The organism is Kocuria sp. KKT182 (assembly GCF_055635395.1).
The window spans coordinates 2,528,278-2,755,374 of the sequence record NZ_CM145757.1; the positions used below are offsets into that span (position 1 = coordinate 2,528,278).

At 72.1% G+C, this 227,097-nt stretch carries 204 protein-coding genes, 2 tRNA genes and 2 riboswitches (2 of these 208 cut by a window edge); of the genes, 119 read left to right on the top strand and 87 right to left on the bottom strand.

From position 1 onward, the window contains the following. Positions 1-1,485: the 3' portion of an AMP-binding protein gene (locus ACZ2G1_RS11890; protein ID WP_470376849.1), read on the top strand. 1,074 nt of this gene lie to the left of the window's left edge; the window shows 1,485 of its 2,559 coding nt (coding positions 1,075-2,559); its start codon lies off the left edge, out of view; its stop codon occupies positions 1,483-1,485. On the opposite strand, the gene ACZ2G1_RS11895 is transcribed toward ACZ2G1_RS11890, so the two are convergent. From ACZ2G1_RS11895 to ACZ2G1_RS11915, 5 genes are all read right to left on the bottom strand, one after another. Continuing rightward, positions 1,466-2,587 (bottom strand): hypothetical protein, encoded by a 1,122-nt coding sequence (locus tag ACZ2G1_RS11895; protein WP_035924381.1) that lies wholly within the window; start codon positions 2,585-2,587, stop codon positions 1,466-1,468. The genes ACZ2G1_RS11890 and ACZ2G1_RS11895 overlap by 20 nt on opposite strands. 115 nt (positions 2,588-2,702) lie before the next feature. Next, positions 2,703-3,719 (bottom strand): ABC transporter permease subunit, encoded by a 1,017-nt coding sequence (locus ACZ2G1_RS11900; RefSeq protein WP_470376850.1) that lies wholly within the window; start codon positions 3,717-3,719, stop codon positions 2,703-2,705. Then, complete coding sequence (locus ACZ2G1_RS11905; protein ID WP_017835057.1) at positions 3,716-4,681, bottom strand: ABC transporter ATP-binding protein; 966 nt, start codon at positions 4,679-4,681, stop codon at positions 3,716-3,718. The genes ACZ2G1_RS11900 and ACZ2G1_RS11905 overlap by 4 nt, the downstream gene beginning before the upstream one ends. A gap of 140 nt (positions 4,682-4,821) precedes the next feature. Beyond that, complete coding sequence (locus tag ACZ2G1_RS11910) at positions 4,822-6,057, bottom strand: glycosyltransferase 87 family protein (protein ID WP_470376851.1); 1,236 nt, start codon at positions 6,055-6,057, stop codon at positions 4,822-4,824. 151 nt (positions 6,058-6,208) lie between these two features. Next, entirely contained in the window at positions 6,209-7,621 is a 1,413-nt protein-coding gene (locus ACZ2G1_RS11915; protein WP_043739739.1) for a CCA tRNA nucleotidyltransferase, read from the bottom strand. Positions 7,622-7,745: 124 nt separating this feature from the next. Between ACZ2G1_RS11915 and ACZ2G1_RS11920 the strand changes: the two genes are divergently transcribed. The 6 genes from ACZ2G1_RS11920 (at position 7,746) to ACZ2G1_RS11945 (ending at position 14,540) form a co-directional block, all read left to right on the top strand. After that, a complete protein-coding gene (locus tag ACZ2G1_RS11920; protein WP_017835060.1) occupies positions 7,746-8,246 on the top strand; it encodes an NUDIX domain-containing protein in 501 nt (166 codons plus the stop codon). A 73-nt stretch (positions 8,247-8,319) separates the two neighbouring features. After that, the gene (murJ, locus tag ACZ2G1_RS11925) at positions 8,320-9,942 is read left to right on the top strand and encodes a murein biosynthesis integral membrane protein MurJ (protein ID WP_470377727.1); all 1,623 of its coding nucleotides are present in this window, start codon (positions 8,320-8,322) and stop codon (positions 9,940-9,942) included. Positions 9,943-10,141: 199 nt separating this feature from the next. After that, a complete protein-coding gene (locus ACZ2G1_RS11930; RefSeq protein WP_109221580.1) occupies positions 10,142-11,584 on the top strand; it encodes a hypothetical protein in 1,443 nt (480 codons plus the stop codon). A gap of 133 nt (positions 11,585-11,717) precedes the next feature. Further along, a complete protein-coding gene (gene trxB / locus ACZ2G1_RS11935; protein ID WP_017835062.1) occupies positions 11,718-12,749 on the top strand; it encodes a thioredoxin-disulfide reductase in 1,032 nt (343 codons plus the stop codon). 132 nt (positions 12,750-12,881) lie between these two features. After that, positions 12,882-13,217 carry a thioredoxin gene (trxA, locus tag ACZ2G1_RS11940; RefSeq protein WP_017835063.1) on the top strand — a complete coding sequence of 112 codons (336 nt, stop codon included), beginning with the start codon at positions 12,882-12,884 and terminating at the stop codon, positions 13,215-13,217. 114 nt (positions 13,218-13,331) lie between these two features. Continuing rightward, entirely contained in the window at positions 13,332-14,540 is a 1,209-nt protein-coding gene (locus tag ACZ2G1_RS11945) for a peptidoglycan-binding protein (protein WP_470376852.1), read from the top strand. An 84-nt stretch (positions 14,541-14,624) separates the two neighbouring features. Here the strand turns inward: ACZ2G1_RS11945 and ACZ2G1_RS11950 are convergent, their stop codons facing one another. From ACZ2G1_RS11950 to rpmH, 8 genes are all read right to left on the bottom strand, one after another. Beyond that, positions 14,625-15,833 carry a ParB/RepB/Spo0J family partition protein gene (locus ACZ2G1_RS11950; RefSeq protein ID WP_470377728.1) on the bottom strand — a complete coding sequence of 403 codons (1,209 nt, stop codon included), beginning with the start codon at positions 15,831-15,833 and terminating at the stop codon, positions 14,625-14,627. A gap of 700 nt (positions 15,834-16,533) precedes the next feature. Next, positions 16,534-17,430 carry a ParA family protein gene (locus tag ACZ2G1_RS11955; RefSeq protein WP_109268899.1) on the bottom strand — a complete coding sequence of 299 codons (897 nt, stop codon included), beginning with the start codon at positions 17,428-17,430 and terminating at the stop codon, positions 16,534-16,536. 323 nt (positions 17,431-17,753) lie between these two features. After that, complete coding sequence (gene rsmG, locus ACZ2G1_RS11960) at positions 17,754-18,425, bottom strand: 16S rRNA (guanine(527)-N(7))-methyltransferase RsmG (protein ID WP_470376853.1); 672 nt, start codon at positions 18,423-18,425, stop codon at positions 17,754-17,756. Then, complete coding sequence (locus tag ACZ2G1_RS11965; RefSeq protein WP_284563001.1) at positions 18,425-19,060, bottom strand: Jag family protein; 636 nt, start codon at positions 19,058-19,060, stop codon at positions 18,425-18,427. The genes rsmG and ACZ2G1_RS11965 overlap by 1 nt, the downstream gene beginning before the upstream one ends. Positions 19,061-19,145: 85 nt before the next feature. Then, the gene (yidC, locus tag ACZ2G1_RS11970) at positions 19,146-20,132 is read right to left on the bottom strand and encodes a membrane protein insertase YidC (RefSeq protein WP_017835069.1); all 987 of its coding nucleotides are present in this window, start codon (positions 20,130-20,132) and stop codon (positions 19,146-19,148) included. Then, complete coding sequence (gene yidD, locus ACZ2G1_RS11975) at positions 20,129-20,569, bottom strand: membrane protein insertion efficiency factor YidD (RefSeq protein ID WP_017835070.1); 441 nt, start codon at positions 20,567-20,569, stop codon at positions 20,129-20,131. The genes yidC and yidD overlap by 4 nt, the downstream gene beginning before the upstream one ends. Beyond that, entirely contained in the window at positions 20,566-20,979 is a 414-nt protein-coding gene (gene rnpA, locus ACZ2G1_RS11980; protein ID WP_017835071.1) for a ribonuclease P protein component, read from the bottom strand. The genes yidD and rnpA overlap by 4 nt, the downstream gene beginning before the upstream one ends. Before the next feature lie 102 nt (positions 20,980-21,081). After that, positions 21,082-21,219 carry a 50S ribosomal protein L34 gene (gene rpmH / locus ACZ2G1_RS11985; protein ID WP_019181680.1) on the bottom strand — a complete coding sequence of 46 codons (138 nt, stop codon included), beginning with the start codon at positions 21,217-21,219 and terminating at the stop codon, positions 21,082-21,084. Positions 21,220-21,888: 669 nt separating this feature from the next. On the opposite strand from rpmH, the gene dnaA reads away from it, so the two are divergent. The 10 genes from dnaA (at position 21,889) to ACZ2G1_RS12035 (ending at position 33,408) form a co-directional block, all read left to right on the top strand. Further along, positions 21,889-23,472 (top strand): chromosomal replication initiator protein DnaA, encoded by a 1,584-nt coding sequence (dnaA, locus tag ACZ2G1_RS11990; protein WP_051063853.1) that lies wholly within the window; start codon positions 21,889-21,891, stop codon positions 23,470-23,472. 630 nt (positions 23,473-24,102) lie between these two features. Beyond that, a complete protein-coding gene (gene dnaN / locus ACZ2G1_RS11995) occupies positions 24,103-25,227 on the top strand; it encodes a DNA polymerase III subunit beta (protein WP_035924354.1) in 1,125 nt (374 codons plus the stop codon). 36 nt (positions 25,228-25,263) lie between these two features. Continuing rightward, on the top strand, positions 25,264-26,484 hold the full coding sequence (recF, locus tag ACZ2G1_RS12000; RefSeq protein ID WP_017835074.1) for a DNA replication/repair protein RecF: 1,221 nt from the start codon (positions 25,264-25,266) through the stop codon (positions 26,482-26,484). Then, positions 26,481-27,146 (top strand): DciA family protein, encoded by a 666-nt coding sequence (locus ACZ2G1_RS12005; RefSeq protein WP_017835075.1) that lies wholly within the window; start codon positions 26,481-26,483, stop codon positions 27,144-27,146. The genes recF and ACZ2G1_RS12005 overlap by 4 nt, the downstream gene beginning before the upstream one ends. Positions 27,147-27,497: 351 nt before the next feature. Beyond that, complete coding sequence (gene gyrB, locus ACZ2G1_RS12010) at positions 27,498-29,585, top strand: DNA topoisomerase (ATP-hydrolyzing) subunit B (RefSeq protein ID WP_470376854.1); 2,088 nt, start codon at positions 27,498-27,500, stop codon at positions 29,583-29,585. A 90-nt stretch (positions 29,586-29,675) separates the two neighbouring features. After that, positions 29,676-32,381, top strand: coding sequence for a DNA gyrase subunit A (gyrA, locus tag ACZ2G1_RS12015; RefSeq protein WP_109243531.1), 2,706 nt, complete (start codon positions 29,676-29,678; stop codon positions 32,379-32,381). Continuing rightward, the gene (locus ACZ2G1_RS12020; RefSeq protein ID WP_115156050.1) at positions 32,378-32,992 is read left to right on the top strand and encodes a DUF3566 domain-containing protein; all 615 of its coding nucleotides are present in this window, start codon (positions 32,378-32,380) and stop codon (positions 32,990-32,992) included. Before gyrA ends, ACZ2G1_RS12020 begins: the two co-directional genes overlap by 4 nt. 97 nt (positions 32,993-33,089) lie before the next feature. Then, positions 33,090-33,163 (top strand) — tRNA-Ile (locus ACZ2G1_RS12025). Positions 33,164-33,196: 33 nt separating this feature from the next. Further along, positions 33,197-33,319 (top strand): hypothetical protein, encoded by a 123-nt coding sequence (locus ACZ2G1_RS12030; RefSeq protein ID WP_255219369.1) that lies wholly within the window; start codon positions 33,197-33,199, stop codon positions 33,317-33,319. 13 nt (positions 33,320-33,332) lie between these two features. Further along, positions 33,333-33,408, top strand: a tRNA-Ala gene (locus tag ACZ2G1_RS12035). Positions 33,409-33,551: 143 nt separating this feature from the next. Here ACZ2G1_RS12035 and ACZ2G1_RS12040 read toward each other — a convergent pair. Beyond that, complete coding sequence (locus tag ACZ2G1_RS12040) at positions 33,552-34,424, bottom strand: hypothetical protein (RefSeq protein ID WP_126349597.1); 873 nt, start codon at positions 34,422-34,424, stop codon at positions 33,552-33,554. 159 nt (positions 34,425-34,583) lie between these two features. Here ACZ2G1_RS12040 and ACZ2G1_RS12045 point away from each other — a divergent pair, with 159 nt between their 5' ends. From ACZ2G1_RS12045 to ACZ2G1_RS12060, 4 genes are all read left to right on the top strand, one after another. Then, on the top strand, positions 34,584-35,129 hold the full coding sequence (locus ACZ2G1_RS12045) for a peptidylprolyl isomerase (protein WP_017835081.1): 546 nt from the start codon (positions 34,584-34,586) through the stop codon (positions 35,127-35,129). A 162-nt stretch (positions 35,130-35,291) separates the two neighbouring features. Then, positions 35,292-36,092 carry a rhomboid family intramembrane serine protease gene (locus ACZ2G1_RS12050; protein WP_136341119.1) on the top strand — a complete coding sequence of 267 codons (801 nt, stop codon included), beginning with the start codon at positions 35,292-35,294 and terminating at the stop codon, positions 36,090-36,092. Between the two features lie 341 nt (positions 36,093-36,433). After that, positions 36,434-37,126 (top strand): response regulator transcription factor, encoded by a 693-nt coding sequence (locus ACZ2G1_RS12055; RefSeq protein WP_017835083.1) that lies wholly within the window; start codon positions 36,434-36,436, stop codon positions 37,124-37,126. After that, positions 37,123-38,571: a sensor histidine kinase gene (locus ACZ2G1_RS12060; RefSeq protein ID WP_470376855.1), complete on the top strand. Its 1,449-nt coding sequence runs from the start codon at positions 37,123-37,125 to the stop codon at positions 38,569-38,571. Before ACZ2G1_RS12055 ends, ACZ2G1_RS12060 begins: the two co-directional genes overlap by 4 nt. A 229-nt stretch (positions 38,572-38,800) precedes the next feature. On the opposite strand, the gene ACZ2G1_RS12065 is transcribed toward ACZ2G1_RS12060, so the two are convergent. The 3 genes from ACZ2G1_RS12065 to ACZ2G1_RS12075 form a co-directional block, all read right to left on the bottom strand. Next, on the bottom strand, positions 38,801-39,601 hold the full coding sequence (locus ACZ2G1_RS12065; protein WP_017835085.1) for a GntR family transcriptional regulator: 801 nt from the start codon (positions 39,599-39,601) through the stop codon (positions 38,801-38,803). Next, positions 39,598-40,599, bottom strand: coding sequence for a zinc-binding dehydrogenase (locus ACZ2G1_RS12070; protein ID WP_017835086.1), 1,002 nt, complete (start codon positions 40,597-40,599; stop codon positions 39,598-39,600). The genes ACZ2G1_RS12065 and ACZ2G1_RS12070 overlap by 4 nt, the downstream gene beginning before the upstream one ends. An 86-nt stretch (positions 40,600-40,685) precedes the next feature. Then, positions 40,686-41,531, bottom strand: coding sequence for an MSMEG_6728 family protein (locus ACZ2G1_RS12075; RefSeq protein ID WP_470376856.1), 846 nt, complete (start codon positions 41,529-41,531; stop codon positions 40,686-40,688). An 82-nt stretch (positions 41,532-41,613) separates the two neighbouring features. Between ACZ2G1_RS12075 and ACZ2G1_RS12080 the strand changes: the two genes are divergently transcribed. Then, entirely contained in the window at positions 41,614-42,927 is a 1,314-nt protein-coding gene (locus tag ACZ2G1_RS12080; protein ID WP_144835632.1) for an MFS transporter, read from the top strand. A 120-nt stretch (positions 42,928-43,047) separates the two neighbouring features. Here ACZ2G1_RS12080 and ACZ2G1_RS12085 read toward each other — a convergent pair whose 3' ends face one another. The 4 genes from ACZ2G1_RS12085 to ACZ2G1_RS12100 form a co-directional block, all read right to left on the bottom strand. After that, positions 43,048-44,736: a thiamine pyrophosphate-dependent enzyme gene (locus ACZ2G1_RS12085; protein ID WP_470376857.1), complete on the bottom strand. Its 1,689-nt coding sequence runs from the start codon at positions 44,734-44,736 to the stop codon at positions 43,048-43,050. A gap of 263 nt (positions 44,737-44,999) precedes the next feature. Continuing rightward, positions 45,000-46,415 carry a sugar porter family MFS transporter gene (locus tag ACZ2G1_RS12090; protein WP_017835090.1) on the bottom strand — a complete coding sequence of 472 codons (1,416 nt, stop codon included), beginning with the start codon at positions 46,413-46,415 and terminating at the stop codon, positions 45,000-45,002. Between the two features lie 186 nt (positions 46,416-46,601). After that, positions 46,602-47,798, bottom strand: coding sequence for an ROK family transcriptional regulator (locus tag ACZ2G1_RS12095; protein ID WP_470376858.1), 1,197 nt, complete (start codon positions 47,796-47,798; stop codon positions 46,602-46,604). Between the two features lie 101 nt (positions 47,799-47,899). Next, entirely contained in the window at positions 47,900-48,232 is a 333-nt protein-coding gene (locus ACZ2G1_RS12100) for a glutaredoxin domain-containing protein (protein WP_017835092.1), read from the bottom strand. Between the two features lie 437 nt (positions 48,233-48,669). Between ACZ2G1_RS12100 and ACZ2G1_RS12105 the strand changes: the two genes are divergently transcribed. Then, positions 48,670-49,503 carry a phosphatase PAP2 family protein gene (locus ACZ2G1_RS12105; RefSeq protein WP_255250862.1) on the top strand — a complete coding sequence of 278 codons (834 nt, stop codon included), beginning with the start codon at positions 48,670-48,672 and terminating at the stop codon, positions 49,501-49,503. A 41-nt stretch (positions 49,504-49,544) separates the two neighbouring features. Here ACZ2G1_RS12105 and ACZ2G1_RS12110 read toward each other — a convergent pair whose 3' ends face one another. The 3 genes from ACZ2G1_RS12110 to ACZ2G1_RS12120 form a co-directional block, all read right to left on the bottom strand. Further along, positions 49,545-51,785 carry an MMPL family transporter gene (locus ACZ2G1_RS12110; RefSeq protein WP_095650031.1) on the bottom strand — a complete coding sequence of 747 codons (2,241 nt, stop codon included), beginning with the start codon at positions 51,783-51,785 and terminating at the stop codon, positions 49,545-49,547. A gap of 127 nt (positions 51,786-51,912) precedes the next feature. Continuing rightward, positions 51,913-52,302, bottom strand: coding sequence for a universal stress protein (locus ACZ2G1_RS12115; RefSeq protein ID WP_017835095.1), 390 nt, complete (start codon positions 52,300-52,302; stop codon positions 51,913-51,915). Between the two features lie 39 nt (positions 52,303-52,341). Beyond that, positions 52,342-53,805 carry an APC family permease gene (locus tag ACZ2G1_RS12120; protein ID WP_051063846.1) on the bottom strand — a complete coding sequence of 488 codons (1,464 nt, stop codon included), beginning with the start codon at positions 53,803-53,805 and terminating at the stop codon, positions 52,342-52,344. Positions 53,806-53,934: 129 nt separating this feature from the next. Here ACZ2G1_RS12120 and ACZ2G1_RS12125 point away from each other — a divergent pair, with 129 nt between their 5' ends. Continuing rightward, positions 53,935-55,014, top strand: coding sequence for a nitronate monooxygenase (locus ACZ2G1_RS12125; protein WP_095650030.1), 1,080 nt, complete (start codon positions 53,935-53,937; stop codon positions 55,012-55,014). A gap of 22 nt (positions 55,015-55,036) precedes the next feature. Here ACZ2G1_RS12125 and ACZ2G1_RS12130 read toward each other — a convergent pair whose 3' ends face one another. The 3 genes from ACZ2G1_RS12130 to ACZ2G1_RS12140 form a co-directional block, all read right to left on the bottom strand. Next, a complete protein-coding gene (locus ACZ2G1_RS12130; RefSeq protein ID WP_470376859.1) occupies positions 55,037-56,563 on the bottom strand; it encodes a peptide MFS transporter in 1,527 nt (508 codons plus the stop codon). Between the two features lie 172 nt (positions 56,564-56,735). Next, a complete protein-coding gene (locus ACZ2G1_RS12135) occupies positions 56,736-57,575 on the bottom strand; it encodes an aldo/keto reductase (RefSeq protein WP_470376860.1) in 840 nt (279 codons plus the stop codon). 241 nt (positions 57,576-57,816) lie between these two features. Further along, complete coding sequence (locus ACZ2G1_RS12140) at positions 57,817-58,656, bottom strand: SIR2 family NAD-dependent protein deacylase (RefSeq protein ID WP_144835630.1); 840 nt, start codon at positions 58,654-58,656, stop codon at positions 57,817-57,819. A gap of 111 nt (positions 58,657-58,767) precedes the next feature. On the opposite strand from ACZ2G1_RS12140, the gene ACZ2G1_RS12145 reads away from it, so the two are divergent. The 9 genes from ACZ2G1_RS12145 (at position 58,768) to ACZ2G1_RS12185 (ending at position 66,132) form a co-directional block, all read left to right on the top strand. Beyond that, complete coding sequence (locus ACZ2G1_RS12145; protein WP_470376861.1) at positions 58,768-59,145, top strand: hypothetical protein; 378 nt, start codon at positions 58,768-58,770, stop codon at positions 59,143-59,145. A 104-nt stretch (positions 59,146-59,249) separates the two neighbouring features. After that, on the top strand, positions 59,250-59,402 hold the full coding sequence (locus ACZ2G1_RS12150; RefSeq protein ID WP_160291625.1) for a hypothetical protein: 153 nt from the start codon (positions 59,250-59,252) through the stop codon (positions 59,400-59,402). A gap of 91 nt (positions 59,403-59,493) precedes the next feature. Continuing rightward, positions 59,494-62,421, top strand: a complete 2,928-nt coding sequence (locus ACZ2G1_RS12155) for a DUF4040 family protein (protein WP_470376862.1) — start codon at positions 59,494-59,496, stop codon at positions 62,419-62,421. Next, positions 62,421-62,867 carry a sodium:proton antiporter gene (locus tag ACZ2G1_RS12160; protein WP_052132767.1) on the top strand — a complete coding sequence of 149 codons (447 nt, stop codon included), beginning with the start codon at positions 62,421-62,423 and terminating at the stop codon, positions 62,865-62,867. The genes ACZ2G1_RS12155 and ACZ2G1_RS12160 overlap by 1 nt, the downstream gene beginning before the upstream one ends. After that, positions 62,864-64,369 carry a monovalent cation/H+ antiporter subunit D family protein gene (locus ACZ2G1_RS12165; RefSeq protein ID WP_035924319.1) on the top strand — a complete coding sequence of 502 codons (1,506 nt, stop codon included), beginning with the start codon at positions 62,864-62,866 and terminating at the stop codon, positions 64,367-64,369. Before ACZ2G1_RS12160 ends, ACZ2G1_RS12165 begins: the two co-directional genes overlap by 4 nt. Next, complete coding sequence (locus ACZ2G1_RS12170) at positions 64,366-64,785, top strand: Na+/H+ antiporter subunit E (protein WP_470376863.1); 420 nt, start codon at positions 64,366-64,368, stop codon at positions 64,783-64,785. Before ACZ2G1_RS12165 ends, ACZ2G1_RS12170 begins: the two co-directional genes overlap by 4 nt. Next, a complete protein-coding gene (locus ACZ2G1_RS12175) occupies positions 64,782-65,039 on the top strand; it encodes a monovalent cation/H+ antiporter complex subunit F (protein WP_017831717.1) in 258 nt (85 codons plus the stop codon). Before ACZ2G1_RS12170 ends, ACZ2G1_RS12175 begins: the two co-directional genes overlap by 4 nt. Positions 65,040-65,041: 2 nt before the next feature. After that, a complete protein-coding gene (gene mnhG, locus ACZ2G1_RS12180; protein ID WP_237740394.1) occupies positions 65,042-65,437 on the top strand; it encodes a monovalent cation/H(+) antiporter subunit G in 396 nt (131 codons plus the stop codon). Continuing rightward, entirely contained in the window at positions 65,434-66,132 is a 699-nt protein-coding gene (locus ACZ2G1_RS12185; protein WP_470376864.1) for an MOSC domain-containing protein, read from the top strand. The genes mnhG and ACZ2G1_RS12185 overlap by 4 nt, the downstream gene beginning before the upstream one ends. Here ACZ2G1_RS12185 and ACZ2G1_RS12190 read toward each other — a convergent pair. Beyond that, positions 66,125-66,805 (bottom strand): hypothetical protein, encoded by a 681-nt coding sequence (locus ACZ2G1_RS12190; RefSeq protein ID WP_148669345.1) that lies wholly within the window; start codon positions 66,803-66,805, stop codon positions 66,125-66,127. The genes ACZ2G1_RS12185 and ACZ2G1_RS12190 overlap by 8 nt on opposite strands. Positions 66,806-66,878: 73 nt before the next feature. Between ACZ2G1_RS12190 and ACZ2G1_RS12195 the strand changes: the two genes are divergently transcribed. The 4 genes from ACZ2G1_RS12195 to ACZ2G1_RS12210 all read left to right on the top strand — a co-directional run bounded on the left by ACZ2G1_RS12195 (position 66,879) and on the right by ACZ2G1_RS12210 (position 70,600). Next, positions 66,879-67,367: a MarR family winged helix-turn-helix transcriptional regulator gene (locus ACZ2G1_RS12195; RefSeq protein ID WP_017831721.1), complete on the top strand. Its 489-nt coding sequence runs from the start codon at positions 66,879-66,881 to the stop codon at positions 67,365-67,367. A 61-nt stretch (positions 67,368-67,428) separates the two neighbouring features. Continuing rightward, positions 67,429-67,920, top strand: a complete 492-nt coding sequence (locus ACZ2G1_RS12200) for a DoxX family protein (RefSeq protein ID WP_470376865.1) — start codon at positions 67,429-67,431, stop codon at positions 67,918-67,920. A gap of 259 nt (positions 67,921-68,179) precedes the next feature. Then, entirely contained in the window at positions 68,180-70,027 is a 1,848-nt protein-coding gene (locus ACZ2G1_RS12205; RefSeq protein ID WP_470377729.1) for an ABC transporter ATP-binding protein, read from the top strand. A gap of 3 nt (positions 70,028-70,030) precedes the next feature. Then, positions 70,031-70,600 (top strand): DUF421 domain-containing protein, encoded by a 570-nt coding sequence (locus ACZ2G1_RS12210; protein ID WP_017831724.1) that lies wholly within the window; start codon positions 70,031-70,033, stop codon positions 70,598-70,600. A 15-nt stretch (positions 70,601-70,615) separates the two neighbouring features. Here the strand turns inward: ACZ2G1_RS12210 and ACZ2G1_RS12215 are convergent, their stop codons facing one another. Next, positions 70,616-71,623: an AsnC family transcriptional regulator gene (locus ACZ2G1_RS12215; RefSeq protein ID WP_470376866.1), complete on the bottom strand. Its 1,008-nt coding sequence runs from the start codon at positions 71,621-71,623 to the stop codon at positions 70,616-70,618. Between the two features lie 162 nt (positions 71,624-71,785). On the opposite strand from ACZ2G1_RS12215, the gene ACZ2G1_RS12220 reads away from it, so the two are divergent. Genes ACZ2G1_RS12220 through ACZ2G1_RS12230 form a run of 3 tightly spaced genes read left to right on the top strand, consistent with a single transcriptional unit; the run spans position 71,786 to position 74,607 of the window. Continuing rightward, entirely contained in the window at positions 71,786-72,541 is a 756-nt protein-coding gene (locus ACZ2G1_RS12220; protein ID WP_017831726.1) for a DUF5058 family protein, read from the top strand. Between the two features lie 58 nt (positions 72,542-72,599). Next, positions 72,600-73,352, top strand: coding sequence for a hypothetical protein (locus ACZ2G1_RS12225; protein ID WP_035924306.1), 753 nt, complete (start codon positions 72,600-72,602; stop codon positions 73,350-73,352). Between the two features lie 28 nt (positions 73,353-73,380). Continuing rightward, entirely contained in the window at positions 73,381-74,607 is a 1,227-nt protein-coding gene (locus tag ACZ2G1_RS12230) for an amidohydrolase (RefSeq protein WP_470376867.1), read from the top strand. A gap of 25 nt (positions 74,608-74,632) precedes the next feature. Here the strand turns inward: ACZ2G1_RS12230 and ACZ2G1_RS12235 are convergent, their stop codons facing one another. From ACZ2G1_RS12235 to ACZ2G1_RS12265, 7 genes are all read right to left on the bottom strand, one after another. Beyond that, positions 74,633-75,727, bottom strand: a complete 1,095-nt coding sequence (locus ACZ2G1_RS12235) for an SDR family oxidoreductase (RefSeq protein ID WP_095650017.1) — start codon at positions 75,725-75,727, stop codon at positions 74,633-74,635. A 91-nt stretch (positions 75,728-75,818) separates the two neighbouring features. Further along, positions 75,819-77,249 (bottom strand): L-serine ammonia-lyase, encoded by a 1,431-nt coding sequence (locus ACZ2G1_RS12240; RefSeq protein ID WP_470376868.1) that lies wholly within the window; start codon positions 77,247-77,249, stop codon positions 75,819-75,821. 173 nt (positions 77,250-77,422) lie between these two features. Continuing rightward, positions 77,423-77,800 (bottom strand): glycine cleavage system protein GcvH, encoded by a 378-nt coding sequence (gene gcvH / locus ACZ2G1_RS12245; protein ID WP_035924297.1) that lies wholly within the window; start codon positions 77,798-77,800, stop codon positions 77,423-77,425. A gap of 67 nt (positions 77,801-77,867) precedes the next feature. Continuing rightward, positions 77,868-78,989, bottom strand: a complete 1,122-nt coding sequence (gene gcvT / locus ACZ2G1_RS12250; RefSeq protein WP_109221596.1) for a glycine cleavage system aminomethyltransferase GcvT — start codon at positions 78,987-78,989, stop codon at positions 77,868-77,870. A gap of 31 nt (positions 78,990-79,020) precedes the next feature. Beyond that, positions 79,021-81,891, bottom strand: coding sequence for an aminomethyl-transferring glycine dehydrogenase (gene gcvP / locus ACZ2G1_RS12255; RefSeq protein WP_017831733.1), 2,871 nt, complete (start codon positions 81,889-81,891; stop codon positions 79,021-79,023). Between the two features lie 50 nt (positions 81,892-81,941). Then, a riboswitch (glycine riboswitch) is annotated at positions 81,942-82,042 on the bottom strand. Then, a riboswitch (glycine riboswitch) is annotated at positions 82,043-82,145 on the bottom strand. A 108-nt stretch (positions 82,146-82,253) separates the two neighbouring features. Beyond that, positions 82,254-82,490 carry a DUF6953 family protein gene (locus ACZ2G1_RS12260; protein ID WP_017831734.1) on the bottom strand — a complete coding sequence of 79 codons (237 nt, stop codon included), beginning with the start codon at positions 82,488-82,490 and terminating at the stop codon, positions 82,254-82,256. Positions 82,491-82,539: 49 nt separating this feature from the next. Further along, positions 82,540-83,067: a 2'-5' RNA ligase family protein gene (locus ACZ2G1_RS12265; RefSeq protein ID WP_017831735.1), complete on the bottom strand. Its 528-nt coding sequence runs from the start codon at positions 83,065-83,067 to the stop codon at positions 82,540-82,542. A 119-nt stretch (positions 83,068-83,186) separates the two neighbouring features. Between ACZ2G1_RS12265 and ACZ2G1_RS12270 the strand changes: the two genes are divergently transcribed. The 11 genes from ACZ2G1_RS12270 (at position 83,187) to ACZ2G1_RS12320 (ending at position 94,038) form a co-directional block, all read left to right on the top strand. Next, positions 83,187-84,296 (top strand): ABC transporter ATP-binding protein, encoded by a 1,110-nt coding sequence (locus ACZ2G1_RS12270; protein ID WP_470376869.1) that lies wholly within the window; start codon positions 83,187-83,189, stop codon positions 84,294-84,296. Further along, positions 84,293-84,967 carry an ABC transporter permease gene (locus ACZ2G1_RS12275; RefSeq protein ID WP_368795624.1) on the top strand — a complete coding sequence of 225 codons (675 nt, stop codon included), beginning with the start codon at positions 84,293-84,295 and terminating at the stop codon, positions 84,965-84,967. The genes ACZ2G1_RS12270 and ACZ2G1_RS12275 overlap by 4 nt, the downstream gene beginning before the upstream one ends. Continuing rightward, positions 84,964-85,635 carry an ABC transporter permease gene (locus ACZ2G1_RS12280; RefSeq protein WP_470376870.1) on the top strand — a complete coding sequence of 224 codons (672 nt, stop codon included), beginning with the start codon at positions 84,964-84,966 and terminating at the stop codon, positions 85,633-85,635. Before ACZ2G1_RS12275 ends, ACZ2G1_RS12280 begins: the two co-directional genes overlap by 4 nt. A gap of 94 nt (positions 85,636-85,729) precedes the next feature. Further along, the gene (locus tag ACZ2G1_RS12285) at positions 85,730-86,659 is read left to right on the top strand and encodes an ABC transporter substrate-binding protein (RefSeq protein WP_470376871.1); all 930 of its coding nucleotides are present in this window, start codon (positions 85,730-85,732) and stop codon (positions 86,657-86,659) included. A gap of 374 nt (positions 86,660-87,033) precedes the next feature. Beyond that, entirely contained in the window at positions 87,034-88,989 is a 1,956-nt protein-coding gene (locus ACZ2G1_RS12290) for an amylosucrase (protein ID WP_470376872.1), read from the top strand. Positions 88,990-88,992: 3 nt separating this feature from the next. Continuing rightward, positions 88,993-89,310, top strand: a complete 318-nt coding sequence (locus ACZ2G1_RS12295; protein ID WP_095650008.1) for a DMT family transporter — start codon at positions 88,993-88,995, stop codon at positions 89,308-89,310. Then, the gene (locus ACZ2G1_RS12300) at positions 89,300-89,686 is read left to right on the top strand and encodes a DMT family transporter (RefSeq protein ID WP_126349584.1); all 387 of its coding nucleotides are present in this window, start codon (positions 89,300-89,302) and stop codon (positions 89,684-89,686) included. The genes ACZ2G1_RS12295 and ACZ2G1_RS12300 overlap by 11 nt, the downstream gene beginning before the upstream one ends. Beyond that, positions 89,683-90,924, top strand: a complete 1,242-nt coding sequence (locus ACZ2G1_RS12305; protein WP_470376873.1) for an MFS transporter — start codon at positions 89,683-89,685, stop codon at positions 90,922-90,924. The genes ACZ2G1_RS12300 and ACZ2G1_RS12305 overlap by 4 nt, the downstream gene beginning before the upstream one ends. Positions 90,925-91,381: 457 nt before the next feature. Next, positions 91,382-91,912 carry an SRPBCC family protein gene (locus tag ACZ2G1_RS12310; RefSeq protein ID WP_126349582.1) on the top strand — a complete coding sequence of 177 codons (531 nt, stop codon included), beginning with the start codon at positions 91,382-91,384 and terminating at the stop codon, positions 91,910-91,912. A gap of 117 nt (positions 91,913-92,029) precedes the next feature. Further along, complete coding sequence (locus ACZ2G1_RS12315) at positions 92,030-92,650, top strand: superoxide dismutase (RefSeq protein ID WP_017831745.1); 621 nt, start codon at positions 92,030-92,032, stop codon at positions 92,648-92,650. Positions 92,651-92,856: 206 nt separating this feature from the next. Next, positions 92,857-94,038: an NAD(P)-dependent malic enzyme gene (locus ACZ2G1_RS12320; protein WP_470376874.1), complete on the top strand. Its 1,182-nt coding sequence runs from the start codon at positions 92,857-92,859 to the stop codon at positions 94,036-94,038. An 89-nt stretch (positions 94,039-94,127) separates the two neighbouring features. Here the strand turns inward: ACZ2G1_RS12320 and ACZ2G1_RS12325 are convergent, their stop codons facing one another. The 4 genes from ACZ2G1_RS12325 to ACZ2G1_RS12340 are packed head-to-tail and all read right to left on the bottom strand — an operon-like array spanning position 94,128 to position 97,724. Next, a complete protein-coding gene (locus tag ACZ2G1_RS12325) occupies positions 94,128-94,604 on the bottom strand; it encodes a MaoC family dehydratase (RefSeq protein ID WP_095650003.1) in 477 nt (158 codons plus the stop codon). Between the two features lie 56 nt (positions 94,605-94,660). Next, complete coding sequence (locus ACZ2G1_RS12330; protein WP_470376875.1) at positions 94,661-95,851, bottom strand: acyl-CoA dehydrogenase family protein; 1,191 nt, start codon at positions 95,849-95,851, stop codon at positions 94,661-94,663. After that, a complete protein-coding gene (locus tag ACZ2G1_RS12335; RefSeq protein ID WP_470376876.1) occupies positions 95,848-96,741 on the bottom strand; it encodes an amidohydrolase family protein in 894 nt (297 codons plus the stop codon). Before ACZ2G1_RS12335 ends, ACZ2G1_RS12330 begins: the two co-directional genes overlap by 4 nt. Positions 96,742-96,752: 11 nt before the next feature. Then, a complete protein-coding gene (locus ACZ2G1_RS12340) occupies positions 96,753-97,724 on the bottom strand; it encodes an SDR family NAD(P)-dependent oxidoreductase (protein WP_144835621.1) in 972 nt (323 codons plus the stop codon). A 197-nt stretch (positions 97,725-97,921) separates the two neighbouring features. On the opposite strand from ACZ2G1_RS12340, the gene ACZ2G1_RS12345 reads away from it, so the two are divergent. Continuing rightward, positions 97,922-98,380, top strand: coding sequence for a MarR family winged helix-turn-helix transcriptional regulator (locus ACZ2G1_RS12345; protein ID WP_017831751.1), 459 nt, complete (start codon positions 97,922-97,924; stop codon positions 98,378-98,380). A gap of 122 nt (positions 98,381-98,502) precedes the next feature. Here ACZ2G1_RS12345 and ACZ2G1_RS12350 read toward each other — a convergent pair whose 3' ends face one another. Next, positions 98,503-99,840 (bottom strand): MFS transporter, encoded by a 1,338-nt coding sequence (locus ACZ2G1_RS12350; protein WP_017831752.1) that lies wholly within the window; start codon positions 99,838-99,840, stop codon positions 98,503-98,505. Positions 99,841-100,147: 307 nt separating this feature from the next. On the opposite strand from ACZ2G1_RS12350, the gene ACZ2G1_RS12355 reads away from it, so the two are divergent. Then, complete coding sequence (locus ACZ2G1_RS12355) at positions 100,148-101,680, top strand: acyl-CoA synthetase (RefSeq protein ID WP_470376877.1); 1,533 nt, start codon at positions 100,148-100,150, stop codon at positions 101,678-101,680. Positions 101,681-101,954: 274 nt separating this feature from the next. Further along, the gene (locus ACZ2G1_RS12360) at positions 101,955-102,500 is read left to right on the top strand and encodes a hypothetical protein (protein WP_017831755.1); all 546 of its coding nucleotides are present in this window, start codon (positions 101,955-101,957) and stop codon (positions 102,498-102,500) included. Between the two features lie 6 nt (positions 102,501-102,506). Here the strand turns inward: ACZ2G1_RS12360 and ACZ2G1_RS12365 are convergent, their stop codons facing one another. The 5 genes from ACZ2G1_RS12365 to ACZ2G1_RS12385 are packed head-to-tail and all read right to left on the bottom strand — an operon-like array spanning position 102,507 to position 108,409. Continuing rightward, positions 102,507-103,676: a cysteine desulfurase family protein gene (locus ACZ2G1_RS12365; RefSeq protein ID WP_109268909.1), complete on the bottom strand. Its 1,170-nt coding sequence runs from the start codon at positions 103,674-103,676 to the stop codon at positions 102,507-102,509. A 2-nt stretch (positions 103,677-103,678) separates the two neighbouring features. Next, entirely contained in the window at positions 103,679-104,620 is a 942-nt protein-coding gene (gene nadC / locus ACZ2G1_RS12370) for a carboxylating nicotinate-nucleotide diphosphorylase (protein ID WP_109243552.1), read from the bottom strand. Beyond that, on the bottom strand, positions 104,614-106,416 hold the full coding sequence (nadB, locus tag ACZ2G1_RS12375) for an L-aspartate oxidase (protein ID WP_470376878.1): 1,803 nt from the start codon (positions 106,414-106,416) through the stop codon (positions 104,614-104,616). The genes nadC and nadB overlap by 7 nt, the downstream gene beginning before the upstream one ends. Continuing rightward, positions 106,413-107,708, bottom strand: a complete 1,296-nt coding sequence (gene nadA, locus ACZ2G1_RS12380) for a quinolinate synthase NadA (protein WP_470376879.1) — start codon at positions 107,706-107,708, stop codon at positions 106,413-106,415. The genes nadB and nadA overlap by 4 nt, the downstream gene beginning before the upstream one ends. Beyond that, complete coding sequence (locus tag ACZ2G1_RS12385; protein ID WP_368811810.1) at positions 107,705-108,409, bottom strand: NUDIX hydrolase; 705 nt, start codon at positions 108,407-108,409, stop codon at positions 107,705-107,707. The genes nadA and ACZ2G1_RS12385 overlap by 4 nt, the downstream gene beginning before the upstream one ends. A gap of 224 nt (positions 108,410-108,633) precedes the next feature. Here ACZ2G1_RS12385 and ACZ2G1_RS12390 point away from each other — a divergent pair, with 224 nt between their 5' ends. The 7 genes from ACZ2G1_RS12390 (at position 108,634) to ACZ2G1_RS12420 (ending at position 115,459) form a co-directional block, all read left to right on the top strand. Beyond that, the gene (locus ACZ2G1_RS12390; protein ID WP_470376880.1) at positions 108,634-109,293 is read left to right on the top strand and encodes a DUF6318 family protein; all 660 of its coding nucleotides are present in this window, start codon (positions 108,634-108,636) and stop codon (positions 109,291-109,293) included. A gap of 251 nt (positions 109,294-109,544) precedes the next feature. Beyond that, a complete protein-coding gene (locus ACZ2G1_RS12395; RefSeq protein ID WP_470376881.1) occupies positions 109,545-110,372 on the top strand; it encodes a PKD domain-containing protein in 828 nt (275 codons plus the stop codon). A gap of 129 nt (positions 110,373-110,501) precedes the next feature. Then, on the top strand, positions 110,502-110,921 hold the full coding sequence (locus ACZ2G1_RS12400) for a hypothetical protein (RefSeq protein ID WP_017831762.1): 420 nt from the start codon (positions 110,502-110,504) through the stop codon (positions 110,919-110,921). Between the two features lie 20 nt (positions 110,922-110,941). Then, positions 110,942-112,318 carry a M4 family metallopeptidase gene (locus ACZ2G1_RS12405; RefSeq protein WP_115163262.1) on the top strand — a complete coding sequence of 459 codons (1,377 nt, stop codon included), beginning with the start codon at positions 110,942-110,944 and terminating at the stop codon, positions 112,316-112,318. Positions 112,319-112,394: 76 nt separating this feature from the next. Continuing rightward, entirely contained in the window at positions 112,395-112,727 is a 333-nt protein-coding gene (locus ACZ2G1_RS12410) for a protealysin inhibitor emfourin (protein ID WP_126346755.1), read from the top strand. Between the two features lie 202 nt (positions 112,728-112,929). Then, positions 112,930-114,654: an aryl-sulfate sulfotransferase gene (locus ACZ2G1_RS12415; RefSeq protein WP_470376882.1), complete on the top strand. Its 1,725-nt coding sequence runs from the start codon at positions 112,930-112,932 to the stop codon at positions 114,652-114,654. A 364-nt stretch (positions 114,655-115,018) separates the two neighbouring features. After that, positions 115,019-115,459 carry a VOC family protein gene (locus ACZ2G1_RS12420; protein WP_470376883.1) on the top strand — a complete coding sequence of 147 codons (441 nt, stop codon included), beginning with the start codon at positions 115,019-115,021 and terminating at the stop codon, positions 115,457-115,459. Positions 115,460-115,471: 12 nt separating this feature from the next. Here the strand turns inward: ACZ2G1_RS12420 and ACZ2G1_RS12425 are convergent, their stop codons facing one another. Beyond that, the gene (locus ACZ2G1_RS12425) at positions 115,472-115,996 is read right to left on the bottom strand and encodes a VOC family protein (protein WP_470376884.1); all 525 of its coding nucleotides are present in this window, start codon (positions 115,994-115,996) and stop codon (positions 115,472-115,474) included. A gap of 73 nt (positions 115,997-116,069) precedes the next feature. Here ACZ2G1_RS12425 and ACZ2G1_RS12430 point away from each other — a divergent pair, with 73 nt between their 5' ends. After that, entirely contained in the window at positions 116,070-116,990 is a 921-nt protein-coding gene (locus ACZ2G1_RS12430) for a helix-turn-helix domain-containing protein (protein WP_470376885.1), read from the top strand. Positions 116,991-117,015: 25 nt separating this feature from the next. On the opposite strand, the gene ACZ2G1_RS12435 is transcribed toward ACZ2G1_RS12430, so the two are convergent. Further along, positions 117,016-117,378 carry a rhodanese-like domain-containing protein gene (locus ACZ2G1_RS12435; protein WP_470376886.1) on the bottom strand — a complete coding sequence of 121 codons (363 nt, stop codon included), beginning with the start codon at positions 117,376-117,378 and terminating at the stop codon, positions 117,016-117,018. Positions 117,379-117,548: 170 nt separating this feature from the next. Between ACZ2G1_RS12435 and ACZ2G1_RS12440 the strand changes: the two genes are divergently transcribed. The 6 genes from ACZ2G1_RS12440 to ACZ2G1_RS12465 all read left to right on the top strand — a co-directional run bounded on the left by ACZ2G1_RS12440 (position 117,549) and on the right by ACZ2G1_RS12465 (position 122,372). Continuing rightward, complete coding sequence (locus ACZ2G1_RS12440) at positions 117,549-118,649, top strand: alkene reductase (protein WP_470376887.1); 1,101 nt, start codon at positions 117,549-117,551, stop codon at positions 118,647-118,649. Between the two features lie 106 nt (positions 118,650-118,755). Beyond that, positions 118,756-120,390, top strand: a complete 1,635-nt coding sequence (locus ACZ2G1_RS12445; protein ID WP_470376888.1) for an HNH endonuclease signature motif containing protein — start codon at positions 118,756-118,758, stop codon at positions 120,388-120,390. 61 nt (positions 120,391-120,451) lie between these two features. Then, positions 120,452-120,703 (top strand): DUF3253 domain-containing protein, encoded by a 252-nt coding sequence (locus ACZ2G1_RS12450; protein ID WP_017831771.1) that lies wholly within the window; start codon positions 120,452-120,454, stop codon positions 120,701-120,703. A 31-nt stretch (positions 120,704-120,734) separates the two neighbouring features. Further along, positions 120,735-121,463 (top strand): hypothetical protein, encoded by a 729-nt coding sequence (locus ACZ2G1_RS12455; RefSeq protein WP_470376889.1) that lies wholly within the window; start codon positions 120,735-120,737, stop codon positions 121,461-121,463. Positions 121,464-121,472: 9 nt separating this feature from the next. Further along, positions 121,473-121,988, top strand: a complete 516-nt coding sequence (locus tag ACZ2G1_RS12460) for a methylated-DNA--[protein]-cysteine S-methyltransferase (protein ID WP_470376890.1) — start codon at positions 121,473-121,475, stop codon at positions 121,986-121,988. Between the two features lie 33 nt (positions 121,989-122,021). Beyond that, on the top strand, positions 122,022-122,372 hold the full coding sequence (locus tag ACZ2G1_RS12465; RefSeq protein WP_035924242.1) for a cupin domain-containing protein: 351 nt from the start codon (positions 122,022-122,024) through the stop codon (positions 122,370-122,372). 15 nt (positions 122,373-122,387) lie between these two features. Here ACZ2G1_RS12465 and ACZ2G1_RS12470 read toward each other — a convergent pair whose 3' ends face one another. After that, positions 122,388-123,455, bottom strand: a complete 1,068-nt coding sequence (locus tag ACZ2G1_RS12470; protein WP_031282142.1) for a spore photoproduct lyase family protein — start codon at positions 123,453-123,455, stop codon at positions 122,388-122,390. 152 nt (positions 123,456-123,607) lie between these two features. Here ACZ2G1_RS12470 and ACZ2G1_RS12475 point away from each other — a divergent pair, with 152 nt between their 5' ends. Continuing rightward, entirely contained in the window at positions 123,608-125,107 is a 1,500-nt protein-coding gene (locus tag ACZ2G1_RS12475; protein WP_035924238.1) for an FAD-dependent oxidoreductase, read from the top strand. Between the two features lie 84 nt (positions 125,108-125,191). Here ACZ2G1_RS12475 and ACZ2G1_RS12480 read toward each other — a convergent pair whose 3' ends face one another. Next, positions 125,192-125,413 carry a hypothetical protein gene (locus tag ACZ2G1_RS12480; protein ID WP_017831777.1) on the bottom strand — a complete coding sequence of 74 codons (222 nt, stop codon included), beginning with the start codon at positions 125,411-125,413 and terminating at the stop codon, positions 125,192-125,194. Between the two features lie 342 nt (positions 125,414-125,755). On the opposite strand from ACZ2G1_RS12480, the gene ACZ2G1_RS12485 reads away from it, so the two are divergent. Continuing rightward, entirely contained in the window at positions 125,756-126,649 is an 894-nt protein-coding gene (locus tag ACZ2G1_RS12485) for a PIG-L deacetylase family protein (RefSeq protein WP_237740395.1), read from the top strand. 84 nt (positions 126,650-126,733) lie between these two features. Here the strand turns inward: ACZ2G1_RS12485 and ACZ2G1_RS12490 are convergent, their stop codons facing one another. Further along, positions 126,734-128,089 carry a glucose-6-phosphate dehydrogenase gene (locus tag ACZ2G1_RS12490; RefSeq protein ID WP_017831779.1) on the bottom strand — a complete coding sequence of 452 codons (1,356 nt, stop codon included), beginning with the start codon at positions 128,087-128,089 and terminating at the stop codon, positions 126,734-126,736. A 93-nt stretch (positions 128,090-128,182) separates the two neighbouring features. Here ACZ2G1_RS12490 and ACZ2G1_RS12495 point away from each other — a divergent pair, with 93 nt between their 5' ends. Together ACZ2G1_RS12495 and ACZ2G1_RS12500 are read left to right on the top strand one after the other, a co-directional pair. Beyond that, positions 128,183-130,138, top strand: a complete 1,956-nt coding sequence (locus ACZ2G1_RS12495; protein ID WP_017831780.1) for a glycoside hydrolase family 15 protein — start codon at positions 128,183-128,185, stop codon at positions 130,136-130,138. Positions 130,139-130,240: 102 nt separating this feature from the next. Further along, the gene (locus ACZ2G1_RS12500) at positions 130,241-131,134 is read left to right on the top strand and encodes a fructosamine kinase family protein (RefSeq protein WP_035924234.1); all 894 of its coding nucleotides are present in this window, start codon (positions 130,241-130,243) and stop codon (positions 131,132-131,134) included. Between the two features lie 37 nt (positions 131,135-131,171). Here the strand turns inward: ACZ2G1_RS12500 and ACZ2G1_RS12505 are convergent, their stop codons facing one another. Next, a complete protein-coding gene (locus ACZ2G1_RS12505; RefSeq protein ID WP_426120237.1) occupies positions 131,172-132,095 on the bottom strand; it encodes a tryptophan-rich sensory protein in 924 nt (307 codons plus the stop codon). Positions 132,096-132,300: 205 nt separating this feature from the next. On the opposite strand from ACZ2G1_RS12505, the gene ACZ2G1_RS12510 reads away from it, so the two are divergent. Then, positions 132,301-133,584 (top strand): saccharopine dehydrogenase NADP-binding domain-containing protein, encoded by a 1,284-nt coding sequence (locus tag ACZ2G1_RS12510; protein ID WP_272026380.1) that lies wholly within the window; start codon positions 132,301-132,303, stop codon positions 133,582-133,584. A gap of 90 nt (positions 133,585-133,674) precedes the next feature. Here the strand turns inward: ACZ2G1_RS12510 and ACZ2G1_RS12515 are convergent, their stop codons facing one another. The 3 genes from ACZ2G1_RS12515 to ACZ2G1_RS12525 form a co-directional block, all read right to left on the bottom strand. Further along, on the bottom strand, positions 133,675-134,850 hold the full coding sequence (locus ACZ2G1_RS12515; protein ID WP_272026379.1) for a zinc-dependent alcohol dehydrogenase: 1,176 nt from the start codon (positions 134,848-134,850) through the stop codon (positions 133,675-133,677). Between the two features lie 71 nt (positions 134,851-134,921). Continuing rightward, the gene (locus tag ACZ2G1_RS12520; RefSeq protein ID WP_336650122.1) at positions 134,922-135,665 is read right to left on the bottom strand and encodes a hypothetical protein; all 744 of its coding nucleotides are present in this window, start codon (positions 135,663-135,665) and stop codon (positions 134,922-134,924) included. A 113-nt stretch (positions 135,666-135,778) separates the two neighbouring features. Then, positions 135,779-136,192: a hypothetical protein gene (locus ACZ2G1_RS12525; protein WP_336650123.1), complete on the bottom strand. Its 414-nt coding sequence runs from the start codon at positions 136,190-136,192 to the stop codon at positions 135,779-135,781. A gap of 255 nt (positions 136,193-136,447) precedes the next feature. Here ACZ2G1_RS12525 and ACZ2G1_RS12530 point away from each other — a divergent pair, with 255 nt between their 5' ends. Together ACZ2G1_RS12530 and ACZ2G1_RS12535 are read left to right on the top strand one after the other, a co-directional pair. Further along, positions 136,448-137,110 carry a TetR/AcrR family transcriptional regulator gene (locus ACZ2G1_RS12530; protein WP_470376891.1) on the top strand — a complete coding sequence of 221 codons (663 nt, stop codon included), beginning with the start codon at positions 136,448-136,450 and terminating at the stop codon, positions 137,108-137,110. Positions 137,111-137,172: 62 nt separating this feature from the next. Further along, complete coding sequence (locus ACZ2G1_RS12535; protein ID WP_470376892.1) at positions 137,173-139,731, top strand: MMPL family transporter; 2,559 nt, start codon at positions 137,173-137,175, stop codon at positions 139,729-139,731. Positions 139,732-139,824: 93 nt separating this feature from the next. Here ACZ2G1_RS12535 and ACZ2G1_RS12540 read toward each other — a convergent pair whose 3' ends face one another. Beyond that, positions 139,825-141,609: an N-acetylglutaminylglutamine amidotransferase gene (locus tag ACZ2G1_RS12540; RefSeq protein WP_470376893.1), complete on the bottom strand. Its 1,785-nt coding sequence runs from the start codon at positions 141,607-141,609 to the stop codon at positions 139,825-139,827. Positions 141,610-141,743: 134 nt separating this feature from the next. On the opposite strand from ACZ2G1_RS12540, the gene ACZ2G1_RS12545 reads away from it, so the two are divergent. Then, on the top strand, positions 141,744-143,195 hold the full coding sequence (locus ACZ2G1_RS12545; protein WP_470376894.1) for an amidase: 1,452 nt from the start codon (positions 141,744-141,746) through the stop codon (positions 143,193-143,195). A 144-nt stretch (positions 143,196-143,339) separates the two neighbouring features. On the opposite strand, the gene ACZ2G1_RS12550 is transcribed toward ACZ2G1_RS12545, so the two are convergent. The 3 genes from ACZ2G1_RS12550 to ACZ2G1_RS12560 all read right to left on the bottom strand — a co-directional run bounded on the left by ACZ2G1_RS12550 (position 143,340) and on the right by ACZ2G1_RS12560 (position 145,676). Then, positions 143,340-143,969: a methylated-DNA--[protein]-cysteine S-methyltransferase gene (locus ACZ2G1_RS12550; protein WP_470376895.1), complete on the bottom strand. Its 630-nt coding sequence runs from the start codon at positions 143,967-143,969 to the stop codon at positions 143,340-143,342. Continuing rightward, a complete protein-coding gene (locus ACZ2G1_RS12555) occupies positions 143,966-144,562 on the bottom strand; it encodes an RNA polymerase sigma factor (RefSeq protein ID WP_017831792.1) in 597 nt (198 codons plus the stop codon). Before ACZ2G1_RS12555 ends, ACZ2G1_RS12550 begins: the two co-directional genes overlap by 4 nt. An 88-nt stretch (positions 144,563-144,650) precedes the next feature. Then, positions 144,651-145,676: a LacI family DNA-binding transcriptional regulator gene (locus tag ACZ2G1_RS12560; RefSeq protein WP_470376896.1), complete on the bottom strand. Its 1,026-nt coding sequence runs from the start codon at positions 145,674-145,676 to the stop codon at positions 144,651-144,653. 214 nt (positions 145,677-145,890) lie between these two features. Between ACZ2G1_RS12560 and ACZ2G1_RS12565 the strand changes: the two genes are divergently transcribed. From ACZ2G1_RS12565 to ACZ2G1_RS12575, 3 genes are read left to right on the top strand one after another with little or no spacing between them, the layout of a single operon-like run. Next, positions 145,891-147,084 (top strand): phytanoyl-CoA dioxygenase family protein, encoded by a 1,194-nt coding sequence (locus ACZ2G1_RS12565; RefSeq protein WP_017831794.1) that lies wholly within the window; start codon positions 145,891-145,893, stop codon positions 147,082-147,084. Continuing rightward, positions 147,081-148,163 (top strand): Gfo/Idh/MocA family protein, encoded by a 1,083-nt coding sequence (locus ACZ2G1_RS12570; RefSeq protein ID WP_043738247.1) that lies wholly within the window; start codon positions 147,081-147,083, stop codon positions 148,161-148,163. The genes ACZ2G1_RS12565 and ACZ2G1_RS12570 overlap by 4 nt, the downstream gene beginning before the upstream one ends. Further along, complete coding sequence (locus ACZ2G1_RS12575) at positions 148,160-148,939, top strand: SDR family oxidoreductase (protein ID WP_470376897.1); 780 nt, start codon at positions 148,160-148,162, stop codon at positions 148,937-148,939. The genes ACZ2G1_RS12570 and ACZ2G1_RS12575 overlap by 4 nt, the downstream gene beginning before the upstream one ends. Positions 148,940-149,114: 175 nt before the next feature. Here the strand turns inward: ACZ2G1_RS12575 and ACZ2G1_RS12580 are convergent, their stop codons facing one another. The 3 genes from ACZ2G1_RS12580 to ACZ2G1_RS12590 are packed head-to-tail and all read right to left on the bottom strand — an operon-like array spanning position 149,115 to position 152,153. Then, the gene (locus ACZ2G1_RS12580) at positions 149,115-150,620 is read right to left on the bottom strand and encodes a tripartite tricarboxylate transporter permease (RefSeq protein WP_031282151.1); all 1,506 of its coding nucleotides are present in this window, start codon (positions 150,618-150,620) and stop codon (positions 149,115-149,117) included. 1 nt (position 150,621) lies between these two features. Continuing rightward, positions 150,622-151,197, bottom strand: a complete 576-nt coding sequence (locus tag ACZ2G1_RS12585) for a tripartite tricarboxylate transporter TctB family protein (RefSeq protein WP_017831798.1) — start codon at positions 151,195-151,197, stop codon at positions 150,622-150,624. Further along, entirely contained in the window at positions 151,197-152,153 is a 957-nt protein-coding gene (locus ACZ2G1_RS12590) for a tripartite tricarboxylate transporter substrate binding protein (protein ID WP_290467939.1), read from the bottom strand. Before ACZ2G1_RS12590 ends, ACZ2G1_RS12585 begins: the two co-directional genes overlap by 1 nt. A 308-nt stretch (positions 152,154-152,461) precedes the next feature. On the opposite strand from ACZ2G1_RS12590, the gene ACZ2G1_RS12595 reads away from it, so the two are divergent. The 3 genes from ACZ2G1_RS12595 to ACZ2G1_RS12605 all read left to right on the top strand — a co-directional run bounded on the left by ACZ2G1_RS12595 (position 152,462) and on the right by ACZ2G1_RS12605 (position 155,488). Beyond that, on the top strand, positions 152,462-152,821 hold the full coding sequence (locus ACZ2G1_RS12595) for a universal stress protein (protein WP_017831800.1): 360 nt from the start codon (positions 152,462-152,464) through the stop codon (positions 152,819-152,821). Between the two features lie 3 nt (positions 152,822-152,824). Beyond that, entirely contained in the window at positions 152,825-154,090 is a 1,266-nt protein-coding gene (locus ACZ2G1_RS12600; protein WP_229587417.1) for an MFS transporter, read from the top strand. Between the two features lie 153 nt (positions 154,091-154,243). Continuing rightward, on the top strand, positions 154,244-155,488 hold the full coding sequence (locus tag ACZ2G1_RS12605) for a heparan-alpha-glucosaminide N-acetyltransferase domain-containing protein (protein WP_470376898.1): 1,245 nt from the start codon (positions 154,244-154,246) through the stop codon (positions 155,486-155,488). A 34-nt stretch (positions 155,489-155,522) separates the two neighbouring features. Here ACZ2G1_RS12605 and ACZ2G1_RS12610 read toward each other — a convergent pair whose 3' ends face one another. Next, complete coding sequence (locus ACZ2G1_RS12610; protein ID WP_470376899.1) at positions 155,523-156,746, bottom strand: glycosyltransferase 87 family protein; 1,224 nt, start codon at positions 156,744-156,746, stop codon at positions 155,523-155,525. 64 nt (positions 156,747-156,810) lie between these two features. Continuing rightward, positions 156,811-158,163: a glycosyltransferase 87 family protein gene (locus ACZ2G1_RS12615; protein ID WP_470376900.1), complete on the bottom strand. Its 1,353-nt coding sequence runs from the start codon at positions 158,161-158,163 to the stop codon at positions 156,811-156,813. A gap of 251 nt (positions 158,164-158,414) precedes the next feature. On the opposite strand from ACZ2G1_RS12615, the gene mptB reads away from it, so the two are divergent. Then, the gene (gene mptB / locus ACZ2G1_RS12620) at positions 158,415-160,001 is read left to right on the top strand and encodes a polyprenol phosphomannose-dependent alpha 1,6 mannosyltransferase MptB (protein ID WP_470376901.1); all 1,587 of its coding nucleotides are present in this window, start codon (positions 158,415-158,417) and stop codon (positions 159,999-160,001) included. Positions 160,002-160,019: 18 nt separating this feature from the next. Here mptB and ACZ2G1_RS12625 read toward each other — a convergent pair whose 3' ends face one another. Further along, positions 160,020-161,561 carry a sensor histidine kinase gene (locus ACZ2G1_RS12625; RefSeq protein ID WP_017831806.1) on the bottom strand — a complete coding sequence of 514 codons (1,542 nt, stop codon included), beginning with the start codon at positions 161,559-161,561 and terminating at the stop codon, positions 160,020-160,022. Then, on the bottom strand, positions 161,561-162,310 hold the full coding sequence (locus ACZ2G1_RS12630) for a response regulator transcription factor (RefSeq protein ID WP_095649964.1): 750 nt from the start codon (positions 162,308-162,310) through the stop codon (positions 161,561-161,563). The genes ACZ2G1_RS12625 and ACZ2G1_RS12630 overlap by 1 nt, the downstream gene beginning before the upstream one ends. Positions 162,311-162,514: 204 nt before the next feature. Here ACZ2G1_RS12630 and ACZ2G1_RS12635 point away from each other — a divergent pair, with 204 nt between their 5' ends. Both ACZ2G1_RS12635 and ACZ2G1_RS12640 read left to right on the top strand, forming a co-directional pair. After that, positions 162,515-162,937 carry a hypothetical protein gene (locus ACZ2G1_RS12635; protein ID WP_095649963.1) on the top strand — a complete coding sequence of 141 codons (423 nt, stop codon included), beginning with the start codon at positions 162,515-162,517 and terminating at the stop codon, positions 162,935-162,937. Between the two features lie 184 nt (positions 162,938-163,121). Further along, on the top strand, positions 163,122-164,462 hold the full coding sequence (locus ACZ2G1_RS12640; protein ID WP_470376902.1) for a heparan-alpha-glucosaminide N-acetyltransferase domain-containing protein: 1,341 nt from the start codon (positions 163,122-163,124) through the stop codon (positions 164,460-164,462). Positions 164,463-164,605: 143 nt separating this feature from the next. Here the strand turns inward: ACZ2G1_RS12640 and ACZ2G1_RS12645 are convergent, their stop codons facing one another. Together ACZ2G1_RS12645 and ACZ2G1_RS12650 are read right to left on the bottom strand one after the other, a co-directional pair. Beyond that, the gene (locus tag ACZ2G1_RS12645; RefSeq protein WP_109269031.1) at positions 164,606-165,823 is read right to left on the bottom strand and encodes an MFS transporter; all 1,218 of its coding nucleotides are present in this window, start codon (positions 165,821-165,823) and stop codon (positions 164,606-164,608) included. Positions 165,824-165,978: 155 nt separating this feature from the next. Then, positions 165,979-167,157 carry an acyl-CoA dehydrogenase family protein gene (locus tag ACZ2G1_RS12650; protein WP_470376903.1) on the bottom strand — a complete coding sequence of 393 codons (1,179 nt, stop codon included), beginning with the start codon at positions 167,155-167,157 and terminating at the stop codon, positions 165,979-165,981. Between the two features lie 189 nt (positions 167,158-167,346). On the opposite strand from ACZ2G1_RS12650, the gene ACZ2G1_RS12655 reads away from it, so the two are divergent. The 9 genes from ACZ2G1_RS12655 to ACZ2G1_RS12695 all read left to right on the top strand — a co-directional run bounded on the left by ACZ2G1_RS12655 (position 167,347) and on the right by ACZ2G1_RS12695 (position 177,573). Then, on the top strand, positions 167,347-168,150 hold the full coding sequence (locus tag ACZ2G1_RS12655; RefSeq protein WP_470376904.1) for an enoyl-CoA hydratase/isomerase family protein: 804 nt from the start codon (positions 167,347-167,349) through the stop codon (positions 168,148-168,150). Positions 168,151-168,179: 29 nt separating this feature from the next. After that, positions 168,180-169,337, top strand: coding sequence for a TAXI family TRAP transporter solute-binding subunit (locus tag ACZ2G1_RS12660; RefSeq protein ID WP_031282157.1), 1,158 nt, complete (start codon positions 168,180-168,182; stop codon positions 169,335-169,337). After that, on the top strand, positions 169,327-171,339 hold the full coding sequence (locus ACZ2G1_RS12665; RefSeq protein WP_249033762.1) for a TRAP transporter permease: 2,013 nt from the start codon (positions 169,327-169,329) through the stop codon (positions 171,337-171,339). Before ACZ2G1_RS12660 ends, ACZ2G1_RS12665 begins: the two co-directional genes overlap by 11 nt. Before the next feature lie 15 nt (positions 171,340-171,354). Then, complete coding sequence (locus tag ACZ2G1_RS12670; protein ID WP_284563061.1) at positions 171,355-172,251, top strand: enoyl-CoA hydratase/isomerase family protein; 897 nt, start codon at positions 171,355-171,357, stop codon at positions 172,249-172,251. A gap of 68 nt (positions 172,252-172,319) precedes the next feature. Continuing rightward, a complete protein-coding gene (locus tag ACZ2G1_RS12675; RefSeq protein ID WP_272026360.1) occupies positions 172,320-173,201 on the top strand; it encodes a 3-hydroxyacyl-CoA dehydrogenase family protein in 882 nt (293 codons plus the stop codon). 34 nt (positions 173,202-173,235) lie between these two features. Next, positions 173,236-174,450: a CaiB/BaiF CoA transferase family protein gene (locus ACZ2G1_RS12680; RefSeq protein WP_470376905.1), complete on the top strand. Its 1,215-nt coding sequence runs from the start codon at positions 173,236-173,238 to the stop codon at positions 174,448-174,450. Beyond that, positions 174,447-174,887: an acyl-CoA thioesterase gene (locus ACZ2G1_RS12685; RefSeq protein ID WP_035924194.1), complete on the top strand. Its 441-nt coding sequence runs from the start codon at positions 174,447-174,449 to the stop codon at positions 174,885-174,887. The genes ACZ2G1_RS12680 and ACZ2G1_RS12685 overlap by 4 nt, the downstream gene beginning before the upstream one ends. Then, positions 174,884-176,341: an MFS transporter gene (locus tag ACZ2G1_RS12690; RefSeq protein ID WP_035924193.1), complete on the top strand. Its 1,458-nt coding sequence runs from the start codon at positions 174,884-174,886 to the stop codon at positions 176,339-176,341. Before ACZ2G1_RS12685 ends, ACZ2G1_RS12690 begins: the two co-directional genes overlap by 4 nt. Then, a complete protein-coding gene (locus ACZ2G1_RS12695) occupies positions 176,338-177,573 on the top strand; it encodes an acyl-CoA dehydrogenase family protein (protein ID WP_035924192.1) in 1,236 nt (411 codons plus the stop codon). The genes ACZ2G1_RS12690 and ACZ2G1_RS12695 overlap by 4 nt, the downstream gene beginning before the upstream one ends. Before the next feature lie 27 nt (positions 177,574-177,600). Here the strand turns inward: ACZ2G1_RS12695 and ACZ2G1_RS12700 are convergent, their stop codons facing one another. Continuing rightward, the gene (locus ACZ2G1_RS12700; protein WP_035924191.1) at positions 177,601-178,530 is read right to left on the bottom strand and encodes a LysR family transcriptional regulator; all 930 of its coding nucleotides are present in this window, start codon (positions 178,528-178,530) and stop codon (positions 177,601-177,603) included. A gap of 205 nt (positions 178,531-178,735) precedes the next feature. Between ACZ2G1_RS12700 and ACZ2G1_RS12705 the strand changes: the two genes are divergently transcribed. From ACZ2G1_RS12705 to ACZ2G1_RS12715, 3 genes are all read left to right on the top strand, one after another. Then, positions 178,736-179,599 carry a hypothetical protein gene (locus tag ACZ2G1_RS12705; RefSeq protein WP_470376906.1) on the top strand — a complete coding sequence of 288 codons (864 nt, stop codon included), beginning with the start codon at positions 178,736-178,738 and terminating at the stop codon, positions 179,597-179,599. Between the two features lie 331 nt (positions 179,600-179,930). Beyond that, positions 179,931-181,301 carry an acetamidase/formamidase family protein gene (locus ACZ2G1_RS12710; protein WP_035924190.1) on the top strand — a complete coding sequence of 457 codons (1,371 nt, stop codon included), beginning with the start codon at positions 179,931-179,933 and terminating at the stop codon, positions 181,299-181,301. Positions 181,302-181,344: 43 nt separating this feature from the next. Then, positions 181,345-181,785 carry a hypothetical protein gene (locus ACZ2G1_RS12715; RefSeq protein ID WP_368826269.1) on the top strand — a complete coding sequence of 147 codons (441 nt, stop codon included), beginning with the start codon at positions 181,345-181,347 and terminating at the stop codon, positions 181,783-181,785. Here the strand turns inward: ACZ2G1_RS12715 and ACZ2G1_RS12720 are convergent. Further along, positions 181,782-181,964, bottom strand: a complete 183-nt coding sequence (locus ACZ2G1_RS12720) for a hypothetical protein (protein WP_368826271.1) — start codon at positions 181,962-181,964, stop codon at positions 181,782-181,784. The two genes, ACZ2G1_RS12715 and ACZ2G1_RS12720, sit on opposite strands and share 4 nt — an antisense overlap. 74 nt (positions 181,965-182,038) lie before the next feature. Continuing rightward, complete coding sequence (locus tag ACZ2G1_RS12725; protein WP_368826273.1) at positions 182,039-182,728, bottom strand: hypothetical protein; 690 nt, start codon at positions 182,726-182,728, stop codon at positions 182,039-182,041. A 148-nt stretch (positions 182,729-182,876) separates the two neighbouring features. Between ACZ2G1_RS12725 and ACZ2G1_RS12730 the strand changes: the two genes are divergently transcribed. Beyond that, complete coding sequence (locus ACZ2G1_RS12730; RefSeq protein WP_017831827.1) at positions 182,877-183,428, top strand: MarR family winged helix-turn-helix transcriptional regulator; 552 nt, start codon at positions 182,877-182,879, stop codon at positions 183,426-183,428. Between the two features lie 120 nt (positions 183,429-183,548). Here the strand turns inward: ACZ2G1_RS12730 and ACZ2G1_RS12735 are convergent, their stop codons facing one another. The 3 genes from ACZ2G1_RS12735 to ACZ2G1_RS12745 all read right to left on the bottom strand — a co-directional run bounded on the left by ACZ2G1_RS12735 (position 183,549) and on the right by ACZ2G1_RS12745 (position 187,583). Further along, positions 183,549-185,108, bottom strand: coding sequence for a CoA-acylating methylmalonate-semialdehyde dehydrogenase (locus tag ACZ2G1_RS12735; protein ID WP_470376907.1), 1,560 nt, complete (start codon positions 185,106-185,108; stop codon positions 183,549-183,551). Positions 185,109-185,143: 35 nt separating this feature from the next. After that, positions 185,144-186,064, bottom strand: a complete 921-nt coding sequence (gene mmsB / locus ACZ2G1_RS12740) for a 3-hydroxyisobutyrate dehydrogenase (protein WP_272026352.1) — start codon at positions 186,062-186,064, stop codon at positions 185,144-185,146. Positions 186,065-186,185: 121 nt separating this feature from the next. Continuing rightward, positions 186,186-187,583, bottom strand: a complete 1,398-nt coding sequence (locus tag ACZ2G1_RS12745; protein ID WP_017831831.1) for an MFS transporter — start codon at positions 187,581-187,583, stop codon at positions 186,186-186,188. A gap of 177 nt (positions 187,584-187,760) precedes the next feature. Between ACZ2G1_RS12745 and ACZ2G1_RS12750 the strand changes: the two genes are divergently transcribed. Then, entirely contained in the window at positions 187,761-188,675 is a 915-nt protein-coding gene (locus ACZ2G1_RS12750; protein ID WP_109222151.1) for a LysR family transcriptional regulator, read from the top strand. A 33-nt stretch (positions 188,676-188,708) separates the two neighbouring features. On the opposite strand, the gene ACZ2G1_RS12755 is transcribed toward ACZ2G1_RS12750, so the two are convergent. Then, on the bottom strand, positions 188,709-189,590 hold the full coding sequence (locus ACZ2G1_RS12755) for an NAD(P)-dependent oxidoreductase (protein ID WP_470376908.1): 882 nt from the start codon (positions 189,588-189,590) through the stop codon (positions 188,709-188,711). Next, entirely contained in the window at positions 189,587-190,975 is a 1,389-nt protein-coding gene (locus ACZ2G1_RS12760) for a four-carbon acid sugar kinase family protein (protein WP_470376909.1), read from the bottom strand. The genes ACZ2G1_RS12755 and ACZ2G1_RS12760 overlap by 4 nt, the downstream gene beginning before the upstream one ends. Positions 190,976-191,233: 258 nt before the next feature. Here ACZ2G1_RS12760 and ACZ2G1_RS12765 point away from each other — a divergent pair, with 258 nt between their 5' ends. The 7 genes from ACZ2G1_RS12765 (at position 191,234) to ACZ2G1_RS12795 (ending at position 198,744) form a co-directional block, all read left to right on the top strand. Then, the gene (locus tag ACZ2G1_RS12765) at positions 191,234-191,953 is read left to right on the top strand and encodes a FadR/GntR family transcriptional regulator (RefSeq protein WP_470376910.1); all 720 of its coding nucleotides are present in this window, start codon (positions 191,234-191,236) and stop codon (positions 191,951-191,953) included. Positions 191,954-191,979: 26 nt separating this feature from the next. Continuing rightward, a complete protein-coding gene (locus ACZ2G1_RS12770) occupies positions 191,980-192,840 on the top strand; it encodes a class II fructose-bisphosphate aldolase (RefSeq protein WP_470376911.1) in 861 nt (286 codons plus the stop codon). Positions 192,841-192,955: 115 nt separating this feature from the next. Beyond that, positions 192,956-194,032, top strand: a complete 1,077-nt coding sequence (locus tag ACZ2G1_RS12775; protein ID WP_470376912.1) for an aldo/keto reductase — start codon at positions 192,956-192,958, stop codon at positions 194,030-194,032. Positions 194,033-194,125: 93 nt separating this feature from the next. After that, a complete protein-coding gene (locus tag ACZ2G1_RS12780) occupies positions 194,126-195,127 on the top strand; it encodes a lysostaphin resistance A-like protein (RefSeq protein WP_470376913.1) in 1,002 nt (333 codons plus the stop codon). A 106-nt stretch (positions 195,128-195,233) separates the two neighbouring features. After that, a complete protein-coding gene (locus ACZ2G1_RS12785; protein ID WP_109244497.1) occupies positions 195,234-195,761 on the top strand; it encodes a PadR family transcriptional regulator in 528 nt (175 codons plus the stop codon). Beyond that, the gene (locus ACZ2G1_RS12790) at positions 195,758-196,522 is read left to right on the top strand and encodes an ABC transporter ATP-binding protein (protein ID WP_284563073.1); all 765 of its coding nucleotides are present in this window, start codon (positions 195,758-195,760) and stop codon (positions 196,520-196,522) included. The genes ACZ2G1_RS12785 and ACZ2G1_RS12790 overlap by 4 nt, the downstream gene beginning before the upstream one ends. Then, positions 196,519-198,744, top strand: coding sequence for an ABC transporter permease (locus ACZ2G1_RS12795; RefSeq protein ID WP_470376914.1), 2,226 nt, complete (start codon positions 196,519-196,521; stop codon positions 198,742-198,744). Before ACZ2G1_RS12790 ends, ACZ2G1_RS12795 begins: the two co-directional genes overlap by 4 nt. Before the next feature lie 109 nt (positions 198,745-198,853). On the opposite strand, the gene ACZ2G1_RS12800 is transcribed toward ACZ2G1_RS12795, so the two are convergent. The 5 genes from ACZ2G1_RS12800 to ACZ2G1_RS12820 form a co-directional block, all read right to left on the bottom strand. Next, positions 198,854-199,153, bottom strand: a complete 300-nt coding sequence (locus ACZ2G1_RS12800; RefSeq protein WP_470376915.1) for a hypothetical protein — start codon at positions 199,151-199,153, stop codon at positions 198,854-198,856. Positions 199,154-199,276: 123 nt separating this feature from the next. Beyond that, positions 199,277-200,833, bottom strand: coding sequence for an LTA synthase family protein (locus ACZ2G1_RS12805; protein WP_470376916.1), 1,557 nt, complete (start codon positions 200,831-200,833; stop codon positions 199,277-199,279). Between the two features lie 329 nt (positions 200,834-201,162). Continuing rightward, a complete protein-coding gene (locus ACZ2G1_RS12810) occupies positions 201,163-201,423 on the bottom strand; it encodes a TM2 domain-containing protein (RefSeq protein ID WP_470376917.1) in 261 nt (86 codons plus the stop codon). Further along, positions 201,420-202,301, bottom strand: a complete 882-nt coding sequence (locus tag ACZ2G1_RS12815) for an HNH endonuclease family protein (protein ID WP_470376918.1) — start codon at positions 202,299-202,301, stop codon at positions 201,420-201,422. The genes ACZ2G1_RS12810 and ACZ2G1_RS12815 overlap by 4 nt, the downstream gene beginning before the upstream one ends. Continuing rightward, entirely contained in the window at positions 202,298-203,071 is a 774-nt protein-coding gene (locus ACZ2G1_RS12820; protein ID WP_470376919.1) for a hypothetical protein, read from the bottom strand. Before ACZ2G1_RS12820 ends, ACZ2G1_RS12815 begins: the two co-directional genes overlap by 4 nt. 417 nt (positions 203,072-203,488) lie before the next feature. On the opposite strand from ACZ2G1_RS12820, the gene ACZ2G1_RS12825 reads away from it, so the two are divergent. From ACZ2G1_RS12825 to ACZ2G1_RS12845, 5 genes are all read left to right on the top strand, one after another. After that, a complete protein-coding gene (locus ACZ2G1_RS12825; RefSeq protein ID WP_470376920.1) occupies positions 203,489-204,595 on the top strand; it encodes a zinc-binding dehydrogenase in 1,107 nt (368 codons plus the stop codon). A gap of 264 nt (positions 204,596-204,859) precedes the next feature. Continuing rightward, entirely contained in the window at positions 204,860-206,299 is a 1,440-nt protein-coding gene (locus ACZ2G1_RS12830; protein WP_470376921.1) for an ATP-binding protein, read from the top strand. Continuing rightward, positions 206,296-209,265 carry a Z1 domain-containing protein gene (locus ACZ2G1_RS12835; protein WP_470376922.1) on the top strand — a complete coding sequence of 990 codons (2,970 nt, stop codon included), beginning with the start codon at positions 206,296-206,298 and terminating at the stop codon, positions 209,263-209,265. Before ACZ2G1_RS12830 ends, ACZ2G1_RS12835 begins: the two co-directional genes overlap by 4 nt. A 91-nt stretch (positions 209,266-209,356) precedes the next feature. Then, a complete protein-coding gene (locus tag ACZ2G1_RS12840; protein WP_470376923.1) occupies positions 209,357-210,247 on the top strand; it encodes a PD-(D/E)XK motif protein in 891 nt (296 codons plus the stop codon). A 3-nt stretch (positions 210,248-210,250) separates the two neighbouring features. Beyond that, entirely contained in the window at positions 210,251-212,338 is a 2,088-nt protein-coding gene (locus tag ACZ2G1_RS12845; RefSeq protein ID WP_470376924.1) for an AIPR family protein, read from the top strand. Here ACZ2G1_RS12845 and ACZ2G1_RS12850 read toward each other — a convergent pair. Next, positions 212,267-213,436: a DNA cytosine methyltransferase gene (locus ACZ2G1_RS12850; protein WP_470376925.1), complete on the bottom strand. Its 1,170-nt coding sequence runs from the start codon at positions 213,434-213,436 to the stop codon at positions 212,267-212,269. The two genes, ACZ2G1_RS12845 and ACZ2G1_RS12850, sit on opposite strands and share 72 nt — an antisense overlap. A 290-nt stretch (positions 213,437-213,726) precedes the next feature. On the opposite strand from ACZ2G1_RS12850, the gene ACZ2G1_RS12855 reads away from it, so the two are divergent. The 4 genes from ACZ2G1_RS12855 to ACZ2G1_RS12870 all read left to right on the top strand — a co-directional run bounded on the left by ACZ2G1_RS12855 (position 213,727) and on the right by ACZ2G1_RS12870 (position 218,115). Then, the gene (locus ACZ2G1_RS12855) at positions 213,727-214,122 is read left to right on the top strand and encodes a very short patch repair endonuclease (protein WP_470376926.1); all 396 of its coding nucleotides are present in this window, start codon (positions 213,727-213,729) and stop codon (positions 214,120-214,122) included. A 677-nt stretch (positions 214,123-214,799) separates the two neighbouring features. Next, entirely contained in the window at positions 214,800-216,080 is a 1,281-nt protein-coding gene (locus ACZ2G1_RS12860; protein ID WP_470376927.1) for an MFS transporter, read from the top strand. 14 nt (positions 216,081-216,094) lie between these two features. Continuing rightward, entirely contained in the window at positions 216,095-217,210 is a 1,116-nt protein-coding gene (locus tag ACZ2G1_RS12865; RefSeq protein WP_470376928.1) for an NAD(P)-dependent alcohol dehydrogenase, read from the top strand. Positions 217,211-217,212: 2 nt separating this feature from the next. Continuing rightward, complete coding sequence (locus ACZ2G1_RS12870) at positions 217,213-218,115, top strand: helix-turn-helix domain-containing protein (RefSeq protein WP_470376929.1); 903 nt, start codon at positions 217,213-217,215, stop codon at positions 218,113-218,115. A 31-nt stretch (positions 218,116-218,146) separates the two neighbouring features. Here the strand turns inward: ACZ2G1_RS12870 and ACZ2G1_RS12875 are convergent, their stop codons facing one another. After that, on the bottom strand, positions 218,147-218,860 hold the full coding sequence (locus ACZ2G1_RS12875; RefSeq protein WP_470376930.1) for a sulfite exporter TauE/SafE family protein: 714 nt from the start codon (positions 218,858-218,860) through the stop codon (positions 218,147-218,149). A 257-nt stretch (positions 218,861-219,117) separates the two neighbouring features. Here ACZ2G1_RS12875 and ACZ2G1_RS12880 point away from each other — a divergent pair, with 257 nt between their 5' ends. The 4 genes from ACZ2G1_RS12880 to ACZ2G1_RS12895 all read left to right on the top strand — a co-directional run bounded on the left by ACZ2G1_RS12880 (position 219,118) and on the right by ACZ2G1_RS12895 (position 222,363). Then, entirely contained in the window at positions 219,118-219,516 is a 399-nt protein-coding gene (locus tag ACZ2G1_RS12880; protein ID WP_470376931.1) for a BatC protein, read from the top strand. A 2-nt stretch (positions 219,517-219,518) separates the two neighbouring features. Continuing rightward, positions 219,519-220,724: a cupin domain-containing protein gene (locus tag ACZ2G1_RS12885; protein ID WP_470376932.1), complete on the top strand. Its 1,206-nt coding sequence runs from the start codon at positions 219,519-219,521 to the stop codon at positions 220,722-220,724. Positions 220,725-220,791: 67 nt separating this feature from the next. Next, positions 220,792-221,634, top strand: coding sequence for a sucrase ferredoxin (locus ACZ2G1_RS12890; protein ID WP_426120304.1), 843 nt, complete (start codon positions 220,792-220,794; stop codon positions 221,632-221,634). A gap of 192 nt (positions 221,635-221,826) precedes the next feature. Next, on the top strand, positions 221,827-222,363 hold the full coding sequence (locus ACZ2G1_RS12895) for a ferritin (RefSeq protein ID WP_035924162.1): 537 nt from the start codon (positions 221,827-221,829) through the stop codon (positions 222,361-222,363). Positions 222,364-222,426: 63 nt separating this feature from the next. Here the strand turns inward: ACZ2G1_RS12895 and ACZ2G1_RS12900 are convergent, their stop codons facing one another. From ACZ2G1_RS12900 to ACZ2G1_RS12915, 4 genes are all read right to left on the bottom strand, one after another. Next, entirely contained in the window at positions 222,427-223,929 is a 1,503-nt protein-coding gene (locus ACZ2G1_RS12900; protein WP_426120262.1) for an amino acid permease, read from the bottom strand. A 75-nt stretch (positions 223,930-224,004) separates the two neighbouring features. Further along, complete coding sequence (locus ACZ2G1_RS12905) at positions 224,005-225,342, bottom strand: NAD-dependent succinate-semialdehyde dehydrogenase (protein WP_470377730.1); 1,338 nt, start codon at positions 225,340-225,342, stop codon at positions 224,005-224,007. A gap of 283 nt (positions 225,343-225,625) precedes the next feature. Next, positions 225,626-226,699, bottom strand: a complete 1,074-nt coding sequence (locus ACZ2G1_RS12910) for a threonine aldolase family protein (RefSeq protein ID WP_426120263.1) — start codon at positions 226,697-226,699, stop codon at positions 225,626-225,628. 8 nt (positions 226,700-226,707) lie between these two features. Then, positions 226,708-227,097: the 3' portion of an SDR family NAD(P)-dependent oxidoreductase gene (locus tag ACZ2G1_RS12915; RefSeq protein WP_470376933.1), read on the bottom strand. 282 nt of this gene lie beyond the right edge of the window; 390 of the gene's 672 nt are visible here — the last part of the coding sequence; its start codon lies beyond the right edge, outside the window — the gene reads right to left on this strand; its stop codon occupies positions 226,708-226,710.

Below are 227,097 nucleotides of genomic sequence, written 5' to 3' on the forward strand. Positions count from 1 at the left end.
GACGGGCTCTACGAGGTGGTGGGGCGGCGCAGCCGGTTCGTCAAGATCGTGGGCCTGCGCGTGGACCTCGGGCAGGTCGAACGGATCCTCGCCGAGTTCGGCGTGAGCGCGGCCGCCGCGGGCTCCGACGAGCGTGTGGTCGTGGCCGCCGAGGGCGAGCAGGACACGGCCCTGCTCGCCAAGGTCGTGGCCGAGAGCATCGGCCTGCCCCGCCCTGCCGTCGAGGTGCACCCCGTGGAGGAGCTGCCCCGGCTGGGCACGGGCAAGGTGGACTACCCGGCGGTCCTGGCGCTCGGCACACCGCCCCCCGTCGCCGAGGCGGTGCCGCGCCGGGCGGAGGGACCCGAGGACGTCCGGCGGATCTTCGCCGACGTGCTCGACCGCCCCGACGTCGGCGACGACGACACGTTCGTCTCCCTCGACGGGGACTCGCTGTCCTACGTGGCGGCCTCCGTCCGTCTCGAGCAGGCCCTGGGGCACCTCCCCACGGACTGGCACCTCACCTCCGTCCGCGACCTGGCGGCCCGGGCCGCCCCCCGGCGGCGGCGGCTCGTGTCGTTCCTGGAGACCGGCATCGTGCTGCGGGCCGTGGCCATCGTGCTGATCGTGATGACGCACGTGGAGCTGTTCACGCTCCAGACCGCCCATGTGCTCTTCGCCGTGGCCGGCTACAACTTCGCCCGGTTCCAGCTCCACGGCGAACGGCTCCCGCGCCTGCGGCGCCAGCTGCGCAGCCTCGGACGGATCGTGCTGCCCTCCGCGGCGTTCATCGCCCTGGCGCACCTGCTCACCGACGACTACACCTGGGCGAACGTCCTCCTGCTCAACGGCATCGTGGGGCCGCAGCACTTGACGACGCAGTGGCACTTCTGGTTCGTGGAGATGCTCGTCTACGTGCTCGTGGCCGTCACGGCGCTCATGGCGCTGCCGTGGGCGGACCGCGCCGAACGGCGCTTCCCGCTGGCGTTCCCGCTCGCGCTGCTCGCGATCGGGCTGCTCAGCCGGTACGACATCGTGGACCCGGGGCTGCCGAAGCCCGCCCCGGTCTTCTGGCTCTTCGCGCTCGGCTGGGCCGCCGCCCGGACACGGACGGTCCTGGAACGGTCTCTCGTCACTCTCCTCACGCTCCTGACGGTGCCGGGGTACTTCGACAGCACCGTGCGGGAGGTCACGGTGATCACCGGTGTCCTCCTGCTGCTGTGGGTGACCGCGCTGCCCGTTCCGGCCGGCCTGCGGCGCGTCACGGGATGGCTGGCCGCGGCCTCCCTGTACGTCTACCTCACCCACTGGCTGGTCTATCCCGCCCTGCTGCCGGTCTCGCCCGTCCTGGCCGTGGTCGCCTCCCTCGTGGCAGGGGTGGCCTACTGGGTGCTGGCCGACCGGGTGCTGGGAGGTCTCCGGCGCGCGCCCGCGCGCACGGCGGCACCCGTCGAGGCGACGCCCGCCGAGGCGGCGCCGCCCGCGACTACTCCAGGCCCACGCTGATCTCGGCGCTCTGGCCCGTGGAGCGCACGGCGGCGCGGACGGGGAACTCGATCCGCTCCGTGACGGTCTCCCCGTCCTCCTCGTAGCTCAGCCGCGCCTCCGCGGGCCGGTGCGCGTCCGCCGTCCAGCGCAGCGGGTCCGCCGGGTCCGGGACCAGGACCAGGGCGGGCCGGGAGACCAGCCGCCACCGGACGCCGGTGATCTCCGGGTCCGGCGTCCCGGTCGCCGCCGCGGACGGCTCGAGCGGCTCCTGCGGGGCCGCCCAGCGCCGGGACGAGGGGCAGTCCTCGGGGGACAGCTCGTCGGAGTCGGTGCAGCTCTCCAGCCATTCCTCGATCCGGTCGTCGACCTCCTGCCACATCCTCGGGGAGGGCTCGATCCGCAGCGCCACCGAGGCCGGTGCCGGATCCCGGAACGCCACGGTGTGCGGCTCCAGGGGCGGGTCCGCCGTGTAGTAGGAGTTCCCGGGCAGCCCGATCGCGTAGTTCCCGGGCAGGGCCTCGAAGCGCCAGGTGCCGCCGGGGCCCTCGGGGTCGGGCACCCGGTCGTCCGGGTCCGGGCGGACGGTCTCCCCGTTGACGGAGAGCTCGTCGAGGGGGGCGGGCAGGTGGATCGAGAAGGGGGCCGCGTCCGGGGAGTCGAGCTGCCACTGGTCGTTGAAGGGACCGCTGCGCCGCACCTGGTGCACCCCGTAGACGTGGACCTCCTCCCGGTCCCGGGCGCCGTCGGGTCCGTCCCACCACACGCGCGCCCGGATCTCGGCGCGGCTCCCGCGGCGGTCCACGCCCAGGATCTCGTAGCCGCCGATCCGCCCCGCGGCGTTGCGGTACACGCGGTTCGAGAAGATGTTCAGGGTGGGGTCCGCCACGACGGCCTCGGTGCGGGACAGCAGCTGCCGCGAGCGCCCGTTCTCGAGCCCGCCGAGCCACGTGGCCACCGGGTCCTGCGGCTCCCGGTCCACGAAGACCCAGTTGACCACGGAGCTGAACACGGTCACGAGGACCACCACGACCGTCAGCCAGTGCAGCAGGGTCCGCCGCAGGCCCCGGGCGTCGACCGCGGAGAGGGCCTCGCCGGCCTCCCGCTCCCGTGACACCGACACCGCAGCTCCCGTTCCCCAGGGGTCCGTCCGGCACTCGGCCCGGACGGTGCGGGCCGCGTCCCGGCCCACCAGCTCACATCGTAGGGCCGGCGTCGCCGCCGGGACGGAAGAACCGCTAGAGCGCGCGCCTCCGGGTGGCCAGGATCCCGGCCGCGACGAGCACCAGGCCCCAGGCGCCGTAGACGAGGCCGGACTCCACGTGGGTGAGCACCGGGTCGGCGGACTGGTACATCGTGGTCAGCTGGGTGCCGGCCGCCCCCGGGGAGTACGGCTTGACGTCCTCGAGCCACTCGAAGGACAGCGCGAACAGCACGATCTCCAGGACCATCACCAGCACCACGAGCACCACGATCCCCCACGTCGTGGACTTCAGCAGGGCCCCGAGCCCGAAGCCCAGCCACGCGGTGACCATGTAGAAGACGCCCACCGCCAGGACGTTGAGCAGGACGGGCTCCTGCCACACGTCGTAGCCGAGGTCCCCGCCCGCCAGGACCGGCTGGACGACGAGGTGGCACAGGAGCCCGCTGAGCACCCCGAAGAGGAACGCGACCACGGAGAGCACCACGGTCTTGGCGAGCATCACCGGGGTGCGCCGCGGCACCGCCGTCATGGTGGTGCGGATGGCGCCGGTGGCGTACTCGGAGCCGATGAACAGCACGGCCAGCGCTCCCAGGAGCAGCATGACGAGCTGCAGGCCGCTGTTGGCGCTGGTCATGGCCAGGTACTCGCTGAAGCCCATTCCGTCCGGCAGGGCAATGTCGGACTGCGCGGCGATCTGCCGGTCCGACTCGGCGGCGAACGAGTCCTGTTGCTGCTGGACCTCCTCCTCGGTGAGCCCGAGCTCCTCCGGGGACCGTCCGTCCAGCGACTCGTCGACCTGCTCCTGCGCGGCCTGCTCGTTGAAGCTCTGCAGCGACGTGGTGCTCCAGGCGCCCAGCGCTGCGAATCCGAGGGAGAGCAGCAGGGCGACGCCGAGCAGGATCCAGTGCGAGCGCAGGGAGCGGAACTTGATCCACTCCGAGTGCAGGACCCGGCCGAAGCCCAGCCGCACCCGGGACGCGGGGTCGGACGGCCCGGTGCGCTCCGGTGCGCCGGTCTGCGGGCGGGGGGCGGTCGAGGTGCTGGTGCTCATGCTCGGTCTCCGGTTCGTGCGTCGGCGCCCGCCCAGGGCGCCGGGTCGGTCGGTGCGGGAGCGCCGCCGGAGCGGTACTCGACCTCGTTCTGGGTCATGGCCATGTACACGTCCTCGAGGGTCTCCGTGAGGGGGGTGAGCTCGTGGACCAGCACCCCGTGGGAGAGGGCGGCCTCGGCGATGCGCCGCGGCTCCGGCCCCGTGACCAGGAGCCCGTCGTCGTCGAACTCCGTGATGCCGGCGTCCGTGCCCTGCAGGGCGCGGCGCATCGCCTCCCGGTCGGTGGCGCGCAGCCGGGTGCGCGTGCGGCCCCCGGCGAGGATCTGCTGGATCGGCGCGTCCGCGAGGATCCGGCCCCGGCCGATCACCACGAGGTGGTCGGCGGTCTGCGCCATCTCGGACATGAGGTGGGAGGACAGGAAGACCGTGCGGCCCTCCGAGGCGAGGAACTTGGCGAGGTGGCGCACCCACACCACGCCCTCGGGGTCCAGTCCGTTGACGGGCTCGTCGAGGATCACGGTGTGCGGGTCGCCGATCAGCGCCGCGGCGATCCCGAGGCGCTGGCCCATGCCGAGGGAGAAGCCTCCCACCCGCTTGTCGGCCGCGGCCCCGAGCCCGGTGAGGTCCACGACCTCCTGGACGCGGGACTTCGCGATGCCGTGGGTCGCGGCGAGCGCCGAGAGGTGTGCGCGCGCGGTGCGCCGGGGGTGGACCGCCTTCGCGTCCAGCAGCACCCCGACCTCCGCGAGCGGCGCCCGGTGCTGGGCGTACGGCCTGCCGTTGACGCGGGTGTGGCCCCGGGTCGCGGACTCCAGCCCGACGACGAGGCGCATCGTGGTCGACTTGCCGGCCCCGTTGGGCCCCAGGAACCCGGTCACCTTGCCGGGGCGGACGGTGAAGCTGACGTCGTCCACCGCCGTCTTGCCGCCGTAGGTCTTCGTCAGGTTCTCGATCTCGATCACCGGCGCTCCTCCCGAGCACTCGTCTGTTCTTCTCCGCCACCAACCTACGGGAGAGCCGGCGCGGGACGGCACCGCCGTCAGGATGAACCCGTGCGGGCGTGGCGGCCGCCGGTCTCCCCCTCCCGGCGGAGCCGGGACGCTCAACCGGCCTCGGAGAGCCCGATCCGCCGCGCCTGACCGCCCCGCAGGACGTCGACCGCGACCGCGACCACCAGGAGGACGAGGAGCAGCACGCGCACCGCCGCGAGCAGGTCCTGCGCGTCCCAGCCGATCAGGCCGAGCCCGGGCAGCACCGGCCAGGTCGGCTCGGGCAGGACCAGGGTGGTCCACCACAGGACCTCGACGAGCTGCCAGGCGGCGAACTCGAGCCAGTTGCGCCGGCTGAGCACCACGAGGGGCGCCAGCCAGAGCACGTGGACGAGGGAGTAGGCGGGGCCGGAGAGCACGAGCACGGCCAGCAGGAGGAACGCGATCTGGACGACGCTGGGCTCCTGCCGGGTGAGCAGGGTCAGCACGAGCACCGCCACGAGACCCAGCACGAGGGCCAGGAGCACCCACTGCCCCGCCCCCGCCGGGTCCGGGGCCGCACCCGTGCGCGCCTGCTCCACCCGGGCCCAGACGCCCCAGGAGGAGGAGCCCTCCACGGGCCCGTCCCAGGGCAGGCGGAGCTGCCGGACCCACCGGTCCGGGGCGGAGAGCAGGAACGGCCCGTTGACCAGCGCCCAGGTGAGCAGCGTCCCGGCCAGGACCACCGCGAAGTCCCGGAACTGCCGGTACCGCACGGCCAGGAGCAGCACGGCCAGGAGGACCACCAGGGGGAACAGCGCCACGGACGCCGCGAGACCCAGCAGGATCCCCGCCGGCACGGGGCTGCCCCGGACGTGGAAGAGCAGCGCCAGCATCATCAGCAGCACGGCCCACAGGTCCCACGTGCCGAAGCCCACCAGGACCGCCACCGGTGCGAGCGCCAGCACGAACGCGTCCGCGCCGCGCCTGCCGGAGAGCGCGGAGACCGCGGCCACCGTGCCGATCCACACCAGGGCCAGCAGCAGCACGGAGAGGTCGGCGAACACGCCCCGGTCCACGTCCGTCCCGAACAGCGCGGAGAGGCGGGCCGCGAACCAGCCGACCACCGTGGTGATCATCCCGACCAGGGCGGGCTGGTCCCCCGCGGGCCCGCCCGTGAAGAACCCGCCCGCCCCGGACGCCTCGCCGGGCGCGATCTCGGAGGCGCACAGCGCGGGCAGGCTCTCCGCGGCGCCCCAGCCGGGCACCCGGCAGGGCAGCCGCAGCAGCCAGGCCGTCATGACCGCGTAGAGGCTCAGGCCGACGAGCAGCGCCCGGTGGCCGCCCCGGGACCCGCCCAGGGGGCTCACGGCCCCTCCCGCCGTCCGCGCAGCACGCCCGCCCCGACCCCGACCCCGGCCCGAAGGACCGCAGTGAGGTCGGAAGATATGTCTTCACCGATATATGCACTCCGGGGGCAGCAGAGGACGTTCCCGGCGGCGCCGGCGCCGGACCGGGGGCTCACAGGGTGTCCGCGGCCCAGGCCCGCAGCCGCCGCTCGGCCTCCTCCGGCCCCAGCTCCCCCTCGTCCAGGCGCAGGTCCAGCAGGAACTTGTAGGCCCGGCCCACCGCCGGCCCCGGCGGGATGCCGAGCACCGCCATGATCCGCTCGCCGTCCAGCTCCGGCCGCACGGCGTCGAGCTCCTCGCGCGCGGAGAGCTCCTCGATCCGCGCCTCGAGGTCGTCGTAGGCGGCGGCGAGCCGTGCCACCTTCCGCCGGTTCCGGGAGGTCACGTCCGCCCGCGTGAGCCGGTGCAGCCGCTCCAGGCACTCCCCGGCGTCCCGGACGTAGCGGCGCACGGCGGAGTCGGTCCACTCGGCGTCCCCGTAGCCGTAGAAGCGCATGTGCAGCTCGACCAGCCGGCCCACCGTCCTGATCGTGTCGTTGTCGAAGCGCAGGGCCCGCATCCGCTTGGCCGTGAGCTTCGCGCCCACCACCTCGTGGTGGCGGAAGCTCACGGCACCGGACTCCTCGAAGCGCCGGGTCGCGGGCTTGCCGACGTCGTGCATGAGCGCGGCGAAGCGCAGCGCGAAGTCGGGCCCGGGCACGGGGCCGTCCGGACCGGACTCCAGGGCCGCGGCCTGCTCCATGACGGTCAGGGAGTGCTGGTAGACGTCCTTGTGCCGGTGGTGCTCGTCCGTCTCGAGCTGGAGCGCGGGCACCTCGGGCAGCACGACCTCGGCGAGCCCCGTGCTCACCAGGAGGTCGATGCCGCGGCGGGGCCGGCGCCCGCAGACCAGCTTGACGAGCTCCTCCCGCACGCGCTCGGCCGAGACGATCGCGATGCGCTCCGCCATGCCGGTCATGGCCGCGCGCACCTCGGGCGCCACCTCGACGTCGAGCTGGGACGCGAAGCGGGCGGCGCGCATCATGCGCAGGGGGTCGTCCGAGAAGGAGTCCTCCGGGGCGCCCGGGGTGCGCAGCGCCCGGGCGTGCAGGTCCTTGATCCCGCCGTGCGGGTCCACGAGCTCCAGGCCGGGCAGCCGCAGCGCCATGGCGTTGATGGTGAAGTCGCGGCGGAACAGGTCGTCCTCGAGGGAGTCGCCGAAGGCCACCTGCGGCTTGCGGGAGTCCGCGTCGTAGGCCTCGGCCCGGTAGGTGGTCACCTCCAGCTGGACGTCGCCGCGGCGCATCCCGATGGTCCCGAAGGCGCGGCCGATCTCCCACACCGCATCCGCCCACCCCGTGACCACGGCGAGCGTCTCCTCGGGAGTCGCGTCGGTGGTGAAGTCCAGGTCCAGGGAGGGCCGGCCGAGGAAGAGGTCCCGCACGGGCCCGCCCACGAGGGAGAGCTCGTGGCCGGCGGCGGAGAACCGCCGCCCCAGGTCGAGGGCGGCGGGGTGGATCGCGTGGGCGTCGGGGAGCTGCGTCATGGTGCCGCCCATTGTTCCAGACCCCGGGGCGCGGACCCGGCCGCCGCGGCCCCGCCGGAACCGACCGCCGGAGCCCCTCCCCCGCTCCGGCGGGAGCCCGGGCGATTGTGGCAAGGTAGGAGACATGGCTTTCCCCGTACCCAGCGCACCGAAGAAGCGGCCGACCGCGCCGGCCGCTGCGCTGCCCACGGTCGAGGAAGTCTCCGCCGGCGGGATCGTCGTCGACCTCGGCGCGCCCTCCCACCCGGTGGCCATCATCGCCCGGATCAACCGCGGCGGGCGCCTCGAGTGGTGCCTGCCCAAGGGCCACCCCGAGGGCGAGGAGTCCAACGAGGAAGCCGCGATCCGCGAGATCGAGGAGGAGACCGGCATCGCCGGTGAGGTGCTGAGCCCGCTGGGCAGCATCGACTACTGGTTCACGGTCTCCGGGCACCGCGTGCACAAGACGGTGCACCACTTCCTGCTGCGCGCCACGGGCGGTCACCTCACCACGGACAACGACCCCGACCACGAGGCCGTGGACGTCGCCTGGGTGAACATCGACGACCTCGGCCGGAAGCTCTCCTTCCCCAACGAACGGCGCATCGCCGACATCGCCCGTGAATACATCATCCACCAGCTCTGAGACCGCGGAGCCCTCCGGGAAGGGCCCCCCGGCGGCCCCGGCCCGCCGCTCGGGCGCGGCCTCCAGCGCCATCATGGCCTCGGGCACGCTCGTCTCCCGCGCGCTGGGGTTCGTCAAGACGGTCCTCATCACGGTGGCGATCGGCTCCATCACGACCGTCTCCGACGTCTTCGAGCTCGCGAACACGCTGCCGAACCTGATCTACGTCCTCGTGGCGGGCGGCATCTTCAACGCCGTCCTGGTGCCGCAGATCATCAAGGCCTCCAGGACCGCCGACGACGGCGGAGCCGACTACATCGCCCGCCTGCTCACCCTCGCCGTGCTCGCCCTGCTGGGCGTCACGGTGGTCGTGGTGCTGCTGGCGGGACCCATCATCCGGACCATGGGCACCGACTGGACCGAGGAGCAGCTCTCGCTCGGGCTGACGTTCGCGCTGTTCACGTTCCCGCAGATCTTCTTCTACGGCCTCTACACCGTGGTGGGACAGGTCCTGAACGCCCGCGGCGCCTTCGGCTGGTACATGTGGGCGCCGGTGGTCAACAACGTGGTGGCCATCGCCGCGCTGCTCGTGTTCGTCCAGCAGTTCGGAGCGTACGCCGAGACGGTGCACACCCTCGAGAACTGGTCCCCGACCAAGACCTTCTGGCTGGCGGCCATGGCCACGGTGGGCGTCGCGGCCCAGGCCCTCGTGCTGTTCTGGCCGCTGCGCCGGCTCGGGCTGGGACTGCGCCCGAAGTTCGGCTGGCGCGGCATCGGCCTCTCCACCGCGGCGCGGCTCGCGGGCTGGACCCTCGCCACCGGGGTCCTCGCCAACCTCGCGTTCCTGACCCTGACCAAGGTCGCGGCGATCCCCACCGGCTACCGCCCGGAGTACCTCGCGATGGACCCGCCGCAGCAGATCGCGGGCGTGGCGGCCCTCAACCAGGCCTCGATGCTGTACTCCCTCCCGCACGGGGTGATCGGGCTGTCCATCGCCACGGTGCTGTTCAACCGGATGGCCGCCGCCTCGACGGACGGGGACCGGGCCGGGATGGTCGCGTCCCTGTCCTCGAGCCTGCGCATCACCGGGGTGGCGACGGTCTTCGCCACCGTCGCCCTGGTGGTCTTCGCCGGCCCCCTCGGCATGCTCTTCAGCGGCGGCGTCCCCTCCGCGGGGGCCGTGGTCGGCCAGGTGATCACGGTGATCGCGATCGGCGCGCCCTTCATGTCGGTGTCCTTCATGCTCGGCCGGGCGTTCTACGCGCAGGAGGACGCCCTCACCCCGTTCCTCGTGCAGGTCGGCGTCGCCCTCTTCACCGTGGTCTCGGCGCTGCTGATCTGGTCGTTCGTCCCGCCGGACCTCATCGTCTTCGCGGTCGCCGCGTGCTACGCGGCCCAGAACGTCCTGAGCGCGCTGATCTACCACGTGGTCCTGGTCCGCCGGATCGGGGACTACGACGTGGCCCGGATCGTGGACTCCCACGCCCGGATCCTCGTGGCGTCCCTGCTCGCCGGCGCGGTGGGCGCCGTGGCGCTGTTCCTGCTCGGCGGATACGACCCCGCCGGCTTCCCCTGGACCAACCAACTGACGGCGATCGCGACCGTCGCCGCGGGCGGGACCGTCATGGGGATCGCCTACCTGGGCGCCCTCAAGCTCTGCCGCGTCCGGGAGCTCGACAGCCTCGTGCGCCCGCTCCTCGCGCGCCTCGGCCGCTGACCGCCCCGACCGGGCGGACCGGACGGAGCGAGCGCCCGAACCGGCCGTGTGACGAGGCTCTCGGCCGCGGAAGGCCGGGACCGGTAAAGTGCTGAGTGGTCGGTGACGTGGGTCAGGAACACCCCTTCCGCCCCGCCGGCCACCCCCGCCCGCGAATTCCGGCCCCCCGCCGCGGATTCCCGACCCCCAGGGAGCCAACGTGCCCGCACCGATGAAGCTCGGTTCCGTCCTCGGCGGCCGCTACAAGGTCGTCACCGACGTGCTGGCCACCGCCGAGGGCGACCGCGTGCTCGAGGGACAGGACCAGATCCTCGGCCGCCGCGTGTCGATCCTGCTGCCCGCGGAGCGGCACACCTCCCTGCTCGTGGAGAACGCCCGCTCCATGGCCAACGGCAGCATCGGCGCCCCCTTCCAAATCCTGGACCTGGGCCAGGCGGAGGCGCACACCTACCTCGTGACCTCGCACACCCCGGCCGCGGACATGCTGGACTCCCTGCTCGTGGAGCCGGACGACGTCGAGGACGAGTCCCTCAGCGACGACATCTTCGGCGCCCCGCGCGGCAGCGGCCCCGGGTCCTACGTGTACGACGAGCCGGACCCCACCAGCCCGACCCCCGTGGTCGCGACCGAGGCCTCCGACGACCTCGGCGGCGCGGCCCCCCAGCCCAAGGTCACCCGGTGGCGGGACGACGACTCGTACGACGACGCCGCGCCCGCCCCCTCGGTGCGCACCCGTCTCGGCCGGCCGGTGCGGGTCAGCGCCACCTCGACCCGCTCGACCCTCTTCGACCGCGCGGCGGCGAGCGGCACGGCGGCCTCGGCCGTCCGCACGGCCGGGACGGACATCGACCCGGGCTACGACGGCGACAACCGCTACGACAGCTACGACGACTACGACGACGGGCACCCGGACACGCCCCACGGGCCGGAGGAGGCGGCCGCGGCCGCGCCGCCGCGCCGGGAGGCGACCGCGGACCGGCCGCAGAAGGGCGGCCGGGGCCTGCTGCTGCTCCTGCTCCTGCTCCTGGCCCTGCTGATCGGTGCCGTGGTGTTCAGCTTCGACCGGCTGGGCGGACTCTTCGCCGGGTCGGAGAGCCCTGAGCCCGCCGTGAGCGCGCCGGCCGAGGAGCAGGCCGGGGCGGAGCAGGTGCAGCCCAGCCCCGAGCCGGAGGCCCCGGCCGCCGAGCCGGAGCCCCGCGCCGTCACCCGGGTGGTGCCCACCGACCCGGGCTTCATGGCCGACCAGGACGCGCAGCTGGGCCAGATCGTCGACGGCAACCCGTCCACCTACTGGATCAGCTACGGGTTCTCCGACCCGAACTTCGGCAACCGGACGCCGAGCGTCGGCCTCGCCGTGCAGCTCGAGGAGCCCGCGCCCGTGGAGACGCTCAGGCTCAGCCAGTCGGCCGGCTCGGGCGGGATGTTCGACGTGTACGTCAACGACACCCCGAGCCTGGACGGCGCCGACCAGGTGGCCTCCGGCTCCTTCACGGGCCCGGAGATCACGGTTCCGCTCGCCGCGGCCGCCCAGGACGAGGACCAGCAGTACGTGATCGTGAACTGGACGCAGCTGCCGCAGCTGACGAACCCCATCGCCGGGTTCAACCACGGCCTGCGGATCGGCGAGATCCAGCTCGACTGAGGGCCCCGCTCCCCCCGCCGGACCCGCCGGGGCGGGTCCGGCACCGGAATATCCGCCGCGCGCGCCCCGTTGTGCCAGTGGTCCCTGCGGTCGGCGTGCCCGGCCGCTCCCTGTACGGAAGGTCTGCAGAACAGTGAGCCCCGACTTCGGTCCCGTGATCAACGCCCTCAACCTCGTCCCCTCGACCGGCGAGCCGAAGGCCGGCGCGGACGACGAGACCGTCCACGAGGTGATCATCGTGGGATCCGGCCCCGCCGGGTACACCGCGGCCGTCTACGCGGCGCGCGCCAACCTCCACCCCATCGTCTTCGCCGGGTCCGTGACCGCGGGCGGTGAGCTGATGAACACGACCGAGGTGGAGAACTACCCCGGGTTCATCGACGGGATCCAGGGCCCGGAGCTGATGTCCAACATGCAGCAGCAGGCGGAGCGCTTCGGCGCCGACATCCGCTACGAGGACGTCGTCGCCCTCGAGCTCGAGGGCGAGGTGAAGACCGTGACCCTCGAGGACGGCTCCGTGCACCGCGCCCACGCCGTGATCCTCGCGACCGGCTCCGCGTACCGGGAGCTCGGCCTGCCGGACGAGAAGCGGCTCTCCGGCCACGGGGTGAGCTGGTGCGCCACCTGCGACGGCTTCTTCTTCAAGGAGCAGCACATCGCGGTGGTCGGCGGCGGCGACTCCGCCCTCGAGGAGGCCACGTTCCTCTCCCGCTTCGCCTCCAAGGTCACGATCATCCACCGGCGGGACAGCTTCCGCGCCTCCGAGATCATGCAGCAGCGCGCCTTCGACGACCCCAAGATCGAGGTCCTGTGGAACGCCGAGGTCGTGGGCATCAACGGCGAGGACAAGGTCCGCTCCGTCACCGTCCGTGACACGGAGTCCCACCAGACCTCGGAGCTGCCCGTGACGGGGCTGTTCGTCGCCATCGGCTCCGATCCCCGCACCGCCCTGGTCAAGGACCAGCTCGAGCTCACCGTGGACGGCACCATCGCCGTGGACGGCCGCAGCTCCACCACGAGCCTCGCCGGGGTCTTCGCGGCGGGCGACGTCGTGGACGCCACCTACCGCCAGGCCATCACGGCGGCGGGCTCCGGATGCGTCGCCGCCGTCGACACCGAGCACTACCTCGCCGCCCTGCACGACCGCTCGGTCCTGCACAGCTGAGCCGTCCCGGTCCGGGCGCCGCCGGCGCCCGGACCGGCATGGGCCATAATCGAACCAGATCCGCCTTCACCACGTCACCCAGAGCGGTCCGGGCACGCCGACCGCGTGCCCGGCACCCCGACAAGGAGAAACATGAGCGCCGCCAAGAACGTCACCGACGCCGACTTCCGCACCGAGGTCCTCGAATCGGACAAGCCCGTCATCGTGGACTTCTGGGCCGAGTGGTGCGGCCCCTGCCGCATGGTCGGCCCGGTCCTCGACGCGATCGCCGCCGAGCACGCCGACGCCGTCGAGGTCGTGAAGCTGAACGTGGACGAGAACCCCGCCGTGGCGTCCCAGTACGGCATCACGTCCATCCCGGCCATCTACCTCTTCTCCGGCGGCGAGGTGGTCAAGAAGGCCATCGGCGCGAAGCCGAAGAGCGCCCTCGAGAAGGAGTTCGCCGACTACCTCGTCCCCGGGAACTGAGCGGACCCCCGACATCCGCGACACCCCGGGCTCGTCCGCCCCTCCCCCGCCGGGGAGGGGCGGACGAGCCGCTGTCCTGGCACCACGCCGACCCCTCCGACCCGTGGGACACCCGTGAACAACGACGACACCGAACCGATGCTGCGCCGGACCATGACGAGCCGGCGGGTGGTCAGCCTGCGGGAGCGGCTGCTCCGGGCCGGCGTCACCGTGGCCTACCTCGCCCCGCAGGACGTCAACAACCCCTCCTACTTCGACGACCACGTCGACGCCGCCGTGCGCGCCTTCCAGCAGGAGCGCGGGCTCATCGTGGACGGCCTGGTGGGCCCGGAGACGGACCGGTGCCTCAACGAGGCGCAGTACGCCCTCGGTGACCGCCCGCTCTACGCCGACGACGACCACCCGCTCCGGGGCGACGACGTCAGCATGCTGCAGCACAACCTCTCGCGGTTGGGTTTCTACTACGGACACCTGAACGGGGTGTTCGGCAGCAGCACGCACCACGCGGTCATGGAGCTCCAGCAGAGTCTGGGTCTCGGGGCCACCGGAGTGGTGGACCGCGAGACCATCGCCGCGCTCGCCCGGATCAACAAGAACATCACGTCCTCCAAGGCCTTCTCGCTGCGCGAGTACCACCGCCTGGAGCGGGCCACCTCGGCCCTGCGCGGCCGCTCCGTGGTGCTGGTCCCGTCCGGGGCAGCGGGTCAGCAGCCGCCGGCCTCGGCGGCGCCGGACTTCCGCGACCGCGCCGACGAGGTGACCCGGGACGTCGCCGTCCGCGCCTCCGAGCTGCTGCACGAGATCGGTGCCGACCCCTCGGTGGTCTCGCCCGGGCGGGAGCTCCACGACCGCCGCGGCGTGCCCGTGCGGACCGCAGACTCCACCCGGGAGGCCGTCGCCGGGAGCCGGACGGACTCCGTGGTGGTCACCCTGCACTGCGACTGGAACGCCTCCCCCGCCGCCGGCGGTGTCGCCTCCTACTACTGGGGCGAGCAGGACCGCTCCGAGATCTACTCCCCCATCGGCGAACGGGCCGCGGTGCTCGTGCTCAAGGAGATGGTCGCCCGGACCGGGGCGCTCGACCTCGGCACCCACGCCCGGCAGTGGGACCTGCTGCGCTCCCAGGACGCGCCGACCATCTGGCTCGACCTCGGCTACCTGTCCAGCCCTGCCGACCGGGCCGCCCTCGCCGATCCCGAGCACCGGAACCACCTGGCCGAAGCCGTCGTCTTCGGTCTGCAGCGCATGTTCCTGCTCGCGGAGGACGACGTGCCCACGGGCACCATGAGCGTCGACGACGTCGCCGAGTACAACGGACGCTGAACCGCCCCGCCGGGCGGACCCGGCGCACGGAAGAGCCCCGGTGTTCCACGTGAAACACCGGGGCTCTTCCGTGCGATCGGTGGTCTAGGTGCGGTCCATCCCGGGGTCCAGCACCTCGATGATGCGGTTCAGGTCCTCCACCGAGGCGAACTCGATGGTCATCTTGCCCTTGCGGGCGCCCAGGGCGATCCGCACGCTCGTGTCCAGGCGGTCGGAGAACGCCTCCGCGATGTAGTCGAGCCGCTCCTTGTTGCGCCCGGCCGGGGCGGCCGCCCGCTGCGGCTTGCGCTCCCCCGTCTCCGTCAGCTGCACGGCCTCCTCCGTGGCCCGGACCGAGAGCCCCTCCGCCACGATCCGCTGCGCGAGTCGTTCCATCTGCGCGGGGTCGGCCAGGGACAGCAGGGCGCGGGCGTGCCCCGAGGACAGGACGCCGGCGGCCACACGGCGCTGGACGAGCGGCGGCAGGCGGAGCAGACGGATCGTGTTGCTGATCTGGGGGCGGGATCGGCCGATGCGCCGGGACAGCTCCTCCTGCGTGGCGCCGAACTCTTCCAGCAGCTGCTGGTAGGCCGCGGCCTCCTCGAGCGGGTTCAGCTGGCTGCGGTGCAGGTTCTCGAGCAGGGCGTCCCGGAGCAGGTCGTCGTCCGCCGTCTCGCGGACGATCGCCGGGATGGTCGGCAGCCCGGCGCGCTGGGTGGCGCGCCACCGTCGCTCGCCCATGACCAGTTCGTACGACTGCTCCCCACCCTCGCGGGTGGGCCGCACCACGATGGGCTGCAGCACACCGAGCTCGCCGATCGAGTACGCGAGCTCTGCGAGCTCCTCCTCGTCGAACACCTGACGGGGCTGCTTGCGGTTGGGGTGGATGGCCGCGACCGGGATCTCGGCGAACGTAGCACCGGGCACCGCCGCCAGCTCCTCGACCGCCGCGTCCGTTTCACGTGAAACATCGCCCGCGGACGTATCGGAAGCGGGACGGTCCGTCACGGAGGTCGCCTCGGTCGCCTCTCCCGCGCCGGAATCATCTGTCGCCTCCGGCGCATCGCCCGCGGCGGCGGGGCCGGCCGGGGAGACATCGAGTCGCTGATGCTCCGGCTCCGCCGCGGTCCAGCTGCGCCCCCCGGACGGAGCCACGACGTCCTCCGCGGACGGGCGAGTCTCCTTCGGACTCGATGTTTCACGTGAAACGCCGGCCCGGTTCCCCGGACCGGGTTCTGTCGTCGACGACGACGTCTCCCCGGAGTCATCCGCCGGCGCGGCGTCAGGGGCACCGGCCGATGGCAGGAAGAACATGTCCGAGGGTCGGCTGACAAGTGTGGTGTTGCGCAGGGCCTCGCCCATGTCCATCCGCGCTTTCATGGCCTTCTGCCGAGCGGCAGGGCTGGCAGTCCTGCTCCGTCCCCCGGCAGCCGACCGCTTCGCCGGCTCGGCGGACCCGGGCTGCTCGGGGACGTCATCTGCGTCTGCGGTCCCGCCAGCGGGACGCGCGGCGGCCTTCGACGTGCTCGGGGTCCTAGTGGCTGGCTCTCCGCCGGCTGAGGGCCGGTGCGTCGGGGTCCCGGTTGCTGCGTCCGGCTGGTCGGTCGAATTCTCAGCACGTGCGGGTGCGGCTTCGGCGGACGTCGTTTCACGTGAAACATCCGTGCGGGCAGCGTCCTTCCGGGACGTGTCCTCCGCGCTCGTCGACGGCACCGGAGCCGGGCCGACGTCCGCGCCCTGTTCCTCCTTCACCGGGGCCTCGGCAGCGGGTGCACTCGGAATGAGTGCCCCCAGTCCTCGGCCCAGTCCACGTCGTCGTTCGCTCACGATGTTCCTCTCCCTCGCCCGGCAATCCGGACAATTCTAGCCGAGCCGCGCGTTCCGACGTGCCGTTTCACGTGGAACGGTGGGTCACTTGCGCGCGGCGCGGAACGGGAACAGCAGGACGCCCGCCTCCAGAAGGAGACGGGCGTCGGGCGGGGGAGTGGCCGGGAAATGGCCAGGGGCCGCTCCGTCAGCGCTGGGCGCGCTGGGCGATCTCGGCCGCCGCCTCCAGGTAGGACAGCGCCCCCGTGGAACTGGGGTCGTAGCTGATGACGCTCTGCTGGTAGCTCGGCGCCTCCGAGATGCGCACCGAGCGGGGGATCATGGTCTCCAGGACCTCGGCGGGGAAGTGGTTGCGCACCTCTTCGGCCACCTGCGACGCGAGGTTGGTGCGACCGTCGTACATGGTGAGCAGGATCGTCGACACCGACAGCTCGGGGTTCAGGTGCTTCTGGATCATCTCGATGTTCTTGAGCAGCTGGCTGAGCCCCTCGAGCGCGTAGTACTCGCACTGGATGGGGATCAGCACCTCGGTGGCCGCGACGAACGCGTTGAGGGTCAGCAGCCCGAGACTCGGCGGGCAGTCGATGAAGACGTAGTCGAGCCGCTCCAGACCGTCGGCCTCGCGCTGCTTCGCGTACGCCTCGAGCGCCCGGCGGAGCCGGTGCTCCCGCGCCACCATGGACACGAGCTCGATCTCCGCGCCGGCCAGATCGATGGTGGCCGGGACGACCCACAGGTTGTCCGCCTCGGCGGACGGCTTCACCGCGTCGGCGATGGGCATCTCGTCGATGAGCACGTCGTAGGTGCTGTCGACCTCCGAGTGGTGCTCCACGCCGAGGGCCGTCGACGCGTTGCCCTGGGGATCGTTGTCGATGACGAGGACGTTCTGCCCCTGTCGGGCGAGGGCCACCGCGATGTTCACCGACGTGCTCGTCTTGCCCACGCCGCCCTTCTGGTTGCTGATCGTGAAGATCCGCGTTGCGGCGGGCTTCTCCAGCTGGACCTTCTTCAGCCTGGCGCGTCGCCTGGTCTCCTCCACGAGCTTCCTCCCCAGCGGCGTGTCCTCCGCCATCGTTGTGGTCATCTTGGGCAGCTGTCCGTCCGTTTCACGTGAAACACGAGTACCCCGATCAGGAACAACCTTGATCGATTGATCAAGCGGATCGGGGGGAAACTCGGCGTCGAAGCCTCGCGGACTTCCCGCGCCGTCGTCGATCGGCATCTGACTGCGCACCTTCCCGGTTCGTCTCGAACTCGTTCCGTCGGAGCACGCCTCCCGCGGGGGAGGGGTGCCTGGGACCGCGCCGCAGGTCAGGTTGCCGTCGACCCGTGGCCGAGCTCGGCGCACCGCCCGTGGCACACTCCTCCCAGCCTACCGCCGACACCGCGCGGAGCAGGCGGCGGTGCTCAGAGCCGGACCCGCACCACCGTGGTGGGCTCCTCGAGCAGGTCCGCCCCGGCCGGGACGATCTCGGTGGACCGGGCGCCGAGCCGGTCCAGCTTCTTCTGCGCCTTGCGCACCTCGTCCGCCGCGGAACGGCCCTTGAGGGCGAGCAGCTCTCCGGTGCCGCGCAGCAGCGGCAGGGTGATGTCCACGAGACCCACCAGGGCCGAGACCGCGCGGGCGGTGACCACGTCCACCTCTCCGACCTCGTCCCGGGCCTGCTCCGCCCGGGCCCGCAGCACACGCACGTTCGTGAGCCCGAGGTCGGCCACGACCTCGTCCAGCCACTGCACGCGCCGCTCCAGCGGCTCGATGAGCGTGATCCGCAGGTCGGGCCGGGCGAGGGCGAGGCACAGCCCGGGCAGACCCGCGCCCGATCCGACGTCGGCCACGCGGGCGCCGGTCGCGATGAGCTCCTCGACCACGGCGCAGTTGAGCACGTGCCGGCTCCACAGCCGGGGCACCTCCCGCGGGCCGATGAGCCCCCGGACGATGCCGGACGACGCCAGGTGCGCCACGTAGCGCTCCGCCAGCGGCAGCCGCTCGCCGAACAGCCGCTCGGCGGCGCGCCGCTCCTGCTCGTCCGGGACCGGCGGGACCTGCGGAGCGGGGGAGGGGCGCGGCTCCTCGGCCATCAGCCCTGCGGAACGGACACGACGATGTGCCGTGCCGCCCCTTCGCCCTCGGACTCGCTGACGAGACCCTGCTCGGCGACCACGTCGTGCACGATCTTGCGCTCGTAGGCGGACAGGGGGTCGAGGTGCACGCGCTCCCCGGTCTCCTGTGCCTCTCGCACGGCCGCCAGGGCCAGGTCCTGGAGCTGACCGGCCCGGCGGAGCCGGTAGCCGCCGATGTCGAGCACCAGGCGGGAGCGCCGGTCGGTGGCGGCCAGCACGGAGAGGCGCAGGAGCTCCTGGAGGGCCTCCAGGACCTCGCCGTCCTCGCCGACCAGCGCCGACAGGCCTTCGACGTCGTCCCCGTCGGCGACGACCGACAGGTAGGTGCGACCGTCGCGGACCTCGATGTCGATGTCGCCGTCGAGGTCCGCCGTGTCCAGCAGCTCCTCGAGGTAGTCGGCCGCGATCTCGCCCTCCTCCTCGAGCGGATCGACGGCGTCGGTCTCTGCGGCGGCGGTCTCCGCGGCCGGGGTCTTCGCGGCCGGGGTCTCCGCGGCGGGGGCTCCCGCCCCGGCGCCGCGGTCGGCGTCGGCGCGCGGCGCGGGGGGCTGCACGTCGTCGGCGTCCTGGGTGGTCTGCCGGATGTCGGTCATGTCGTCTCCTGGGGCCGTGGAAGCACGGGGCCGGGCGCGCCGGCCCCGTGCGGGGAGGGGGTCGAGCCGGGTCGGCCGGCCGCGGTCATCGCGCCTGTTTCCGCTTCGCCTGCTGCCTCTGGCGCTTCTTGCCGACCGGCTGCTGACGCTGCCCGGCGGCGGCGCGGGCACGCTGCTCCTCGATGTCGGCCTCGTGCTCCTCCACGGTCTTGCCGAGCGGGGGGAGCCCCTTGGCGGCGCGGCGCTCGTTGAGCTCCTGCTCGGCCTGCGAGCCCGGGGTCGGGTTGTTGCGGATGACCCACCACTGCTGGCCCATGGACCAGACGTTGGAGACGGTCCAGTAGATGAGGACGCCGATGGGGAAGTTGATGCCGCCGATCGCGAAGACCAGGGGGAACAGGTACAGCATCATCTGCTGCTGGCGGTACATCGGGGAGGCCTTCGCGGCCTCGCTCATGTTCTTGGCCGTCAGCTGCTTCTGGGTGAAGAACTGCGAGGCGGACATCGCGACGATCATCACGATCGCCAGGAGGATCGTGGCCACGTGGTTGCCGTCGCCGGGGTTGAGCAGCGTGGAGAACAGCGGGGCGCCGAAGAACGTGGCCTCGTTGAAGGACTGCACGGTGGCCGCGTTCAGGACGTGCACGCCCTCGCCGGCGGCCGCGGACCCGGGCACGCCGTTGAGGACCTGGAACAGCCCGAAGAAGATGGGCATCTGCACCAGGATGGGCAGGCAGGCGGAGAACGGGTTGGAGCCGTGGCTCTTGTACAGCTCCATCTGCTCCTGGGCCATGGCCTGCCGAGACAGCTGGTCCTTCTTGCCCTTGTACTTGGCCTGGAGCTTGGCCATCTCCGGCTGCAGCTCCTGCATGCCGCGCATGGACTTGATCTGCTTGAGGAACAGCGGGATGGTCAGCGTGCGCATGACCAGGGTCAGGCCCACGATGCACAGCACCCAGGTGATGCCCGCGGCGGGGTCCATCCCGAGGGCCGTGAGCATCTCGTGGAACACCCACAGCACGGCGGAGACGACCCACCTGAAGGGGAAGAGGATCATTTCGAACAGGTTCATGGGGAAGGCTCTCCTTGGGCCGCGGGACCGGTGGCCCCGGCGGGGTGGTGCTGGTGGCGCTCAGCAAGGGTGGGATGGTTCAGCAGGACGATCCGGGGAAGGGACGCGAAGTCGGGGAAGACCCGGCCCCCGTCCGGGACCCTGTCGATCCCACCCGCCGCCCAGGGGTGGCAGCGGAGGAGCCTGCGGACGCTGAGGCCCAGGCCGCGCACGACGCCGTGCACCGTGACGGACTCGAGGGCGTAGGCCGAGCAGGAGGGGAAGTACCGGCAGACGTCCCCGTACAGGGGGGAGACGATGGTCCGGTAGAGCTTGAGACCCGCGATGAGCGCGTTCTGGGGCAGGAACCACAGGACCTGCCACGCGGACGCCGGGCGGACGAACTCGTGGGGAGCCGCCGCGAGGAGGTCCTCGGGCGCGTGAGCGTGCTCGCTCATGACTCCGGCTCCTCCCGTGCGGGTCGTCGGTCTGCTGCGGTGGTCGTCGTCCCGGCGGTCCCGGGAGCCCCGGCCCGCGCGGACGCCGTCCGCCACGCCTTCGCGTAGTCGGCGGCCAGCTCCGCCCAGTCCGCGCGGGAGGCGGGCGGCAGCGCGCGCACCACGACGTCGTAACCGTACGGGGCCTGCCTGACCGTGGTCTGGGCGAGCTCCCGGAGGCGTCGCTTCACCTTGTTGCGGCGCACGGCGTTGCCCACGGCCTTCGAGACGACGAAGCCGAACCGGGCCGGGTGCTCCTCGCCGGTGGGACGCACATAGACGACGACGTTCCGGCGCCCGTTTCGGGCGCCGGAACGCGTGGTGGCCGAGAACTGGGCCGAGGTCCGGATCCGGTGCTGTTCAGGCAGCACGGTCCCGCTCCTGCACGGTCGGCGGCTCGGGCGGCTCCGGCACGACGACGAGCGCCCGTCGCGGGGCGGTCGTCGGAAGCGCCGGCGCCGACACGGACCGGCTCAGGCGGAGAGCTCGGTGCGGCCCTTGCTGCGGCGGGCGGCGAGGATGGCGCGGCCGGCGCGGGTGCGCATCCGGGCACGGAAGCCGTGCTTCTTGGCGCGACGGCGGTTATTCGGCTGAAAAGTCCGCTTGCTCACTGGTTACTCCAAAGGCGTCAGGGTGTGCGCCCGTCCTCGGTCTCACCGCACCGGGTTCGGCGCGGAGGAGAGGGACGGTCACAGCGGTGCTGGTGGATGCGTCCGAGCATGCGGATGGGCATGACAGTGGACACAAAAGACTACTTCACCCTAGACAACGGGCAGGGGGCGGTCAAATCAGCGACGGGTGGCCGCGGGCCCCGGTGCCGCCGGCGCAGGAGCGGGGCGGCCGGGGCGGAACCGGGTCGAACGGTGGTCGAGTGCTGGACCGGGCACCGGGAGACCCGGCGCCGCTGTGCAGTTCACATCCTACCCACAGCTGTGCACGGATCTTCATCACATCCTGTGGAAAACCGGCCCGACCGGAGCCGCGGAACCACGCGGATCGGGCGTCGAACTACACGTCTGTAGTTCCTGGAGCCCCCGGAAAACGGCTATGAACAGGTTCGGCGCATGTTCTAGGCTGGCACTCGCGGCTGGCCCCCGACAGCTTTTCCACCGTTGTGAACAACGATGTGGACAAGATCCCCGGCGAGGGGCCGGGACGACCCGTCCACCGCCTCGTCATCCCGACGACAGCTCGATGACATCTCGACGACAGCAGGAGTACGCGTGGGCACGCAGGACAATCAGGCGCTCAGCGCGCAATGGGCCGAATGCGTGCAGTACATGTACGAGGACCCCATGACCACGGGGCGCTACCGGGGGTTCATCTCCCTGGCCCAGCCCCAGGGCCTCATCGGCACCACGCTGCTCGTCGCGGTCCCGAACGAGCTCACCCGCGAGTTCTTCCAGAACCAGATGGCGTCCGTGCTCCGGTCCTCCGTGGGCCGGGCCTTCAGCCCCGAGACGCTCGTGGCGTTCGTGGTGGACGCCGACCTCGAGACCGCTCCCGCACCGGAGGCGGGCGCCTCGACGCCCACCGCGGCCCTGCCCCCGATCAGCGAGCTCGAGGCGGAGCGCAACCGCACCGACCTGCCCGCACGGGTCGACCACGCCGACACCGCCGACGCGGTGGAGGTCGACCGGCGGACGGCCGGCCTCGACCGGCAGCCCGCCGGGCTCATGGCGCCGCCCCCGGAGCCGGCACACCGCTCCGAGATGGGCGGGGCCGACCGGACCCTGCCGCCGCCGCGGGACCCGCAGGCCGCCCCGCCCCGCCGCCCCGTCCAGGACACCGGCACCGCTCCCGCCGTGGTGGGGGAGTGGGACAGCTCCGCGCGGCTGAACCCCAAGTACGTCTTCGACTCCTTCGTGATCGGCCAGTCCAACCGGTTCGCCCACGCCGCGGCCTTCGCGGTGGCCGAGACCCCGGCCAAGGCCTACAACCCCCTGTTCATCTACGGGGAGTCCGGGCTGGGCAAGACGCACCTGCTGCACGCGATCGGCCACTACGCCAAGCGTCTCTACCCCCAGGTGCGGGTGCGCTACGTGAACTCGGAGGAGTTCACCAACGACTTCATCAACTCGATCCGCGACGACGAGGGCTCCTCCTTCAAGGAGATCTACCGCAACGTGGACATGCTGCTGATCGACGACATCCAGTTCCTGGCGGGCAAGGAGCACACGCAGGAGGAGTTCTTCCACACCTTCAACGCGCTGCACAACCACGAGAAGCAGATCGTGATCACCTCCGACATGCCGCCCAAGCAGCTCACCGGCTTCGCCGAGCGGATGCGGTCCCGCTTCGAGTGGGGCCTGATCACCGACGTGCAGCCGCCGGAGCTGGAGACGCGCATCGCGATCCTGCGCAAGAAGGCCACGAGCGAGGGCATGGACGCCCCCGACGACGTCCTGGAGTACATCGCCTCCCACATCTCCACCAACATCCGCGAGCTCGAGGGCGCCCTGATCCGGGTCACCGCGTTCGCCTCCCTGAACAAGCAGTCGGTGGACCTGCCCCTGGCCGAGCTGGTGCTCAAGGACCTCATCACCGACGACGGCGCGCAGGAGATCACCGCGGCTTCGATCCTGGCCCAGACCGCGGTGTACTTCGACATCAGCCTCGAGGAGCTCAAGAGCAAGTCCCGCACGCGCACCCTGGTCACCGCCCGGCAGATCGCGATGTACCTGCTGCGCGAGCTCACCGACATGTCCCTGCCGAAGATCGGCCAGGAGCTCGGCGGCCGCGACCACACCACGGTGATGCACGCCGACCGCAAGATCCGCACGCTGATGGCCGAGCGCCGGCAGATCTTCAACCAGGTCACGGAGCTCACCAACCGGATCAAGCAGCAGCAGCGCGAGGGCTGAACCCGGCCCCACCCCTCCTCGAAGGCCCCGGCGGAGCACCGCCGGGGCCTTTTCGTGTAGTTCGTCCACAGGCTCCGCCCGCGGGATCCCGGGCCCGGGGGCACCCTCCTGCACAGGATGTCGGCGCTTGTGGAGCGCCTGTGCACAGGACAGAACCCACACCTGTGGATAAAATTGTGGAATTCTCCGTCCGACCGGTGGAGAACCTCGGTACAACTCGGTGGAGGGCTGTGGAACCCGCGGAACCACGCGGATCTCGTCCACCGGCAGCACGCGTTCCGGTGGACCCCGAACCACAGGAACTCAACAGGCCGCCACCGCCCGGGTGCTGGCCGAGGGGCAGTTATCCACAGATTCCACAGCGGTTATTAACACTCCCATCCTTAAAGAGACATCTGGCCAAACAACAAGAATCCTGGAGTGCCGACCCCGTCCGGGACCTCCCGGGCCCCGGATCACCCGGACGCCGCCACGGAGCGGCCGAATGGCCGTCCTGTGAAACGGACCGATACGATGCAGAGGGCGAAGACCCTGTTCGCACCGCTGCACCCCGCGGCGCGGCCCGCACCGGTCCCTGTCCGGGACCGTGGCTCCGCCGTCCTTGCTCAGACTGAAAGGCAGCAACCTCTCGTGAAGTTCTCCGTCGAACGCGATGTTCTCGCCGAGGCCGTCACCTGGACCGCTCGGTCCCTCTCTCCTCGGCCCCCGGTCCCCGTGCTGTCCGGTCTGCTCATCCGTGCGGAGGGCGGTCAGCTGTCCATCGCGAGCTTCGACTACGAGATCTCCGCGCGGCTGTCGATCAGCGCCGACGTCCAGGAGGAGGGCACCACCCTCGTCTCCGGCCGTCTGCTCGCGGACATCTGCCGCTCCCTGCCCTCCGCCCCGGTCGAGGTGCACGCCGACGAGGGGAAGGTCACCCTGACCTGCCGCTCCTCGCGCTTCAACCTCGCGGCCATGCCGGTCGGCGACTACCCGGAGCTGCCCGCGCTGCCGGACGTCTCCGGCGTGGTGGCCGGCGACGAGTTCGCCCACGCCGTGGCGCAGGTGAACATCGCCGCGAGCAAGGACGACACCCTGCCCATCCTCACCGGCGTCCGCGTGGAGATCGAGGGCGAGAAGATGACGCTGCTCGCCACGGACCGCTACCGGCTCGCGATGCGCGAGCTCACCTGGCGGCCCAGCACCCAGGACATCTCCACGGCCGCGCTGATCAAGGCGCGCACCCTCAACGACATCGCCAAGACCCTCGGCCCGGCCGGTGACATCAACATCGCCCTGTCCGACTCCGCGGAGCTCGTCGGCTTCGAGTCCGGCGGCCGCCGCACCACGAGCCTGCTCATCGACGGCGAGTACCCCAAGATCCGGTCGCTGTTCCCGGAGCACACGCCGATCACCGCGGCGGTGCGGACCACCGAGCTCGTCGAGGCCGTCCGGCGCGTCTCGCTCGTGGCCGAGCGCAACACCCCCGTGCGCCTGGCCTTCACCCAGGGGCAGGTGGCCCTGGACGCCGGGACCGGCGAGGACGCCCAGGCCTCCGAGGTCCTCGACGCGCACCTCACCGGCGACGACATCACGGTGGCCTTCAACCCGACGTACCTCTCCGAGGGCCTGCACGCCTTCGCCTCCGACTACGTCCGGTTCTCCTTCACCGCCCCGCCCAAGCCGGCCGTGCTCTCCGCCCAGGCCGAGCCCGAGGGCGAGGACAAGGACGACTACAAGTACCTGCTGATGCCGGTGCGGCTCCCCAGCCAGTGACCGGCCGGCCCGGAACCGGAAGCTGCTGATCCCGGCGTGTTCGTCGACCACCTCTCCCTGCTCGACTACCGGACGTATGCCCATCTGGACATACGTCTCGCTCCCGGGACCACCGTGTTCCTCGGGCCGAACGGCGTGGGCAAGACGAACATCGTCGAGGCCCTCGACTACACGGCGGGTCTGTCCTCGCACCGGGTGTCCTCCGACGGCCCGCTGATCCGCTTCGGCGCCGACCGCGCGATCGTCCGCGTCCGGGTGCGGCGGGGCGGGCAGCAGACCGTCCTGGAGCTCGAGCTCAACGACGGCCGCGCCAACCGGGTGCGCATCAACCGGGCCTCCCCGGTGCGGGCCCGGGACGCGCTCGGCATCGTGCGGACCGTCCTGTTCTCGCCGGAGGACCTGGCGCTGGTGAAGGGGGACCCCTCCCACCGCCGGCGCTTCCTCGACGACCTCGCGAAGTCCATGCGCCCGGTCCTCGCGGGCACCCTGGCCGACTACGAGAAGGTGCTCCGGCAGCGCAACGCGCTGCTGAAGTCGGCCCGCCGGAGCGGCCGGTTCACGGACACCCACCGGTCGACCCTGGCGGCGTGGAACGACCAGTTCGCCCGCGCCGGGGCCGGCATCCTGCACGCGCGCCTGCAGCTCATCGACGCCCTGGCGCCCCAGGTGGCGACCGCCTACGGCCAGCTCACGGACGGGACCAAGGAGACGACCCTGCGCTACGTGTCCTCGGTGCTGCCCGAGAGCGCGGCCGGGGACGCCGAGCGGCTGCGCGGGTTCACGCCCGCGGACCTGCACCAGCTGATCCTCGACGCGTGCGAGGCCTCGGAGCAGCGGGAGCTCGAGCGGGGACTGACCCTCGTGGGCCCGCACCGCGACGAGCTCGAGCTGCTGCTCGGGACGGCGCCGGCCCGGGGCTACGCCTCCCACGGCGAGACCTGGTCCTACGCCCTCGCGCTCCGCCTCGGCTCCTGGTACGTCCACCTGGCGGACGACCCCACGGAGGGCGCCGCGCCGATCCTCGTCCTGGACGACGTGTTCGCGGAGCTCGACGCCCGCCGCCGCAGCCGTCTCGCCGCGATCGTGGCCTCCGCCGAGCAGGTGCTCGTGACCGCCGCGGTCGAGGAGGACCTCCCGGCCGAGCTCGTGGCCGGTCCGCACGATGTGGTGCGGGTGGGTCCCGGCACCGCCGTCCGGGACGACGAGCAGGCGCCCGCCGGGACCGGTCCGGAGCCGGAGGAGGCGTCGTCGTCGTGACCGGGCCGCGGCGCGAGGACGACCCGCTCCCCGCCGGGGAGCCCCAGGAGCCCCCTGTCCCCGAGGCGAACGTCGTGCGGATCGAGGACGAGATCGACGCACCGGCGGCGCTGCTCACCCGGATGCGCCACGCGGCGGAGGCGCGCGGGGACGGGCGGCTCTACGGCGCGGCCGCCCGGCGCAACCTCAAGGGCTTCGGCGCCGCCATGGAGGCGGCCACCGCGTCGGCCGCCGAGCGCCTGGGCCGCCGCGGCAACGACGTCGACCCGCGGGCGCTCGGCGGGTACTCCGGGGCGGGCCGCTCCGCCCGCGACCCCCGGGGGGTCGGCACGGTGCTGGACGGGCTCGTGTCCGGGCGCGGCTGGAAGGCGCCGGTCGCCGTGGGCTCGGTGCTGGCCCGCTGGGACGACCTCGTGGGCCCGGGCATCGCCGGGCACTGCCGGCCGGAGAGCTTCGACGAGACCGTGGTGCGGGTCCGGTGCGACTCCACCGCCTACGCCGCGAACCTGCGCCTCATGGTCCCGCAGCTGCTGCGCATGTTCGACGAGCACCTGGGGGAGGGCATCGTCACCCGGATCGAGATCCTCGGTCCCACGGCCCCGAGCTGGAAGCGCGGCCGCCGCTCCGTGCAGGGCCGGGGGCCCCGCGACACCTACGGCTGAGGCCGGTGGTCCGGACCGCTGAGCGGCCTCGTGGCGCGCTGCGGCCCCCCGGTGGCGTCCTGGGGGTGGCGGAGCGGAGGAAAAGTGGTCCTGAGGCCCTTTCCCGGCCGCTCAGAGGGACCTGTGAGCACCCCGAGCCCACGGTTTTCCGATAGAATCGGTTCCAGACAGCAATCGACGGACCGGGCCCCCACGGCCGATCGCGACCACATCGCCCGCGGCGCGGGCACCCGGAGTCGTCGACCCGTTCCGACCCCGCACGAGCCGATGAGCCGCCCGAACGTCTCATCGGCGTTCTCTTGTGCCGTCCGGAGCGGGACCGGTGTGCCCAACAGGAGGAGCCAGGAACCCGTGGCAACAGAGGATCCGCAGAAGCGCGAGTACGGTGCCGGTGACATCACCGTCCTGGAAGGTCTCGAGGCCGTCCGGAAGCGACCCGGCATGTACATCGGCTCGACCGGCCCGCGGGGGCTGCACCACCTCGTGTACGAGGTGGTCGACAACTCGGTCGACGAGGCCCTGGCGGGCTACTGCGACCACATCGAGATCACCCTGCAGGCCGACGGCGGCGTCAAGGTCGTGGACAACGGCCGCGGCATCCCCGTGGACATCCACCCGACCGAGGGCCGGCCCACGGTCGAGGTCGTCATGACGATCCTGCACGCGGGCGGCAAGTTCGGCGGCGGCGGCTACGCCGTCTCGGGCGGGCTGCACGGCGTTGGCATCTCCGTGGTCAACGCGCTGTCCCGGCGCGTCGAGACCGAGGTGCGGCGCCAGGGCCACGTCTGGCGGATGGTCTTCGCCGACGGCGGCATGCCCCAGGGCGAGCTGGTCCGGGGGGAGGAGACCTCGGAGACCGGCACCACCCAGGTCTTCTACCCGGACCCCGACATCTTCGAGACCGTCGACTTCGACTTCGAGACGCTGCGGGCCCGCTTCCAGCAGATGGCGTTCCTCAACAAGAGCCTGCGGATCACCCTCACGGACGAGCGGGCGCCGGAGGAGTCCGGCGAGGAGATCGCCGGCTCCGCCTCGGACCGCACCGCCGTCCACGCGGACGCCGAGCCGGTCGAGGGCCGCGACGGCGGCACCGACGTCGCCCGGCTCAACCACGAGGACGAGGACGGCGCCGGCCACCGCCGGGTCGTCTACAAGTACGACCACGGCCTGCTGGACTACGTGACGTTCCTGAACACGTCCAAGAAGGCCGACCTCGTCCACGACGACGTCATCGCGCTCGAGTCCGAGGACACGGAGCGCAAGATGTCCCTCGAGCTCGCCATGCAGTGGACCACGGCCTACACCGAGTCCGTGCACACGTACGCGAACACGATCAACACCCACGAGGGCGGCACCCACGAGGAGGGCTTCCGCTCGGCGATGACGTCCCTCGTGAACCGCTACGCCCGGGAGAACAAGCTGCTCCGGGACAAGGACGAGAACCTCACCGGCGACGACGTCCGCGAGGGCCTCACGGCCGTCATCTCGATCAAGCTCGCCGAGCCCCAGTTCGAGGGCCAGACCAAGACGAAGCTCGGCAACTCCGAGGCGAAGACCTTCGTCCAGCGCGAGGTGAACAACCGGTTCGGCGACTGGCTCGAGCGCAACCCGGCCGCGGCACGGGAGATCATCCGCAAGGCGATCAACGCCTCGCAGGCGCGGCTCGCGGCCCGCAAGGCGCGCGAGACCACCCGGCGCAAGGGCCTGCTCGAGTCGGGCGGGATGCCCGGCAAGCTCAAGGACTGCTCCTCCAAGGACCCCTCCCTGTCCGAGATCTACATCGTGGAGGGTGACTCCGCGGGCGGCTCGGCGGTGCAGGGCCGGGACCCCGCGCACCAGGCGATCCTGCCGCTGCGCGGCAAGATCCTCAACGTGGAGCGCGCGCGGCTGGACCGGGCGCTGTCCAACACCGAGGTGCAGTCGATGATCACCGCGTTCGGCGCGGGCATCGGCGACGACTTCGACATCGAGAAGGCGCGGTACCACAAGATCGTGCTGATGGCCGACGCCGACGTGGACGGCCAGCACATCACCACGCTGCTGCTGACGCTGCTGTTCCGGTTCATGCGCCCGCTGATCGAGCACGGCTTCGTCTACCTGGCCCAGCCGCCGCTGTACCGGATCAAGTGGTCCAACGCCCCGCACGACTACGTCTACACGGACGCCGAGCGGGACGAGGCGCTGGCGCGCGGGCTCGCCAACAACCAGCGCATCCCCAAGGACAACGGCATCCAGCGCTACAAGGGCCTCGGCGAGATGGACTACACCGAGCTGTGGGACACCACGATGGACCCCGACCACCGCACCCTGCTGCAGGTGACCATGGAGGACGCGGCCGCCGCCGACCAGATCTTCTCCGTGCTCATGGGCGAGGACGTCGAGTCCCGCCGCGAGTTCATCCAGCAGAACGCCAAGGACATCCGGTTCCTCGACATCTGACCCGCGACATATGTCCCACTCGGCATGCAATGACCGGGGGCGGGACCTGCGCAGGACCACGAGGACGAGCAGACAGAACGGAAAGACCGCATGAGTGACGAGACCCAGGACGGACCGACCCCGGAGGACGCCGGCCTCGCCGGCGACCTCGAGCACACCCCCGTGCTGACCGACCGCGTGGAGCAGGTGGACCTGCAGACCGAGATGCAGCGGTCCTACCTCGACTACGCGATGGCTGTCATCGTGGGCCGCGCCCTGCCGGACGTCCGGGACGGGCTCAAGCCGGTGCACCGGCGCGTGCTGTACGCGATGTACGACGGCGGCTACCGCCCCGACCGCTCCTTCAACAAGTGCGCCCGCGTGGTGGGCGAGGTCATGGGCCAGTACCACCCGCACGGCGACTCCGCGATCTACGACGCCCTCGTGCGGCTGATCCAGGGCTGGGTGATGCGCTATCCGCTCGCCCTGGGGCAGGGCAACTTCGGCTCCCCGGGCAACGACGGCGCGGCCGCCCCGCGGTACACCGAGACCAAGATGGCGCCCATCGCCATGGAGATGGTCCGGGACATCCACGAGGAGACCGTCGACTTCCAGGACAACTACGACGGCAAGAACCAGGAGCCGTCGGTGCTGCCGTCCCGGTTCCCCAACCTGCTGGTCAACGGCTCGTCCGGCATCGCCGTGGGCATGGCCACCAACATCCCGCCGCACAACCTGCGCGAGGTCGCGGACGGCGTGCAGTGGTACCTCCAGCACCCGGACGTCTCCAACGAGACGCTGCTCGAGGAGCTGCTGCAGCGGATCAAGGGCCCGGACTTCCCGACCGGCGCGCAGATCCTCGGGCACAAGGGCATCGAGGACGCCTACCGCACCGGCCGCGGCTCGATCTCCATGCGCGCCGTGGTCAGCGTCGAGGAGATCCACAACCGCACCTGCCTGGTGGTCACCGAGCTGCCCTACCAGGCGAACCCGGACAACCTCGCGATGAAGATCGCGGACCTCGTCAAGGACGGCCGCATCACCGGCATCGCCGACATCCGGGACGAGACCTCCGGGCGCACCGGGCAGCGGCTGGTGATCGTGCTCAAGCGCGACGCCGTGGCCAAGGTGGTGCTCAACAACCTCTACAAGCACACGCAGCTGCAGGACAACTTCTCCGCCAACATGCTCGCGCTCGTGGACGGGGTGCCCCGCACGCTGAGCCTCGACGCGTTCATCCGGCACTGGGTCACCCACCAGATGGACGTCATCGTCCGCCGCACCGAGTACCGCCTGCGGCAGGCCGAGGCGGAGGCCCACATCCTGCGGGGTCTGCTCAAGGCGCTCGACGCCCTCGACGAGGTCATCGCGCTCATCCGCCGCTCCCCGACGGCCGACGACGCCCGCAGCGGGCTCATGGAGCTGCTGCAGATCGACGAGGACCAGGCGCAGGCCATCCTCAACATGCAGCTGCGCCGGCTCGCGGCCCTCGAGCGGCAGAAGATCCAGGACCGGCACGCGGAGCTCGAGCGGCTCATCGCCGAGTACACCGAGATCATCGCCTCGGAGGAGCGCCAGCGCGGCATCATCTCCTCGGAGCTCGACGAGATCGTGGGCCGCTACGGCGACGACCGCCGCTCCGAGATCATGTACGGCTACGACGGCGACATGTCGATGGAGGACCTGATCCCCGAGGAGGAGATGGTCGTGACCATCACCCGCGGCGGATACGTCAAGCGCACGCGCTCCGACCAGTACCGCTCCCAGCGGCGCGGCGGCAAGGGCGTGAAGGGCGCGCAGCTGCGCGGGGACGACGTCGTGGAGCACTTCTTCGTCACCACCACCCACAACTGGATCCTGTTCTTCACGAACCTGGGCCGGGTCTACCGCACCAAGGCGTACGAGCTGCTGGAGGCGGGCCGGGACTCCAAGGGCCAGCACGTGGCGAACCTGATGGCCTTCCAGCCGGGGGAGCGGATCGCCCAGGTCATGGAGCTGCGCTCGTACAGCGACGCCCCGTACCTGGTGCTCGCCACCCGCAGGGGCCTGATCAAGAAGTCCCGGCTGATGGACTACGACACCAACCGCACGGCCGGGGTGATCGCGATCAACCTGCGCGACGACGACGAGCTCGTCTCGGCCCAGCTGGCGTCCGCGCAGGACGACCTGCTCCTGGTCTCCCGCAACGGGATGTCCCTGCGCTTCACCGCGAGCGACGAGGTGCTGCGTCCCATGGGGCGGGCGACCTCCGGGGTCACCGGCATGAAGTTCCGGGACGGCGACGAGCTGCTCTCCGCCAACGTGGTCACCGACGACGCCTACGTCTTCGTGGTCACCGAGGGCGGCTACGCCAAGCGCACCAAGGTGGAGGAGTACCGGGTGCAGGGCCGCGGCGGCATCGGCATCAAGGTGGCCAAGCTCGCGGAGCAGCGCGGCCGGCTGGTCGGCGGGATCATCGTGGGCGAGGAGGACGAGGTCCTCGTGGTCATGGAGTCCGGCAAGGTCGTGCGCACCGGCGCCTCCGAGGTCCCGGCCAAGGGCCGCGACACGATGGGCGTGATCTTCGCGAAGCCCGCCCAGGGCGACACGATCACCGGGGTGGCCCGCAACGCCGACCGGGAGATCGCCGAGGAGGTCGACGCCGAGGCCGTGGCCGAGGTCGACGTCCAGCTCGACGAGACGATGGAGACGGCCGACGTCCTGGACACGGGCGAGGTCGACGGAGAGGCCGACGAGCTCGGTCCGGTCCCCGGTTCCGGGGACACGACGGAGGATGAAGTAGCGTTGGACCCGAACAACAACGGAGGTAACGCATGAGCTCGAGTTCCGGCTCCAACACCGCCGGCCGGTCCGGACGCTCCCCGCTGGCGTCCGCACCCCGCCCCGGGAACGGGTCGCCGTCCGGGACGGCGAGGCCCTCGACGAGCGCCCGGACCGCGCCGAAGCCGGCGAAGTCGGGCTCGGGTCCCGCGAAGCCGAGCGCTGCCCGGTCCGGCTCCGGCCCGGCGAAGAGCGCCCGGCCCGCGAGCTCGACGAAGGGCCTGGTCCGCCCGGCCCCGCGGCCGCGGGTGCGCCGGGCGCGGCTCGTGGTCTCGAAGGTGGACACCTGGTCGGTGCTCAAGCTCGCGTTCCTGCTGTCGGTCGCGCTGGGGATCATCACCGTGGTCGCCGCGGTCGTGCTGTGGATCGTCCTGGACCTCACGGGCCTGTTCGACGGGATCAACGAGCTGCTCGGGATGCTGGGCGGCGCGGGCGGGGCCCTGAACATCAAGGACTTCCTGTCCCTGGGGCAGATCGCGATCTTCGCGACCATCGTGTCCGTGGTCAACGTCATCCTGCTGACCGCCCTGTCGGTGCTCGCCGCCCTGCTGTACAACATCGCGGCGGCCCTCGTGGGCGGGATCGGGCTCACCCTCACGGACGACTGATCCGGCGCGGTTCCGGGGAGTCCGGCCGGGCCGGGGCGATTTGGCACGGGTCGGCAACTCCGGTATCGTTTCTTCTCGGTCCGCAAGGGCCGTGAGAGGGCGTATAGCTCAGACGGTTAGAGCGCTTCGCTGATAACGAAGAGGTCCCAGGTTCAATTCCTGGTACGCCCACGGTTTCCCTTTTCCGCAGGTCAGGAGGCAGGCGTGAACAGGAAGATGGCTGCGGCTCTCGCCCTGGTCGGCGCGTCGGTCGCGGTGCTCACCAAGCTGCGGGAGGCCGACGCCGACAGGAATGCCTGGGCGGACGCCACCGACGAGGTGGAGTAGCCCGGTACACCGCGGGGACGTGGCGCAATTGGTAGCGCATCTGCTTTGCAAGCAGAGGGTTAGGGGTTCGAGTCCCCTCGTCTCCACCACATCGGATCCCGATCGAGCAGACGCTCGGTCGGGATCTTCTCGTTCCCGGCCGCATCCCCGGGCGCATCACCGCGCGCCGCCGCAACGGCAGAGGCCCCCGCTCCCTGCCGGGAGCGGGGGCCTCTGCCCGAACGGGCGGGGGTCAGGCCTCGTTCTCGTCCTTCTTGCCCTGGATCTGCTCCTTGACCTCGTGGATCGTGGTCTTGGCGTCCTCGCCGACGGTCTTGGCGCTGTCCTTGACCTCGGCGGCGGCCTCCGAGACACCACCGGACTGACCGGCCGGGGTGGTCGCGTCCTTGACGTCGTCGACCTGCACACCGGTGCCGGCGGCCACGGTGGACTGCTGGGCCACCGGGGAGGCGGTCACGCGCGGGGACGTGGCCGCCGGGGTCTTCCAGGGGTCCTCGACCGGGCGCGAGGCCTTCCAGGCGGCCACGCCGGCCGCACCGCCGGCCACGAGCAGGCCCAGCAGCAGGAGACCCTTGTGGGACTTCTCGGCCTTCTTCTGCTGCCTGGCGTAGTCCTTGGCGACCTTCGAGGCGGCCTTCTTCGCGTTGGCCACGGCCTTCTTGTCACCGGTCAGCTTCGCGACGATCGCCTCGAGCTGCTCGGGGGTGTCCGCGTCGGCGAACTTGCCCGCAAGCAGGGCGGCGGCACCGGCGTACTTCGCCTGCATCGCGGCGCGGCTCTCGGAGGCCCGGTCCGCGGCCTTCGCGGCCACGGGGCCGGCGGTCTTCGCGGCCTTGGCCGCGACCGGGGCGGTCACCGCGGCGGCCTTCAGCTTGGCGGAGCCGGAGAGGTCGTGGGCGCGGCCCAGACCCTCCTGGACCTTGGGGCCGGCGGTCGCGACGCCACCGGCGAGGGCCGCGGCGCCCGCCTCGACGCTGTGCTGGAGCCGGGGCGCGAGGTCGCCGATCTCCTTGGACGCCCACTTGCCGGCGTCCAGGACCTTGCTCTCCGCGGCCTTCTGCGCCGCGACGGCCTTCTTCTCGCTCTTGGTCTTCTTGAAGCTCATGAATCCATCCCTCCTCGGGTCGTGACAATCCACTGTCAGCATACGGGCAGAGCCGTCGGGGCAGGAGGGTGCGCCGCGCAATCCCGGGCCTTTTCACTGTGCGCTGAACCCCGCTGCCCCACCGGGAAGGGCCTCCGGGGACCGTGCAAGAATGGGCGCATGACTTCTGCCATCCCCACCGCCAAGGCGACCATCCACACGAACCACGGCGACATCGTCGTGAACCTGTTCGGCAACCACGCCCCGAAGACCGTCAAGAACTTCATCGGCCTCTCGGACGGCACCCAGGAGTGGAGCGACCCGCGCACCGGTGAGAAGCAGACCGGTCCCCTCTACAAGGACGTGGTCTTCCACCGCATCATCAAGGACTTCATGATCCAGGGCGGGGACCCCCTGGGCCAGGGCATCGGCGGACCGGGCTACGAGTTCGACGACGAGATCCACCCCGAGCTCGACTTCAACGAGCCCTACATCCTGGCGATGGCCAACGCCGGCAAGCGCAACGGCAAGGGCACCAACGGGTCCCAGTTCTTCATCACCACCGCCCCGACCACCTGGCTGCAGGGCAAGCACACCATCTTCGGCGAGGTGGCCGACGACGCGTCGCGGAAGGTCGTGGACGAGCTGAACAGCGTCCGCACCGGCGGCATGGACCGTCCGGTCGAGGACTGCGTGGTCACCTCGATCGACATCGAGCAGCTCTAGATCCGAGCAGTCTCCCCGTCCCGGCACCGCCGGGACGGGGACCAGCGGCGCAGGCCCGTCCGGAGCGATCCGGACGGGCCTGCGCCGTTGCCGTCCCGTCCGCCCCAGTCCATCCCGTCCAGCGAACCGGGCCCGCGGAGAAGCGGCCCAGGAGGAGTCCCAGTGAGCGGCGAGCGACCGCAGTACGGCGCGTCCACCGGGGGAGACGTCCCGGTGTGCCCGCGCCACCCCGACCGTCCGGCGTACGTGCGGTGCCAGCGGTGCGGCCGGCCGACGTGCCCGGAGTGCCAGCGCACGGCCGCGGTGGGCGTCCACTGCGTCGACTGCGTGCAGGAGGCGACGCGCTCGCGCCCCGCCGTCCGCACGAGCCTCGGCGGCCGCGCGGCCCAGGGCTCCCCGATGCTCGTCACCTGGTGGCTCGTCGGCGTCAACGCGGTGGTCTACGCGCTGCAGTGGCTCGGGCAGGCGGCGGGCGTGAGCCTGCTGCAGATGTTCGCCTACGCCCCCGTGACCACGACCTCCGAGCCGTGGCGGATGCTCACGAGCGGTTTCCTGCACTCGATGTCCAGTCCGCTGCACCTGATCCTGAACATGTACATGCTCTACCTGTTCGGGCGGATGCTCGAGCCGGCGCTGGGTCGCGGCCGGTTCCTGCTGCTGTTCCTGCTCTCCGTCCTGGGCGGATCCGTGGGCGTCCTGCTCCTGTCGCACCCGCTCAGCCTCGTGGTCGGCGCGTCCGGGGGCGTCTTCGGCCTGTTCGGCGCCCTGTTCGTGCTGCAGCGCCACCTGGGGCAGTCCATCACGCCCATCGCGGTGCTGATCGGCGTGAACGTCGTCTTCGGCTTCCTCTTCCCCGGCATCGCCTGGCAGGCGCACCTCGGCGGACTCGTCACGGGAGCCATCGTCGCCTTCGGCTACACGGCCGCCAGCCGCCGGCGCCGGGGTGCCGGCGGCCGCCGGTGACGCCGGCCGCAGCCCGTCCCCGAGCACTCGCGCGCCGGCGGACGACCGTGTTCTCCACAGGGGTTGTCCCCATCTGTCGACAAGTTACACCGGTGGAATTCCACACCTGTGAGCAACGGTGTGGACAGGGCCGGGGCGGCTTCCACAGCTGTTAATAACGCTGTGGAGAGCGAGCTGTGCACACAGTTCTCCACACCTGTGGACAACGTTGTGCACCGGTTGGGGAGAAGGGGCACGACCGTGCCGGTCGGGATGCCGTCCTCATCGGATCCTCAGGCGGCGTGCGGAAGACTGGAGGGGTGCGGATCCCGCCGCGCCCACGGAGGAGAACGGGAGGACACGTGCGCGTGCTGCTGGTGGAGGACGAGGTGGACCTCGCGGAGTCGCTGCGCCGCGGGCTCACGAACGAGGGCTTCGTCGTCGACGTCGCCCACGACGGCATCACCGGGGGGTGGCTGGCCGGCGAGAACCCCTACGACGTCGTGGTCCTGGACCTGATGCTGCCCGGCAGGAACGGCTACGCGGTGCTCGAGGGGCTGCGCGCCGCCGAGAACTGGGTCCCCGTCCTGATGCTCACCGCCAAGGACGGCGAGTACGACCAGACCGACGCCTTCGACCTCGGCGCCGACGACTACCTCACCAAGCCCTTCAGCTTCCTCGTGCTCGTGGCGCGGCTGCGCGCCCTCATCCGCCGGGGGGCGCCCGAGCGGCCCGTGGTGCTCACGGTCGGGTCCCTGCAGCTCGACCCCGTCCGCCGGACCGTGACCCGCCGGGGGACGGCGCTCGAGCTCACCGCGAAGGAGTACGTCATCCTCCAGTACCTGATGCAGAACGCGGAGAAGGTCGTCTCGAAGCTGGAGATCATGGACAACGCGTGGGACGCCGGCTTCGAGGGCTCCGAGAACATCGTCGAGGTCTACGTGGGCTATCTCCGGAAGAAGATCGACGCGCCCTTCGGCCTCTCCACCCTGCAGACGGTCCGCGGCATGGGCTACCGGCTGGTCCCGGACGAGCCCGGGGCGCCGGCGTCGTGACCTCCGCCAGGAGGGGGCTCCTCGACCGGTGGGGGGTGCGGGAGCGCAGCACCGCCGCCGCGGCGCTGCTCATCCTCCTGGTGATGGCCGTGGCCGGAGCCGTGCTGCTCGAGGTCCTCAGCCGCGCGGCCGTGGGGGCCGCCCACGACCAGGCCGTGGCCCGGCAGACGGAGATCCTCCAGGACCTGGGGCTCCCGTGGGGCCCGCGCAGCGCCGGGGGCGCGGCGGGGGAGACGGCCGTGTTCACGCAGGCCGGGCTCGGCGAGCTGATGCTGCGGCTCGGCCGCCCGGGGGTCATCGTGCAAATCCAGGACGCCGACGGACAGGTGGTGGCCGCGTCCCCCGCCAGCGCGCTGGGCACGGACCTGTCCGTGCCGGTCCTGGAGCCGGGGCGGTCCTTCGACTCCGCGGCGACCGGGGACGGGCTCGCGCTCAGGACCGACGACCACGTGTATGTCGCTCACGGCATGTACATCAACGGGGTGCCCCTGACCCTCACCGTGGCCGTGCCCATGGCGCTGCAGCAGGGCACCCTCCAGACCGTGTCCCTGTTCCTGCTGGTCGGCGGGCCGGTGCTGGCGCTGCTCGGCGCCGCGCTCATGTGGTTCCTGGTCGGCCGCTCCCTGGCCCCGGTGCGCCGCATCACCGGACAGGTCCGGCGCATCGGCACGGCCCGCCTGGGGGAACGGGTCGACGTGCCCCCCACCCGGGACGAGATCGCGGCGCTCGCCGAGACCATGAACGGGATGCTGGACCGGCTGCAGACCTCCGACCGGGCGCAGCGGCGGTTCGTGGCGGACGCTTCCCACGAGCTCCGCAGCCCGCTCGCCACTCTCACCACCACGATCGAGGTGGCCGCCTCCGACCCGTCCGGGGCGACGTGGTCCGAGGTCGCCCCCGTCCTGAGGTCCCAGTCCCGCCGGATGGGCCAGCTCGTGGAGGACCTCCTGACCCTCGCCAAGGTCGACGACGCCGGGCTGCGGCTGCGCACCGCGGACACCGACCTGGACGAGGTGGTCCGGGAGGAGATCGCCCGGATGCGGCCGGCCTCGCGGCACGAGGTGCGCGTGCACGTGGACCCCGTGCGGGTCCGCGGGGACGCCAGCCGGCTCCAGCAGGTGGTCCGCAACCTGCTCTCCAACGCGGAGCGGCACGCGGACACCTGGATCGCCGTCTCCCTGGTGGCCGAGGGGGACGAGGCGGTCGTGACCGTGGTCAACGACGGCGACCGCATCGCGCCGGAGGACCGGGAACGGGTCTTCGAGCGGTTCGTGCGGCTCGACGACTCCCGGACCCGGGACACGGGCGGATCCGGGCTGGGCCTGGCCATCAGTCGGGAGATCGTCGCGGCCCACGGGGGGACGATCGGCGCGGGCGAGGACCCGGAGGGCCGGTGCCGCTTCCAGGTGCGTCTCCCGCGGGAGGGCGGGGACGGCGAGGGCTGAGCACCTCGCGTTCACCTCCCGTTGGCGGCACCGTCACGCGGGCCGCCTAGCGTCTCCCTGGTCGGCGGGAGCCCCCCGACCTCGCTCCGACGAGCACGGATGCACCCCCGGGCAGCCGTGCGGAATGCCCCGGTCCGTCGGCGGACCGGGGCATTCGACTGCTCCGCGACCGGGGGCCCCGGGCCGCCGGCCGGGATCCCCGGCCTCCGGCGGCTCACCCGCCGGGCTCTCAGTACCCGGCGGCGGCGGCGCCCCAGACCTGCGCGGTGAGTTCCTCGAGGCGCTCCTCGGGTGTGCGCTGGGCGCGCAGGGCCTGGGCGACGAGCCGCTGCGCGGTGGAGGCGAGGTGCTCGCGCATGGCGCGTGCCGCCTCCGCCTCGTCCCGGGCGAGCACGGCCCGGACCAGCGCGTCGTGCTCGCGCGCGAGCTCCCCGACGGGCCGCCGCGACGTGGCGGCGACGACGCCCAGGAAGGACGTGGTGGTGCGCAGCCGCTCCACGAGCTGGACGGCCTGGGCGTTGCCGGCGACGAGCAGCAGCGCACGGTGCAGTCCCTCGTCCGCCTCGGCGGTGGCCTCGAGGTCCCCGGTCCCGGCCGCCTCGTGCAGCGCCTCCCACCGGGCCCGGATCCGGTCCAGCTCCTCGGGCGCCGCGAGACGTGCGGCCCGGCGGGCGGCCGGGACCTCCAGGGCGGTGCGCACCGCGAAGATCTCGGCGACGTCGTCGGGACTGACCTCGACGATCTCGAAGCCGCGGTTGCGGTGGAACCGGATCAGCCCGGCCTCGCCCAGCCGCAGCAGGCCCTCCCGCACCGGGCTGCGGGAGACGTCCATGGCGGAGGCCAGCTGCTGCACCGAGTAGAGGCGCCCGGGCTCCATCTCGCCCGCCGTGATCGCCCGGCGCACCGCGGCCATCACCTGCACGGCGAGCGAGCTCCCGGTCGTGGCGGTGACGGACGGCAGCGCGGGGGCCGCCGGCCCGGGACGGTCGCCGGCCGGGGACCCGGTGACGGAGCGGGGTGGGGTGGTCACGGGGTGATCGTCAGCTTGATGTCCCCGGGCCGGTGCTCCTCGGCCCGCTGCATGGCCTCCGCGATCCGCTCGAGGGGGAACTCGGGCCCGAGACAGTGCTCCACGTCGATCTCGCCCTCGGAGATCCGCCGCAGGGCCTCGCGGAAGGACGTCAGCCCCGGCTCGGCCTGCGCCGCCACGGAGCACTGCAGCCGCAGGTTCTTGCGGAACGCCGTCCACAGCGGGACCTCGGTGTGCCCGTGCCGCTCCGGCAGGCCGAAGAAGCCGACGATGCCCCGGTCGGCCGCGAGCTCGACGGCCTGGTCGCGCAGCACGTCGTGCCCCACGGCCTCGATGACGAGGTCGGCGCCGCGGCCCCCGGTGACCTCGGCCACGACCGCGGCGAGGTCCTCCTCCGGCACCCGCACGGGGACGGCGCCCAGCCGGCGGGCGACCTCGAGCCTGCCCGTGTCCAGGTCGGAGGCGACGACGTGCGCGAAGCCCAGTCGGCGGGCCTCCTCCACGAAGAACAGCCCGGCGGAGCCCGCGCCCATCACCACGCACGTGTGCGCCCGGCGGGCAGGCGTCTCCACGGGCCAGAACTGGCGCATGGCGTAGAGGCACGTGCCGTACTGCTGGGCCATCATGAGCCGCCGCAGCTGCAGGGAGTCGCCCGGGTCCGTGCCGGCGGGCAGCTCCACGACGTGCAGGTCGTCCAGCAGCTGGAGCTCCGCGAAGCACCCGCCCATCTCGCCCTGGGGGACCGTCAGCACCAGGGTGCCCTCCGGGACGCGCTCCGAGCGGGACTCGACCACCACGCCGACCCCTTCGTGGCCGGGGTAGCCGGGGCGGCGCGGGCCCTCCGCGTGGAGCAGCCCGTGGAAGGCCGCGTGCAGGTCGGATCCGCAGATCGAGGCGTGCAGCATGCGCACCACCAGCTGACCGGGTTCCCGGGCGTGCGGATCGGGCCAGTCGGTGACCGTGACGGTGCCCGTGGTGGGGACGTGGGATGCTCGCATGCGCGCCTCCTGGGGTCGGGCGCGCCGGGCGCCGGTGGGTGACATGCTACCCACGGTTTGGTGCCGCGGACGGGCGTGACGCCGGATTAAACCCGCGGCGCGCCCGGATCGGCGCCGACGGCCTCGACGGGGACCGCGAAGACGGGGCGGGGGGACTGCAGCCGGGCGGGTGCGGGCAGGTCGCGGCGCAGCACCCGGTCCCCGCGCTCGAGCTCGAGGGAGAACCCGCCGACGGCGTGGTGCACGTTCTCGCCCAGCACCGTCCGCTCCACGACCTGCTCCGGGCCGGGCGGCCCGTGCAGCAGCAGCACCGGCTCACCCTCCCGCAGCTCCTCCTCGACGCGGGCCACCGCCTGCACCCAGTGGCTCTCCCGCACGCCGTCCGGGACGCGGAAGGGCACGACGACGGCGCCGCCCGCCGCCTCGTGCGCGCCCGGCGCCAGGACCCACGCCCGCCGGCCGTGCGGCGGCTCGGCGGGTGGCGTGCGGCCCTCCGCGGGCACGGGCCACACGTAGTCCAGGCCGGCGGGGTCGCCGGGGAAGACCGCGCGGTAGAGCTCCTCGTCCTTGCGCAGCAGGTTCGACCGGTGCGAGCGGTGGAACGCCTCGTCGCCCAGCCAGGGCGGCGGCGGCGCCACGTCGTCGTCGGGGGCGCGGTCCCAGGCCTCGGGGGCGAACTCGCGGATCTGCCACCCCGTGCTGTCGGCCCCGCCGCGGGCCGTCCACTCGTCGACCATCGCGCGGCCGTAGGCGACCAGGGCGGGCACGTGCCCGGCCCACATCGCCGTGGCCGGGTGGCGGTACCACCCGTAGCCCGGCACGGTGGCCGCGCGCAGCACCTGCAGGGTCTCCACCCGCTGCTTGCCGAGCCGCTTGCGGTCGAGGACGCGGGCCGAGCGGGCGAAGTCCGGGTACGGGAGGAAGGTCTGCACCGCCCCAGTGTCCTACGGATCCGCGGCCTCCACCACCGCACCGGCCCGTGCGCCGGGGCCCGCGCGGGGGGACACTGGGGGCATGCCCCTGCCCCGCGCGCTGGAGCCGTTCCGGCTCGGCCGGTACCGTGTGCTCGCCTTCGCGATGTTCAGCAGCGTCTTCGGCGCCGGGATGTGGGCGGTGGCCCTCGTGCACCAGGTCCTGCAGCTGGACGGCACGGCCGTGGACCTCTCGGCCGTGACTGCGGTGGGCGCGCTCGGCATGCTCGTCTTCGTGCTCGTGGGCGGGATCGCGGCCGACCGCTTCCTCCTGGCCCGGGTGCTGCGCCTCGTCGAGACCGCCAACCTCCTGACGGCGGGGACGCTCGCCGTCCTGGCCCTGGCGGACGGGCTGCGCATGGGGCACCTTGCCGCGGCGGCGTTCGTGTTCGGCGCGGGTCTCGGCTTCTTCTATCCGGCCTACTCGGCCTCGCTGCCCCGGATCCTGCCCGCCCGGCAGCTGCTCGCGGCCAACGGGGTGGAGGGCACGGCGCGCCCGCTGCTGCAGCAGGCGGCGGGACCGGCCGTGGCGGGTCTGCTCATCGGGCTGGTCGCCCCGGGCGGCGCGCTCGCCCTGATCGCGCTCTGCCACGCCGCCGCGCTCGTGCTGCTGCTGCGCCTGCACGTGCCCGGCCACGACGCCGATTCGGACGCCGGCGCGGACGCCGGCGCGGACACGGATCCAGGCGCGGGGGAGCCGTCCCCGCCGCGGGAGGCGGTGGGCGCCCTCCGGTCCGTGCGGCAGGACCTCATGGAGGGCGTGAGCTACACGGTGCGGACCCCGTGGCTGCTGTGGACCCTGCTGTGGGCGGTGCTCGCGGTCTTCCTGCTGCTGGGTCCCCTGGAGGTCCTCGTCCCGTTCCTGGTCCGGGACCGGCTGGGCGGGGACGCCTCCACGTTCGGCTACCTGCTGGCGTGCTACGGCGGGGCCAGCGCGGTGGCCTCCCTGGTGGTCGCGTCGCTGCCCCTGCCGCGGCGCTACCTCAGCTGGATGATCGTGCTGTGGGGGTTCGGGACGCTGCCCTTCGGTCTCGTCGCGACCACCGACTCGTTCTGGGTCATGGCGCTGTGCCTGGCCTTCGTGGGCGCCGGGGACGGCGCGGGCATGGTGCTGTGGGGCACTCTCCTGCAGCGCCGGGTCCCGCGCCACATGCTGGGGCGGGTCTCGAGCCTCGACTTCTTCGTCTCGATCGCCCTCATGCCGGTGTCGATGGCGGTCGCGGGACCCGTGGCCCAGGTGGTGCCCCTGCCGGTGATCTTCTGGATCGTGGCCCTGCTGACCCCGGCGCTGGGGCTGGTGGCCCTGTGGGCCGGGCGGATGCGCGAGGACGAGCTGGCGCACCCGCTGGCCGGCTGAGCGCCGCCGTTGCACCCCACAGGGCGCAGGGACGGGGACGTGCGGACCGGGGGCGGTGCCGCGTCCCGACCGGACGCGGCACCGCTCCGCTCACCGCACGAGCGGTGGACGGCCCGCGGGTCAGTAGGCCTTGACGCGCTGCTCCACGATCAGGTGGATCAGGGCGAACTGCCCTTCCTCGTCGATCGCCCTCAGGGCGGCCTCGAGCGCGCCGGGGATCTCGGCGTCGGTCTCCACGCGCACCCCGAACCCGCCGAAGGCCTGGGCCATGAGAGCGAAGTCGGGGTTCTTGAGCTGGGTGCCCGAGACGCGGTCCGGGTAGTCCCGCTCCTGGTGGGTGCGGATCGTGCCGTACTCCTGGTTGTCCATCACGACCACCAGCGGCGTGGCCCCGTACTGGGCGGCGGTGGCCAGCTCCTGGCCGTTCATCAGGAACTCGCCGTCACCGGCGATGGTCACCACCCGCCGGCCGGGGTAGCGCAAAGAGGCCGCGACGGCGGAGGGCACCGAGTAGCCCATGGAGCCGTTGCGGGCGGAGATCATCGCCGCGTACCCCTTGGCGGGGAAGTAGCGGTGCGCCCAGTTGGTGTGCTCCCCGGCGCCGAAGGTGCACATGGCGTCGTCGGGCAGACCCGCCACGAGGTGGGCCATCATGGTGTCCATCCGGGCCCGGCCTCCGGACGGCTCCGTGGCCGGCTCCGTGGACACGGGGGTGGAGAACTCGACCTGCTGCGCCCGCAGCCGGGCGGTCCACTCCTTCCACGCCGGCTTGGCCGGCAGGTCGATGCGCACGAGGTCGCGCACGAACACGTCGGGCTTGGCCACGATCTGGTAGGACACCGGCCCGGAGCGCCCGCGCAGGGACGGGTCGATGGTGACCAGGAAGTTCTTCTTCTCCCAGTCCTGGCGGACCAGGAACCCGTTGGTGATGACGTCGCCGGGGACGGTGCCCACGAAGACCAGCAGGTCGGTCTCCTCGAGCATCTCGAAGGTCGCCTTCGGGCGGCCGTAGCCGATCGGGCCCACGTAGGAGTCCGAGTCGAACGGGACGGTGCCCTCGGTGCGCCACTCGGCCGCGGCCGGGAGGTGGTGCTCCTCGAGCCAGTCCGTGAGGCCGGCCGCACCCTCGACGGTCCAGTCGTTGCCGCCGGTCACGAACAGGGGCTTCTCCGCGGTCGAGAGCGCGTCGCGCAGCGCCTTCCAGTCGTTGACCGTCATCCCGCCGTGGGCCACGGGGATCGGCGGGTGCAGGGTCGCGTCGATCTCGGCCCGGATGATGTCCTCGGGCAGACCCACGACCACGGGGCCGGGGCGGCCGGAGTTGGCGGCGAACATCGCCTCGGCCACGATCTCGGAGGCCCGCTCGGCGTGGTCGAGGACCATCACGCGCTTGGCCCCGGAGTCGAACCACGCGTGCGGGTCGAACTCCTGGAACGCCTCCTTGTCGCGGTGCTCGAACGGGATCAGGCCCACGAACAGCACCATCGGGGTGGAGTCCTGCCACGAGGTGTGCAGGCCCACGTGGGCGTTGGCCGCGCCGGGGCCGCGGGTCACCATGGCCACGCCCGGGACGGGGCCCATCTTGCCGTCGGCCTCGGCCATGTAGGCCGCACCGCCCTCGTGGCGGCAGACGACCGTCTCGATCGACGAGTGGTGCAGACCGTCGAGCACGTCCAGGTAGGACTCGCCGGGCACCACGTAGGTGCGCTGCACGCCGTGCGCCACGAGCGTGTCCACGATGACGTGGCCCGCCGACTTGCGGGCAGTGGTCTGTGCGGGGGATGCGGGGTCCGCAGTGGTCTGGGTCAACGTGGGTCCTTTTCGCCGTTGAAAATGGAGCGGTGGGGCTGGGCAGGCCGGAACCGGCTCGGGGGTCCGGGCCTGGCGCAGTTCATCCGAAAATACCCGATACGGGCGGCGATCCGTGTCCTGGCGGTCACGGAGGAGTAAAGAAGGACGCACAGCGCCCGCGGTGCCCTGTGCGCTCCCGGGCCCGGGCACGACGACGACGGCGGCGGTGGTCTCCCCCGGAGGGGACGATCACCGCCGCCGTCGTGGATCCTGCGCGGTGCTCAGTCCTGCATGTCCTCGAGCTCGATGCCGGTGGTCTCGCGGACCATCTTGATCGTGAAGATCAGGGAGACGAGCCCGAAGAACGCGTAGAGCCCGTACGCGACGCCCAGGGAGAAGGCCGCCAGGGCCGGGAAGGTCACGGTGACCAGCCAGTTGGCGATCCACTGCACGAATCCGGCCACGGCCAGGGCGGCGCCGCGGATCCGGTTCGGGAACATCTCGCCCAGCAGGACCCACATCATGGGACCCCACGAGACGCCGAAGAAGACCACGAACAGGTTGGCGGCCACGAGGGCGAGGGGACCGGCGGTGGGGCCGAGCACCGGTGCGCCGTCGACCACGTCGGCCGTGGCGAACAGGACGGCGAGGGTGGCGAGGGACAGGGTCATGCCCGCCGAGCCGATGAGCAGGAGCCGGCGCCGGCCGACCTTCTCGACGAGCGCGATCGCCACGATGGTCACGGCGACGTTGACCACGGACGTGATCACCGTGATGGTGAACGAGTCGGCCTCGGTGAACCCCACGGACTGCCAGAGCACGTTCGAGTAGTAGAAGATCACGTTGATGCCCACGAACTGCTGCAGCGCGGCCAAGCCGATGCCCACCCACACGATCGGCTTGAGACCGGCCGTCCGTCCCTTCAGATCGGACAGCCGGGGCTTGTGCTCGATCCGGAGGGTCTCCTTGATGAGGCGCACCCGCTCGGCCGCCGACGCGGAGCCCTGCAGATTGGCCAGCACGGCCTCGGCCTCGTCGGAGCGACCGTCCTCCACCAGGTAGCGGGGGGACTCGGGGATCGTGAACGCGCCGATCAGATAGGCGATGGCCGGGATGGCCTCGGCCATGAACATCCACCGCCAGGCCTCCAGGCCGAGCCACAGCTCCTGGGTGGAGCCGCCGGCCATGGCGGCGAGCCAGGCGTCCACCGCCAGCGAGATGAAGATGCCGAGCACGATGCCCATCTGCTGCAGCGAGCCGAGCCGGCCGCGGATGGAAGCCGGGGCGACCTCGGCGATGTAGGCGGGAGCGATGACGGAGGCGACACCCACGCCGATGCCTCCGACGACGCGCCAGAAGATCAGCCAGCCGAAGCTGTCCACCACACCGCAGCCGATCGCGCTGACGAGGAAGAGGACCGCGGCGATCTTCATCACCGGGACGCGGCCCAGGGCGTCGGCGACCCGGCCGCCGAAGAACGCACCTGCGGCGGCGCCGAGCAGGGCCGAGGCCACGGCGAAGCCGAGCGGTCCGGGAGCGACCCCGAACTCCTCCTGGATGGCCGAGACCGCGCCGTTGATGACCGCGGAGTCGTAGCCGAAGAGGAAGCCGCCGAAGGCGGCGACGATGGTGATCCGGAGGACCGCCGAGGTGTTCGGGTGCTCCGCGACCCTGGGGGTCGTGGCGTCTTGGCTCATCGGACAGCTCCCTTGCTGGTGGAGATCGGCTGCTGGTGGAGGAAGCGGCGTGGGCTCGGGACGTGCCGTCCGCCGCACCCCGGGGCGGACGCACCCGCCGACGCCGTGGGGTTCGTGTGACGCGGTCCACACTAAAACTCAGTGCGCTGAATGTCCATTAGTCGAAGACAGGTGTCGTCCGGCGCGTCATCCTGCCGGAAGGGCCCCGACGGGCAGCTCCGCGTGCTGCAGGGCGAGGATCACCGCGCCCGCCACGTGCGCCTCGATCCCCAGCAGGGCGGTCTCGATCCGCAGGCCCCGGACGCTGCCGCGGACGCCCTGGCGGGAGACGACCTCGCGCAGCGGGCCGAGCAGCAGCTCGCCGGCCCGGGCGATCTCGCCGCCGACGACCACGAGCTCCGGGTTGATGGTGTTGCACAGGTTGGCCACCGCCGTGCCGAGCAGGCGGCCGGTGTCGCCGATGACCCGCCCGCAGCCGACGTCGCCGGCGAGCGCCGCCGCCACGAGTTCGGGGACGGTCAAGTCGGTCCCGTGCGTGGCGCTCAGCAGGCCGGTGACGTCCGCGGAGGACACGTAGGTCTCGAGGCACCCGCGGTTTCCGCACCGGCACACCCGGCCGTGCTCGTCCACGGTCGTGTGGCCGAGCTCCCCGGCGGACCCGGTGGCGCCGCGGAAGAGGGACCCGTTGAGGATCAGACCGGCGCCCACGCCGTGGCCGATCTTGAGGTAGGCCATGTGCTGCGCTCCGCGCCCGGCGCCCCAGGCGTGCTCGCCCAGGGCACCCGCGTTGGCGTCGTTCTCGACGACGACGGGCAGTCCGAGTCGGCGGCCGGCCTCCTCGCGCACGTCGATCCCGCTCCACGCCGGGAGGATCGCGCTCGCACTGACCAGCCGGCCCTCGAGGTCCACAGGGGCCGGGAGGGTGAGGCCCGCGGCGAGCAGCCCGGACCGTGCCGTGCCGTGCTCCCGGAGGAGGGCGTCGAGGGTCCGGTCGACCAGCTCGAGGTCCTCGGCGAAGCGGTGCTCGGCGGGCAGCTCGTGACGCCGCTGGGCGAGGATCCTCTGGTTCAGGTCCGCGACGGCCACCGTGACGTGGCGGTGTCCCACGTCGATGCCGACCACGTGGCCGGCGGAGCCCCGGAAGCCGATGCGCTGACCCCGGCGGCCGGCGCCGTCCGTCTCCATGACGAGCAGGCCGGCACCGATCAGCTGGTGGACGATGCTGGACACCGTCGAGGGCGCCAGTGCGGTGCGACGGGAGATCTGCGCCTGGGTCAGGTGCCCGTCACGGCGCACCGCGTCGAGCACCCGGCGCTGGTTGGCGTTGCGCAGGGACGTCTGCGAACCGGGTGGAACGGGGGACCCCGCGGGCTCGGACATCATCGTCCTCTTTCACCGGTGAACGTGAACAGGACTGTCATCCTAATCAGCGTTCACAGGTCGAAGACAGGGGTGGGCGGGCCGGCGGCTCCGCCCGCCTGTTCTCAGAGGACCTTGCCGGCCTCGGCGATCAGCCCTCTGGCGGCGGCGACCTGGGCGGGGGAGGCCGCGACGAAGTGCTCGTCGCGGGTCACCACCGTGGGCACCGTGGCGTTGCCGTCGTTGAGGGACTCCACGAAGGCCAGGGCGTCCCGGTCCTCCCAGATGTTGGTCCACATGGCGCGCTCGGCGTCCGGTCCGAGTCCGCGCTCGAGCATGCCGCAGAACGGGCACCCGGGCCGCCAGTAGATGGCGACCCCGCCCTCCGCCACGTGCTGGACGGCCTCGGCGTGGGAGGCGGCCGGGCGGCGGCTGCGGGACTTGTCCTTCTTGAACACGGGGGCTCCTCGCGGGTCGGGCGGCGGGGTGGGAGTGGCGGCCCAGTCTAGCCGGACCGTTCCACGTCAAGAGCTGTCCCCCGATGAGGGGACAGGGGCTGAAAGTGGCAAGAGCCTGCCGAGAGGGTGGCGGAGGACCGCCGTGGCGGTGTCCGTCATGGAGAACATCCGATAACAATTGATTTTTCCGCAAATGTCCGCTGTTCCACGTGAAACTCCGTGTCTTTGCTCGAACATCAACCTTTTCCGACCGATGGCGCTGCTGACGTCACACCGAGGACGCGGAGCGTCACACAGCAGCCCTGCCGGCGCCGTTCCTGCGGTCAAGCTTCATGATTTGTCATTCTCTGTACCGATTCGGGGAATTGTTCCCGAACTCTCTTGCGGGCCGGGCGTTCGGGGACTCCCGGAACGTGGCGTGTGTCATGGTGGTGGGCATGGCAATTCCGGCGCAGCACTCTTCCCCCCGGCCGGCCCGCTCCACCTGGTCCCTCCCCCAGCTGCACCAGTGGGTGGTCGTCCCCTTCATCGTCGTGCTCGTCACGGCGACCGTGGGGCGGCTGCTGGTGTACTCCCCGGGAGTCGCGGCACAGGAGATCGAGGTCCTGCACCGGCTCGACGCGGCGCGCCTCGGCGTCCTGGACGCGCTGGCGCTCGTCCTGCACCACGCGTTCTCCACCCCGGGGGCGTTCGCGATCATCGCCGCCCTCACCGCCTGGCTCGCCCTGGCGCGCCGGCGGCCCTGGGACGCCGCCGGCTTCGCCGTCACGGCGCTCTCCGGCTGGGCCGCGGTCGGGATGGTGAAGGTCGCCGTCGGCCGCCCCCGGCCGGACAGCACGGCGTTCCCGGAACCCCTCGTCCTCGTGGACGGCATCACGTCCTTCCCCTCCGGGCACGCGGGTGCCGCGCTGGCCATCGCGGCGGCGTTCTGCCTCGCGATGCGCCGGTCGAGGTCCGCCTCCGCCGTCCTCGTCGCGGGCCTGGGCACGGCCGTGCTCGTCGGGCTGTCCCGGCTCTACCTGGGCGTGCACTACCCCCTCGACGTCCTCGCCTCGTTCCCCGTCGCCTGGGCGGGCCTGGCCGTGGGGTGCGGTCTCGCCAACCACCTGGTGCCCGCGCTCGCCTACGGCTTCGGCTGGCAGCAGGAGGACGCGGCGTGGCACGACGTCGAGCAGGGGCCCGCCGCCGAGGAGAGCCCCGCCGAGGACGCTCGTCCGGACACGGCACGGGTGCCGGTCGTGGCCCGGCGGACGGACCACCACGCCGCCTGACACGCCGCCCGCGGCCGTGGCACCGGGCGCCCCGCCGGGTCTCAGGGCTCGATCCGCCGGTGGAAGGGCCACCAGATGGCCCGGCCGATGTCGTAGGTCAGGGCCGGCACCAGCAGCGACCGGACGATCAGCGCGTCCAGGAGCACGCCGAACGCCACGATGAACGCCAGCTGCACCAGGAACATGATCGGGATGACGGCCAGCGCCGCGAACGTGGCCGCGAGCACGATGCCGGCCGAGGTGATCACCCCGCCGGTGAGGGTGAGACCCCGGAGGATGCCAGCCCGGGTGCCGTGCACCAGCGACTCCTCCCGCACCCGGGACATCAGGAAGATGTTGTAGTCGATGCCCAGCGCCACGAGGAAGACGAAGCCGAAGAGCGGGACCGAGGGGTCCGCACCGGGCAGGTCCAGGACGTTGTTGAACACGAGGGCGGAGACGCCCAGGGCCGTGAAGAACGAGACCACGGTGGTGAGGATCAGCAGCACCGGGGCCAGGACGGAGCGCAGCAGCAGCATGAGGATCAGGGTGATGACCACGAGGATCACCGGGATGATCAGCGTGCGGTCGGCGATCGAGGTCTCGTTGGTGTCGATGTTCGTCGCTGTGGTGCCGCCCACGAGGATCTCCGCGTCCGCCGCGCGCAGGTTCTCGCGCAGCTCCCGGACGGTCTGCTCCGCCTCGGGGGAGTCGGCGGCGTCGGACAGCGTGGCCTGGAGCTGATAGAGGCCCTCGGCCTCCGTCGGCTCGGCCCCGGCGAAGGGCCCGGCCGGGGGCGGGGCGTCCTCCCCGAGGGGCAGGGTGCCGGACGGGGAGTCGTTGGCGACGGCGACGACGCCGGCCACGCCCTCCGTGCCCTCGACCGCCTCGACCGCGGCGTCCAGGGAACGGGTCGGGACCAGCAGGACCGCTGGGCTGCCGGAGCCGCCGGGGAAGTGCTGGGCCAGGGCCTCCTGGCCGTCCCGCGCCTGGGACTCGCCGAGCACGAGCTCGCTCTGCTCCACGCCCGAGGCCTCGAACTGGGTGCTGAACCCGGCGAGGGCGAGGAGCACCACAGTGGTCACCACCCAGATCGCCCGCGGGGCGCGGGCCACGAACCGGGCCACCGAGGCCCACACGCCTCGCCCCTCGACGGTCGGGCGGGTGCCGGCCCCGTGCTCGACCACGCGCACGCGCTCCGCGCCCGAGGCGTCGTATCGGGGCCGGAACGGCCAGAAGGCCCCCCGTCCCGTGGCGTAGAGGACCGCGGGCAGGAAGGTCAGGGCCGCCAGGACGGACATCACGATGCCGACGGAGGCCACCGGGCCCAGCGCCTTGTTCGAGGCGAGGTCCGAGAGCAACAGGCACAGCAGGCCCGCGATGACGGTGGCGCCGGAGGCGACGATCGGCTCGACCGAGCCCTTGAGGGCCGCCCGGGTCGCGTCCGCCCGTCCCCGGTGGTGCAGGAGGGCGTCCCGGTACCGGGCCGTGTAGAGCAGCGAGTAGTCGGTGGCGGCGCCGACCACGAGGATGAACAGGATGCCCTGCACCTGGCCGCTGATGGTCACGAGCTCGTTGGCCGCCAGCCAGTACACGACCAGGATGGCGGCGCTGAGGGCGAAGACCGAGGTCAGCAGCACCAGGACGGGCAGCACGGGGGAGCGGTAGACCACGAGGAGGATCACGAACACCACGGCCAGCGCCACGCCCAGCAGGATCCCGTCGATGCCCTCGAAACCGGCCACGAGATCGGCCGTGAACCCGGCGGGGCCCGTCACGTAGCTCTGCAGGCCCTCCGGCCGGTCCGTCTCGAACCGTTCCGCGAGCGCCTCGACGTCGTCGACGACCTCGCCGTCGGGCAGGGGGACGACGAGCTGGAAGGCCTCCCCGTCCTCGGACGGGATCAGCGGCGAGGTCTGCCCCTCGGCAAGGCCGCTCTCCTGCACCGCCGCGGCGGCGTCCTCCGCCCACGCCCGGTCGGCGGCGGTCAGCCCGCCCTCCCGGGCGAGGAGGACGATCGCGGGGATCGCCTCCGAGTCCCGGAACTCGCCCAGCAGCCGGGTGACCTGCGTGGACTCGGTGGACTCGGGCAGGAAGCTGGACTGGTCGTTGGTCGAGACCTCGGAGATCTTCCCGAAGTACGGCCCGCCCACGCCGGCCACCGCGAGCCACCCGACGATCAGCAGCGCCGGCAGCAGGATCCGCAGCAGCGTGGTCCAGCGGGAGCGCCGCGGGGGTGCGGGGGACCCGGGGGCCTCGGCCCACGGGGCGGGACGGGACGCGGTGGGGGCCGGGGTGGTCATGGCGTGCCTTTCACGAGCGGCAGGAGCAGGTCGGAGCCGCGGCGACCGACGGACCCCACCGCGGAACCGGAGGCGCCGGGGTCTGGGACCAGACTAATATTTCGAAAACAGAAATAAAATCCCGGGCTCAGTCGTAGACGGCCTTGACGCACAGCACCGGGCAGGGGCTCTCGAGCAGGACGCGCTGGGCGGTGCTCGCCATGATGATCTTGCCCACGGGGGAGCGGCGCCGGATGCCCAGCACGATGAGCTCGGCCCCGTGCTCGCGGGCGGTGTCGAGGATGACGTCGGCGGGGTCGCTGTCGTGGTCGGGCTCCCGCAGCTCGTAGCGCACTCCGGCACGGGCGAGCCTCTCCCGCTCCACGTCGATGTCTGCCTCGATCTCCGGCGGCTGGTGGCGCCTCGGCCGCGGCTGCACCACCACCAGGTCGGTGCCGCGGCGCTCTGCCTCGAGGATGGCGGCGTCCAGCGCCGCGTGTCCGGGGGCGGTGGGCATGTATCCGACGACGACGGTCACGGGTTCTCCTGGGGTAGCGGCACGGTGGGGCGGAACGGGTCAGGGACCGCGGTGGGGGTCCTGGTCCGCGGGCTCGTCCTCCATGCGGGCGAGGGCCTCCGGGTGCTCGAACCGCACCTTGCGGCCGAGGAACAGGCGGTCGTAGACGAAGTTGACGATCCACAGGCCCAGCCCGATCAGCAGCAGGACCACGGCGATCTGGTACTCGACGAGGTCCTGTGCCCAGGGCCCCACGAGGTAGGCGCAGGTGATCGCGCCCAGGTAGGGCAGGACCCGGGGGGCGTGGAAGTAGTCGTGGGTGGGGCTGTGGTCCTTGCGCAGGATGATCGCCGCGACGTTGACGATGGTGAACACGCCCAGGAGGAGAAGGGCCGTGGTGCCGCCGAGGGCGCTCGCCGTGCCGCTGCCGAGGATGTTGTTGATGACGACGATCAGCGCCATGGCGAGAAGGCTCGTGAACACGATGGCCGACCAGGGGGTGCGCCGGCCCTGCAGGACGTGGCCCAGGAAGTCCGGCAGCACGCCCTGGCGGGCCATGCCGTAGAGCAGCCGGGAGGCCATGAGCATGTTGATCAGGGCGGTGTTGGCCACGGCGAAGATCGTCAGGAACGGGTAGATCGTGTCGATGGGGATGTTGGGGGCGCCGATCCGGACCATGTCCAGCAGCGGCGTGGTCGACTCCCCGAGCACGCCGATGGGGACGACCGCCACGGTGAAGATCGAGACCAGGATGTAGACCACGCCCGTCAGGCCGAGGCCGAAGAGCATCACGCGCGGGAAGTCGCGGCTGGGGTTCTTGGTCTCCTCGACCATGTTGACGGAGTCCTCGAAGCCCACGAAGGAGAAGAACGCGAGCGAGGTCACCGCGGTGAGGGCCAGGAAGATGCCCTTGTCCTCCGAGGTCTCGAACACCATAGTCTGGCTGAAGTCGGCCTGGCCCTGGAACGCCGCCCAGAACCCCACGAGGATGACGATGAGCAGGCCGGTGAGCTCGATCGACGTCAGCACCACGTTGAACGCGAGGCCCTCGGTGACGCCGCGGATGTTGATGGCGGCGAGGATCGCGATGAAGATCACGGCGATCACGGTGATGGTCGTGGTGTCCACCTCCAGCCCGAAGCCGCGGGCGAAGTTCGAGGCCACGGCCGAGGCCGCCGTCGAGGCGGAGGTCAGGCCCGAGCTGAGCACCGCGAACGTCACGAGGAAGGTGATGAAGTGGATGCCGAAGGCCTTGTGCGTGTACAGCGCTGCGCCCGAGGCGCCGGGGTACTTGGTCACGAGCTCGAGGTAGGAGAAGGCCGTGATGGTCGCCACGAGGAACGCCACGAGGATCGGGGCCCACGCGGCGCCGCCGATCTCTCCGGCGATGTTCCCGGTGAGGGCGTACACCCCGGTGCCGAGGATGTCGCCCACGATGAACAGCAGGAGCAGGCCGGGGCCCATGACGCGCTTGAGCTCCGGCTGGGGGCGGGACCGGGTCCCGGATTCGGCTGACTGGGCCATCGGATGCCTCGAATCGGTGGTGACGGGCTGGCGGGCCCCGGCGTGCGGTGACCGTGGCCACAGCCTATGCCACGCCCCGCGCCCGGCCCAGGTGGTGACGACGAGCCGCCGTGTTCCTAGCCTGGGACCATGACGAGCACAGCGCCCCGCTTCCGGCTGACCGAACTCCGCCTCCCCTTCCTGGGCGCCCCGATGGCCGGCGGGCCCTCGACCCCGGCGCTGGCCGCGGCGGTCACGGCCGCCGGCGGCCTGGGCTTCCTGGCCGCCGGCAACCGTCCCGCGGCGGGCGTCCGCGCGGACGTCGAGGAGGTCCGGGCGCGCACGGACGGCCCGTTCGGGGTGAACCTGTTCGTCCCGCAGGCGGCGAACACCGCGGCCCCCGGGACGGCGGTCGACCCCGCCGTGCACCGGTCGGTCGCGGCCTACCGGGAGGCGCTGGAAGACACGGCCCGCCGGTACGGGGTGGAGCTGCCGGACACGGACCCCGCCGACGACGACGGGTGGGCCGCCAAGCTCGAGCTCGTCGAGGTGCTGCGGGTCCCGGTCGTCTCGTTCACCTTCGGGCTCCCCGCGGTCTCCGTGCTGGCGCGGCTCGCGGCGGTGGGCACCACGACGTCCGTCACGGTGACCTCCGTCCCGGAGGCCCAGGCCGCCGTGCGGGCCGGTGCCCACCTGCTGACGGTCCAGGGCCCGGCGGCCGGCGGGCACCGGGGCACCCACCGCGCGGAGGACGTCCCGGGCGAGGAGCCCCTGGTGGAGCTCGTCGCCGCGGTCCGCGCCGCCGTGGACGTCCCGCTCGTGGCCGCGGGCGGCATCGCCTCCGCGGCGGACGCGGACGCGGCCCTGACCGCCGGGGCGGACGCCGTGCAGGTCGGCACGCTGCTGCTGCGCACACACGAGGCGGGGACGTCCGCCGCGTACCGGGAGGCCCTCGGCTCGGGCCGCTACACGGAGACCGCCGTGACCCGCGCGTTCTCGGGACGGCTGGCGCGCGGGGTGCGCAACGGTTTCCTCGACCGCTTCACGAATATGGCCCCAGCGGCATATCCACAGGTCAACCAGATGACCAAGCCCATCCGGGCTGCCGCGGCGCAGGCCGGGGACCCCGAGGCCATCGCCCTGTGGGCCGGTCCGCAGTTCGCGGCCGCACAGGAGGTCCCCGCCGCCGAGGTGGTGCGCGGCATCCTCCGCGCACCGACCGGTCCCTGACGGCGGGTGCCCGGCACGGCCGTCAGCGCACCCCGCGCATCATCCGCCGGATCCAGGGGGACAGCACGAGCAGGGCGGCGCCGACGACGATGGTCACGGCGCCCAGGGTCCCGAAGTAGGCGGCCTCGGTCTGCTCGCTGTAGTAGCCGGCCAGCGCGCCGGACAGGGCCGTGCCCAGGGCCACCGACAGGTAGAAGAGGGCGACCATCAGCACGGGATAGGCCCGCGGGGCCAGCCGGGTGGACAGGGACAGGCCCACCGGGGAGACCATCAGCTCGCCCAGGGTGGCGACCAGCAGGATCAGCGCGGCCCACAGGACCGGCACCGAGGACACCCCGACCATGGGCAGGAAGATCAGGAACGCCGATCCCATCAGCACGATGCCGAGGCCGAACTTGGTGGGCGTGCCGGGCTGGCGGTCGCCCAGCTTCGTCCACAGCACCGCGAACACCGGCGCGAGCAGGATGATGAAGAAGGGGTTGAAGGACTGGACCCAGGAGATCGGCATGGTCCAGTCGCCGAGCGCGCGGTCCAGCCGGGTGTCCGAGTAGATCGTGATGACCGTGAACTGCTGCTGGAACAGCGCCCAGAACGCGGCCGAGCCGATGAACAGCGGGATGAATGCCCGCACGCGGGAGCGCTCGTCGTCGTCGACCTTCTTGCTGGTGAGCAGGAGGACGAACAGCGCCACGGCCGCCACCACGATCACCCCCACCACGACGTCGGCGAGGTTGGCCGCGTTGAGCACCCCCGTGAGGGCGGCGACCACGACGACGGCGATCGCCGCCGCGGCGATCCCCGCCCACTTCCCGTACTGCTCGCGCGGCAGGGGGTTGGGCACGTGGTGGACCTCTGCGGGAAGCCTCCTGCGCCCGAGGGCGTACTGGGCCAGGCCGAAGGCCATGCCCACCGCGGCCAGGCCGAAGCCGAGGTGGAAGCCCCAGGTCTTCTGCGCGAAGCCGGTCAGGAGCGGCCCGAGGAGTCCGCCGATGTTCACGCCCATGTAGAAGATCGAGAAGCCGGCGTCGCGGCGCGGGTCCTGGCGGTCGTAGAGGGCACCCACGAGATTGGTGATCGTGGCCTTGAGCCCCCCGGACCCGATCGCGATGAGGACGAGGCCGATCGTGAGACCCGCGACGGCGGGGATCAGCGCCAGCGAGACGTGGCCGGCCATGATGAGGACGCCGCTGAGGAACATCGTCCGCTCGGAGCCGAGGAGCCGGTCGGCGACCCACCCGCCCAGGATGGCGAACAGGTAGACGGCGCCGCCGTAGGCGCCCACGATGCCCGCGGCCGTGGCGCGGTCGATGCCGAGCCCGCCCTCGGTGGTGGCGAAGTACATGTACAGCAGGACGATGCCCTGCATGCCGTAGAAGGAGAAGCGCTCCCACAGCTCGACGCTGAACAGGTTCGCCAGCATGCGCGGCTGGCCGAAGAAGGACCGGGCACCGGGGCGGGGGAGCTCCGCGCCGGGGCGGTTGTCGTGGTGGTCGCGCGGGTCGGGGGCGCCGGTGGCGCCGTCCGCCGCGCGGGGGGTGTGGGAAGTCATGCGCACCATGATCGGCCTGCCGGGCGGTCGAGCACCAATCGGTGCGCGCCCGCGGCCGGCGGCCCCGTCGCGCTCACCCCCCGGTGGGCGGTGCCGGCGGCGGGACGGGCGACGCCCGGGACCGCGGTGCACCCACCGCGGTCCCGGGCCTCGCCGGGGAAGGAGCCAGGACTCAGTTGAAGTCCTTCGGGTCGGAGCCGATCCGCCCGCCGTTGTCGAGGCCGCTGATCGCCCGGACGTCCTCGTCGTCGAGCCGGACGTCGAGGGCCGCGTAGTTCTCGCGGATCCGCTCCGGCGTGACGGTCTTGGGAAAGACCACGTTGCCGATCGCCAGGTGCCACGCGATGATGACCTGTCCCGGGGTGGCGCCGTGCTTGCGGGCGATCGAGTCGATCACCGGGTCCTTCAGCAGGTCGCCGCCCTGGCCCAGGGGGGACCAGGCCTCGGTCAGGATGCCGTGCGAGGCGGTGAAGTCCCGCAGCGCGGACTGGTTGAGGTAGGGGTGCAGCTCCACCTGGTTCACCACGGGGACCACGCCCGTCGCGTCGATGATCTCCTGGAGCTCCTCCTGCGGGAAGTTCGAGACGCCGATGGACCGGGCCTTGCCGCTCTCCCGGATCTCCTGGAACGCCTTCCAGGTCTCCAGGTACTTCCCGCGCTTCGGGGTGGGCCAGTGGATGAGGTACAGGTCGACGTACTCCAGGCCGAGACGCTCCAGGGAGGCGTCGATGGCCTTCAGCGCGGAGTCGTGGCCGTGGTCGTCGTTCCACAGCTTGGTGGTCACGAAGATCTCGTCGCGCGGGATGCCGCTGTTCGCGATCGCCCGGCCGACGCCCTCCTCGTTGCCGTAGATCATGGCGGTGTCGATGTGGCGGTAGCCGGCCTCGAGGGCCTGGCCCACCACGTCCTCGGCGATGTCGGCGTCGACCTGCCACACGCCGTAGCCGAGCTGGGGGATGGTCCTGCCGTCGTGCAGGGTGAGGGTCGGGGACTGCGTCGTGGACTGCGTCATGGACCGTGCCTTTCGTGGGGAGACAGCCAGGGGCTGACAGGGAGGGCCGGGAGGAGCTCGTCCGGGCCCGGTGTCCGTCGAACAGTCTCCTGCTGTCGCCGCGCGCTGACAAGAAGGACAGCGTGCTTTCTGCTCTCAGCAATCGGCCTCCGCTGCCCAGCCGCAGCGGGAGGCCCCGGGAAGGCGGGGAACGGTGGTCGCAGCCGCAGCCGCAGCCGCAGCCGCAGCCGGCGGCGGGCGCTCAGCCGTCGGCGCGTGGCCGCCGGGCGGCCGGGCGCCGGTCGCCCCACGGGGGCAGGAGGCGGGGCAGGGCCTCGGCGGCGCCGGCCCGGACGGTCCGGTCGGCGTGCGGGGTGAGCGCGGTGTCCTCGGGGTTGATCTCGACCACGGGCGTCCCGCGGCCGGCCGCGATCAGCGGCAGGGAGGCGGCGGGCTGCACGAGCCCGGACGTGCCCACCACGAGCACGAGCTCCGCCTCGGCCACGGCCGCGGCGGCGCGCTCCACGGCGCCCTCGGGCAGCTGCTCCCCGAACCACACGACCGCGGGCCGCACCGCTCCGCCGCAGGAGGGGCACACCGGGGGGCGCTCGCGGCCCGGCTCCTCGTGGTCGGGCTCCTGGGGAGCGGGTGGTGCCTCCGGACGGGCCTCCGCTGCCAGGCCCGGGAGGAGACGCTCCGGGAACGGGGCGCCGCAGTCCGAGCAGCGGAACGCGAACAGACTGCCGTGCAGGTGGGCGAGGACCGCGGAGCCCGCCCGCTCGTGGAGGTCGTCGACGTTCTGGGTGACCACGTGGACGCGGGCGCGGTCCGCCCACCGGGCGATCGCCCGGTGTCCGGCGTTGGGGCGGAGCCGGCGCACCTGGCGGGCCCGCCAGAGGTACCAGGACCAGACGAGCCCGGGGTCGGCGTCCCACGCCTCGGGGGTGGCCAGCTCCTCGGGGGACCAGCGGGCCCACAGTCCGGTGCCGGCGTCCCGGAAGGTGGGCACCCCGCTCTCGGCCGACATCCCGGCGCCGGAGAGCACGGTCACGGTGCGCGCGGAGCGCGCCAGCTCGAGCAGCTCGGGGTCGAGGTCGTCCATGCCGCCGACGGTATACGCACGGAGGCTCCCGGACCAGGGTGCCCGGGCCGGTGCGGGGAAACGCCCGGGCCCGTTGGTCGATCAGCACGCGCGCGTGGTGGAATGGAAACCATGAAGTTCAACGTCCAGCGCGTGCTGACCCCCGCCTACCTGACCTCCGTCGCCCTCGTCGTGGTCGGAGTGGTCCTCGGTCTGGCGTGGTACCCCGTCGCGGCGTGGCTGTTCGTGCTCGCCGGTCTCGCGCTCAACGCGATGGCCGTGTCCGTCACCGAGATCAACGACGCCCCGCGCCGTCGTCCGGCCCTCGACCCCCGCGACGGCGACCGCGGTGGCGACGGCGAGCTCGTCGAGGACCGGGACGAGGACCTCGGGGACGCGCTCCCGCCGGAGGAGCCGGCACGCCGCGCGCCCGTCGAGCCGGACGCCGAGACCGCCGCCACCCCGACCGTCCCGCACTCCGGTTCGAGTCCCCTGCGGGAGCGGCGCTGACCCCGTCACCGGCCGGAAGGGCGGCCGGACCGCGCGCGGAGGAGTCACGGGCACCGCAGCACCTCGCCGGGGGCTGTGGTGGCCGTCATGGTAAATTCGGGGCGATGACCAGCCCCAGGAACCACGTCCACGGCCGCGGCCCCGCTGTGCCGCCGGGCCGCGTGCTGTCCTCGGCGGTCCGGTGCGTGTCCAACGGGACGAACGGCTACCTGAACTCCTGGGGGCCGCTGCTCTCCGGATGCCCCCGGGACGCCTGAGCACTCCGGCCGGGACACCGGCCGGTGCGGCCGGTCAGTCGACGGCCGAGTCCACCTCGTTCCCATCCCACCGACCGGACGGTTGCCAGGCGTGTCCCTCCTGATCATTCTTGCTCTCACCACCCTGCTGTGCCCTGCGGCGGCCGTCCTGGGCCGCCGGGCGGGCCGTGACGCCGGCTGGCCGCTCGCCGCGGGCCTCCTCGTGCTCGCCGGTGCGCTGGTCGCGGTGTGGAACGGCCGGGGGGACGCCGACGCGGTCTCCCAGCAGATCCCGTGGATGCCGACCCTGGGCGTGACCTTCCACCTGCGGCTCGACGGGCTCGGGCTGTTCTTCGGCCTCATCGTGCTGGTCATCGGCGCGGTGGTCATCGGCTACTCGGCCCGCTACCTCGCCAAGGGCTCGCACAGCGCCTTCTACACCCTGATGACGTTCTTCGCCGCGGCGATGCTCGGGCTGGTCCTGGCCGACGACGTGGTCCTGCTGTTCGTGATGTGGGAGTTCACCACGCTGTGCTCCTTCCTGCTCATCGCCCGCTCCGGCCCGCACGCCAAGGACCCGGCGATCCGGACCTTCCTGGTGACCATGGCCGGCGGGCTGTGCCTGCTCGCCGCGGTGGTCGCGATGTGGGTGGCCACCGGCACCACGCGCCTCAGCGACATCCTCGTCGACGACGTGTGGTCCACGTCCCCCGGGCTCGCCGCGTTCGTCGCGGTGCTGATCGCCCTCGCCGCCTTCACCAAGTCCGCGCAGTTCCCCTTCCACGCCTGGCTGCCCGACGCCATGGTCGCGATCACCCCCGTGAGCGCCTACCTGCACGCGGCGGCCATGGTGAAGGCCGGCATCTACCTCATGCTGCGCTTCTCCACAGCCCTCAGCGAGGTGCCGGTGTGGAACGTCCTGCTGATCTCCGTGGGCCTGTTCACCGCCCTGATGGGGGCGGTGTTCGCGCTGCAGCGCAACGACCTCAAGGAGCTGCTCGCCTACTCCACCGTGAGCCAGCTGGGCTTCCTGACGGCGACCATCGGCATCGGCACCTCCTACGCGGTGGTGGGGGCCGTGGTGCACGTGGCGGCCCACGCGCTGTTCAAGTCGGCGCTGTTCATGTCCCTGGGGGTCGTCGACCACCAGGCCGGCAGCCGGGACATCCGCAAGCTCTCCGGGCTGGCGCGGACGATGCCCGTCACGGCCGTCGTGATGACGCTGGCGGCGGTCTCCATGGCCGGGGTCGTCCCGCTGTTCGGGTTCGTCTCCAAGGAGGCCATGTTCAAGGCCATGGCGGAGAGCCCGGCGCCCACCGCGGCGGTGTGGCTCGTGGGCGCCGTGGCGGTCCTGGCCGCGTCCTTCACCTTCGCCTACTCGGCACGGATGATCATCACGATCTTCCCCGGCCGCCCCGCCCAGGACCCGCCGAAGGAGGCCTCCGCGGCCTTCCTGGCGCCCGTGGCCCTGGTCTCCGTGGCCGGTCTGGTGCTGGGACTGGGGGGCGTGCTGGCCGAGCCGCTGCTCGGTGCCGCCTCCGCCGCCGTGGCCGGGCCCGACGCCGAGCCCCACCTGGGGCTGTGGCACGGCCTCGCCCCCGAGCTGTACATGTCCGTGGCGGTCTTCACCCTGGGCACGATCCTGGTGCTCGCCCGGAGGAGCGTGGACCGGCTCCTGGACCGGGAGCTGTCGCCCATCACCGGGGTGGGCACGGTCGAGGCGCTGCGCGGCGGCTCCGTCGCCCTGGGCGCGTGGATCGGCGGCCTCACCCGCGCCGACGCCCCCTACCGGCACCTGGTCCCGCCCGTGGTCGTGCTGGTGGCGCTGACGGTCGTCGGCGTGTTCACGGTCGACGTCCCGCCGCTGCACGGGGACGTGACGCGCCCCCTGGACTGGGTCCTGCTCGGCGTGGTCCTGGTCGGGGTGCTCCTGGCCCTGGGCGTGCGCAGCCGGATCGCCCTCGTGACGATCATCGGCGTGGTGGGCTTCGCGGTCGCGCTGTGGTTCTACGAGCTCGGCGCCGCGGACGTGGCGCTGACCCAGCTGCTGGTCGAGATCCTCACCGTGGTGGTGATCGTCCTGCTGCTCAACCGCCTGCCCTCCACCTTCCACCGGACCGGGAAGCGGCGGTCGACCACGGCGGCCGTCGTCGCGGTCCTCGCGGGCACCTCCGCCGCCGTGGCCACGTGGGCGCTCACCGGCCGGCGCGGGCTCTCGGACGCGGGCCAGTACTTCCTCGCGGAGGCCAAGACGGAGACCGGCGGGTCGAACGTGGTGAACACGATCCTCGTGGACTTCCGCGCCCTGGACACCCTCGGTGAGCTCACCGTCCTGGGCGTGGCCGGCATCGCGATCGTCGTGGCCCTGGAGTCGCGGGGGCTGCTGCCCAAGCTGCACAGCCCCATCACGGAGCCGCCCGGGTCGCCGATCAGCGACGCCGGGGACAACACCATGGTCCTGCGGGTCACCGAGCGCCTGCTCGGGCCGGTCATCGTGGTCCTGTCCCTCTTCTTCCTGCTCCGTGGGCACTACCAGCCCGGCGGCGGGTTCATCGCGGCCCTCATCGGTGCCGCGGGCATCTCCCTGGTCTATCTCTCGGCGCAGGACGACCGGGTCAGCCGGCTCGGCGTGCCCTACGTGAAGCTCATCGGCGCCGGGGTCGCCGTGGCGGTGGTCGTGGGCCTCCTGGGCCTGGCCGAGGGCTCGTTCCTGCGCGCCCTGCACTTCGACGTGTTCGGGGTCGCGATCACCACGGCGTTGTTCTTCGACGTCGGCGTGTACCTGGCGGTGGTCGGCGTGATCCTGGCCGCGGTCAGCCGTCTCGGCGTGGAGGAGAAGGAACCACCGCCCCTGCGGCGGGTGGGCTCCACCGCGGTGGACGGTCCCGCCCCCCGCCCGACCCCCACCACGGACGAGCCGCACCACCCCAGCACGGCGCCCATGGACCTCAGCAGCATCCGGGTCCTCGACCGGAGTTCCGGACGGCCTTCCGGGGCGTCCGCCGAGCACCCCGACCGACCCCGAGGAGACGATTCCTGATGGCACTCGCACTGACCGTGGGCGTGCTCATCGGAGGCGGCGTGTTCATGATGCTGCGACGTGGCATGGTCCGCCTGATCATCGGCTTCGCCCTCCTCAGCCACGGGGTGAACCTGCTGATCATGTCCACCGGCGGCATCGACCGCCGCGGTGAGCCCCTCGGTTACTCCCCGGATCCGGCGACCACGGCGGACGCCCTGCCGCAGGCCTTCGTGCTGACGGCGATCGTCATCGCGTTCGCCATCACCATGTACATGCTCGTGCTCGCCGTGACCGGCGACGAGGACGACGACACCGATCTCGAGCTCACCGGCCGGGAGATGGAGACCCCTGACCTGATGGACGACCCCGCAGACAGCGCCGCGACGCACGGTGACGCCCCCACGGACCCGGATCCGGTGGGCACCCGCCCCGAGCGGCGCCCGGGGCGGGGTGGTCGCGCATGAGCGCGGACCTGATCCCGTTCTTCGTCATCGTCCCGCTGCTGGCCGCCGGTCTGCTGGTGCTCGCCGGCGGCTCCGGGCGGATCGGCAAGGCGGGGCTGCTCGCCGTCCTCGGGGCGGACGTGGTGTGGGCCGTGTGGCTCGTGGCCACCCTCCTGGACGGCGGCACCGTGCTGGCCCACCGGATCAGCGGCTGGCCCGCCGGCATCGCCATCCCCTTCGCGGCCGATCTGTTCACCGCCCTCATGCTCACCGCGACCGGCTTCGTGACCCTGGTCAGCTCCTGGTTCGGGGTGGTCTCGGGGCAGGCGGAGAAGCGCTACTTCGGCCCCCTGGTGCTCGTGCTCACGGCCGGCTTCAACGGAGCCCTGCTCACGGCGGACCTGTTCAACCTGTTCGTGTTCATCGAGGTCATGCTCGTGCCGTCCTACGCGCTGATCATCCTGGCCCACCGCGGCCGGGGACGGCTGATGCAGGTCACGTCCTCGCGGATCTACGTGAGCGTCAACCTGCTGGCCTCCACGATCTTCCTCGCGGGGGTGGGGCTCGTCTACGGCACGGCCGGCACCGTGAACCTCGCCGAGCTGGCGGGCCGGGCCGCGGAGTCCACCGCCGTGGCCGTGTCGGTCGCCGTTGCTCTCACCGCCCTGGCCGTGAAGGCGGCGGTGGTCCCCGTGCACGGGTGGCTGGCGCGCACCTACCCCTTCATGTCGCCCACCGTCACCGCCCTGTTCTCGGGGCTGCACACGAAGATCGCGGTCTACGCGATCTACCGGATCTACGCCGTGATCTTCGACGGCGCGGAGCAGTACCTGTGGATCGGGCTGGTGGTCTTCACCGTCTCGATGGTGGTCGGTGTGCTCGGCGCCGTGGGGGAGCGGGACGCGCGGGCGATCCTCGCCTACTCCACCGTGAGCCAGATCGGCTACATCCTGCTGGGCGTCGCCCTGTTCGGGGCCGCCGGACTCACCGCGGGCATCTTCTTCCTGCTGCACCACACGGTGGTGAAGGTGTCCCTGTTCCTGTCCACCGGTGCGGTGGAGATCGCCTACGGGCGGCAGCCGCTGGGCGAGGTCACGGGACTGCTGCGGCGGGAGCCGCTCACCGCCGTGGTGTTCTTCGCCGCCGCCATGTCCCTGACCGGCATCCCGCCGTTCTCGGGGTTCGTGGCCAAGCTGGCGCTGATCCTGGCCGCGTTCGAGGAGCAGCAGGTCGTGGTGGCCCTCGTGGCGGTCGGCGTCAGCCTGTTCACGCTCCTGTACCTGCTCAAGATCTGGGGGAAGATGTTCCTGGGGAATCCGGAGGACTCGTCGAGCGAGGTCGTCGCCGCGGTCGGCACGAAGGAGCGCCGCATCCCGGTGGGCCTCATCGCACCGGCCCTCGTCCTGGCGGTCGTCACCCTCGTCCTCGGTGTGGGCGGTGAGCTGCTGCTGGGCGTCGCCGCCACGGCGGCGGACGGGCTCGTGGACACCAGCGCGTTCGTGGAGGCGGTGGTGAACTCGTGAAGTGGTTGACCTGGCCGCTGCGCCTGATCGGCTTCCTGCTCTGGTACGCCTGGGAGCTGGTCCTCTCCAACGCCGCGGTGACCCGCGACGTGCTCACCCCGGGCCAGGGGTCCTCGCCCATCGTGGTCCGCTACCGGACCCGGTGCCGCAGCGAGTTCGAGACGGTCCTGCTCAGCGTGCTCATCACCCTGACCCCGGGGACGCTGACCCTGGCCACCGTGGCCCGGCCCCGGGAGGATGCGGACCAGCTCGCGTCCGACGGGGGCGCGGGGGACGACGGGGCCGCCGGCACGGAGGAGTACGACATCTTCGTGCACGCCATGTACTCGGACGGACCGCAGGACGCCCGGTCGGGCCTGCGAGAGATGGAGACCCACATGCTGAACGGCATCCGACCGGGAGGGGGACCCCGATGATCGGCATCCTCTTCGGCGTGCTGGTGCTCGCCGCCTCCGTCCTCGTCGCGGGGGTGCGGATGTTCCGCGGCCCCAACGACGCCAACCGGGCCATCGCCGCGGACCTGCTGTTCTCCTCCGTGGTGGGGCTCATCGCCCTGTTCGGCGTGCTGGCGATGAGCCCTCCGGTCTTCGACCTGGTCCTCATCGCGACTCTCGTGGGCTTCCTGGCGACCCTGTCCCTGGCACGCGCACTGACCAAGGGAAGGCGGTGACCGTGGACTTCGACCCGATCATGCACGACACCCTGTGGATGAGCGTGGTGGGACAGGCGTTCATCGTCCTGGGCTCGCTGATCTTCCTCAGCGCCACGGTGGGGATCACCCGGTTCCCCGACCTCTACACCCGGTCCTCGGCGGTCGCCACGGCCACGGGCCTCGGCGTCTCGTTCGTCCTCACCGGGGCGTTCTTCTTCCTGCCCGGCGTGGAGAACGCGGTGAAGCTGATCGTCGCGGTGGTCCTGCAACTGGTGACCTCGGCCGTGGGCAGCATGGCGCTGGCCCGCTCCGGGTACCTCATCGGCTCCGCGGTCTACTCCCCGACCCACCACAACGAGCTGGAGGAGCGCACCGAGGACGAGGCCGGCCGCCCCGGCGAGGACGTCCGGCCGTGACCGGACGCGTGCACAGCGTCAACGTGGGACGCTCCGGGGTCAATCCCGCCCGGCCGAACCGCGCCACCGGCATCCGCAAGCGCCCCGTGGACGGACCGGTGGAGGTCCGCGACCCGGGCCCCCGCAGGGGTGGTGTCGGCTCTGGCCTGGCCGGGGACTTCATCGGGGACGGCAAGTACCACGGCGGCACGGACCAGGCGGTGTACGCGTTCGCGCGCGAGGAGCTGGACTTCTGGGCGCAGGAGCTGGGGCGGGAGATCCCCGACGGCTCCTTCGGGGAGAACCTCACGCTCTCGGGCGTCGACGTCGACGACGCGCGGCTGGGCGACGTCTGGCGCATCGGCGGGGTGCTGCTGCAGGTCACGGACGCCCGCATCCCCTGCGGCACGTTCCGCGCGAGCATGGAGGTGCGCGGCTGGCTGCGCCGCTTCACGGAGCGGGGCCGCTCCGGGGCCTATCTCAAGGTCCTGGAGCCGGGCACGCTGCGGGCCGGTCTGCCGGTCGAGCTCGTCCGCCGCGCCGGGCACGGGGTGGGCGTGGCGGACGCCTTCCGGGCCCAGACCACGGAGCGGCACCGGATGCCGGAGCTGCTCCGGGCGGGGGAGGACCTGTGCGAGCAGCTCCGGCTGCGGGTCGAGAAGGAGCAGCGGGCGGCCGGCCGGCGCGACGGCCGAGCCGCCACCGCCCTCAGTTGAGGGCTGCGCCCCGGTAGACCTGCGCGACCTGCTCCTCGGAGAGCCGGGTGTCGATCACGGTGGTGCCCTCCGGGTCGTCGCGCAGGAAACGGACGGGCCCGTGCGAGCCGGTCTCCAGGAGGAGCGCGGCGTCGGCGTCGTAGAGGGCCTCCACGGAGGTGCTGAAGCGCTCCCCCCGCACCGGGGTCACGGACAGCTCGAGCCGGGCGCGGACGCGGCCGCCGCCGGTCGCCGCGTCCGCCGCCGTGCTCCCGTCCGTGCGCCCGGCGGCGGACGCGTCCTGGGCGACCGGCTCGAGGGCGATCTCCCGGACGACGCCCACGCCGTGCTCCACGACGTTCGCCAGGCGGGCGCCCAGCCGGCCCTGCGCGGTGCTGAAGGCGCGCTTGAGCCGGGCCGTCCACCACAGGGCCGTGGCCACCAGCACCACGGCGACGAGGGCGAGGTAGAGCACCGAGCCGGACCGGGACCACTGCTGCCACAGCAGGACCACGGCGAGCGCGGTCAGCACCGGGACCACCAGCAGCAGCGACGTGCCCAGGCGCTCGCCCAGGGAGGGGCGGTCGGGCGCCCCGTCCTCGCCGGGGGCGGTGCGCAGCCGCCGCATGACCTGGACGTCGAAGTCGCGGTCGTCCGCGGGTACGGGCCGGGGCCAGGTGCCGAGGGAGTCCATGGGTTCCATTATGGGGCGCGCTCGGCGGACGCGTTCCCATGAGGCGTCAAGGACCGGCTCGTAGAATCGGGCCATGACCGAGACCCGATGGCTGTCCCCCGAGGAGCGCGAGGCCTGGCTGGCGCTCGTCTCCATCATGTTCACGCTGCCCGGCAGCATCGAGTCCCAGCTGCAGGCGGAGGCGGACCTCAGCCTGGCCGAGTACCTGGTGCTCGCGATGCTCTCGGAGGCCCCCGACCGGCGCCGGCGCATGTCGGACCTCGCGGCGGCCACCAACACCTCCCAGTCCCGGTTGTCCCGGATCGTCGCGCGTCTCGAGCGGGACGGCCTGGTGGTGCGCGCCGGCGGGGAGCAGGACAAGCGGGTGGTGCTCGCGGAGATCACCGACCGCGGCCTGGAGCGGGTCCAGCAGGTGGCCCCGGGGCACGTGGAGCACGTCCGGCGGACGGTGATCGACCGGCTGACGCCGGTGCAGGTCCAGCAGCTCGCGCTGATCGGCCGCATGGTCGACGACGCCGCGGCCGGCCCCACGGCCCGGGGACTGGCCTCGGACCAGCCGTGACACCGGGCCCCCTCTGCCCAAAAGCTTGACACGGAAAGTATCTGCCCCCTATTGTGGTGACATGTCCACAACACAGGTGCCGCAGCGCACGTCCTCCGTCCGTTCCTCCGCCCCCACCGTCCCCACCGCCGACTCCTCGGCCGCGACCCTCGGACTCACCGTCCTGCGCGTCGTCCTCGGCACCACGTTCCTCCTGCACGGCTGGCAGAAGGTCACCGAGTGGACCGTCGCCGGCACCCAGGCCTCCTTCGCCCAGATGGGCGTCCCGGCGGCCGAGCTCGCCGCGCCCCTCGCGGCCGTCCTCGAGCTCGTGGGCGGGCTGATGCTCCTCCTGGGTCTCGGCACCCGCGTGGTCGCCGCCCTGCTCGCCCTGACCATGCTGGGCGCCCTCGTGCTGGTGCACCTTCCCGCGGGCTTCTTCGCCGCCGACGGCGGGGTCGAGCTCGTCCTGCTCCTCGCCGCCGCGTCCGTCCTCTTCGTCCTGGCCGGTGCCGGCCGCTGGTCGCTGGACCACCTGGTCGCGGCGCGGCGCCGCGGGTCCGCCCGGGCCTGACCCCTTCCCTCCGACGTCCCGGCTGCTCCGCCGCGCCGGAGCGACCCGCCCCCGACCGCAGCACCCTGCGGCGCGGGGGCCCGTCGTCGTCCGGCGTTCCGTCGGCGGGCCGCGGCGGGCGGGCGCGGACGTGTCGGCGCGGCCGCGTAAAATCAGTGGCGGCGCGGCGCGCATGACCACCACGGTGCCGCGTCTGGTGCAGCGCGGGCGATCCCCGCAGATCGGGGTTGGCCGCATGAGCATGCAGAACTCGCCGTACATGGTGCTGTGGCGCACCGTCCAGGGTCAGGACGTCAAGGACCGGAAGATCGACCGGGGCACGCTCCGGCGCATCGTCGTCTTCGCGCGCCCGCACAAGACCAGGCTCACGGTGTTCCTGGTGATCTCGGTGCTCACGGCGCTGCTGGGCGTGGTCACCCCGATCCTGGCCGGCGACGTGGTCCGTGCGATCAACGCCGGGGACGCGGTCTCCGTGGTCGTCTGGCTCGCGGTGGCCATCGCCGCCGTGGCGGTCGTGGACGCGGGGCTGAGCATCCTCAACCGGTGGCTCTCCTCCCTGATCGGCGAGGGGCTCATCCTGGACCTGCGCACCGCCGTCTACGACCACGTGCAGCGGATGCCGATCGCCTTCTTCACCCGCACGCGCACCGGGGCCCTGGTCTCCCGGCTCAACAACGACGTCATCGGCGCCCAGCGGGCGTTCTCCAACACGCTCTCCGGCGTGGTGAGCAACATCGTCTCCCTGATCCTGACCGTCGTCGTCATGGTCTCGATCTCGTGGCAGGTCACCGCGCTGTCCGTGCTTCTGCTGCCGATCTTCCTGGTCCCGGCCCGGGCCATGGGCGGGCGCCTGGCGAACCTCCAGCGGGAGGCGGCCCAGCACAACGCGTCCATGTCCACGCAGATGACCGAACGGTTCTCCGCCGGCGGCGCCACCCTGGTCAAGCTCTTCGGCCGGCCCGACGCCGAGGCCGCCGAGTTCGCCCGCCGTGCCGGCCGCGTCCGGGACATCGGCGTGCGGGTGGCGATGCTGCAGACCGTGTTCGTCACGGCCCTGACGCTGGTCTCGGCGCTCGCCCTGGCGCTCGTCTACGGGCTCGGCGGCGCGCAGGCGATCCTCGGCAACCTGGACGCCGGCGCGGTCGTGACCCTCGCCCTGCTCCTCACCCGGCTGTACACCCCGCTGACCATGCTCGCGAACGCCCGGATGGACGTCATGAGCGCCGTGGTGAGCTTCGAGCGGGTCTTCGAGATCCTCGACCTCGTCCCCCTGATCCAGGAGCGGCCCGGGGCCCGGTCGCTGCCCGCCGGGCCCGCGTCGGTGGAGTTCGACGACGTCCGGTTCGCCTACCCCTCCGCCGAGGAGGTCTCGCTCGCCTCGCTCGAGGACGTCGCGGTGCTCGACACCCGGGGCGGCGAGGAGGTGCTGCACGGCGTGGGCTTCACCGTCCTGCCGGGGCAGACGGTGGCCCTCGTGGGGTCCTCCGGCGCGGGCAAGTCGACGATCGCCCAGCTCGTGGCCCGGCTCTACGACGTCACCTCGGGGGCCGTCCGGATCGGGGGCACGGACGTGCGGGACGCCACCTTCGCCTCGCTGCGGGAGACCATCGGGATGGTGACCCAGGACGGGCACCTGTTCCACGAGTCGATCCGGGACAACCTCGCCCTGGTGAAGCCGGAGGCCACGGACGAGCAGCTGTGGGACGCCCTGGCCCGGGCCCGCATGGAACACGTGATCCGTGCCCTCCCGGACGGGCTGGACACCGTGGTGGGCGAGCGCGGCTACCGGCTCTCCGGCGGCGAGCGGCAGCGGCTGACCATCGCCCGCCTGCTGCTCGCGGCCCCGCGCGTGGTGATCCTCGACGAGGCCACCTCGGCGCTGGACTCCACCAACGAGGCCTACGTCCAGGCGGCACTGGGCGAGGCGATGGATGGGCGCACCGCCCTGGTCATCGCCCACCGGCTCTCGACCATCCGCTCCGCCGACCAGATCCTGGTGGTCGAGGACGGCCGGATCGTGGAGCGGGGCCGGCACGCCGAGCTCCTCGCCGTGAGCGGGCGCTACGCGGAGCTCTACGAGACGCAGTTCGCGGACCAGGAGGTCTGACCGGTGCTCGACGACGCCGTGGCGCGCCTCGGCGTGGACGCCCCGGGGGCGCTGGCGGTGGTGGCCTCGGCCGTGGGGATCTACCTGGCGTTCCTGCTCATGGTGCGGGTCCTCGGGCAGCGCGTGCTGTCCCGGCTGTCGACCTTCGACGCGGTCGTGGTGGTCATGCTCGGTGCCGTGGCCGGGCGCGCGGTCCTGGGGGACACGCCCACGCTCGCCGCGGGCGTGCTGGGGCTCGGCACGCTGTTCGCGCTCGAGGCGGGCTTCGGCCGGCTCCGCGCGGGGATCCGCGTGTCGGCGCTGATGAACAACCGGGCCGTGCTGCTGATGGCCGGCGAACGGGTGCTGGAGGCCAACCTCCGCCGGGTCCACGTGGTGGAGTCCGAGCTCTTCGGCGCGCTGCGGGGCGCCGGGGTGCGCAGCCCCGACGAGGTCGCGTGCGTGGTCTTCGAGGCCGCCGGCACGATCAGCGTCCTCCGGCGCGGCACGCCGGTCGACCCCCGGCTGCTCGAGGGCGTCCGGGACGCCCACCTGGTCCCGGCGGACCTCCTGCGGGAGCCGGGCCGGGGCTGAGGACCGCGCACGGCGTCACGGGGTGGCCCGACCGAGCTCGGTCACCACCTCGCCGGTCGCGGTCGAGTCGTCGCGCAGCATCCAGCCCATGCGCTTGTGGGTCCGCACCCCCACGTCGGACTCGACCACCTGGACCCCCGGCGCGGCGGCCTGCAGCTCCGCCTCCACGTCGAAGATGTCCCCGGGGGTGCGCAGCCAGAGCAGGAAGGTGAGGTTGGTGTCGCCCGTGGTCGAGGCGCACAGGCGCAGCGTCCGGTGGGAGCGCAGGCAGCGCACGGCCGCCTCGAGCTGCGCCGGCGGCACCCGGACGTACCACTGGCAGGACACCGGGTAGCCGGAGTGCTGCTGGGCCAGTTCGCAGCGGAGAGCCACGAGGCCGGTCTCGAGCGCCTGGCGCAGGTGCCGGGCCGCCGTCGTCGGGTGGGTCCCGGTCGCGGCGGCGATCTGCGCGGCGGTGGCCCGCCCGTCGGCCTGGAGCACGGCCGTCATCTCCTCGAGGTGGGCGGGGGCGGCGCCGTGCGGGCGGTGCGCCTCCGAGCGCAGGGCGCTCACGCGGCGCTGCTGCTCCGGGGACAGCACGTCCAGGCGCCAGTTGCTGCCGATGGCGTGGAGTCGGGTGGCCACCGTGAGCTGGGCCCGCAGGATCGCCGGATCGGCGCGCACCAGCGGCAGCACGTCCCGGGTCATCTGCTCCCAGCTGCGGGTGAGGACGGTGAGCCGGACGTCCCAGGCGCGCGCGGACTCCTCCACGGTGCCGACCTCCGGGACGGCGCACAGCCGCTCCAGCACCTCCGCCCGGCGGCCCGGGCGGCACTCGAGGCCGATGAAGGTGGCGCAGCCCTGCGTGCCGGAGGTGCCCAGGTGGGCGGTGACCCAGCTGCGGCCGTCGGCCCGGAGCCGGTCCCAGCGGGCGGCCAGCGTGGTGGGGTGGCGGCCGAGCGCGGCCCCCAGCTGGGTCCAGGACGCCCGCGGCGCGATCTGCAGGGCGTGCACGAGCTCGAGGTCCTCCGGGGGCAGCTCCATGCTCATTCCTTCGGTCGACAGTGCGTTTGGTGCAGTTTATCGAAGATGTCCGGTGACAGTGATTGGCGTCACGTCACGCTCGGAGCAGAGATCCGCCGGCGACGGACTCCTCGTGGCCCCGCCTCTCGTTCCCCGCCGATCCGACCACCTCCGGGAGTTCCCATGAACCTGCGCACCGCTGTTGACGGCGCCTCCACCGACATCCTGTCCGTGGCCAACCTGCCCGTGCTGTGGATCTGCGCCCTCGGCGTCTTCGCCGTCATCGTCGTGCAGACCGTCATCTACGTCCGGGCTGCCCGTGTGGCGGCCCCCGCCGCCGGGGTGAGCCCGGCGGAGCTGAGGACCTCCTTCCGCGCCGGGGCGGTCTCGGCGATCGGGCCGTCCCTGGCCGTGGCCCTGGTGGCCGTCGCGCTGCTGACCGTCTTCGGCGCTCCCGCCGTGCTGGTGCGGATCGGGCTGATCGGGTCGGTGTCCTTCGAGACCGGTGCGGCCAGCATCGCCGCGGGAACCATGGGGGCCGACCTGGGCGGCCCGACGTACACGCAGGGCGTCTTCGCCGTGGCGTTCATGGCGATGAGCCTGGGCGGGGCGATGTGGATGCTCGCCACGCTGGTCCTCACCCCGCTGCTCAAGCGCGGCGACGTCAGCCTGCGCAAGGTCAACCCCGCCGTGATGACCGTGGTCCCCGGGGCGGCCCTGCTCGGGGCGTTCTTCGCCCTCGGGCTCGGGGAGCTGCCGAAGTCGGGCAACCACGTGGTGGCCTTCCTCGCCTCCGCGGCCGTGATGGCGGTGTGCCTGGGCATCGCCAAGGCCCTCCGGGCGCAGTGGATCCGCGAGTGGGCGCTGGGCATCGCCATCCTGACCGCGCTGGTCGTCACCTACGCCACCGTCGGCGCCGGTGTCTTCCCGACCGCCTGAGACCGTCCCCGAGCCCGTGCCCGAGACCGTGCGTCAGACCCACCGAAGGACTTCTGCCATGACCACCGTGAACCCCGCCGCCGTCCCCGCCCTGGAGCAGTTCGACGCGACCACCGCCCGCTGGGGCCGGCTGACGATGATTGCCGGGCTGCTCTTCGCCCTGGCCGGCCCCGCCTACCTCGTGCTCTTCTCCGGCCTGGACGTGGACCAGGCCCGGATCTGGACCGCCCTGCTGGCCATCGCCGGCACCTTCGGGGTGCTCTGGATCGTGGAGCCGCTGACCTACTACCCGATCCTGGGCCAGGCCTCGATGTACCAGGCCTTCATGATCGGCAACATCTCCAACAAGCTGCTGCCCTCGGCGCTGATCGCCCAGTCCGCCATCGGCGCGAAGCCCGGCACCCGCCGCGGGGAGCTGGCGGCGGTGATGGCCATCAGCGGAGCGGCCATGGTGCACCTGGTCTCGCTGCTCGTCCTGGTCGGTCTCCTGGGCTCCTGGCTGGTGAGCGTCGTGCCCGCCGACGTCGTCGCCGTGGTCCAGACCTACATCCTGCCCTCGGTGCTGGGCGCGGTGCTCGTGCAGGCCGTCGTCTCGACCCGCAACCTGCGGATGACGGTGACCGCCGGCGTCGTCGCCGCGGCCGTCGTGTTCCTGCTGGTGCCGACCGTGCCCACCCTGGCGTTCTTCGGCACCGCCATCGCGGTGATCGCCACCGCTGTGCTGGCATGGTTCCTGCGCGACAGGTCGGCCGAGGCCGATCCCGTCGCGCCCCAGCCGGAGGCCTCCTCCGACGACCTCCGCATCGGCTAGCACCGTTCTCCCGAAAGGACCCCGCACCATGAGCACCACCACGGACCTCCAGCTGACCGACGACCTGCGCCGGCGGATGCACCTGCTGTACCGCGAGCTGCACGCCCACCCGGAGCTGTCCATGCAGGAGCACGCCACCGCAGCCCTGCTCGAGCAGCGGCTCACCGCCCTGGGCATCGAGAACTTCCGCTGCGGCGGCACCGGGGTGGTCGGGGTGCTGCGCAACGGGGACGGGCCCACGGTGGCCTTCCGCGCCGACACCGACGGCCTGCCCCTGGCCGAGGACACCGGTCTAGACTACGCCAGCACCGCCACCGGGCGGTTGGAGGACGGCACCGAGGTCCCCGTGATGCACGGGTGCGGCCACGACACGCACATGACCGCCCTGCTGACGGCCGCCGAGCTGCTGGCCGGCGCGCGGGAGGCCTGGGCCGGGACCGTGGTGCTGATCTTCCAGCCCGGGGAGGAGACCGCCGCCGGCGCCCGGGCGATGCTCGAGGACGGGCTGTGGGCGCGGGCGCCGCTGCCGGAGGTCGTCCTCGGCCAGCACGTGATGCCCTCCCGGGCCGGCACGGTCAGCTGGGCTGCGGGGGACGTCATGGCGATGGCCGACTCCTGGCGGGTCACCGTCCACGGCAAGGGGGCCCACGCGTCCCAGCCGCAGGACGCCACCGACCCGATCGTGCTCGGGGCGCACATGATCACCCGGATCCAGACCATCGTCTCCCGAGAGATCGACGCGCGCCGGGCCGCGGTGGTCACCGTGGCGACCTTCCACGGCGGGCTCAAGGAGAACATCATCCCGGCCTCGGCCGAGTTCACGCTCAACGTGCGCACCTTCGACCCCGCCGTCCGGGACCACGTCCTGGGCGCGCTGCGGCGCATCATCGCCGCGGAGGCGGCGGCCTCGGGGGCCCCGGAGCCCACCATCGAGGAGCTCTCGACCTTCCCCCGCAACTACAACGACCCGGCGGCCACCGCTGCTCTCGTCGAGCGCTTCCGCGAGGTGCTGGGGGAGGACAACGTGGTGGAGGTCGAACCGATGATGGGCTCGGAGGACTTCGGGGCCCTCGGCGCGGCGATCGGGGTGCCCTCGGTGTTCTGGATGTTCGGCGGCCACGACGGAGCCGTCCTCGAGGGGGAGGGACCCGTGCCGGTGAACCACTCGCCGTTCTTCGCCCCGGCGATCGAGCCGACGCTCTCCACCGGGGTGCGGACCGCCCTCACCGCGATCCTCTCCCGCGTGGGCGGCTGACCCCTCCCGGGTCCCTGTCTGGGGGTCAGGGGATGATGTGCTCGGCCCGGTAGCGGTCGAAGAGGCCGGTGAAGCAGTCCCGGGTGCGGCGGTAGCCGGTGAACCCGGCCAGCCGGCTCTTGCTCATGTCGGCGACCACCTCGATGGGCCGGCCGAGGTCGGCGTCGGTGTGCCACCAGGAGGCCACGCGGGCGAGGTCGGGCTCCGCGAGCCCGTGCTCGGCGACGATCCGGGCCCAGACGTCCTCGGCGCCGCGCATCTGCTGCTCCAGCGGCCGCGGTGCGTCCTGGTAGCCCTCCCACTCGAGTCCGAACCAGTCGGCCAGCGCCGGCCACATCCGGCGCCAGCGGAAGACGTCGCCGTTGACCACGTTGTAGGCCTCGTTGCCGGCGGCCTCCTCGGTGGCGGCCCAGACCATGTGCTCGGCCAGCAGGGACCCGTCGGTCATGTCGGTCAGGCTGTTCCACTGGACCTCGGAGCCGGGGAACACGAACGGGCGGCCCGTCTCCCGGCAGATCGCCGCCTGCGCGGCCAGGGTCAGCCCCATGTTCATGGCGTTGCCCACCGCGTGGCCGATGACCGTGTGCGCCCGGTGCACGGACCAGCGGAAGCCCTGGCGGCCGGCGGCCGCCCAGAGCTCGTCCTCCTGGGCGTAGTAGAAGTTCTCCACCGGCAGGCGCGGCTCCTCCTCGAGAAAGGGGGTGTCGGGCATGTCCCCCTTGCCGTAGGCCTCGAAGGGGCCCAGGTAGTGCTTGAGCCCGGTCATCAGCGCCACGTGCTCCACCGGGGCGTGGGCCAGGGCGGCCAGGAGGTTGCGGACCATCCCGGCGTTGACCTCGATGTTCTCCTTCTCGGTGTTCTGGCGGGACCAGGCGGTGAAGAACACGTGCGTGGGCCGCTCCCCGGCCAGGGCCGCGGCCAGGCTCTCCGGGGAGCGGAGGTCGGCGCCGAGGTGCCGGGCCGAGCTGCCGGGGACGGGGTTGCGGGAGAGGGCGAGCACGTCCCAGTCCTCGGTGCGGGTCAGCTGCTCGACGATCGCCGAACCGGCGATGCCGCTGGCCCCCACCACCAGGGCGGTGGGACGCTGCGGGGAACGGGTGTCCTGGGCGGGGGCTGTCACGGTGCGGTCTCGTCTCCTCGGTGGGTGCCAACGCTGCTCGCCGGTCCGCACGGACAGGACCGTCCGGGCCGACGGGTTCAGCGTCTCACGGTCAGCACTCCACGACGTTCACGGCGAGTCCGCCCAGGGCGGTCTCCTTGTACTTGTGGCTCATGTCCCTGCCGGTCTCGCGCATGGTCACGATGACCTCGTCGAGGCTGACCCGGTGGGTGCCGTCGCCCCACATCGCCATCTTGGCGGCGTTGATCGCCTTGGCCGCGGCGATCGCGTTGCGCTCGATGCAGGGGATCTGCACCAGTCCGCCGATGGGGTCGCAGGTCAGCCCGAGGTTGTGCTCCATGGCGATCTCCGCGGCGTTCTCCACCTGGGCCGGGGTCCCGTCCAGGACCTCGGCGAGGCCGGCGGCGGCCATCGAGGAGGCGGAGCCGACCTCGCCCTGGCACCCCACCTCGGCCCCGGAGATCGAGGCCTGCTCCTTGTAGAGCACCCCGACCGCCCCGGCCGTGAGCAGGAAGCGGACCACGATGTCCCGCCGGGCGGCCGCGAGCGCCTCGGGGCCCTCCGCGGCGGCGGCGCGGGCGGCGGGGGAGTAGTGGGTGGCGTAGAACAGCACCGCCGGGATGATGCCGGCCGCCCCGTTGGTGGGGGCGGTGACCACGCGTCCGCCGGAGGCGTTCTCCTCGTTGACCGCCAGGGCCACGAGGTTCACCCACTCCGGCCAGAAGCCCGGGTCCCGGTCCGGGTCCTCGGTGCGCAGGCGCCGGTGCCACTCGGGGGCGCGGCGGGCCACGTTCAGCCCGCCCGGCAGCGGGCCGGTGCGCCGGAGGCTGGAGTCCTTGCACTCCTCCATCACGGTCCAGATGTGCAGCAGCTGCTGCCGGATCTCGTCCTCGTCGCGCCAGGTCCGCTCGTTGGCCAGCATCACCCCGCTGATCGGCAGGCCGGTGCGCTCGCAGTGGGCCAGCAGCTGTGCGGCGGTGCGGAAGTGGTGGGGCACCTGGGCGCTGGCGGCGTCCAGCTCGGCCGCGGCGGCGCCCTCCTGGCCCTCGCGGACGATGAAGCCGCCGCCCACGGAGAACCAGGTCTCGTCGGCCAGCACGGCGCCGGAGGCGTCCAGGGCCTGGAAGCGCATGCCGTTGGTGTGCCGCTCCAGGACGGTCAGCGGGTGCTGCACCATGTCCTCGACCCGGTAGGGGAGGTCCTTGCGCTGCCCGAGGGCCGCGCACAGCCGCAGCGTCCCGGTCTCGGCGAGGTCGGCGAGCCGCTCGTCCACCTCGGCGGGCAGCACGGTCTCGGGGTCGTAGCCCTCCAGGCCGAGCAGGATCGCGGTGAAGGTGCCGTGGCCCCGGCCGGTCGCGGCCAGCGACCCGTAGACGTCCACGCGCAGGTCCGCGGTGAGCTCCAGCAGCCCGTCCCCGGTCAGGGTCTCGGCGAAGCGCCGTGCGGCGCGCATGGGGCCGACGGTGTGGGAGCTCGAGGGGCCGATGCCCACGGTGAACAGTTCGAAGACGCTGATGGCCATGACGGTGATGCTCCAAAGGAGGTGGTGCCCCGGTGCGGGGCGGTGGTGGGTGGAACGGTCGTGGTGCGGGCCGGGACCCGGCCCGCACCACGGTCCTCGACGGTACCCGGGCGCGGCCGGTGCTCAGCCCTCGCCCAGGGTCCCGACGTCCTGCTGCGCTCGTGGGGGCGTGCTCAGGCCTGGTCCTCCTGGGCCTGCTCGTACTGCTCCGCGGTGAGCAGCTCGCCCTCGTCGGTGACCTCCACGGTGAACAGCCAGCCGTCCCCGTACGGGTCGGAGTTCACCAGCCCGGGCTCGTCGACGACGGCCGCGTTGACGTCCACCACCGTGCCGGAGACCGGGGCGAAGAGCTCGGAGACGGACTTGGTGGACTCCACCTCGCCGCAGACCTCGCCGGCGGTCACGGTGGAACCGGCCTCGGGCAGGTCGAGGTAGACGACGTCGCCGAGGGCGTCGACGGCGACCGCGGACAGGCCGACCTTCACGGGGGAGGACTCGTCCACCCACTCGTGCTCGGCGGAGTAGCGCAGGTGGGACGGGATGTTGCTCATGATCGAGAACCTTTCAGCAGGAGGGGAGGACGACTGGTGGTGGAAGGGGCTGCCGGAGCCGGCCGGGTCACTGCCCGCGCTGGTAGAACGGCAGGGACACGACCTCGAACGGGACCGGCTTGCCGCGCAGGTCGACCTGCACCTCGGTGCCGGGCTCGGCGTGCGCGTTGTCGACGTAGGCCATGGCGATGGGGTAGCCCAGGGTCGGGCTGAGCGCCCCCGAGGTGACCTCGCCGACGACCTCGCCGTCCACGCTGATCGGGTAGTGGCCGCGGGCCGCGCGCCGGCCCTCGCCCCGCAGACCGACCAGCTTGCGGTCCGTCCCGGCGCCCCTGCGGGCCTCCAGGGCCGTGCGGCCCACGAAGTCCTCCTCCTTCTTGAAGGAGACGACCGGGCCGAGACCGGCCTCGTAGGGGGTGAGGTCCAGGGTGAGCTCCTGGCCGTAGAGCGGCATCCCGGCCTCCAGGCGCAGGGAGTCGCGGCAGGCGAGGCCGCAGGGGACGAGCCCGTGGCCCTGCCCGGCCTCCAGGAGCTTCCGCCACAGGGACACCGCCTGGGCGTCGGGCACGTAGAGCTCGAACCCGTCCTCCCCGGTGTAGCCGGTGCGGGCGAGCAGCACGTCGGTCCCGGCGACGGTGACCGGCGCGGCCGAGTAGTACTTCAGCTCGGCGACCAGCTCCTGCTGCTCGGCGGGGACGAGCTCCTGCAGGATCGCCTGCGCGGCGGGGCCCTGGACGGCGACCAGCGAGGTGTCGGCGGACTCGTCGGCCACGGTGACGTCGAAGCCGGCGGCCCGCTCCTGGAGGGCGGCGAGCACGGTCGGCGCGTTGCCGGCGTTGGGCACCACCAGGTACTCCTGCTCGGCCAGCCGATAGCTGATCAGGTCGTCGATGATCCCGCCCTCGGGGGTGCAGATGAGGGAGTACTTGGCCCGGCCCACGGCGATGGCGGCGAGGTTGCCCACCAGGGCCGTGTTCAGGAAGGCCGCCGCGTCCGGGCCGGTCACCCGGATCTCCCCCATGTGGGAGAGGTCGAACAGACCGGCGGCGGTGCGCACGGCGCGGTGCTCGGCCAGCTCTGAGCCGTACTTCAGGGGCATGTCCCAGCCGCCGAAGTCGGTGAAGGACGCCCCCAGCGCGGCGTGCTCGTCGTGCAGGGCGGTGTGGCGGGAGGTGGTGCTGACGCTCATGTCGTGCCTTTCGTGGCGGTGCGGTGCCGGATCAGTTCTCGAAGGCCTCGGGGGCCGGGCAGGAGCAGATCAGGTTGCGGTCCCCGGCGGCGCCGTCGATGCGGCCCACCGGCGGGAAGTACTTGTCCTGGCGCAGCTCCGGGACGGGGAAGGCGCCCTGCTCGCGGGGATAGCGGCGGTCCCAGTCGCTCGCGGCCACGACCTCGGCGGTGTGCGGGGCGTGGCGCAGGGGGCTGTCCTCGGCGCTGAGCTCACCGCGGGCGACCTGCTCGATCTCCTCGCGGATGGTGGTCATCGCGGTGATGAACCGGTCGATCTCGGCGAGGTCCTCGGACTCGGTCGGCTCGACCATCAGCGTCCCGGCCACCGGGAAGGAGAGGGTCGGGGCGTGGAACCCGAAGTCGATCAGCCGCTTGGCCACGTCCTCGGCGGTCACCTTGGTGCGGGCCGTGAGCGGTCGCAGGTCCAGGATGCACTCGTGGGCGACCAGCCCGTTGTTGCCGGTGTAGAGCACCGGGTAGTGCTCGTCGAGCGCGGCGGCGACGTAGTTCGCCGTCAGGAGCGCGGTCTGCGTGGCCCGGGTGAGGCCGTCGCCGCCCATCATCGCGATGTAGGCCCAGGAGATCGGCAGCACGCCGGCCGAGCCGAACATCGTGGCGGAGATCGGCGCGCCGGACTCCCCGTCCGCCTCGGCGCGGGTGGCGTCGCCGGGCAGGAAGGGGGCCAGGTGCGCGGCCACCGCCACGGGGCCCACGCCGGGCCCGCCGCCGCCGTGCGGGATGCAGAAGGTCTTGTGCAGGTTCAGGTGGGAGACGTCCCCGCCGAACTTCCCCGGCTGGGCCAGCCCGACCAGGGCGTTGAGGTTGGCCCCGTCGAGGTACACCTGCCCGCCGGCGGCGTGGACGGCGTCGCAGACCTGGCGCACGTCGGCGTCGTAGACCCCGTGGGTGGAGGGGTACGTGATCATGATGGCGGCCAGCTGGTCGCGGTGGGCCTCGATCTTCGCCTCGAGGTCGGCGTGGTCGATCGTGCCGTCGGTGGCCGTCTTCACCACGACGACCTTCATGCCGGCCAGGACCGCGGAGGCGGCGTTGGTGCCGTGGGCCGAGGCGGGGATGAGGCACACGGTGCGCTGCTCCTCGCCGCGGGACCGGTGGTAGCCGCGGATGGCCAGCAGGCCCGCCAGCTCGCCCTGGGAACCGGCGTTGGGCTGGAGGGACACGGCCGCGTAGCCGGTGATCTCCTCCAGGCGGCCCTCCAGGTCGGCGATCAGCTCGCGCCAGCCGGTGGTCTGGTGGGCCGGGGCCAGCGGGTGGATCGAGGCGAACTCGGGCCAGCTCATGGCCGCCATCTCGGCGGTGGCGTTGAGCTTCATGGTGCAGGAGCCCAGCGGGATCATCGTCCGGTCCAGGGCCAGGTCCCGGTTCTCCAGGCGCCGCAGGTAGCGCAGCATCTGCGTCTCGGAGCGGTGGGTGGAGAACACCGGGTGGGTGAGGAACTCCGTGGTGCGCCGCAGCCCGGCGTCCAGCTCCGGGCCGCGCGGCCCGGCGGCGACCGCCGCGGCGGCGTCCGCCACGCCGAAGGCCTCGGCGACGAGCACGAGGTGCTGCTCCGTGGTCGCCTCGTCGCAGGAGATCCCCACGTGGTCGGCGTCGACGAGCCGCAGGTTCACGCCGCGGCCCTCGGCCGCGCGGACCACCTGCTCCGCCCGGCCGGGGACCCGCACGGTGAGGGTGTCGAAGAACTGCTCCGCGACGAGCTCGTGGCCGGCGCCCTGCAGCACGGTGGCCAGGGTGCGGGCGAGGCCGTGCACGCGCCGGGCGATGGCCTTCAGCCCCTCCGGGCCGTGGTAGACGGCGTACATGCCGGCCACGACGGCCAGCAGCGCCTGAGCGGTGCAGATGTTGGAGGTGGCCTTCTCCCGGCGGATGTGCTGCTCGCGCGTCTGCAGCGCCAGGCGGTAGGCGGCCCGTCCCGTGGCGTCCTTGGAGACGCCCACCAGGCGGCCGGGCAGGTTGCGCTCCAGGCCGGAGCGCACCGCCATGTAGGCGGCGTGCGGGCCGCCGAAGAACAGCGGGACCCCGAAGCGCTGGGAGGAGCCCACCGCGATGTCCGCGCCCTGCTCGCCGGGCGGGGTGATCAGGGTCAGGGCCAGCAGGTCGGCCGCGACCGTGACCATCGCCCCGCGCTCCTTGGCCTCGGCGATCACCGCGGCGTGGTCGACGACCCGCCCGGAGACCCCGGGCTGCTGCAGGACCACGCCGGTGATCTCGCCCTCGGGCAGGCCCGCCGTCAGATCGGCGACCTGCACGGCGAAGCCCAGCGCCTCGGCGCGGGCCAGCACCACGGCCAGGGTCTGCGGCAGGATGTCGGCGTCGACCACGATCGCGCCGTTGCCGCGGGCCTTGTTGGCCCGGCGCATCAGGAGCACGGCCTCGACCACCGCCGTGGCCTCGTCCAGCAGCGAGGCGTTGGCCACCGGCAGCCCCGTGAGGTCGGAGACCATGGTCTGGAAGTTCAGCAGCGCCTCGAGGCGGCCCTGGGAGATCTCGGGCTGGTAGGGGGTGTAGGCGGTGTACCAGCCCGGGGACTCCAGCACGTTGCGCAGGATCACCGGGGGCGTGTGGGTGTCGTAGTAGCCCTGCCCGATCATCTGCACGGCCGTGGTGTTGCGGTCCGCGAAGGCGCGCAGCTGCTCGAGCACCTCCTGCTCGCTGAGCGCCGCGGGCAGGTCCAGAGGGGTGTTCTGCCGGATGTCGGCGGGCACGGCGGCGTCCGCCAGGTCGTCGAGGCTGGTGCGGCCCACGCGGGCGAGCATGGTCCGGACGGCGTCGGAGCCGGCACCGATGTGCCGGTCGGCGAAGACGGTGGTCGGGGACGTGGTGGCGAGCTGGATCGTCATGAGGAACTCCCGGGTGCTGCACGCCAGGGCGGCGTGGATCGGTTCGAGTTCCTCCCCGCTCTGTCTGGGACCTGAGAGATTCCGCGGCCGTGGAGCCGCTTGCACCGTCGGTGAGTCCGGCGACGCGCGCCGGGCTGCTTTCCAGAGTTGCCGATCCGTGGTGGTACGGGGGCCTGAGAGTTTCCTGGGGAGGAATTGCTCCTACGGCGCCCGCCGGTCCGAGTGCACCGGCGGGACTCTCCCACCACAGCTCATGGGCGTCTTCTGCTCCTAGGATAGCCGGAGCCGGAAAGAGGTGTCCACCGTCACGCGGGGAACCCCGGCCGTGCCGGGGGAGCCGCCCGGCGGATCAGCCCGGCGGCTCAGCTCTTGAGGGACCAGAAGCGGCGGTCGCGGTCCCACTGCACCGTGCCGCCGTGGGCCTTGCGGAACTCCGCGAGGACCTCCTTGCTGATCCCGGTGTGCCCGTTCTCCAGGGTCCGGACCCACTCGGGGCCGAAGGTCCCGGGGATGTCCTGGACGGCCTGGTCCTGGGACAGTCGTCCCTCGGTCCGGATGCGGTCGATCATCCAGGTGGCGATGTCCTGTGCGCTCGTCATGATCCGAGCCTACGCGGCTCCGCACCCGTCGCCGGCACGGGGCCGGACCTCAGGCCAGCTGCACCACGGTGCGGGCGTCCGCGTCCCAGCGCCGCAGCGCCACGGCGCGCAGCGGCTCGGGGTGCGGGGCCAGGACGTCGAGCGCGGCGGCCACCTGCTCCGGGCGCATCCGGCGCGCCAGGGTGATGTGCGGCGTCCAGGCCCCGGGGAAGGAGGTGCGCGCCTGCCCGGGGACCGAGCCCACGGCGTCGCAGACCCGCCGGTGCAGCTCGAGCAGCTCGGGGGTGGTCACGACCTGGCGGACCACCACGTAGCCGCCCCGGCCCGGACCGAACAGCAGCACGCCCGCGCTGGTCAGCGGCAGGTCCACGAACCCGGCGGCCGCGGCGACCCGCTCGTCGACCCCCGGCACGGTCTCCGGGGCCAGGGACGGGGCGGCCACCAGGGTGATGTGGGGGCGGTTGGACTCGGAGCGGTGCCGGCCGGAGCTGGGCAGTCCCGCCTCGGCCAGCCGGTCCCAGTCCGCGCGCACGGCCGCCTCGGCGTCCTCGCCGAGCAGCAGCTCCAGGCTGTGCACCGTCCACCTCCTCGCGCGTCGGCCGGCGGTCCCGCGGGATCCGCCTCCGGTGGACGCGAGTCTAGCGGGGCGTCCGCCGTGCTTGCCTATACTGGCCGGACGGCAACGGGAGGATCTCCATGACCGACATCGCGATCCGTTTCGAGGGCGCCGGCAAGACGTACCCGGACGGGACCACGGCCGTCGAGGCCCTCGACCTCGAGATCCCCCGCGGGTCCCTCACCGTGTTCGTGGGACCCTCCGGCTGCGGCAAGACCACCTCCCTGCGGATGATCAACCGCATGGTGGAGCCCACCTCCGGCTCCGTCACGGTCGAGGGCCGTGACGTCACGTCCGTGCCCGCCCACGAGCTGCGCCGCTCCATGGGCTACGTCATGCAGCAGTCGGGCCTCCTGCCGCACCGGACCGTGGTGGACAACATCGCGACCGTCCCGCGGCTCAACGGCGTGCCGAGGAAGCAGGCGCGGGAGCGGGCCCGCGAGCTGCTGAGCACCGTGGGGCTCGCCGAGGCCCTGGGCTCCCGCTACCCCTCCCAGCTCTCGGGCGGTCAGCAGCAGCGCGTGGGCGTGGCCCGGGCGCTCGCCGCCGACCCGCCGGTCCTGCTCATGGACGAGCCGTTCTCCGCCGTGGACCCCGTGGTGCGCCAGGACCTGCAGCGCGAGCTGCTGGACCTCCAGCGCCGGCTGCACCGCACCATCGTGTTCGTCACCCACGACATCGACGAGGCGATCCTGCTCGGCAACCGGGTGGCCGTCTTCGCCACGGGCGGGCGGCTGGCGCAGTACGCCACCCCGGAGGAGCTGCTGCGCGCGCCCGCCGACGACTTCGTGGCGGACTTCGTGGGCCGGGACCGCGGCTTCCGCTCCCTGACCTTCGACTCGGCCCACGACATCCCCGTGCACCCGGTGGCCACCGTGCGCCCGGACGGCACCCAGGGCGTGGCCGGGACCGGGGACGGGCCCGTCCCCGACGGGTGGATGCTGCGGGTCGACGACGACGGCGCCCCCCGCGGCTGGGTGCGGCCCGGCGCGGAGGACGACCCCGTGGTCGGCGGCACCCTGCACCGGCCCGGCAGCTCCCTGCGCAGCGCCCTGGACGCGGCCCTGTCCTCGCCGTCGGGCCTCGCCGTGGTCGTCGACGACGACGGCCGGGCGGTCGGGATCATGCAGCCGGGGGAGATCATCGCGGCCATCGAGGACGCGCGGCTCGGCGGGCGGACGCCCCGATGAGCTGGACGAGCCGGAACTGGCCCTACGTCCTGGAGCTCACGGGCACGCACCTCGTCCAGTCGGTGCTGCCCCTGCTGCTCGGCGCCCTCGTCGCCGTCCCGGTGGCCCGGCTCGCCGCCCGCAACCGCACGCTGCGCCCGGTGCTCGTCACGGGCTCCTCCCTGCTCTACACCATCCCGTCCCTGACCCTGTTCGTGGTGCTGCCCCTGCTCCTCGGCACGCAGATCACCTCGGTGGTGAACGTGGTCGTGGCGCTGACCGTCTACGTCGTGGCCATCCTGGTGCGTTCCTCCGTGGACGCCTTCGAGTCCGTGGACCGCGACATCCTGCAGGCCTCCACCGCGATGGGCTACCGCCCGCTGCGGCGCTTCTTCGCGGTCGAGCTGCCGCTCGCGGTGCCCGTGCTGGTCGCCGGGCTGCGGGTGGCCTCCGTCAGCAACATCTCCATGGTCAGCGTGGGCGCCGTGATCGGCGTGCAGTCCCTCGGCACCCTGTTCACCGACGGGCTGCGCCGGTCCATCCTCGAGGAGATCGCGGTGGGCATCGTCCTGACCGTGGTCCTGGCGGTGCTCATGGACCTCGTGCTGCGGGGGGCCGGCCGCGCCCTGACGCGCTGGCAGCGGGCGGGCACGGCCCCGGTCCCGCGCGTGCGCAGAGGAGCGGTCGCGTGAGCCTCGCCGGCGGCGCCCTGGAGTGGCTGACCGATCCCGAGAACTGGTCCGGGCCCGGCGGCATCCCCGCCCGGCTGCTGGAGCACCTGACGTACAGCGGCGTGACGATGGCCGTGGCCCTGGCCGTGGCAGTCCCCCTGGGCCTGTGGGTGGGGCACACGGGGCGCGGCTCCGGCGTCGTCGTCGGCCTGGCCGGGGCGCTGCGCGCCCTGCCCACGCTGGGCCTGCTCACCCTCTTCACCCTGCTGCTCGGGCTCGGACTGGTGCCGCCGATCATCGCGCTCGTCCTGCTCGCGATCCCCCCGATCCTGTCGGGGGCCTACGCCGGGGTCGCGAACGTGTCCCCGGCCCTCAAGGACGCCGGGGCGGCGATGGGGATGACCGGGAGCCAGGTGCTGACCCGCGTGGAGGTGCCCAACGCCCTGCCCGTGATCCTGGGCGGGATCCGCAACGCCGCCCTGCAGGTCGTGGCGACCGTGACCGTGGTCGCCTACATCAACCTCGGCGGCCTCGGCCGCTACCTCATCGACGGCCTCGCGGTGCGCGACTACGACCGGATGCTCGGCTCCGTGGTGCTCGTGGCGGTCCTCGCGCTCGTCGTGGACGCCGTCCTGGCCGTGGCCCAGCGGCTGTCCACGTCGCCGGGACTGCGCCTCGCCGCTCCCTGACCCACCGCCGCCCCCTGACCCACAGCCCTCCCGAGACCCGCCGTCCTCCCGAGCCCACCGTCTTCCCGTGCCACCGACCGACAGGAGAACCACCATGACCACCGCTCCCGCGCTCCGCCGCTCCGCCGCACCCGCCCTGGGCGCCGCCCTGCTGCTGGGCCTGACCGCCTGCGGCGGCGACCCCCTCGCCGAGGAGGACGGGTCCGCGACCACGTCCTCGGAGACCGTGACCGTGGGCTCCGCCGACTTCCCGGAGAGCCAGATCGTGGCCGAGCTCTACGCCGGGGCGCTCGAGTCCGCCGGCGTCGAGACGGAGACGTCCCTGGGCATCGGAGCCCGCGAGGCCTACGTGGGGGCCGTGCAGGACGGGTCCGTGGACGTGGTCCCCGACTACTCCGGCAACCTGCTGCTCTTCGCGGACCCCGAGGCCACGGCGAGCTCGGCCGAGGAGATCATGGCCGCCCTGCCGGACGCGCTGCCCGAGGGCCTGACCGTGCTCGAGGCCTCCGAGGCGGAGAACAAGGACGCCATGGTGGTCACCTCCGGGACCGCGGAGCAGTACGGGCTCACGAGCATCACGGACCTGGCGGAGGTGTGCGGGGAGCTGGTGATCGCGGGGCCGCCCGAGTTCGCCGAGCGCGCCTACGGCCTCGACGGCCTGGAGCAGAAGTACGGCTGCGTGCCGGAGTCCTTCGAGCCGATCAACGACGGCGGCGGCCCGCTCACCGTCCAGGCCCTCCTCGACGGGGACGTGGACGTCGCCGACATCTTCACGACCACCCCGGCGATCGCCGACAACGACCTCGTGGTGCTGGAGGACCCGGAGAACAACTTCATCGCGCAACAGGTCCTGCCGCTCGCCGCCGCGGACCGGCTGCCCCAGGAGGCGGTGGACGCCCTGAACGAGCTGTCCGGCAAGCTCACCACGGAGGCCCTCATCGACCTGAACCGCCAGGTCAGCGGCGAGGACCAGGTCAGCCCGGCCGATGCCGCGCAGGAGTGGCTGTCCGCCAACGGGTACTGAGCCCGCTCCCGCCGCCGCGTCCCGGGGTCTGCGATCCCGGGACGCGGCACCCGCCCTGCACAGGGTTCTCCACACGCGCGGCGGCGTCTCCCCGGCCCCTCGGGGCCCGCCGGGACGCTCCTGGAGGGCGCCGGCGGGCCTTTCCCCACGGTGTCCCCAGGACTCGTCCACACCTGTGGACAACTCTGTGCACAGGCATGTGGAGGAAGCCCCGGGTCATCCGCTGAAAAGCCGGGGGCGCATCAGTATGCTGAGGGGCGGACCGCTCCCGCCGACCGGTGGCAGCAGGTCCGTGACCATCCGAGGGCTCGTCGTCAAGGAGGATCTCGAGTTCGGAGACCGCCCGCCTCGGGGCGGACGACCGAAGGAGCAGTGTGCCGAACACCAGTACGCCCGGTATCCCGGGCCTGTCGCCGGAGAACCAGGCACGCGTGATCACCGCGTGCGTCCGCCAGAGGGTGCAGGAGGGCCGCCCGGCGGACCTGCCGGGCACGGGGTGGACGGACTTCGACCGCCGGTTCGACGAGCACTTCCCCCGGCTGACGCTGCTCTTCGCCGAGATCTACGGCCACCGCGAGGACTTCCTCGAACAGCTCAGCGAGCTCGGGCTGCAGCTGGCGCGCTCCTGGGCCGAGCGCCCCGAAGACCTCAAGGACCTGGACGCCCGGCGCGAGCAGGACCCCGCGTGGTTCGGCGCGCGGCAGATGCTCGGCGGGGTCTGCTACGTGGACCGGTACGCGGGGAACCTGCAGGGCATCCGGGAGCAGATCCCCTACTTCCGGGAGCTGGGCCTGACCTACCTCCACCTCATGCCCCTGTTCGAGGCGCCGGAGGGGAACTCGGACGGCGGCTACGCGGTGTCCTCGTACCGCCGCGTGGAGCCGAGGCTGGGGACCATGGAGGAGCTCGCCGAGCTGAGCCGCGAGCTGCGCCGGAACGGGATCAGCCTGGTCCTCGACTTCGTCTTCAACCACACCTCCAACGAGCACGAGTGGGCGCGCCGGGCCGCCGCGGGGGAGCAGGAGTACGAGGACTACTACTGGATCTTCCCGGACCGCACGGTCCCGGAGCAGTTCGAGCGCACCACGCGGGAGATCTTCCCGGACGACCACCCCGGCTCCTTCACGCGGGTCCGCGCCACCGAGGAGGACCCCCGGTGGGTGTGGAGCACCTTCTACTCCTTCCAGTGGGACCTCAACTACACCAATCCCGCCGTCTTCCGGGCGATGGCCGCGGAGATGCTGTTCCTCGCCGCCCAGGGCGTCGAGGTGCTGCGCATGGACGCCGTCGCGTTCATCTGGAAGCAGCTGGGCACCGCGTGCGAGTCGCTGCCCCAGGCCCACGTGCTGCTGCGCGCGTACAACGCGCTGTGCCGGATCGCCGCGCCGGCCGTGCTGTTCAAGTCCGAGGCGATCGTCCACCCGGACGAGGTCGCCCGGTACATCGAGCCCGGACAGTGCCAGCTGTCCTACAACCCGCTCCAGATGGCCCTGACGTGGGAGGCGATGGCCACCCGCGAGCCGAAGCTGCTCGCGCAGGCCCTCGAGGAGCGCCACGCCCTCCCGCCCGGCACGGCGTGGGTGGACTACGTGCGCGGCCACGACGACATCGGCTGGACGTTCTCGGACGAGGACGCCGCCCGGCTGGGCGTGCACGGCCACGACCACCGCCGCTTCCTCAACGCCTTCTACACCGGGCGCCACCCCGGCAGCTTCGCGGACGGCGTCCCGTTCCAGGAGAACCCCCGCACGGGGGACTGCCGCGTGTGCGGGACCACGGCGTCCCTGCTGGGCCTCGCCGAGGACCCGGCGTCCGCGGTGGACCGGGTCCTGCTCGCGCACTCCGTGGCGATGAGCACCGGCGGCATCCCCCTGCTGTACCTGGGTGACGAGGTCGGCCAGCTCAACGACCCCGCCTGGAACGAGGACCCCGCGCACGCCGGCGACGCCCGGTGGGTGCACCGGCCGCCGCGGCCCGTCCAGGACTACGAGCGCCGTCACGAGTTGTTCTCCGTGCAGGGCCGGATCTTCGGGGGCATCCGGAGGATGGTCGAGCTGCGCCGGAACTCCCCGGAGTTCGACGGCAACACGCTCCTCCCGTTCGACGCGCGCAACCCCCACGTGCTGGGCTACCAGCGCCCGGGCGGCAACACGGTGGTGCTGTGCCTGGCGAACTTCTCCGACTGGTCCCAGTTCGTCACGGGGGAGACCCTCTCGGGGTTCCTGCCCCAGGCCGTCGAGCTGCACGGCAACACCGAGCTCGACCTGCGCCACGGTCTGCTGCTCGACGCCCACGGGTTCCTCTGGATCCGCGTGCTCCCGAAGCGCTGACCCGTGGGTGCGTGGACGGTGCTGGTGCTCTCGGGCGTCCTCGAGGCGGTGTGGGCGTCCGCGCTCGCGGCCTCGGACGGTCTCCGCCGTCCCGTGCCGGCCGTGGTGTTCGCGGTGACGGCCGCCGTGAGCCTGGCCGGACTGTCCTACGCCATGGCCACCCTCCCCACGGGCACGGCGTACGCCGTCTGGGTGGGCATCGGCGCGGCCCTGACCGTGGCCTGGTCCATGCTGACGGGCCGCGAGTCCGCCACGCCCCTCAGGATCCTGCTGGTGCTCGGACTCGTCGGCTGTGTGATCGGGCTCAAGGTTGTCGGCTGAGGCCGGCGCGGCGCGGGCCGAGCGGGACCGGCGCGCCCGTGCCTGGGCGCTGCTGGTGCTCAGCGGGATCCTGGAGGCGGTCTGGGCCACCGCCCTGGGCGCGTCCGAGGGCTTCTCGCGGCCGGGCCCCGGTCTGCTCTTCGCCGTGACCCTGGTGCTGAGCATGCTCACCCTGGCACGCGCCGCCCGGGTGGTGCCGATGGGCACCGCCTACGCCGTGTGGACGGGCATCGGCGCCGTGCTCACGGTCGCGTGGGCGGCCGGCACGGGGCAGGAGCAGATCTCGTGGGCGAAGGCCCTCTTCCTGGCGGGGATCGTGGCGTGCGTCGTGGGCCTGCACGCCGCCGACCGGCCGACCCCGGGGAAGGACCGGTGACCCGGGACCGCAGGCCGGGCGCGCACCTCATGCTGGTGCTCACCGCCACGATGGCCGTGGGCCCGCTGCTGACCCACAGCCTCTCGGCGATGAGCCCCCTGGTGATCGCGGACCTGGAGCTCACGGAGGCGCAGTTCGGGCTGCTCGCCACCACCACGTTCTTCGTCGCGGCCGTCACCGCGGTGCGCACCGGCCGCTGGGCGGACCGGCTGGCCGCCCGCACCCTGCTGGTCGTGATGTTCGGCGGGGCCGCGCTCGCGATGCTCCTGACCGCCGCGGCGCCGGGGTACACGGTCCTGCTCGTGGCCATGGTGCTCTCGGGGCTCGGACAGGTCATGGCCAACCCCGCGACCAACCGGCTCATCCGCCTGCACGTGCCCGCCGGGCGGCGCGCGAGCTGGCTCGGGATCAAGCAGGCCGGCGTGCAGGCCTCGCAGCTCGTGGCGGGCCTGACGTTCCCCGCGCTCGGCCTGCTGCTCGGCTGGCGCACCGCGGTCCTGGTGGCCGTGGGCGCGGTGCTGCTCCTGCTCGTGCACGGCTGGTGGACGGTCCCGGACAACCACCCCGGCACCCCGGCGGCACGCCCGTCCCGGACGACGTCCCCGTCCGGGACGACGACGCCGTTCCGGTCCCGGGCGGCGGGCGCCGCCGCGCGGCCGCCGATGCCCGGTGCCGTCCGGGCGTACGCCGCGGCCGCGGCACTGACCGGGCTGGGGGCGCAGGCCGCCAACGTCTACCTGCCGCTCTACGCCCACCGGGAGCTGGGCCTCGACGTCGTCGCCGCCGGGGCCACCGTGTCCGTCTCCGCGCTCGTGGGCATCGCCTCCCGGGTGCTGTGGGCGCGCGTGATGGACCGGCCGGGCGCGGACGGCTTCGTGCTGCTGGCCGGCATGGCCCTGGGGGCGGCCGCGAGCGCCGTGCTGCTGATCCTGGCGCCGCTGCACCCCGGCCTCGCGTGGGCGGTGTGGCCGGCGGCCGTCCTGCACGGGGGCGCGGCACTCGCGGTGAGCGTGGTGGTGATGTCCGCGGCGATGCGCGCCGTGCCCGCCGACCGGGTGGGGGCGTCCACCGGCGTGGTGACCATGGGCCTGTACGCGGGGTTCTGCGCCGGTCCGCTCGCCCTCGGCGGACTGCTCCAGCTCACGGGGTCCTTCGCGGTGGGCTGGGGCGTGGTGCTCGTCTGCTACCTGGCCTGCGCGGCGCTCGCCGTCCTCGTGCGCTCCCGTGCACACCGCTAGGACGCCGCCGTCCGGAGTGCTCCCGGCCGCTGCCGCCTCCCGTTCGGCGGGGTCCCCGCCCGCCCGCCGACCGGTGCTGTCCCCCGTTCAGGGGGACCGGCCGGCCTCTGTGCGACGCTCCGTGACGTCCTGGCACGGTCTTCTCAACAGCTTCTCCACAGGTGTTGTCCACAGCGTGGATAACTTCCACCGGTGGAATTACGGGACTCCCTGTCCCGCCCACCCCGCGCTGACCTGCAACGGCGCCGCCGGCCGGGGATTGGGTGCACCGGTGCTCGCTCTGTGCACGCGTTCCTCCACACCTGTGGACAACTTTCTCCACCCCCTGTGCACCCGGACGGGCGGGCCCCGCGAGGGCCGATCACTAGAGTAGTTGTGTGCACATGCGAATTGCTCCCGTCCGTGCGCTGCGCGTGCCTGCCCGGGGCGCGGATCCGACCGGGGACCGGAGGACACGATGCTGAAGGGCGCCACGACGTTCCGGCTGGTGGACACGGCCGTGGTCGGGGCCGACCCGGCCCTGGTGGAGCGCTTCCTGCTCGACCCCGGCTGCCTGCGCCGCTGGAACCCCATCCCGGAGCGGAACTACCAGGTCAGCACGGCCGTGCTGCAGCTCGGCACGTCGATCGAGTCCACGGTCCGCGTGGGCCCCCTCCGCTTCTCCTTCGTGAACATCGTCTCCGACCACGTCCCGGGCCGGCGCCTGGGGATGCGCACCACCAAGGGCGTGGTGGATCTGCTGGTGACCATCACCTGGGAACCGGTGGAGGGGGGCACCCGGATCGAGAAGGCCGTGGACGGGCGGTTCACGGAGTCCAAGGCCTGGCTGTGGCGCCTGCTCGAACCGGCCGCCCGCCGGAGCGCCCGGAACGCCCTCGAGACGCTCGGGCGGATGATCGAGACGGGGGACTACGAGTTCACGGTCCCGTCCCAGCTGACCCCCCACCCGCCCCGCTGCCCGCTCGAGAGCCCGCCCGACTTCTTCTGAGCCCCCGGCGGAGGCTGCCCGGGGGCGCGCCGTACGCTGGTGGCGGAACCTCCTTGACCCCTGCTCGCGCGCGGGACGAGGGTGGAACCACACGACAGCACTCGAAAGGACTCTCCTATGGCCGAGAAGTACACCCTTCCCGATCTCCCCTACGACTACGCGGCGCTCGAGCCCCACATCTCCGCGAAGATCATGGAGCTGCACCACGACAAGCACCACGCCACCTACGTGGCCGGTGCCAACACCGCCCTGGAGAAGATGGCGGAGGCCCGCGCGAACGGTGACGGCGCCGCCGCGGCCAAGCTGTCCAAGGACCTGCAGTTCAACCTCGGTGGCCACGTGAACCACTCGGTGTTCTGGCAGAACCTCTCCCCCGAGGGCGGCGACAAGCCGACCGGTGAGCTCGCCGCGGCGATCGAGGACCACTTCGGGTCCTTCGACGCCTTCCGCGACCACTTCACCGCCGCGGCCACCACGATCCAGGGCTCCGGCTGGGCGATCCTCGCCCTTGAGCCCGTCGGCGGCAACCTGGTCATCGAGCAGATGTACGACCAGCAGAACGGCGTGCCCGTCGCCACGATCCCGCTGCTCCAGCTGGACATGTGGGAGCACGCGTTCTACCTCGACTACCAGAACGTCAAGGCGGACTACGTCAAGGCCTTCTGGAACATCGTGAACTGGGCGGACGTCCAGGAGCGCTTCGAGAAGGCGCGCACCGGGGGCCGGTCCATCATCTGATCCCCGGTCCGCACCGTCGGGCGCCGCGCGCGCCCGACCCCGCGAGCAGAGCCCCCGGACCACGCGGTCCGGGGGCTCTGTGCCGCCCGGGGCGGAAGCACCGCGGAGGTCCCGGAGCGTCACACGGGCGGGGGAGGGGTCCCGGCGGTGGGGCACAATGGCGGGGACCCTGTTCGCACTCAACGACGAGAGCACGAGGACCCCGCATGAGCGACGAGAACCAGCAGCCCGGCCCCATCACGCACGAGGAGATCTTCCGCTCCCACGAGGGCGGCAAGCTCTCCGTGGTCTCGAAGTCCCCCCTGGCCACCCGCCGGGACCTGTCCATCGCCTACACCCCCGGGGTCGCCGAGGTGAGCCGGGCGGTGGCCGCGGATCCCGACATGGCGGCCACGCACACCTGGGCGGGCCGGCTCGTGGCGGTGATCTCCGACGGCTCCGCCGTGCTGGGCCTGGGTGACATCGGCCCGGCCGCGTCCCTGCCGGTGATGGAGGGCAAGGCCGCCCTGTTCAAGACCTTCGCGGACCTGGACTCGATCCCGATCGTGCTCGACACCCAGGACGTCGACGAGATCGTGGCCACCGTCAAGCTGCTGCGCCCGTCCTTCGGCGCGGTGAACCTCGAGGACATCTCCGCCCCGCGCTGCTTCGAGATCGAGAAGCGTCTGATCGAGGAGCTGGACATCCCGGTGATGCACGACGACCAGCACGGCACCGCCGTCGTCGTCCTGGCCGCCCTGCTCAACGCCGCGACCCTGGTGGGCAAGGACCTGGCCGGGCTCAAGGTCGTGATCGCCGGAGCCGGCGCGGCCGGCATCGCGATCACCGAAATCCTGCTGGCCCAGGGCATCGACGATGTGGTGCTGATGGACTCCCGGGGCATCGTCTCGAGGGAGCGCGACGACCTCAACGCGATCAAGGCCGGCTGTGCGGCGCGCACCAATCCGCGCGGGCTGATCGGCGGACCCAAGGACGCCCTCGAAGGCGCCGACGTGTTCGTGGGCGTCTCGGGCGGGACGGTCCCCGAGGAGTACCTCACCGAACTCGCCGAGGACGCGATCGTGTTCGCCCTGGCCAACCCGGACCCGGAGATCATGCCCGAGGTCGCCGCGAAGTACGCCTCCGTGGTGGCCACGGGCCGGTCGGACTTCCCGAACCAGATCAACAACGTGCTGGCCTTCCCCGGCATCTTCCGCGGGGCCCTGGACGCCGGTGCGCGGCGGATCACCCCGGTCATGAAGCTCGAGGCCGCCCGGGCGATCGCGGCGATCGCCGCCGCGGACGGCCTGGCCGCGGAGCACATCGTGCCCTCCGCCCTGGATCCCCGGGTCGCCCCGGCCGTGGCCGAGGCCGTGGCGGCCTGCGCGCGGGCCGAGGCGGCCGTCTGACCCGCTCCGCACCCGCTGACCCGCGGCGGCCCGGGTGACCACGGAATGTCGTGGTCACCCGGGCCGTCGCGGGTCAGGGGGCAGCGCGTTCAGGCGTAGAAGCGGTTGAGGAAGGTGGCGACCACGGCGGGCCGCTCCTCGCCCTCGATCTCGATCGTGCCGTCGGCCACCAGGTGCAGGCCGTTGCCCTTGACCTCCTGGACGTCGGTGATGGTCACGGTCATGCGGATCCGCGAGCCCACCTTGACGGGAGAGGTGAAGCGGACCTTGTCCAGGCCGTAGTTGACCTTGGTCTTCACGCCGGTGACGTCGAAGAGCTCGGACCACATCGGGATGAGCAGGGACAGGGTCAGGAAGCCGTGGGCGATCGGGGCGCCGAAGGGCCCTTCGGCGGCGCGCTCGGGATCGGTGTGGATCCACTGGTGGTCGTCGGTGGCGTCGGCGAACGTGTTCACCTGGTCCTGGGTGATCTCCCGCCAGGCGGAGTGCCCGAGGCTCTTGCCGACGAGGTTCTTCACCTCGTCGAAGGCGACGACGGTCTGGGGCTGGGTCTGTGCTTCGGTCATGGCGTGTCCTTACGTGGTGGCGTCGGTGGTGGATCGGGTGGTGTCGGGCGGGCGGCTCAGACGAACGCGCTCCGGCCGGTGATCGACCGGCCGACCACGAGCGCGTTGATCTCGTGGGTGCCCTCGTAGGAGTAGACGGCCTCGGCGTCGGCGTGGAAGCGGGCGACGTCGTGGGCCAGGGTGATGCCGTTGCCGCCGACCAGTTCGCGGGCCAGCGCCACGGTCTCGCGCATGTGCAGGCTGATCCACATCTTCGCCAGGGCGGAGTCCTCGTCCCGGTAGACGCCGCCCTCCTGCCGCTCGGCGAGGCCGGCGACCATGGTCAAGGACGCGGTGACGTTGCCGAGCATCCGCGCCAGCTTCTCCTGGACGAGCTGGAAGCCGCCGATCGGGCGGCCGAACTGCTCGCGCTCCCGCACGTAGCGCAGCGCGGCCTCGTAGGCGCCGGCCTGGATGCCGGTGGCGATCCAGGCGACGTCGGAGCGCATGGCGCGCAGCATCGCGGCGACGTCCTTGAACGAGTTCACGTTCCCCAGCCGTTGTGCCTCCGGCGCCCGTGCCCCGTCGAGGTGGATGTCGGCGTTCTGCATCATCCGCAGGGACGTCTTGCCGTGGATCTTCTCCAGCCGCACGCCCGGGGCCTGCCGGTCCACGAGGAAGCCCTTGACCTGCCCGTCGGCCTCGTCGCGGGCGAAGACGGCGAGGAGGTCGGCGGTGAAGGCGCCGCCGATCCAGCGCTTGGTGCCGGTCAGCACCCACTCGTCGCCCTCGCGCCGGGCCGTGGTGGCCAGACCGCCGGCGATGTCGGAGCCGTGCTCGGGCTCGGTCAGGCAGAACACTCCCGTCATCTCGAAGGACGTGATCTTCGGGTCCCACGCGGCGAACTGCTCCGGCGTGCCGCCCACGCGGCAGGCCGTGCGGAACAGCCCGGCCTGGGCGGTGTAGAACGTGGCGACCGAGGCGTCGGTGCGGGCCAGCTCGAAGATCCGGAACCCGTGGTACAGGGACCGGGGCTGCCCGCCGTCGGCCGTGAGCTCGGGCGGGGTCATGAGGTCGAGGGCGTGCAGGGAGGGGGCGACCTGGTAGGGGAACTCCCCGGCCTCCCAGTACTCGGCCAGCAGCGGCCGCACCTCGTCCTCGAGCACCCGGCGCAGCCTGCGCAGGGGGGCCTTCTCGGCCTCGGTCAGTCTCTCCGCGATCCCGTACGGGTCGCAGTCGGGGTAGAGGCGCCCGGCGTCCGTGCTCATGCCCGTGCCCCGTCGAGGCCGAGCAGGCGCACGGCGTTGTCCTTGAGGATCTTGGGGCGGACCTCGTCCGTGAAGGACTGCTGCTCGAAGGCCCCGAGCCACTTCTGCGGGGTGATCAGCGGGTAGTCGGTGCCGAAGAGGACCTTGTCCTGGAGCATCCGGTTGGAGGCCTTCACCAGCGACTCGGGGAAGTACTTGGGCGACCAGCCGGAGAGGTCGATCCACACGTTGGCCTTGTGGGTGGCGATGGAGTTGGCCTCCTCCTGCCAGGGCACCGAGGGGTGGGCCATGATGACCTGGAGCTCGGGGAAGTCCGCGGCCACCGCGTCCAGCAGCAGCGGGTTGGAGTAGCCCAGCTTGATCCCGCCCCCGCCGGGCAGCCCGGCGCCCATGCCGTTCTGCCCGGTGTGGAACAGGGCGGGGACGCGCAGGTCCTGGATCGCCGCGTAGAGCGGGTAGAACCGCTCGTCCGAGGGGTCGAAGCCCTGCAGGGAGGGGTGGAACTTGAAGCCCTTGACGCCGTGCTCCTCGACGAGCATCTTCGCCCGCTCCACCGCGGTGGAGCCCTGGAGCGGGTCCACGGAGCCGAAGGGGATCAGCACGTCGTTGTTGCGGGCCGCGCCCTCGGCGATCTCCTCGATGGAGTTCGGCTCGTGGCCCAGGGCGGTGGTCGCGTCGACGGTGAAGACGACGGCGGCCATCCGCCACTCGCGGTAGCGCTCGGCGATGGTGTCCAGGGACGGGGACCGGTCCTCGGCCTTGAAGTACTTGGCCGAGGCCTCGGTCAGGGCCGCGGGCAGGGACGGGTGTCCGTGGTCGGAGCACTCGATGTGCACGTGCATGTCGATCGCGTTCAGCGACGCGAGGTCGAGACCGTACTCGTAGCGCATGCCGGCTCCTCCTAGGACTGCTGGGTCGCGGACTCGGGCTTCAGTTCCTCCGGCAGCGGGGGCAGGGTCTCGCCGACCGGCTGCAGGCTGCCCTCGAGGATGGCGGGGAGCTGCTCGCGCAGCGCCTCGAAGGTCCAGCCGCCGTTGCGGTACTCGGTGGCCACGGGGCGGGGGTGGCTGAAGACCTGGAGCCGGTCGCCGCCGGCGCCGATGGCCTGGCCGGTGACGCCCGCGGCGTCGTCGGAGGCGAGCCAGGCGATCAGCCCGGCGACGTCGGCGGCGTTGCCGAAGCCGAGGTCCTTGCGGAAGAAGTCCGGCATCGGCTCGCCGCGGCGGTCGGCCTCGACGGCGGAGCGGAAGAAGGGGATGGTCTCGGTCATGGCGGTGGCGGCCACGGGGATGACGGCGTTGGCGGTGACGCCGGCCTTCTTCATCTCCAGGGCCCAGGTGCGGACCATGCCCACGATCCCGGCCTTCGCCGCCGCGTAGTTGGTCTGGCCGAAGTTGCCGTACTGGCCGGTGGGGGAGCCGATGGTGATGATCCGCCCGGGGACCCCGTTCTCCTTGAAGTACCGGTAGGCCTCGCGGGCGCAGGTGAAGGTGCCGCGCAGGTGCACCTGGATGACGAGGTCGAAGTCCTCGTCGGTCATCTTCAGCAGGGACTTGTCGCGCAGCACCCCGGCGTTGGTGACGAGGACGTCGAGGCGGCCGAAGGCCTCCACCGCACCCTGCACCAGGGCGGTGGCGGTCTCGGTGGAGCCCACGGGGGCGACGACGGCGACGGCCCGCCCGCCGGTCTCGGTGATGGAGGCGACGGCGTTCTCGGCGGTGGCCTGGTCGACGTCGTTGATGACCACGGCCGCGCCCTGGCGGGCGAGCTCCTGGGCGTAGGCCAGGCCCAGACCCTGGCCGGAGCCGGTGACGACGGCGACCTTGCCGGCGAGAGGGGTGGTGCTCGGGGATGCGGTGCTGTCCTGTGCCATGGGGTGGCTCCTTCGCTGACGGATCGGCGCTGACGGATCGGCGCTCGTGGATCGGCGGACGGGGTGACGCCCGTCACTGCTGCGGGTTCGTCCCTATTCCACCGCTATTCGTTGAGAATGTCAATGGTTAAGAACCTCCATCTATGCTGGGGGCACGGATTCCGTAGACTGGGGTCCCCGGCCCCAGGAGAGACGCTATGACCACGCCCACCGACCCGTCCGCCGGTCTCGAGCGCCTCCTCGAGGCGGAGCTGACGGCGGAGCCGGTCTTCCTGATGGCCCGCGCCGCCTCGACGGGCTCCTCGGCGGCCAATCGGAGGCTGGCGGAGCTGGAGCTGAAGGTGCGCCACTACTCGGTCCTGGCGCTGGCCTGCGGCGAGGAGCAGCTGACGCAGCGCGAGCTCAGCCAGTTCCTGGTGCTGGACCCCAGTCAGATCGTGGCCATCCTCGACGACCTCGAGCGGCGCGGCGCGGTGGAGCGCCGGACCGACCCGCGGGACCGCCGCTCGAAGATCATCGCCCCCACCGCCGCCGGCCGGGAGCTGTACGCCCGGGCCAGGGTCCTGGTGGAGAACTCCACCGCGGAGTCGCTCTCCCCGCTCTCCCCGGCGGAGCGGGAGGAGCTGTCCCGGCTGCTGAAGAAGGTGGCCTTCTGACGGACGGGTCCCCCGGCCCTCGACGACGCCGAGCCCCCGCCCCGCCCCCTCTCCCCGGTCGATCGGGGAGGGCGGTGACGAGGCGGGGGCTCGGTGCCGCAGGTGCTCCGCAGCGGGCGGCGTCAGTGCTCGTGGGTCTCCAGGTCGAAGTCCTTGGACTCACGGGTGAGCAGGATGAACACCGCGCTGACCACCGCCATCCCGGCCAGGTACCAGACCACGGGGGCGATGGCCTGCCCGGAGGAGGCGTAGATCGAGGCGAGGATCGTGGGGGTGAAGCCCGCCCCGATCAGGGTGGCGAACTGGTAGCCCAGTGACGCGCCGGTGTAGCGGGACGACGTGCCGAACTGCTCCGAGATGAAGGCCGCCAGCGGTCCGTAGATCGCGGCGTGGCAGGCCAGCCCGATGGTGAAGGTCGCGAAGATCAGCAGCACGTTGCCGGTGGCCAGCCAGGAGAACATGGGGAGGATGAGGGCGATGAACAGCACCAGCCCCACGACCATGACGGGGCGCCGGCCCAGCTGGTCGGACAGGCGGCCCATGCCGACCACGAAGAACACGCTGAGCACGGACGCGAGGGCGAAGGCGTAGAGGACCGGCTGCCGGTCGGCGCCGCGCTCGACCGCGTAGGCGACCGCGAAGGTGGCCAGGAAGACCTGGAGGGCGAACCCGGAGGCCCCCGCCAGCATCGTGTAGACCAGGGCGCGGGGGCGGCGCAGCACCTCGACGATGGGCACCTTGCGCTTGGCGGTGGGGCCCTCCGCGGCCTCCTTGGCCAGCGCGGCCTGGAAGATCGGGCTCTCGGACACCTGGGAGCGCACGAAGACGCCCACGGCCAGCAGCAGGACGGACAGCAGGAACGGGACGCGCCAGCCCCACGAGAGGAACTGCTCCTCCGGCATGGCGGCGAACAGGCCCAGGACGAAGGTGCCCAGCGCGGCACCGGTCGGGGCGCCGGCGTTGGTGAAGGACGCGGCGAACCCCCGCCTGCCCTTCGCGGAGTGCTCCAGGGCCATCAGTGCGGCCCCGCCCCACTCGCCGCCCACGGCGATGCCCTGGCACACCCGCAGGAGGATCAGGATGACCGCCCCCCAGGAGCCGATGACGGCGGCGCTGGGGATGAGGCCGATGAGCGTCGAGGCGATGCCCATGATCAGCATCGAGATGATGAGCATCTTCTTGCGGCCCAGGCGGTCGCCGAAGTGGCCGAAGACCGCCCCGCCCAGCGGGCGGGCCAGGTAGCCGGCGGCGAAGGTGCCGTACGCGGCGATGGTGCCGGCCAGCGGGTCGAGGTCGGTGAAGAACACGTAGGGGAAGACCAGGGCGGAGGCCGAGGCGTAGAGCAGGAAGTCGTAGAACTCGATGGTGGAGCCGAGGTAGCTGGAGAAGATGACCTTGCGCGCCTCTGTGTTCCTGGCGCGGGCGTCCAGGGACGCCAGGGTGCCGGGTGCTGCTGACATGGCGGTTCCTTGCTCTGGGGCGGAGAGAGTGGGTGTGCCGCCGGGACGGGGCTCCGGTGCGGCGGACGGGTCGGCCCCGGTCCTCGGGTGCGTCCGGGCGGTGGTGTGGGCCGACTCACAGTGCGACCATTGGAACAGCAATCAATTGAAGATGTCAACCATTGAGAAGATGACATAAGTGGGAAAGTCGCGCGGGGTCGGGTTCGCCCGGGGGCCTGGACAATGTGATCCAGCTCTCTCTACGCTGGGGGCTAATAGTGGAATTTTTCAACTATTGGCTTTGACGACTGTTTGAGGAGACGATCGCATGCGCAATCAGGGACTGGGATCCTGGCTCGTCCGGAGGCTCGAGAAGTCCGGGCCCAGGGCGGCCGTGATCCACGGCGAGCGCACGCTGACCTACCGGGAGCTGCACGACCGGTCCCGGCGCCTGGCCACAGCCCTGTCCGGCCGGGGCGTGGGCCCCGGGGACCGGGTGGCGTTCCTCGGGGAGAACAGCCCGGCCTTCCTGGAGTCGATGTTCGCCGCGGGAGCGCTCGGCGCGGTGCTCGTCCCCCTCAACACGCGCCTGGCCGTCCCCGAGATCCGCTACCAGCTCGAGGACGCGGACGTCTCGGTGCTGATCCACGACGCCGCCCTGACGGGCCTGGCCGCACCGGCCGCCCGGGACCTGCCGGACGTGGTCCGCTGGGTCGTGGCCGGGGAGGACGCGGCCGGGGAGGGCGCGGACGAGGTCCCCGCCCTCGGGGCGGTGATCGCGGCGGCCGAGCCCTGGACGGAGGACGTCCCGGTGGGCCTGGACGACCTCGCCGTGATCCTCTACACCTCCGGGACCACCGGCCGGCCCAAGGGCGCCTGTCTGACCCACGGGAACTTCACCTGGAACTGCTTCAACGTCCTGGTCGACTACGACGTGGCGGCCGACGACGTCGCGCTCATGATCTCCCCGATGTTCCACGTGGCCTCGCTCGGGATGGGGGTGCTGCCGACGCTGCTGAAGGGCGCCACGCTGGTGCTCGAGTCCAAGTTCGTGCCCGGCCGGGTGCTGGAGCTCATCGAGCGCCACCGCGTCACCTGGCTCTCCGGGGTGCCGACCACCTACCAGATGCTGTGCGAGCACCCGGACTGGGACACCACGGACCTCTCCTCCCTGCGCAAGCTCACCTGCGGCGGCTCCGCGGTGCCCATGCGGGTCCTGGACGCCTACGAGAACCGGGGACTGGCCTTCACCGCCAGCTACGGCATGACGGAGACCTCCCCGGGCGCCACCAACCTCCCCGCCGCGAAGTCCCGCGAGAAGGCGGGCTCCTCCGGGCTGCCGCACTTCTTCTCCGACGTGCGGATCGTGGACGCGGCGGGGGAGCCCGCGGCTCCCGGCGAGGCGGGGGAGATCCTGCTCTCGGGGCCCAACGTCATCCGGGAGTACTGGAACCGCCCCGACGCGGCGGGGTCCTTCGAGGGGGAGTGGTTCCACTCCGGGGACCTGGGCTACCTGGACGAGGACGGCTACCTGTTCGTCGCGGACCGGATCAAGGACATGATCATCTCCGGCGGGGAGAACATCTACCCGGCGGAGGTCGAGGCGGCCATCCTCGAGCTGCCGGAGGTGGCCGCTGTGGCGGTCATCGGCGTGCCCGACGAGAAGTGGGGCGAGGTGCCGCACGCCGTCGTCGTCCCCCGGGAGGGGCGGGAGCTCACCGCGGGGACGATCCAGGAGCACCTGGCCGGCCGGCTGGCCCGCTACAAGGTCCCCAAGACGCTGAGCCTCGTGGACGAGATGCCCCGCACCGCGTCCGGCAAGATCCGCAAGAACGTCCTGCGCGAGCAGGCCGCCGGCTGAGGCGCGGGACCGGTCGCGCGCCGTCCGGGCGTGGCCCGGCCGACCCGGTCCCGGGCCGGCCGTGGCGCTGCGCCCCGGCGGCACGGGCTCCGTGGGCCGGGAGGAAGCGGCCTGAGGGGCGCGCTGCGCGGCACCGCATGTGTCGCCGCAGGTCGGACGGGGGGTCACAGATGGGTCACGCCGCTGGATCGGCCCCCCGTGCCTGCATTAGCGTTCGGAAAAACGATCCGGGAGCGCGTCCCCGGTGTCGGGGGACAGGGGATTGGGGAAGCACATGCACAAGGTCATCGTGGTACTGGCGGCTCTCGCGGCGGCGGGGGTGTCGATCGGGCTGGCGGCGCCGGCCTGGGCGGCCACGCAGCTCCACGAGGACGGCACCGGCTTCGTGACCGCCGCCGACGCCCGGGCCGCGCTCGGCTGGGACGACGAGACGCTGCAGGCCAACGCGGCCTCGCTCGAGTTCGTGGCGGAGACCGAGTCGGTGACCGAGATCTCGTGGGAGTGCGTGAAGCCCGGGACCGCCGAGGTCCTGACGCGGCGGACGGATCTGGTGATCACCGAGACCCGGGGGATCGCGAGCACGCCGAGCACCCTGTGGTGGCGGACGGTCGTCGGCTTCCGGCTGGAGGGCTTCGACGGCCGGGGCGCCTCGAGCGCGGTTCCCGAGGGCCCCGCGCCCCACTCCTGCCCGGACCCCTCCTGGGTCCTGGTGTCGGAGAGCTCGCGGAGCGCAGAGCAGAAGGGCGAGCCGGTCCTGGCTGTCGTGCACGCCGGGGTGCAGCACCCGGTGCCGGTCGCGCTCCCGGTCCCGGTCGGCTGAGCGCGTTCAGCCGCGCGCCGCGACCAGCCGCTCGACGACGTCCCGGGCCGCCGCCACGATCCCGTCCACCTGTTCCGGGGTGACCTCGGCGGACAGCGTGAACCGGACCGCGGTGGTGGCGACCTCGGCGGGGAAGCCCATGGCGGTCAGCACGTGGGAGGGCTCGGTGTCCCCGGCCGCGCAGGCCGAGCCCGAGGAGACGAGCAGCCCGCGGGCCTCCAGATCCACCAGGACCGTCTCGCCGTTGACGCCGGGGAAGCAGAACGAGGCGTTGCCGGGCAGCCGCGCCGCCGGCCGCTCCCGGGGGTCCGGACCGGTCAGCACGGCCGACGGGACCGCGGACAGGATCCCGGTGATCAGCCGGTTCCGCAGCTCGGCCAGGCGCACCGACTTCGCCGCCCGCTCCTCGGCGGACAGCCGCAGGGCCGTGGCGAGGCCGACGGCGCCGGCCACGTTCGAGGTCCCGGAGCGCCGGCCGCGCTCGTGCCCGCCGCCGCTCAGCAGCGGGCGCAGGGGGGTCCCGCGGCGCAGGAACAGCACCCCCACGCCCTTGGGCCCCCCGATCTTGTGCCCGGCGAGGCTCAGCGCCGCCACGTCGAGCGCCTGTACGTCCAGTTCCAGCGACCCGGCCGTCTGGACCGCATCCGTATGGAACGGGACGTCCCGCGCCCGAGCCACCGCAGCCAGGTCGGCGATCGCCTGGACCGTACCCGTCTCGTTGTTCGCATGCATCACGGATACCACTGCGGTGCCCGGACGAACAGCCCTCTCCAGGGCGGCGGGGTCCACGAACCCCTCGGCGGACACGCCCAGCTCGGTGACGTCGAAGCCGTCCCAGCGGGCCAGGTCCCGGGCGGAGTCGAGCACGGCGTGGTGCTCGACGGCGCTCGTCACCACGTGCGTGCACGCGGGGTCCCGGTCCCGGCGGCCCAGGGCGATGCCCTTGACGGCCAGGTTGTCGGCCTCGGTCCCGCCGGACGTGAACACGACCTCGGCGGGCCGGCAGTTCAGCACCTGCGCGACCGTCGCCCGGGCCCGGTCCAGTCCGGCCAGCGCCCGCCGGCCCGCGTCGTGGTGGCTCGAGGCGTTGCCGAACTCCTGCGTGAGATAGGGCCACATGGCCTCCAGGACCTCCCGCCGGACGGGGGTGGTGGCGGCCGAGTCGAGGTACAGCACCGTCATCCCGTCCCGGTGCCGGTGCCGTGGCCGCTGCCGCTCCCGTTGCCGAGCCCGATGTCGAGGCCCAGGTCCAGGTTGCGGGCGGAGTGGGTGAGTGCGCCCACCGAGATGACGTCCACCCCGGTGGCCGCGATGTCCCCGACGGTCTCCAGGCTCACGCCGCCGGAGGCCTCGACGGTCGCCCGGCCGTCGATGATCGCCACGCCGCTCACGAGGTCGTCCAGCGAGAAGTTGTCGAGCAGGATCGTGTCCGCGCCGCCGGCCAGGACCGCCTCGATCTGGTCGAGCCGGTCCACCTCCACCTCGAGGTGCACCGTGTGGGGGAGACGACGGCGCAGCTGCCGCAGGGCGCCGGTCAGGTCGGTGCCGTCGGCCGTGAGCAGGGCCAGGTGGTTGTCCTTGGCCATCACGGCGTCCGAGAGGGAGTGCCGGTGGTTGTGCCCGCCCCCGCTGAGCACGGCGTGCTTCTCGAGCGCCCGCAGCCCGGGGGTGGTCTTGCGGGTGTCGGCCACTCGGGTGCGGGTGATCGTGCCGGACGGGAGGTTCGCGGCCTGCTCCACGCGGGCGACCGTCTCCTCGACGGCGGCGACGTAGCGGGCGGTCAGGGTGGCGATCCCGCACATCCGCTGGGTCAGGTTCAGGGCCACGCGCTCGCCGGTCAGCACGGCCCGGGCGGGACCGGTCACCACGGCCAGGGTGTCCCCGGCCTCGAAGCGGTCGCCCTCGGCGGAGACCAGCTCGACGGCCACCGCGGGGTCCGCGGCGGCGAACGTCGCGGCGAAGACCTGCCCGCCGGAGAAGACGCCGGCCTCGCGCGCCACGAGCTCGGCCCGGGCGGTGGTGCCGGCGGGGATGAGGTGCTCGGAGGTGATGTCGCCCCAGGGCGCGTCCTCGGCGAGCCCCCGCTCCACGACCTCGGTGATGGCGGCTCGGGTCAGCATGCGGGGATCCTCTCCGGTAGGTCGAACATGTCGATGGAAGTATGTGCCCTGGTCGGCGCCGGTTCGACGACCCCATCCGGGGCCGGCTCCAGCCGCCAGAACGTGCGCCGCGCGTGGGCAGGATCGAGCGCCGGGAAGTCCTCCCGGAAGTGGGCGCCCCGGGACTCGGTGCGGTGCAGGGCAGCGGCGGTCACGGCGCGTCCCACGGTCAGCAGGTTCTGGTCCTCCACTGCACGGCGGGAGAGACCGGCGGACGGGCGGAAGCCGGCCAGCCGCCGGGCCAGCGTCTCGAGCCGCGAACGGTCGCGCAGGACACCGGCGCCCGCCCACATGGCGTCCTGGAACTGCCCGCGGTCGAACGGCACGGCGTCCCTGTCGACCGGCACAGCCTCTTCGTCGACCGGGGCAGTGCTCCGGGACCGGGCGGCCGCGATCCTGGAACGACCGGCCGCCGGCAGGATCTCGGCGCGGTCGGGCAGGACGAGGCGCGCCGGGGCGTCGTCGGCCGCTCGGCCGGTTCCCGGCGCGTCCGTGCGCAGCGAGTCCGCCTGCAGTGCGTCGGCCACGCGGGCCCCGAAGACGGCGCCCTCCAGCAGCGAGTTGGAGGCCAGCCGGTTGGCGCCGTGCACGCCCGTGGCCGCGCACTCGCCCACGGCGTAGAGCCCCGGGACGGTGGTGCGGCCGAGGCCGTCGGTGGCCACGCCGCCCATCAGGTAGTGGGCCGCCGGGGTGACCGGGACCGGCTCGCGGGACCAGTCGAGGCCGTGGGCCCGCAGGGCGGCGTCGATCGTGGGGAAGCGCCGGGCGAGGAACTCGGCGGTCGTGCCGCCCCCGTGCGGGCCGGACGGCCTCAGCGCGGTGCAGTCGAGCAGGACCGGCCGGCCGCCCTGGGCCAGGGACCGGCGGACGTTCTCGCGGGCCACCACGTCGCGGGGGGCGAGCTCCGCGCGCGGGTGCACGTCTTCGAGGTAGCGCCGGCCCGTGCTGTCCCGCAGCACCGCGCCCTCCCCGCGGACGGCCTCGGAGACCAAGAAGCAGCCCGGAGCGGCGAGGGCGGTCGGGTGGAACTGCACGAACTCCAGGTCCGCCACGGCGGCGCCCGCCCGCAGGGCCGCGGCGATGCCGTCACCGGTGGCCACGGCCGGATTGGTGGTGTGGGGGTAGAGCTGTCCGGCGCCGCCGGTCGCGAGCACCACGGCGTCCGCAGGCAGCTCGTGCAGCCGGTCCCCGGGACCCGCCAGGACGAGGGCCCCGGCCGCGCGGCCGCCGGGGGCGAGCACGAGGTCGACCAGCATGGTGTGCCGCAGGACCGTCAGGCGCCCGGCGGTCTCGGCCGCCAGCGCGGCGGCGAGGAGGGCGCGCTGGATCTCGCGGCCGGTCGCGTCGCCGCCGGCGTGCAGGATCCGGGGCACGGAGTGGGCGCCCTCGAGACCCTCGAGCCAGGGGGAGTCCGGTCCGGCCGCGCGGTCGAGGGCCACACCGCGCGCCACGAGCTCGTCGATCGCGGCCGCCGAGTCGCGCACGAGGACGCGCACGGCGTCGTCGTCGCACGTCCCCGCCCCCGCGGCGAGGGTGTCCTGGACGTGCAGCTCCTCGGAGTCGCGGGGCTGGCCGGCCGGGAGCGCGGCCGTCATGGCCGCGATCCCGCCCTGCGCGCGGGCCGTGCCGGTCTCGTCCAGGGCGTCCTTGCCCAGCAGCGTCACGTCGAGACCGTGGCCCGCGGCGCGCAGGGCCGCGGTGAGGCCGGCGATGCCGCTGCCCACCACGAGCACGCGCGGTGCCGGGTGCGTGCTCACCGCGGCAGCGCCGCCAGCATCCGCTCGAGCGCCACCTCGGCGTCCCGGGCGGTCGCGGCGTCCACGGAGATCCGGTTGATCACGCGCCCGGCCACGAGCTCCTCGAGCACCCACGCGAGGTAGCCGGGGTGGATCCGGTACATCGTGGAGCACGGGCAGATCACCGGGTCCAGGCAGAAGATCGTGTGCTCGGGGTGCTGGTCGGCGAGCCGGTTGACCATGTTGATCTCGGTGCCGATCGCGAAGGTGCTGCCGGGCCCGGCGGCGTCGATTGCCTTGCGGATGTGGTCGGTGGAGCCGTTCTCGTCGGCGGCGTCGACCACGGGCATGGGGCACTCGGGGTGCACGATCACCCGCACGCCGGGGTGCTCGGCGCGGGCCTTGTCGATCTGGGCCACGGTGAAGCGGCGGTGCACGGAGCAGAAGCCGTGCCAGAGGATCACCTCGGCATCCTGCAGGTCCTGCGCGGTGTTCCCGCCGAGGTCCTTGTGGGGGTTCCACATCGGCATCCGCTCGAGCGGGATCCCCATGGCCTTGGCGGTGTTGCGGCCCAGGTGCTGGTCCGGGAAGAACAGCACCCGCCGACCGCGCTCGAAGGCCCACTCCAGGACGGTCGCGGCGTTGGAGGAGGTGCACACGATGCCGCCGTGCCGGCCGCAGAACGCCTTGAGCGCCGCGGAGGAGTTCATGTACGTCACGGGGACCACGGTCTGCCGGCCGTCGTCGTCGGTCTCCCCGAGGACGTCCATGAGCTGCTCCCAGGCCTCCTCGACGGAGTCCTCGTCGGCCATGTCCGCCATGGAGCAGCCGGCGGCGAGGTTGGGCAGGATCACGGACTGGTGCTCGCCGGAGAGGATGTCGGCGGTCTCGGCCATGAAGTGCACGCCGCAGAACACGATCGCCTCGGCCTCCGGCCTGCTCCTGGCGGCGCGGGCCAGCTGGAACGAGTCGCCGAGGAAGTCGGCGTGCTTGACGATCTCGTCCCGCTGGTAGAAGTGCCCGAGCACCACCACGCGCTCGCCGAGGGTCTGCTTGGCGGCGGTGATCCGCCGGTCGAGCTCCTCGGCGGAGGCGTGCTGGTACTCCTCGGGGATCACGGGCTGGGCGGGGGCGCCGGCGGGCACCACGTCGTCCTCGGAGGCCCCGGGGCCGTAGCCGGCGGAGACGGCGGGTGCGAAGTCCCAGGGGTTCGCGGAGAGGTCGGTGCTGCAGGTGCTCGGGGCCGGGGCGGTTCCCGGCAGGCCGGCCGGCTTCCCGGTCAGCAGGTCGATGCGGGTGGCGACGGAGGTCATGTCTGCTCCTGGGTGCTGCGGCCGGCCGGGGTGCGGTCGGCGAGGTCGAGGTCGTGGTTGTAGCGGTAGAGCCGGGGCGGGCGATGACGCGTGCCCTCCAGGCGGGTGCCGGTGTCGAGGACGGCGCCGGACGCGAGCACCTGGCGCCGGAAGTTGGCCGGGTCCAGGGGGGTGCCGAGGATCGCCTCGTGCACCTCACGCAGGGCGGCGAGGGTGAAGGTCTCGCCGAGGAAGGAGTGGGCCACGCGGCTGTAGGTGATCTTGTTGCGCAGCCGGTAGAGGGCGTAGTCCACGATGTCGCTGTGGTCGAACGCCAGCGGCGGCAGCTCGGTGGTGCGCATCCACGTGACGTTGAGGTCGGCGTGGAGGTCGGAGGTCTGGTCGGTGCGGATCGAGGCCCAGTAGACGATCGAGACGACGCGCTCCTCGGCGTTCGCCGAGCGGGTCAGGCCGCCGAAGGCGTAGAGCTGCTCGAGGTAGCCGGGCTGCAGACCGGTGGTGAGCTGCAGGGACCGGGCGGCGGAGGCCTCGAGGTCCTCGTGCGGCTGGAGCGGCCCGCCGGGCAGGGCCCACATCCCCCGGAAGGGGTCGCGGATGCGGCGGACGAGGGGCAGCCAGAGTTCCTTGCCGCCGTCGGGGCCGGTGTCGCGGGCGGCGAAGATGACGGTCGACACCGCCAGTTCCACGTTCTGCGCGGTCATCGTCACCTCCCTTACGTCCAGTGGCTTCTGGTTGCAGCGACTATAACACTGTTCGAGTCGGAGTGACATTAACGAAGTCGTGACCATGGTGCCGCTGACCAGGCCCCATGAAAACGCGGGTTTCAGCGTGTCCACAGGGGTTGCTCCCGCACAGTGGGGGGCGCTTACCATCTGACCCATCCAGCCGGCCCGTCCGGCCGTGGCAGAGCGAAGCGGGGAACTTCATGGTGCGGTCCAGCCCAGTCGGCACGGTGGTCGGGGGCGTCGCCCTGGCGGCACTGCTCCTCACGGGATGCGGTCCCGACGACGACGACGGCGCCGCGGCGTCCTCTTCCAGCACTGCCTCATCGGCTGCGGCGAGCTCATCGGAGCCTGGTCCGGACGCCACTCCCGCCGACTACGTGCCGGCCTCGCTCGACGGGCCCGCGCAGAACGTGCCGAAGCCCGTCATGCCGGACCTGGCGAAGGAGGAGTCCCGGGACGGGGCGCAGGCCTTCCTCGACTACTGGTCCGACGCGAAGTGGTACGCCTATCAAACGGGAGATACATCCTATGCACGCGACATCATCAATGATAATTGCGAAGTCTGCTTAGACGAATTGGATGAAATCGAAAAACTTTACGAGTCCAACGCTTGGGCGGTTGATGGGCGCGAAACCATCAAAATGCGCGAAGATGGATTCGTGCGAGCATCAGATGGAATTTATAAGCCGGTAGTTGCGTCAGTATATGACGGGATTAAAATAGTTGACTCCGGAGAAATCGTCCATGAAGAGCCTTCAAAAAATGACTCGGAAGACGTTTTCTTGATCTATATGGACTATGCAGAAGGAGCCTGGACTTATATTACTGCTGCGCCGTTGCCCGGTTCGGAGTCAAAGTGAAACTTTGGCCGATATTTACGATTTCGATAGTGGTGCATTCGCTAGTTCTAACCGTCTCAAGTCCAGTGTTGGCAGATTCCCAAGTCGATGACTTTGACCCATCAAAGCTGGGTGGAGGGCTCGAAATGGAGAGGAGGATGAGTGGTCGAGATGGCTCATCGGCATATGCGAAAGGAAATGAAATACGCTTGAGAGCTGAGCGTGAGGGTGTGGCCATTTCTGTGCCTGGGTCTTTAGATACGCAACCAGAGTTGAAAGCAACCGCCCCGGTTGACTACGACCCGGACGAGGACCCCGCTTTTCAGAAGGCCCTCCGCCAGTACCTGAGCGACCAGGGCGTCGACCGGCCGTTCAACCCGGACACGATCGCGCAGTCGAAGCAGCAGACGTTCGGTCTGCAGAACCCGTGCACCAACCGGACCGGCGACATCCTCGAGGACTGCCTGGCCGAGCGGGACTGCACCACGGCCGACGGTGGGGAGGGCGTCTACATGAACGTCGTCGTCCGGCAGGGGGAGGGGCCCAGCACGCCGTGGGGCGAGCCGATGTGCGTGGCGGTCGCCGAGGCGGAGGGCGGCGAGGAGGTCGTGGAGCTGCCGACCTTCACCCTGCAGGACTTCAGGACGCTCGCCGTCGCGCCCGCGGCCAGTGCCGTCCAGCCCGCGCCCGACACGCTGCGGGGCATGCACACCAACGTCTGGGCGGAGGCCCGGCCCCAGCAGTTCAGCACCGAGCTGGGTGGTTTCCCGGTCGAGGTGCGCGCCGTGCCGGTCCACTACGCATGGGACTACGGCGACGGGACCGTGCTCGGGCCGACCGAGCTCAGCGGCGCCCCGCTCGCGGAGGGGGCGTGGGACGTGGAGACCGACACCAGTCACGTCTACACGGAGACGGGTGACTACGCCGTCTCGCTCACCACCTGGTTCTCCGGCGAGTACTCCGTGGCGGGTGGACCATGGCTGCCCGTGGCGGGGCTCAACGACGTCGCGAGCGCGCCCGTGCCGATCAGCGTCTGGCGCTCCACGGTGCGCAACTACGCGGACGACTGCCTCGAGAACCCGCAGGGCACCGGCTGCTGATTTCCGCGCCGGCCGGTACGCCGTCGGATCCTGGTGGGATGATCGCTGCACATGGTTCTCCGGCTCCCGGAGCACCCGGTCAGCGGTCCCGCCGGTGCTCGTGCGCCGGGCGAGGAAAGGGGCGGAACAGTGACGATCTCCGGTCCGTGGGTGCTCCACTTCAGCTGGGGCTGCACCGACGACTACGGCAGGGTGGGCCTCGTGTTCGACCCGGACGGCACCTTCTCGGGCGGGGGGTTCTCCGGCGCCTGGCGGCAGCAGGACGGCACCCTGCTGCTCCGCTTCGCCGACGGTCCCGCGCAGTACGGCGGCACGGTCACCGGCACCGCGGGAGCAGGAGCGATGTCCTCCTTCGACGGCTCGCCGGGCGGCTGCTGGTACCTGGCCAGGCAGGGATCCGCCGGCGGGCCGGGATCCGCGGACAGCAGCGCCGGGCAGCCGGCGGACGTCGCCGGGCGGAGGCTGGACTCCGCGGGGACGGCGCCCGGTGCGCCGGACGGCCCGGGGACGGCGCCCGGTGAGCTGGACGCCGCGGGCAACCGGATCTGATGCGGAGAGGTGGGGAAGCGATGACCACGGACCACGGACACGGGCACCGGCACGGAGCGTTCTGCGGGGTCATCCCGCCGTACGTGCACGAGCAGATGGCGGTGCACGGGGACGAGCAGACCCGCAGGAACGCCCTGGCCGCACTGGCCGTGGACACCACGGTCCGGGCGGAACGGCTGATCGCGGACCTCACTGCGCGGTCCGTCGCGGCGCAGGCGACCGCCCACAGGGAGCGGAAGATCCACTCGGCCGGCAACACCGCGGAGCTCCCGGGGACGCTCGTGCGCTCGGAGGGAGCCCCCGCCAGCGGGGACCCCGCCGTGGACGAGGCGTACGACGGGCTGGGCTCCACGTTCGACCTCCTGCAGGAGGTCTTCGGGCGCAACTCCCTCGACGACGCCGGCATGCCCCTGCTCGGCACGGTGCACTACCAGGAGAAGTACAACAACGCGGCGTGGGACGGCCGGCAGATGATCTTCGGGGACGGCGACGGCCAGTACTTCAACCGCTTCACCGCCGCCGTGGACGTCATCGGGCACGAGCTCGCGCACGGCATCACCACGCACGAGTCCGACCTGCTGTACATGTACCAGTCCGGGGCGCTCAACGAGCACTTCTCCGACGTCATCGGGGCCATGGTCAAGCAGTACGTGGCCGTTCCCCGCCAGACGGCGGCGGACGCCGACTGGATCATCGGTGCAGGCCTGTTCACGAGCGCCGTCAACGGGGTGGGCCTCCGCTCGATGAAGGCACCCGGCACCGCGTTCGACGACGACGTGCTCGGCAAGGACCCGCAGCCGGACCACATGTCCCGCTTCGTGCACACCCTGGACGACAACGGCGGGGTGCACATCAACTCCGGCATCCCGAACCGGGCGTTCTGCATCGCGGCGACCGGACTGGGCGGCCACAGCTGGGACAGGGCCGGCCGGATCTGGTACGCCGCGATGCGTGATCCCGAGCTGCGGCGCCTGCGGTGGGTCGCGCAGTTCAAGGACTTCGCGGGCCTCACGATCGAGCACGCCGCCGCCCTGTTCGGACCCGCGGAGCAGGCCGTGGTGGCGGACGCCTGGCAGCAGGTGGGGGTCGCGCCCGAGGCGGCCCGGTCCGTGGGCGCCCTCGCGGACGAGTGGGTGCTCCAGTACAGCTGGGGCTGCACGGACTCCTCCGCGCGGGTGCATCTGACCTTCCACGACAACGGCTCGTTCACCGGAGAGCTGTCCGGCCAGTGGCACCAGCAGGACGGCACCCTGCTCCTGTCCTTCGACGCCGGTGCGGCCCGGTACGCCGGCACCCTGGTGGGCGACGTCGCCACGGGCGCCATGACCACGTTCGACGGAGCGGACGGGTGCTGGCGCCTGACCCGGAAGGGCGCCGCGGGTATAGTCGGGAACTGATTCCTCACCGGCCCCGCCGGTCCCCGCGCGGGCCCGGTCTTGGCCACCCGCGTCCGACGGAGGGACGGTGCCGTCCATGGCGAGAGTCAGCTACCGCCTCGAGGGAGGCCTCGCGTACTTCCCCGGCCTGGCCGTGGAGCGGAGCTTCGAGACCGAGTCCCTGCCCCGGGCGCAGCAGGACGCGCTCCTCGACCTCTTCGAGACCGTCCTGGCGCACCGGCTGGGATCGACCGCCCCGACGACCCGTCAGGGAGCGGCCGACCAGCAGTCCTACGTGATCGAGGTCCAGGAGAGCTCCGGCGTCCGGCGCCTCGTGGTGAGCGAGTTCGACCAGGACCCGGCGGCGCAGGAGCTCGTGGCGCGGCTGCGCGACTGCGCCGACCGGTGCGAGCCCGGCGGGGGTCAGTGAGGCGGACCCGGAGCGGCACCCGCAGGGCGGCACGGCACGGATCGCCGGACCGCCCGGAGGTCATCCGGGGTCATTCCCGTCACTGAAGATGCTCCTGGGGTGCGGCGTTAGCCCCCGCAAAGACATCGGCCCTTATCAGAGGGCTCTTGCGTGGCTACACTCGGCCGGACGTCACCGCCGCGCCCACCGCCAGGAGCCCCAGATGTCCCACCGATCGCGCGCTCGTTCCGTCACCCTGCTCACGGCGGCCGCTCTGGTCGTGTCGGGGGGCCCGGCCCTCGCGGTCGGGCCTCCGCGGGTGCTGCAGCAGCCCGGTGCTCCTCCCGTGGTGCCTGCCGCCGAGCAGGTGGCGGCCACGGCCGAGACCTACCCGGAGGCGGACACGAACGTCTACACCGTCTCGGTCACCCGCAACGGAGTTCCCGAGGAGCGCGACAGCTTCGCCCCGGACGTGCAGGAGGTGGTCGACGCCGCGCTGGACGACCTGAAGTCCCTGGGCTCCTCTCCCGGTGCCCCGCTGCTCGTCCTCAACCCCTTCGGCACCAACACCACCGGCGTGCACGCCCAGTTCGAGACCGAGGGCAGCGGCACCCTGACGTACACCGTCAGCTCTCCCGGCACCGAGGACTTCACGCGCGTCGCCAAGGACCACGACCCGAGCGCCGCGTCGTTCGAGGGGCAGCTCATCGGGGTGGTCCCGGGCGCCGAGAACACCGTGACCACCACCTGGCAGCCCGACGACGGCGGACCCACGGAGTTCTCGTTCACCATGACCGCTCCACCGAGCGCCTCGGGCGACCGCACGACCCTCGACCGCACCGTGGAGGGCAACGCCGAGGAGCTCACCGAGGGCCTGTTCGCCGTCATGGGCCTGAAGCGCCACCTCGACTACACCCTGCTCTACGACAACGCGGGGGTGCTGCGCGCCGAGTTCGACCTCGACGGCTACCGCACGGACCGGCTGGAGTTCTACGGCGACACCATGGTGACCACCGTCGGCAGGAACGAGGTCGCCCGGATCGACGGCCTCGGCCGGGTCGTGGCCACCCACGTCCTGGCGGGCTTCGAGATGCACCACGACTTCGACGTCACCGACGACGGCAAGCTCGTGATCCTGGCGACGGAGACCGCCAAGGGCAGTGTGGAGGACGTCCTGGTGTCCCTGGACCTCGAGACCGGGACCTACGAGAAGACGGTCGACTTCACGGAGCTCCTCGCCGATTACAAGTCCCGCACCCAGCCCTACGGCCCGGGGTTCTACGGTCCGGGCGAGGTGGACGACTGGCTGCACCTGAACTCGGTCGACTGGTCCCCGGACGGCGACTCCGTGATCGTCAGCGCGCGCGAGAACTCCGCGATCCTGAAGGTCGACGACGTCCACGGGAACCCCGCGGTCGACTACATCATCGGTCAGCGGGAGGTCTGGGCCGGCACCGAGGCCGAGGACCTGCTCCTCGAGAAGGCGGGGGACTTCCCCGACACCGGCGGACAGCACTCGGTGGTGCGCCACGACGACGCGGCGCTGGCGGACGGCCAGTACTACCTCACGATGTTCGACAACTCGTTCTGGAGCATGGGCAGCCGTCCGGACTACACCGGTCCCGTGCCCGCGGGGACCTCCCCGGTGGCCACGGCGGACCCCTCACTCCGCTCGGAGTACCGGAAGTACCTCGTCGACGAGAACGCGGGGACCTACACCGAGGTCGAGACCGTCGCCGTGCCCTACTCCGCGATCGTCAGCAACGTGCAGGACCTCGGCGGTCCGCTCGTGGTCAACAGCGGCCAGGCCCTGACGTTCGCCGAGCACGACGCCCAGCGCCAGGTCATCGCCCGCTTCGACTACGCCCTCGAGGGGCCGACCGAGGACGACTTCGCCTACCGGGTGCTGAAGTACGGGTTCGACGACTTCTGGTTCGCCGCGCCCTGAGCCGGCGCACTCGCGCCGGCGGACACGGGCGGCACCACCGGGCCACCGGGGCCACCGCCCAGGAAACCTGCTTCAGCTCGGGTTCAGCAGGAGGTGGTTGGCTGAGTGGTGCGAGGGGGAATCCCCGGGACACAGGGAGAAGCTGACGGTCCCGGTCGAGGGTTGGAGAGCCGCGACCGGGACCCGTCCCGGAGGCCGGACCCCGTGCGCGTCCGAGGAGTTCGCGCGCGGGGCCCGGACCCTCGCCCGCAGGGTCGGGGTTCCGTAGAGTGCGAGACCTGGCACCGGAAGCAGGCCCTGCCTCCCGGTGCGCAGTGCAGGACGTCCCGCTCGAAGCGCCACCCCGACGACACCGGAGAACACCGTGCCCATCAGCGCCACCGACTACGCCCACGTCCGGCTCACGGTCACCGACATCGAGCGCTCCCGCGCCTTCTACGACGCCGTATTCGGCTTCCCGGTCGCCTTCGAGGCTCCCCCGGCGGACGCCGACCAGGAGACGAAGGACCAGTTGTCCTTCCTCTTCGGAGGCGTGATCTACCGGTTCGGCGGTGGACTCCTGGGCCTCCGGCCGGTGGCGCCGGACGGGGACCGGCACGACGAGGACCGGGTGGGCCTGGACCACCTGTGCTTCACCGTGGCGTCGCTGGCCGACCTCCGGGACGCCGTCGTCGTCCTGGACGACCTGGGGATCGCCCACGGGGGGATCAAGGACATCGGCGTGGGCCAGATCCTGGAGTTCCGCGACCCGGACGACATCGCCCTGGAGCTCCTCGCCCCGGCCGACGGCCCCCGGGACGCCTGAGCCGCGGGCTCCTCACGCCTGCCCCATGGACTCCGCCCACTCGGCGACCCGTGCGCTGCTCTGCTCCTCGGAGAGGTCCTCGACCCGGGTCATGACCGACCAGCGGACGCCGAACGGGTCGCGGATGCTGCCGTAGCGGTCGCCCGAGACGAACGTGCTGACGGGTTCGCGCACGGTGGCGCCGGCGGCGACGGCACGCGCCACCACGTCGTCGACGTCCGGGACGTAGAGGCCCAGCGAATAGCAGTCGTCGTCGCCCGCGGGCGGGACCACGAGGTGGAAGTCGGGGTTCACCTCGCCCAGCTGGAGCCGTCCGTCGCCGAGATCGATGGTCGCGTGCACGACGACGGGAGTCCCGTCCGGCCCGGGCATGTCGGTGCGGTCGACGAGGGCGGCCCCGAAGGTGCGGGTGTAGAAGTCGAGCGCCGCGGCCGCGTCGACCACCGCGATGAACGGGGTCAGGGACGTGAACCCCCGGGGCGTCCCGTCGGTGGTATGTGCTCCGGTGACCCCACGGAGGTTCTGCTCTGTGCTCATGCTCCGAGCCTAGGCAGCCGGTGCCGGCCGGTCTTGAAGATTCCCGCCACCCTCGGGTGATTACGCTCGTGCCATGAGCGAGCCGCCCACCACGCGGGGCCACCTCACCCCGGGACCGCACGCCACGGTCGTGCGCCTGCCCGCGCCCGACGACGTCGCCCACCTCGTCCGGCAGCTGTGGATCCCCGAGTGGGACCTGCCGGCGGGGGAGCGGGCCGAGCAGCTGGTGCTGGGCTATCCGGCGAGCAACGTGGTGGTCGAACCGGACGGGGTGGCGCTGCACGGGCCCACGAGCCGTGCGTCCACCCGGGTGCTCACGGGCCGGGGCTGGGCGGTCGGCGCGCTGCTGCGCCCGGCGGGGGTCCTGCTGTTCACGGAGCACCCGGCGGACCTGCTCGACGGGTCCGCGCCCGTCAGTGCGCCCGGGCTGCGCTCCGCCGTCGCGGAGGCCATGACGGGGCCCGATGCGGCCGGGCGGTGGGCACGTCCGGCGGATCCGTCCGGCGGAGCGGAGCCCGTCAGCGCGCCCGGGCTGCGCTCTGCCGCCGCGGGGGCTGTGGCGGGTGCCGAGCCGGCCGGACGGCATCTGCGGGCGGCGTCCCTGCTCGCGGACCACGTCCGGGCGCTGGCGGCGGAGGTGCCCCCGTCCGCGGCGCGGGACGGTGCCCTGGCCAATCGCATGGTCGACCTCCTCGAGGCGGGGACCGTCGCGCGGAGCCCGGCCGGCCTGGCTCGGCAGCTGCACGTGTCCGAGCGCTCGCTGCAGCGGCTCGCGGCCCGTTTCGTGGGGATGCCGCCCCAGCTGCTGCTCCGTCGTCGTCGGCTCCAGGAGGCGGCCGAGCGGATGCGCGCGGACCCGGCCGCGGACCTCGGGGCGCTCGCCGTGGAGCTGGGCTTCGCGGACCAGTCCCACCTCACCCGGGAGTTCCGGTCGGTGCTGGGCGCCACTCCGCGCGGCTACGGCCGCGCCCGGTCCGGCCGGGAGGGCGGATGAGGAGTCCGGGGACCCGGGGCGTGGGTCAGGCGACCGTGCCGGGGTGGCCGTTCTTCGCCACCACGCGCTCGCCGGCGCGCTGCCAGGCCGTCATGCCGCCGCGGAGGCTGGCCACCTCGTAGCCGGCCGCGGCCAGCCGGCGGGCGGCGTTCGCCGAGCGGGCGCCGGATCGGCAGACCGTCACGACCGGCCGGTCCTTGGACAGCTCGCGCTGCCGGGTGCCGAGGGCGTCCAGGGGGATGTGCCGGGCGGCCGGGGCGTGACCCGCGCGGTACTCCTGGGCGGTGCGGACGTCGACGAGCACGGCCCCGCCGTCCAGGAGCTCCCGGGCGCGTGCCACGTCCACGGTCTCGTAGGTGCTGCCGAAGAGTCGGCCGAGAAAGCCCATGGCTCAGTTCTCCTTCGCGGTGGTCGAGAGGTTCGTGCCGCACCGGGCGGGACACGTAGGCCCACTATACCCCAGGGGGTATAGCTCCCACCAGCTGTGAGGAACGAGACAGCCGGAGCGCAAATAACTCCGGGGGATCTCCCGTTGACACGGAAAGAACCAGTTCCCTGATGAAAGGCCTCCCCGTGCCGCACTCCACCCTGTCCACCCCCGTCACCCTCGGCTCCCTCGAGCTGCCGAACCGCCTGGTCATGGCGCCGCTCACCCGGATGCGCTCCGGTCGGGACGGCGTCCCCGGCGAGCTCAACGTGGAGCACTACACTCAGCGCGCCTCGATGGGCCTCATCGTCACCGAGGGCACGTACCCCGACGTGGTGGGGCAGGGCTTCGCCTACCAGCCCGGCATCGAGACGCCCGAGCAGGTCGAGGGCTGGCGCCGGGTGGCCGAGAGCGTGCACGCCGCCGACGGCCGCCTGTTCATGCAGGTCATGCACGCCGGGCGCGTCACGCACCCGGACATCAACGGCGGCTCGCAGCCGGTGGCCCCGAGTGCTCTCGCGATCGAGGGGAAGACGCACACCTACCAGGGCAAGGCCGACTACCCCGTGCCGCACGCGCTGACCGCCGAGGAACTGCCGGGCGTGGTGGAGTCCTTCGTCCGGGCCTCTCGCAACGCGATCGAGGCGGGCCTGGACGGTGTGGAGATCCACGGCGCGAACGGCTACCTGCTGCACGAGTTCCTCGCGCCGGGCGCCAACCAGCGCTCCGACGAGTACGGCGGCTCCCCCGAGAACCGCGCCCGCTTCGTGGTCGAGCTGGTCCGGGCCGTGGCCGAGGCCGTCGGTGCGGAGAAGGTCGGTCTGCGGATCTCGCCCGAGCACAACATCCAGGACGCCTGGGAGACGGACCACGAGGACGTCCGGGCCACGTACGCCGCTCTCGTCGACGGCATCGGGGACCTCGGCCTCGCCTACCTCTCCGTGCTGCACAAGGAGCCGGCGGGGGAGTTCGTCCAGGGGCTGCGCACCCGCTTCGGCGGCGCCTTCCTGGCCAACAGCGGCTTCAGCGACGTCCCGACCACCCGCGAGGAGAGCGTGCAGCTGATCGAGGAGGGCGTGGCGGACGGCGTCGTCGTCGGGCGCCCGGCGATCGCGAACCCGGACCTGGCGCGGCGCTGGGCGGAGGGTCTGCCGGAGAACGTGCCGGACCCGCGGACCTTCTACACGCAGAGCGCCGAGGGCTACACGGACTACCCGTTCGCGCAGGCCTGAGCCACTCCCCGCGTCCCGCCCGGCCCTGCCGGGCGGGACGCGGGGACCCTCGAAAGGTGCTCCGGGTCACGGCTTAGTGTGTCGGATCCGGCTGGGACCATGAACCATGGCCGCGACCGCCGTTCCGCCGCGAAGCCTGGAGGACGTCCTCCGGGAGGAGACGGACCTGGCCGAGATCGGCGAGGAGTTCTCCGCCGGCGTGCGGGCCCTGGTCGAGGAGTCCCGCGCGGAGGCCCGGGCCGCGGGGCGCCAGTACCGGCTGCTCCACCGGCTCTGGCAGCTGCAGGAGGAGGCCCGGGAGCAGCGCTGGATGGTGGAGGCGCTCTGGATGCGCCCCGAGGCGGACCGGCTGGGCCCGCACTCCCTCGAGCCCGCTGAGCAGACGGTGCGGGACGTGGCCGATGAGATCGGTCCGGCCCTCCGGCTCCCCGTGGGCGCCGCGCTGCGCCGTGTCGAGGACGCCGTGCTGCTCGCGGAGTCCCTGCCCGAGGTCCTCGAGGCGCTCGAGCAGGGCCAGGTGGGCTTCCGGCAGGCAGGAGTGCTCGTCGAGCTGTGGCGCGAGCTGGTGTGGGACGCCGCCGGTCTCCCGCCGGAGCAGCGGGCGCCGGTCCAGGCCGTCCAGCGGATCGTCGACGAGCTGCTCCTCCGGGCCCCTGGCAGCACCGTAGCCCAGCTGCGCGCCCTCGCCCGCCGACGCCGCGCAGGTCTGCTGCGGGAGACCGAGGAGCAACGCCACCGGCTGGCGCTGCGGGACCGGCGCGTGTGGGTCGAACCCCGGGAGGACGGCATGGCGCAGCTGTGCGCCCTCCTGGACGCGGCCACCGCGCACGCCATCCAGGACCGCCTCGACACGCTGGTCGACCGGGCGGTCACCGCGGTCCCGCCCGAGGTCCTCCCCGCGCAGGTCCTGGCCACGGCATTGCCCCCGTCGTCCGCCGCGGGCGCCCCGGACAGCGGACCGTCGGATCCCACCGTCGGGGCTCCGGAGCGCCGCACGGTGCCCCAGCTGCGCGCCGACGTGCTGGTGGACCTCCTGCTCGACGGCGAGCCCGCCGACCTGCCCGACCGTCTTCGCGGCATCCGCGGGCACATCACGGTCACCGTGCCCGCTCTCGCGCTCCTCGAGAACGCCGGGACGCTGCCCCCCGGTTCCATCGAGGGCCTGCCGCGCACTCCCCGCTGTGCGGAGCTGGAGGGCTACGGGCCCATCCCGGTCGGTCTCGCGGAGCGGATCGCGGCACGCGCGCCCTCCTGGTCACGGATCCTCACCCATCCCGTCACGGGGACCGTCCTGGACCGGGACCGCAGCACCTATGCCGTGCCCGCCGATCTCAAGCACCGGCTGCGAGCCAGGGACGGCACGTGCCGCTTCCCGGGCTGTCGACGCCGGGCGTCGCGGTGCGACCTCGACCACACCGTCGCCTGGGCGGACGGCGGCCGGACCTCGGCGGACAACCTCGCACACCTGTGCCGGCACCACCACCTGCTCAAGCACCGGGACGGTCCGCTGGGCCGGTGGCGGGTGGAGCACGTGGCCCCCGAGCGCCCGGCCCCTGAACTGCACGACCACGGGGTGCTGGAGTGGACCTCGCCTGCAGGGCAGGTCCACCGGACCTATCCGCAGGAGCACCACCATCCGGTCCCGGAGCGCGCACCGTACTTCCTCGCGGTCCCCGCTCCGCCCTGTGCCCCGCGCGCCGCTCCTCGGCCTGGTCCGGCCGACGACCCGCCGCCGTTCTGACATCCTGGAGGCGGGGCCCGGCCCCTGGACCCTAGAACTCGGTGAGACGGAGGAGCTGCCCGTGACCACCCCGTCGCCCAGCGAGGTGCGCTCGGTGCTGCTCGACCTGGTCCGCCGCCGCGGGTCCGGGAAGACCGTGTGTCCTTCCGAGGCCGCCCGCGCTCTGGCCGCCGAGGGCTGGCGGGACCTGATGGAGGACGTGCGTCAGGAGGCGTACCGGATGGCCGACGCCGGGCTCGTGGACATCACCCAGCAGGGCCGCGTGGTCGACGGCCGGACAGCCCGCGGGCCGATCCGCGTCCGACTCCGCTGAGCAGGGCGCGCGCCCGGGTAGCGTGGGGGTCATGACGTTCCCACCCATCAGCGCCCTCCTCGGGTCCGCCGCCCGGGCGCCGTTCGTCCTGCTCAAGCAGTTCCGGCCCCAGCGGCCCATCCACTCGGAGGGCGTCGGGCTCGAGGGCGTCCTGATCCGTACGGGCGGCGGTACCAGTGGCATCCACTGGATCGACGAAGCCGGGGAGGATCCCGTGCGGGCCCGTTTCTCCCGCTCGATCGGCTTCCCACAGGGGTGGCCGGACATCCTGGGCCTCGCCCTGCGCTGCCCCGTCCCGCCCTCCGGGCAGATGGAGGGCCGCAGCGACGGCCGGGCCGACATCCTCCTCGCGACCGCCGGCGAGGGGCGGTTCTCCCGCTTCGTCCCGACCTTCCACCGGCACGTGCCGGACAGCGCATTCGCCTCCTTCATGTCCTACCGGGCTCTCGGCGGCCCGGTGCTGGTCGCCGCCCACCCCGAGCCGCGCACAGAGCGCCTGCCGGCTCGCCCCGACCTCTTCCGGGCGTCGGTCGCCGCCGAGCCCTGGGTCCTCGGACTGTACTGGGCCACACCGCTCGGGCCGTGGCAGCGCTTCGGGACGGTCGAGCTCGGTCCCGGCGCGCCGTTCGGGGACGACGAACGGTTCGACCCCCTGCTCAACGTCCCCACGGGCGCCGAGAACTACGGGTGGACCTACCGGCTGCGGGAACCGTCCTACACCCTGGCCCGCGCCCCGCGGAGGCCGCTGGGCCGGGCGTAGAATCGGCCCATGGCACTGAGACTGAGCCCGGCGCCCACCACCGCGACCGTCCGGCGTCACGCCGTGGTGGAGTCGCCCATCGGCCCGCTGGCTCTCGTGGAGGAGGCGGGGGCGCTCGTGGCTCTCTCCGTCGAGGGTGCACGCCAGGGACCGGTCCCCACCTCCTTCGGGGCGCGCGACGACAGCCTCCTCCCGCACATCCGCGAGCAGCTCGGCGAGTACTTCGCGGGACGGCTGCAGGAGTTCGACGCCGACGTCGTCCTCCACGGGACGCCGTTCCAGGTGCGCGTGTGGAACGCCCTCGCGCAGATCCCGTACGGCACGACCGGCACCTACGGGCAGGTGGCCCGCGCCGTCGGGGCACCCCGGGCCGCTCAGGCGGTCGGGGCGGCCAACGGCCGCAACCCCGTCAGCCTGCTGGTCCCGTGCCACCGGATCATCGGCGCCAACGGGCGGCTGACCGGCTACGCCGGCGGCATGGAACGCAAGGAGTACCTGCTGCGCCTCGAGGGCGCGCTGCTCTGAACCCGCACCGCTGACGCGCCACCAGGAGGACCCATGACCCGCCTCGACGACCTCGCCACCGCTAATCTCACCAGGGCGCGTGCCTCCGGCGCCGGGCGCAGCGCGGAGCTCGTGGTCCACGACGGCGTGCTGCGGCAGACGATGATGGCGCTGTGCGCCGGCAAGGAGCTCGCCGAGCACGTCTCCCCGCCCGCCGCCACCCTCCAGCTACTGCGCGGCCGGGTCCGGGTGCTCAAGCGCGGCCAGCTCGCCGAGGAGCTCACGGCAGGGGAGCTGCTGTCCCTCACCGACTCCCGCCACTCGGTGGAGGCGCTGGAGGACTCGGTGTTCCTGCTGACCACCGTCTCCCGGCCGTCGGACGGCTACGACCCCCGGGTGGCGTGACCCGCGGGCTCCGGCTCAGAACGCGTAGCGGACGTCGCAGTACGGCAGCTTCTCGTGGAGCAGGTCCAGGAACTGCTCCAGGTACCGCTGCTTGTCCCGGAACCGGTACCGCACGTTGAGGGCCCCGTTCTGGGAGCGCTTGGTCTCCTGGAGATCCGGGCGCCACAGCACCTCCTCGGCCTTGGGGTGCCACTGCGTGTTGACCTCGTGGAGCTGGGCGTTGTGGGTCAGGAAGATGACCTCCGAGGCCAGCTGGTCCTTGGCCGCCGCGCTGAGACCGTCGTCGAGCTGCTCGAAGAGCTCGGCCCAGTCCTCCAGCCACGTGTCCGTGACGATCACCGGCGAGAAGTTCACGTGCACCTCGTAGCCGGCCGCCACGAAGTCGTCGATGGCGGCGATCCGCTCCGGCACCGGCGTGGTCCGGATGTCCGTGAGCTTGGCCAGGTGCGCCGGCATCAGCGAGAACCGCACCCGGGTCCGTCCCTGCGGGTCCCAGTCCAGCAGCTCCCGGTTGACGTACTTCGTGGCGAAGGACGCCTTGGCCGTGGGGTGGCGGCGGAACAGGTCCACGAGGTCCTGCACGTTGTCGCTGAGCAGGGCGTCCACCGAGCAGTCGCTGTTCTCCCCGAGGTCGTAGACCCACGCGTCGGGGTCGCACTGGTTGGGCTCCGGCTTGGTGCCCTGCCGGCCGATGTGCCGGTCCAGGTAGCCGGTGATCTGCTCGATGTTGGCGAAGACCGTCACCGGGTTGCTGTAGCCCTTCCGGCGCGGGACGTAGCAGTAGGCGCACGCCATGGCGCACCCGTTGGCCGTGGACGGCGCGATGAAGTCCGCCGACCGGCCGTTGGGCCGCGCCGCCAGCGACTTCTTGACCCCCAGCACCAGGGCCTCGCGCTTGATCCGCACCCACCGCCGCGCGTTGGTCTCGTCCCCGTGCAGCTCCGGGATCTGCCAGTGGCTCGGGACCTCCACCAGGGTGGCGTCCGGCCACCGTTCGAGGACCTGCCGCCCCCGGGGCAGCTCGGCGGCGGCCGGTTCGTAGTAGATGCGGGTGATGTCGACCATGGACGGTTCCGGGGGCATGCGGACGAGTCTAGGAACCGCCACCGACAGCGGGCTCGCGGAGTCCTCCCCGGGAATGGACAGTGGACTTCACACCTGATGGCCGACAGGATGGCACCAAAGTGCGACCGCAACGACCACTCCGGCAGCAGCGACCACGAGGGAGTTCCTCCATGAGATCCGTATGGCTCGACACGTACGAGGTGCCGTCCACCGCGACGGACCGGTTCGTCCCCGGCGCGCACTACGACACGGTGGTCGCAGGTGCCGGGCTGACCGGGCTGACCACCGCGGTGCTGCTGGCGCGTGCGGGCCAGCGGGTCGCCGTGCTCGAGGCGCGTTCCGTCGGGGCCGTCACCACGGGCAACACCACGGCGAAGCTGTCCCTGCTGCAGGGCACCACGCTTTCCCAGATCCACCGGCACCAGTCGGACGAGGTGCTGCGTGCCTACGCGGACGGGAACCGCGAGGGGATGGACTGGCTGGTCCGGTTCCTCGAGGAGCGCGGGGTCCCGTTCCAGCGCCGCGACGCCTACACCTACGCCACGACCTCGAAGGGCGCCTCCGCGCTGCGCAAGGAGCTCGAGGCCGCCCGCATCGCCGGGCTGCACATGAACTGGACCCGGGACACCGGCCTCCCCTACAAGGTCTCCGGGGCCATCACGATGCCGGACCAGGTCCAGTTCCACCCGATGGAGGTGCTCGGCGCCCTCGTCGCCGAGCTGAAGGAGCACGGCGGCACGCTCGTGGAGGGGGTCCGGATCACCGGGGCCGGTGTCCGCTCACCCCTCTCGGTGCAGACCTCGCACGGCCCGGTGCGGGCCGACCGGCTCGTGCTCGCCACGGGCACCCCGGTCCTGGACCGCGGCGGGTACTTCGCGAAGCTCTCCCCGAACCGCTCCTACGCCCTGACCTACCGGGTCCCCGGGGCGCCGGGGTCCGTCCCGGAGGGCATGTACATCACCGCGGACAGCCCCACCCGCACGCTGCGCACCGTGCCGGTCGGCGGGGAGGAGCTGCTCCTGGTGGGCGGCAACGACCACGTGGTGGGACGGTCCGCCTCCCCGCAGGCGGCCGTGGACGACCTCGAGTCCTGGACGCAGCGCTGGTTCCCGGGGGCCGAGCGCACGCACGTGTGGGCGGCCCAGGACTACGAGTCGGTCAACCTCATCCCCTTCATCGGCACCCTGCCCCGCGGCGGCGGCAACATCTATCTCGCCACCGGCTACAACAAGTGGGGGATGAGCAACGCCGTCGCCGCCGCGATCGCGCTGAACGCCGAGATCCTCGGCGGCAGCGTGCCGTGGGCCGAGACGCTGGGCCGGCGCATGACCTCGCCGTCGGACATCCTCACCGCCCTGCGCGTCAACGCGGGGGTGGGCCTCAACGCGCCCAAGGACTGGCTCAGGGCCGAGCTCAAGGAGCTGCCGGCCGGGACGCCCGCGGAGGGGCAGGGTGTCGTCGGACGCGAGCACGGCCGCCCCGTGGGCGTGTCCACCGTCGACGGCACCACCTGCAAGGTCTCCGGCGTCTGCACGCACCTCGGCGGCGTGCTGCGCTGGAACGACGCCGAGCGCTCGTGGGACTGCCCCCTGCACGGCTCCCGCTTCGCCGCCGACGGCTCCCTGCTCGAGGGCCCTGCCGTGAAGGACCTGCCTCGGGCCAGGCGCTGAGCCCGGTCCCGGACACGGCGGCGGCCCCCACCCGCAGAAGGGTGGGGGCCGCCGCGGCGTCCGGGGACGCGCTGTCCCGGGGACCTACTTCTTGGAGGAGGTCTCCTCGAGCTTCAGCGCGACGCCGATCGCGAAGAAGGTCGGCGTCCACTCGCCCACGAACAGGCCCCAGCGGTCGGCCTGGGGCTTGGACTTGCTCTTGCCGAGGCTGGCCGCCCAGGAGAGGACGGACAGGCCGATGGAGGCGAAGCCCGCCGCGTAGGCGTGCTCGCTGCGGACACCAAGGTTCTGGATCGTGCTGATCATGGACGTACCTCTTTCCTGTGGTGGTCACCGTGAACGGTGAACTCCTCGAGCGGTGTCCGCCCAGTCTCACACGAAACGGAGCAATACGAAAGCAGGCTGACTATAAAGTTCGCCAGGTGCGTCGCCGGCCGATGTGGGCGGATGTGGGGTCGTCCGAACGGCCATTAACGGATGCAAAAAACTGTTTCCTCATGCAAACTGATCCATACCCGACCCGGTGGTGACCACCGCGGCGGGGTGGACGTCGAACCGGTCGGGGGGCCGGTGGCGTCATCGACCCGGAGCGAAGGAGCTTCCGGGCCGGGCCGATCATTCCTGGGGGGAAACATGTTGCCATCCGTCGTGGGTGCTCTGCTGAGCACCGTCGTCCTCGTCTACGTCCTGTCGAACGCCGCCTACACGCGGCACAAGCGGTTCATCGCCGGGGCCAGGTCGCTGCGCCAGGCCATCGTCGCCGTGTACGCGGTGCTGCTGGTGCTCAACCTGTGGTGCGCCACGATCATGCCCGTGACCCTGGTCTGCGACGCGATCGCGGTGGCCACCCTGGTCGCCACCGGGGTCTTCGGCTTCGTCATCGCCGAGCGGCGGATCCCCGCCACCACCGTGGTCGAGCGCCGGAAGGTGCTGGCCGTGGGGGCGCACCCGGACGACCTCGAGCTCGCCTGCGGGGCAACCCTGGCCAAGCTGGTCGACACCGGCCACGAGGTCCGCGGCCTGGTGATGAGCTCCGGCGAGGTCGGAGGCAACGCCGGGCTGCGACCGGCCGAGGCCCAGCGCGGCGCCTCGTTCCTGGGGCTGACGGGTCTGCGGGTGCACGAGTTCCCGGACACGAAGCTCGAGACGGTCACCAACGACATGGTCCGGGCCATCGAGGCCGCGATCCGGGAGTTCGAGCCGGACGTGATCTTCACCCACTCGGCCCACGACCAGCACCAGGACCACTACGCGGTGCACCAGGCCACTCTGCGCGCCGCCCGGGCCCACCACTCGATCCTGTGCTTCGAGTCCCCGTCGGTGACCCGCGACTTCGACCCGTCCGTGTTCGTGGACATCGACGGCTACGTCGACGTCAAGGTCGAGGCCGTGCTCTCCCACCGGGACCAGGCCGGCAAGCCCTACATGACCCCCGGGCGGGTGCGCGGGATGGCCGCCTTCCGCGGGGCGCAGGCGAAGAACACCAACGCGGAGGCCTTCGAGCCGGTCCGCCTGCTCGGCTCCGCGATCGGCGACCTCTAGCCCCCGGGGCGCCGGGCGGCCGGGCGCCCCGGGGCGTTCCCGCGGACGCCCGGCGCCCGGCCGCGGTCCGGCCGGTGCCGCCGCTCAGACGGGCCCGGAGCTGCCGGCCGGGTACTCGAGCAGCGGGACCCGGCCGTCCTCGAAGGCGGCCAGCACCTCGTCGACGATGCGCCACCCCTGCTCCGCCGCGTCCCCGCGGACGCCGAAGGTGTGGTCGCCCTCGAGGACGCCCCGCAGCACGCTGCCGTAGGCGGTCAGGCCCGGCCTGGCCATCCCGGACGAGAGCGTCACCCGGGTCATGCCCCGGGAGTCGAAGGGCCCGCCCACGTTCAGCTCCAGGGTCAGCTGCTCCTCCTCGAGGCCCATGCGCAGGACGTCCGGCGCGACGTCCCCCGAGCGGGGCAGCTGCTCGTAGTCGTGCGGCGGGCGGCGGAACGTGATGGCGATCTCCTGGCGGGGGTTGCCGATCGCCTTGCCCGAGCGCAGGGTGACGGGCACGCCGTTCCAGCGCCACGTGTCGACCTCGAGGACCACCTGCGCGAACGTCTCCGTCCCGCGCTCCGGGTCCACTCCGTCCTCGGCCGCATAGTCGGGCAGCTCACGGCCGTCCACGCTGCCGGCGGTGTAGCGGCCCCGGGTCGCGGCGCCCGCCGCGTCGCCCTGCCAGAGCTTCGTGGCCCGCAGCACGTGGCTGGTCAGCGTGGGGATCTCCACCTGGTCGAAGGAGGAGGGCGGTTCCATCATGACGAGGGCCATGACCTGCAGCAGGTGGGACTGGATCATGTCCCGCAGCGCCCCCGTGGCCTCGTAGAAGCCCGCGCGGCCCTCCAGGCCCAGGGTCTCGTCGAAGACGATCTCCACGGACTCCACGTGCTCCCGGCTCATGAGCGGCTCCAGCAGCCGGTTGGCGAAGCGCAGCCCCACGAAGTTGAGCACCGCCGGCATGCCCAGGAAGTGGTCCACCCGGAAGGTCCGCTCCTCGGGGACGAGCCGGCCCACGAGCCGGTTCAGCTCCCGCGCGGTCCGCGTGTCGGAGCCGATCGGCTTCTCGAGGGCCAGCACCAGGTCCTCCGGCAGGTCCAGCCCGGCCATGACCTCGCACGCCTGCGCGGTCACCGCGGGAGGCAGGGCGAAGTACAGGCAGACGGGGCCCTCGACGTCGTCGAGCAGCCGTTCGAGGTCCCCGGCGTCGGTGACGTCGCCCGCCACGTAGCGGGCGGTCTCCCGGGTGTGCGCGGCGGCGGGCCCGCTCGCGCCGACGGAGTCGAAGGCCTCGGCCACGACCTGTGCCCAGTCCTCCGCGGGTTCCCGCGAGGAGCCGACCACGTCGATGCGCAGCTCCGGGGCCGAGCTCAGGAGCGTGCCCAGGCCCGGCAGGAGCAGGCGGGACGTGAGGTCGCCGGTGGCGCCGAAGATGATCAGGGTCCTGATGCTTGTCATGCCAGCACGGTACCCCGGGGTCCCAGGCGGACGCCTCGCGTGCCCCTGGCCTGCGCCGACCGGACGCCCGGCCGCGGCTGGTTGAATGGGCGGATGAACGACGACGCGAACCGGCCCCGGTCCACCCCTCTGGAGGACTACGCGCTCCTGTCCGACCTGCACACGGGGCCGCTCGTGTCCCGGGACGGCAGCGTCGACTGGCTGTGCTTCCCCCGCTTCGACTCCCCGTCGGTCTTCGCGGCCCTGCTGGGCACGCCCGAGGACGGACGCTGGAAGCTCTCCGCCGTCGACGGCGTGGTCACGTCGCGCCGCTACCTGCCCCGCACCTTCGTGCTGGAGACGACGTGGCGCACCCCCACCGGGACCGTCGTGGTGACCGACTTCCTGCCCCCGGCGGCCGCCGGCGACGACCACCCCGACCACGCCGACCTCGTGCGGCGGGTCGAGTGCGTCTCGGGGACGGTCGAGGTGGAGCACGACCTGAGGATCCGCTTCGACTACGGGCGCGCCGTGCCCTGGACGCGGCGGGTCGACATCGACGGCAACGGCACCTGCGGGCAGCTCTCCATCGCCGGCCCCGACGCCCTGCTCCTGACCGGGCCGATGCTGCACCCCGAGGACTTCCCCCGCGTCGAGCCGCTCGAGGACGCCGCCCCGGACGCGGCCCCAGCCGCCGCCCCGGAGCAGCCCGGGGACCTCGACGAGGACGAGGGCGCCGTGGCCGACCGGCTCGGCGGGCGCTTCGGGCTCTCGGCCGGGGAGTCCCTCGACTGGGTGCTGACCTGGCACGAGTCCCACCACGGACTGCCCACCCCCGTGGACCCCGCCGACGCCCTCGACCGCGCGGTGTCCTTCTGGACCGAGTGGTCCTCCCACGTGGGAACCCACAAGCGCCACGAGCAGGCCGTCCTGCGCTCGCTGCTCGTGCTGCGGGCCCTCACCCACCGCGGGACCGGCGGGATCGTCGCGGCCCCCACCACCTCCCTGCCCGAGGAGTTCGGGGGCAGCCGCAACTGGGACTACCGCTACACGTGGCTCCGGGACGCGGCACTGACCATCGAGGTGCTCGTCGCCCACGACTTCACCGACGGCGCGCTGCTCTGGCGCAACTGGCTGCTGCGGGCCGTGGCCGGGGATCCCGACCAGGTCCAGATCATGTACGGCCTGGCGGGGGAGCGCCGGCTGCCCGAGAGCGAGCTGGGCCACCTCGGCGGGTACGAGGGCTCGGCTCCGGTGCGGATCGGCAACGGCGCCGTGGGCCAGTTCCAGTCGGACGTCGTCGGGGAGGTCATGCTCGCGCTCGCCGCCCTCCGGGACGCCGGCGTGGAGGAGGACCGGTGGTCCTGGGGGCTGCAGAAGAACCTGCTGCGCTTCTGCGAGCGCAACTTCGACCGGGCCGGCCACGGGATCTGGGAGATGCGCGGGTCCGCCGCGTTCTTCGTGCACGGGCGCGCCATGATGTGGGCGGCCTTCGACCAGGGCGTGCGCGCCGTCGAGGAGCACGGGTTCTCCGGGCCGGTGGAGCGGTGGCGTGAGCTGCGGGACCGGCTGTGCGCCGAGATCCTGGAGCACGGCTTCGACACGGAGCTGAACACGTTCACGCAGACCTACGACAACACCGAGGTGGACGCCTCGCTGCTGCAGCTGCCGCACACGGGCTTCGTGGCCTACGACGACCCGCGGATGCTCGGCACCGTGGCCCGGATCGAGCGGGACCTGCGGGGGGCGCACGGGCTGGTGCACCGCTACCGGACCGCCTCCGGCCTGGACGGTCTGGAGGGCGACGAGTACCCCTTCCTCATCTGCACGTTCTGGCTCGTGGAGCAGTACGCGCGCAGCGGCCGGGTGGAGGACGCCGGTGAGCTCCTGGAGCAGCTCGCGGGCTACGCCAACGACCTCGGCCTCTACGCCGAGGAGTTCGACCCCGTCAGCGGGCGGCTCGCCGGGAACTTCCCCCAGGCGTTCAGCCACCTCGGGTTCATCCGCGCCGTCGACGCCGTGGTGCGGGCACGGGCCGGCGTGGACCTCACGGATCGGCTCCAGACGTAGGCGGGACGCGGCGAGGCACCGGCCGGACGCCGGCATGACGCCGGCAGGGTCTCCCCGCGGAGCACGGGCACGGAGCAGGACGCATCGACCAGGACGGACAGCATGAGCACCTTCGACCGGGCGGCCGATCTGCCGCACGACCTCACCGACGAGCTCCTCGACGGCCTCGGGGTGGAACGGGCCACCCCGCTGGGCGGCGGCGACACCGCGGCGGCCTTCCGCCTGGAGACGGCGCGGGGGCCCCTGTTCGCGAAGACCATGGCGGACCCGCCCGCCGGGATGATGGCGGCGGAGGTCGCGGGACTGCACGCCCTGCGGGAGCACGTGCCGGAGTTCCTCGGGGTGCCGGAGGTCGTGCGGTGGACGGACGACGGCATCGTCCTCGAGTGGATCGACGAGGCCCCGGGCCGGCGCCCGTCCGGGACCGAGGTGGAGTGCGGGCGCGGGCTCGCGGCGCTGCACCGGGTGCGGGGGAAGGCCTTCGGCGGGCTCGACCCGGAGCTGCCCGGGCGGATCGGGTCCTTCGCGGTGGACCTGTCCCCGACCCAGGACTGGGCGGCGTTCCTGCTCGACCGGCGGATCCGCCCGCTCCTGCGGGACGCGCTCGGGGCCGGCCGGATCGCCCCGCACGCCGCGGACCTGCTCGAGGAGCTCGCCCCGCGGGCCGAGGAGCTCGCGGGGCCGCCGGAGCCCCCCACCCTGGTGCACGGCGACCTGTGGGCCGGGAACCGGCTCGTGGACGTCCGGGGCCGGAACTGGCTGATCGACCCGTCGGCGCACTGGGGCCACCGCGAGGTCGACATCGCGATGATGCTGCTGTTCGGCGGCTTCGGCGAGGAGTGCCTGGCCGCCTACGACGCCGAGCACCCGCTCGCGCCCGGCTGGCAGGAGCGGGTGCCGTGGTACCAGCTGCCGCCGCTGCTGGTGCACGCCGTCCGGTTCGGCGGCGGCTACGGGGACGCGGCCGTGCGGGCGCTCCGGCAGCTGCGCGGCTGACCGGCCGCGCCGGGAAGCGGCGGCGGGAGCAGGGTCCTCAGCGCTGCTCGCCCACCGCCCGGTCGTCCACGGCCCGACCGGTCCGGCGCCGCTCGGCCCGGCGCCGCTCTGCCTCGTGCTGGTCGGCATCCTGTGCGCCGGTGCCGGCACCGGCACGGCGGCGGAGGTACGCCGTGGCCAGCACCACCAGGACCGCCGCCGCGGCCGCGCCCCAGGCCAGGAGCACGGACCGCGGCTCGTCCGTGGCCCGGCCGACCGCGATCCAGGACAGCCCCCACACGGAGGCGGCGGCCACGGCCCAGCGCCCGCCGACCCGCCGCTGGATGGCGGCGACCACCGCCGCGAGCACGAGCACGACGACGACGCCGATCCACTCGGCGCCCCGGCCCTCCTGCGACACGCCCGAGGACACGAGGGCGGCCGCCACGTTGGCCGCCGTCGCGACGGACACCCAGCCCAGGTACAGCCCGAAGGTGCCGTCGACCACGATCAGGTCGAGCGGGCCGCGCCGGCCGGGGACCTCGGTCAGGCGCACCACCAGCAGGCCCAGGACGAGGACCAGGGCGACGATGACCCCGACGCTGGCCCAGATCCAGCCCTGCTGGGTGACCAGCAGCCAGCCGGCGTTGAGGAGCATGGACGCCGCCGCGAGCCGGCCGGTGGCGCGGGCCCGGGGGTCCGTCGTCCGCGAGGGCAGCCACTGCCAGACGGTGTAGGCGAACAGCCCCAGGTAGATGACCGACCAGATCGAGAACGCCGTGCCGGCGGGGGCGAGCAGGGTGGCGTCCGCGGAGAGGCTGCCGCCGGACGACTCCTCGACCCGGGTGCCGAAGACGCCGATGCCGACGAGCGTGCCCAGCAGGCACGCGATCTCGCTGACGGTGACCAGGACCTGGCGGACGCGGTCCGCGCGGGTCGGCCGGAGGTCGGTGCGGCCGGTGCTGACAGGGGAGGCGGTCACGGCGGGGCCTTTCTCGAGTGGCGCGGTTCGGGAGTCGCGGGTCGGGACTCCCGGGGTGGCATGCAGGGGTCGGAGTGCACGGGTCGGAGTGCACGGGTCCTCGACCGCCACGGTAGGCCCTGGACCTGACCGCCACCAGGGGCGGGACGGGGCCCGGGGCATCCGCTCCCGGCCGGCGCCCGGGCCGTTCCCCTAGAGTGGCCGGATGGAACCCGAGCAGACGTCCCGGCCCGTCGTGGGCCTTCTCGGCGCCACCGGCATCACCGGGCGCGTGGCGCTGGCCCATCTCCTGGCGCGGGCGCCCGAGGCGGGGGTGGACGTCGTCGTCGGCGCCCGGGACCCCGAGCGCGTGCGAGCGCTGTGCGCCGACCGGGGCCTCCCCGTCCCCGAGGTCCTGCACGCCGACGTCGCCGAGCCCGGCTCGCTGCGCGCGTTCGTCCGGCGGGTCGACGTGCTGGTGAACCTCGCCGGGCCCTACACGCGGCTGGCGCCCCCGGTGCTCGCCGCGTGCGTGGCGGAGGGCACCCACTACCTGGACCTGACGGGCGAGTCGCAGCTCGCCCACCGCACCGACCGGGACCTGCACGAGGCCGCACGGGCCGCCGGGATCGCGATCGTGCACACCGCGGGCTTCGAGGCCCTGCCCGCCGACGTCCTCGTCGACGCCGCCCGCCGGCACGCCGCCGCGCGGGGCGAGACGCTGCGCTCCGCGGACCTCGTCACCTCCGTGCGCACGCCGCCGGGGACCGGGTTCTCGGACTCGGTCTCGGGCGGGACCGTGCAGAGCCTCGTCGAGGTGCTGCGGGACCCGGACCCCGCCCGCACCGGGGACGTCGCCGCCCGACTCCCGGACCCCGCGCCGGGCAGCGGGACCGCCGCGGACCCCGACGCCGTCCGCGCCTCCAGCCCGCTCCGGCTGCGCGCCCGGACCGCCCGCGGCCGGGTGCTCGCGGCCATGAGCCCGCTCGCGGCGATCAATCCCCCGGTGGTGCACCGCACCCAGGCCCTCAGCCCCGTCCCGGGGGCCGCCGCGCACCCCCTGGCCTTCCGCGAGGCCATGGACGTCGGCCGCGCGGGCGGGCTCCGCGGGGCCGGGCGCTGCGCCGCGGCCGCGGCGGTGGCCGTCTTCCAGGCGCTCGCCGGCCTCGCCGCCGGCCTGCCGCACCCGGTGCGCGCGCGGCTCGCCGACGTCCTGGCGGGGGTCCTGCCCCAGGTCGGGACGGGCCCGGCCGGCGACGTGCTCACCGGCTGGTCCTGGACCACCCGCGGCGTGTTCACCACCCACGAGGGCAGCAGCTTCCCCGCGGTGCTGGAGGCGCAGGGCAACCCCGGCTACGGCACCACCCCGTGGCTGACCACGGAGCTCGCCCTGCGCATGGCGGTGCGCGGCGTCCCCGCCGCCGCCCTCGGCTCGAGCACGCCCGCCCTGGCCCTGGACGGCGACCTCGACGCCCTGCTGCCGGCCCGGGTGCGCATCACGGTCGGCTGAGCACCGCGAACCGGACACCGCGGACGGCATGCACCGGCCCCCGTCCCTCGCGAGGGACGGGGGCCGGTGGCACGACCGCCGCGGGCGGGACTACGGCTTGAGCACCACCTTGATGCAGCCGTCCTCCTTCTTCTGGAACTTCTCGTACATCTCCGGCGCCTGCGACAGCGGCACCTGGTGGGTCGCCAGGTCGAGGACGCCCAGCGGGTCCGAGGGGTCGTCCACGAGCGGCAGGAGCTCGTCGATCCAGAACTTCACGTTGCACTGGCCCATGCGCATCTGGACCTGCTTGTCGAACAGCGTGAGCATCGGCATGGGGTCCTTCATGCCGCCGTACACGCCGCTGATCGAGATCGTGCCGCCGCGCCGGACGGCGTCGATGGCGGTGTACAGCGCGTCGAGCTTGTCCACCCCGACGGTCTCCATCGCCTTGCGGCCCAGCGGGGACGGCAGCAGTCCCACCGCCGCGTGGGCCACTCCGGCCACGTGGGAGCCGTGCGCCTCCATCCCGACCGCGTCCACCACGGAGTCCGGGCCGCGGCCGTCCGTGAGGTCCTTCAGCCGCTCCGCCACGTCGCCCGCGGAGTCCAGCGTCTCGATGCCGTGGCGCTCGGCCATGGCCCGGCGCTCGGCGACCGGGTCCACCGCGAGCACCCGGTAGCCCAGGTGCCGGCCGATCCGGGCGGACATCTGGCCGATCGGGCCCAGCCCGAGCACGGCCAGGGAGCCGCCCTCCGGGGGAGCGGCGTACTTCACGGCCTGCCACGCGGTGGGCACCACGTCGGACAGGTAGAGGTAGCGCTCGTCCTCACCGGTGTCGGGGACCTTGATGGGCCCGTAGTCGGCGTGCGGCACCCGCAGGTACTCGGCCTGACCGCCCGGCACGGAGCCGTAGAGCCGCGAGTAGCCGAGGAACGCCGCGCCGCTGTTGTACTCCCGGACCTGGGTGGTCTCGCACTGCGACTGCAGCCCCTGGTTGCACATGAAGCAGTGCCCGCAGGAGACGTTGAACGGGATGACCACGCGGTCCCCGGCCTTGATGTGGGTGACGGCCGGCCCGACCTCCTCGACGATGCCCATCGGCTCGTGGCCGATGATGTCGCCCTTGTCCATGAACGGGCCCAGCACCTCGTACAGGTGCAGGTCGGACCCGCAGATCCCGCTCGAGGTGATCCGCACGATCGCGTCCGTGGGCTCCTGGATCCGCGGATCCGGGACCTCCTCGACGCTCACCGAGCGCTTTCCCTGCCATGTCAGAGCCTTCATCGGTCCTCCTTCTCAGAACCGCCCCTCCGGTGCGGAAGGACAGCATGCTGATCTGTTCGGTCCGCCCCAGCCTACTCGGTGGTGTCCGGACCCGCATAGTGCGGGGTGTCCGCCGCGGTCCCGGCAGCGGTCTCGCCCCGGAGGAAGTACGCCCCCACCGAACCGGCCAGGGTCGCGAAGACGGCCACCGAGTACAGCGCCAGCACCACCTCCAGCACGCGGGGGAAGCCGCCCTGCGCCCCGAGCTCCCGGCCCGTGACGGTGGACATCGCCGCGTCGGACAGCGCCGGTCCGTATCCCGCGTAGTGGCCGAGGACGTACAGCAGCTGGCTCGAGACCAGCACGACGACGCCGGTGACCGCCGCGAGCCACCCGATCCTGCTGGACAGCAGCCTCCCCGCGGAGCGGGAGCCGCGCACCCCGGCCGAGAGCACGCTCCCCGCCCGCGTCAGCCGGGTGAGCCGGAGCAGCCGGGCGGCCTGCAGCGCGCGGACGAAGCGCAGGAAGGGCAGGAGCAGGAACAGCACCTGCCACCAGTTGCGCTTCCAGAACCGCACGGAGAACCCGGCGACGTAGGCCCGGAGCAGGAACTCGCCGACGAACACGGCCCAGAAGAGCCAGCCGACCACGTTGAGGAGGGCCACGAGCCCCGGGTCCTCGGCGAGCAGCTGCCCGAGCACCACGAACAGGAACAGGACGCCCAGCACGCCCATCGGCCGGTCGAGCCGGCGCGCGAGCCCCTCCGCGAGGCCGAGCTGCTCGGCCTCGTCGACCGGCCGCCGGTGCTCGTGCCGGGCGCCGCCGTTCCTCGCCACTGCTGTCCTCTCGGTCGCGCCGGTCTGCTCCTGGGCCCACGGTAGGGCACGGGCGCGGCGGACCCTGCCCGGGGCGCGGGCCCTCGCCCGTCCGAGCAGGAGGGTGCGGAGGGTCAGCCGGTTCGCGTCACGGTCGCGTCGACGAGGATGAGCTCCTCGCCGCGGCCGACGTAGAGCTGCGCCGTCTCCTCGTCGGCGACCGCCTGCAGCGCCTCGTAGTCGTCGACCGTGAAGACGTCCCGCTCCTCGACCGTGCCGGTGGCCTCGATCTCGTCGCCCACGGACAGCCCCTCCGGCAGCTGGTCGGCGAGCACGAGAGTGTCCTCCGCGCCGATGGCGATCACCTGGTGGGCCAGGACCTCCTGCACCTCGCCGGTGAGCGTCATGGCCTCGCCCACGAGCTCCTCGGTGGGCACGCCCGACTGGTCGGCGCGGGTCAGCTCGGTCTCTTCGGCGCAGCCGGCGGCGGTGCCGGCCAGGAGGAGCGCGGCCGCCGCGGAGGCTGCGGTCCGGGGGAAGCGGTGCATGGTGGTCTCCTCGTCGTCGTCTTCGTGCTGTGCTCGGTGCCGTTCTCGCAGGCCGGGGACGACCGTACGCGGGAGGGTCGCCCCGCGGCCACCCCCGGGGGCCCTCCCGCAGGGTTCTCGCCGCGGATCGTGACCCGGCCGTGACCTGAGGATCCCCTCCCGGTCCCGGGAAGCCGGGCGGTGGCACCCGGTGCGGCACGTTGCACTTGGTGCAATGTTGCACGGAGTGCATGGTTGCACGTAGTGTCAGCACTCGTGACGAACCTGCCCGCAGAGCCCGCCCGGCACCGCCCCCCGGAGGACCGGCGGGAGGCCGTGAAGTACCACAACCGCCGCGCCATCATCGACGCCGCCGCGGCCCTGGCCGCGGAGCGCGGCCTGGGGCGCTTCACCGTCAACGACCTCGCCGATCGGGCCGGGGTCTCGCGGCGCACCATCTTCAACCACTTCGCCTCCGCGGACGACGCCGTCTACGCGCGCTTCACCGAGCTGCTCGGCGTGTTCGTCGACAACTTCGCGCGCGTCGTGGAGGCCACCCCGCCGCCCGCGAACCCCAGCCCCGGCGCCGTCCTCGAGCAGCTGGCGGACGTCATCGAGCGGACCGAGCTCGTCCCCGCCATGTGCCACATCGCCCACCTGATGGGCGCGAGCGAGGACAGCCCCATCACCGCGATGTGGGCGCACGAGGTGTTCCAGACCCTCACCGCCCGGCTGGCCTCCGAGATCACCGACCGGGTCCCCGGCGCGCCCTCCTTCACCGTGGACCTGCTCGCGAGCCTGCTGCTCCACGCCCTGGCGGTGTCCTTCGAGCGGTGGGCCGAGGAGACCGGCGCGGTGGACACCCCGGACAGCCGCGAGACCTGGCGCCGGCTGCTGCGCACCGCCGTGGACCGCCTGCGCCACGGCTTCGCGGACTGACCCGACCGGCAGAGCACGACCCCAGAGCACGATCCACTGAACACGACCGACAGAGAAGAGACATGGCACATCTGCTGTACCGACTCGGGCGCTTCGCCGCCCGCCGCGCCTGGGCCGTGGTGGCGGCCTGGGCGGTGGTCCTGCTCCTCGCCGGCGGCGCCTTCGCCGCCTTCGGCGGGCAGCTGACCAACGCGATCACCGTTCCCGGCACCGAGACCCAGCGGCTGGCCGACCGCCTGCAGAGCGAGCTGCCCGACGCCGGCCACGGCACTGGCCGGATCGTGTTCCAGACCGAGGACGGGGACCCGTTCGACGCCGGCCAGCGCGAGCAGATCGGTGCGGCGCTCGCCGCCGCGGAGGCGTCCCCGGGCGTCGACGGCGTCCTGGACCCGTTCGCCGCCCAGGAGGAGCGCGAGGCGCAGGAGCAGCAGCTCGCGGACGGGCGCGAACAGGCCGCCGACGGCCGCGCGCAGCTCGACGCCGCCGAGGACACGCTCGACGAGAACCAGGAGAGGCTCGACGCCGCGCGGGAGCAGGCCGAGCGGGCCGATGCACCCGGCCGGGTCCTCGACGAGCTCGACGACCGCCAGGAGGCCCTCGACGACGGCCGCGCGGAGCTCGAGCGCAACCGGGAGCAGCTCGCGGACGGTCTGCCCGAGCTCGACCGCGGCGAGCGGATGATGGCCCTGGCCGCGGAGACCCGCACGGTCTCCGCGGACGGGACCACCGCGATGGCCGTGGTGACCTTCACCGCCGAGCAGCAGGCGGTCACCGCCGAGGAGAAGGAGTCACTCCAGGCCGCCGTGGACGGCACGGAGATCGAGGGCGTGCAGGTCGACTACTCCCTGGAGATCGCCCAGGACATCTCCCAGCTCGTCGGCCCCGCCGAGGTGATCGGCGTGGTCATCGCCGGGATCGTGCTGCTCGTCATGCTCGGCACCCTCGTGGCCGCCGGCCTGCCCATCCTGATGGCGCTCACCGGCGTGTCCGTCGGCGCCCTCGGCGTACTGTCCTTCTCCGGGGTGCTGGACATGATGTCGGTGACCCCGATGCTGGGCGTCATGCTCGGACTGGCCGTGGGCATCGACTACTCGCTGTTCATCCTCAACCGGCACCGCCAGCAGCTGCTGGCCGGCACGGAGCTGCACGAGTCCATCGGCCTGGCCACCGGGACCTCCGGCAACGCGGTGGTCTTCGCCGGTCTGACGGTCATCATCGCCCTGGCCGCGCTCAACGTCACCGGCATCCCGTTCCTGGGCGTCATGGGCACCGCGGCGGCGGTCTGCGTGGCCGTGGCCGTGGTGATCGCCGTGACCCTCACCCCGGCGCTGCTGTCCCTGGTGGGGGAGCGGCTGCTCTCCGCCCGCGCCCGGACCCGCGCGGCCCGGAGGCCCGCCCACCTCGGGGAGCCCCGCCCCGGGGTGGCCACCCGCCACCCGGTGCTGACCCTGGTGGCCGGCGTGCTCGCGCTCGTCGTCGTCGCACTCCCCGCGGCCTCGATGCGCCTGGGCCTGCCGGACGCCTCCTCCGAGCCCGAGGACTCCACCCAGTACCGCACCTACCAGGTCCTCGACGAGAAGTTCGGCGCCGGCGCCAACGGCCCGCTGCTCGTGGTCGCCGACCTGCCGGAGGGCACGGACGAGTCCGGGGCCGCCGATCTGCAGCTCGCCGTGGGCGAGGAGCTCATGGCGGAGGACGACGTCGTCTCGGTGGTCCCGGCGGGGCTGTCGGAGGACCGCCGGACCGCCGCGTTCCAGGTCGTGCCCGTGGACGGCCCGGCCGCCGAGTCCACCGAGCGGCTCGTCAACGACCTGCGCGCCCTGTCCCCCGCCCTGGAGGACGAGCTCGGGGTGAGCATCGGCGTCACCGGCCAGACCGGCGGCAACATCGACGTCTCCCAGCTGCTGGCCGACGCGCTGCCGCTGTACCTCACCGTGGTGATCGGGCTGTCCCTGGTGCTGCTGGTGCTCGTCTTCCGCTCGATCCTCGTGCCGGTCGTGGCGACCGCCGGGTTCATGCTCTCCCTCTTCGCCGCGTTCGGCGCGGTGGTGGCGATCTACCAGTGGGGCTGGCTGGGCGGTCTGCTCGGCGTGCACGCGCCGGGCCCGGTCCTGAGCTTCCTGCCCACCATCCTCGTGGGCGTGCTGTTCGGCCTGGCCATGGACTACCAGCTGTTCCTCGTCTCCGGGATGCGGGAGGCGTTCGTGCACGGCCGCTCGGCGCGGGCCGCCGTGCAGGAGGGGCTCCAGGCCGGCCGGGCCGTGGTCACCGCCGCGGCGATCATCATGATCTCGGTGTTCGCCGGCTTCATGTTCTCCCACATGGCGATGATCCGGCCCCTGGGCTTCGGCCTCGCCTTCGGCGTGCTCGTCGACGCCTTCGTGGTGCGCATGACGCTGATCCCCGCGGTCATGCACCTGCTCGGCGACCGGGCCTGGTGGCTGCCCCGCTGGCTCGACCGGATCCTGCCGAACGTGGACGTGGAGGGCGACTCCCTGCGCCGCGACCGCACCCCCGCCCCCGAGGACCCGGCCGCCGCGGCCGGCCCGAGCGGCTGGGGCGACGCGGCGCCGGGCCCGGACGCCGAGCGCGAGCTGGTCGGCGCCGGCCGGCGCGACTGACGCGGATCCGGGACCGCCCGGCGGCAGCGGCGCGCCCCTCCCCCCGCAGCGGGGGGAGGGGCGCGCCGTCGTCGGGAGTCCGGTCCCGTGCCGTCAGGAGATGCCGTTCTCCTGCAGCCACATCTCCAGCAGGCCCAGCTGCCACAGCACGTTCGAGCGCAGCGGCGTGTGGTGCTGGTTCGGGTCGGCCAGCAGTGTCTCCACGACCTCCGAGTTGTAGAGCCCGCGCCGCACCGCCGCCGGGTCGGTCAGGGCGGCCTCGACCCGGTCCAGGGTCCCGCCCTCGAGGGTGCGGATCGCCGGGACCGGGAAGTAGCCCTTCTTCCGGTCGATCACCTCGTCCGGGACGATGCCGCGCGCCGCGCGCTTGAGCACGCCCTTGCCGCCGTCGGCGAGCTTGAGCTCCGGGGGGATGCGCCCGGCGAACTCCACGAGCTCGTGGTCCAGGAACGGCACCCGCGCCTCGAGGCCCCAGGCCATGGTCATGTTGTCCACGCGCTTCACGGGGTCGTCCACGAGCATCACCGTGGAGTCGGTGCGCAGGGCGGCGTCCACGGCCGTCTCCGCGCCGGGGCGGCCGAAGTGGCGCTCGATGAACGCGGTCGGCGCGTCGTGGGTCGCCATCCACTCGGGGGAGAGGACCTTCGCGAGCCGGGACCACGGCCGGTCGAAGAACGACTGGGAGTAGGTCTTCCGGGCGTCGTCGCGCGCGACGTCGGCCAGCGGCGGGTACCAGTGGTAGCCGCCGAGCACCTCGTCGGCGCCCTGCCCCGACTGCACCACCTTGACGTGCTTCGAGACCTCCTCGCTGAGCAGGTAGAAGGCCACGCAGTCGTGGCTGATCATGGGCTCGCTCATCGCGGCGACGGTCCGGTCGATCGCCGGGACCAGGCGGGCGTCGTCGATCGCGATCTGGTGGTGGTCGGTGCCGAAGCGGCGGGCCACGAGGGACGAGAACTCGAACTCGTCCCCGGACTCCTCGCACCGGGACTCGAAGCCGATGCTGAACGTCTGCAGGTCCTCCTGCCCGCTCTCCGCGAGCAGGGCGACGACGAGGCTCGAGTCGATGCCGCCGGAGAGCAGCACGCCCACGGGCACGTCCGCCACCATGCGCCGCTTCACCGCGGTGCGCAGCTTCTCGACGAGCCCGTCCTGCCAGTCCTGCTCGGACCAGCCCGAGCGGTCCTCGTCGCGGGTGAACTGGGGGTTCCAGTACTCGTGGTCCGAGGCCGAGCCGTCGGGCTCGACCGTGCGCACGGTGGCCGGCGGCATCTTCCGCACGCCCTTGAGGATCGTGCGCGGGGCCGGGACCACCGAGTGGAAGGTGAGGTAGTAGGACAGGGCCGTGCGGTCGATCGAGGTGTCGACGTCCCCGGCCGCCAGCAGCGCCTGCACCGTGGACGCGAACCGCAGCCGCGCCCCCGTGTGGTCGACGTAGAGCGGCTTGATGCCCAGCCGGTCGCGGGCCAGGACCGTGCGCCCGCTCGTGTGCTCGGTGATCGCGAAGGCGAACATGCCGTGGAAGTGGTAGACGCACTCCCGGCCCCAGCGGTGGTAGGCCTTCAGGGCCACCTCGGTGTCCGAGGTGGAGAAGAACTCGTAGCCCATCCCGCGCAGCTCCTCGCGCAGCTGCCGGTAGTTGTAGATCATCCCGTTGAACACGATCGACAGCCCCAGCCGGGAGTCGACCATCGGCTGCCCGCCCGAGGGGCTCAGGTCGACGATCTTCAGCCGGCAGTGGCCCATGGCCACCGGCCCCTGGGCCCAGGCGCCCTGCCCGTCCGGGCCGCGGCCGGCCTGGGCGCACGTCATGCGGTGGATCGTGCCCGGGTCCGCGGCGGCGCCGTCGAACCGGACCTCACCGGCGATGCCGCACATCAGCCCTCACCTCCGCTCCGGGGCCGGGACGGGATCGGAAGGAAAGGTCCGTGGAGGGAGAGCATCCTCCAATGCTACGGGGGCACGCCGCCGAGCGCCCTTCCGGGGACCGGAGCCCGGCGTACGGTGCCTGTATGACCACCGACACCACCGACCCCTGCCGGCTCTCCGCGCGGGAGCTCGCCGCGGCCGTCCGGGCCCGCACGGTCTCCGCGCGGGAGGTGCTCGACGCCCACTTCGCCCGGATCGACGCCGTGAATCCCGCCGTGAACGCCGTGGTCACGCAGGTCCGCGAGCAGGCGTACGCGGCCGCCGCCCGCGCCGACGAGCTCACCGCCGCCACGCCCGCCGCCGAGCTGCCGCCCCTGCACGGGGTGCCGATGACGCACAAGGACACCCACGCCACCGCCGGGATCCGCACCACGTCCGGCTCCCCGGTGTTCGCCGAGCACGTCCCGGAGCACGACGACCTGATCGTCGCCCGGTTCACGGCGGCCGGGGTGATCAGCACCGGGAAGAACAACGTGCCCGAGTTCGCCGCGGGCTCCCACAGCTTCAACGAGGTCTTCGGGACCACGCACAACCCCTGGGCGCTCGACCGCAGCGCGGGCGGGTCCAGCGGCGGGGCGGCCGCGGCGATCGCGTCCCGGATCCAACCCCTGGGCGACGGCTCCGACATGGGCGGGTCCCTGCGCAACCCGGCCGCGTTCTGCAACATCGCCGGTTTCCGGCCCTCCGCCGGGGTCGTGCCCTCGGCCCCCACCGGCAACGCCTGGGCGTGGCTGGGCCGCTCCGGCCCGCTGGCCCGCAGCGTGGACGACCTCGCCCTGGCCATGTCCGTGCTGGCCGGCCCCGACCCGCGGATCCCCCTGGACTGCCCGGCCCCGCGGACCGGGTTCCGGGCGCTCGCGGCGGAGGACCCGCCCGAGCCGGGGGCCCGCCCCCTGGCCGGCGTGCGGATCGGGCTGAGCACGGACCTCGGTCTCGGCGTCCCGGTGGAGCCGGAGATCGTCGAGGTGCTGGTCGCCCAGGCGCGGGTGTTCGAGGAGCTCGGTGCCGTGGTCGAGGAGGCCGTCCCCGACCTGCGCGACGCCGACGAGGTGTTCGACGTGACCCGGGCCTTCGACATGGCCGTCGCCCTGCGCACCGTGGTCGCGGAGCACCGCGCGCTCGTGAAGCCGGAGATCGTGTGGAACGTCGAGAAGGGCCTGGCGCTGACCGCCGAGCAGCTCATGGACGCCGCCCTGGCGCGCACGCGCCTGCACGAGGCGGTGCGCACGTTCTTCGACCGCTGGGACGTGCTGCTGACACCCACCTCCCAGGTGCTCCCGTTCCCGTCGGAGGAGCGCTGGCCCCGCACGGTCGCGGGTGTGCCGATGCAGACATATGTCGAGTGGATGCGCTCGGCGAGCCTGATCTCGGCCACCGGGTGCCCGGCCGTCTCGGTGCCGGGCGGCTTCAGCCCCGGCGGGCTGCCCGTGGGGCTGCAGCTCGTCGCCGCGCACGGGCACGACGTCGAGCTGCTCCGGACCGCCCGCTCCTACGACCACGCCACCCGGCACGCGGATGTCGCGCCGCGCCTCTGAGGTGCGGCGCGACGCCGGCACGCCGGACTGTGACCTCGGGGCGTGACGCCGGGCCGCGGCGTCGGAGCACGATGCTCCGGACGGGATGTCAGGCGGCGGCGCTCCGGGCGGGGGAGCCGGGTCGTGCCGAACGGCCGCACGTGCTCAGGCCGCCGCCTCCAGTTCGAGCAGCGCCGCCTTGACCTCCAGGCCGCCGACGTACCCGCCCAGGCCGCCGTCGCCGCGCAGCACGCGGTGGCACGGGACGACCACCGGCAGGGGGTTCGTGGCGCAGGCCGTGCCCACCGCCCGCACGGCCTGCGGGCGCCCGACCGACCGGGCGACCGCGCCGTAGCTCTCCGTGCGGCCGTAGCCGATGTCGGGCAGGTGCTCCTGGACGAGGCGCCGGAACCCGTGCGAGAGCGACCGGTCCAGCGGGAGGTCGAAGCCGGTGCGCGTCCCGGCGAAGTACTCCTCGAGCTGCCGGACGGCCGGTGCCAGGCGGACCGGGGCGTGCAGCACCCGGGGGCTGATCCGGCGGGCCAGGTCCTGCAGGACCGCATCGTGGTCCTCCCGCGCGTAGGCCACCCGCACCAGCCCTTTCTCCGTGGCGGCCAGCAGCAGCACGCCCACCGGGGTGCTGACGGTCGTGAACGCGACGTCGAGCAACCCCGCCCGGGCGGCCCCCTCCTCCAGGCGCCGGTGCAGACCGCGCAGCACGGTCTCCGGCACGGGGTCGGCGCGGAGGCTCCGCAGGGGGGAGCGCGGGGTCGAGCCGAGGGTGTTCGTGGTCATCGGTCCTCTCCTGTCCGGTCGAGCTGGGTGTGGTGCCCCGTGCGGTTCCCGGCGCGGTTTCCCGGGAGAGCCTCGGTGTGGTTCCCGGCGCGGGTTCCCGTGCCGTTCGCGGGGGCGGTCGTGATGAGGGCCTTGCGGAGGGCGGCCACGCCGTCCGAGGCGGCCCGGCGGGCGGCCTCCGGGGTGCCGCCGAGCAGCTCGGCGATCTGCCGGTAGGGCAGTCCGCCCAGATAGCGGTAGGCCACGGCGTGCCGCTGCTTGGGCGGCAGGGCGGCCACCGCCGCCCACAGCGGGGAGTCGTGCTCGTGCGGGGCGTCCCGGTGGGCCGGTGGCTCCGGGAGGGTGGCCACGGGCACCGCCGCCCGGGACCGGGCCCGGAGGACGTCGACCGCCTTGCGGTGGGCGATCGTCACCAGCCACGCCTGCACGTTCGCCGTGGCCGGCAGGTCCGGGTACGCCCGCAGCGCGGCCAGGAACGTCTCCGACCACGCGTCCTCGGCGTCCGCGAACGTGCTCAGCACTGCCCGGCAGACCCGCCACACCACGGGGCCGTGCCGGGTCACCTGCGTCTCGAAAGGCTCTTTCGTGTCCATCACCTCGTAGACGTCCGCACCGGACGGAACGTGAGATCGGCGCCGGACGGCCACTCCGCTGCGGGGACCGGCACCGTCCGGCGGCCGATCACAGGCCCGCGGGCACGTTGTACGGCGTGATGACGTCGATCATCGAGTGGTGGCGGCGTTCCTCCGGAGGGATCGCGCCGTGGGCCTCCATGACGATCCTGCAGCACCGCTGCAGGTCCTGCTCGAGGTCGTGGTGCAGCACGGCGTGGATCCGCCCGGCCCGCAGCAGCTCCACGTTCTCCGGAGCCAGGTCGTGGCCGACGACGACCCGCGGGGCGCGCCCGGCGTCGTCGAAGGCGGCCATGATCCCGCGGTTGCCGCCGCCCACGGAGTAGACGGCGTCGAGCTCCGGGTGCTCGGTCAGGGCCCTGCGGAACAAGTCCCGGGTGGTGCGGTCGAGGCCGTCGCCGCCGGGCAGGTCCAGCACCGCCCGCTCCGGGTCCAGCGCGCGCAGGGTGCTCCGGAAGCCGTTGCCCCGCTCCTCCTCGCCGTGGAACCAGTCGTTGCTCACGACCACGGCCACGGAACCGGGGCGGTCGCGCATCCACTGCTCCACCAGGTAGGCCGCGGTCGCCCCGGCCGCTCGGTTGTCGAAGCCCACGTAGGCCCGGCGGGGGCTGTCCGGCAGATCGGTCACCAGCGTGACCACCGGGATGCCGGCCGCCTCGAGCTCGGCCACCGCGGTGCTGACCACGGGTACGTCCGGGGCCTTGAGGATCACGCCCTGGGTGCCTCGGTCGGCGATGCGCCGCAGCACTTCCGCGCAGCCGTCGGGGTCCCACCGCTCCTGGAAGGAGAACCGTGCCCGGAAGACGGCCGGGCGCAGACCGGGCAGGGCTGCTTCGAGTCCCTGCCGGACGGCTGCGGTGAACCGCGTGGGGGCGTCGACGACGACGTCGACCATGAACCGCCGCCCTGTCAGCTCCAGCTGCGTGCGCTGGGCGTCCAGGTCCCGGATCGCCTGGTGCACGAGCCCGGCGGTTCCTGCCCGCACACCGGCTCGGCCGTGCAGCACGCGGTCGACCGTGGCGTCGCTGACCCCCGCCTGGCGGGCGATCTCCCGGATCGGGTAGCGGTGGGGCACTTCGGGTCTCCTGATCTCGTGCGGGAGCATTCGGGAACCGACCGGCCCGGAGCAGTCCCGAGCCGGGCCGTTCCGGAGCCTATCCCTGCCGGGCTCGCGGAGTACAGGACTGAGGGATTCCTGAGGGAAATGGGCATTGCCCGGCACCGCGGCAAGCGGAAGGCTGGCCCTGCACGAGGCCCTGCACCGAGGGCTGCCGGAGAGAGGAACTGCCATGACCCTGGACCCCGCCACCGCCCGCCGCGCGGCCCGCTGGTTCACCCCCGCCGACTGCCGGCTCGAGGACTTCCGCGAGGACGTGGAGGTCGTCACCGATCCCGCCGAGTATCCCCACGCCACCGCCGTCGAGCAGAACGTGCTGCTGTACGGGCCCGGGCTGCAGGCGGTGGTCCAGGACCCCGCGCGGCGGCGGGAGGTCCAGGCCGAGCTTGCGCACGCCCTGGAGTGCGGGCCCGGCGTGGTGGTGCTGCAGGGCGCCTTCCCGGACGGTGCCGTCGTGGACCGGGCGACCGCCGCGTTCGAGGGGCTGATCCGGGCCCAGAAGGAGGCTGGGACCGCCGCCGGGGACCACTTCGCCGCTCCCGGCGCCAACGACCGGGTGTGGGGCGCGGCCGACAAGTTCGCGCTGGCCGACCCAGAGGCCTTCGCCGACTACTACGCGAACGATCTCATCGCCCTGGTCTCCGAGGCGTGGCTGGGGGCCGGCTACCAGGTGACCTCCCAGATCAACGTGGTCAATCCGGGCGGGGCCGCCCAGACGGCGCACCGGGACTACCACCTGGGCTTCATGTCCGCAGAGCAGGCCGCCCGGTACCCCGCGCACGTGCACCTGCTCTCCCCGGCGCTGACCCTGCAGGGCGCGGTCGCCCACGGGGACATGCCGGTGGAGTCCGGACCGACCATGTTCCTCCCGCACTCGCAGAAGTACGCTCCCGGCTACCTCGCCGTCCACCAGGAGGAGTTCGTCGAGTACTTCGACCGGCACCACGTGCAGCTGCCGCTGTCCACCGGCGACGCCGTGTTCTTCAATCCCGCGCTCTTCCACGGTGCCGGGCACAACCGGTCCCGCAACATCCGCCGGATGGCCAACCTGCTCCAGATCTCCTCCGGCTTCGGGCGCGCCATGGAGACCGTGGACCGCACGGCGATGTCCACGGCCCTGTACCCCGTGCTGCTCCGGCGGCGTGCCGAGGGCGCGCCGGAGCGCTGGCTGCGCAACGTCGTCGCCGCCTCGGCCGAGGGCTACGCGTTCCCCGCGGACCTCGACCTCGACCAGCCGGTCGGCGGGCTCGCCCCCCGGACCCAGGCCGAGTTCGTGCTGCACCACCTCGAGGCCGGCACGGAGCCGGCCGAGGTCGGGGACGGCCTGCGCGCCATGGCGCGACGGCGCTCCGGCGTGCGGCAATGAGCGCGGCCGGCACCCGGCCCCTGGCTGTGCTCCTCGTCGGCGCCGGACGCATCGGCCAGGTCCACGCCGCCGCTCTCGCCGTCCATCCGGACACGGTCCTCACGCGGGTCGTCGACGTCGTGGAGGCCGCAGCCGCCGCGGTGGCCGGCCGGTACGGCGCCGCGCACGGCACGGATGCGCTCGAGGCACTGGCATCCGGGGAGATCGACGCGTGCGTGGTCTGCTCCCCGACCCCCACCCACACCGAACTCGTCGACGCGGCCCTGCGCCTGGGAATCCCGGTGCTGTGCGAGAAGCCCCTCGACCTGGACGTGCGCCGCGCGGCGGACCTTCTGCGGGAGCACCCGCCGGCCGACAGGCCTCCGGCGATGATCGGGTTCAACCGACGCTTCGACCCCCACTTCGCGGCCTGCTGGACCCGCGTGCGGGCCGGGGAGATCGGCCCGGTGGAGCAGCTGGGGATCACCAGCAGGGACCCGGCCCCGCCTCCGGCGGGCTACCTCGCCGGGTCCGGCGGGATCTTCCGCGACATGATGATCCACGACCTCGACATGGCGCGGTTCTTCGTGCCCGATATCGTGCGCGTGACGGCCTCCGGCTCCACGGTGTTCAGCCGGGAGATCGCCGAGCCGGGCGACGCCGATACCGCCGTGGCCGTCCTCGAGGGCGCCCGCGGGGAGCAGGTGGTCATCACGAACTCGCGGCACTGCTCCTACGGCTACGACCAGCGGCTGGAGGTCTCCGGGCCGCTCGGGACGCTCACCGTGGGCAATCCGCTGCCGACGACGGTGCAAGCGTCAGGGCCGGCGGGCTGCGGCCGGGCGGACCCCTGCGAGCCGTTCTTCCTGGAGCGCTACCGGGACGCCTATGCCGCGGAGCTGCACCGGTTCGTCCGGGCCGTCCGCGGGGAGGAGACCGGCTCCCCGGGCCTGGAGGACGGGCTGGCCGCGAGCGTGCTCGCCGAGGCCGCGACGCGGTCGGCGGCGGAGGGGCGGCGGGTCGAGGTGGCGGAGATCAGGACGAGGATCGGGGCGGAACCGACGGCCGCGAAAACGAGCCGGGAGGGACGACAGGCATGAGCGGACAGCTCGAGAACGCCGTGGCGCTCGTGACGGGAGGAACACGCGGTCTGGGTGCCGCCGCCCGCCGGGCGGCCCTCGAGGGAGCCGCCGGGATCGCGGTCACCGGCCGGGACGCGGACGCCGGGCGCCACACCGTGGCGCGGCTGAGGGACCTGGGCGCGGACGCCGAGTTCGTGGGCGCGGACCTGGCAGACACCGGGCAGGCCGCGTCCGTGGTGCCGCGCACGGTGGAGCGGTTCGGCAGGCTCGACGCCGTGGTCAACGCGGCCGGGCTCACCACGCGCGGGACCATGCTGGACACCACCGCGGAGCTCTTCGACCAGCACGTGGCGGTCAACCTGCGGGCGCCGTTCCTCATCATGTCCGAGGCGATCCGGCACTTCCGGAGCCGTGGTGCCCCCGGCGCGATCGTCAATGTCATCAGTCTCTCCGCCCACGGCGGCCAGCCTTACCTGGCGCCGTACGTCGCGGCGAAGGCAGGGCTGGCCGGACTCACCCGCAACGCCGCCCACGCCCACCGGTGGGACCGGATCCGGATCAACGGCGTGAACATCGGCTGGACGGCCACCGAGGGCGAGGCCTGGATCCAGCGCGAAGCCCACGGCGCCGGGGACGACTGGCAGGAGCGGGCCGCTGCGGGGCTGCCCATGGGCCGGCTCGGGGACCCGGACGAGATCGCGGAGTTCCTCGTCTACCTGCTTTCCCCGCGCAGCGGCGTGGTCACCGGGTCGGTGATCGACTGGGACCAGACCGTGGTGGGCGGCTACGACTGAGCACCATGGTGCGGCGTCACGGGTGCTCTCCGCACCGGCCGAGCCCGATCGAGCCGATCCGCGCCGCACGGCCCGGTGACCACGATGCCCGCCCCTGACCACACGGAGGCGTGGTGAGGGGCGGGCATCGTGGGCACCCGCACGCCGGGGTCCGGCGTGCGGGCAGGGCGGGGGACTACACGTCCTGGCGGGCGCGGTTGACGATCTTGGACCGGACGGTCAGCGCCAGCACGATGAACAGCAGGCCGTAGAGCACCAGCGGGATGGGCCCGGTGACGAAGACCGAGTAGTCGCCGTTGGAGGACAGCAGGCCGTCGCGCAGGTTGGTCTCGGCCAGCGGGCCCAGCACCATGCCGATCAGCAGCGGGGCCACCGGCACGCCGTGGCGGCGCATGATGAAGCCCAGCACGCCCAGCCCGAGCAGCAGCAGCAGGTCGAAGATCGCCCCGGAGGTCGCGTAGATGCCCAGGCCGCAGAAGACCGTGATCCCGGCGTAGAGGTACTGGCTGGGGATCAGCAGGAGCTTCGCCCACAGCTGGGCGAAGGGCAGGTTGATGACCAGCAGCACGACCATCGCGATGAAGAAGCTGGCCAGCAGCGCCCACACGAGCTCGGGGGCCCGGTCGAACAGCAGCGGGCCCGGCTGCAGGCCGTACTGCTGGAAGGCCGCGAGCATGATCGCCGCGGTCGCCGAGACCGGCAGGCCCAGGGCCAGCAGCGCACCCATCGCGGTGCCGGTGGTGGCGTTGCCGGCGGCCTCGGGGGCGGCCAGGCCGCGGATCGCGCCCTTGCCGAACACCGGGTTCGGGCGGCGGCGGTCGAGCCGGCGCTCGAGGTCGTAGGACATGAACGTCGGCACCTCGGCGCCACCGACCGGGATGACCCCGAAGGGCAGGCCGATCGCGGTGCCGCGCGCCCACGCCGGGGCGGCCTCCTTGAGCTCGGCGCGGGAGAGGAAGGGGCGCCCGGTGACCTTCATCTGGTGGGCGGCCGGGTCGCGGCGGATCCGGGAGGCCACGTGGAAGACCTCGCCCAGGGCCAGGATCGCCACCGAGACGGTGACCAGCGAGATGCCGTCGAACAGGTTGGCGGAGCCGTAGGTGAAGCGCTCCGAACCGGAGATCGCGTCGATGCCCACGGTGGCGATGCCCAGGCCGAGGACCAGGGAGGCCAGGCCCTTGACCGCGGAGTCGGAGACCACCGAGGACGTGGCCACGAAGGCGAACAGGGCCAGGGCGAAGTACTCGGCTGGGCCGAAGTTCGCGGAGAAGTCGGCGAGCTTGGGCGCCAGGAAGACCACGACCACGGAGGCGACCATGCCGCCGATGAACGCGCCGATGGCCGCGGTGGCCAGGGCCTGCGGGGCCCGGCCGTCCTTGGCCATCTTGTGGCCCTCGAAGGTCGAGGCGATCGCGGAGCCCTGTCCCGGGGTGTTCATCAGGATGGCCATCGTCGAGTCGCCGAACAGGCCGCCGAAGTACACGCCGGCGAACAGGATGAACGCCGCGGTGGGGTCCAGGGCGAAGGTCATGGGGAGCAGGAGGGCCACGGCCATGGAGGAGCCCAGGCCCGGCAGCACGCCCACGGCGGTGCCGAGCAGACAGCCCACCACCACCCACAGCAGGTTCATGGGGGTCAGCGCGCCGGCGAACCCGTCCATCAACAGATTGAGTGCGTCCATGTCAGAAACCGCCTCCCAGGATGCCGGACGGGAGGGTGAGCCCCAGGCCGACGGTGAATGCCAGGTAGATCGCGCTGCTCACGAGCAGGGCGAGCGAGATGTCGAACAGGGGCCGGCGGCTGCCGAAGCCCCGGGCCACGGCCCAGAACAGCAGGGCGGCGGCCAGGATCCAGCCCAGCACCTCGAGGCTCAGCGCGAACGCCAGGAACCCGCCCGCGGACCAGAGCACCGCGGACCAGTCCGAGTGGCTCCGCCAGGTGCGCGCCGAGAGCTCCTCGGGGTGCTCGGGGGTGCGCAGGTAGTGGAGGGTGAGCAGGGCGGCCAGGACGTAGCCGGCCACGGTGAGGATCAGCGGGTAGAACGTGGGGCCGGGGAAGTCGGTGCCCTCCGGGATGTCCATGGTCAGGGCGCCGATCAGCAGGTAGGTGCTGAAGGCGGCCATCACCGCGGGCACCACGAGGCCGCTGCGCCCGCTCCACCAGGAGCTCTCGGTGTCCGGCCGCTGCTCCTCCGGGGGCCGGACGTCGGTCAGGTGCTCTCCGGCGGCGCCGGTGTGCGAGGACGTGGGGGTGCTCATCAGGAGATCTCCTCTACCAGCATGGCGATGCGCTCCTGCTCCGAGGCCATGAACTCGTCGAACTCGTCGCCCGCGAGGTACACCTCGGTCCACTTGTTGCGCTCGATGGCTTCCTGCCACTCCGGGGTGGCGATGGACTCCTCGACCAGGGCCCGCAGCTCGGCGAACTCCTCGTCGGTGATCCCGGGCGGGGCCAGGATGGCCCGCCAGTTGGCCAGGTCCACGGCGTAGCCCTGCTCGGTGAGGGTCGGGATGTCGACGCCCTCGAGCCGCTCCGGGGCGGCCATGCCCAGGGCCTTCAGGCGCCCGGCCTCGATCTGGTCGGCCACGTCCATGTACCCGGAGGTGGCCGCGTCCGCGGTGCCCGTGATCAGGGCCTGGGTGGCCTCGCCGCCGCCGGACTTCGGGATGTAGGTGGTCTCGGACGGGTCGATGCCGGTCTCGAGGGCGAGCTCGGTCATGACGAGCTGGTCGAAGGTGCCGCCACCGGTCCAGGCGACCTCGGCGGGGTTCGCCCGCCAGTCCTCGACGAGCTCGTCGATCGTCTCGTAGGGGGAGTCGGCGGGGACCACGACGACGTCGTACTCCTCGACCACCCGGGCGATCGGGCGCACGTCGTCGTGCGTGACGGCCGAGTCCAGCTGCGCGACACCGGCGACCAGCCCCGCACCCGTGACCATCAGGGTGTTGGCCTGGCCCTCCATGGTGGAGAGCTGGCCGAGCCCGATGGTGCCGGCCGCACCGGGGATGTTCACCACCTGGGTGTTGTTGACCAGGCTGTTGACCCGCATGGCCTGCTGCTGCTCCCGCATGAACGTGTCCCAGCCGCCGCCGGCACCGGCCGGGGCGATCAGGGTCATGTTGGCCCGGATGTCCGAGCCGGCCGTGGCGGACTGGAACGAGAAGAAGGCGGCCAGGCCGATCACGGCGGCGGCGACGACGCCGTAGACCGTCATGGCGACCGGGTGCCGGCGTCGCGTGCCCTGCTGGGCCTGATCTGGTGGTGAACTCACGGGGATCCACTTTCCTGGGTCGGAGGGTGCGGGTGCATGGCTCGGTCCGAGCCTCTCCCGACGACGATAAGTGACCCGGGTCACGCGTCGGCCGTTGATCCACCTTTCGTGCGTACTGATCGTTGTGCTGGTTCTGCGCATTCTGCTCACACCGGAAGAGACGTCCCTCACACGTTCGGCCGTAGGGTGGACCTCGTTTTGTACGCCCCTTTCCCACCACCCGATTTCCCCACCCCACCGCGGAGGCTCCCATGACCGTCGTCGTTGCCCGAACCAGCACCCCCGAGGGCGAGGCCGCGCTCGCGGCCGCGGTCGAGGAGGCCGGACGCCGCCAGGAGGACCTGCTGGTCTTCAACCTCGAGGGCGCCCAGCTCGACCCCGAGGGGAGCGAGCTGAACGGCGTGCCCGTCACCTTCCGCACCCCCGACACCCGCAACCGGGACGCCGTGGGCGAGCTCCTCGACGCCGCGGAGCAGGTCAACGCCTCCGCCGTGGTGATCGGCGTGAAGCACCGCAGCCCCGTGGGCAAGCTGCTGCTCGGCAGCGCCGCCCAGCAGGTGCTCCTCGAGGCCAACGCCCCGGTGATCGCGGTCAAGCCCCGGCGCTCCTGAGGCATGGCCTCGACCGCTCCGGGGGCCCGGTCCGGAGCATGGCTGTGGTTCCTCGTGGCCGGGGCCCTGCTCACGCAGACCGCCCTGAACCTGGTGCGCCCGGTCACCACCTACAAACTGCTGTCCCTGGACGCCGACTCCGTGACGGTCGGCCTGGTCACGGCCGCCTACGCCGTGGTCCCGCTCGTCACGGCCATGTGGCTGGGCCGGATGACCGACCGGGTGCGGGACCTGCGGACCATGGTGGTCGTCGGCGCCCTGGTCCTGGCCCTCGGCGCGGGGGCGCTGGCCCTGGCGCCCAGCGTGGCGCTCGTCGCCGTGGCGAGCGCCCTGCTGGGCATGGGGCACCTGGTGTTCACCATCGCCGGGCAGTCGGCGGTCGCCCGCTTCTCCCCACCGGACCAGCTGGACAAGGGCTTCGGCTGGTTCACCGCCGCCTTCTCCGCCGGGCAGCTGGTGGGCCCGCTGCTGGTCGGGGTGCTCCTGGGCACGGGCAGCGACGTCGCCTCGCCCGAGCGGGTCGCCGACATCACCCTGTCCCTGTGGATCGGGGCCGGGCTCTCGGTCCTCGTGGTGCCCGTCATGCTCCTGCGCCGGCCGGCGTCCGGGGCCGCCGGGGCCCCCGCTCGGAACGACGACGGCGCTGCCGCGGCGCAGGCGGCTCCCGCCACCGGTGAGCTCGAGGTGGTCCCGGGCACGGCGCCGCGGGCATCGATGCTGCGGATCCTCGAGGTCCCCGGCATCCCGTCCCACATGCTGGCGTCCCTGGCCCTGCTCGCGATGCTCGACATCCTCACGGCCTTCCTGCCGCTGGTGGGGGAGCGGGCCGGGGTCTCCCCGGCGTGGATCGGCGTCCTGCTGGCCGTGCGCGGCGGCGCCTCGATCGTCTCGCGCGTCCTGCTGCCGTGGCTCGCGCACCGGATGTCCCGCCGGGCGCTGCTGCTGGTCAGCCTCTACGGCGCCGGCATCACCCTGGCCGTCCCGCCGGCCGTCATCACGGTGCCGTGGCTCGCCGCGGTGCTCCTGTTCGTGGGCGGCTTCTGCCTGGGCCTGGGCCAGCCGATCACCATGACCCTGGTCTCCACCGCCGTGCCCACCTCGTGGCGGGGCTCGGCGCTCGCCGTGCGGCTGGTCGGCAACCGGGCGGGGCAGGTCGCCATGCCCCTGCTGGCCGGCCTGGTGGCCGCGCCGCTCGGCCCGGCCGGGGCGATCTGGTCCACGTGCGCGGTGCTGCTGGTCAGCGGGCTGGAGAAGACCGTGCGGCGGTAGCCGGGACCGGGGGACCACTTCGACAGCCCCGGCACAGGGACGCCACAACGGCGGCACAATCCCGGCTGGTCAGCTGGAGGACGAGAAGGACCGAGAGGTCCGGGCCGGCGGGCGGGAGCTCGTCGGCACGTCCGACAGAAGGAACCCGCCGCCATGGTCAACGTCCACCACCCTGCACCCGGTGCACTGTCAGCAGAGGAGGACCCGGTCCTGCCGCTGGTCCGCAGGCGCCGGCTCGTGGGGGTCGACGCCGCCCGGGGCCTCGCCCTGGTCGGGATGATGTCGATCCACATCCTGCCCGCCTGGAACCCCGAGACCTACGGGCCCACGCTGCAGTGGGAGCTGTTCGCGGGCCGCGCCGCGGCCCTGTTCGCGCTGCTGGCCGGGGTGGGCCTGGCCTTCTCCTCCGGCGGGCGCACCCCGCACCGGGGCCGGACGATGACCGCGGACCGCGTGGGGCTGCTCGTCCGGGCCGTGCTGATCACCGGGCTGGGGCTGCTGATCAACCAGGTCATGCCGGCGGACCCGCCCGCCTACGACATCCTCGTCTACTACGGCATGTTCTTCCTGCTGGCGATCCCCTTCCTGCACCTGCCGGCGCGGACGCTGTTCGGTCTCGCCGCCGCGGCCGCCGTGGTGGGACCGGTGCTGATGCAGGCGCTCCGGGGAGCGCTGCCCGCGCTGGAGGTGTACAACCCGACCTTCGCCGACGTGCTCGCCGAGCCGGGGACCGTCCTGGCCCAGGTGCTGTTCACCGGCACCTATCCCGCGGTCCCGTACCTGGCCTACCTGCTCGCCGGGATGGCCATCGGCCGGCTGAACCTGCGGGCCGTGCGCGTCCAGGGCCGGCTGCTGGTGGCGGGGCTCGCGCTGGCCGTGGGGGCGTGGCTGGTGTACTGGGTGCTGGTCCTCCAGGCCGGGGGCTACGACCAGCTCATGAGCTCCACCCCGTGGCTGAGCGAGGACCTGATCGACGAGATCATCGTCTGGGGGCCGGACCCGGTCCTGCCCGACACCTCCTGGTGGTGGCTGCTGATCCCCGGCCCGCACACCAACACCCCGGTGGCGATCCTCCAGGACCTCGGCTCCGGCGCCGCCGTGCTGGGTCTTCTCCTCCTCGTGGCCCGGCGGGCCGGTGGCTGGCTGCTGCCGCTGAGCGCGATGGGGTCGATGACCCTGACGCTCTACTCGGCGCACCTGCTGGCCCTGGCCGCCATGCTCCACTACGAGGTTCCGCTCCTGTGGTTCCTCATCCACGTGGCGGTCGCGGCGCTGTTCGCGGCGGCCTGGCAGCGCGCCTTCGGCCGGGGCCCGCTGGAGCGGCTCCTGGCCCGGGCCGCCGGCGCCGCCCGCGGTCTGGCCCTGGGCGCCGGTCCCCGCGCGGCGGCGGGCCGGTGACGTCGTCGTCCCGCCGCGGAGACGGGCCGCGGGCTCAGGTGGTGGCCAGCTCCGCGGGCCGGGCGGGGACCTGCTGCAGCCGGGCCACGCGCTGCACGGACCAGCACAGCAGGACGACGAGCAGCACGTTGCGGGTGGTCAGCACGGCCGCCATCGCCGGGTGCGCGTGGATGAGCGGGGTGTAGAACAGCGGATAGATCACGAACGTGGTGACCGCGATGCCCATCAGCAGCGCCGCCGGCGTCCGCCACCGCTGCCAGTCGTGCACCAGCCCGGCCACGACGACGGGGGCGAGCCAGATCATGAACTGCGGGGACCCCACCTTGTTGAACACGATGAAGACCGCGGTCATCATCAGCGCCCCCTCGTAGAAGAGCTCCTCCCGCTCGGCCCCGCGCTTCAGTGCACGGACCAGCAGGACGGCTCCTGCGAGGACGGCGAGCACGAGCAGCGGCTGCATCAGGAACGCGACGATCTCGGTGCCGGGCCCGTAGACCTCGGTGGAGTTGATGGCCACGTTGTCGGCCATCCGCGATCCGGCCACGTCGAAGACGCTCGCCCACACCCACGGGGTGGAGAAGGTGGCCTCCAGCTGCATGCCGCGCTCTCCCTGGTTGACCAGGAAGTCCGCGATGTGCGGCAGGCCGCCCGTCAGGTACGTGCCCAGCACCACCACGGCGGTGACCCCCACCCCGGCGGCCACCACCTGGACGCGCTGCCGGCAGGCGATGAACAGGGCGAGCAGGACGGCGGCCGGCCACACCTTGATCCACGTGGCGACGCTCAGGAGCACGGAGCCGAGCACGGGCCGCTCGGACGCGTACAGGAGTCCGATCAGCACGATCGGGGCCGCGATGCCCTCCACCCGGGCGAAGCTCAGGTAGCCCAGGAACACGGTGAAGAACAGCCACCACCAGGCCGGGGCGATGCCCTGCCGGGCCCGCCGGCCCCGCGTGAGGCAGACCAGGGCGACGGCGTTGAGCACGGTGACGATCAGCGTCCAGACCAGCAGGTAGGGGCCGGGGCCGGCGATCCCCGCCAGGAGGATCGGGATCTGCGCCAGCACCGGGTACACCCACGGGCTGATCCCGTCCCCGGCATCGGCCGGGTCGTACCCGGCCATGGCCCACTGGCGGTACTGCTCGGTGTCGCTGAAGGCCTCGCCGTGGATGACGAAGGACATCATCCAGCCCAGGAAGTACAGGTGGACGACGGCGAAGCCCCACCACACGCCGGCCGGGCGGGCGAACCAGGCCACGGCGCGGGCGGGCAGGACGGCGTCGCGGACGCGGGTCAGCCGGTCGAAGAGGGCGGCGGAGATCTCAGGCCTCCTTCGCAGCGGACGCCGGCGCGGCGGGGGCGGGCGCCGTGGCGGGCTCCGTGGCGGGCGCGGTGGCGGGGCGCCGGGTGCCCAGCTGGTACAGGCGGCGTGCCGACCACCACAGGAGCACCACCAGCAGGGCGTTGCGCAGGGTCAGCACGAGAGCCATGGCCGGGTCGTTGTGGCTCAGCTCCCAGTAGAACATCGGGTAGACGAGGAACGTGGCCAGGGCGATGGCGATGAGCATGGCCGCCGGCACCCGCCACGCCCTCCAGTGGTGGGTCAGCCCCACGGCCACGGCCGGCGCCAGCCACACCATGAACTGCGGGGAGCCGACCTTGTTGAACACGATGAAGGCGGTGACCATGGTCAGCGACCCGGCCAGCAGCAGCTCGGTCCGGTCGGTGTCGCCGGACCGCTCGCCGTTGCGCAGGCCCCGGGCGATCAGGAGGGTCACCGCGGCGGCGGCCACCAGCAGCAGCGGCTGCATGAGCACGGCCATCGTCGCCGTGCCGGGGCCGTCGACCTGCATGGAGTTGATCTCCGTGTTCATGTACATCCGGGACCCGCCCACCCCCAGCACGGACGACCACAGCCACGGGGTGGTGAACGTGGCCTCCAGCTGCATGCCCCGGTCCCCCTGCTGGGTGAGGAAGTCGAAGAGCCTCGGCAGCGCACCCATGGCGGCGGCGACCCCGGCCGCGGCCGCGCTGACCAGCAGGCCCGCGACGACGACCGCCACCCGCCGGCGCACCACGGTGACGAGGGCGAGCACGACCGCCGCCGGCCAGACCTTCATCCAGGTGGCGACACTGAGCAGGACCGAGGCGGCCACCGGGTGCGCCACGCCGTAGACCAGGGCGACGAGCACCAGGGGGGCCGTGAGCCCGTCGACGCGGGCGAAGCCCAGCCACCCCATGAGGAAGACGAAGCCCAGCCACCACCACGCGGCGGGGACGGCGTGCCGGGCGCGTCCCCAGTCCGTCAGCTTCCCCACGGCCCAGCCGTTGAGCACGGTGATCATCAGGACCCACAGGAAGAAGAACGGCCCCGGGCCGGCCGCGCCGGCCAGCGCGACGGGCACCAGCGCCAGCACCGGATAGACCCAGGGGGTGGGCTCCCCGTTCAGGTTCTGCTCGTCGAAGCCGGCCTCGGCCCACGCACGGTAGATGTAGGTGTCGCTGAAGGCGGCGCCGGACAGGGACAGGGACAGGGCGAATCCCAGGAACACGAGGTGCACCAGGACGAAGCCGGCGAGCAGTCCCCGCGGGGATCTCGACCAGGCGTGCCACCGCGGGGTCGCGAGGCGGTTCCGGAACCGGGTGAGCATGCTGAAGGTCGTGTCCGTGGACATGGGTCAATCCTCGTCAAGGGGGTGGGGTCGCAGGACCACAGGGCCGCTGCCCCACCATGCTACGTGGCCGGGCGCGGACCGACCGGAACCGGGCGTCATGATCCGTGCGCAGCGACCCCGGGCCGGAGGGCGCGGCGGCGTCCCGGGACGCCGGGGCGATGAGGTGGCATCATGGCTGGAACACGCTCCTGGAGAGCGCTCAGCACACCTGTCCGCCCGGCAGCGACACACATAGGGGATCAGCGCACGTCATGACGGCAGGGGGTTCGCATCCGGAGGGGCCGCGGAGCCGCGGGGGCCGGGCCGTCAGCACCGTCCCCTTCCGCCAGGACACGCCCGGCGCCCACCCGGACCCGCGAGCGCACGTCGCCGTCCTGCAGGGGTTCGTCGGCTCCCTGATGATGCTCGTCGGCTCGGTCGGCACCGGGTGGATCGCCAACGGCTCGCCCATGGTCCGCCACCCCCTGGTCATCGCGCTGCGGGTCGATGGGTGGGGCGTCTACGCCTGCACCGTGCTGCTGACCGTCGGCGCCATGCTGCTGGTGCGCTCCTGGCTCCGGCTCGGGCAGCGGCTCCAGGGCGGGCCGGCGGGCGCCCAGCGCTCCGTGGTGCTGGCCGTGTGCGCCTGGTCGCTGCCGCTGTTCTTCGCCGTGCCCATCTTCTCCCGGGACGTGTACGCCTACGTCGGCCAGGGCCGTCTGATGCTGGCCGGGCAGAACCCGTACACGACCGGCATCTCCGCCCTGGAGAACTGGTTCATGCTGGGCACGGACCCGACCTGGGCCGAGGCCCGGACGCCCTACGGGCCGTACTTCCTGTGGCTGGCGCGCGCGGTCGTGGCCCTCACGGGCGCGCAGCCGGATCTCTCCGTCCTGCTCTTCCGGATCCTGGCCTGCGCCGGTGTCCTCCTCTGCGTCGTGTACGTGCCCAGGCTCGCGCGACTGCACGGGGTCGACCCGGCCCGTGCGCTGTGGATCGCGGTGGCCAACCCGCTGTTCCTCATCAGCTTCGTGGCCAGCGCGCACAACGACGCGCTGATGCTCGGACTGGCCGTGGCGGGAACGTACTTCGCGGCCACGGGCCGCCCGGTGACCGGGGTCCTCCTGGTGACCGCCTCGATCGGGATCAAGCCGATCACCATCCTCCTGTTGCCGTTCATCGGCCTCCTGTGGGCGGGGCCGAGAGCGTCCTGGCGGCGGAAGTTCGCCCTGTGGGCGGCCACGGCGGCGATCAGCTTCGGGGTGCTGCTGCTGAGCGGGCTCCCCTACCAGCTGGGCACCGGGTGGGTCTGGGCGCTGGTCGACCCCACGCCGGGGTACACCGGGTACTCGCCCTCCGGCTTCCTGGGCCAGCAGGTCCGCGACCTCGCGAACGCGGTGGGCCTGCCGGGCACGGCCATGGCCTCCGTGCTGCGCGACGTCCTGCAGTACGCCGCCATCGGCCTGGTCCTGCTCCTGATGTTCCGCGGCGACGACCACCAGGTGGTCCGCCGGCTCGGCCTGGCGTTCGCCGCCGTGGTGCTGCTCTCCCCGATCATCCAGCCCTGGTACATCCTGTGGTTCCTCCCCTTCCTCGCCGCGACCGGCATCAGGGACAACTGGCAGATCCGCTCCCTGTACATCGTGATCACCTTCTTCGTGATCTTCGGCGCCCAGGACCAGCTCTCCGTGTGGCCCTTCATCGAGCTGACGGTCGACGCCTCGACGATCGCGTTCGTCACCGCCCTGCTGTTCACCGCCTACCTGATGCTCCTGGACCCCCACACCCGGCACCTGCTCGTCCACGGCGGCCCGGCGGGCTGGCTCGGCCGCCGACGACGCCGTCGTCGTCGGAGCTGAGGCGCCCGCGGCCGTCGGTCACCGGGGCGCGGCGGGCACCGCTGCGCCGGTGCCCAGCGGGAGCCGGACGGTGAAGAGCGTGCGGCCCGGGCGGGACTCCACGTCCACCGTGCCGCCGTGCGCCTGCACCACCGAGCGGACGATGGACAGGCCCAGCCCGGTGCTGCCCTCCCGGGTCTGCCGGGAGGTGTCCAGGCGGCTGAAGCGCTCGAAGAGCCTGGCCTGGAACTCCCGCGGGATGCCCGGGCCGGCGTCGAGCACGGAGGCCTCCGCCCAGCCGTCCCGGGTGGCCCGCACGGCGGCGGTCACCGCGGTGCCGGGCGGGGTGTGCTTGCGGGCGTTGGAGAGCAGGTTGGCCAGCACCTGGTGGAGCTGGGCGACGTCCGCCCGCACGGGCACCGGCTCCGCCGGCACGTCCAGGGCCCAGTCGTGGTCGGGGCCCGCGGCCGAGGCGTCGGTGAGGGCCTCGAGCACGAGCTCGCCGAGGTCGGCGTCCCGCAGCTCCGGGGGGCGGCCCTCGTCCAGGCGGGCGAGCAGCAGCAGGTCCTCGACCAGGGCGGTCATCCGCAGCGTCTGCTGCTCCACCCGGGCCAGCGAGGCGCGGCCGGTGCCGGTCAGCGGCTCGGTGAGCTGCAGCATGTCCGTGTAGCCGCGCACGGCCGCCAGGGGGGTGCGCAGCTCGTGGGAGGCGTCGGCCACGAACTCGCGCAGCCGGGTCTCGGAGTGCTGGCGCGCGGCCAGGGCCGAGTCCACGTTCTCGAGCAGGGAGTTCAGGGCGTGGCCCACCTCCCCGACCTCCGTGCCGGGACGAGCCAGCCCGGCGGGGACGTGCTGGTCGGCCAGGGAGACCTCGCCCGAGGCCAGCGGCAGGCGGGCGACGCGGGACGCCGCCGCCGAGACCTGTTCCAGCGGCCGCAGGGCACGGCGCACGACGACGGTCCCGGCCACCGCCGTGGTCACCAGCGCGAGCAGGCTGCCCGCGGTCATGGTGGTGACGAGCTCCGCCACGGTGTCGTCGACCGACGCGGTGGGCAGCCCGGTCACCAGCACCTGGCTGCCGCTGCGCCCGTCCCGGGCGACCGACTCGACCCGGTACTCGCCCACGGACAGGTCCACGTCGGAGAGCCGCCCCTGCTCCGTGCCCGTGGAGCGCCGAGGGTCCCCGAAGCCGCGCTCGTCCGGGCTCTCGGCCGCGAAGGCGCCCGCCTCCCGCAGGGCCGCGACGTCCTCCTCGGGCAGCGGCGCGGGCTCCCCGGACTCGGTGCGGTAGGACGCCGTGACCACCTCGTCCTCCCGCAGCACGGCCACCAGGACGCCCACCGGCTGGCCGGGGGCGTCGAGGGGGTCCCGCTCCGGGGCGGGGTCCCCCCGGGTGAAGGTCAGCGCCCGCCCGGTGGCCTGGCGCAGCGATCCGTCGAGCCGCTCGACGAGGTCCTGGCGGGTGAGCTCCACGATCGTGGCGCCCAGCACGAGGAGGACCACCGCCAGGAGGACGAGCACGCCGGCGATGAGCCGGGTGGCCAGGCGCAGGCGGCGCGCGGGGAGCGGGCCGTGCGGCATCAGGACGCGGGCTTGATGACGTACCCGGCGCCGCGCACGGTGTGGATCATGGGGGCGCGGCCGGCGTCGATCCGCTTGCGGAGGTAGGAGATGTAGAGCTCCACGATGTTGGCCTGGCCCGAGAAGTCGTAGTGCCACACGTTGTCCAGGATCTGGGCCTTGGACAGGACCCGGCGCGGGTTCTCCATCAGGTAGCGCAGCAGCTCGAACTGCGTGGTGGTCAGCTCGACCGGCTCCCCGGCGCGGGTGACCTCGCGGCTGTCGATGTTGAGCACCAGGTCCCCGACCACCAGGGTGGCGCTGTCCTGCGCGGCGACCCCGGAGCGCTGCACGAGCCGGTGCAGCCGGATGAGCACCTCCTCGATCGAGAACGGCTTGGTCACGTAGTCGTCCCCGCCGGAGGCGAGCCCCTCGATCCGGTCCTGGACCGTGTCCTTGGCCGTGAGGAACAGCACCGGCACCTCGGGATAGGACTGGCGGATCCGGGCCAGGACCTCCAGCCCGTCCAGGCCGGGCAGCATCCGGTCCAGGACCAGCACGTCGGGGGCGAAGTCCCGCGCCTGCTGGACGGCGTCGAACCCCTCGTGGGAGATCCGGGCGTCCCACCCGCACATGCCCGTGCCCATGGCCACGAGATCGGCCAGCGCCGGCTCGTCGTCCACCACCAGCACCCGGATCGGCGAGCCGTCAGGGTGGGTCAGGCGAGGCAGGACCTCGGTGAGGACGGAGAAGCTGGAGGAGTAGGACATGGGAGCTCCCGGTGCCGGGCGGACGTGACACTGCCACTGTTGCGCACCAGATTAGGCGCACGTCCTGTGGAAGCTGTGCGCAGCCTGTGCCGTGCCGCCGGGATTCTCAGACAGGCCGGGGCGGTCGGCACAGCTCCGGCACAGACTCCGGATGGACAGTGGAACCACTCGAGCCAGCCACCCACCGGACACCCAGGAGCGGACATGCGCACCATCACCATCACCGACGCCGTCGAGGCCGCCGCCCGCGCCCAGTACGAGCGGGCCGCCCACCCCGGAGCACCCCGGTGGGAGGACTGCGCCGAGTCCGACCGCGCCGTCTACCGCCACGCGGTGCGGCCCCACGTCGAAGCGGCCGCCCCGTTCATCGCCGCGCGGTCTCTGCAGGACGCGGCCACCGCCTTCGCCACCACCCGCCCCAGCGAGTCCGCCCGGCGCAGCCTCGAGTACCCGGTGGTGGAGCTGCGGGCCATGGCCTACCGGCACACGGCGGCCCAGCGCCCCGTCGGGGTGCCGTCGTCGTCGGCCCCGGTCGCGGCCCCGGTCACCGCTCCCGCTGCGGCGCCGCGCCGGGTGCGCGCCGTCCTCGGCGCACTCCGGTCGTCGAGGCGCCCCGAGGCCGTGTAGACCTCGGGAGGTCCTGCGGCCCGTCGCCCGCCGGACCGGTCGCGTGGCCCGCGTCACAGCAGAAGCACAGCATTCCGAAAAGCCCACCACATGTGCGCCAGCAAAGGTGGGGTGTGCACCGGTCCTCCGACCGGTCCGGCGGGCAGGGGGTCCGCCGTCCTGCCGCGCCGAGGGGGCCGCTGCCATGACCGATTCCCGGGGCCGCCCGCCGAGGACCGTGCCGTGGGCGCCGGTCCCCGCGCGGCCGGCGAGCACTCCGCCCGCGGACGAGCCCTCCACCGGCCGCGCGACGGCCGACCCGGCCACGGGCTCGGCCACGAGCTCCACCGCGAGCTCGGCCGCCCCACCCGCCAAGCGCCGCCTCGTCGGGGTGGACGCCGCCCGCGGCCTGGCCCTGATCGGGATGATCGCGATCCACATCCTGCCCTCGTGGGACCCGGAGACCTTCGAGCCCACCGCGCAGTGGACCGTCTTCGCCGGCCGCTCCGCGGCGCTGTTCGCCCTCCTGGCGGGCGTGGGCCTGGCCTTCAGCACCGGTGGCCGGACACCGCACACCGGCCGGGCGATGACCGCCGACCGGGCGGGGGTGGCCGTCCGCGCGCTGCTGATCGCGGGCCTGGGGCTGGCGATCAACCACGTGCTGCCGGGGAGCACGATCGACGAGGTCCCGGCCGTCAACATCCTCGTCTACTACGGGGCCTTCTTCCTGCTGGCGATCCCGTTCCTGCGCCTGCCCGCCCGCGCCCTGTTCGTCTGGGCGGGGGTCTTCGCCCTGGCCGGTCCCGCGCTGGTGCACCTGCTGCGGGACGTCCTGCCGGTCGTGGAGCGCTACAACCCGGACTACCTCGATCTCGTCGGGGACCCCGGGGCCACCGCGGCCCGGCTGCTGCTGACCGGAACCTTCCCCGCCCTGCCGTACCTGGCCTATCTGCTGACCGGCCTGGCCATCGGCCGGCTCGACCTCGCCGGGATCCGGGTCCAGACCGGGCTGGTGCTGGGCGGGGCACTGCTGGCCGCCGGGGCCTCGCTGGCCTCCTGGGTGCTCGTCGACCGGGCCGGCGGCCTCGACCAGCTCGTGACCCGCACCCCCGGCGTCGACGAGGAGCTCGTCACCGAGGTCATCGTGTTCGGGCCCGACCCGACGCTGCCGACGACCACGTGGTGGTGGCTGGCGGTCGGCGGCCCGTACACCAACACCCCGCCGGCCCTGCTGCTGGGCCTGGGCTCCGCGGTGGCCGCCCTGGGCGTGTTCCTCCTGCTGGCCCGCCGCTGGGCCTCCTGGCTGCTGCCGCTGAGCGCGATGGGCGCGATGACCCTCACCGTGTACTCGGCGCACCTGCTCGCGCTGGCCGCCGAGGTGCACTACGACCAGCCGCTGTGGTTCTGGATCCACGTGGCCGTGGCGATGGCCTTCGCCCTCCTCTGGCGCCAGGCCATGGGGCAGGGCCCCCTCGAGCGGCTGGTGGCCGCCCTGGTGCGCGCCACCCGCCGGCGCGTGCTCGCCCGCGAGCAGCGCCCGGGCTGAGCACGCGGGCCGGGCAGCCCACGGCTGGGCGGTGCGGCTCGGGCAGCGCACGGCTGGGCAGCGCGGCTCGGGCAGCGCCCGAGCCGAGCACTGCGAATCGAGCCGCGCGGACCGAGCCCAGCGCTCCGCCCTGCGGGCGGGTGCTACCGGGTCTCGGCCGGCGCGTTGCGGCGCCGCAGCGCCGCGTAGCCCAGGATGAGCAGGCCGGCCGCTGCCAGGCCGACACCCACCCAGGCGGGGGAGCGGTACCCCCAGCCGGCGGAGATGACCACACCGCCGAGGAACGCGCCCACGGCGTTGGCCAGGTTGAACGCCGCGTGGTTCATCGCGGCGGTCAGGGACGGGGCGTCCTTGGCCTCGCGCAGCAGGCGCACCTGGAGCGAGGTCGTAAAGATCGAGCCCATGATGCCGATCCACAGCGCGCCGAGCACCGCCGCCACGGGGACGTGGACGAACAGCGCGAAGAACGCCAGGGCCACACCGGACACCGCGCCGGCGCCGAGGGCGGTGCGCTCGATCGAGCGGTCGATGAGCGGACCGGCCAGCAGCGAGCCCACGGTCATGCCCACGCCGAACACGGCCAGCACCCACGGCACGGTGCCGATGTCGAGGCCGGTGAGCTCGGTGAGGGTCGGGGAGATGTAGGTGTAGACCGCGAACATGCCGCCGAAGCCGATCGCCCCGGCGAGCAGCGTCAGGGCCACCTGGGGCCGGGCCAGGGCGCGGATCTCCTGGGCGGCCGAGGCCATGCCCTCGTTGCGGGTGCGCGGCACCCACAGGGCCAGGGCGGCGATGGTCAGGGCGCCCAGGAGCACCACCAGGAGATAGGCGGAGCGCCAGCCGAGGGCCCCGCCCAGGGCCGCGGCGAAGGGCACGCCCACGATGTTCGCGATGGTGAGCCCCAGCATCACCCGGGCCACGGCCGTGCCGCGCCGCTCGCGGGCCACCAGGGAGGAGGCCACCACCGCGGCGACCCCGAAGTAGGCGCCGTGGGGCAGGCCGGCGAGGAACCGGGCCACGTAGAGCCACTCGAGGGAGGGCGCGGCGGCCGAGAGCCCGTTGCCCACCACGAACGTGAGCATCAGCGCCAGCAGCAGGGTCTTGCGCTCCACCCGGGCGGCGAGGGACGTGATGAGCGGCGCCCCGACCACCACGCCCAGGGCGTAGAGGGAGATGGACTGGCCGACGGCGGGGATCGAGGCGCCGAAGTCCTCGGCGATGAACGGCAGGAGGCCCATCGAGGCGAACTCGGTGGTGCCGACCCCGAAGCCGCCCATCGCCAGGGCGAAGATGGCGAGGCGGGTGCCGGCGGGACCGGGGGCGTTGACCACCTGGAGCAGGGCGGTGCGGGGTGCGGACACGGCGGGTCCTTCCGGGGAGGGCGCAGGGACGGGGAACGAGCACGTCGTCGAGCCCGAAGGAAAGGGGAGGGACAGCCTTCGATGCTACGCGCGTTCGCCCCGGTCTCCCATGCCTCCCGGTGTGATCTTCATCAGCCCGCCCGGCAGGCGCGTGGTCAGCGGAAGGCGGAGTGCCCGGTCAGCTGCTGGCCCAGGATGAGGGTGTGCACCTCGTCGGTGCCCTCGTAGGTGCGCACGGACTCCAGGTTGTTGGCGTGGCGCAGCGGCGAGTGCTCGAGGGTGACCCCGTTGCCGCCGAGCATCGTGCGCGCCTCCCGGCACACCTCGATCGCGATCCGGCAGTTGTTGAGCTTGCCCACCGAGATCATGTGGTTCTCCAGGCGGCCCTCGTCCTTGAGCCGCCCGATGCGCAGCGCCAGCAGCTGCCCCTTCTGGATCTCCAGGGCCATGTTCACCAGCTTCGCCTGCGAGAGCTGGTAGGCGGCGAGCGGCTTGTCGAACTGGATGCGCTGCTGCGAGTAGGCCAGTGCGGCGTCGAAGCTGTCGCGGGCCGCGCCCAGGGCGCCCCAGACGATCCCGTAGCGGGCCTCGTTGAGGCACGAGAACGGTCCCCGCAGACCGGGGTGGTGGGGCAGGATCGCGTCGGCGGGCAGCCGGACGTCCTCGAGGGCGATGTCGCACTGGATGGAGGCGCGCATCGACAGCTTCGGCTCGATCGGCGTGGCGGTGAACCCGGGGGTGTCCGTGGGCACGAGGAAGCCGCGGACGCGCTCCTGCCCGCTCTCGTCGACGGCCTTGGCCCAGATCACGGCCACGTGGGCGATCGAGGCGAGCCCGATCCAGCGCTTGGCGCCGTTGAGGACCCACGCGTCGCCCTCGCGCACCGCGGTGGTCGCCATGGTCGAGGGGTCCGAGCCGGCGGTGGGCTCGGTGAGGCCGAAGCACCCGATGATCTCGCCGGCGGCCATGCCGGGCAGCCAGCGCTGCTTCTGCTCCTCGGAGCCGTGCTTGGCGATCGCGGACATCGCCAGCGAGCCCTGCACGGAGACGAACGTGCGCAGGCCGGAGTCCCCGGCCTCGAGCTCCTGCATCGCGATGCCGTACTGCACCGCGGACTTCCCGGCGCACCCGTAGCCCTGGATGTGCATGCCGAGCAGGCCGAGCTGCGCCATCTCCGGGATGATCTCCTGCGGGAAGACGGCGTCGGCGAACCACCCGGCGATGTTCGGCCGGATCCGCCGGTCCACGAACTCGCGGACGGCGTCCCGGGTCTCGAGCTCCTCGGCGCTGAGGTCTGCTTCGACGTCGAGCAGGTCGGTCGCGGCGGCGTTCATGGGTCCTCCTGGGGATCGGGGTGCGGTGATGCCTCTGACGAGGATGACGCATGCGTGACCTGGGCAACACACCCCGCTCAATATTTGAGCTTTAGGTATCACTGAACTGCACATTAGGTATTTGAGGTTTCACAGTGGGTCGTGGGAATGTGATCTGCACGACATCCATCCACCCCTCGGAGGACTCCTGTGACCCGATCGTCCCCCCGCGTCGTCGACGTCCCGCCCCGGGTGCGCATCGAGCGCACCGGTGCCGTGGCCGTGCTGACGCTCGACGACGAACGCCGCCGCAACGTGCTCGGTCCCGAGCTGCGCACCCGGCTGCGGGCCGCCCTGGCGGAGCTCGCCGCGGACCCCGGGGTCGGCGCCCTGGTGCTCACCGGCGCGGGAGGCTGCTTCAGCGGCGGCGGCGACCTCGCCTCCATGCCGCCCGCCGGTCCGGTCGAGTCCGCCGCCCGGATGGCCGAGGTGGCCGGGCTCGTGCAGGAGCTCGCGCAGCTGGAGAAGCCGGTCGTGGCCGCGGTGACCGGGCCCGCCGCCGGCGTGGCCGTCGGCCTGGTGTGCTGCTGCGACGTGGTGGTGGCCGGCGAGAGCGCCCGGTTCCTGTTTCCGTTCACCCGCCTGGGCCTGGCCCCGGACGGCGGGCTGGTGCACTCCCTGGTCCAGCGCACGGGTGCGGCCCGCGCCCGGCGGATCCTGCTGGAGGCCGCCCCGGTGGACGCCGCCACCGCCCTGGACGCGGGGCTGGCCGACCACGTGCTGCCGGACCCGGACGTGCTCGGCGCCGCGGTCGCCCGCGCCGCGGAGCTCGCCGGCCGGGCCCCGCTCGCCGTCGCCGCCGTGAAGCGGGGGATCCGCGAGGCCTCCGGCTCTCTCGGCGAGGCCCTGGACTTCGAGCGGGACCACCAGCCCGCGCTCTTCGGCACCGCCGACTTCCTGGAGGGCAAGCAGTCGTTCTTCGAGAAGCGGGTCCCCTCCTTCTCCGGGCGCTGAGCGCCCCCACCGCACGTCGAAAGGTCATCATGAGGACAACGAAGTCACGGCTCGCCGCTCTGGGCGCCGTCGCGGTGCTGGGGCTGACCGGCTGCGCGAGCGCCGAGGGGGACGAGCCGGTGGGCCCCAACGGCCTGCCGCAGCAGCTGGTGTGGTCCACCTACAACGTGGGCACCGGCACCTACAACGATCTCGCCGCCATCGCGAACACCCTCACCAACGAGGAGGGGGTGCAGGTGCGGCTGATGACGGCCGACACCGGCATCGGCCGGCTGGCGCCCCTCGTGAACGGCACCGTGGACTACTCGCGGGCCGGGGACGAGTACTACTACGCCTTCGAGGGCGACTACGAGTACGCCAGCGAGGAGTGGGGCCCCCAGGACATCCGCATGGTGTGGGCGCCGCTGGGCAACTACGGCCTGCTGGTGCGCGAGGACAGCGGCATCGACTCCTTCGCGGACCTCGAGGGCAAGCGGTTCCCCGAGCTGACCGCCAACACGTCCATCAACAACAAGATGGAGGGCTTCCTCAACTACGGCGGCCTGACCGGGGAGGACGTCCAGAAGGTCCCCATCTCCTACGGCGAGCAGATCGCCGGTCTCGAGGCGGGCCAGATCGACGCCCTGTACCAGAACGTGGTCGGCTCCAACATCGACGAGCTCGCGTCCTCCACGGACGTCAAGTGGCTGGGCTTCGACGACCCGGACCCGGCCCGCTACGAGACCTGGGAGGAGCTCATGCCCATGGTGTCGGTCGGCGAGGTCACGAACGCCGCCGGGATGGACGAGGGCGAGAGCGCCCGCGTCCTCGAGTACACGATCCCGCTGACCACGATGGGTTCCCGCGACGCGGACGAGGTCTACCACCTCGTGAAGTCGATGGTCGAGAACTACGAGCACTACGAGGGCACCACCCCGGACACGAAGCAGTTCGCCTTCGACGCCGTGCTCAAGGAGCCGCTGGTGGTCCCCTTCCACGAGGGGACCGTCCGCTACTTCGAGGAGCGCGGCGTGTGGACCGAGGAGCTGGAGCGGAAGAACGACGAGCTGATCGAGCGCGGCGAGCGGATGCGCGAGGCCTGGCCCGGCGTCGTCGAGTCCTCCTCCTCCGCGGAGGAGCTCGAGCAGAACTGGACGGACTGGAAGACCGACGAGCTGGACGGCGAGGAGACCGACGATGCGAACTGAGACCCGGGTGACACCGTTCTGGCGGACGGTGGTGATCGTGCTGACCGTCCTGGGCGTGCTGCTGGCCATGAACCAGGTCTTCTTCTGGAACGTGGGCGGGCTGTCCCTGCTGACCAACTCCTACCTGTACCTCATCCTGGCGGTGTTCCTGCCGGTCGTGTTCATCGTCAACCCCCTGCGCAGGATCCCGCTCGCCCAGCAGGTGGAGGCCCAGCAGGAGCACGGATCCGGCGGCAGCACCGCCCCGGTCCGCGAGCGCCGGGTCCAGTGGTTCGACGTCCTGCTCATGGTCGTCGCGGCGGCCGTGTGCGGCTACTTCGCGGTCAACGGGACGCGGATCAAGGACTTCGGCTGGGAGTACATGGCGCCCACCACCGCCACGGTCGCCGCGTTCGTGCTGTGGCTCGTGGTGCTCGAGGCCCTGCGCCGCACCGGCGGGCTGACGGTGACGGTCATCGCGCTGCTCTTCTCCCTGTACCCGCTGGTCGCCGAGAACCTGCCGATCGGCGTCCTGCAGGGCGTCACCTACGACCTGCCGACCCTGGCGCAGGTGCACATCATGGGCGCCGAGGGCGTGCTGGGCCTGCCCATCCAGACCGCGGCGACCATCCTGATCGGCTTCCTGGTCTTCGGGGTGGCCCTGCAGCACACCGGCGGCGCGGACTTCTTCCACAACCTCTCCATGTCGATCTTCGGCCGGTACCGCGGCGGCGCGGCGAAGGTGTCCGTGGCCAGCAGCGCCGCGATGGGCATGATGAGCGGCAGCGCCGTCTCCAACGTCCTGACCACCGGGCCCATGACCATCCCGGCCATGAAGCGCTCCGGGTTCAGCCCCACCTACGCGGGCGGCATCGAGGCCACGGCGTCCTCCGGCGGGTCCATCACCCCGCCGATCATGGGCACCGCGGCGTTCCTCATGGTCTCCTTCGTGGGCGTGCCCTACACGGAGATCCTGGTGGCCGCGACCATCCCCGCGGTCCTCTACTTCCTCGGCATCTACCTGCAGGTGGACGGCTACGCCGCCCGCAAGGGGCTCAAGGGCGTGCCCGTGGCCCAGCTGCCCCGGGCCCTCGCCACGCTCGTCCGGGGCTGGCCCTACGTCCTGGCCCTGGCCCTGCTGACCGGGCTGCTGTTCCTCACGAACTCCGAGACCCAGGTGCCGTACTGGGTGATCCTGGTGCTGCTGGTCGTGGCCGTGCTGCGCCCGGGCCAGAAGTTCGGGCTGCGGGAGTTCGCCGACTTCCTCGTGGAGTCCGGCCGGACGCTGGGCAACATCATCGGCATCATCGCCGGCGTGGGCCTGATCGTCGGCGGTCTCACCGCCACGGGCGTGAGCCTGTCCCTGGCCCGCGAGCTGGTCTCGCTGGTCGGTGACAACGTGGTCCTCATCCTCATCGCCGGCGCCGTCACCTGCTTCATCCTCGGCATGGGCATGACGATCTCCGCGGCCTACGTGTTCCTGGCGATCGTCATGGTCCCGGCGGTCATCGACCTCGGGGTCAACCCGCTCGCGGCGCACCTGTTCGTCATCTACTGGGCGTCCGTCTCCTACATCACCCCGCCGGTGGGTCTCGCCGCCTTCGCCGCGGCGGGCCTGGCCAAGGCTCCCGCCATGGCCACCAGCGTGGCGGCCATGAAGCTCGGCGCGGTGAAGTACATCGTCCCGTTCGGCTTCGCCCTCAACCCCGCGCTGGTCGCCCAGGACTCGCCCGGCCGGATCCTGCTGGCCTTCGCCCTGAGCATCGTGGGCGTCTACGCCCTGGCCTCCGCCATCGAGGGCTGGACGGTCGGCTTCGACCGCCGGATGCCCGTCCTGTTCCGGGTCGCGGCCGCGGTCGGCGGGTTCCTGCTGTTCCTGCCCACGCCGCTCAGCGCCGTCGCCGGCCTGGTCCTCGTGGCCGGGAGCGTGCTGCTGACCTTCCTCACCGTGCGGACCGGACCCACGGACGACGACGACGCCGCTCCCGCCCCGGCCCCCGCGCCCGCCACCGCCACCGTCTGACCGGAAGGACCCGCCATGACCGACACCACCACGGACACCACCACCGCCGCCACGAGCGGCAGCACCACCGGCGCTCCGGCCGGCACCACCACCGCCCCTCCGGCCGACACCGGCGCGGGCACCCGCCTCGACACCGGGACCGGCACCGTCACGGCCGAGCTGCGGGGCAGGGTCGCCGTCGTCACCGTGAACCGCCCCGAGGTGCGCAACGCCCTGAACGTCGGGGTGCTGGACGGGATCGAGGCGGCGCTCGACGCGCTGGAGCGGCACGAGGACGCCGGCGCCGTCGTCTTCACCGGCGCGGGGGAGAAGGCCTTCGTGGCCGGGGCGGACATCTCCCAGCTGGTCGGCTACACGCTGCGGGACGGCCTGCGGGCCCGGATGCAGCGCCTCTGGGACCGGATCCAGGACCTCGAGCTGCCCACGATCGCCGCGGTCAACGGCTTCGCGCTGGGCGGGGGCAACGAGCTGGCGATGTCCTGCGACATCCGCGTGGCGGCCGCCGGCGCCCGGTTCGGACTGCCCGAGACCAACCTCGGCATCCTGCCCGGCGCCGGCGGCACCCAGCGGCTGTCCCGGCTCGTCGGGCTCGGCCGGGCCCAGGAGATGATCCTCACCGGCCGGATCATCGACGCGGAGGAGGCCCTGCGCATCGGCCTGGTGACCAGCGTGGTCCCGGCGGACGAGCTGATGGACGCGGCGCTCGCCACCGCGGACTCGATCCTCGCCAAGGGCCCCCTGGCGGTGCGGCTGGCCAAGCTCGTGGTGCGCAACGGCGCCGAGACGGACCAGCGCACCGGGCTGCTGCTCGAGCGGCTGGCCCAGTCCCTGCTCTACGCCTCCGACGAGAAGGCCGAGGGCGCGAGCGCCTTCCTGGAGAAGCGCCCAGCCCGCTTCCGCGACGACGACTGACCACCGGCCCCAGCCCCGAACTCCGCGGCCCCGCCGACGGGCCCCACCACAACCTCCGAGGAGCAGACATGAACCCCCAGCCGAGCATCGACGCCGTCCGAGACGTCCTGGTCGTGGGATCCGGTGCCATGGGCACCCAGATCGGGGCGGTCTTCGCCCTCGCCGGCTACACCGTCACCACCAGCGACCTCGACCCCGCCGCCCTCGAGCGGTCCCGGGGCGAGGTGCGCCGCCGCCTCGGCCGGCTCGCCGAGAAGGGCAGCCGGAGCCGGGCGGAGGTCGACGCCGCCCTCGCCCGGATGGCGTACACGACCGACTCCCTCGAGGCGGCCCGCACCACCGACTTCGTGCTCGAGGCCGCCGTGGAGCGCCTCGACATCAAGCGGCAGCTGTTCGCGGACCTGGACGAGGCCGCCCCCGAGCACGCGATCCTCGCGACCAACTCCTCGACCATCCCCTCGTCCCTGCTCACGGACGCGACCGGCCGCCCGGACCGGGTGTGCAACATGCACTTCTTCAACCCGGCGCTGGTCATGGCCTGCGTCGAGGTGGTGCGCAACCCGCAGACCTCCGACGCCACCGCGGAGACCACCACGGAGCTCGCCCGCCGGCTCGGCAAGCAGCCCGTCCGGCTCCACCACGAGGTCCCCGGCTTCGTGGCCAACCGCCTCCTCGGGGCCCTGCGGGACGAGGCGCTGCGCCTCGAGGCCGACGGCGTGGCGAGCTTCGAGGACATCGACGTGGCCGCGCGGACGGCCCTGGGCCATCCCATGGGGCCGTTCGAGCTCATGGACCTGGTCGGCATCGACGTGGCCTACCTGATCCGGCTGGCCCAGCACGAGCAGAGCGGGGACCCCGACGACCTCCCGCACCCCTCCGTGGAGAAGCTCTACGAGCAGGGCCGGTACGGCCGCAAGACCGGCCGCGGCTGGTACGAGTACGCCGGCTGAGCCCGGACGAGACGCGACGACGAAAAGAGAGAACATGAGCCAGTTCGAGGACGCCCACGACCTGCAGGAGATCTTCGGCCGCCCCGGCACGGGCCCGCTCGCCGGGGTGGTGGTGGCTGATCTCAGCCGCGTGCTCGCCGGCCCCTACTGCACCATGCTGCTGGCGGACATGGGCGCGACCGTCATCAAGATCGAGAGCACCGCCGGGGACGACGCCCGCGCGTGGGTCCCGCCCCACCGGGACGGCGAGAGCACGTTCTTCCTCTCGGTCAACCGCAACAAGCACTCCATCGCCCTGGACTTCTCGGACCCCGAGCAGCTCGCGGTCGTGGAGCGGATCATCGCCCGGGCGGACATCCTGGTGGAGAACTTCAAGCCCGGCGGCCTGGTGCGCTACGGCCTCGACTACGAGAGCGTCAGCGCCTGGCGCCCGGACCTCGTCTACGCCTCGATCACCGGCTTCGGCACCGCCGGCGGCGCCGACCTGCCCGGCTACGACCTCCTGGCCCAGGCCCTCTCCGGGATGATGAGCCTCACCGGCAGCCAGCACGGCGAGCCGTACCGGGCCGGCGTGGCCCTCTTCGACGTCATCACGGGCCTGCACGCCTCCACCGGCATCCTGGGCGCGTTCCACGAGCGGCAGTCCTCCGGGACGGGCCAGCACGTGGAGCTGAACCTGCTGACCTCGGCGCTGTCCGGGCTGGTCAACCAGTCCGCCGCCTACGTGGCCGGCGGCAGCGTCCCCACCCGGATGGGCAACGAGCACCCGAGCCTCTACCCCTACGAGCCCTTCCCCACCCGGGACAAGGACATGGTCATCGCGGTGGGCAACAACGGGCAGTTCGCGCGGCTGTGCCGGTGCCTCGGCGCGCCCGAGCTCGCCGAGGACGAGCGGTTCGCCACGGTGTCCGCGCGCAACGCCAACCGGGTGGAGCTGCGCCGGCTGATGATCGAGCGGCTCGCCGCCCGGGACGCCGAGGACTGGTTCGAGCTGCTCAAGGCGGTCAAGGTGCCCTGTGCCCCGATCCTGGGGGTGGACGAGGGCGTCCGGTTCGCGGAGGACCTCGGCCTGGACCCGGTGGTGCTGGCCGGGGCGGGGGGCCGGGAGGTCCCCACGGTCCGCCACCCGGTCGACTTCAGCCGCACCCCGGTCGACTACACGCAGGCCCCGCCGCTGCTCGACGCGGACCGGGACCGAGTCCTGGCGTGGCTCGAGCGCGGCGAGCCCGCGGTCCGGCAGGCGTCGTGAGCGCCGTGCACACCACCGTGCTGCCCGTGCGCTGGTCCGACCAGGACCTGAACCGGCACGTCAACAACGCCCGCGTGGTCACCCTGATCGAGGAGGCGCGGCTCTCGGCGGTCGCCTCCTGGCTGGGGGAGGACGGCGTCCCGGACCCCGCCCGGCCGCGCGTGGTGGTCTCCCTGACGCTCGACTACCTGCGCTCCATCGACCACGGCCCCGAGCTCACGGCCCGCGTCTGGGTCTGCCGCCTCGGCCGGTCGTCCTACACGGTGGCCTACGAGCTGGTCCAGCACGGGCAGGTCGCGGTCCGCGCCCGGACGGTGCTCGTGCAGAAGGACCCGGCCACGGGCCGCTCCACCCCGCTGCCGGCGTCGGTGCGGGCCGCCCTGGAGGGCGTCGTCGTCCCGGAGCCGGAGCCGGACTCCGTGACCGTGCGTGCATGACCGCGTTCCGGAGGGGCCGGCCCGCCCTGCGGGCGCGGCGGATCGCCTATCCGGCGCTGCTGGCCACCACGGCGATGGGCACGATGTCCTCGAACGTGATCAACGCGCCGCTGTACGTCATCCAGACGGACCTCGGCATGACGGCCCAGCAGTCGGTGCTGGCCGTGAGCGCCTTCACGGTGGCCATGGCCACCGCCGTCCCGCTCGCCGGCTGGCTCGGCGACCGGCTCGGGGTCAAGACCTTCCTGATCTCGGCGCTGGGCGTCATGGTCCTCGCGGAGCTCACGGCGGCCGCGGCGGCGGGCATGGAGTCGCTCGTGCTCGCCCGGATGGTGCAGGGCGCGGCGTGCAGCGCGATCCCGCCCTGCGTGCAGGCGGCCCTGGTCACCACCTGGCCGGAGCGGACCGCGCAGACCATGGGCGCGTGGGCCTCCGCCATCGGCGTGGGCCAGGCTGTGGGCCCGCCCTTCGGCGGTGTCCTCACCGAGGCGCTGAGCTGGCGCTGGGTCTTCGTGGTGCACGCCGGGCTGGTGCTCGTGCTGATGGTCCTCCTGGTGGCGTTCATGCCCCGGATCGGGCGGCGGCGCCCGCCGATGCACGTGGCCGCGATGGTCTGGCTCGTCCTCGGCGGCGGCTCGACGGCCGCGGCCGTGGTGCTGGCCGGGCAGTCCGGCCCCTGGTCCTGGGCGGCGGCGAGCGCGGTCTGCGCGGTGCTCGGCTGGTGGCTGTTCGCCCACCTCTGCCGGCGCCGGGCCCGGCGGGCCGCGTCCGGGGCGACGTCCCCGCGGCCCCTGCTGGACCCGGCCCTGCTGCGGGACCCGGCCTACCTCACGGCAGCGGCCGGAGCGGGGCTGGCGATGGGGTCCATGGCGGTGGCCATCGTGGCCGTGCCCCTGTTCCTCGCCTCGGACCTGGACCTGGGCCCGGCCCGGATCGGCGCCGTGGTCTTCACCCTGGCGCTCGCCATGACGGCGGCGGGACCCGTCGCGGCGCGGGTGGGCCGCCGGCACGGCAGCGGCGTCCAGCTCGGCCGTGGGGTCCTGATCCTCGTGGTCGCCGCCCCGGTGGTCACGCTGGCCATGGTCTCGTCCGGTCTGGGAGTGGCCCACTGGGTGATCGTGTCCCTGGTGGTCCTGGGGCTCGTGCTCGCAGGGACCGGCATCGCCTTCGCCCAGAGCGCGGCGGCCACGGAGCTCCTGCTCTCGCCCGCCGGGGGCTCCGGGACCGCGATCGGCATCCACAACATGGTCCGCTTCCTCGCGATGGCCGTGGGCTACTCCGGGGTCTCCCTGGCGTGGGCCACCGGCGCCTCGCTCCTCGTCTTCCCCGCGGTCGCCCTGACCGCGCTGGGACTGCTCGCGATCCTGCGGGCCACCCGCCGGGAACGCCCGGCACCACCGACCACTCCGACCACCGCGGGTCCTGGGACCCGCCGACGAAAGGACCGACCATGACCACCATCTCCAGCGCCCCCTCGACCGAGGCCCCGGCCGCCGTCCGCGCGGGCGCCGCGACCTCCGACTACTTCCGGCTGGACGACGACCTGACGCCCGAGGAGATCGCGATCCGGGACCGGGTCCGCGAGTTCGCCCAGCAGCGCGTGCTGCCCGTGATCAACGACTACTGGGAGCGCGCCGAGTTCCCCTGGGAGCTGGTGCCCGGGCTGGCGGAGCTGGGCATCATCGGCACCACGATCCAGGGCTACGGCTGCCCTGGGATGTCCCGCAAGGCCGCGGGCATGGTGGCCCGGGAGATGGCGAGGGCCGACGGCAGCATCAACACGTTCCTGGGCGTGCACGGCAACCTGTGCATGGGGGCGCTGAACATGCTGGGGTCCGAGGAACAGAAGCGGCGCTGGCTGCCGGCGATGGCGCGGCTGGAGAAGACCGGGGCGTTCGCGCTCACCGAGCCGGAGCACGGCTCGGACTCCGTGGCCCTGGAGACCTCCGCCCGCCGCGAGGGCGAGGAGTGGGTGATCGACGGGCACAAGCGGTGGATCGGCAACGGGGACGCGGCCGACGTCGTCGTCCTGTTCGCCCGCAACACCGAGGACGGGAAGGTCAACGCGTTCGTCGTGGAGAAGGACGCCGACGGCAACCACCCGGCCGGGTACCGGCCTGAGGTGATCACCGGCAAGGTCGGCAAGCGGGCCATCCAGCAGGCCGACATCGTGCTCGAGGGCCTGCGGGTCCCGGCGGGCAATCGCCTCGAGAACTGCCGGTCCTTCAAGGACGTCTCCCGGGTGCTGCAGGCCACCCGCGGCGGCGCCGCGTGGGAGGCGGTCGGCCACGGCATGGCGGCCTTCGAGATCGCCGCCGACTACGCCGCGACACGGCAGCAGTTCGGCCGGGCCATCGGCGGCTACCAGCTGGTCCAGTCCCGGCTGGCCAACATGCTCAGCGAGCTCACCACCATGCAGCTGCTCTGCGACCGCATGGCCGAGCTCGCCGACCGCGGTCAGCTGTCCAACGCGCAGGCCTCGATGGTGAAGATGGCCACGGCGCAGAAGGGCAAGTGGATCTGCAACGAGGCCCGGGACCTCCTGGCCGGCAACGGGCTGCTGCTCGAGAACCACGTCGTCCGGCACATGACGGACATGGAGGTCGTCTCCACCTACGAGGGCACCGACTCCATCCAGGCGCTGCTCGTGGGCCGGGACATCACCGGGATCTCGGCCTTCAGCTGAGCACCCCCTTCGGCGAGAGGGCGGGGGTCACGGAGTGCCGGGCGCCGGGGCGGGCAGCGGGCCCTCGGGTGCGGGGAACACCGTCTCGGAGATCTCGATGACGGACTGCAGCGCCGGGTTGGCGTCCCCGCGGCGCCAGAGGAGGCGGACCTCGACCGGCTTCTGCTCCTGCGTCAGCGGCTTGTAGACCACGCCGCGGGACGGCACGTTGTCCCGGACGCTGGAGAGGATGAGGGAGATGCCCATCCCGGCGCCCACGAGGACCACGAGCGTCCACGAGTCCGGGGCCACCTGGACGATGCGCGGGACGAACCCCGCGTTCATCGCCAGGGTGTTGAGCCGGTTGGGCAGCGTGGCCCCCGCCCCGCCGGGCAGCACGATCCACGCCTCCCCGGCGAGGTCCTCGACGTCGACCGTCTCGCGGTCGGCCAGCGGGTGGCTCTCCGGGAGGGCGATGAGCAGCTCCTCGAGCGCGACCAGCCGGGAGCTGATCTCCGCGGGCAGGAAGTCCCACCGGCCGATCACGAGGTCGAGGGAGTCGTCCAGGACCTTCTCCAGACCCAGGTAGGAGAACTGCGAGCTGTAGAGCTCCAGGCTGATCCCGGGGCGGCGGCGCCGGACCTGGCGCGCCAGCTCGCCCACCGCCTGGTTCACCGAGGCCCCGGCGAAGCCGAGCCGCACCCGCCCGGTCTCGCCCGCCTGGGACTTGCGGACCACGTCCTTCATGCGCTGCGCGAGCATCACCAGCTCCCGGGCCGGCTCGAGCAGGGCCTCGCCCTGCGGCGTCAGGGTCACGTGGCGGGTGTTGCGCTCGAACAGGGTGGCGCCCAGCTCGGACTCCAGCTGCCGGATCAGGCGGCTGAGGGGCGGCTGCGCCATGTGCAGGCGCTTTGCCGCGCGGCCGAAGTGCAGCTCCTCCGCGACGGCGAGGAACGCCTGGGCCTTGTGGACTTCCATCCGGCCAGACTAGGTCGTGCGCGAGGGGCAGCACGGGAGCGCCGGCGTCGCAATTGTCATTTGTGGGGCTTGCCCGCCCGTCCGTGGCATGCTTCCTCTCGTTATGAGGATCGTCATGCTCCGGAAACACGACGTGCCCGATGCAGCAACAAGCACTTCCTACCGTCGGAGCTGAACCACTCGCCCCGCCCCCAAGGAGCAGCCCATGACCGAGCACGCCGGACCAGGACCCGCGCCCGTGGTGCCGCACGCCCGGCGGCCGGTCCTCCGGGTGGTCGGCGGCACCGCTGCCGCCCCCGCCCGCCCCGAGCCCCTCCGCGCCGAGCCGGACCCCGAGGACGCCGCCCGGGCCCGCGCCGCGGCCGCGCGGGCCGCCCACCCCTCGTCCGGCCTGGGCGTCCCAGGCTTCCAGCGCCCGCAGCCGGGGGGTCCCGCGCAGGACGGACGCCCGGCGGCCGAGACCCCCGCGGCACCCCCGGCGGAGGAGGGGCACGACGTCCCCGCCCACGACGTCCCCGCCCTCGACGGGCTCGGCCCGCACGTGGTCACGGGCCCGGTGCTCCTGCCGGCGGCCCGCTCCGGAGACGCGCTCAAGGTCGAGGTGCTCCAGGTCGCGGACCCCGGCGCGTCCGGCGCTCCGCTCGGAACCGGGTGCACCGCCTACCTGCCGGTCCGTGCGGACGGGACCGCCTTCTGCCCCCGGGAGCTCCACCGGGCCCTCGGCGCGGCCGGGCAGCCCCTGCGCGGCACCTTCCGGGTGACCGTGTGCCGGACCGGCGCCCAGGACGTGCCCGCCGTGGCGCACCGGCAGCCGTTCGCCGAGACCGACGAGCACTGGATCGTCGTCGGGCGCTCCGGGACGGAGGACGCCGACGAGCAGACGTTCTGCCTGACCGCGGCCATGCAGCAGGCCGTGCGGGCCGGGGTGGACTTCCTGGCCCGGGACCGCGGCATGGACCGGCCCATCGCCCACGCCTATCTCTCCAGCGCCGCGGAGTTCGCCGTCACCCGGCTGGAGGACAGCTCCGCGGGCGCCCACGGCCGGATCCGCAAGGCCGACTTCCGCTGAATCAGCACCTCGCCACGGGTTCCGCCGACCCGCCCCGATCGATGTGCATTCGTAACCGTCATATTTCGCATGGGACATGCCGGACCCCCCGGTGACCCCTACTGTGGGTGACGCAGGTCACGCGGGCGTCCGTGCGCGGTCCCGACAACGAGGTCGGGCTGTCGCCGCCGGTAGCACCACGGCCGGGGCGCCCGGTGACCTGTCCAACCCCCGCTCCCGCCCTCGGCGCTCGCCGTCACGGCCCGGAAACACGGGGACCCCGAACCGGAAACACGCTCTCCCTATGGTCGTAGGCGTTCGAGAAAGCCGCCCCTGACCGCAGGAGACACCCATGAGTGAGCACTTCGCCCGCCGCGCCGCCGACGAACTCCAGCGGGGTCTGGGGCGGCGCACCTTCTTCCGGGCGGCCACCGCCGTGGCCGCCGCCGGAGCGGTCACCGGCACCGGGGTCGGCGCGGCCTCCGCGGCCGTCCCGATGGGCGCCCAGCACCCGAAGGGCGGCCGCCCCGGCTTCCGGGGCTCCGTCCTGCAGCCCGGGAAGGGCAGGATCCCCGGGGACCACTACCTGCCCTCGGACGTGGACAGCGTGCTGTGGGGCTACGTCCCGTCCGTGGACGCCGAGCCCTCGCTGCGCATGCGCTCGGGGCGCACGGTCACCATCGACGCCGTCTCCCACGAGGGGATCCTCGAGGACCAGGGCCGGGACCCGGTGGAGTTCTTCGGCGCGCAGGGGGTCTCCCGCGCCCGGGTCCTGGACGACGCGGTGGAGATCGCCCGCGACTACGACCGCACCGAGCGGGACTTCGACCGGGACGGCCCGCACGTGGTGACCGGCCCGGTGTTCGTCGAGGAGGCGCGGCCTGGGGACGTCCTGAAGATCGAGACCCTGCACGCCGACCTGCGCGTGCCGTACGGGGTGGTCTCGAGCCGCCACGGCAAGGGCGCGCTGCCCCGGGCCGCGGGCGGCGGCGCCCCCGCGGGGATCGAGCTCGACGAGGTCATGCCCCCGGTCGCCGCGGACGGCCGCGCCACGGGTGAGCCGGAGGACTACGGCAACGTCTCGGTGTTCACCCCGGTCGAGAAGGGCCAGGGTGTGATGGGCGGCGGCCGGGTCCGCTTCCCGCTGCGCCCGTTCATGGGCATGATGGGCGTCGCATACCAGCAGGGCTCCGGGCCCACCGACGACCTGCTCAACTCGATCCCGCCGACGCTGGGCGGCGGCAACATCGACATCCGCCACCTCGGCGTGGGCTCCACCTTCTACCTGCCCGTGCAGACGGACGGCGCCCTGTTCTACGTGGGGGACCCGCACATGGCCATGGGCGACGGCGAGGTGGCGCTCACCGCGATGGAGGGCTCGCTGCGCGGCACGTTCCGGCTCACGGTCTGCAAGGCCGGGGAGGGGGACGCGCCCTCCGTGGCCCACTCCTACCCCTTCGCGGAGACGGACGAGCACTGGATCCCGATCGGGCTCTCCGACCCGGACGGCGCGGCCGGCGGGGAGCAGAACTCCGATCTGGACGTGGCGATGCGCCGGGCCGTGCTCAACGCCCTCGACTTCCTCGAGCAGGACAAGGGCATGGAGCGCGCCGTGGCCTACGCCTACCTCTCGGCCGCCGCGGACTTCGCCATCTCCCAGGTGGTGGACCGCACCGTGGGGGTGCACGGGCTGATCCGCAAGGCGGACTTCGACCGCTCCTGAGCCCGCGCTGTCGATTCGCGGGCATGACCTCTAGTCTGCGGGCATGACCTCGTCCGCCCGGCCGGCAGCACCGGCCGCCTCCCTGCCGCGCACGATCGCCCGGGTGCTCCTCGGGCTCGTCCTGCTCGGCGCCGGGATCAGCCACCTCACGGTGGCCCGCCAGGAGTTCACGGCCCAGGTGCCCGAGTGGCTGCCCGTCCCCGACGACGCCGTGGTGCTGGGCTCCGGGGTGGTGGAGATCGTCGTCGGCGCCGCGCTGGTGGTCCTGCCCCGGCGGCGGGTGCTGCTCGGGTGGCTCGCCGCGGCGTTCTTCGTGGCCGTGTTCCCGGGCAACGTCTCGCAGTACCTCACGCGCACGGACGCCTTCGGTCTGGACACCGACCGCGCCCGGGCCGTGCGGCTGCTGTTCCAGCCGCTGCTCGTGCTGTGGGCCCTGTGGTCCACCGGGGCGTGGCGGTCGTGGCGCCGCTCCCGCCGGGATTAGTCCCGGCGCTCGGTGTAGCGGTCCCGCACGCGCCGGTACAGGGTGAAGGTCCCGAGGTAGGCGAGGGCCGCGAGCACCACGACGGGCAGCCACTCCTGGGCGTCCACGGTGGTCAGCAGCGCCCCGGCCGAGGTCAGCACCAGGGCCAGGACGAGCAGGGTCGCGACGATCGACTTCACGGGCGTCCTTCCGGGGCGCGGCGGCGTTGCGGGGCCCTTCCAGGGTAGCGGCCCGGCACGCGCGGCCCGGCGGTTCAGCAGGCCTCGGCGAGCGCGCGGCCGGTCCCGTCCGCGGGAGAGGTCGCCGGAGAGTGCGCGGAGGAGTGCGCGGGGGACGTCGCGGGGATGTCGCCCAGGTGCAGCAGGTCCACCACGTCCGCCTCGTCGAGGGCCGCCTCGCGGGCCAGGAGGGTGATCGGCACGCCGTGGCGCACGGCCAGGCGGAGCTCGTCGCGCAGGGACTCGAGGGCCTGGTCCAGCCGCCAGCGCTCGGCCTCGAGGCCGGCCTCGTAGGCGCACAGGCGCCGGGCCTGCTCCTGGGTGTCCGGGGCGGCAAGAGGCCCGGCGTCCGCCAGGGCCTGGTCGAAGGACCACTCGGCGTTCTCGACCCGTCCGGCCGCGGCGAGGACGCGCCGGGTGAAGAACGGGCGGAACAGCATCGCCTCGCCGTCGGGGACGATCGAGGGCACCGTGCCTCCGGGGACCGGCGTCTCCTGCAGGAAGCCGCAGGCGCAGGCGTGCACCCGCCGGCCGTCGATCGCTGCCTGGGCCACGGCGTGGTTGACGTGGTCCTGCACCTCGGCGAAGTCGAGGGTGCGCACCGGCATGGGCTCGCCGCAGTGCACGGGGGCGGCGGCAACCGCCCCGGGGTCGTTCCGGACCGCCCGGAGGGGGGAGGGGGCGGCCTTCTCGGCGGTGGTCCCGGGGTGCTGCTGCTGGCTCATGTCTCGACCTCTTCCTCACGTATCCTGCGGTGTTCCTCTGCGACTGCGTGCGCTCCCTCACAGGACCACACGATCCCATCGAACAGCAGTATTACTAGATTGTCTAGTTATCAGTTCATCTGATTTGTAGATCACCTACACTGGACGCATGACCGCACATCCCCGCACCTCGTCCGGCTACTGGTACGCCGCCGAGGGTGACCGTCCTCCGGCCGTGCAGGTGCTCGAGGCCCTGCGGGCCTACCGGGCGGCCGAGTCCGCCATGAGGCTGCGCACCCGCGACTCCATGGGCATGGGGGAGAAGGACGTGCTGGCCCTGCGCTACCTGCTGGAGGCGGACCGCGCCGGGACCCCCATGAGCCCCCGGGACCTGGCGAGCAAGCTGGGCATCTCCTCGGCCTCCACCACCACGCTGCTGGACCGGCTCTCCCGCAGCGGCCACGTGGCCCGCCGCCCCCACCCCACGGACCGGCGGGCGCTGGTGATCGTGGCCACCCAGGAGGCCGACTGCGAGGTCCGCTCCACCCTCGGTGCCATGCACGAGCGGATGCTCCGTGCCGCCCGGGATCTGTCCGCGGAGGAGGCCGCCACCGTGACCGCCTTCCTGCACGCGATGGCCGAGGCGGTCGAGGCCGTCGACGAGCGGCAGCTCCACGAGCACGTCGAGGACTGCCGGCACCCCGGACCCGGGGCCGCCTGAGCCGGCGCCCGCAACATCGGCGACGGCCTCAAGAGCTGACCGGGGCGCGCACGCCGGTCCCCGCCCTCCGTCCGGAGGGCGGGGACCGGCGTCGTCATGGCCGGGACCCCGGCGGACCCGTCAGTGGGTCGGGAAGCCCAGGTTGATCTGGGACTCCGAGGGCTCGGGCCAGCGCGTGGTCACGAGCTTGCGGCGGGTGTAGAAGTTGAACGCCTCCGGCCCGTACATGTGGGTGTCGCCGAAGAGGGAGTTCTTCCAGCCGCCGAACGAGAACGCGCCGATCGGCACCGGGATGGGGACGTTGACCCCGACCATGCCGACCTCGATCTCGAACTCGAACTGCCGGGCCGTCTTGCCGTCGCGGGTGAACACCGCCACCCCGTTGGCGAACTGGTTGGTGTTGATCAGCCGCACGGCCTCCTCGTAGGTGTCCACCCGCACCACGGACAGGACCGGGCCGAAGATCTCCTCGTCGTAGGCCTTCATCCCGGGCCTCACGTGGTCCAGCAGCGAGACGCCGGTGAAGAACCCCTCGCCGTCGAACTCCTGCTGCGTGCCGTCGACGACGACGGTCGCCCCCTCGGCCTCCGCCCCGGTCACGTAGCCGTTGACCCGGTCCAGGGCCGCCCTCGTGATGAGCGGGCCCATCTCGGAGGCCGGGTCGGTGCCGTCCCCGATGGTCAGCTTCGCGATCCGCTCCTTCAGCCGCTCGATCAGCAGGTCGGCCACGTCCCCCACGGTGACGAGCACCGAGACCGCCATGCAGCGCTCCCCGGCGGAGCCGTAGGCGGCCGAGATCGCGGCGTCGGCGGCCCCGTCCAGGTCCGCGTCCGGCATGACCACCATGTGGTTCTTCGCCCCGCCCAGCGCCTGGACGCGCTTGCCGTGCTGCGCCGAGGTCTCGTAGATGTACCTGGCGATGGGGGTGGAGCCCACGAAGGACACGGCCTTGACCAGCGGGTTGGTCAGCAGCTCGTCCACGGCCTCCTTGTCCCCGTGCACCACGTTGAGCACCCCCGGCGGCAGCCCGGCCTCGGCGAAGGCCTCGGCGATCCACACCGCCGCCGAGGGGTCCCGCTCGGAGGGCTTGAGGATCACGGTGTTCCCGGCGGCGATCGCGGTGGTGATCATCCACAGCGGGACCATGGCGGGGAAGTTGAACGGGGTGATGCAGGCGACCACGCCCACCGGCTGGCGGGTCTGGTGCACGTCCACCCCGGTGGCGGCCTGCTCGAGGAACTCGCCCTTCATGTGGTGCATCAGCCCCGCGCAGAACTGCACGTTCTCCAGCCCGCGGGCGACCTCGCCGGCCGCGTCCGAGAGGACCTTGCCGTGCTCGGCGGTGATGATGGCGGCCAGCTCCGGGGTGCGCTCCCGGATGATGTTCTCGACCTTGAACATGATCGCCGAGCGCTTCGACAGTCCGGTGGCCCGCCATCCGGGCAGGGCGAGCTCGGCGGCCTCCACCGCGGTGGCGACGTCCTCGGCGGAGGCCAGCAGCACCTGCTTGGCCACCTGCCCGGTCGCGGGGTTGTAGACGTCCGCGGTGCGCCCGGGCCCGCCGTGGCGCTTCCCGTCGATGAAGTGCTCGATGACCGCGCCGGTGGTCCGGGGGTCCTGGGCGCCCCGCTCGGCGTCCTGCTGCGCGCGGGCCTCGGCGTCCTGCTTGGTGTTCTGCATGGTGTCCTCCTCGGTCGTGGTGGTCTCGGCGCCGTTCAGGCCTTGTCCGGGTCCCAGCCCGGGATCTTCCCGTCCGGCGCGGCGTACTTGGTGATGAGGGAGCAGTCCTTGTCCCCGAGCCCCTCGTCGATGAGCTGCTGCAGCCTCTCGGCCACGAGCTTGGCGGCGGGCAGCTCCACGCCGGTCTGCTCGCCCGCCATGAGTGCCAGGCCGGCGTCCTTGGCGGCGAGGGCGGCGCTGAAGGTGGCCTCGAAGTTCTTGTTCGCCGCGGCGGAGTCCACGATGCCGGGCACGGGGTACCAGGTCTGCAGCGCCCAGGAGTTGCCCGAGGACACCGAGGCGATGTCCCAGAACACCTGCGGGTCCAGGCCCAGCCGGTCGGCGAGCACGGAGCCCTCGGCGCAGGCCTCGAGGCAGATGAACAGCATCATGTTGTTGACGATCTTGGCGGCCTGGCCCGTGCCGGCGTGGCCCGTGGCCACGATCTTGCGGGCCATGGGCTCGATGAACGTCCGGGCCTGCTCCACGACGTCGGGCTTCCCGCCGACCATGAAGGTCAGGGTGGCCGCGGCCGCGCCGCTGATCCCGCCGGAGACCGGCGCGTCCACGAAGCGGAAGCCGGCGTCCTCGGCGGCCCGGTGGAGCTCCTCCGCGGTCTCCACGTCGATGGTGGAGCTGTCGATGAGCAGCGCGTCCTTCGGGGCGAGCGCGATGACGCCGCTGTCGCCGAGGTAGACGGCGCGGGCGTGCTCGCCCTTGGGCAGCATCGTGAACACGACGTCGGCGCCCTGGAGGGCCTCCTCCAGCGTGTCGAAGGTCTGCACGCCGCGGTCGCGGGCGGCCGCCATGGCGTCGGCGCTGACGTCGTGGCCGCGGACGTCGTGGCCCGCCCTGGCGAGGTTGGCGGACATCGGGTTGCCCATGTGGCCGAGGCCGATCCAGGTGATGGTGGTCATCGGGGAGTCCCTTCTGCAAGGTGTCGAGGGTGTCGGGAGCTGGGGGTCGTGCACAGCGCGCCCAGCGGCGGACCGGGGGACCGGTCCGCCGCTGGGCGCGGGTGGGTGCGGAGGTCGGGGATCAGGAGGTCCGGTCCTCGGCGGACTTCTCCTCGGAGAGCCGGCGCCGGTCCTCGGCGTCGATGTCCTGCAGGGAGATGCCCTTGGTCTCGCGCAGCGTCCACACCGCGAAGAGGGTGATGAGGCAGGCGATGGCGATGTAGATCGCGATCGGCACCCAGGAGTTGAACTCGCGCAGCAGGGCGGTGGCGATGATCGGGGCCAGCGAGCCGGCCACGATCGAGGTCACCTGGTAGCCCAGGGAGACGCCCGAGTAGCGCATCCGGGTGGGGAACATCTCGGCCATGATGGCCGGCTGCCCGGCGTACATGAGCGCGTGGATCATCAGGCCGATGGTGATGGCCGCCAGGATGATGAAGCTGTTGTCCGTGTTGAACATCGGGAAGGCGATGAACGCCCAGAAGATGCCGAGGAAGGCGCCCGCGGCGTACATCGGGCGGCGGCCCACCCTGTCGGTGGCCCGGCCGACGAGCGGCACGCAGATCGCGTGGATCACGTGGGCGATCAGCAGCAGGAGCAGGATCCGGCTGGTGTCCACGTCACGCTGGGTGGACAGGTAGGTGATCGAGAAGGTGACCACCACGTAGTAGAGGATGTTCTCGGCGAAGCGCAGGCCCATGGCGCCGAAGACGCCGCGGGGGTAGCGGCGGAAGACCTCGCCCACGCCGTAGGCGGCGGACTTCTCCTCGCGGACCTCCTGCTGGGCCTCCTTGAAGATCGCGGCGTCCGTCACGTGGGTGCGGATGTAGTAGCCGATGGCCACGATGACGATCGAGAGCCAGAAGCCCACGCGCCAGCCCCAGGAGAGGAAGGCCTCCTCGGAGAGGGTGAAGGACAGGGTGAGCAGCACGACGGTGGCCAGCAGGTTGCCCAGCGGCACGGCGGCCTGCGGCCAGCTGGACCAGAAGCCGCGCTCCTTGTTGGGGGAGTGCTCGGCCACGAGCAGGACCGCGCCGCCCCACTCGCCGCCCACCGCGAAGCCCTGCACGAAGCGCAGGACCACCAGCATGGCGGGGGCCCAGTAGCCGACCTGCTCGAAGCCGGGCAGGCAGCCCATGAGGAAGGTGGCGGCGCCGACCATGACGATCGAGATCTGCAGCAGGTGCTTGCGCCCGTACTTGTCGCCGAAGTGGCCGAAGACGATGCCGCCCAGCGGGCGGGCGATGAAGCCGACCGCGTAGATCAGGAACGCCTTGAGGATGCCGTCCAGCGGGTTGCCGGTGTCCACGAAGAAGAGCTGGCCGAAGACCAGGGTGGACGCGGTGGCGAAGAGGAAGAACTCGTACCACTCCACGACCGTGCCGGCCATCGAGGCCGCCACGACCTTCTTCAGCCCGCCCCGGTTCTCGGGGGAGTCGTTCGGGTCCGCCGAAGCGGCGACCCTGTCCTCGGTGCTCATGTGGTTCTCCTCCTGCTGGGGAAACGGTGACGGTGGTCACAATGTTTGCCTACAGTGTGCGGATATGTGGTGCGCTTCACAATGACCATGCGCTCGCGGCGCCTGTGCAAAAATGCACATGCCGCCCGGACGTGTGCGTTCCCCCGGGCCGGTCCAGCCCCCGGGAGGAGAAGCCCCTTGTCGCACGGTGCCGACGACCTCCTGCTGCTGCTCGCGGTGGTCCGCCACGGCTCCTACGCCGGCGCCGCCGCGGACCTCGGGCTCAGTCACACGACCGTGTCGCGGCGGATGGCGGCGCTCGAGAAGACCGTGGGCGCCCGGCTGCTCGTGCGCACCGGGGAGATGTGGGAGCCCAGCGAGCTGGGCCGGAAGTTCGTGGCCGCCGGCGAGGAGATCGAGGCGGCGCTGGGCTCCCTCCCGCTCGGCGCGGGCGGGCGCGGCAGCACCGTCAACGGCGTGGTGCGGGCGCTGGCCCCGGACGGCTTCGGCGGCGTGGTGATGGGCGCGGCCATGCGGCGGCTCATCGAGGAGCACCCCGGGGTGCGGCTGGAGATGATCAACGCGGCACGGCGGGCGCAGACGAATCCGGTGGGCATCGACCTGGAGGTGGTCGTCGGGCGCCCGGAGGTCTCCCGCAAGGAGGCCTTCCACCTGGCGGACTACTCCCTGGGCGTCTACGCCTCCCGGGACTACCTGGCCGCCCACCCGGCCATCCGCACGCCCGACCAGGTGCAGGAGCACCCGCTCATCTACTTCGTGGACTCCATGCAGGACGTCGCGGAGCTGGACATCCCGCGCCGGCGGTTCCCGCGGATGCGCCAGGGCGTGGGCGCGACGTCCTCGGTGGTGCACGTGGAGCTCACCCGGGCGGGCGCCGGGGTCGGGCTGCTGCCCTGCTATCTCGCCGAGCGGGCCGGGGACCTGGTCCGGCTCTTCCCCCAGGAGCTGTGGTTCCCCGTGGAGTACTGGGTGGTCTCCCGTGCCGACCTGCTGCGCCGGCCCGCCGTGCGGGCGGTCATGACCGCGATCCGCGCGGCCGTGGCCGACATGAAGGACGAGCTCATCGCCGCCCCGGCGGCGGACACGGACTGAACCGCGCCGTCCGCCGTCCCCGCGGAGCGCGCCCTACCGGGAGCGGAGGATGTCGAAGACCGAGGAGTCGTCGTGCCGGCCGTGGCCCTCGCGGCGGCCGCGCACGTAGAGCTGCTCGGCCGCCGAGGCCAGCGGCACCGGCTGGGCGACCGCCCGGGCGGCGTCGGTGACCAGACCCATGTCCTTGACGAAGATGTCCAGGGCGGAGCGGACCTCGGCCTGCTCGCCCTGCAGCATCCGCGGCCCGCGGTCCTCGAACATGAAGGACGTGGCGGCCCCGGTCGAGAGGACCTCCAGGCACTGCGCCGGGTCCAGGCCCATGGAGTCCGCCAGGGCCAGCGCCTCGCCCGCCACGGCGATGTGCACCCCGCACAGCAGCTGGTTGACCACCTTGAACCGCTGCCCGTCGCCGACCCGGGGGCCGACGAGCGGGGCGTTGGCGGCCATCGCGTCCAGCAGCGGCCGGACCGCGGCGACGTCCTGGTCCGCGCCGCCGACCATCACGAGCAGGTCCCCGGTGGCGGCGCGCGCCGTGCCGCCGGACACCGGGGCGTCGACGACCCGCCGGACACCGCGGCTCTCGAGGCCCTGCGCGGCGGACTCCACGGCCTGGGGGCCGACGGTCGCCATCACGAGCAGGACCGTGTCCGGGTCCAGGGCGTCGGTGATGCCGCGCTCGCCGAACAGGACGTCGTGCAGCTGCGCCCCGGTCGCGACCATGACGACGACGACGTCGGCCCCCGCCGCCGCCTGCCGGGGATCGGCCAGCAGCTCCAGGGCGTCGCCCACGACCTCCCCGGCGCGGGGGGAGACGTCGAAGCCGCGGACGGGGAAGCCGGTGCGGGCCAGGGCGAGGGCCATGGGGGCGCCCATGGCGCCCAGTCCCAGGAAGCCGACGGACAGGGGTGTGCTCATGACGGGTTCTCCTGGGAGTCAGAGGTGCGGGTGTGTGCGGCCGCCTGGTCGAGGACCTCCACGACGTCGGCGAGGGCGCTCTCGGTGCCCACGTTGCCGGGGAAGACCACATAGGGCCCGCCCCGGGTGGTGTCCGGGGCGTCGGTGGGCTGGAACATGGAGATCTGGCCGGGGAAGAACTGGCCGGCCACGGTGGCCCGGCGGATGCCGAGACCGCGGTGGGCCACCTCGTGGGAGGTGATCCCGCCCTTGGCCACGACCCACGCCGGGCGGGCCTGCGCCACCCCATGCACAACCTCCACGAGCGCGTCGGAGACCGACCGGGCGATGGCCAGCGACTCGTCGGGGTCGTCCGTGCGCACGAGCTCGCGGCTGGTCCACACGACCGCGTCGCTGGTCCGCAGCGCCTCGGTGATCCGCTCGACGGCGTCGGCCACGTAGCCGGGGCGGGCGTCGTCGTCGAGCAGGGTGGGCACGTGGAGCTCGACCTCGAAGAGGTCGCGGCGGGTCCGCAGCTCGGCGAGCTGGCGGTTGGTGAGCCCCACGTGGGAGCCGACCGCCACGAGTCCGTGCGGCAGCCGCCCGGGGCCCACCACGATGTCCTCCGGGCCGAGCTCGCGCGAGCCGGTCAGCCCGGCCAGGGGGCGCACGAAGGACGGGCCGCACCGGGTGACGAACGTGCGGCCCTCGGCCTCGAGGACGGCGAGGGCCTGCGCCACGGTGTCGAGGTCCGCGTACTCCGTGGCGTTGACGACCACCCAGGTCCGGTCCCGGGCCCGGCGCAGGATGCCGGCGACCGCGTCCACGCCCCCGGAGCGGATGTCCGTCAGGCCGATGGAGAGGATCGCGTCCCGGTCCAGCGTCCCGCCGGAGCGCTCCACGAGGAAGTCCTTGAGGTCGGAGGAGGAGTAGCCGAAGGTGGCGTCCGCGGCGAAGTCGGTCTCCCCGACGGGCATCGGGCGGCCCTGCAGGACCGCGTAGTGGACGTCGTCCTCGGTGTAGCGGCCGGCCTCGAGCATGGCCGGGGCGAGGAGGAACCCGTCGACCGCCACCCCGTGCCGCGCGAGGACGTCGGCGAGGGCCGTCGGCTCGGCGATGACGTGCCCGCGCAGCGTGGAGTCGCTGCGGGAGACGAGGTGGGGCAGGGGCAGGTGCTCGGCGGCGAGGGCCTCCAGCACCGCGGAGACGAGCTCGGTGTTGATCGCCACGGCCTCGGCCTCGGGCCGGGCCCGGCTGTTGGTGAGCACGAAGCAGGTGCGCCCGGGGTGCCGGACGACGTCCAGCACGGGGGCGGGGTCGAGCTCCAGGACGACGTCGACGTCGTGGACGCACTGGGAGCCGGTCGGGTCGTCGTCGAGCACGAGCAGGGTCCGGGGGACGGTCATGCGGGGACTTCCTCTCGGGGAGCGGTCAGGACGGTCCTCAGGTCCCGGTCGGTTCCAAACCGACACTCCACCTGTAAGATGTCAGACATGCTATGTGTCGTGGGACACGTGGTCAACGGCAGGAATGCCGCGCGCGGCCGGGGGAGTCGTCCCTCGACAGCTCGGACATCTGACATTCCCTGGTTGATAGGATCCCCTGTCACGGGCGGAGCACGCAGGAGCTGCCCTCCGCCGTCCACCTCACCGCAGAGGAGCACCATGGCCCGCCCGTCCCTGGTCGACCAGGTCGCCGACGCCCTCCTCGACCGGATCGTCGCCGGGGACCTCCCCCCGGGCTCGGTGGTGCCCGGCGAGATCGACCTCAGCGCGGAGCACCAGGTCAGCCGCATGACGGTGCGGGAGGCGGTCAGGACCCTGGGCGCCCAGCACATCCTCCGCGTGGAGCGCGGACGCGGGACCTTCGTGAACCCCGTGTCCCAGTGGGCGTCCCTGGACGCCGTCATCCGGGCGGTCTCCGAGGGGCAGGACGACGCGGCGGCTGCCGTGCAGCTGATCGAGCTGCGCCGCTTCCTGGAGGCCGGCGCCTGCGAGCTGGCGGCCGGACGGCTGTCCGCCGCGGAGCTGGCCGCGCTGGCCCGGGACGCCGACGCCATGGAGGACGCCCACCGCGCCCAGGACGTGGCGGCCTTCGTGCGCGCCGACCTGCGCTTCCACGAGCGGATCCTGCAGGCCTCCGGCAACGTGTTCATCGCCGTCCTGTTCGCACCGCTGCACCGGGTGCTGGAGGAGCGGCGGGCCCAGACCTCCCGGGTGCCCGAGATCCAGGCCCACGCCATCGCCGAGCACCGCAGGATCGTCGCCGCCCTGGGCTCCGCCGACCCCGTGCGGGCCCGGCAGGCCATGGACGAGCACATGCAGCAGACGCTCGCCGACCTGAGGACCTACGTGCTCGGGGACCTCTCCCCGGCCGACCGCTGAACGACACCTGACGAAGGACTGTGCCCGTGCGCGCCAACCTGCTCGACGTCGTCACCTCCGCCCTCGACGCCCGCACCGCCGTGCCGGCGCTGAGCACCTACGACTTCACCACGGCCCAGGCCGTGGTGGCCGCCAGCGAGCGCGCGAACCGCCCCGTGATCCTCCTGGTCCCGCAGAAGGCGGCCGCCAGGACCGGCGGCCGGCGCCTCGTCACCGCCCTGCGCCACCTGGCCGACGACGCCGCCACCCCCGTGTGCGTGCAGCTGGACCACGCCGTCGACCTGGGGCTCGTCGAGCAGGCCGTGGCGGCCGGTGCCGACGCCGTCCTGGCCGACGGCTCCGCCCTGCCCCACGCCGAGAACGCCGCGTTCGTCGCCCGCGCCCGCGAGCTGGTGGGCCCCGGCGTGGTGGTCGAGGCGGAGCTCGGCAGCCTCCCCGGCGACGAGGACACGGCCCGGACCTCCGCGGCCGGCGCCATGACCGACCCCGGTGCGGTCCCCGGCTTCCTGGCCGCGTCCGGGGCGGACCTGCTGGCCGTGAACGTGGGCAACGTGCACGGGCACTACCAGGGGACCCCGCGCCTGCACTGGAGCCTCCTCGAGCAGATCTGCGAGGCCGCCGACCGGACCCCCCTCGTGCTGCACGGCGCCTCCGGGATCCCCGAGACCATGCTGGTCCGCGCGCCCCTGGCGGGCATCGGCAAGATCAACATCAACACCGAGCTGCGCTCGGCGGTCCTCGCCGCCCTGGCGGACCGGCTCGAGGAGCGCCGGCACGAGGGCCTGGACCACTGGGCGCTGCTGGGCGACTGGACCGGGGCGGTGCGCGAGTTCACCGCGCTGGCCCACGCGCTCACCACCGCCGAGGCCCGCTCCAGGAATTCCTGAGCACCGGTCCGTCGTTGTCGCCTACCGTGCCCCGTGCCCCGGGGCCCGGTCCGCCGGCCGCCTCCGGAGCACCGGCAGGCACCACCAGCACCGATCACGACCAGAGGAGTTCCCCATGGAGTACACCCGACTCGGCAGTTCCGGCCTCTACGTCTCCCGGCTGGCCCTGGGCACCATCCCCTTCGGCTCCGGCGGAGGGTTCGAGAAGATCGCGGGCCTCGGCCCGGACGAGGCCCGCCGCCAGGTCGACGAGGCCCTGGACCGCGGCGTGAACTTCATCGACACCGCCAACCTGTACTCCGCCGGGGACTCGGAGCGCGTCCTGGGCGAGATCCTCGGGAACAAGCGGGACGACGTGGTCCTCACCTCCAAGGCGCGGACCCCCACCGGGGACGGCCCGAACGACGGCGGCGCCAGTCGCCTCCACCTCACCCGCGCGGTCGAGGACAGCCTCGAGCGGCTGCGGACCGACCACCTCGACCTGCTCTACATCCACCAGTGGGACGGGCAGACCCCGATCACCGAGACCATCGCCACCGCCGACGAGCTGATCCGGGCCGGGAAGATCCGGTACTGGGGCGTGTCCAACTACAACGGGTGGCAGCTGGCCAAGACGGTCTACGAGGCCCGGGCCGCGGGGCTGCAGGGCCCGATCGCGCACCAGGCGTACTACACGCCGGAGGCCCGGGAGATCGAGTACGAGATCGTACCGGCCGCCCGGGACCTCGGGATCGCGACCTTCGGGTGGAGCCCGCTGGGCGAGGGGCTGCTCAACGGCAGGGTCCGCCGCGGCGCCGAGACCCCGGCCGACACCCGCCAGGGCACCGGCTGGCCGGAGCCCCACGTGGTGGACCGGGACCGCGCCTACGACCTGATCGAGCTCTTCGACGAGATCGCCGGGGAGCTCGGCTGGACGATCCCCCAGGTGGTGATCTCCTGGATCCTGGGCCGCCCGGGCATCGACGGCACCGTGATCGCCGCGCGGAGGTTCGAGCACCTCACGGAGGACCTCGACGCCGCCGAGCTGACGCTGCCCCAGGAGGCCCGGGACCGCATCACCACGGCGTCGCAGCTGCCCGCCTACTACCCGCTCTGGCACCGGCTGCTCAACGGCCAGGACCGGCCTGAGCCCGCGGAGGCGGAGTTCTACGCCGAGCAGCGGGGCCACGTCCTCGGGGAGGAGCAGGCCTGAGCCCGGGGCGGTCCCCAGGTCCACGGTGATGGGCCCCCCGGCGTCCACCTCCGGGTGGATTCCCCGGGACGACCCGAGAACTACCCTGTGGACATGACCTCGTACCCTCCGCCCCGTCCGGCGCCTTGGCAGACCGGTGCCCCGTCCGCCCGCCCGGGCGGTGGGTCTCCGGTTCCGCGGTCCGGCGGTCCGACGACGGCGCCGCTCACCCACTCGGAGTTCTACCGCACGCCCCGCAACCGCTGGTGGAAGGGCCTGATCAGCATCCTGGCCGTGAGCGCGGCGATCCTGCTGATCTCGGTCGTGGTGTCCTTCGGCGCCGTGGCGATCGAGCTCCTGCGGGGCACCATGAGCACGGAGGAGCTCGCGAGCGGACAGATCGGGATGACCCCGGTCCTGCTGCTGGCCACCAACCTGGCGCTGATCGCCTCGGCCGCCGTCGCGGTGGTCCTGCACCGGTACCTGCACCGGCAGCCGGTCGGCACGCTGCACGCGGTGGAGGGTCGCTTCCGGTGGGGCTGGCTGGGGCGGGCGGCCGTCGTCGTCGTCCCCCTGTTCGTGGGCTACGCGGCGGTGGTGGCGCTCCTCGAGGCCCCGGGGCCGCTGGCCCTGGACGCGACCGCGTGGGCCTTCCTCGCGATCGTCCTGCTGACCACGCCCCTCCAGGCGGCGGCCGAGGAGTACATGTTCCGCGGGGTGATCCAGCGCGCGGCGGGCTCGTGGGTCTCCGGGGCGGTCCCGTCCCTCCTGCTCGGCACTCTCGTGAGCGCGGCGGCCTTCTCGATCGCGCACTTCGCCTCGGACGGCTGGCTCATCGCGTACTACTTCGTCTTCGGGGTCGCGATGTCGCTGCTGACCCACTTCACGGGCGGGCTCGAGGCGGCCTCGCTCGTGCACGCGGCGAACAACGTGGTGCTGTTCCTCGTGTCCACGCTCACGGGGCAGATGGGCGAGGCGGTCGACCGCTCCGCCGGCGTGGGCGGTCCGTTCATGCTGGCGCCGATGCTCGTCATCGCCGCCGTCGCGGCCGTGCTGATCCTGCTCGGCCGGCGGCGGGGACTGCAGCGCCGGGCCGTGCCGCCGGCGACCGCCTGAGGCCGCGCCGCGGCCGCACCTTGATGGGACCCCGCGGCCGACACGACGTGCACCGGCCACAGGACCCTGTCGCGTTCCACTATGCACTGGGTGTATAGATGGGGGCATGAACAATGCGCTGACCCTCCTGGGGCTGCTGCGGCGGGAGCCCAGCTACGGGTACGACCTCAAGCACGCCTACGACCGCTACTTCGGCTCGCAGAAGCCGCTGGCCTTCGGGCAGGTGTACTCGACCCTGGCCCGGATGATCCGGGACGAGCTGATCCGGGCCCTGGGCGAGGAGCCCGGGGCGGGCCCGGACCGGAAGAAGTACGAGATCACCCCGGCCGGGCAGCAGCGCGTGGAGCAGTGGCTGCACACCCCTGATGTGCCGTCCCCGACCCTGCAGAGCGAGCTGTTCGCCAAGACCGTGATCGCCCTGCTGGTCGACGACGACGCCCAGCGGCTGCTGGACGTCCAGCGCGCCGAGCACATGGCCCGGATGCGGGAGCTGACCCGGCTCAAGCGCGAGGGCGACCTGCTGCAGGTCCTGATGTGCGACCACGGGCTCTTCCACATCGAGGCCGACCTGCGCTGGATCGAGCTGACCGGCGCCCGCCTCACCCACCTCAAGAAGGAGCTGACGAACGCATGACCCCCACCCCTGTTCCCCTGCTGTCGGTGCGCGGAGTGCACAAGGACTTCGGCGCCACCCCCGCGCTGCGCGGCGTCGACCTCGAGGTGCTCCCCGGCGAGGTGCTGGCCGTGATGGGCCCCTCCGGCTCCGGCAAGTCCACCCTGCTGCACTGCATGGCCGGGGTCATGGTCCCGGACCGCGGCACGGTCAGCTACGCCCGGCCCCTCGACCGATCCGCCGCCCGATCCGCCGACCGATCCGCCGACCGGCCCGCCGCCCGGCACGAGCCGGCGGTGGTGCTCAGCGAGCTGGGCGAGGCGGCGCGCTCGGCCCTGCGGCTGCGCGAGTTCGGCTTCGTCTTCCAGTACGGGCAGCTGCTGCCCGAGCTGAGCGCGGTGGACAACGTCACCGTCCCGCTGCTGCTGGCCGGCACCGGGCGCCGGGCGGCGCTGCGCTCGGCCGCCGAGCTGCTGGGACGGCTGGGACTGTCCGGGCAGGAGGACAGGCTGCCCGGGGAGCTCTCCGGCGGCCAGGCCCAGCGGGTGGCCATCGCCCGGGCGATGGTCGGCGAACCGGCGCTGCTGTTCGCCGACGAGCCGACCGGGTCCCTGGACTCCCTGGCCTCCGAGACCGTCCTGGAGCTGATGCTCGAGCTGGTCCGGGAGGCCGGCACCACCGTGGTGATGATCACCCACGACCCCCGCACGGCGGCCTACGCCGACCGCGAGGTCGTCGTGCGCGACGGCATGATCGGCGCCGACCAGTGGGTCGCGGCGTGAACCCGGCGGTGCTGCGGCTCGCGCTGGTGGGCAGCCGCTCCTCGCTGGGCCGGCTGGCCGGGATCGTGGGCGGGGTGGCGGTGGGGGTGTGCCTGCTGCTGCTGGTGTGGGGAGCGGGCCAGGGCATGATCCAGCGCGATGCGCGCGCCCTGTGGCTGGACGCGGACCGCGTGCCCGCAGTGGTCGCCGCCGCCGGTGCCGAGGGCTCCGCCGCGGCCGAGGAGGCCCGGCCGGTGCCGCTCACCGCGGACACGGCCCTGGTGGACCGCGCCGACGAGGTGTTCCGGGACCAGCTCGTCCAGCGCCGCGACGTCGCCGTCACCGAGGACTCCGCCGTGCGGATCCCCGGGATCGGCGCGCCCCCGGAGCCGGGGACGTACTACGCCTCCCCGGCCCTGCAGGACCTGATCGAGTCCGTCCCGGCCGATCAGCTCGGGGACCGCTTCGGGACCCTCACCGGCACGATCGAGGACACGGACCTGGCCGGACCGGACTCCCTGGTGGCGGTCACGGGGGCCGAGGAGGCCGAGCTGCGGCAGCGGCCGGCCGCCGCGATCGTCCCCGACTTCTCGGTCAACTCCTTCGCGGACAACACCGGCAACTACCGCACCCTGATGGTGGTGGGCGGCATCGCCGTGATCTTCCCCGTGCTGCTGCTGATCAGCATCAGCACGCGCCTGGGCGCGGCCCAGCGCGCGGAGCGCTTCGCGACCCTGCGCCTCATCGGGGCGAGCCCGCGCACGGTGGCCGGCATCGCGGCGGTCGAGATCGCCGCCAGCAGTCTCCTCGGGTCCGTGCTGGGGGTCGTGGCCGCCGCCGCGGCACGCCCCCTGGCCGCCCAGCTGCCCGTCAACGGCACGAGACTCCACCCGGCCGACCTGGCCGTCGGGCCGGTCACGACCGCGGCGGTGGTCGCCGTGGTCGTCCTCGCCTCCGCCGCCGTGGCGGGCCTGCGCACCCTCCGCGCCGGGATCGGCCCCCTGGGTGCCGCCCGCGCCCAGGCCGAACCGGCGCCCACCGCACGGCGGACGGTGCCCCTGGCGGCCGGGCTCGCGGCGATGGGCACCGGCGTCCTGCTCGCGGACACCGGGCGCCTCGACCCCGGCGCGCTCGAGGTGCTGCTGATCGGAGGGTTCGGTCTCACCGCGGTGGGCATCGTCGTCGTCGGACCCTGGCTGACGCTGCTGGCCGCCCGGATCGGGCTGGCCCGCGCCTCCGGCGCGGCCGCCGTGATCGCCGCCGGACGCATCCGGCTCACGCCCCGGGCCACCTTCCGCTCCGTCTCGGGACTGGTGATCGGGGTGTTCATGGTCTCCGTCTTCGCCGGCGCCTCCAGCAGCGTGGGCCCGGACGAGACGCCCTCGGCCGGCCCCGGGATGCTCCCGCCCGCGAGCGTGCACACCTGGCTGGAGCCGGACCGGGCGCTCGCGGACGTGACCGGGCTCGCCGGGAGGGCCGAAGGCCTCGACGGGGTCCGGGACACCGTGGTGGGCTGGACCCGTCCCGCGGCGGACCCCGGCGGCAGCGCCGAGATCCTGCTCACCGCTGCCGACGCCACCGTCCTGGGGTTCGAGGACGTTTCGGCCGCCCCGGTGGTCGCCGTGGACGCCGCCTTCTTCGAGGCCCACACCGAGGAGCCCCGTTCGCTGACCGCCGCCCCCGTGACGGACCTGCAGGGGCTGGTGCCGGCACTGCTGGTGGTGGACACCGACGGGAGCCCCGGGGCCCTCGACTGTGCCCGCACTGTGCTCACCGCGTCGGGGCTCAGCACCACCGCGGCGGTCTCCCGGGCCGACGCCGCCGCCACCGGCGGCGCCGAGCTGGTCCGGAGTCTGTCCGTGCTGGCCTACGCCGCGGCGTTCGTGGTGGTGGTCATCGCCGGGATCTCCCTGGCCGTGGCCACCGCCGCGGCCGTCATCGACCGCCGGCGGGTGCTGGGGCTGATGCGCCTCATCGGCATGCCGCTGTCCGCCCTGCGCGGTGTGGTGGTGCGCGAGGCCGCCGTGCCCCTGGCCGCGGTGCTGCTGCTCTCGGCCGGGCTGGGGTTCTTCGTGGCGTGGCTGCTCGTCACCGGTCTCGACGACAGCCGCACCGTCAGCTGGCCCGGTCCGGCCTATCTCGCCGCCCTCGGCGCGAGCCTCCTGCTCGCGCTGGTGGCGATCGCCGCCGCCTGCGGGATGCTCCGCACGAACACCGCCATCACCACCACCCGCTTCGAGTAGGGGCCGCGGGGCCCTGCAATCGCATGGGCGGGGCAAGGGGACGGGCCGCTCCGCCGGCGAGGGGCGGGTGCGACCGGTGGGCGGTGCCCACGGGTCGCGGTCCGGGGCACTAGAGTTCGCGGTCCTCCACGACGTCGAGGTCGCGGAACGTCGGCTCCCCGTCCATGAGCTCGCGCATCTTCCCTGCGTACTCCTGGGTCTGCGGGAGCTCGGAGTTCTCCATGGCGGACTCGTAGGAGTCGAAGGAGACGATCTCGTAGTAGCGGCTCGGGTCCTTGCGGTCTCGCGTCAGCAGGACGCGGCGGGCCGTGCGCGTCCCCTGCGAGGCCTGCTCCCACTCCGCGACGACCCCGGCCACCTCCTCCGGCTTCGAGGTGGTGTATTCGATCAGCTGGATGAAGGCCATCATGCACGCTCCTTGGAATGCGACCCCCCCCGGGGCCACCAGTCTAGGCCGGGGCGGGCGGGCCACCCAGGGCGGCGGACAGATGACGGAGCGGGTCTCCGCCGCCGGGCAGGGGGCGGGACAGCGCTACTCGGCGCCGGGCTCGCCGGCCCAGGCCTCCGCGTAGAACGGTGCGGAGCGGGAGTCCAGCAGCTCGGCGTAGAGCTCCGGCTCCATGGCCTGCGCCGAGTCCGCCGGGACCGTTGGGGCGAACGCGGACACGCCCAGCCCGGCCGCACGGTCCTGCAGGGTCAGACCGGCGGCCTCCAGGAGCGTGGGGTACATGCTCAGCTGGTCCACCCCGGGGCGCGGCGTGCTGCCTCCTTCCGCACCCGGGACCCAGATCCGGTTGAAGATGGTGCGGTTGTCGTGGTGGTCCAGCTGCTCGTGGAAGGCGTCGCCGGCGCTCATGTGCTTGAGGTGGTCGCCCATGATCACCACGGCGGTGTCCTCGAGGTAGCCCTGCTCCTCCATGTGCTCGACGAATCCGGCCACCTGGGTCATGGAGCAGAAGAACGCGGAGGTGACCTCGTTCTCCGTGTCCACGGTGCAGTAGTCGTAGATGTGCACCGGCTCGTGGGTGTCCAGCGTCAGCACGGAGAGGTTGAACGGCCGGCCGGTCTGCTCCGCCTCGGCGTGCAGCTCGTCGATCTCGTCCGCGGCGTGGGCCATGAGGCGTCCGTCGCTCAGGCCCCAGTCGCCGCGGAAGCTCTCCTCCGGTTCGCCGGCGGCGCGCCAGTCGGAGAGGTCCTTGACCTCGTCGTAGCCGTGGCTGCTCAGGAAGGTGTCCTTCGCGGCGAAGGAGGCGTTGGCGCCGCCCAGGAACACGCTCCGGTAGCCGTGCTCGGCCAGGACGTCGCCCAGGCAGGTGGTCCCGCCCAGGTAGGTCTCCACGTCCCCGCCGAGCTCGTTGAGGGCGCCGCTGTCCGCGGCGGAGCCCATGCCCTTCAGCGGGATGCCGCACTGCGTGGCGGTGAGACCGGCCATGGTCCAGCCCCCGCCCCGGTACTGCTGGAGGTCCTCCACGCTCTGCCAGCCGTCCGAGGCCTCGGTGACCTCCTTGAGCGGGGCGAACGCGTCCTTCTCGAAGTGCTCGTCGTTGGCGAGGGTCTGCTCGCCGGACTCGAGGTAGATCAGCACCAGGTTGCGCCGGTCCTGGTCGCCGGTGACGGCCGGCTGCACGTAGTGGTCGCCGAGGTCGAACTCGGAGTTCCCCGCCCTGATGTAGTCCCGCACGCCCACCGTGGTGGCGAAGGCCGTGGTGCCGCCGACGACGAGGGTGCCCACCAGGGCGGTGGTGAGGGTGCGCATGATCCACCGTGTGCGGGGAGGGCGCGGGTCGTGGCCGTGGTGGCGGCGCCTGCGGCGCCGGACGTGCTGCCACAGGGCGATCCCGGCGGTGAGGAGCAGGGGCACCACGCCGATCCCCAGGATGCCCATCCAGACGATGGATCCGCCCCCGCCGTCCATCTCCACGGAGACGAGGTTCAGGAGCATCTGGCCCACGGAGATCTCGCCCCAGTAGTACCGGATGCCGGCGGCGGCGATGAGCAGCGCGAGCCCCGCCCAGATGAGGACGTAGACCAGGAGGTGTCCCAGGACAGCGCCGACCCGGCGGATCACGTGAAGATTCCGATCGGACATGGCACCACCTCGCGTTCCAGGTGCGCGCGTGGTCGCCGAACGCCCTTGACATCAAACCGTTCTCGGGTCCATAGAACCCTAGTACCGATTCGTAACCTGTTCAACAGCGATTCACCTGGGAATGCGGAACAGTTCACCTCCGCATGCACCGCACGGCCCTCGACGCGGTGCCGAGCCTCTGATGAAGTCCCGGGGTCAGAACACGGCAGGCTCGACGGCGGCGACTGAAGCGCCGAGCCGCTTCGCCGGTGACCGCTTGAGACTGCGGCGGTCGACTCGGAAGTACAGTCGCGTGATCAGCCTCCCGGTGTGTCCGGCGAAGTCGTCGATCACAGCCGGCCGCTGTTGATCCGCCGGAGGCGCCGGGTCAGGAAGAAGCCGTCCAGCAGCGACCAGAGGCCGAACCCGCCGAGCGTGAGGGTCATCGCAAGGCCCTTCTTCCAGTCCCCGATGTAATAGCGGTGCAGTCCCAGCCAGCCGAAGAAGATCCAGAGCAACCAGGCGTCGGTCGGATTCCGGTAAACACGCTGCTGGCGGGACGTTCTCTTCCCCGCAGATGGCGCACCGATGATCGGGGCGTCGTCGATCAATTCGGGTCCTCGTTCCAGTGGTCGGTGGGCAGCTCCTGGTCCGGGCAGGCCGACAGGACGTCTGCCATGGCCGTCTTCTCCGCAGAAGTCACCTGCAGCTGGTACTTCGCCTTCACCGCGATCTGGGTGGCCACGTACTCGCAGTGGAAGGACTCCTGCGGAGGCAGCCACGCGTCGGCCGAGGAGTCGGACTTCGCAGCGTTGACGGAGCCGTCCACGGCCAGCAGGTTCAGCGGGTCGTTGTAGAAAGCAGCCCGCTCGGTCTGGGAGAGGCTGCCCGCTCCGGAGACCCAGGCGTTGCCGGCGGCCACTACGTGGTCGATCTGCACGTCCGAGGAGGTAGTGACCCCACGGGTGAAGGAGATCGAAATGCCGGTGTAGGGATCGTCCAGCATCCCCGCCGTCACCCGACACCCGTCATCGGACTCCACATCGCTCAGGTCCCGCGCGAGGATCTCGTCGCGCGTGACCGCGCAGTTCCCGTCTGCGTCGGTCCAGTCGCCGAACCGGGCGGAGCGGTCGTAGCCGGACATGGAGCCACGGGCGGCCACCTCCAGTCCGTACAGGGCGGCCAGCGCTTCCGACGACGACGCCCAACTCTCGGTGGGCTCCGGCGAGGCGGTGACCAGCCTGTCCTCGGTCGCGGTGGGAGACGGAGACGGGGTCGGCGTCGTGGTGCCGGCTGCGGCCACCGGCGGCAGCGGGGCCGACTCTGCGACCAGTGCGGAGGGCGCCACCGTGAAGGCAAGGGCCAGGACGCTGCCCACCATGGTCAGGTGCGCGGGCACGGCGAGGAGCCAGCTGCCGGTCCGGAAGCCGGGATGGGAGGTAAAAGCGGTGCGCCCGGGATCAGAGGGCGAGCGGGGAGCGGGGGTCACCGCCCGAGGTCCTCGGCCGCGGCGTCCCAGGCGGCGTGCGCGTCCCGGGTCTTGGTGGGTCGGTAGGTGTTCCGCAGCTGGTCGAACGCGGCGTTGCGCTGCTGTGCGAGGAAAGCCGCAGAGCCCTTGGTCGCGGCGTCCTGACGGACCCGGTCCCGAGCAGATGTGATGGTCTCCATGATCCGCTCGGCGGCCTCGGTGCCACCCTGGAGATAGGCTTCGCGAACTTCTCGATCCTCGTGGAAGAGATATTGCTCGCTCGTTTGACCCCGGGCGGCGTCGAACGGGCTGTCGGCCAGGTCGGAGACCATGGCGGCCATCCAGTCCAGGCGGGCATCAACTTTCTGGCGCCAGCCGGGCGCTACAGCCAGTGGTCGGACGGCCCAGACATCTGCCCCGTGTGCGCGGAACTGGTCGACGCTCCACTCGGCCCTCGGCACCACGCTCAACGTCTTGTGCAGGGACGAGAGCTCGCTGATGGCCTTCTGGGTGTTCTTGGGGCGGAGATGCCACTGGAGCCACGCCGTGCGCATGTCCTCCACCCCGGCCCGCCGGGCCGCCGCAACGGCCTTGTGCTCGGGGCGTCGCGACTGAGCCGATCCTGACCCGTGGAACATTGTCTGCACGGAAGTGGTCACGGCGCTGCCTAGCACGTAGATAAGACGCAGGACCAGTACGAGAAGCCCCACGGCGGCGAAGAACAGGCCCACGGGTTGGATGAGCTGCAGAAGCTCCGGAAGCATCTCGGGCAGCGAGACGGTGGTGGTCATAGTGGATCTCCCGAAAGCGAGTAATTGCTTAAGCATTTACATTACTCACGCTGCTTCTCGCGACGAGCTCCGTACGGGGCTCGGAAGGACGGTGCGTCGACTGTCGGACCGGCGATTCCTGCCGGCCGGGAACGGCCTCGATTCAAAGGCCCAGGTCACCGACGAGTTCTTCGGACGCGGAAGGCGCCGTCCCGCCCGGACGTGTCATGTCCCCTCTTCGGGGTGCGATGCCGTGTGTGACGGAATAGGGCGCAGCAGAGCCATCTCGGTGTACTGCTTCGAGAGGATTCAGCATCAGCAGCTTCGGGAATCCGGGACTCTTCGGCGGAACCACCGGGCGGACGTCGCCTCGATAACCGGTGGACCGGGCGGTACCGTGAACGGCGTCACACCCGTGCACCGATACCGGAGGTCGTCGTGAAGATTCGTGGAGCCGTCCTGGAGACCATGGAGGCCTCCGCCCCGTATGCCGAGTCGCAGCCGCTGCGCGTCGAGGAGCTCGAGCTCGGCGAGCCCGGGCCCACCGAGCTGCGCGTGCGGATCACCGCCGCCGGGGTGTGCCACTCCGACCTCTCCGTGGTCAACGGCAACCGGCCGCGGCCCCTGCCGATGCTGCTGGGACACGAGGCCGCCGGCGTCGTCGAGCACGTGGGCGCCGAGGTCACCGACCTGGCCGTGGGTCAGCACGTGGTCATGGCGTTCCTGCCGCGCTGCGGCGAGTGCGCCGCGTGCAAGACCGAGGGGCTGCTGCCGTGCACGGTCGGCTCGAAGGCCAACGCCTCCGGCACCCTCATCGAGGGCTCGATGCACCTGCGCTCCGAGACCCGCGGGAACGTCTACCACCACCTGGGGGTCTCCGGTTTCGCCACCCATGCCGTGGTGGACCGGCGCTCCGTGGTGCCCGTGGGCGAGGACGTTCCGGCCGCGATCGCGGCCGTGATGGGCTGCGCGGTGCTCACCGGGGGAGGGGCCGTCATCAACGCGGCGCAGGCCACCCCCGACGACGTCGTGGCCGTGGTCGGCCTCGGCGGCGTGGGGCTCGCCGCGGTGCTGGTCGCCAAGGCCGTGGGCTGCCGCCGGGTGATCGCCGTGGACGCGCTGGCCGAGAAGCTGGAGCTCGCCAAGGAGTTCGGCGCGGACGAGGCGCTCACTCCGGACGAGCTCGTGGTGCTCGAGGACAAGCCGCGCGTGGTGATCGAGGCCGCCGGGCACCCCCGGGCGTTCGAGACCGCCTTCAACGCCACCGCCGTGGGCGGGGTGACCGTCACCGTGGGCCTGCCCGCGCCGGGGGCGATGTCCCAGATCGAGCCGCTGAAGATCACCGCCGAGGCCCGCCAGATCATCGGCAGCTACCTCGGCTCCGCCGTGCCGGCGGTGGACATCCCCAAGTACGAGCAGATGTGGCGGGACGGCCGGTTGCCGCTGGAGAAGCTGATCACCTCCCACATCACGCTGGACCAGATCAACGAGGCGATGGACGAGCTGGACGCAGGGCGAGCGGTGCGGCAGGTGATCGAGTTCTAACTGCTCGATTGCAGATCCCTCGTAAAGGGGACGCCAGCTGCCGTTTGCATCCACAAGACGTCGCCTGGACGTGGTGCCGCGCCGCTCTTCAGCCGTAGTCGCCCACAGCGAGGGCAGGTTGAGGATACTGCGGCGTAACTTTCATCTATGGATTTTCATGTGCAACGGGTCACACCGATACTCTCAGTTCAGAAGTGACAAACACATGGAAGTTGGTGACAGTTGCAGGGAGCTGCCATACCCATTCCTCCGAGCACGCGACTCATGGAGTCGATGCGAGCGCTTGGATATGACCCTGAGGTCGCTGTAGCGGACGTCATCGACAACAGCATCACGGCAGAAGCTCGAACCATCGAGGTGAGGGCGGACATCAGTGAGTCCCCCGCGTACTTCTGGATCCTCGATGACGGACGCGGCATGACGCTCGAGCAAATGGTGGATGCGCTCACGCTCGGCGAGGTGTCCAGTGTCGACGCCAGGGATGCTGAAGATCTGGGGCGATTCGGTCTGGGTCTGAAGACAGCGAGCTTCTCGCAAGCGCGTTCGCTGACAGTTGTGAGCAGGACCTCAGAAGGCACCGCATCTCTGCTGTGGGATTTGGACGATGCTCTGCAGTCAGGTGAATGGGAAGTTTCTCGGCTGGATGATGCAACAACCCGGGCCCTGCCGGGCTTTGACGAGCTTGACCAATTGACGACGGGAACGCTGGTCCTGTGGCGCAAGCTCGACCGTCTCCTTCAGGACGCACGAGTTCCGGCCCAGCGTATGGCGCAGCTTTCGCAGGAGATTCGGCGGCACCTTTCACTCACATTTCACCGTTTTCTTGACGGCCCGAAGTCATCCCGCCTGACTCTCGTCATCAACGGGACCCCGGTCGACGCAATGGATCCATTTATGCGATCCAATCCGGCAACGCAGTCGACAACACCCGAAAGGGTGCCTGTGCATGACTCCTCCGTCGAAATAGTCGGTTATGTGCTTCCACACGCATCAAAGTACAGTGCGCAGGAGGCCGTCCGAGAAGACCTCAATGCGGGCCTCTTCGAGAACCAAGGGTTCTACTTCTACCGCAACCGCCGACTCATCAGTCACGGAGGCTGGGCTCAACTGGCAAGAAGATCCGACTCCCTGAAGTTCAGCAGGGTGCAAGTGGACCTTCCGAACTCCCTCGACGACCTGTGGCACCTCGACATCAAGAAAGAACACCTGAAGCCACCGCAGGAGCTCAGGCCCGCTCTTGAACGGTTCCTGAGAAACGGACAGACGAAAAGTGCCCGGATCATCGCTTACAGGGGCCGCAAGAAGGCCAGCGACGACATTCAATACGTCTGGAACTATGTCGAGGACCGGGGGAATTTTCGGTACGAGCCAAACTTGGATCACCCATTGCTCGAAGACGCACTGCTCAAACTGGATCCGCAGGGTCAAAAGGTGTTCCGCAAAGCAGTCGACGACCTGGCGGCATTCCTTCCCTTCGCCGACATCCACAAGCGCATGTCCGTGGAAAGCAAGCGTCCGCAACCGGAGGAGGACCTCCACAAAATGGCAGCTCGAGCTTGTCGACTGGTCGACGTCATGGACCTCTCATTCGATGACAAACAGCGCATCCATGACGTCCTCGGCAGCGTGGAGCCATTTCTCGGCCGGCGTGACCTCGACTCGATCATCGACATGGCACAGCGGCATTACAAGGAGACGGAATGACTGTTCAAGAGACCGAAAAACTGGAGTTGAACCAGGACCAGTCATACCGTCACCATCCCGGATACACACCCTTGTACAACCAGCTCATCGCATGGGCGGACAACACCTCTGACGTCACCGAGGAGATGGTCGACAAGAAGGCTCCCAAGATTGCCGGAGTAGTGGATCAGCTCGAGGACCTGGAAGCTTCAGCATTGTTGGAATTTGCCGACAAGGTTGCGCAGGACGTCAAATTGGCCATCGTGACAAAGGTTCCGATCGGCAATGAGGTCGGCACCTACACCCCATGGGTGGAGGATCGGTGGAGGAACGCCGAATGGGCATATTGGGACGCCTACCGGCGATTCTTGTTGCGCAATAAACGCCCCTTTGGTGTGGTGAACACTCTTGAAGCCGACGTCAAACGCATTCTCGACATGGTGGGGGACCCCACTGCTGAAGGATGGTGGGACCGCAGGGGCTTGGTGATCGGCGATGTGCAGTCGGGCAAAACCTCCAACTACATCGGTCTGCTGAACATGGCGGCCGACGCTGGATATCGCCTCTTCATCATCATCGGCGGCCACACTGAGGACCTGCGGCAACAGACCCAGGAACGGATCGACGAAGGATTCCTCGGGAAGAGCACGGCGGATGCGGATCTAAAACGCAGCGCGGCCATAGGAAAGCTGATCGGCGTAGGGGAGATCGCACCGAAGCTGGACCGGCCCATTGCACTCACCGGCGTGTCACAAGACTTCAGCTCATCCAGCGCTTCTGTGGTCAAGGGCCACATCGACAACAGCTTCAGGGTGCCTCTCATCCTCGTGGTCAAGAAAAACGCCCGAATTCTGCGCAACCTTGCAGGATGGCTGGGAGACCAGACCAAGAACGAAAAGCTGTCCTTGCCCATGCTCGTCATCGATGACGAATCCGACTACGCGTCCGTGGACACCAGCAAGGAAGAGGACGACCCGACCGCGGTCAACAAGGCCATCACCGATCTGCTTGATACGAGCGCGAGGAACAGCTACATCGGCTTCACAGCGACACCCTTCGCCAATGTGCTGATGGACCCGGCGAACGCCGCAGGACTTTTTCCCAAGGACTATGTCTATTCTCTCTACGCGCCCGACAACTATCTGGGGGCTTTGCAGTACTTCGACGTGGAGGACCCCAGCGCCAACGGAGTCCGCAACGATGTAGAGGATGCCGGCAAGCATTTTCCTTTCAGGCACCGGTCAAGTCTTGCAGTCAAGGCTCTTCCTGACAGCCTGCACCGCGCTCTTGACACGTTCCTGGTGGCGAATGCCATCCGAGACCTGGACGGTGCGTCTCCCACGCCTCGGTCGATGCTGATCAACGTCAGTCGTTTCAAGGCTGTGCAGAAGCAGGTTCATGACCTGGTGCGCGAGTACGTCGACGGGACGCGTGCGGTCGTGCAGGAGTCCGTTCCGGCACTGAAAGGGTCGTCCGGCAACGGCAATGAGGTGGTGGAGCGTCTGCATGCCACGTGGAAGGCTGAGTACTCCCACTTGAAGCACAGCTGGCTCGACGTCAGAGCTGCCTTGCCGGAGGCAGTCCGCGACATCGAGATCGAACTCGTCAACGGTGACACGGACAAGCAACGGAAAGAGATCGAACGGCGGCACCAACAGTACGGAACTGCAAAGAGGAGACGCCGCATCGCGGTGGGCGGAGCGATCCTGTCCCGAGGTCTGACCTTGGACGGTCTGATGGTCAGCTACTTCCATCAGCGGACACAGCTTTCCGACACCCTGCTGCAGATGGGGCGCTGGTTCGGTTATCGCGACGGTTATCGCCATTTGGTTCGCTTGTGGTTGCCGGAGGACGTCATGGACTGGTTCGTGTTCACTGGCAGGGCATTGCAGGACATCCGTGACGAAGTCGTCACGATGAAGCAGGCAAACCTGACGCCGAAGGACTTTGGGCTGAAGGTGAGAAGGCATCCTGAAGCACTCAAGGTCACGGCCGCCAACAAGATGCGGCACGCAGAGAGCGCCACGGTGGATGTCTCCTTCTACCGACAGACGGTCGAGTCGATCAGTGCCACGGATGCCACCGAAGAAGTGGCAAAGAACTTCGGTGCTTATCAAGAACTTCTTAGCAGCTCTGTGGCGCTTGCGACGGAGTCCAACAGCGTGACAAGAATGTTCGGACCGAGAGCAGGCGCGGACGAAGGCAAGTCGGAAAGTCCTCATCTCGTCTTCACCGGCGTGGAGAGAGCTGTTGTCGAGCGGTTTCTGGAGTCTTTCGTGCCCGGCGCCGGGGACGCCAATTTTGCACATGGCGATGGATCCGAGTCCGGATCGTGGGTATCGAAGTTCGCCAAGGGCATCGAAACCGATCAGATGTCGTCTTGGGACGTGGCGTTCATGTCGGGTCAGGGAGATGTGTTCGATGCGTGGGATGACTTGCCAGAAAAGTACAGGGAGGAGCTTTCCCCTGTCCTTCTCAGGGCATCCGTTCGCAATGCCATGCGTTGGCACGAGACACCGACGCCTCATTTCGAGTTCGCCAATCGTCGAGTGGCTACCGCGGGGAACCTGGAGCAGGTGGTGTCCGTGGCCAAAAACGTGGACCCGGGACGCCGTCAGCAGTGGCAGACGGCGCATGCCCGGCTTCCGGAGGGAAACAGCAAGCGGCGTTCTGAAAAAGAGATCATGACGTCGATGAAGCGGCCCGTGCTGATGGTCTACCGAGTGGTCACCGATCGGACGATCAATGACAGTCGAAATGCGGTGAAGAAGGACGGTTCGTTAAACATTATTGATAAAGATGTGGCCGTCGACCAGCACATACTCGGTGTGAAAGTAGCTTTTCCTGCGCACAGAGACGGCATCACGGGTGAATTCTCGACGGGTCGCTCTGTCGAGTACGTGGTGAACAAGGTTTGGATGGAAAAGAGTGGACTCGCGGAAGAAGTGCGCGCGTCTGAGTATGAAGGCGAGGACGTCGATGCTTGACTCTCCGTCCCCATGGGAGGAAGTGACCTACGAATCACTCCAGCATCGGTTGTCACGTCTGCGACCCCAGGGAGCAGGCAAGGGGTTCGTCGTGCCTCGGCAGCGTCTCCGCGTCCGGTTGCAGATGCTCGATGATCGACGAGCCAGCCTGTCCATCAAGTGCGACACCAAGCCTCTGGGAGTGCCATCCCTCCAGCTTGTCGAGTGTGCAGTCAGCCAGGAGGGCAACGGCTGGTGGTTGCACGTGGCAGAACGGCAACCGAGTCAGGAACGATTGGTGCCGTTCTATGTGGATCTCTGTCGCAAGCTGGAATCGGCTGGCAGTTCCGATCAGGCAGTGAGCACGGTGAAGTCCGTCCTGAAGGAGTGGAGCAAGGCTTTTGCGATGGATCGAGGTGATCTGACGCGCGACCAGATGCTCGGGCTAGCCGGAGAACTCGAGGTCCTGGCACGCCTCCTGGGAAACGCTCGTGTCCACACCGCTGAGCACGTCCTGGGCTGGTGGCAGGGACCGGACTCCGCAGACCATGACTTCGATCTGCCGGGGCTGTTCCAGATCGAAGTGAAAGCCTCAGGGCCGGCAACTGAAAAGTTGCACATTTCCAACGAGCACCAGCTTGAGTCCAAGGACAAGCTCTTGTACCTGGCTCGTGTCGGCGTGGAAATGGTGCCCAAGCCTTCGTCCGCGACTCGAACTCTGCCTGACATGGTCGCGGAGATTTCAGAACGGCTTGCCGGAGATGGCGTCAAAGGCTTGTTTGCCGATCTCGTGATTCGGGCGGGACTCAATGTCCTCGACCAGCGATACGAGGACCAGCATTTCCGGGTGTACTCCGTCGAGTACTACGAGATCGACCAACGCGCCCCCCGTATCGTGCCGAACGACCTGCGACCTGGGGTTTCACACGTCACATACCGGATCAACCTTGCCGACCTCAAGAGCCTGCAGATGCAGGAGGCCGAGCTGATGAAAGGCCTATGACAGATGGACGCTGCAGTTTTCGAGTTCAATTCTCAACTGGTCCAGGAAGCGCATGTCGCAGCCGAAAGCGAAGCCCTCTCCTTCCCTGAAGCATTCGGCCACGTGATGGTGCGGCAGGTGGGTGACCTGGAGATCGCTACGGATCTTCAGGAGTTTCATGCTGAATGCCGTGGCCCTCGCAACAAGGTGCTCTCCGTCATGGCAGTGGGTGAGGACGCCGCTGATGACAGCATCAGCATCATCGTGGGCAAGTTTTTCGAGTCGCCCGATCAGACTTTGACGATGAGCGACATCAATCGTGCCCTTGAGGGCGCACGAGTGTATGTGGAGGCGGGCGTCGAGGGCTGGTTGCAAGAGCGTCTAGAGGAAAGTTCACCAGAGTACGACCTGGCGGAGTACTTCCGTCACCGCATGCAAAGCGTCTCGAAGATGAAGATCGTCCTTGTGTCTAATGGAAGTACGACTTCGAGGCTGGCCAGGCTGGAGGACGACGAGCTGCTGGGAACTCCGGTGTCGTTTGCGGTCTGGGATCTTGAGCGCCTTTACCGGGCGGTTCAGTCACCAACTGGTCACGAACCCATCCGCGTAGAGCTCATTGGGCCCGACGGCCAGGGTGTTCCTTGTGTGGCCGGCGGCGGCACAGTCGCGGGAGCGACCAGCTACCTATTCACTCTCACCGGTCGGCAACTCGCTGACATCTATGATCTGCACGGATCACGCGTCCTGGAGTCAAACGTCCGTGGCTTCTTGAGCATTCGCGGAAAAGTAAACAAAGGGATTCAGTGGACCCTGGACCAAAGCCCGGAAATGTTTCTAGCCTACAACAACGGACTCACGACCACAGCCACCCATGCCGAAATAGACCACAGTGAAGGTGTTTCTCAGATTAAAGCACTGACAGATTGGCAGATCGTCAACGGAGGTCAGACAACGGCCTCGATGTGGTACTTCCTCAACAAGAACAAGGCTCGACGCAAGGACAAACTGGAGCATCTTGACACTGCCCATGTGCAGGTCAAGCTTGTCGTTGTTGATCCTGAGCGCGCGTCTGAGATCGTTCCCGACATAGCCCGCTTTGCGAACAGCCAGAATAAGGTCAGCGGTTCTGATTTCTTCTCCAACAGCCCGTACCACAAGCGGTTGGAGACCCTCAGCCGCAAGGTGCTGGCTCCGGCGCAGGAAGGGTTGCAGTACGAGACCCATTGGTTCTACGAGCGAACGCGGGGCGCCTTCGACAATGAAAAAGCGAAGTTGGCCCCCACTGCGGCTAAGAAGTTCATGCTCGCAAACCCGAAAACACAGAAGTTCGACAAAATTGATGTGGCCCGGGTGGAGAACGTTTGGGGGCGACGTCCCGATGTCGTCAGCCGAGGTGCCCAGAGCAGCTTCGTCGAGTTCTCAAAGACCGCAGGCGAACTATGGGAATCCAACCCGGAGTTTGTGAACGACAAATACTTCAAGGACCTCGTCGCAAAGATTCTTGTCACCCAGGCCGCCAGAAAAATGGTCATGGGCTCGGCATGGTGGGGAAAGGGGTACCTCGCAAACATCGTGGCATATGGTGTGTCCAAGTTGCTGGACGACCTTGAGGACATCGCTCCGGGGCAGGAGCTTAATCTTCGGAGGATTTGGGCGCAGCAGGAGTGTGACGAGTTGGTGCTGGAGAACTTGGAACTGGCCTGTCGCGCGGCGATGGAGCATCTCCAGGACCCAAATCGGCCGGTGGCCAACGTGACGCAGTGGGCCAAGCAGACACGGTGCTGGGAGATACTGCGGGACGCCCCTCTTGAGTACTACACGTCGGCCTACGACATCGTCATCCCGAAGAGCGAAGTGATGAAGGAAAAGTCCGAGGCTGTCTCTGAGCAGGTGCTGGAGACAAAGGCCCGAACCTACATTGACATTGTCACCATGGACAAGCAGGTGTGGATGGAACTGGCGGATTTTTCGAACGAGATCGGTCTTCTCACAGAGAAGGAGTCGAGCATCCTCAGGACCCTCCTGCACAAGGGACTTGTCTCAGAGGCTCAAGCTGACGTGCTCTCGAGGGCGCTCAATCGAGCTGAGAAGAACGGTCTGGTTGTTGGATGAGAACCAGTCGTCTAGGAGATCGGACTCTTGTGGCATCACGATGTTGGCTGGGACGCTATCGTAGGAGGTTCTTGCAAAGGTTTTCATGATCGCCAAGAAAATCGGGGCGACGCCCTCGGGCGGAACCGCCATTCCAACCTGGCGTCGCACGCTCTCCCTTTTGCCTTCAAAGACATGGTCGTCGGGGAAGGTCTGCAACCTTGCTCTTTCTCTATTCGTCAAGGATCGATTTTCTGACCAGTGATAGACGTGGGTGCCTCCACCCCCGGAGCCAGTGATGGTGTATGCAGGGCGCTCCGGATCTAGTTTTTTGTAGATTTGACTTAACGTTGCACCTTTGACATTCAGGCGAATCTCTTCTGGGATCTTGTCTCCCAGCCGAGCTTGCATTTGGAACACGTTCTCCCCGGGGCGTGTGTGCTCTAGGCGGCGGACCACTTTTGGGGACATTTTGGTTTTTTCTCTGTTGGCAGTTTCTGGTTCATAGGACTTTTCCAAGGCGCTCTTGCAAGTTACAAAGTTTTCCCGGGAGTGGGTTGGCGCAGGCACCTTAAACCTCAGGCCCTCATCGCGACGAATGCCGATGATGATAATCCGGTGGCGAGCTTGCGGGACGCCGTACTCTTCAAACTTGTAGAGGTGAGGGGTCACGTTGTAGCCGGCCTGCGCCATTCTGCGCAAAATTTCACGTAGCTCATCTCCGCCCTGTGTGCCACGCAGGCCACCGACGTTCTCAGCCAAGAACCATCTAGGTTTGTGCTTTTTTAGGGCCTGGATTCCATATGTGAAAAGGGGCCCGTATTCGCCTTGAAATCCTTGCCGTAAGCCCACCGTGGAGAAGTCGTTGCAGGGAAAGCCAAATGTGAGCGCGTCATACTCGGGAACCTGGTTGAGATCCAGGCCTCGCACATCTGCGCAGAACACAGTGTCGTCGGACGCGCCAAGCACATTGCGCTTGTAGGTGTTGCAGGTGTCACGGTCGTAGTCATTGGCCCACGCGTGGTTGATTCTCGCTTCCAGCCCGATGCCGGCGGCCAACTGGTTGCTCCGCTCAGCGCCTCGTGCGAGACCGCCCGGGCCGCAGAACAGCTCTCCCATTTTGAAAGTTTCCAACTGGCCTCCGGTGTTGGGTATGTCATAAACGCATGACATGCAGTTCGTGGTGACGTGTCCTTCGAACATTCATTCTAAGGCCTCGAGGTGTCAGAAGCAGCTTAGCAGCTGTCCGGTGCGCTGTTGGACGGTGTGGAGTTGCACAGGGCTTGTCGGGGTAGCGGTGGAGGCCTGGGATTGCGAGGCTGTCAACCATGGTGGACTTGGCGGCGGAAGGGGGCGGGGTGCCTCCGTTCCCAGCCGGAGGAGCCTCATCGGAGGCGGTGGCGGCGAGGATGAAGAGACAGATGGCGAGGGACACTAATCCTGAGCTACTGCTGCGCCGGCATCTTCACAGGTCCGGCCTTCGTTATCGGGTGGACGCCCCATTGCCGGGACTGCCGCGTCGGCGCGCGGACGTGCTCTTCACGCGCTGGAAAGTTGCAGTCTTCGTCGATGGATGTTTCTGGCACTGCTGTCCTGTGCATGGTGTGGCTCCCAAGGCCAACGCCGAGTGGTGGTCTACCAAGCTGGGGCGCAACGTGGAGCGGGACCGCGAAACAGACGCATCATTGAGAGCTCAGGGCTGGCAGGTGCTCCGGTTTTGGGAGCATGAGGACATGCTCGTAGCCGCTCAGTCAGTGCGGGCCGTCATCTGTGAGAGGCGCGCGCAAGCCCGGCCTCAAAATTGAGAGTCAGGATTTCGGCGAAGTGCGAGAGCTTGCGCATGCATTTTGAAGGAATCTCGTACGAAATCCTGGACTACTTCATATGTGAGTTGTCCACCCTTGGTGGACTCGCGTGGGTAGCTGGGGTGGGCTGTCATGATGTCAGCTGATTTTCGACTCACGCTGTTGACGTTGCGAAAGTCCGTGCTCCTGAGGCTTTGTGGGTGTTCTCGCCGGTTCCGCAGTATGGCGGACAACGCGATTAGGTTTTCATCGTTCGGCCGAAGTTCCCTCCAGCCGTTCCTTGCGACCAAATCGCAGACCAGGATGATCTCTGCACGACTCCAATTGATTCGCATTGAACTATGTTCTCAACAAGATGGCTTTTGATCGTCAACGACGCGGTGATTGAGCAGAGCAATTGGTGCTTGGATCACGAGGGGTGTACGCGCGGGTCGCGCTTGCGGGTTCGGGTGGATGGATTTGCCTGGGTGAGGGTAATGGCTCCTCTATGGGGCGGGTGTCCATCAGTTTCGTTCCTCTGCCCTAAGATGGGCATGCACAAAAGTACCAGTTCACCCCGGATTAATCGGCTAGTGGCCCGCGTCACACCTCCGTAGCGTTGAGGACATCGCGCACCGGCCGACCGCTCTTCTGCTCGCCAGGTGCCTTCCGCTTGGTGTCCACGAAGGAGTACCCGCATGTTCGGCATGCCCCGCCGCCTGCTCTTCGGCTATCTCGCCCTCGCCATTTTCATGACCGGTGATGGTTTTGAGCTCACGTTCCTGTCCCGCTTCCTCGTCGAGAACGGCTTCACGCCCACTCAGGCCGGCCTCGTCTTCACCGTCTACGGCCTGGTGGTCGCCATCTCGGCGTGGACCACCGGGGTGCTCGCCGAGGTCGTCGGCGCCAAGCGCCTGATGGTCCTCGGCGGCGTGCTCTGGATGGTGCTGCACGTCCTGTTCCTCACCGTGGGGCTGGAGAGCGTGCTCGGCACGATCCTGATCTACGCCCTGCGCGGGGTCGCCTACCCGCTGTTCATGTACTCGTTCGTGGTGCTCATCGCGCAGTCGGTGCACCCCAGCCGCCTGGCCTCGGCCATGGGCTGGTTCTGGGCCTCCTTCTCGCTGGGCATCGGGGTGATGGGCGCCTACGTGCCCAGCCTTCTGGTCCCCGTCATCGGCGAGTACGCCACCCTCTGGATGTCCCTGCCCTTCGTGGCCGCCGGCACCCTGATGTGCGCCTTCCTGGTCCCCGGCGCCCCGCCCGAGACGGATCTCTCCCAGAAGCTGCACGGTGCGGAGCGCACCCGGGAGCTGCTGCGCGGCGTGACGATCCTGGTGGAGAACCGGCAGATCGCGCTTTCCGTGGTCATCCGGGTGCTGTGCAACCTCACCCTCTACGCCTTCCCCATGATGATGCCGCTGTACCTGACCACCGGCGAGATCGGGGGCCAGTCCTGGTTCACCCTGCCCGAGTGGATGATGCTGTGGGCGATCATGAACACCATCACCATCGGCGCCAACATCGTCTGGGGCCGGCTCGGCGACCGCTACGGCTGGATGCGCCAGATGCGCTGGTTCGGCTTCGGCGGCATGGCCCTCGCGGTCCTCGCCTTCGCCTACGTCCCGGTGTGGTTCGGCCCCAGCTTCCCGGCCATGGTCGGTGCCGCCGTGCTCTTCGCCCTGTCCGTCACCGCGTTCGTCCCGATGGGCGCCATCTTCCCGGCCCTGGCCCCCGAGCACCGCGGCGCGGCGATCTCCGCCCACAACCTCGCCTCCGGACTGACCACGTTCCTCGGCCCGGGCATCGCCACCCTGCTGCTGCCCGTCCTCGGCCCGATCGGGGTGTGCTGGGTCTTCGCGGCCCTGATGCTCCTCGGCACCCTCACCACCTTCTTCATCCACCCGCCCCAGCCCGGCCTCACCACCGAGGACGGCCGGATGCTCCCGCGCCGCGACCGCCTCGCCATGGCCGCCTGAAAGGACCTGAGATCATGAACCCCACCACGCTCACCACCCCGCACCCCACGACCACCGCCGCGAAGAACCCGAGCACCCAGGAGAGCACCATGGACGCCGTCGTCCTCGAACGCCAGCACGAGATCCAGGTCCGGCCCGTCCCGGGGCTGCGCCCGGTGGGCCCCGGCGAGGTGCGCATCGGCGTGCACACCGTGGGCATCTGCGGCAGCGACGTCCACTACTTCACGCACGGCCGGATCGGCCCCTACGTCGTCGAAAATCCGATGGTTCTCGGCCACGAGGCCTCCGGCACGGTGCTGGAAGTGGGGGAGGGCGTGGACCACCTGGCCGTGGGGGACCGGGTCTGCATGGAGCCGGGCATCCCCAACCCGCGCTCCCGGGCCGCGCGCCTGGGCATGTACAACGTGGACCCGGACGTGCAGTTCTGGGCCACGCCCCCGGTGGACGGCTGCCTGCAGCCCGAGATCATCCACCCCGCCGACTTCACCTACAAGCTGCCCGAGCAGCTCTCGCTGGAGGAGGGCGCCCTGATCGAGCCCTTCGCCGTGGCGGTGCACGCGGTGACCAAGGCAGGCCTGGCGCCGGGCGACGTCGCGGTGGTGGTGGGCGCCGGCACCATCGGGGTGCTCACCGCCATCGCGGCCGCCGCGAGCGGGGCGTCCCGCGTGTACATCTCGGACGTGGCACCCGAGAAGTTCGCCAAGATCGAGGCCTATCCGACCATCCACCCCGTGGACGTCTCCCGCCAGGACCTCGGCGAGGCCGTGCGGGAGGCCACCGACGGCTGGGGCGCGGACGTGGTCTTCGAGGCCAGCGGCAGCCCGCACGTCTTCGGGAACCTGTGGGAGATCCCCGCGCCCGGCGGGACTGTGGTCCTGGTCGGCATCCCCGTGGACCCGGTGCCGCTGGACGTCGCCGCCGCCCAGGCCCGGGAGCTGCGGATCGAGACCGTGTTCCGCTACGCCAACTCCTACCAGCGGGCCATCGAGCTCGCCGCGTCCCCGGCCGTGGACCTGGGCGCCCTGATCAGCGCCACCTATCCGTTCGAGGACGCCGTGGCCGCGTTCGAGCGCGGCGCCGAGGGCCGGCCCACCGACACGAAGATCCAGATCCGCGTGGCCGGAGCCTGACCGTGGCTGCCGCCGCACGGAGCACGACGCCGGAGGACGCCACCTCCCCGGTCCGGGAGCTGGTGATACCGGACCCGTCGAGCTCCGTGCGGTGGCACGAGCACGACTGGCCCCACCCGCTGGCCCGCTGGCACTACCACCCCGAGGTGGAGGTGCACCTGATCCGGGAGTCCTCCGGGACGGTGATGGCCGGCGACTGGGCCGGGCCCTTCGGCCCCGGCCACCTCAGCCTCATGGGTTCCTTCCTGCCGCACAACTGGATCTCCCACCGGGACGACGACGAGGTGGTCCGCAACCGGGACGCCGTGCTCCAGTTCGACCAGGAGCGTTTCTTCGCCGCCGCCGGGACGCTGCCCGAGCTCGAGGCTCTGCGCCCGCTCCTGGAGGCCGCGGCCCGGGGCATCGAGTTCACCGGCCGCACCGCCGTCCAGGGCGCGGCGGCGATGGAGGCGGTGAACGGCACGTTCGGTCTCCGGCGGCTGGCCACCGTGGCCGAGCTGCTGGCCGTCCTCGCCGAGTCCCCGGAGAGCGAGCGCCGCTACCTGGACAGCCGCGGCGGCACCTACCGCCTGGACGCGTCCGAGGCCGAGGTCTTCAACCGGGCGCTGGGCTACATCACCGAGCACCTGGAGGGCCGGATGCTCGTGCCCGAGGTGGCCGAGGCCGTGGGCCTGAGCCGGGACGCGTTCTCCCGGCTGTTCGCCAAGGCCACCGGCGTGGGCTTCAACCGCACGGTCACCCGGATGCGGCTCACCGAGGCCTGCCGGCTGCTGCGCGGCACCGACCTGCCCGTCTCGGACATTTGCTACCGGGTGGGCTTCACCAACCTCTCCAACTTCAACCGGCACTTCCGGGCCACCACCGGCACCACGCCGTCCCGGTACCGGCGGATCGACCAGCTCTGAGGCCGGCCGGAGGGGCCCGGCAGGACGTGCTTCAGAGCGCCTGCAGCAGGACCAGCACGGCGCCCAGCGCCGAGGCGCCGAGGCCCACCCGCCGGACGATGCGCCGATTGATCCGCGCGTTGACCGCTCCGGACACCGCGAAGCCCAGGACCATGGCGGGCAGGAGCGCGGCCGCGAAGAGCACGGTCCGGCGGTCGATCGAGCCCACCACGGTCAGCGCCACGAGGGCCATCACGGCGCCGACCAGGAAGAAGGCGCTCATCGTGCCGCGCATCCGGGCCCGCGAGGACCCGTGCCACACGAGCGCCATGGGCGGACCGCCGATGGACGTGGCCGTCCCCAGGAGCCCGGAGGCCGCCCCCGCGACGACGACGGCCGCGGGCCGGGGCCGCGGCCGCCAGCCGCACACGCTGAGCAGCACGGCCAGCATCACGGTGCTCGCCAGGACGAGGGCCAGCGTCCGGGCGGACAGGACGGCCACCAGCAGTGCTCCCGCCACGGTGCCGGGGACCTGCCCCGCCACGGCCCAGCCCGCGTCCTTGACGTCCACGGCGGCGCGGTCCCGCAGCACGCCGAGCGCGGTGAGCCCGGTGACCACCAGGAGGAGGGAACCGGGCAGCAGGGTGGGGTCGAACAGGGCGATCACGGGAGCGGAGAGCAGGGCCACGCCGAAGCCGATCGCGCCCTGCAGACAGGACGCGATGCTCACCACGAGCGCGACGACGGCGAGCTCCAGGCCGGTCATCCAGCACCTCCCGGTCGCGAGCAGGGGATGGGTGAATTGTTCCACCTCCGGAGGCCGCCCGGAGATCGTGCCCCCGGCGAGGACGGCGCCCGTCGCGCCGCTCCTCGTCCGGCTTCCCTGACGGCGGCGGACGTGAGGGCTGTTCCCTCGCCCGCGCTGCCCGGATAGCCTCGACATGGGCGGTGCTGCTCACGCATCGCCTGTCCTGGTGACCCGGTGCCGTTGACGGCCCGGTCACTCGAAACTGGGAGGTCAACATGACTGATGCACAGCAGGATCCGAACCAGACGGAAGGGCCCGCCGACGGCGGAGCCTTCGGTGCTCCGGGTGTTCAGGACGGCGGTGCCGATGGCGGCGCCGACGGCGGCGCTGACAACGGCGCCGAGGGCCCGGCCGACGGAGGAGCGGCCGGCACCCCGGGCGTGCACGACGGTGGCGCGGACGGCGGTGCCGACGGCGGTGCTGACAACGGCGCCGAGGGCCCGGCCGACGGTGGAGCCGCCGGCACCCCGGGCGTCCAGGACGGTGGCGCCGACGGTGGGGCCGAGGGCCCCGCTGACGGTGGAGCGGCCGGCACCCCGGGTGTCCAGGACGGCGGCGCGGACGGCGGTGCCGATGGCGGCGCCGACGGAGGAGCCGGAGCGCGAGGCCTCTGAGCGTGGACGTCGTCCGGACTGACGGGCAGGACCCCGGCGCCTCTGGCGGCGCCGGGGTCCTGGAGACCCGCCTGATCGACATCGGCCGGGAGCGGTTCGCCCGTGACGTCTGGGGCCGGGCGCCGCTGCTCACACGCCGGGCGGGCGGCTTCGCCGACCTGTTCTCCGCCGATGCCGTCGACGAGCTGATCTCGCGCCGCGGGCTGCGCACGCCCTTCCTGCGCGTCGCCAAGGACGGGTCGACGTTCCCCGACTCCACCTTCACCTCGCCCGCCGGCGTCGGCGCCACCATTGCGGATCAGCTCGACGACACCGCGCTGTGGCGGAAGTTCGCCGACGGCGCCACGCTGGTGCTGCAGGCCCTGCACCGCACCTGGGAGCCGGTCGCCGACTTCAGCGCGGCCCTCAGCGGCGAGCTCGGGCACCCGGTGCAGGCCAACGCCTACATCACCCCGCCGCAGAACCGCGGGTTCGACGACCACTACGACGTCCACGACGTCTTCGTCCTGCAGATCGAGGGAACCAAGCGCTGGGTCCTGCACGAGCCGGTGCACCCGGACCCGCTGCGGGACCAGCCCTGGACCGACCGCCGCTCCGCCGTGGCCGAGGCCGCGCAGGGCGAGGCCCATCTCGACGTGGTGCTCGAACCCGGCGACGCCCTCTACCTGCCGCGCGGCTGGCTGCACGCGGCCCAGGCGCAGGGGGCGGTCTCCATCCACCTCACGCTCGGGATCCACACCTGGACCCGCCACGGCCTGGCCGAGCAGCTCGTCCAGGAGGCGCTGGCGCTGCTGGCCGAGGACCCGCAGATGCGCGGGTCCCTGCCCCTGGGCGTCGACGGACCGGGCGGGGAGCTCGACACCGTCCGGGAGCGCCTGGTCGCCGCACTGGCCGCGGCCGATCCCATACCGCGGTTCCAGCGCACCCGGCGAGGGCAGGGGCGCCCGGCCCCGCTGGGGCCGCTGGCCCAGCTCTCGGCCGTCCAGGACCTGGGCCCCGGGTCCCCCGTGCGGCTGCGCGGTGCCCTGGAGGCACGGCTGGAGGGCCCGCGGCTGAGCACACGTGTGGGGTGGCTCGACTTCCCGGAGACCGATCTGCCGTCCGTCTCGTGCCTGCTCGACGGCGAGGTCCACACCGCCGGCGAGCTCGGGATCGAGCTCGCCGAACGACTGCTGCGGGCGGGGGTTCTTGTTCCCTGTGACCAGTGACCCCGCCGCCGTGAATGCCTCGTGCCGCTTCTGGTGCGCCGACGGAGCCCGGGGGCGCGGCGACCCGATGGCGGGCACCGCGCCGCGCGGGCTCGTCTGGGTCCTCATCGAGCACCGCGGCGGATGGCCGGTCAACGGGTTCGACGGTCTCGAGCTCGAGCCGGAGACCAAGGCCCTCGTGTTCTCCGCCGCGCAGGCAGCGCGGGCTCGCATCCTCCTGATCAGGCGCCACGGCCGCCGCCGGCACGAGGAAAGCCCCAGCCGGTGGGCCGTGCTGCGCCACGACGACTCCGGCGACGGCCGTCAGCACTGGGGCACGTGGAGCCGCGACGAGGACCTCGCGGGAATCGCCACGGCCCTCGGCGTGCCGGGTGAGACCGGCCACCCACCGGTCCTCCTGGTCTGCGCCCACGGTCAGCACGATCCCTGCTGCGCGGTGCGCGGACGGCCCGTGGGACGTGCCCTGAGCGAGCGCTGGCCGGATTCGGTCTGGGAGTGCTCGCATGTCGGCGGTGACCGGTTCGCCGCCAATGTCGTCGTCGTCCCCGACGGCGTCTACTACGGAGGGCTCGACGCGGAGTCCTCCGTCACCACGGTCGAGGAGCACCTCGCCGGCCGGGTGCACGCGGAGCACCTGCGCGGGTACACCGATCTCTTCCCACCGCAGCAGGCCGCTGTCGCGGCCGCGCTCGAACGCTTCGGCCCGGCCGGCCGCCACGACTGGACGGTCACCGAGTCGGCTCGCGACGGCGACCGCTGGCGGATCCGTCTCACCGGCCGCCCGCCCCGGCCGGGCCTCGTCGACGTCGAACTGCGGTCCCACACCGCCCCGCCGCATCAGCTGACCTGCCACGGACCGGCCACGAGCACGGCCAGGGTCTACGAGCTCACCGCGGTGCGCGTCGTCTGAAGGACGGGACGACCCGGAGCATCGTGTCGGGGGGAAGTTTCCGGTGACCGGCCTACACCCGGCCGTCCCACCGCGCTACGCTCGAACTCCAGACCCGAGCGACGATTCCTGCCGGCCCCGCCCCGGGCTCGCACCGGTGGAGCGGCCGGGGCGTCGTCCGCCCTGGGGACCCACTGATGTCAGGAGATCCTGATGGCCCCCGAGACCTTCGACGAGCTGCTCACCCGCCAGGTGGGCCACGAGTTCGCCGCCTCCCACCAGTACATCGCCGTGGCGGTCTGGTTCGACAGCCAGGACCTCCCGCAGCTGGCCCGGCACTTCTACCGGCAGTCGCTGGAGGAGCGCAACCACGCCATGATGATCGTCCAGTACATCCTGGACCGGGACCTGCCGCTGACCATTCCCGGGGTGGGGGAGGTGCGCAACGACTTCACCGACGTCCGTGAACCCCTGGCCCTGGCGCTGTCCCAGGAGCAGGAGGTCACCGAGCAGATCAAGGCGCTGTTCGCCGCCGCCCGGGCCGAGGGGGACGCGCTGGGGGAGCAGTTCATGCTCTGGTTCCTGAAGGAGCAGGTCGAGGAGGTCGCCTCGATGACCACCCTGGTGAACGTGGCCCGCCGGGCCGAGAACCTCTTCGACCTGGAGAACTTCGTGGCCCGGGAGCACGTGGGCGACGGCGGGCACGGCCACGACTCCGGGGCCCCGGCGGCCGCCGGCGGAGCCGCCTGACCCGGCAGCAGTCCCCGTCACCCGCCCCGGGCGGCGGGTGACGAGGACCCTGGAGCGGTGCGGTCAGTCGGTGGCCCGGGTGAGGTCGGCGTCCTCGTAGCGGACCATCCTGGAACCCGTCACCAGGCGGTGGCCCAGCCACAGGGCCAGGAACAGCGGCAGGCCGATGTAGGCCGACAGGGCGGCGAGCAGGTCGATGTCCCCCACGAAGGCCTGGTAGTTCTGCCCGAGGATCACCACCGCGCACAGGGCCAGGGCGACCATGGGGCCCAGCGGGAAGAACCGCGCCCGGTAGGGCAGGTCCGCGAGGTCCTTGCCCTGGGCGGTGTACGCCTTGCGGAAGCGGTAGTGGCTCCAGGCGATGCCCATCCACACGATGAACCCGGCCAGCCCCGAGGCGCTGACCAGCCACACGTACGCGGCGCCGTCGCCGATCAGGGTGGTGAGGAAGCAGGCGGCTCCCACGGCGGTCGTGGCGAGCAGGGCGTTCATGGGCACGCCGCGGCGGTTGACCTTCGCGAGGAACCTGGGGGCCTTGCCGCTGTCGGCCAGCGCCCAGAGCATGCGGGTGGAGGCGTAGAGCCCGGAGTTGCCGGCGGAGAGGATCGCGGTGAGGATCACCGCGTTCATCACCGAGGCCGCCGCGAGCACCCCGGCGTTCTCGAACACCAGGGTGAACGGGGAGATGGAGATGTCCTCGACCCCGCTGCCCAGCAGGAAGGGGCTGGTGTAGGGGATGAGGAAGCCCACGATGGCGATGGCCCCGACGTAGAACAGCAGGATCCGCACGAAGACAGTGCGGATGGCCCTGGGCACGTTCTTCTCCGGGTTCTCGGCCTCGCCGGCGGCGACGCCGACGAGCTCGGTGCCCTGGAAGGAGAAGCCGGCCACCATGAAGATCGCCAGGATCCCGGCCCCGCCGCCGACGAAGGGGGCGTCCCCGGTGGTCCAGTTGTCGAACCCGGGGGAGGTGCCGCCGATGATCCCCACGATCATGAGCACGCCCAGGACGAGGAAGACCACGATGGTGACCACCTTGATGAGGGAGAACCAGAACTCGCTCTCGCCGTAGGCGCGGGTGGACAGGGCGTTGAGGCCGAAGAGGATCGCGAGGAACAGGGCCGACCAGATCCACGAGGGCACGTCGGGGAGCCAGTAGCGCATGATCAGCGCGGCGGCCACGAGCTCGGCGGCCACGGTGATCGCCCAGTTGTACCAGTAGTTCCAGCCGATGGCGAAGCCGAAGGAGGGACTGACGAAGCGGGTCGAGTACTCCTCGAAGGCGCCGGAGACGGGCAGGTAGGTGGCCATCTCGCCCAGGGACTGCATGAGCAGGAAGACCATGAACCCGATGGCCACGTAGGCCAGCAGGGCCCCACCGGGACCGGCGGTGGCGATGGTGTTGCCCGAGGCCACGAACAGGCCGGTGCCGATGGCGCCGCCCATCGCGATCATGGTCAGGTGGCGGGGTTTGAGGCTGCGGCGCAGCCGTGCGTGCGCCTCGGCGGGAGCCGGTGCTCCCCGTCCGGTCGGGGCGGTCGTCTGGGGCGGTGCGATGGTGTCCACGGGAACCTTTCCTCGGAGGTGGCGGGTCTGCACGCCGGGGGAGGCCGGGGCGGTGTCCGACCGCCCCGGCCCGGGTCAGTCGTTGATGTAGAGCAGGCGCTTGTTGACGAACTCGTCCATGCCCAGCGGGCCCAGCTCCCGGCCGTAGCCGGAGCGTTTGACCCCGCCGAAGGGCATGCCGGCGCCCTCGGCCTCGGCGGCGTTGACATTGGCCATGCCGCACTCGAGCTGCTCGGCGAGCCGCCGGGCCCGCTCGGGGTCGGTGCTGAAGACCGCCCCGCCGAGCCCGTAGGGGGTGTCGTTGGCCAGGGCGAGCGCTTCGTCGTCGTCGTGCACGCTGTAGACCACGGCCACGGGGCCGAAGAGCTCCTGGTGGTGGGCGGCCATTCCCGGGGTGACGCCGGTGAGCACGGCAGGGGCCAGATACGCCCCGGGACCCTCGGCGAGGGCCCCGCCGGTGTGCAGTGTGGCCCCGGCCTCCACGGCCTCGCGGATCTGGGCGGCCAGGGTCTCGGCGGCGGCGCGGGAGGCCATCGGGGCGTAGGTGCCGTCGGCCTCCACGGACGGATCGCCGGGCACCAGCGCGGCGGCCAGGCGGGTGAGCTCGGCCACGAACTCGTCGTAGAGGTCCGCCATGACGATCATCCGCTTGTTGGAGTTGCACGCCTGGCCCGTGTTGCCCATCCGGGTGGCGAAGGCCGCGCGGGCGGACTCGCGCACGTCGTCGGTGTCCAGCACCACGTAGGGGTCGGAGCCGCCGAGCTCGAGGACGACCTTCTTCAGGTTCCGCCCGGCGATCGCGGCCACGGCCGCCCCGGCGCGTTCGGACCCGGTCAGGGACACCCCCTGGACCCGCGGGTCGGCGATGACGTCCTCGATCTGGGCATGGGAGGCGAAGAGGTTCGTGTACACCCCGGCGGGCACCCCGGCGTCGTCCATGAGCTGCTGGAGGGCCAGGGCCGCCCGTGGGCAGGACTCGGCGTGCTTGAGCAGGATCGTGTTGCCCAGCACCAGGTTGGGGGCGGCGAAGCGGGCCACCTGGTAGTAGGGGTAGTTCCACGGCATGATCCCCAGCAGCACCCCGACCGGGCGCCGCTGGAGCACGGCCCGTCCGGTCCCGTGCGGGGTGGGCAGGGCCTGGTCGGCGGCCAGGGCCGGGCCCTGGGCGGCGAAGTAGCCGAAGATCTCGGCGCAGAACTGCGCCTCCTCCCGGGCCTCGGAGACCGGCTTGCCCATCTCCTGGGTGGCGATGACGGCCAGCTCGTCGGCGCGCTCGGCGAACAGCTCGCCGACCCGGGCGGCCACGGCGGCCCGCTCGTCGATCGGACGGGAGCGCCAGTCGCGGAAGGCGGTCCCGGCAGCGGTGAGCGCCTCCTCGACCTCGGTGTCGGTGGCGACGGGGACCTCGGTCATGAGCTGACCGGTGGCGGGGTCGATGCTGCGGTAGGCGGTCCGGTCGGTGCCGGCGCGGGCGCGCAGGGTGGAGGTGGCAGTCACGGTGGATCTCCTTCGGGCAGGGGTGGGCGCGGGCACGGGTGGGAGGCTCCTGCTGCAGAGCAGAGCAGAGCAGGGCAGGGCAGAGCGCGGGCTGCGGGCGCGCGGGCTCGCCGGGTGCAGGAGGGTGTGCTCGGCCGACGGGGGCAGGAACCTGCCCCCGCGGGCACGGTGTCGAGGAGCGGGCGGGCGCCCGCCGGGGTCAGCCGACCGGGACGAGCTCCGAGCGGAGGGCGGCCAGGAAGGCGTCGACGTCCTCCGGCGTGGTGTCGAAGCTGCACACCCAGCGGACCTCGCCCGTCGCGGCGTCCCAGTCGTAGAACCGGAACCGCCGGCGCAGGCGGTCCGCGAGGCCGGCGGGCAGGGTGGCGAAGACGGCATTCACCTGGGTCTCCTGCGTGAAGGCGACGCCGGGCATCGACCCGTCGGCGATGCCCGCCTCGATGCCGTCGCGGAGCCGCCGGGCCATCGCGTTCGCGCGGCCCGCGTTGCGCAGGTACAGGTCGCCCTCCAGGAGCGCGAGCAGCTGGGCCGAGACGAACCGCATCTTCGAGGCCAGCTGCATCTGGTTCTTCCGCAGGTAGACCAGGCCCTGGGACGCGGCCTCGTTCAGGACCACCAGCGCCTCGGCGCCGAGGGCCCCGTTCTTGGTGCCGCCGAGGGCGAGCACGTCGACGCCGACGTCGGTGGTGAAGGCGCGCAGGGGCAGTCCCAGGGCGGCCGCCGCGTTCGCGAGCCGGGCCCCGTCCAGGTAGACGGACATGCCGTGGGCGTGCGCGTAGTCCGCGACAGCCCGGATCTCGTCCGGTGTGTACAGGGTGCCGAGCTCGGTGGACTGGGTGAGGTAGACGACGAGCGGCTGGGCGCGGTGCTCGTCCCCCCAGCCCCAGGCCTCCGCGGCGATCAGCTCGGGCGTGAGCTTCCCGTCTCCTGTGGGGACGGGAAGGAGCTTGATGCCGGCGGACTTCTCGGGCGCGCCGCCCTCGTCGACGTGGATGTGCGCGGTGTCCGCGCAGATCACCGCGCCCCAGCGCGGGAGCATCGACTGGAGTCCGACGACGTTGGCGCCGGTGCCGTTGAACATCGGCCACACCGAGGCGCCCTCGCCGAAGTGCTGCACGATCACGTCCTGCAGCCGTGCCGTGTACTCGTCCTCGCCGTAGGCGATCTGGTGACCGCCGTTGGCCTCGACCAGGGCGTCCAGCACCTCCGGGTGGACCCCGGAGTAGTTGTCCGAGGCGAAACCCCTCAGTTCGGCGTCGTGGGACCTCTTCATGTGGTGCCTCATCCTTTCTCCTGGAGTTCGATGGTCGAGTCGTTCAGTTCCGGGGCCTCGGCGTCCCAGAGCCCGGCGTAGGCGTTCGCGAGCCGGTCCTCCAGACCGGCCAGGGCCTTCACCCGGAAGATCACGGCGGCGACGCGCAGCGGCTCGCCGGCCTCGCGGGCGCCCTTCGCATAGCCCTGCGCCACAGCCCGGGTCCACGCCTCGCTCGCGGCCTTCACCGCGGCGTAGTTGGCGCCGCCCGCCAGCGGACGGTTCACCGCGGTCGAGGACACGATCGCCAGCCGGCCCGCCGGCGAGGCCCGGAGGTCGTCGTCGAAGGCGCGGCTCAGGTGGCGCAGCGCGGAGAAGGAGGTCTCCAGCACGCGATAGTCCTCCTCCGTCTGCCCGGC

Coding starts and splice junctions, on each gene's coding strand:
- ACZ2G1_RS11900 (WP_470376850.1), bottom strand. CDS start 3,719: ATGAGCACCAGCACCTCGACCGCCCCCCGCCCGCAGACCGGCGCACCG.
- ACZ2G1_RS11915 (WP_043739739.1), bottom strand. CDS start 7,621: ATGACGCAGCTCCCCGACGCCCACGCGATCCACCCCGCCGCCCTCGAC.
- ACZ2G1_RS11920 (WP_017835060.1), top strand. CDS start 7,746: ATGGCTTTCCCCGTACCCAGCGCACCGAAGAAGCGGCCGACCGCGCCG.
- murJ (WP_470377727.1), top strand. CDS start 8,320: ATGGCCTCGGGCACGCTCGTCTCCCGCGCGCTGGGGTTCGTCAAGACG.
- trxA (WP_017835063.1), top strand. CDS start 12,882: ATGAGCGCCGCCAAGAACGTCACCGACGCCGACTTCCGCACCGAGGTC.
- ACZ2G1_RS11950 (WP_470377728.1), bottom strand. CDS start 15,833: ATGTTCTTCCTGCCATCGGCCGGTGCCCCTGACGCCGCGCCGGCGGAT.
- ACZ2G1_RS11955 (WP_109268899.1), bottom strand. CDS start 17,430: ATGACCACAACGATGGCGGAGGACACGCCGCTGGGGAGGAAGCTCGTG.
- rsmG (WP_470376853.1), bottom strand. CDS start 18,425: ATGGCCGAGGAGCCGCGCCCCTCCCCCGCTCCGCAGGTCCCGCCGGTC.
- ACZ2G1_RS11965 (WP_284563001.1), bottom strand. CDS start 19,060: ATGACCGACATCCGGCAGACCACCCAGGACGCCGACGACGTGCAGCCC.
- yidC (WP_017835069.1), bottom strand. CDS start 20,132: ATGAACCTGTTCGAAATGATCCTCTTCCCCTTCAGGTGGGTCGTCTCC.
- yidD (WP_017835070.1), bottom strand. CDS start 20,569: ATGAGCGAGCACGCTCACGCGCCCGAGGACCTCCTCGCGGCGGCTCCC.
- dnaA (WP_051063853.1), top strand. CDS start 21,889: ATGTACGAGGACCCCATGACCACGGGGCGCTACCGGGGGTTCATCTCC.
- gyrA (WP_109243531.1), top strand. CDS start 29,676: ATGAGTGACGAGACCCAGGACGGACCGACCCCGGAGGACGCCGGCCTC.
- ACZ2G1_RS12020 (WP_115156050.1), top strand. CDS start 32,378: ATGAGCTCGAGTTCCGGCTCCAACACCGCCGGCCGGTCCGGACGCTCC.
- ACZ2G1_RS12040 (WP_126349597.1), bottom strand. CDS start 34,424: ATGAGCTTCAAGAAGACCAAGAGCGAGAAGAAGGCCGTCGCGGCGCAG.
- ACZ2G1_RS12045 (WP_017835081.1), top strand. CDS start 34,584: ATGACTTCTGCCATCCCCACCGCCAAGGCGACCATCCACACGAACCAC.
- ACZ2G1_RS12070 (WP_017835086.1), bottom strand. CDS start 40,599: ATGCGAGCATCCCACGTCCCCACCACGGGCACCGTCACGGTCACCGAC.
- ACZ2G1_RS12080 (WP_144835632.1), top strand. CDS start 41,614: ATGCCCCTGCCCCGCGCGCTGGAGCCGTTCCGGCTCGGCCGGTACCGT.
- ACZ2G1_RS12090 (WP_017835090.1), bottom strand. CDS start 46,415: ATGAGCCAAGACGCCACGACCCCCAGGGTCGCGGAGCACCCGAACACC.
- ACZ2G1_RS12095 (WP_470376858.1), bottom strand. CDS start 47,798: ATGATGTCCGAGCCCGCGGGGTCCCCCGTTCCACCCGGTTCGCAGACG.
- ACZ2G1_RS12105 (WP_255250862.1), top strand. CDS start 48,670: ATGGCAATTCCGGCGCAGCACTCTTCCCCCCGGCCGGCCCGCTCCACC.
- ACZ2G1_RS12110 (WP_095650031.1), bottom strand. CDS start 51,785: ATGACCACCCCGGCCCCCACCGCGTCCCGTCCCGCCCCGTGGGCCGAG.
- ACZ2G1_RS12120 (WP_051063846.1), bottom strand. CDS start 53,805: ATGGCCCAGTCAGCCGAATCCGGGACCCGGTCCCGCCCCCAGCCGGAG.
- ACZ2G1_RS12125 (WP_095650030.1), top strand. CDS start 53,935: ATGACGAGCACAGCGCCCCGCTTCCGGCTGACCGAACTCCGCCTCCCC.
- ACZ2G1_RS12130 (WP_470376859.1), bottom strand. CDS start 56,563: ATGACTTCCCACACCCCCCGCGCGGCGGACGGCGCCACCGGCGCCCCC.
- ACZ2G1_RS12135 (WP_470376860.1), bottom strand. CDS start 57,575: ATGACGCAGTCCACGACGCAGTCCCCGACCCTCACCCTGCACGACGGC.
- ACZ2G1_RS12140 (WP_144835630.1), bottom strand. CDS start 58,656: ATGGACGACCTCGACCCCGAGCTGCTCGAGCTGGCGCGCTCCGCGCGC.
- ACZ2G1_RS12145 (WP_470376861.1), top strand. CDS start 58,768: ATGAAGTTCAACGTCCAGCGCGTGCTGACCCCCGCCTACCTGACCTCC.
- ACZ2G1_RS12150 (WP_160291625.1), top strand. CDS start 59,250: ATGACCAGCCCCAGGAACCACGTCCACGGCCGCGGCCCCGCTGTGCCG.
- ACZ2G1_RS12160 (WP_052132767.1), top strand. CDS start 62,421: ATGGCACTCGCACTGACCGTGGGCGTGCTCATCGGAGGCGGCGTGTTC.
- ACZ2G1_RS12165 (WP_035924319.1), top strand. CDS start 62,864: ATGAGCGCGGACCTGATCCCGTTCTTCGTCATCGTCCCGCTGCTGGCC.
- ACZ2G1_RS12175 (WP_017831717.1), top strand. CDS start 64,782: ATGATCGGCATCCTCTTCGGCGTGCTGGTGCTCGCCGCCTCCGTCCTC.
- ACZ2G1_RS12190 (WP_148669345.1), bottom strand. CDS start 66,805: ATGGACTCCCTCGGCACCTGGCCCCGGCCCGTACCCGCGGACGACCGC.
- ACZ2G1_RS12195 (WP_017831721.1), top strand. CDS start 66,879: ATGACCGAGACCCGATGGCTGTCCCCCGAGGAGCGCGAGGCCTGGCTG.
- ACZ2G1_RS12200 (WP_470376865.1), top strand. CDS start 67,429: ATGTCCACAACACAGGTGCCGCAGCGCACGTCCTCCGTCCGTTCCTCC.
- ACZ2G1_RS12205 (WP_470377729.1), top strand. CDS start 68,180: ATGGTGCTGTGGCGCACCGTCCAGGGTCAGGACGTCAAGGACCGGAAG.
- ACZ2G1_RS12215 (WP_470376866.1), bottom strand. CDS start 71,623: ATGGAGCTGCCCCCGGAGGACCTCGAGCTCGTGCACGCCCTGCAGATC.
- ACZ2G1_RS12220 (WP_017831726.1), top strand. CDS start 71,786: ATGAACCTGCGCACCGCTGTTGACGGCGCCTCCACCGACATCCTGTCC.
- ACZ2G1_RS12225 (WP_035924306.1), top strand. CDS start 72,600: ATGACCACCGTGAACCCCGCCGCCGTCCCCGCCCTGGAGCAGTTCGAC.
- ACZ2G1_RS12230 (WP_470376867.1), top strand. CDS start 73,381: ATGAGCACCACCACGGACCTCCAGCTGACCGACGACCTGCGCCGGCGG.
- ACZ2G1_RS12240 (WP_470376868.1), bottom strand. CDS start 77,249: ATGGCCATCAGCGTCTTCGAACTGTTCACCGTGGGCATCGGCCCCTCG.
- gcvH (WP_035924297.1), bottom strand. CDS start 77,800: ATGAGCAACATCCCGTCCCACCTGCGCTACTCCGCCGAGCACGAGTGG.
- gcvT (WP_109221596.1), bottom strand. CDS start 78,989: ATGAGCGTCAGCACCACCTCCCGCCACACCGCCCTGCACGACGAGCAC.
- gcvP (WP_017831733.1), bottom strand. CDS start 81,891: ATGACGATCCAGCTCGCCACCACGTCCCCGACCACCGTCTTCGCCGAC.
- ACZ2G1_RS12260 (WP_017831734.1), bottom strand. CDS start 82,490: ATGACGAGCGCACAGGACATCGCCACCTGGATGATCGACCGCATCCGG.
- ACZ2G1_RS12270 (WP_470376869.1), top strand. CDS start 83,187: ATGACCGACATCGCGATCCGTTTCGAGGGCGCCGGCAAGACGTACCCG.
- ACZ2G1_RS12275 (WP_368795624.1), top strand. CDS start 84,293: ATGAGCTGGACGAGCCGGAACTGGCCCTACGTCCTGGAGCTCACGGGC.
- ACZ2G1_RS12285 (WP_470376871.1), top strand. CDS start 85,730: ATGACCACCGCTCCCGCGCTCCGCCGCTCCGCCGCACCCGCCCTGGGC.
- ACZ2G1_RS12310 (WP_126349582.1), top strand. CDS start 91,382: ATGCTGAAGGGCGCCACGACGTTCCGGCTGGTGGACACGGCCGTGGTC.
- ACZ2G1_RS12315 (WP_017831745.1), top strand. CDS start 92,030: ATGGCCGAGAAGTACACCCTTCCCGATCTCCCCTACGACTACGCGGCG.
- ACZ2G1_RS12320 (WP_470376874.1), top strand. CDS start 92,857: ATGAGCGACGAGAACCAGCAGCCCGGCCCCATCACGCACGAGGAGATC.
- ACZ2G1_RS12325 (WP_095650003.1), bottom strand. CDS start 94,604: ATGACCGAAGCACAGACCCAGCCCCAGACCGTCGTCGCCTTCGACGAG.
- ACZ2G1_RS12330 (WP_470376875.1), bottom strand. CDS start 95,851: ATGAGCACGGACGCCGGGCGCCTCTACCCCGACTGCGACCCGTACGGG.
- ACZ2G1_RS12335 (WP_470376876.1), bottom strand. CDS start 96,741: ATGCGCTACGAGTACGGTCTCGACCTCGCGTCGCTGAACGCGATCGAC.
- ACZ2G1_RS12340 (WP_144835621.1), bottom strand. CDS start 97,724: ATGGCACAGGACAGCACCGCATCCCCGAGCACCACCCCTCTCGCCGGC.
- ACZ2G1_RS12345 (WP_017831751.1), top strand. CDS start 97,922: ATGACCACGCCCACCGACCCGTCCGCCGGTCTCGAGCGCCTCCTCGAG.
- ACZ2G1_RS12350 (WP_017831752.1), bottom strand. CDS start 99,840: ATGTCAGCAGCACCCGGCACCCTGGCGTCCCTGGACGCCCGCGCCAGG.
- ACZ2G1_RS12355 (WP_470376877.1), top strand. CDS start 100,148: ATGCGCAATCAGGGACTGGGATCCTGGCTCGTCCGGAGGCTCGAGAAG.
- ACZ2G1_RS12360 (WP_017831755.1), top strand. CDS start 101,955: ATGCACAAGGTCATCGTGGTACTGGCGGCTCTCGCGGCGGCGGGGGTG.
- nadC (WP_109243552.1), bottom strand. CDS start 104,620: ATGCTGACCCGAGCCGCCATCACCGAGGTCGTGGAGCGGGGGCTCGCC.
- nadA (WP_470376879.1), bottom strand. CDS start 107,708: ATGACCTCCGTCGCCACCCGCATCGACCTGCTGACCGGGAAGCCGGCC.
- ACZ2G1_RS12385 (WP_368811810.1), bottom strand. CDS start 108,409: ATGACCGCGCAGAACGTGGAACTGGCGGTGTCGACCGTCATCTTCGCC.
- ACZ2G1_RS12390 (WP_470376880.1), top strand. CDS start 108,634: ATGGTGCGGTCCAGCCCAGTCGGCACGGTGGTCGGGGGCGTCGCCCTG.
- ACZ2G1_RS12405 (WP_115163262.1), top strand. CDS start 110,942: ATGACCACGGACCACGGACACGGGCACCGGCACGGAGCGTTCTGCGGG.
- ACZ2G1_RS12410 (WP_126346755.1), top strand. CDS start 112,395: ATGGCGAGAGTCAGCTACCGCCTCGAGGGAGGCCTCGCGTACTTCCCC.
- ACZ2G1_RS12415 (WP_470376882.1), top strand. CDS start 112,930: ATGTCCCACCGATCGCGCGCTCGTTCCGTCACCCTGCTCACGGCGGCC.
- ACZ2G1_RS12425 (WP_470376884.1), bottom strand. CDS start 115,996: ATGAGCACAGAGCAGAACCTCCGTGGGGTCACCGGAGCACATACCACC.
- ACZ2G1_RS12430 (WP_470376885.1), top strand. CDS start 116,070: ATGAGCGAGCCGCCCACCACGCGGGGCCACCTCACCCCGGGACCGCAC.
- ACZ2G1_RS12435 (WP_470376886.1), bottom strand. CDS start 117,378: ATGGGCTTTCTCGGCCGACTCTTCGGCAGCACCTACGAGACCGTGGAC.
- ACZ2G1_RS12440 (WP_470376887.1), top strand. CDS start 117,549: ATGAAAGGCCTCCCCGTGCCGCACTCCACCCTGTCCACCCCCGTCACC.
- ACZ2G1_RS12445 (WP_470376888.1), top strand. CDS start 118,756: ATGGCCGCGACCGCCGTTCCGCCGCGAAGCCTGGAGGACGTCCTCCGG.
- ACZ2G1_RS12455 (WP_470376889.1), top strand. CDS start 120,735: ATGACGTTCCCACCCATCAGCGCCCTCCTCGGGTCCGCCGCCCGGGCG.
- ACZ2G1_RS12460 (WP_470376890.1), top strand. CDS start 121,473: ATGGCACTGAGACTGAGCCCGGCGCCCACCACCGCGACCGTCCGGCGT.
- ACZ2G1_RS12465 (WP_035924242.1), top strand. CDS start 122,022: ATGACCCGCCTCGACGACCTCGCCACCGCTAATCTCACCAGGGCGCGT.
- ACZ2G1_RS12470 (WP_031282142.1), bottom strand. CDS start 123,455: ATGCCCCCGGAACCGTCCATGGTCGACATCACCCGCATCTACTACGAA.
- ACZ2G1_RS12475 (WP_035924238.1), top strand. CDS start 123,608: ATGAGATCCGTATGGCTCGACACGTACGAGGTGCCGTCCACCGCGACG.
- ACZ2G1_RS12480 (WP_017831777.1), bottom strand. CDS start 125,413: ATGATCAGCACGATCCAGAACCTTGGTGTCCGCAGCGAGCACGCCTAC.
- ACZ2G1_RS12490 (WP_017831779.1), bottom strand. CDS start 128,089: ATGACAAGCATCAGGACCCTGATCATCTTCGGCGCCACCGGCGACCTC.
- ACZ2G1_RS12495 (WP_017831780.1), top strand. CDS start 128,183: ATGAACGACGACGCGAACCGGCCCCGGTCCACCCCTCTGGAGGACTAC.
- ACZ2G1_RS12500 (WP_035924234.1), top strand. CDS start 130,241: ATGAGCACCTTCGACCGGGCGGCCGATCTGCCGCACGACCTCACCGAC.
- ACZ2G1_RS12510 (WP_272026380.1), top strand. CDS start 132,301: ATGGAACCCGAGCAGACGTCCCGGCCCGTCGTGGGCCTTCTCGGCGCC.
- ACZ2G1_RS12515 (WP_272026379.1), bottom strand. CDS start 134,850: ATGAAGGCTCTGACATGGCAGGGAAAGCGCTCGGTGAGCGTCGAGGAG.
- ACZ2G1_RS12525 (WP_336650123.1), bottom strand. CDS start 136,192: ATGCACCGCTTCCCCCGGACCGCAGCCTCCGCGGCGGCCGCGCTCCTC.
- ACZ2G1_RS12535 (WP_470376892.1), top strand. CDS start 137,173: ATGGCACATCTGCTGTACCGACTCGGGCGCTTCGCCGCCCGCCGCGCC.
- ACZ2G1_RS12540 (WP_470376893.1), bottom strand. CDS start 141,609: ATGTGCGGCATCGCCGGTGAGGTCCGGTTCGACGGCGCCGCCGCGGAC.
- ACZ2G1_RS12545 (WP_470376894.1), top strand. CDS start 141,744: ATGACCACCGACACCACCGACCCCTGCCGGCTCTCCGCGCGGGAGCTC.
- ACZ2G1_RS12550 (WP_470376895.1), bottom strand. CDS start 143,969: ATGACCACGAACACCCTCGGCTCGACCCCGCGCTCCCCCCTGCGGAGC.
- ACZ2G1_RS12555 (WP_017831792.1), bottom strand. CDS start 144,562: ATGGACACGAAAGAGCCTTTCGAGACGCAGGTGACCCGGCACGGCCCC.
- ACZ2G1_RS12565 (WP_017831794.1), top strand. CDS start 145,891: ATGACCCTGGACCCCGCCACCGCCCGCCGCGCGGCCCGCTGGTTCACC.
- ACZ2G1_RS12570 (WP_043738247.1), top strand. CDS start 147,081: ATGAGCGCGGCCGGCACCCGGCCCCTGGCTGTGCTCCTCGTCGGCGCC.
- ACZ2G1_RS12575 (WP_470376897.1), top strand. CDS start 148,160: ATGAGCGGACAGCTCGAGAACGCCGTGGCGCTCGTGACGGGAGGAACA.
- ACZ2G1_RS12580 (WP_031282151.1), bottom strand. CDS start 150,620: ATGGACGCACTCAATCTGTTGATGGACGGGTTCGCCGGCGCGCTGACC.
- ACZ2G1_RS12585 (WP_017831798.1), bottom strand. CDS start 151,197: ATGAGCACCCCCACGTCCTCGCACACCGGCGCCGCCGGAGAGCACCTG.
- ACZ2G1_RS12590 (WP_290467939.1), bottom strand. CDS start 152,153: ATGACGGTCTACGGCGTCGTCGCCGCCGCCGTGATCGGCCTGGCCGCC.
- ACZ2G1_RS12595 (WP_017831800.1), top strand. CDS start 152,462: ATGACCGTCGTCGTTGCCCGAACCAGCACCCCCGAGGGCGAGGCCGCG.
- ACZ2G1_RS12600 (WP_229587417.1), top strand. CDS start 152,825: ATGGCCTCGACCGCTCCGGGGGCCCGGTCCGGAGCATGGCTGTGGTTC.
- ACZ2G1_RS12605 (WP_470376898.1), top strand. CDS start 154,244: ATGGTCAACGTCCACCACCCTGCACCCGGTGCACTGTCAGCAGAGGAG.
- ACZ2G1_RS12615 (WP_470376900.1), bottom strand. CDS start 158,163: ATGTCCACGGACACGACCTTCAGCATGCTCACCCGGTTCCGGAACCGC.
- mptB (WP_470376901.1), top strand. CDS start 158,415: ATGACGGCAGGGGGTTCGCATCCGGAGGGGCCGCGGAGCCGCGGGGGC.
- ACZ2G1_RS12625 (WP_017831806.1), bottom strand. CDS start 161,561: ATGCCGCACGGCCCGCTCCCCGCGCGCCGCCTGCGCCTGGCCACCCGG.
- ACZ2G1_RS12630 (WP_095649964.1), bottom strand. CDS start 162,310: ATGTCCTACTCCTCCAGCTTCTCCGTCCTCACCGAGGTCCTGCCTCGC.
- ACZ2G1_RS12635 (WP_095649963.1), top strand. CDS start 162,515: ATGCGCACCATCACCATCACCGACGCCGTCGAGGCCGCCGCCCGCGCC.
- ACZ2G1_RS12640 (WP_470376902.1), top strand. CDS start 163,122: ATGACCGATTCCCGGGGCCGCCCGCCGAGGACCGTGCCGTGGGCGCCG.
- ACZ2G1_RS12650 (WP_470376903.1), bottom strand. CDS start 167,157: ATGAACGCCGCCGCGACCGACCTGCTCGACGTCGAAGCAGACCTCAGC.
- ACZ2G1_RS12660 (WP_031282157.1), top strand. CDS start 168,180: ATGAGGACAACGAAGTCACGGCTCGCCGCTCTGGGCGCCGTCGCGGTG.
- ACZ2G1_RS12665 (WP_249033762.1), top strand. CDS start 169,327: ATGCGAACTGAGACCCGGGTGACACCGTTCTGGCGGACGGTGGTGATC.
- ACZ2G1_RS12670 (WP_284563061.1), top strand. CDS start 171,355: ATGACCGACACCACCACGGACACCACCACCGCCGCCACGAGCGGCAGC.
- ACZ2G1_RS12675 (WP_272026360.1), top strand. CDS start 172,320: ATGAACCCCCAGCCGAGCATCGACGCCGTCCGAGACGTCCTGGTCGTG.
- ACZ2G1_RS12680 (WP_470376905.1), top strand. CDS start 173,236: ATGAGCCAGTTCGAGGACGCCCACGACCTGCAGGAGATCTTCGGCCGC.
- ACZ2G1_RS12690 (WP_035924193.1), top strand. CDS start 174,884: ATGACCGCGTTCCGGAGGGGCCGGCCCGCCCTGCGGGCGCGGCGGATC.
- ACZ2G1_RS12695 (WP_035924192.1), top strand. CDS start 176,338: ATGACCACCATCTCCAGCGCCCCCTCGACCGAGGCCCCGGCCGCCGTC.
- ACZ2G1_RS12700 (WP_035924191.1), bottom strand. CDS start 178,530: ATGGAAGTCCACAAGGCCCAGGCGTTCCTCGCCGTCGCGGAGGAGCTG.
- ACZ2G1_RS12705 (WP_470376906.1), top strand. CDS start 178,736: ATGACCGAGCACGCCGGACCAGGACCCGCGCCCGTGGTGCCGCACGCC.
- ACZ2G1_RS12710 (WP_035924190.1), top strand. CDS start 179,931: ATGAGTGAGCACTTCGCCCGCCGCGCCGCCGACGAACTCCAGCGGGGT.
- ACZ2G1_RS12715 (WP_368826269.1), top strand. CDS start 181,345: ATGACCTCGTCCGCCCGGCCGGCAGCACCGGCCGCCTCCCTGCCGCGC.
- ACZ2G1_RS12725 (WP_368826273.1), bottom strand. CDS start 182,728: ATGAGCCAGCAGCAGCACCCCGGGACCACCGCCGAGAAGGCCGCCCCC.
- ACZ2G1_RS12730 (WP_017831827.1), top strand. CDS start 182,877: ATGACCGCACATCCCCGCACCTCGTCCGGCTACTGGTACGCCGCCGAG.
- ACZ2G1_RS12735 (WP_470376907.1), bottom strand. CDS start 185,108: ATGCAGAACACCAAGCAGGACGCCGAGGCCCGCGCGCAGCAGGACGCC.
- mmsB (WP_272026352.1), bottom strand. CDS start 186,064: ATGACCACCATCACCTGGATCGGCCTCGGCCACATGGGCAACCCGATG.
- ACZ2G1_RS12745 (WP_017831831.1), bottom strand. CDS start 187,583: ATGAGCACCGAGGACAGGGTCGCCGCTTCGGCGGACCCGAACGACTCC.
- ACZ2G1_RS12755 (WP_470376908.1), bottom strand. CDS start 189,590: ATGAGCACACCCCTGTCCGTCGGCTTCCTGGGACTGGGCGCCATGGGC.
- ACZ2G1_RS12760 (WP_470376909.1), bottom strand. CDS start 190,975: ATGACCGTCCCCCGGACCCTGCTCGTGCTCGACGACGACCCGACCGGC.
- ACZ2G1_RS12765 (WP_470376910.1), top strand. CDS start 191,234: ATGGCCCGCCCGTCCCTGGTCGACCAGGTCGCCGACGCCCTCCTCGAC.
- ACZ2G1_RS12775 (WP_470376912.1), top strand. CDS start 192,956: ATGGAGTACACCCGACTCGGCAGTTCCGGCCTCTACGTCTCCCGGCTG.
- ACZ2G1_RS12780 (WP_470376913.1), top strand. CDS start 194,126: ATGACCTCGTACCCTCCGCCCCGTCCGGCGCCTTGGCAGACCGGTGCC.
- ACZ2G1_RS12785 (WP_109244497.1), top strand. CDS start 195,234: ATGAACAATGCGCTGACCCTCCTGGGGCTGCTGCGGCGGGAGCCCAGC.
- ACZ2G1_RS12790 (WP_284563073.1), top strand. CDS start 195,758: ATGACCCCCACCCCTGTTCCCCTGCTGTCGGTGCGCGGAGTGCACAAG.
- ACZ2G1_RS12800 (WP_470376915.1), bottom strand. CDS start 199,153: ATGATGGCCTTCATCCAGCTGATCGAATACACCACCTCGAAGCCGGAG.
- ACZ2G1_RS12805 (WP_470376916.1), bottom strand. CDS start 200,833: ATGTCCGATCGGAATCTTCACGTGATCCGCCGGGTCGGCGCTGTCCTG.
- ACZ2G1_RS12820 (WP_470376919.1), bottom strand. CDS start 203,071: ATGACCACCACCGTCTCGCTGCCCGAGATGCTTCCGGAGCTTCTGCAG.
- ACZ2G1_RS12830 (WP_470376921.1), top strand. CDS start 204,860: ATGGAGTCGATGCGAGCGCTTGGATATGACCCTGAGGTCGCTGTAGCG.
- ACZ2G1_RS12835 (WP_470376922.1), top strand. CDS start 206,296: ATGACTGTTCAAGAGACCGAAAAACTGGAGTTGAACCAGGACCAGTCA.
- ACZ2G1_RS12845 (WP_470376924.1), top strand. CDS start 210,251: ATGGACGCTGCAGTTTTCGAGTTCAATTCTCAACTGGTCCAGGAAGCG.
- ACZ2G1_RS12850 (WP_470376925.1), bottom strand. CDS start 213,436: ATGGGAGAGCTGTTCTGCGGCCCGGGCGGTCTCGCACGAGGCGCTGAG.
- ACZ2G1_RS12855 (WP_470376926.1), top strand. CDS start 213,727: ATGAAGAGACAGATGGCGAGGGACACTAATCCTGAGCTACTGCTGCGC.
- ACZ2G1_RS12860 (WP_470376927.1), top strand. CDS start 214,800: ATGTTCGGCATGCCCCGCCGCCTGCTCTTCGGCTATCTCGCCCTCGCC.
- ACZ2G1_RS12865 (WP_470376928.1), top strand. CDS start 216,095: ATGAACCCCACCACGCTCACCACCCCGCACCCCACGACCACCGCCGCG.
- ACZ2G1_RS12875 (WP_470376930.1), bottom strand. CDS start 218,860: ATGACCGGCCTGGAGCTCGCCGTCGTCGCGCTCGTGGTGAGCATCGCG.
- ACZ2G1_RS12880 (WP_470376931.1), top strand. CDS start 219,118: ATGACTGATGCACAGCAGGATCCGAACCAGACGGAAGGGCCCGCCGAC.
- ACZ2G1_RS12890 (WP_426120304.1), top strand. CDS start 220,792: ATGGCGGGCACCGCGCCGCGCGGGCTCGTCTGGGTCCTCATCGAGCAC.
- ACZ2G1_RS12895 (WP_035924162.1), top strand. CDS start 221,827: ATGGCCCCCGAGACCTTCGACGAGCTGCTCACCCGCCAGGTGGGCCAC.
- ACZ2G1_RS12905 (WP_470377730.1), bottom strand. CDS start 225,342: ATGACCGAGGTCCCCGTCGCCACCGACACCGAGGTCGAGGAGGCGCTC.
- ACZ2G1_RS12910 (WP_426120263.1), bottom strand. CDS start 226,699: ATGAAGAGGTCCCACGACGCCGAACTGAGGGGTTTCGCCTCGGACAAC.